This is a genomic window from Stenotrophomonas sp. 10N36 (genome assembly GCF_056395005.1).
Map to the genome: position 1 here is coordinate 114,343 of NZ_JBFTIS010000002.1, position 182,529 is coordinate 296,871.

General features: G+C 67.4%; 167 protein-coding genes, 2 rRNA genes and 1 riboswitch (1 of these 170 only partly in view). Of the genes, 74 read left to right on the forward strand and 95 right to left on the reverse strand.

Annotated elements, in window-relative coordinates; all coding sequences use genetic code 11:
* On the forward strand, window positions 1-1,131 hold the 3' portion of the coding sequence (locus tag AC1DCJ_RS04115; RefSeq protein WP_478070187.1) for a PilT/PilU family type 4a pilus ATPase. The gene continues 3 nt to the left of window position 1, outside the view; the window shows 1,131 of its 1,134 coding nt (coding positions 4-1,134); its start codon lies beyond the left edge, outside the window; its stop codon occupies window positions 1,129-1,131.
* A 154-nt stretch (window positions 1,132-1,285) separates the two neighbouring features.
* On the opposite strand, the gene maiA is transcribed toward AC1DCJ_RS04115, so the two are convergent.
* Entirely contained in the window at window positions 1,286-1,963 is a 678-nt protein-coding gene (maiA, locus tag AC1DCJ_RS04120) for a maleylacetoacetate isomerase (RefSeq protein ID WP_320491476.1), read from the reverse strand.
* The gene (locus AC1DCJ_RS04125) at window positions 1,960-2,949 is read right to left on the reverse strand and encodes a fumarylacetoacetate hydrolase family protein (protein ID WP_038690660.1); all 990 of its coding nucleotides are present in this window, start codon (window positions 2,947-2,949) and stop codon (window positions 1,960-1,962) included. The genes maiA and AC1DCJ_RS04125 overlap by 4 nt, the downstream gene beginning before the upstream one ends.
* Before the next feature lie 733 nt (window positions 2,950-3,682).
* Here AC1DCJ_RS04125 and AC1DCJ_RS04130 point away from each other — a divergent pair.
* Complete coding sequence (locus AC1DCJ_RS04130; RefSeq protein ID WP_137191131.1) at window positions 3,683-5,086, forward strand: DEAD/DEAH box helicase; 1,404 nt, start codon at window positions 3,683-3,685, stop codon at window positions 5,084-5,086.
* 633 nt (window positions 5,087-5,719) lie between these two features.
* Here the strand turns inward: AC1DCJ_RS04130 and AC1DCJ_RS04135 are convergent.
* Window positions 5,720-8,302: a M14 family zinc carboxypeptidase gene (locus AC1DCJ_RS04135; protein ID WP_478070188.1), complete on the reverse strand. Its 2,583-nt coding sequence runs from the start codon at window positions 8,300-8,302 to the stop codon at window positions 5,720-5,722.
* Window positions 8,303-8,411: 109 nt separating this feature from the next.
* A complete protein-coding gene (locus AC1DCJ_RS04140) occupies window positions 8,412-11,057 on the reverse strand; it encodes a TonB-dependent receptor (RefSeq protein WP_478070267.1) in 2,646 nt (881 codons plus the stop codon).
* Window positions 11,058-11,245: 188 nt separating this feature from the next.
* Between AC1DCJ_RS04140 and queD the strand changes: the two genes are divergently transcribed.
* Entirely contained in the window at window positions 11,246-11,599 is a 354-nt protein-coding gene (queD, locus tag AC1DCJ_RS04145) for a 6-carboxytetrahydropterin synthase QueD (protein ID WP_038690662.1), read from the forward strand.
* Between the two features lie 186 nt (window positions 11,600-11,785).
* Window positions 11,786-12,142, forward strand: coding sequence for a phasin family protein (locus tag AC1DCJ_RS04150; protein ID WP_137191133.1), 357 nt, complete (start codon window positions 11,786-11,788; stop codon window positions 12,140-12,142).
* Between the two features lie 179 nt (window positions 12,143-12,321).
* On the opposite strand, the gene AC1DCJ_RS04155 is transcribed toward AC1DCJ_RS04150, so the two are convergent.
* The gene (locus AC1DCJ_RS04155) at window positions 12,322-13,806 is read right to left on the reverse strand and encodes a sensor histidine kinase (protein WP_478070189.1); all 1,485 of its coding nucleotides are present in this window, start codon (window positions 13,804-13,806) and stop codon (window positions 12,322-12,324) included.
* Window positions 13,803-14,522: a response regulator transcription factor gene (locus AC1DCJ_RS04160; protein WP_428712534.1), complete on the reverse strand. Its 720-nt coding sequence runs from the start codon at window positions 14,520-14,522 to the stop codon at window positions 13,803-13,805. The genes AC1DCJ_RS04155 and AC1DCJ_RS04160 overlap by 4 nt, the downstream gene beginning before the upstream one ends.
* Before the next feature lie 148 nt (window positions 14,523-14,670).
* Between AC1DCJ_RS04160 and msrB (AC1DCJ_RS04165) the strand changes: the two genes are divergently transcribed.
* The 4 genes from msrB (AC1DCJ_RS04165) to AC1DCJ_RS04180 all read left to right on the forward strand — a co-directional run bounded on the left by msrB (AC1DCJ_RS04165) (window position 14,671) and on the right by AC1DCJ_RS04180 (window position 19,430).
* Complete coding sequence (msrB, locus tag AC1DCJ_RS04165) at window positions 14,671-15,177, forward strand: peptide-methionine (R)-S-oxide reductase MsrB (protein ID WP_038690671.1); 507 nt, start codon at window positions 14,671-14,673, stop codon at window positions 15,175-15,177.
* A gap of 35 nt (window positions 15,178-15,212) precedes the next feature.
* Window positions 15,213-16,991 (forward strand): cytochrome c biogenesis protein DipZ, encoded by a 1,779-nt coding sequence (locus AC1DCJ_RS04170; RefSeq protein WP_478070190.1) that lies wholly within the window; start codon window positions 15,213-15,215, stop codon window positions 16,989-16,991.
* A gap of 16 nt (window positions 16,992-17,007) precedes the next feature.
* Entirely contained in the window at window positions 17,008-17,748 is a 741-nt protein-coding gene (gene msrA, locus AC1DCJ_RS04175) for a peptide-methionine (S)-S-oxide reductase MsrA (RefSeq protein ID WP_313425505.1), read from the forward strand.
* Between the two features lie 263 nt (window positions 17,749-18,011).
* Complete coding sequence (locus tag AC1DCJ_RS04180; protein ID WP_478070191.1) at window positions 18,012-19,430, forward strand: aminotransferase-like domain-containing protein; 1,419 nt, start codon at window positions 18,012-18,014, stop codon at window positions 19,428-19,430.
* A 15-nt stretch (window positions 19,431-19,445) separates the two neighbouring features.
* On the opposite strand, the gene bioD is transcribed toward AC1DCJ_RS04180, so the two are convergent.
* Window positions 19,446-20,123: a dethiobiotin synthase gene (gene bioD, locus AC1DCJ_RS04185; protein ID WP_478070268.1), complete on the reverse strand. Its 678-nt coding sequence runs from the start codon at window positions 20,121-20,123 to the stop codon at window positions 19,446-19,448.
* A gap of 74 nt (window positions 20,124-20,197) precedes the next feature.
* Between bioD and AC1DCJ_RS04190 the strand changes: the two genes are divergently transcribed.
* Together AC1DCJ_RS04190 and AC1DCJ_RS04195 are read left to right on the forward strand one after the other, a co-directional pair.
* Complete coding sequence (locus AC1DCJ_RS04190; protein ID WP_038690679.1) at window positions 20,198-20,680, forward strand: GAF domain-containing protein; 483 nt, start codon at window positions 20,198-20,200, stop codon at window positions 20,678-20,680.
* Complete coding sequence (locus AC1DCJ_RS04195; RefSeq protein ID WP_478070192.1) at window positions 20,677-21,051, forward strand: TfoX/Sxy family protein; 375 nt, start codon at window positions 20,677-20,679, stop codon at window positions 21,049-21,051. The genes AC1DCJ_RS04190 and AC1DCJ_RS04195 overlap by 4 nt, the downstream gene beginning before the upstream one ends.
* A gap of 93 nt (window positions 21,052-21,144) precedes the next feature.
* Here the strand turns inward: AC1DCJ_RS04195 and AC1DCJ_RS04200 are convergent, their stop codons facing one another.
* Window positions 21,145-21,807 carry a histidine phosphatase family protein gene (locus AC1DCJ_RS04200; protein ID WP_241659016.1) on the reverse strand — a complete coding sequence of 221 codons (663 nt, stop codon included), beginning with the start codon at window positions 21,805-21,807 and terminating at the stop codon, window positions 21,145-21,147.
* Between the two features lie 60 nt (window positions 21,808-21,867).
* A riboswitch (cobalamin riboswitch) is annotated at window positions 21,868-22,093 on the forward strand.
* A 125-nt stretch (window positions 22,094-22,218) separates the two neighbouring features.
* Here AC1DCJ_RS04200 and btuB point away from each other — a divergent pair.
* On the forward strand, window positions 22,219-24,060 hold the full coding sequence (btuB, locus tag AC1DCJ_RS04205) for a TonB-dependent vitamin B12 receptor (protein WP_478070193.1): 1,842 nt from the start codon (window positions 22,219-22,221) through the stop codon (window positions 24,058-24,060).
* A 191-nt stretch (window positions 24,061-24,251) separates the two neighbouring features.
* On the opposite strand, the gene gph is transcribed toward btuB, so the two are convergent.
* Together gph and AC1DCJ_RS04215 are read right to left on the reverse strand one after the other, a co-directional pair.
* Window positions 24,252-24,902 carry a phosphoglycolate phosphatase gene (gene gph / locus AC1DCJ_RS04210; RefSeq protein WP_478070194.1) on the reverse strand — a complete coding sequence of 217 codons (651 nt, stop codon included), beginning with the start codon at window positions 24,900-24,902 and terminating at the stop codon, window positions 24,252-24,254.
* 191 nt (window positions 24,903-25,093) lie between these two features.
* Window positions 25,094-25,996, reverse strand: coding sequence for a LysR family transcriptional regulator (locus tag AC1DCJ_RS04215; protein WP_313246228.1), 903 nt, complete (start codon window positions 25,994-25,996; stop codon window positions 25,094-25,096).
* Window positions 25,997-26,093: 97 nt separating this feature from the next.
* Between AC1DCJ_RS04215 and AC1DCJ_RS04220 the strand changes: the two genes are divergently transcribed.
* Entirely contained in the window at window positions 26,094-26,732 is a 639-nt protein-coding gene (locus AC1DCJ_RS04220) for an NAD(P)-dependent oxidoreductase (RefSeq protein ID WP_137191142.1), read from the forward strand.
* Between the two features lie 86 nt (window positions 26,733-26,818).
* A complete protein-coding gene (locus AC1DCJ_RS04225; protein WP_478070195.1) occupies window positions 26,819-27,733 on the forward strand; it encodes an MBL fold metallo-hydrolase in 915 nt (304 codons plus the stop codon).
* A 513-nt stretch (window positions 27,734-28,246) separates the two neighbouring features.
* Here the strand turns inward: AC1DCJ_RS04225 and dinB are convergent.
* The gene (dinB, locus tag AC1DCJ_RS04230) at window positions 28,247-29,329 is read right to left on the reverse strand and encodes a DNA polymerase IV (protein WP_141058512.1); all 1,083 of its coding nucleotides are present in this window, start codon (window positions 29,327-29,329) and stop codon (window positions 28,247-28,249) included.
* 239 nt (window positions 29,330-29,568) lie between these two features.
* On the opposite strand from dinB, the gene fabA reads away from it, so the two are divergent.
* Window positions 29,569-30,084, forward strand: a complete 516-nt coding sequence (fabA, locus tag AC1DCJ_RS04235; protein WP_038690696.1) for a 3-hydroxyacyl-[acyl-carrier-protein] dehydratase FabA — start codon at window positions 29,569-29,571, stop codon at window positions 30,082-30,084.
* Window positions 30,084-31,292: a beta-ketoacyl-ACP synthase I gene (fabB, locus tag AC1DCJ_RS04240; protein ID WP_137191145.1), complete on the forward strand. Its 1,209-nt coding sequence runs from the start codon at window positions 30,084-30,086 to the stop codon at window positions 31,290-31,292. Before fabA ends, fabB begins: the two co-directional genes overlap by 1 nt.
* 1,159 nt (window positions 31,293-32,451) lie before the next feature.
* Here the strand turns inward: fabB and AC1DCJ_RS04245 are convergent.
* From AC1DCJ_RS04245 to AC1DCJ_RS04255, 3 genes are read right to left on the reverse strand one after another with little or no spacing between them, the layout of a single operon-like run.
* Window positions 32,452-33,129, reverse strand: coding sequence for an HAD family hydrolase (locus AC1DCJ_RS04245; protein ID WP_313425518.1), 678 nt, complete (start codon window positions 33,127-33,129; stop codon window positions 32,452-32,454).
* Window positions 33,126-33,830 (reverse strand): pseudouridine synthase, encoded by a 705-nt coding sequence (locus AC1DCJ_RS04250; protein ID WP_038690702.1) that lies wholly within the window; start codon window positions 33,828-33,830, stop codon window positions 33,126-33,128. Before AC1DCJ_RS04250 ends, AC1DCJ_RS04245 begins: the two co-directional genes overlap by 4 nt.
* Entirely contained in the window at window positions 33,827-34,948 is a 1,122-nt protein-coding gene (locus tag AC1DCJ_RS04255) for a class I SAM-dependent methyltransferase (RefSeq protein WP_478070196.1), read from the reverse strand. The genes AC1DCJ_RS04250 and AC1DCJ_RS04255 overlap by 4 nt, the downstream gene beginning before the upstream one ends.
* Before the next feature lie 155 nt (window positions 34,949-35,103).
* Here AC1DCJ_RS04255 and AC1DCJ_RS04260 point away from each other — a divergent pair, with 155 nt between their 5' ends.
* Window positions 35,104-35,367, forward strand: a complete 264-nt coding sequence (locus AC1DCJ_RS04260; RefSeq protein WP_038690707.1) for a hypothetical protein — start codon at window positions 35,104-35,106, stop codon at window positions 35,365-35,367.
* A 122-nt stretch (window positions 35,368-35,489) separates the two neighbouring features.
* Here the strand turns inward: AC1DCJ_RS04260 and AC1DCJ_RS04265 are convergent, their stop codons facing one another.
* The gene (locus tag AC1DCJ_RS04265; RefSeq protein ID WP_137191148.1) at window positions 35,490-35,780 is read right to left on the reverse strand and encodes a DUF3247 family protein; all 291 of its coding nucleotides are present in this window, start codon (window positions 35,778-35,780) and stop codon (window positions 35,490-35,492) included.
* A 29-nt stretch (window positions 35,781-35,809) separates the two neighbouring features.
* Window positions 35,810-37,780, reverse strand: a complete 1,971-nt coding sequence (locus AC1DCJ_RS04270; RefSeq protein ID WP_478070197.1) for a hybrid sensor histidine kinase/response regulator — start codon at window positions 37,778-37,780, stop codon at window positions 35,810-35,812.
* A gap of 261 nt (window positions 37,781-38,041) precedes the next feature.
* Between AC1DCJ_RS04270 and AC1DCJ_RS04275 the strand changes: the two genes are divergently transcribed.
* Entirely contained in the window at window positions 38,042-38,611 is a 570-nt protein-coding gene (locus AC1DCJ_RS04275; protein WP_478070198.1) for a DUF3016 domain-containing protein, read from the forward strand.
* Window positions 38,612-38,642: 31 nt separating this feature from the next.
* On the opposite strand, the gene alr is transcribed toward AC1DCJ_RS04275, so the two are convergent.
* Window positions 38,643-39,719 carry an alanine racemase gene (gene alr, locus AC1DCJ_RS04280; protein ID WP_478070199.1) on the reverse strand — a complete coding sequence of 359 codons (1,077 nt, stop codon included), beginning with the start codon at window positions 39,717-39,719 and terminating at the stop codon, window positions 38,643-38,645.
* Window positions 39,698-41,008, reverse strand: coding sequence for a D-amino acid dehydrogenase (locus AC1DCJ_RS04285; protein WP_478070200.1), 1,311 nt, complete (start codon window positions 41,006-41,008; stop codon window positions 39,698-39,700). The genes alr and AC1DCJ_RS04285 overlap by 22 nt, the downstream gene beginning before the upstream one ends.
* 149 nt (window positions 41,009-41,157) lie before the next feature.
* On the opposite strand from AC1DCJ_RS04285, the gene AC1DCJ_RS04290 reads away from it, so the two are divergent.
* Window positions 41,158-41,637, forward strand: a complete 480-nt coding sequence (locus AC1DCJ_RS04290) for a winged helix-turn-helix transcriptional regulator (RefSeq protein WP_038690714.1) — start codon at window positions 41,158-41,160, stop codon at window positions 41,635-41,637.
* Between the two features lie 67 nt (window positions 41,638-41,704).
* On the opposite strand, the gene AC1DCJ_RS04295 is transcribed toward AC1DCJ_RS04290, so the two are convergent.
* On the reverse strand, window positions 41,705-41,872 hold the full coding sequence (locus AC1DCJ_RS04295; RefSeq protein ID WP_128097454.1) for a lana protein: 168 nt from the start codon (window positions 41,870-41,872) through the stop codon (window positions 41,705-41,707).
* Window positions 41,873-42,042: 170 nt separating this feature from the next.
* Complete coding sequence (locus AC1DCJ_RS04300; RefSeq protein ID WP_478070201.1) at window positions 42,043-42,459, reverse strand: classical arabinogalactan protein 4; 417 nt, start codon at window positions 42,457-42,459, stop codon at window positions 42,043-42,045.
* 141 nt (window positions 42,460-42,600) lie between these two features.
* Between AC1DCJ_RS04300 and msrB (AC1DCJ_RS04305) the strand changes: the two genes are divergently transcribed.
* From msrB (AC1DCJ_RS04305) to AC1DCJ_RS04325, 5 genes are all read left to right on the forward strand, one after another.
* Window positions 42,601-43,068 carry a peptide-methionine (R)-S-oxide reductase MsrB gene (msrB, locus tag AC1DCJ_RS04305; RefSeq protein ID WP_038690718.1) on the forward strand — a complete coding sequence of 156 codons (468 nt, stop codon included), beginning with the start codon at window positions 42,601-42,603 and terminating at the stop codon, window positions 43,066-43,068.
* A gap of 92 nt (window positions 43,069-43,160) precedes the next feature.
* Window positions 43,161-44,015 carry a flagellar motor stator protein MotA gene (gene motA / locus AC1DCJ_RS04310; RefSeq protein WP_038690720.1) on the forward strand — a complete coding sequence of 285 codons (855 nt, stop codon included), beginning with the start codon at window positions 43,161-43,163 and terminating at the stop codon, window positions 44,013-44,015.
* 9 nt (window positions 44,016-44,024) lie between these two features.
* The gene (gene motB / locus AC1DCJ_RS04315; protein ID WP_137191156.1) at window positions 44,025-44,969 is read left to right on the forward strand and encodes a flagellar motor protein MotB; all 945 of its coding nucleotides are present in this window, start codon (window positions 44,025-44,027) and stop codon (window positions 44,967-44,969) included.
* A 610-nt stretch (window positions 44,970-45,579) separates the two neighbouring features.
* The gene (locus AC1DCJ_RS04320; protein ID WP_478070202.1) at window positions 45,580-46,101 is read left to right on the forward strand and encodes a hypothetical protein; all 522 of its coding nucleotides are present in this window, start codon (window positions 45,580-45,582) and stop codon (window positions 46,099-46,101) included.
* A 14-nt stretch (window positions 46,102-46,115) separates the two neighbouring features.
* Complete coding sequence (locus AC1DCJ_RS04325) at window positions 46,116-46,391, forward strand: DUF4031 domain-containing protein (protein ID WP_137191158.1); 276 nt, start codon at window positions 46,116-46,118, stop codon at window positions 46,389-46,391.
* A 164-nt stretch (window positions 46,392-46,555) separates the two neighbouring features.
* Here AC1DCJ_RS04325 and AC1DCJ_RS04330 read toward each other — a convergent pair whose 3' ends face one another.
* Window positions 46,556-47,098, reverse strand: a complete 543-nt coding sequence (locus AC1DCJ_RS04330; protein WP_038692549.1) for a DUF6630 family protein — start codon at window positions 47,096-47,098, stop codon at window positions 46,556-46,558.
* A gap of 138 nt (window positions 47,099-47,236) precedes the next feature.
* Between AC1DCJ_RS04330 and AC1DCJ_RS04335 the strand changes: the two genes are divergently transcribed.
* Window positions 47,237-47,485, forward strand: a complete 249-nt coding sequence (locus AC1DCJ_RS04335; protein WP_137191159.1) for a DUF3297 family protein — start codon at window positions 47,237-47,239, stop codon at window positions 47,483-47,485.
* Window positions 47,486-47,624: 139 nt separating this feature from the next.
* Here AC1DCJ_RS04335 and AC1DCJ_RS04340 read toward each other — a convergent pair whose 3' ends face one another.
* The 4 genes from AC1DCJ_RS04340 to AC1DCJ_RS04355 all read right to left on the reverse strand — a co-directional run bounded on the left by AC1DCJ_RS04340 (window position 47,625) and on the right by AC1DCJ_RS04355 (window position 51,268).
* Window positions 47,625-49,268, reverse strand: a complete 1,644-nt coding sequence (locus AC1DCJ_RS04340; protein WP_038690730.1) for a Na+/H+ antiporter — start codon at window positions 49,266-49,268, stop codon at window positions 47,625-47,627.
* 110 nt (window positions 49,269-49,378) lie between these two features.
* Window positions 49,379-50,029, reverse strand: a complete 651-nt coding sequence (locus AC1DCJ_RS04345) for an alpha/beta hydrolase (RefSeq protein ID WP_478070203.1) — start codon at window positions 50,027-50,029, stop codon at window positions 49,379-49,381.
* Window positions 50,026-50,820, reverse strand: a complete 795-nt coding sequence (locus AC1DCJ_RS04350; RefSeq protein ID WP_141058522.1) for a dioxygenase family protein — start codon at window positions 50,818-50,820, stop codon at window positions 50,026-50,028. Before AC1DCJ_RS04350 ends, AC1DCJ_RS04345 begins: the two co-directional genes overlap by 4 nt.
* Window positions 50,821-50,857: 37 nt before the next feature.
* Complete coding sequence (locus tag AC1DCJ_RS04355) at window positions 50,858-51,268, reverse strand: DoxX family protein (protein ID WP_137191163.1); 411 nt, start codon at window positions 51,266-51,268, stop codon at window positions 50,858-50,860.
* Between the two features lie 96 nt (window positions 51,269-51,364).
* Here AC1DCJ_RS04355 and AC1DCJ_RS04360 point away from each other — a divergent pair, with 96 nt between their 5' ends.
* The gene (locus AC1DCJ_RS04360) at window positions 51,365-52,246 is read left to right on the forward strand and encodes a LysR family transcriptional regulator (RefSeq protein ID WP_314402927.1); all 882 of its coding nucleotides are present in this window, start codon (window positions 51,365-51,367) and stop codon (window positions 52,244-52,246) included.
* Window positions 52,247-52,397: 151 nt separating this feature from the next.
* Here the strand turns inward: AC1DCJ_RS04360 and AC1DCJ_RS04365 are convergent, their stop codons facing one another.
* Complete coding sequence (locus AC1DCJ_RS04365; RefSeq protein ID WP_478070204.1) at window positions 52,398-55,349, reverse strand: bifunctional diguanylate cyclase/phosphodiesterase; 2,952 nt, start codon at window positions 55,347-55,349, stop codon at window positions 52,398-52,400.
* A gap of 297 nt (window positions 55,350-55,646) precedes the next feature.
* Between AC1DCJ_RS04365 and AC1DCJ_RS04370 the strand changes: the two genes are divergently transcribed.
* Window positions 55,647-57,767, forward strand: coding sequence for a M13 family metallopeptidase (locus AC1DCJ_RS04370; RefSeq protein ID WP_038690742.1), 2,121 nt, complete (start codon window positions 55,647-55,649; stop codon window positions 57,765-57,767).
* Between the two features lie 212 nt (window positions 57,768-57,979).
* On the opposite strand, the gene AC1DCJ_RS04375 is transcribed toward AC1DCJ_RS04370, so the two are convergent.
* Complete coding sequence (locus AC1DCJ_RS04375) at window positions 57,980-58,903, reverse strand: oxygenase MpaB family protein (RefSeq protein ID WP_478070205.1); 924 nt, start codon at window positions 58,901-58,903, stop codon at window positions 57,980-57,982.
* Window positions 58,904-59,212: 309 nt separating this feature from the next.
* Here AC1DCJ_RS04375 and AC1DCJ_RS04380 point away from each other — a divergent pair, with 309 nt between their 5' ends.
* Window positions 59,213-59,827 (forward strand): hypothetical protein, encoded by a 615-nt coding sequence (locus AC1DCJ_RS04380; RefSeq protein WP_038692551.1) that lies wholly within the window; start codon window positions 59,213-59,215, stop codon window positions 59,825-59,827.
* A 39-nt stretch (window positions 59,828-59,866) separates the two neighbouring features.
* Here AC1DCJ_RS04380 and AC1DCJ_RS04385 read toward each other — a convergent pair whose 3' ends face one another.
* The 9 genes from AC1DCJ_RS04385 to AC1DCJ_RS04425 all read right to left on the reverse strand — a co-directional run bounded on the left by AC1DCJ_RS04385 (window position 59,867) and on the right by AC1DCJ_RS04425 (window position 67,210).
* On the reverse strand, window positions 59,867-60,211 hold the full coding sequence (locus tag AC1DCJ_RS04385) for a hypothetical protein (protein WP_478070206.1): 345 nt from the start codon (window positions 60,209-60,211) through the stop codon (window positions 59,867-59,869).
* Window positions 60,212-60,244: 33 nt separating this feature from the next.
* A complete protein-coding gene (locus AC1DCJ_RS04390; protein WP_313246033.1) occupies window positions 60,245-61,018 on the reverse strand; it encodes a LytR/AlgR family response regulator transcription factor in 774 nt (257 codons plus the stop codon).
* Window positions 61,008-62,267, reverse strand: a complete 1,260-nt coding sequence (locus AC1DCJ_RS04395; RefSeq protein WP_038692555.1) for a sensor histidine kinase — start codon at window positions 62,265-62,267, stop codon at window positions 61,008-61,010. Before AC1DCJ_RS04395 ends, AC1DCJ_RS04390 begins: the two co-directional genes overlap by 11 nt.
* Before the next feature lie 162 nt (window positions 62,268-62,429).
* The gene (locus tag AC1DCJ_RS04400; RefSeq protein ID WP_478070207.1) at window positions 62,430-64,079 is read right to left on the reverse strand and encodes a M28 family metallopeptidase; all 1,650 of its coding nucleotides are present in this window, start codon (window positions 64,077-64,079) and stop codon (window positions 62,430-62,432) included.
* Window positions 64,080-64,351: 272 nt separating this feature from the next.
* Entirely contained in the window at window positions 64,352-65,614 is a 1,263-nt protein-coding gene (locus AC1DCJ_RS04405) for an RNA polymerase sigma factor (RefSeq protein ID WP_478070208.1), read from the reverse strand.
* 94 nt (window positions 65,615-65,708) lie between these two features.
* Entirely contained in the window at window positions 65,709-66,095 is a 387-nt protein-coding gene (locus AC1DCJ_RS04410) for a VOC family protein (protein ID WP_141058617.1), read from the reverse strand.
* 43 nt (window positions 66,096-66,138) lie between these two features.
* Window positions 66,139-66,561: a VOC family protein gene (locus tag AC1DCJ_RS04415; RefSeq protein WP_448132934.1), complete on the reverse strand. Its 423-nt coding sequence runs from the start codon at window positions 66,559-66,561 to the stop codon at window positions 66,139-66,141.
* Between the two features lie 26 nt (window positions 66,562-66,587).
* Window positions 66,588-67,007, reverse strand: a complete 420-nt coding sequence (locus AC1DCJ_RS04420) for a YciI family protein (protein ID WP_478070209.1) — start codon at window positions 67,005-67,007, stop codon at window positions 66,588-66,590.
* A gap of 38 nt (window positions 67,008-67,045) precedes the next feature.
* Entirely contained in the window at window positions 67,046-67,210 is a 165-nt protein-coding gene (locus AC1DCJ_RS04425; protein WP_478070210.1) for a hypothetical protein, read from the reverse strand.
* Here AC1DCJ_RS04425 and AC1DCJ_RS04430 point away from each other — a divergent pair.
* Window positions 67,209-67,583 (forward strand): YciI family protein, encoded by a 375-nt coding sequence (locus AC1DCJ_RS04430; RefSeq protein ID WP_141058529.1) that lies wholly within the window; start codon window positions 67,209-67,211, stop codon window positions 67,581-67,583. The two genes, AC1DCJ_RS04425 and AC1DCJ_RS04430, sit on opposite strands and share 2 nt — an antisense overlap.
* A gap of 6 nt (window positions 67,584-67,589) precedes the next feature.
* On the opposite strand, the gene AC1DCJ_RS04435 is transcribed toward AC1DCJ_RS04430, so the two are convergent.
* Complete coding sequence (locus AC1DCJ_RS04435; protein WP_478070211.1) at window positions 67,590-69,668, reverse strand: gluconolaconase; 2,079 nt, start codon at window positions 69,666-69,668, stop codon at window positions 67,590-67,592.
* 123 nt (window positions 69,669-69,791) lie between these two features.
* On the opposite strand from AC1DCJ_RS04435, the gene AC1DCJ_RS04440 reads away from it, so the two are divergent.
* Window positions 69,792-71,297 carry a hypothetical protein gene (locus tag AC1DCJ_RS04440; protein WP_478070212.1) on the forward strand — a complete coding sequence of 502 codons (1,506 nt, stop codon included), beginning with the start codon at window positions 69,792-69,794 and terminating at the stop codon, window positions 71,295-71,297.
* Window positions 71,298-71,312: 15 nt separating this feature from the next.
* On the opposite strand, the gene AC1DCJ_RS04445 is transcribed toward AC1DCJ_RS04440, so the two are convergent.
* Window positions 71,313-72,086, reverse strand: a complete 774-nt coding sequence (locus tag AC1DCJ_RS04445) for a lytic transglycosylase domain-containing protein (RefSeq protein ID WP_137191176.1) — start codon at window positions 72,084-72,086, stop codon at window positions 71,313-71,315.
* A gap of 102 nt (window positions 72,087-72,188) precedes the next feature.
* Window positions 72,189-73,562 (reverse strand): D-serine/D-alanine/glycine transporter, encoded by a 1,374-nt coding sequence (gene cycA / locus AC1DCJ_RS04450; protein WP_137191177.1) that lies wholly within the window; start codon window positions 73,560-73,562, stop codon window positions 72,189-72,191.
* Between the two features lie 267 nt (window positions 73,563-73,829).
* Here cycA and AC1DCJ_RS04455 point away from each other — a divergent pair, with 267 nt between their 5' ends.
* Entirely contained in the window at window positions 73,830-75,428 is a 1,599-nt protein-coding gene (locus AC1DCJ_RS04455; RefSeq protein WP_478070213.1) for an EAL domain-containing protein, read from the forward strand.
* A gap of 362 nt (window positions 75,429-75,790) precedes the next feature.
* Here AC1DCJ_RS04455 and AC1DCJ_RS04460 read toward each other — a convergent pair whose 3' ends face one another.
* Window positions 75,791-76,747, reverse strand: coding sequence for a polysaccharide deacetylase family protein (locus AC1DCJ_RS04460; protein ID WP_478070269.1), 957 nt, complete (start codon window positions 76,745-76,747; stop codon window positions 75,791-75,793).
* Between the two features lie 233 nt (window positions 76,748-76,980).
* The gene (locus tag AC1DCJ_RS04465; RefSeq protein WP_478070270.1) at window positions 76,981-78,186 is read right to left on the reverse strand and encodes an MFS transporter; all 1,206 of its coding nucleotides are present in this window, start codon (window positions 78,184-78,186) and stop codon (window positions 76,981-76,983) included.
* Between the two features lie 346 nt (window positions 78,187-78,532).
* Between AC1DCJ_RS04465 and AC1DCJ_RS04470 the strand changes: the two genes are divergently transcribed.
* Together AC1DCJ_RS04470 and AC1DCJ_RS04475 are read left to right on the forward strand one after the other, a co-directional pair.
* Entirely contained in the window at window positions 78,533-79,435 is a 903-nt protein-coding gene (locus AC1DCJ_RS04470; RefSeq protein ID WP_478070214.1) for a LysR family transcriptional regulator, read from the forward strand.
* A 175-nt stretch (window positions 79,436-79,610) separates the two neighbouring features.
* On the forward strand, window positions 79,611-81,221 hold the full coding sequence (locus AC1DCJ_RS04475; protein ID WP_478070215.1) for an ABC-F family ATP-binding cassette domain-containing protein: 1,611 nt from the start codon (window positions 79,611-79,613) through the stop codon (window positions 81,219-81,221).
* A gap of 9 nt (window positions 81,222-81,230) precedes the next feature.
* On the opposite strand, the gene AC1DCJ_RS04480 is transcribed toward AC1DCJ_RS04475, so the two are convergent.
* A complete protein-coding gene (locus AC1DCJ_RS04480) occupies window positions 81,231-82,562 on the reverse strand; it encodes a GTP-binding protein (protein ID WP_448135185.1) in 1,332 nt (443 codons plus the stop codon).
* A 68-nt stretch (window positions 82,563-82,630) separates the two neighbouring features.
* On the opposite strand from AC1DCJ_RS04480, the gene AC1DCJ_RS04485 reads away from it, so the two are divergent.
* Window positions 82,631-83,002 (forward strand): MerC domain-containing protein, encoded by a 372-nt coding sequence (locus tag AC1DCJ_RS04485; protein ID WP_478070216.1) that lies wholly within the window; start codon window positions 82,631-82,633, stop codon window positions 83,000-83,002.
* A gap of 71 nt (window positions 83,003-83,073) precedes the next feature.
* Here AC1DCJ_RS04485 and AC1DCJ_RS04490 read toward each other — a convergent pair whose 3' ends face one another.
* Window positions 83,074-83,406 (reverse strand): hypothetical protein, encoded by a 333-nt coding sequence (locus AC1DCJ_RS04490; RefSeq protein WP_313246052.1) that lies wholly within the window; start codon window positions 83,404-83,406, stop codon window positions 83,074-83,076.
* A 94-nt stretch (window positions 83,407-83,500) separates the two neighbouring features.
* Window positions 83,501-83,761, reverse strand: coding sequence for a hypothetical protein (locus AC1DCJ_RS04495; protein WP_478070217.1), 261 nt, complete (start codon window positions 83,759-83,761; stop codon window positions 83,501-83,503).
* 204 nt (window positions 83,762-83,965) lie between these two features.
* On the opposite strand from AC1DCJ_RS04495, the gene AC1DCJ_RS04500 reads away from it, so the two are divergent.
* A complete protein-coding gene (locus tag AC1DCJ_RS04500; RefSeq protein ID WP_159495593.1) occupies window positions 83,966-84,391 on the forward strand; it encodes a hypothetical protein in 426 nt (141 codons plus the stop codon).
* Window positions 84,392-84,414: 23 nt separating this feature from the next.
* On the opposite strand, the gene AC1DCJ_RS04505 is transcribed toward AC1DCJ_RS04500, so the two are convergent.
* Complete coding sequence (locus tag AC1DCJ_RS04505; protein WP_314403381.1) at window positions 84,415-84,900, reverse strand: REP-associated tyrosine transposase; 486 nt, start codon at window positions 84,898-84,900, stop codon at window positions 84,415-84,417.
* A gap of 168 nt (window positions 84,901-85,068) precedes the next feature.
* Here AC1DCJ_RS04505 and AC1DCJ_RS04510 point away from each other — a divergent pair, with 168 nt between their 5' ends.
* Window positions 85,069-85,521 (forward strand): hypothetical protein, encoded by a 453-nt coding sequence (locus AC1DCJ_RS04510; protein ID WP_478070218.1) that lies wholly within the window; start codon window positions 85,069-85,071, stop codon window positions 85,519-85,521.
* A 12-nt stretch (window positions 85,522-85,533) separates the two neighbouring features.
* Here AC1DCJ_RS04510 and AC1DCJ_RS04515 read toward each other — a convergent pair whose 3' ends face one another.
* A complete protein-coding gene (locus tag AC1DCJ_RS04515; protein ID WP_478070219.1) occupies window positions 85,534-86,343 on the reverse strand; it encodes a hypothetical protein in 810 nt (269 codons plus the stop codon).
* Window positions 86,344-86,500: 157 nt separating this feature from the next.
* Between AC1DCJ_RS04515 and AC1DCJ_RS04520 the strand changes: the two genes are divergently transcribed.
* Window positions 86,501-87,343: a class I SAM-dependent methyltransferase gene (locus AC1DCJ_RS04520; RefSeq protein WP_478070220.1), complete on the forward strand. Its 843-nt coding sequence runs from the start codon at window positions 86,501-86,503 to the stop codon at window positions 87,341-87,343.
* Window positions 87,344-87,386: 43 nt separating this feature from the next.
* Here the strand turns inward: AC1DCJ_RS04520 and AC1DCJ_RS04525 are convergent, their stop codons facing one another.
* Both AC1DCJ_RS04525 and AC1DCJ_RS04530 read right to left on the reverse strand, forming a co-directional pair.
* Complete coding sequence (locus tag AC1DCJ_RS04525) at window positions 87,387-87,560, reverse strand: hypothetical protein (protein ID WP_478070221.1); 174 nt, start codon at window positions 87,558-87,560, stop codon at window positions 87,387-87,389.
* Between the two features lie 20 nt (window positions 87,561-87,580).
* Entirely contained in the window at window positions 87,581-88,393 is an 813-nt protein-coding gene (locus AC1DCJ_RS04530; protein WP_313425621.1) for an alpha/beta fold hydrolase, read from the reverse strand.
* 236 nt (window positions 88,394-88,629) lie between these two features.
* Here AC1DCJ_RS04530 and AC1DCJ_RS04535 point away from each other — a divergent pair, with 236 nt between their 5' ends.
* The 4 genes from AC1DCJ_RS04535 (at window position 88,630) to AC1DCJ_RS04550 (ending at window position 93,740) form a co-directional block, all read left to right on the forward strand.
* Window positions 88,630-89,556, forward strand: coding sequence for a GAF domain-containing protein (locus AC1DCJ_RS04535; RefSeq protein WP_478070222.1), 927 nt, complete (start codon window positions 88,630-88,632; stop codon window positions 89,554-89,556).
* A gap of 535 nt (window positions 89,557-90,091) precedes the next feature.
* The gene (locus tag AC1DCJ_RS04540) at window positions 90,092-90,487 is read left to right on the forward strand and encodes a BlaI/MecI/CopY family transcriptional regulator (RefSeq protein ID WP_478070223.1); all 396 of its coding nucleotides are present in this window, start codon (window positions 90,092-90,094) and stop codon (window positions 90,485-90,487) included.
* Window positions 90,484-92,037: a M56 family metallopeptidase gene (locus AC1DCJ_RS04545; RefSeq protein WP_478070224.1), complete on the forward strand. Its 1,554-nt coding sequence runs from the start codon at window positions 90,484-90,486 to the stop codon at window positions 92,035-92,037. The genes AC1DCJ_RS04540 and AC1DCJ_RS04545 overlap by 4 nt, the downstream gene beginning before the upstream one ends.
* Window positions 92,038-92,180: 143 nt before the next feature.
* Window positions 92,181-93,740: a serine hydrolase domain-containing protein gene (locus tag AC1DCJ_RS04550; RefSeq protein ID WP_478070225.1), complete on the forward strand. Its 1,560-nt coding sequence runs from the start codon at window positions 92,181-92,183 to the stop codon at window positions 93,738-93,740.
* A 51-nt stretch (window positions 93,741-93,791) separates the two neighbouring features.
* On the opposite strand, the gene AC1DCJ_RS04555 is transcribed toward AC1DCJ_RS04550, so the two are convergent.
* Complete coding sequence (locus AC1DCJ_RS04555; protein WP_478070226.1) at window positions 93,792-94,832, reverse strand: hypothetical protein; 1,041 nt, start codon at window positions 94,830-94,832, stop codon at window positions 93,792-93,794.
* 157 nt (window positions 94,833-94,989) lie between these two features.
* On the opposite strand from AC1DCJ_RS04555, the gene AC1DCJ_RS04560 reads away from it, so the two are divergent.
* A complete protein-coding gene (locus tag AC1DCJ_RS04560; protein WP_478070227.1) occupies window positions 94,990-96,639 on the forward strand; it encodes a hypothetical protein in 1,650 nt (549 codons plus the stop codon).
* A 99-nt stretch (window positions 96,640-96,738) separates the two neighbouring features.
* The gene (locus tag AC1DCJ_RS04565) at window positions 96,739-97,551 is read left to right on the forward strand and encodes a DUF6216 family protein (protein ID WP_478070228.1); all 813 of its coding nucleotides are present in this window, start codon (window positions 96,739-96,741) and stop codon (window positions 97,549-97,551) included.
* 181 nt (window positions 97,552-97,732) lie between these two features.
* Here AC1DCJ_RS04565 and AC1DCJ_RS04570 read toward each other — a convergent pair whose 3' ends face one another.
* The 7 genes from AC1DCJ_RS04570 to AC1DCJ_RS04600 all read right to left on the reverse strand — a co-directional run bounded on the left by AC1DCJ_RS04570 (window position 97,733) and on the right by AC1DCJ_RS04600 (window position 104,061).
* Window positions 97,733-98,878: a YncE family protein gene (locus AC1DCJ_RS04570; protein WP_478070229.1), complete on the reverse strand. Its 1,146-nt coding sequence runs from the start codon at window positions 98,876-98,878 to the stop codon at window positions 97,733-97,735.
* 147 nt (window positions 98,879-99,025) lie between these two features.
* Window positions 99,026-99,355 carry a hypothetical protein gene (locus tag AC1DCJ_RS04575; RefSeq protein WP_478070230.1) on the reverse strand — a complete coding sequence of 110 codons (330 nt, stop codon included), beginning with the start codon at window positions 99,353-99,355 and terminating at the stop codon, window positions 99,026-99,028.
* 230 nt (window positions 99,356-99,585) lie between these two features.
* Window positions 99,586-100,269, reverse strand: coding sequence for a GAD-like domain-containing protein (locus AC1DCJ_RS04580; RefSeq protein ID WP_478070231.1), 684 nt, complete (start codon window positions 100,267-100,269; stop codon window positions 99,586-99,588).
* Window positions 100,266-102,119 carry a PAAR domain-containing protein gene (locus AC1DCJ_RS04585; protein WP_478070232.1) on the reverse strand — a complete coding sequence of 618 codons (1,854 nt, stop codon included), beginning with the start codon at window positions 102,117-102,119 and terminating at the stop codon, window positions 100,266-100,268. The genes AC1DCJ_RS04580 and AC1DCJ_RS04585 overlap by 4 nt, the downstream gene beginning before the upstream one ends.
* A 236-nt stretch (window positions 102,120-102,355) precedes the next feature.
* On the reverse strand, window positions 102,356-103,003 hold the full coding sequence (locus AC1DCJ_RS04590) for a DUF6988 family protein (protein ID WP_478070233.1): 648 nt from the start codon (window positions 103,001-103,003) through the stop codon (window positions 102,356-102,358).
* Window positions 103,004-103,227: 224 nt separating this feature from the next.
* Window positions 103,228-103,560, reverse strand: coding sequence for a hypothetical protein (locus AC1DCJ_RS04595; RefSeq protein WP_478070234.1), 333 nt, complete (start codon window positions 103,558-103,560; stop codon window positions 103,228-103,230).
* Window positions 103,561-103,761: 201 nt separating this feature from the next.
* Window positions 103,762-104,061: a SymE family type I addiction module toxin gene (locus tag AC1DCJ_RS04600; RefSeq protein ID WP_038690824.1), complete on the reverse strand. Its 300-nt coding sequence runs from the start codon at window positions 104,059-104,061 to the stop codon at window positions 103,762-103,764.
* A 333-nt stretch (window positions 104,062-104,394) separates the two neighbouring features.
* Here AC1DCJ_RS04600 and AC1DCJ_RS04605 point away from each other — a divergent pair, with 333 nt between their 5' ends.
* Both AC1DCJ_RS04605 and AC1DCJ_RS04610 read left to right on the forward strand, forming a co-directional pair.
* Window positions 104,395-104,610 carry a hypothetical protein gene (locus tag AC1DCJ_RS04605; protein WP_478070235.1) on the forward strand — a complete coding sequence of 72 codons (216 nt, stop codon included), beginning with the start codon at window positions 104,395-104,397 and terminating at the stop codon, window positions 104,608-104,610.
* Between the two features lie 135 nt (window positions 104,611-104,745).
* The gene (locus AC1DCJ_RS04610; protein WP_478070236.1) at window positions 104,746-105,675 is read left to right on the forward strand and encodes an HNH endonuclease; all 930 of its coding nucleotides are present in this window, start codon (window positions 104,746-104,748) and stop codon (window positions 105,673-105,675) included.
* Between the two features lie 542 nt (window positions 105,676-106,217).
* On the opposite strand, the gene AC1DCJ_RS04615 is transcribed toward AC1DCJ_RS04610, so the two are convergent.
* Window positions 106,218-108,158 carry an NACHT domain-containing protein gene (locus tag AC1DCJ_RS04615; RefSeq protein WP_478070237.1) on the reverse strand — a complete coding sequence of 647 codons (1,941 nt, stop codon included), beginning with the start codon at window positions 108,156-108,158 and terminating at the stop codon, window positions 106,218-106,220.
* Window positions 108,159-108,312: 154 nt separating this feature from the next.
* Window positions 108,313-111,000 carry a pyruvate dehydrogenase (acetyl-transferring), homodimeric type gene (gene aceE, locus AC1DCJ_RS04620; RefSeq protein ID WP_159495571.1) on the reverse strand — a complete coding sequence of 896 codons (2,688 nt, stop codon included), beginning with the start codon at window positions 110,998-111,000 and terminating at the stop codon, window positions 108,313-108,315.
* Between the two features lie 459 nt (window positions 111,001-111,459).
* On the opposite strand from aceE, the gene AC1DCJ_RS04625 reads away from it, so the two are divergent.
* From AC1DCJ_RS04625 to AC1DCJ_RS04635, 3 genes are all read left to right on the forward strand, one after another.
* Window positions 111,460-111,963 carry a PadR family transcriptional regulator gene (locus AC1DCJ_RS04625; protein ID WP_141058573.1) on the forward strand — a complete coding sequence of 168 codons (504 nt, stop codon included), beginning with the start codon at window positions 111,460-111,462 and terminating at the stop codon, window positions 111,961-111,963.
* A gap of 101 nt (window positions 111,964-112,064) precedes the next feature.
* Entirely contained in the window at window positions 112,065-112,862 is a 798-nt protein-coding gene (locus AC1DCJ_RS04630; RefSeq protein WP_428710796.1) for a siderophore-interacting protein, read from the forward strand.
* Window positions 112,863-113,089: 227 nt separating this feature from the next.
* Window positions 113,090-113,527, forward strand: coding sequence for a hypothetical protein (locus AC1DCJ_RS04635; protein ID WP_478070238.1), 438 nt, complete (start codon window positions 113,090-113,092; stop codon window positions 113,525-113,527).
* A gap of 414 nt (window positions 113,528-113,941) precedes the next feature.
* Here the strand turns inward: AC1DCJ_RS04635 and AC1DCJ_RS04640 are convergent, their stop codons facing one another.
* From AC1DCJ_RS04640 to AC1DCJ_RS04650, 3 genes are all read right to left on the reverse strand, one after another.
* Window positions 113,942-114,739 carry a hypothetical protein gene (locus tag AC1DCJ_RS04640; RefSeq protein ID WP_478070239.1) on the reverse strand — a complete coding sequence of 266 codons (798 nt, stop codon included), beginning with the start codon at window positions 114,737-114,739 and terminating at the stop codon, window positions 113,942-113,944.
* Window positions 114,740-115,002: 263 nt separating this feature from the next.
* Window positions 115,003-115,710 carry a YceI family protein gene (locus AC1DCJ_RS04645; protein ID WP_137191224.1) on the reverse strand — a complete coding sequence of 236 codons (708 nt, stop codon included), beginning with the start codon at window positions 115,708-115,710 and terminating at the stop codon, window positions 115,003-115,005.
* 87 nt (window positions 115,711-115,797) lie between these two features.
* A complete protein-coding gene (locus tag AC1DCJ_RS04650) occupies window positions 115,798-116,388 on the reverse strand; it encodes a malonic semialdehyde reductase (protein WP_478070240.1) in 591 nt (196 codons plus the stop codon).
* A gap of 130 nt (window positions 116,389-116,518) precedes the next feature.
* On the opposite strand from AC1DCJ_RS04650, the gene AC1DCJ_RS04655 reads away from it, so the two are divergent.
* From AC1DCJ_RS04655 to AC1DCJ_RS04680, 6 genes are all read left to right on the forward strand, one after another.
* The gene (locus AC1DCJ_RS04655; protein WP_478070241.1) at window positions 116,519-117,487 is read left to right on the forward strand and encodes a mitochondrial fission ELM1 family protein; all 969 of its coding nucleotides are present in this window, start codon (window positions 116,519-116,521) and stop codon (window positions 117,485-117,487) included.
* A gap of 37 nt (window positions 117,488-117,524) precedes the next feature.
* Window positions 117,525-118,388, forward strand: a complete 864-nt coding sequence (locus AC1DCJ_RS04660) for a DUF2145 domain-containing protein (protein ID WP_478070242.1) — start codon at window positions 117,525-117,527, stop codon at window positions 118,386-118,388.
* Between the two features lie 68 nt (window positions 118,389-118,456).
* Window positions 118,457-118,975, forward strand: coding sequence for a hypothetical protein (locus AC1DCJ_RS04665; protein WP_478070243.1), 519 nt, complete (start codon window positions 118,457-118,459; stop codon window positions 118,973-118,975).
* Window positions 118,976-119,011: 36 nt separating this feature from the next.
* Window positions 119,012-119,527, forward strand: coding sequence for a hypothetical protein (locus AC1DCJ_RS04670; protein ID WP_137191227.1), 516 nt, complete (start codon window positions 119,012-119,014; stop codon window positions 119,525-119,527).
* 76 nt (window positions 119,528-119,603) lie between these two features.
* Window positions 119,604-120,158, forward strand: a complete 555-nt coding sequence (locus tag AC1DCJ_RS04675; protein ID WP_038690846.1) for a queuosine precursor transporter — start codon at window positions 119,604-119,606, stop codon at window positions 120,156-120,158.
* A 59-nt stretch (window positions 120,159-120,217) separates the two neighbouring features.
* The gene (locus tag AC1DCJ_RS04680) at window positions 120,218-120,844 is read left to right on the forward strand and encodes a hypothetical protein (protein WP_478070244.1); all 627 of its coding nucleotides are present in this window, start codon (window positions 120,218-120,220) and stop codon (window positions 120,842-120,844) included.
* 307 nt (window positions 120,845-121,151) lie between these two features.
* Here AC1DCJ_RS04680 and glnE read toward each other — a convergent pair whose 3' ends face one another.
* Window positions 121,152-123,974, reverse strand: a complete 2,823-nt coding sequence (glnE, locus tag AC1DCJ_RS04685; RefSeq protein ID WP_478070245.1) for a bifunctional [glutamate--ammonia ligase]-adenylyl-L-tyrosine phosphorylase/[glutamate--ammonia-ligase] adenylyltransferase — start codon at window positions 123,972-123,974, stop codon at window positions 121,152-121,154.
* A 559-nt stretch (window positions 123,975-124,533) separates the two neighbouring features.
* Here glnE and AC1DCJ_RS04690 point away from each other — a divergent pair.
* Window positions 124,534-126,048, forward strand: coding sequence for an acetyl-CoA hydrolase/transferase family protein (locus AC1DCJ_RS04690; RefSeq protein WP_478070246.1), 1,515 nt, complete (start codon window positions 124,534-124,536; stop codon window positions 126,046-126,048).
* 168 nt (window positions 126,049-126,216) lie between these two features.
* Here the strand turns inward: AC1DCJ_RS04690 and hglS are convergent, their stop codons facing one another.
* From hglS to AC1DCJ_RS04740, 10 genes are all read right to left on the reverse strand, one after another.
* Complete coding sequence (gene hglS / locus AC1DCJ_RS04695; protein WP_478070247.1) at window positions 126,217-127,584, reverse strand: 2-oxoadipate dioxygenase/decarboxylase HglS; 1,368 nt, start codon at window positions 127,582-127,584, stop codon at window positions 126,217-126,219.
* Window positions 127,585-127,715: 131 nt separating this feature from the next.
* Entirely contained in the window at window positions 127,716-128,264 is a 549-nt protein-coding gene (locus AC1DCJ_RS04700) for a hypothetical protein (protein WP_478070248.1), read from the reverse strand.
* A gap of 31 nt (window positions 128,265-128,295) precedes the next feature.
* Window positions 128,296-129,045, reverse strand: a complete 750-nt coding sequence (locus AC1DCJ_RS04705; protein WP_128098193.1) for an HAD family hydrolase — start codon at window positions 129,043-129,045, stop codon at window positions 128,296-128,298.
* A 48-nt stretch (window positions 129,046-129,093) separates the two neighbouring features.
* Entirely contained in the window at window positions 129,094-129,507 is a 414-nt protein-coding gene (locus AC1DCJ_RS04710; RefSeq protein ID WP_478070249.1) for a hypothetical protein, read from the reverse strand.
* A 112-nt stretch (window positions 129,508-129,619) separates the two neighbouring features.
* The gene (locus tag AC1DCJ_RS04715; RefSeq protein ID WP_128098195.1) at window positions 129,620-130,036 is read right to left on the reverse strand and encodes an EF-hand domain-containing protein; all 417 of its coding nucleotides are present in this window, start codon (window positions 130,034-130,036) and stop codon (window positions 129,620-129,622) included.
* 223 nt (window positions 130,037-130,259) lie between these two features.
* Window positions 130,260-130,637 carry a hypothetical protein gene (locus AC1DCJ_RS04720; protein ID WP_137191235.1) on the reverse strand — a complete coding sequence of 126 codons (378 nt, stop codon included), beginning with the start codon at window positions 130,635-130,637 and terminating at the stop codon, window positions 130,260-130,262.
* A 58-nt stretch (window positions 130,638-130,695) separates the two neighbouring features.
* Window positions 130,696-131,370 carry a M15 family metallopeptidase gene (locus AC1DCJ_RS04725; RefSeq protein WP_478070250.1) on the reverse strand — a complete coding sequence of 225 codons (675 nt, stop codon included), beginning with the start codon at window positions 131,368-131,370 and terminating at the stop codon, window positions 130,696-130,698.
* 10 nt (window positions 131,371-131,380) lie between these two features.
* Window positions 131,381-132,937 (reverse strand): serine hydrolase, encoded by a 1,557-nt coding sequence (locus tag AC1DCJ_RS04730; protein ID WP_478070251.1) that lies wholly within the window; start codon window positions 132,935-132,937, stop codon window positions 131,381-131,383.
* A 4-nt stretch (window positions 132,938-132,941) separates the two neighbouring features.
* Complete coding sequence (locus AC1DCJ_RS04735; RefSeq protein WP_478070252.1) at window positions 132,942-135,941, reverse strand: TonB-dependent receptor; 3,000 nt, start codon at window positions 135,939-135,941, stop codon at window positions 132,942-132,944.
* Between the two features lie 43 nt (window positions 135,942-135,984).
* A complete protein-coding gene (locus AC1DCJ_RS04740) occupies window positions 135,985-137,487 on the reverse strand; it encodes a transglutaminase-like domain-containing protein (RefSeq protein WP_478070253.1) in 1,503 nt (500 codons plus the stop codon).
* A gap of 135 nt (window positions 137,488-137,622) precedes the next feature.
* On the opposite strand from AC1DCJ_RS04740, the gene AC1DCJ_RS04745 reads away from it, so the two are divergent.
* The 7 genes from AC1DCJ_RS04745 to AC1DCJ_RS04775 all read left to right on the forward strand — a co-directional run bounded on the left by AC1DCJ_RS04745 (window position 137,623) and on the right by AC1DCJ_RS04775 (window position 144,235).
* Window positions 137,623-138,069, forward strand: coding sequence for a hypothetical protein (locus tag AC1DCJ_RS04745; RefSeq protein WP_478070254.1), 447 nt, complete (start codon window positions 137,623-137,625; stop codon window positions 138,067-138,069).
* Window positions 138,070-138,113: 44 nt separating this feature from the next.
* Entirely contained in the window at window positions 138,114-139,565 is a 1,452-nt protein-coding gene (locus AC1DCJ_RS04750) for a C40 family peptidase (protein ID WP_478070271.1), read from the forward strand.
* On the forward strand, window positions 139,562-140,668 hold the full coding sequence (locus tag AC1DCJ_RS04755) for a dipeptide epimerase (RefSeq protein WP_038690871.1): 1,107 nt from the start codon (window positions 139,562-139,564) through the stop codon (window positions 140,666-140,668). The genes AC1DCJ_RS04750 and AC1DCJ_RS04755 overlap by 4 nt, the downstream gene beginning before the upstream one ends.
* Before the next feature lie 139 nt (window positions 140,669-140,807).
* Window positions 140,808-141,656: a MurR/RpiR family transcriptional regulator gene (locus AC1DCJ_RS04760; protein ID WP_038690872.1), complete on the forward strand. Its 849-nt coding sequence runs from the start codon at window positions 140,808-140,810 to the stop codon at window positions 141,654-141,656.
* A 19-nt stretch (window positions 141,657-141,675) separates the two neighbouring features.
* The gene (locus AC1DCJ_RS04765) at window positions 141,676-142,485 is read left to right on the forward strand and encodes a L,D-transpeptidase family protein (RefSeq protein ID WP_137191241.1); all 810 of its coding nucleotides are present in this window, start codon (window positions 141,676-141,678) and stop codon (window positions 142,483-142,485) included.
* A complete protein-coding gene (locus AC1DCJ_RS04770) occupies window positions 142,482-143,780 on the forward strand; it encodes an APC family permease (RefSeq protein WP_038690877.1) in 1,299 nt (432 codons plus the stop codon). Before AC1DCJ_RS04765 ends, AC1DCJ_RS04770 begins: the two co-directional genes overlap by 4 nt.
* 107 nt (window positions 143,781-143,887) lie before the next feature.
* Entirely contained in the window at window positions 143,888-144,235 is a 348-nt protein-coding gene (locus AC1DCJ_RS04775; RefSeq protein WP_038690880.1) for a hypothetical protein, read from the forward strand.
* 25 nt (window positions 144,236-144,260) lie between these two features.
* On the opposite strand, the gene yiaA is transcribed toward AC1DCJ_RS04775, so the two are convergent.
* Complete coding sequence (yiaA, locus tag AC1DCJ_RS04780; protein ID WP_038690881.1) at window positions 144,261-144,698, reverse strand: inner membrane protein YiaA; 438 nt, start codon at window positions 144,696-144,698, stop codon at window positions 144,261-144,263.
* Window positions 144,699-144,875: 177 nt separating this feature from the next.
* Between yiaA and AC1DCJ_RS04785 the strand changes: the two genes are divergently transcribed.
* The gene (locus tag AC1DCJ_RS04785; protein WP_137191242.1) at window positions 144,876-146,024 is read left to right on the forward strand and encodes a PQQ-dependent sugar dehydrogenase; all 1,149 of its coding nucleotides are present in this window, start codon (window positions 144,876-144,878) and stop codon (window positions 146,022-146,024) included.
* A gap of 178 nt (window positions 146,025-146,202) precedes the next feature.
* Here the strand turns inward: AC1DCJ_RS04785 and AC1DCJ_RS04790 are convergent, their stop codons facing one another.
* The 5 genes from AC1DCJ_RS04790 to tsaD form a co-directional block, all read right to left on the reverse strand.
* Window positions 146,203-146,811, reverse strand: a complete 609-nt coding sequence (locus tag AC1DCJ_RS04790; protein ID WP_478070255.1) for a hypothetical protein — start codon at window positions 146,809-146,811, stop codon at window positions 146,203-146,205.
* 208 nt (window positions 146,812-147,019) lie between these two features.
* Window positions 147,020-149,194, reverse strand: a complete 2,175-nt coding sequence (gene bglX, locus AC1DCJ_RS04795) for a beta-glucosidase BglX (protein ID WP_038690888.1) — start codon at window positions 149,192-149,194, stop codon at window positions 147,020-147,022.
* A gap of 137 nt (window positions 149,195-149,331) precedes the next feature.
* Complete coding sequence (locus tag AC1DCJ_RS04800) at window positions 149,332-150,609, reverse strand: mechanosensitive ion channel family protein (protein ID WP_141058596.1); 1,278 nt, start codon at window positions 150,607-150,609, stop codon at window positions 149,332-149,334.
* 66 nt (window positions 150,610-150,675) lie between these two features.
* Complete coding sequence (gene folB / locus AC1DCJ_RS04805; RefSeq protein ID WP_038690891.1) at window positions 150,676-151,029, reverse strand: dihydroneopterin aldolase; 354 nt, start codon at window positions 151,027-151,029, stop codon at window positions 150,676-150,678.
* A gap of 454 nt (window positions 151,030-151,483) precedes the next feature.
* Window positions 151,484-152,509 carry a tRNA (adenosine(37)-N6)-threonylcarbamoyltransferase complex transferase subunit TsaD gene (tsaD, locus tag AC1DCJ_RS04810; RefSeq protein WP_038690893.1) on the reverse strand — a complete coding sequence of 342 codons (1,026 nt, stop codon included), beginning with the start codon at window positions 152,507-152,509 and terminating at the stop codon, window positions 151,484-151,486.
* Between the two features lie 166 nt (window positions 152,510-152,675).
* Between tsaD and rpsU the strand changes: the two genes are divergently transcribed.
* The 6 genes from rpsU (at window position 152,676) to AC1DCJ_RS04840 (ending at window position 158,014) form a co-directional block, all read left to right on the forward strand.
* Complete coding sequence (rpsU, locus tag AC1DCJ_RS04815; RefSeq protein WP_002808376.1) at window positions 152,676-152,891, forward strand: 30S ribosomal protein S21; 216 nt, start codon at window positions 152,676-152,678, stop codon at window positions 152,889-152,891.
* Window positions 152,892-153,030: 139 nt separating this feature from the next.
* Window positions 153,031-153,477, forward strand: coding sequence for a GatB/YqeY domain-containing protein (locus tag AC1DCJ_RS04820; RefSeq protein WP_038690903.1), 447 nt, complete (start codon window positions 153,031-153,033; stop codon window positions 153,475-153,477).
* Between the two features lie 188 nt (window positions 153,478-153,665).
* Window positions 153,666-154,622, forward strand: a complete 957-nt coding sequence (locus AC1DCJ_RS04825) for a YihY/virulence factor BrkB family protein (RefSeq protein ID WP_392732288.1) — start codon at window positions 153,666-153,668, stop codon at window positions 154,620-154,622.
* Window positions 154,623-154,687: 65 nt separating this feature from the next.
* Window positions 154,688-156,418, forward strand: a complete 1,731-nt coding sequence (gene dnaG / locus AC1DCJ_RS04830) for a DNA primase (protein ID WP_141058598.1) — start codon at window positions 154,688-154,690, stop codon at window positions 156,416-156,418.
* A 92-nt stretch (window positions 156,419-156,510) separates the two neighbouring features.
* Window positions 156,511-156,963: a protein tyrosine phosphatase family protein gene (locus tag AC1DCJ_RS04835; protein WP_478070272.1), complete on the forward strand. Its 453-nt coding sequence runs from the start codon at window positions 156,511-156,513 to the stop codon at window positions 156,961-156,963.
* 52 nt (window positions 156,964-157,015) lie between these two features.
* On the forward strand, window positions 157,016-158,014 hold the full coding sequence (locus tag AC1DCJ_RS04840) for a bile acid:sodium symporter family protein (protein WP_478070256.1): 999 nt from the start codon (window positions 157,016-157,018) through the stop codon (window positions 158,012-158,014).
* Between the two features lie 278 nt (window positions 158,015-158,292).
* On the opposite strand, the gene AC1DCJ_RS04845 is transcribed toward AC1DCJ_RS04840, so the two are convergent.
* The 5 genes from AC1DCJ_RS04845 to AC1DCJ_RS04865 form a co-directional block, all read right to left on the reverse strand.
* On the reverse strand, window positions 158,293-159,108 hold the full coding sequence (locus tag AC1DCJ_RS04845) for a calcium-binding protein (RefSeq protein ID WP_478070257.1): 816 nt from the start codon (window positions 159,106-159,108) through the stop codon (window positions 158,293-158,295).
* Window positions 159,109-159,270: 162 nt separating this feature from the next.
* Window positions 159,271-160,161, reverse strand: a complete 891-nt coding sequence (cyoE, locus tag AC1DCJ_RS04850; RefSeq protein WP_313425744.1) for a heme o synthase — start codon at window positions 160,159-160,161, stop codon at window positions 159,271-159,273.
* 4 nt (window positions 160,162-160,165) lie between these two features.
* Window positions 160,166-161,374: a COX15/CtaA family protein gene (locus AC1DCJ_RS04855; RefSeq protein WP_478070258.1), complete on the reverse strand. Its 1,209-nt coding sequence runs from the start codon at window positions 161,372-161,374 to the stop codon at window positions 160,166-160,168.
* A 9-nt stretch (window positions 161,375-161,383) separates the two neighbouring features.
* Window positions 161,384-161,959, reverse strand: a complete 576-nt coding sequence (locus tag AC1DCJ_RS04860) for an SCO family protein (RefSeq protein WP_141058601.1) — start codon at window positions 161,957-161,959, stop codon at window positions 161,384-161,386.
* Window positions 161,960-161,986: 27 nt separating this feature from the next.
* Window positions 161,987-162,721, reverse strand: a complete 735-nt coding sequence (locus tag AC1DCJ_RS04865) for an SURF1 family protein (protein ID WP_478070259.1) — start codon at window positions 162,719-162,721, stop codon at window positions 161,987-161,989.
* A gap of 57 nt (window positions 162,722-162,778) precedes the next feature.
* Here AC1DCJ_RS04865 and AC1DCJ_RS04870 point away from each other — a divergent pair, with 57 nt between their 5' ends.
* Window positions 162,779-162,997, forward strand: a complete 219-nt coding sequence (locus AC1DCJ_RS04870; protein ID WP_421570294.1) for a twin transmembrane helix small protein — start codon at window positions 162,779-162,781, stop codon at window positions 162,995-162,997.
* A 53-nt stretch (window positions 162,998-163,050) separates the two neighbouring features.
* Here the strand turns inward: AC1DCJ_RS04870 and AC1DCJ_RS04875 are convergent, their stop codons facing one another.
* The 5 genes from AC1DCJ_RS04875 to coxB all read right to left on the reverse strand — a co-directional run bounded on the left by AC1DCJ_RS04875 (window position 163,051) and on the right by coxB (window position 167,300).
* Window positions 163,051-163,926 carry a cytochrome c oxidase subunit 3 gene (locus AC1DCJ_RS04875; RefSeq protein WP_038690925.1) on the reverse strand — a complete coding sequence of 292 codons (876 nt, stop codon included), beginning with the start codon at window positions 163,924-163,926 and terminating at the stop codon, window positions 163,051-163,053.
* 22 nt (window positions 163,927-163,948) lie between these two features.
* A complete protein-coding gene (locus tag AC1DCJ_RS04880) occupies window positions 163,949-164,542 on the reverse strand; it encodes a cytochrome c oxidase assembly protein (RefSeq protein WP_141058603.1) in 594 nt (197 codons plus the stop codon).
* Window positions 164,539-164,673 (reverse strand): hypothetical protein, encoded by a 135-nt coding sequence (locus AC1DCJ_RS04885; RefSeq protein ID WP_275133788.1) that lies wholly within the window; start codon window positions 164,671-164,673, stop codon window positions 164,539-164,541. Before AC1DCJ_RS04885 ends, AC1DCJ_RS04880 begins: the two co-directional genes overlap by 4 nt.
* Window positions 164,674-164,680: 7 nt before the next feature.
* Window positions 164,681-166,291, reverse strand: a complete 1,611-nt coding sequence (gene ctaD, locus AC1DCJ_RS04890) for a cytochrome c oxidase subunit I (protein ID WP_038690929.1) — start codon at window positions 166,289-166,291, stop codon at window positions 164,681-164,683.
* A gap of 64 nt (window positions 166,292-166,355) precedes the next feature.
* Complete coding sequence (gene coxB / locus AC1DCJ_RS04895; protein WP_392732280.1) at window positions 166,356-167,300, reverse strand: cytochrome c oxidase subunit II; 945 nt, start codon at window positions 167,298-167,300, stop codon at window positions 166,356-166,358.
* A 506-nt stretch (window positions 167,301-167,806) separates the two neighbouring features.
* Here coxB and putA point away from each other — a divergent pair.
* A complete protein-coding gene (putA, locus tag AC1DCJ_RS04900) occupies window positions 167,807-171,031 on the forward strand; it encodes a bifunctional proline dehydrogenase/L-glutamate gamma-semialdehyde dehydrogenase PutA (protein ID WP_478070260.1) in 3,225 nt (1,074 codons plus the stop codon).
* Window positions 171,032-171,168: 137 nt separating this feature from the next.
* Window positions 171,169-171,900, forward strand: coding sequence for a ThuA domain-containing protein (locus tag AC1DCJ_RS04905; RefSeq protein ID WP_478070261.1), 732 nt, complete (start codon window positions 171,169-171,171; stop codon window positions 171,898-171,900).
* Window positions 171,901-172,019: 119 nt separating this feature from the next.
* On the opposite strand, the gene AC1DCJ_RS04910 is transcribed toward AC1DCJ_RS04905, so the two are convergent.
* The gene (locus AC1DCJ_RS04910) at window positions 172,020-173,360 is read right to left on the reverse strand and encodes an outer membrane protein transport protein (protein ID WP_478070262.1); all 1,341 of its coding nucleotides are present in this window, start codon (window positions 173,358-173,360) and stop codon (window positions 172,020-172,022) included.
* A 226-nt stretch (window positions 173,361-173,586) separates the two neighbouring features.
* Here AC1DCJ_RS04910 and AC1DCJ_RS04915 point away from each other — a divergent pair, with 226 nt between their 5' ends.
* A complete protein-coding gene (locus AC1DCJ_RS04915; RefSeq protein ID WP_137191257.1) occupies window positions 173,587-174,279 on the forward strand; it encodes a rhomboid family intramembrane serine protease in 693 nt (230 codons plus the stop codon).
* Window positions 174,280-174,301: 22 nt separating this feature from the next.
* Here the strand turns inward: AC1DCJ_RS04915 and AC1DCJ_RS04920 are convergent, their stop codons facing one another.
* The 3 genes from AC1DCJ_RS04920 to AC1DCJ_RS04930 form a co-directional block, all read right to left on the reverse strand.
* Complete coding sequence (locus tag AC1DCJ_RS04920) at window positions 174,302-174,739, reverse strand: hypothetical protein (RefSeq protein WP_137191258.1); 438 nt, start codon at window positions 174,737-174,739, stop codon at window positions 174,302-174,304.
* Window positions 174,740-174,760: 21 nt separating this feature from the next.
* A complete protein-coding gene (locus AC1DCJ_RS04925; protein WP_478070263.1) occupies window positions 174,761-176,257 on the reverse strand; it encodes a S41 family peptidase in 1,497 nt (498 codons plus the stop codon).
* A 124-nt stretch (window positions 176,258-176,381) separates the two neighbouring features.
* Complete coding sequence (locus AC1DCJ_RS04930; protein ID WP_478070264.1) at window positions 176,382-177,707, reverse strand: murein hydrolase activator EnvC family protein; 1,326 nt, start codon at window positions 177,705-177,707, stop codon at window positions 176,382-176,384.
* A gap of 97 nt (window positions 177,708-177,804) precedes the next feature.
* On the opposite strand from AC1DCJ_RS04930, the gene AC1DCJ_RS04935 reads away from it, so the two are divergent.
* A complete protein-coding gene (locus AC1DCJ_RS04935) occupies window positions 177,805-178,467 on the forward strand; it encodes a DUF4097 family beta strand repeat-containing protein (protein ID WP_448135123.1) in 663 nt (220 codons plus the stop codon).
* 52 nt (window positions 178,468-178,519) lie between these two features.
* Window positions 178,520-180,277 carry a M28 family metallopeptidase gene (locus AC1DCJ_RS04940; protein WP_478070265.1) on the forward strand — a complete coding sequence of 586 codons (1,758 nt, stop codon included), beginning with the start codon at window positions 178,520-178,522 and terminating at the stop codon, window positions 180,275-180,277.
* Between the two features lie 921 nt (window positions 180,278-181,198).
* Here AC1DCJ_RS04940 and AC1DCJ_RS04945 read toward each other — a convergent pair.
* The 3 genes from AC1DCJ_RS04945 to rrf (AC1DCJ_RS04955) all read right to left on the reverse strand — a co-directional run bounded on the left by AC1DCJ_RS04945 (window position 181,199) and on the right by rrf (AC1DCJ_RS04955) (window position 182,325).
* Window positions 181,199-181,687 carry an REP-associated tyrosine transposase gene (locus tag AC1DCJ_RS04945; protein WP_137191263.1) on the reverse strand — a complete coding sequence of 163 codons (489 nt, stop codon included), beginning with the start codon at window positions 181,685-181,687 and terminating at the stop codon, window positions 181,199-181,201.
* Between the two features lie 277 nt (window positions 181,688-181,964).
* Window positions 181,965-182,079 (reverse strand): 5S ribosomal RNA (gene rrf / locus AC1DCJ_RS04950).
* A gap of 131 nt (window positions 182,080-182,210) precedes the next feature.
* Window positions 182,211-182,325, reverse strand: a 5S ribosomal RNA gene (gene rrf / locus AC1DCJ_RS04955).
* Window positions 182,326-182,529 lie beyond the last annotated feature (204 nt).

The window sequence follows — 182,529 nt, forward strand, 5'->3', positions numbered from 1 at the left end:
GATATCGGCTATTTCCTGAAGCTGATGACCGAAAAGAACGCGTCGGACATGTTCTTGACCACCGGCGCCCCGGTCTACATCAAGATCGAGGGCAAGCTGTACCCGTTGGGGAACACCGGCTTGCCCCCGGGCATGGTCAAGAAAATCGCCTACTCGCTGATGGACGAGGGCCAGGTGCCCGAGTTCGAGCGCGAGCTGGAGCTGAACATGGCCATCGCCCTGGCCGAGGCGGGGCGTTTCCGCGTCAACGTGTTCAAGCAGCGCGGCGAGGTCGGCATGGTGATCCGTGCGATCCGCAGCAAGATCCCCAGCATCGAAGAGCTCAACCTGCCGCAGGTGCTCAAGGACGTCATCATGACCCCGCGCGGGCTGGTGCTGGTGGTGGGCTCGACCGGTTCGGGCAAGTCCACCTCGCTGGCGTCGATGATCGACCACCGCAACAGCACCACCACCGGTCACATCCTCACCATCGAGGATCCGATCGAGTACCTGCACAAGCACAAGATGTCCATCGTCAACCAGCGCGAGGTGGGGCTGGATACGCACGCCTTCCACAACGCACTGAAGAACGCGATGCGTGAAGCGCCGGACGTGATCCTGATCGGCGAAATCCTGGATGCCGAAACGATGGAGGCGGCCATCGCCTTCGCCGAGACCGGGCACCTGTGCCTGGCCACGCTGCACTCCAACAACGCCGACCAGACCATCGAGCGCATCCTCAACTTCTTCCCGGAAAGCGCGCACCGCAACGTGCTGATGAACCTGTCGCTGAACCTACGCGCGGTGGTGTCCCAGCGCCTGGTGAAGGGCAAGGACGGGCGCCGCCTGCCGGCCACCGAGGTGTTGATCAACACCCCGATGATCCGCGACCTGCTGCGCCGCGGCCAGGTGCACGAGATCAAGGCAGCGATGGAAGCCTCGCTGGAAGAAGGCATGGAGAGCTTCGACCAGTGCCTGTTCCGGATGGCCAAGAACGACATCATCGAGCAGGAGGAAGCGCTGCGCGCGGCCGACTCGCGCGATGGCCTGGCGCTGAAGTTCCGCCTGTCCGAAGGCGGCAGCGGCGAGCACGATCCGTACGCGGATTTCTCGGCCAACAGCGCACCGGCGTCGATCACCCACGGGTTCTGATGCGCGGGTGATGCGGCGCATCGACCAACGGTCGATGCCTACCGGTTCCGATCGCGGGTGACGCCGCATCGACCCAACCGGTCCCACGGTAGGCCCCCACCGTTGGTGGGGGCCTGCACCACGGCGCATCGACCATCGATCGATGCGTGCCGGCTCACCCCGCGTCGATCTGGTTTTCCGGGCGGGCCGCATCGAAGGCCGGCAGTGCCAGGCAGGCCGCGTCGATCCGGACCAGGGTCGGGTACGCGTCCAGGTCCAGGTTGAAGCGGCGCGCGTTGTAGAGCTGCGGCACCAGGCAGCAGTCGGCCAAGGTCGGGCTGTCGCCATGGCAGAACCGGCCGGTGTCCACCGATTCGACCAGCAGCCGCTCCATCGCCTCGAACCCGACCCGCATCCAATGCCGGGTCCAGTCGTCGCGCTCAGGCTGCGGCACGCTCCAGGTATCGCTGAAGAACTGCATCACCCGCAGATTGTTGAGCGGGTGGATGTCGCAGGCCACCAGTTGCGCCAGCGCGCGCACCCGCGCACGCCCGGGTGCATCGTCGGGCAGCAGCGCCGGCAGCGGGAACACCTCGTCCAGGTACTCCAGGATCGCCATCGACTGGTGCAGCACCTGCCCGTCATGGCGCAGCGTGGGCACCAGCTCCTGCGGGTTGAGCGCCGCATAGGCCTCGCTGTGCTGCTGGCCGCCATCGCGGACCAGGTGCACCGGGGTGATCCGGTGCGCCAGCTGCTTGAGGTTCAGCCCGATCCGCACGCGGTAGGCCGCGCTGGACCGCCAGTAGCTGAACAGTTCGAGGGCGGCATCGGCGCTGGCGGCGGTGGCGTTCAGGGCTTGGCGGCCTGTTCGATGCGCTGTTCGATGGCGCCGAAGATGCTCTCACCGGCCGCGTCCAGCATCTCGATGCGGACCACGTCGCCGAAGGACATGAACGGCGTGCTCGGCTTGCCATCGCGCAGGGTTTCCACCGTGCGCAGCTCGGCAAAACAGGAGGCGCCCTTGCTGGTGTCCTCGTTGGCGATGGTGCCCGAGCCGACGATCGCACCGGCGCCCAGCGGGCGGGTCTTGGCGGCGTGCGCGACCAGCTGGGCAAAGTTGAACTGCATGTCCACGCCCGCTTCCGGGGCGCCGAACCAGGCACCATTGATGTGGGTCAGCAGCGGCAGGTGCACCTTGCTGTCCTGCCAGGCGTCGCCCAGCTCGTCGGGGGTGACGAACACCGGCGACAGCGCCGAGCGCGGCTTGGACTGCAGGAAGCCGAAGCCCTTGGCCAGCTCGCCCGGGATCAGGTTGCGCAGCGACACATCGTTGACCAGGCCCACCAGCTGGATGTGGCCGGCGGCCTGTTCGGCGGTGACGGCCATCGGCACGTCGTCGGTGATCACCACGATCTCCGCTTCCAGGTCGATGCCGTATTCCTCGCTGACCACCTTCACCGCATCACGCGGGCCGTGGAAGCCGGCGCTGGTGGCCTGGTACATCAGCGGGTCGGTGTAGAAGCTTTCCGGCACCTCGGCACCGCGGGCGCGGCGGACGCGCTCGACGTGCGGCAGGTACGCGCTGCCATCCACGAACTCGTAGGACCGCGGCAGCGGCGCGGCCAGCGCCTGCAGGTCGATGTCGAAGACGCCGTCGGCGCTGCCATCGTTGAGCGACTCGTACAAGGCGTTCAGGCGCGGCGCCAGGTGGCTCCAGTCTTCCAGCGCCTGCTGCAGGGTGGCGGCGATGCCGGTGGCGCGCGCGCCGTGGCGCAGGTCGCGCGAGACCACGATCAGGGTGCCGTCACGGCCGCCTTCCTTCAAAGAACCAAGCTTCATGGGTGGGTATCCGGGATCGCGAAAAATAGGTTTCGAGTGTAACCAAAATTGTCGCACCACCAAGCTGCAACGCGACATCCCACCCTACCGCACGTCACGCGCCCACCCAACCAACATCCTCGGCCCCCACCTCCCTCTCCCGCGAATCTCTCTATCCCTATGCCCACCCCTTTACCTATCCCTATCCCTTTACCTAATGCCTTTACGTCTGCTTCTGCCTCGGCCCCAAACGCAACGCCCACGCCATGTCAGGAGGAGGCGGGGTGGGTCCGGTTGCAGGGGCGTGAGCGCCATGGATGGCGCGACCGAGCTTACAGGGACGTACTTGCAGCGTCCCCTGCAACCGGACCCACCCCGCCCCCCCCCCGCACACCCGCGCCGTTGCCGTTGCCGTTGCCGTTGCTGTGGCCGTTGCAGCCCCCCGGGCGCAGCGCGCCCCCACTCCCAACCTGAACAGGCCAATTTGGTACGGATCTCAAACATCCGCTAGACTATGCGGGTCTGCAGCGGCCGTCCGTTTCCCTTCGGGATCGCCGGCGATATGGATCATCGATCCGTCGCCCGCCCCCACTCCGACGCCATTCGTCATGCATTCCAGTCTGCGCACCGCGCCGGCTGCACCCAATTCTCGCAGCGCGGTTTACGGGAACGCTCCGAGTCAGCCGATCACCTTGATCTGCCTCGCGTCCGGCCATTCGGCCTGGCGTTACTTTGTCTTTGGAGCTTCCACCCGATGTCTTTTGAATCCTTGGGCCTTGCCCCGTTCCTGCTGCGCGCGTTGGCCGAGCAGGGCTACGAAACCCCCACCCCGATCCAGGAGCAGGCCATCCCGCTCGCCCTGGAAGGCCGCGACCTGCTGGCCGGCGCACAGACCGGTACCGGCAAGACAGCCGCGTTCGGCCTGCCGCTGCTGCAGCACCTGGGCACCAACCCGCAGGCCGTTGATGGCCCGCGCCGTCCGCGTGCGCTGGTGCTGACCCCGACCCGCGAGCTGGCCACCCAGGTGCATGACAGCCTGCGCGGCTACAGCAAGTACCTGCGCATCCCGAGCGCCTGCATCTACGGCGGCGTCGGCATGGGCAACCAGTTCGACGTGCTGCGCCGTGGCGTGGACCTGCTGGTCGCCTGCCCGGGCCGCCTGATCGATCACATCGAGCGTCGCAGCGTCGACCTCTCCGGCATCGAAATCCTGGTGCTGGACGAAGCCGACCGCATGCTCGACATGGGCTTCCTGCCGTCGATCAAGAAGATCCTCGCCAAGCTGCCGCGTCAGAACCGCCAGACCCTGCTGTTCTCGGCGACCTTCGAAGAGAGCATCAAGCAGCTGGCGCTGGAGTTCATGCGCAACCCGGAGCAGATCCAGGTCACGCCGAAGAACACCGTTGCCGAGAACATCAGCCACCGCGTGCACCCGGTCGATGGCCCGCGCAAGCGCGAGCTGTTGCTGCACCTGCTGGCCCAGGACAGCCGTGAGCAGACCCTGGTGTTCGGCCGTACCAAGCACGGCTGCGACAAGCTGGCCATGTTCCTGGACAAGTCGGGCATCAAGACCGCGGCGATCCACGGCAACAAGAGCCAGGGCCAGCGCCTGCGTGCGCTGGGTGACTTCAAGGCCGGCCGCGTGACCGTGCTGGTGGCCACCGACATCGCCGCGCGCGGCATCGACATCAACGAGCTGCCGAAGGTCATCAACTATGACCTGCCGATGGTGGCCGAGGATTACGTGCACCGCATCGGCCGTACCGGCCGTAACGGCTCGACCGGCCAGGCGATCTCGCTGGTGGCCCAGGACGAGGCCAAGCTGCTGCGCCAGATCGTGCGCCTGCTCGACAAGGACATGGACATCCGCGACGTGCCCGGCTTCGAGCCGCAGACCCCGATTCGCTGGGGCAACAGCGCGCCGGGCAAGGCCGAACTGCCGGGTGGCGATCGTTCGCCGCGCAAGCACGCACGTCGTCCGCATGCCGAGGCCCCGCGCCACGCCCATGCCGGTCCGAAGAAGACCGGTGGCGGCCAGCGTGATGGCGCCGGCCGCGGCGCCCCGCGTGGCGGCCAGCCGCAGGGCCAGCGCCGTGGCGGTGGCAATGCCGGCGGTGGTGGCCGTGGCCAGGGCGGCGGTGGCGCTCGCGCCAGCTGATCCGTTCGCGGACCGGTGAAACAGACAAGGGCGACGCTTCATGCGTCGCCCTTTTTTTGGTTTGAATCCGGGGGAGGCGTGGCGATCGCCGGCGCGAGCGGATGCCTGCAGCGTAGAGCCGACCGTTGGTCGGCTGCTCTCCGTTCGGACATTGCGATAGCCGACCAACGGTCGGCTCTACCCGGGGAGCATTGCGATAGCCGACCAACGGTCGGCTCTACCTCGGGAGGCGTGGCGATGGCCGGCGCGAGCGGATGGCTGCAGCGTAGAGCCGACCGTTGGTCGGCTGCTCTTCGTTCGGGCATGGCGATAGCCGACCAACGGTCGGCTCTACCTCGGGAGGCGTGGCGATGGCCGGCGCGAGCGGATGCCTGCCGCGTAGAGCCGACCGTTGGTCGGCTGCTCTCCGTTCGGGTATTGCGATAGCCGACCAACGGTCGGCTCTACCTCGGGAGGCGTGGCGATGGCCGGCGCGAGCAGATGCCTGCGGCGTAGAGCCGACCGTTGGTCGGCTGCTCTTCGTTCGGGCATGGCGATAGCCGACCAACGGTCGGCTCTACCTCGGGAGGCGTCGCGATCGCCGGCGCGAGCGGATGCCTGCAGCGTAGAGCCGACCGTTGGTCGGCTCTACCGTCAGCTGCGTTGTTTGGTCGGGTTGAGCTGGTTGCCGAAGAAGATGGCGTTCAACAGCAGGCGCTCGGTGCCGTGCCAGTACTTGCGGTGGGCCGGGTCGTCGGCAAACAGCACCACGTTGCCCTGCCCCTGCGGCGATACCAGCAGCCAGGCCGCACCTGCGACGCGGTTGCGGTTGGTCTCGGACAGGTAGCCGTTGACGCGCGGGGTCTCATCCACGCGGACCACGGTGGAGAACGGGTTGCGGCTGGGCTTGAAGCGGATGCCGTTTTCCTTGTTGATCGCCAGCTGCGTGCGCGGCAGGCCGAAGCCCAGCGGATGGCTGGTATCCACCTGCGCACTGAGGATGTTGCCGCTCACCCGCTCGATGGCAGCAATGTCGCGCTGGTCGCCGAAGGCACGCCGCGCTGCGTCGGGTTCCTTCTCGTCTTCGCCCAGTACTTCATCGGCCAGCTTCTGTTCGATCGCCCAGCGCGCGGCGGTGCCGTAGGTCACCAGCGAACCGCCCGCGTTGATCCAGCGCTTGAGTGCGGCCACCGCTGCCGCGTCCACGCCGGTGTAGGTGCCACCGGCCAGCACGATCGTGGTGTAGCGATCCAGTTCCACCTTGCCGAGCTGGGCCGGATCAAGCTTGCTGGCCGGCAGCTGCACCTGCTGGTCGAGCACGAACCAGGCCGAGCCGATCTCGGTGGCACTGACGCCCTCGCCCATCACCAGCGCCACGGCCGGTTTGCGCAGCGCCTTGACGCTGTCACTGCCCAGGTCGATGCCACTGCGGCTCTGGCCACTGGCCAGCGCCTGCACGCGCACACCGGCAGCACGTGCGGCCTCGTCGACCGCCGCCAGCAGCGCCGCGCCGGCCAGCGGTTGCCCGGCCACCGGAATCACCACGCTGCCGCGTGCGAACGCCTGCTCGCCACCGGCGGTGGCGGCGGTGAACGGCTGGAACGCGGCGCGGGTCAGCAGGCCACGTGCCTGCAGCGCGTATAGCGCGCGGCTGGCGTTGTAGTCGCGCCAGTCCAGCACATAGGCGTAGCCGGCCTGCCCGCCCACTACACCGCCCTGGGCCGGCGCCACCGCGGTTACGCGCTGGCCACCGCCGATACGGCTGCGGCTGCCGGCAAACGCCACGCCGTAGGCCGGTGCGATCGCATAGGAGGTGCTGCCGTAGAACACGTCACCCTTGATCGGCGGCGTGTCGGCAAAGATCGAATGGACCAGCCGGAACTGCGGTTGCGCGGTGGGCACCACGTAGGCGCTGCCCGGCTCGAAGCGCTGCCCCTCCACGGTCACGGCGGTGCTCAAGGCCTCCACCGTGATCTGGTGCTGCAACAGCAGGTCCAACAGCTTGGCGGTCAGCCCCGGATCGTGCGCGTCGCCGAACACAAACGCCTTCACCGGCTGCTGGCCGGCCTGCTTCAGCGCCGACTGGAAGAAGTCCTTCTGCAGTTTGAGCAGGCCATCGCGTTCGGTCACCGCGCCGCGGAGGGTGCCCAGCCCGGTGGCCACCTGGTTGCGGATGGTAAAGGGGAAGGTCAGCAGGCCATTGACCGATTCCTGCACGCGACCGCGCGAACTGGCCTGTTCCACAGTGACGCCGACCGCACCATGGAAATCCGGATAGGTGGAGCCGTACACCGGCGAGAAATTGTCGAAGTTCTCGCCGGTGTAATACAGCGACCCCAGCGCATCCAGCGCCTGCGCGTGATACTTGGCCAGCGTCTTGTTGAAGGCGTACGACGCCGCCGGCAACAGCGGGCTGTGCATGCTCGCCGGCGACGGTTCGAAGTAGTAGGTGCTGTCCTTGCCCATCTCGTGGAAATCGATCTGGACGTTGGGATACCAGCGGTGGAAGTAGGCGATCTTCGGCCGCGTGTCCTGCTGGGTCAGGGCCAGCCAGTCGCGGTTGAGGTCGGTGAAGTAATGGTTGGTACGGCCCTGCGGGAACGGTTCGACATGTTCCTTGTCAGCAGGATCGGCCGAGGCCGGCGAAGACGCATAGGCGTTGTGCCAGCTGGCCGCGCGGTCGCGCCCGTCCGGGTTCTGCGCCGGGTCGAACAGCACCACCGCCTGCTGCAGCCACTGCGCGGTGTCGGCGCTGCGGCTGGCGACCAGGTAGTAGGCGGTGAGCAGCGCGGCTTCGCCGCTGGAGGTTTCATTGCCGTGCACGCTGTAGCCCAGCCACACCACCACCGGGCTGTTGCCGGCCGCGCTCAGCGGCTGGGCCGGATCGGCCAGGGTGACGTGCTGGCGGCGCAGCGTTTCCAGCTGCTGCTGGTTCTGCGCCGAGGTCACCGTGGCGATCACCAGCGGGCGGCCCTCGTAACTGCTGCCGATCTGCTCGACCTTGATCTTGTCCGAGTGTTTGGCCAGTTCGTTGAAGTAGGCCACCAGCTGGTCGTGCCGCGTGTAGCGGCTGCCGATCTCGTAGCCGAGGAACTGCTGCGGGGTGGGAATGGACGGGTCGAACTCGCCGCCCTGCGGGAAGAAATACGCGCTCTGCGCGAACGCTGGCGCGGCCAGCAACCACAACGCACCCAGCAGCCAGGTGATGGGACGTGACACGACACGATGCAAAGACACAGCAGTTCCCCATGAAGCGGGCCGGCCTCTCCGCCGGCCCCGTTTGAATGCGCACGCTCCGGTGCAGCCAGGTGCCGGGCCGGCGCGCGAAGGCGACCGGCCCGCAGGTTCAGAAGCGGTAGTCGAAGCCCACCGTGAAGTAGCGCCCGCGCAGGTCGTATTGGCTGAAGTCGTACGGCGCGCGGATGCCCGGGAAGGACGCGTCGTACGGCGGCTCTTCGTCGGCCAGGTTCTGGATCTTGGCGTACAGGGTCAGCTTCTCCACGCCGGTGTAGGCCAGGTACAGATCGAACTGGCTGTACGCATCCACGCGGTCCTGCACGGCGGTGGCCGCTGCGCTGGCCTTCTGGTCATAGCCGCTGGTGTAGTACCAGGTCAGTGCGGTGCGGAAGTCGCCGTAGCTCCAGTCGAACGTGGTGGTGGCCTTGTTCTTGGGCAGGGTGGCACCGAGGTTGCTGCCGGCGTAGTCCACCAGCGGGCCACCAACCACCGTGGGGCGGCTGTAATTGCGCACGTGGGTGAAGGCGCTGCTGAGCGCGAAGTCACCGGCGCGCGCGGTCGGGAAGCGCTGGCGCAGTTCCACGTCGAAGCCGGAGGTCTTCAGCTCGCTCAGGTTCTGGTAGCGGTTGAACACCGCCAGCAGCTTGCCGCGCTCATCGCGGCTGACCGCACCCGGCACGTTGTCGGTGACCAGGGTCTGGGTGTTGTTGGTGCCCACCAGGTTCTCCAGCTCGATGCGGTAGTAATCCACGCTCAGGCTGGTGTTGGTCCACGGCGAGAGCACGATGCCGGCGTTGAAGCTCTTGGTGCGCTCGGGCTTGAGGTCGTTGTTGCCGACGGTGAAGAAGGTCGGGTTCTGGCGCGAGCCCGGCACGTCCGGGTCGCGCGGATCGATCACGCTGCCGTAGGCGATGCTGGTGCTGTTGGAGTTCTCCGACAGCGACGGCGCACGGAAGCCCTTGGAGGCGGCGGCGCGCACCAGCAGGATGTCCCACGGCTGCCAGCGCAGGCTGAGCTTGGGCGAGAACGCATCGCCGAAATCGCTGTAGTGATCGGCGCGCGCAGCCGCCTGCAGTTCCAGACGCTCGGCCAGCGGCACGTTCACTTCGGCATAGGCCGCGGTGACCTTGCGCTCACCGTGCACCTCGGCGATCGCCGGGCGGATCTGCAGACCCGCGTCGATCTGCCACGGGTTGTTGGAGTCGAGCTTCTCGCGGCGCCATTCGGCACCGGCGGCGAACCCGATCTCACCGGCCCAGGTGTGGCCCAGCGCGCCGGAAATCTTCGCGTCCACGCCCTGCAGCACCGACTCGGCCGGGCGCAGCGTGCTGATGTTGATCGCGTTGAGCACCTCCGGCGCGGTGGCCGACGGGTTGAGCAGGTTGTAGCTGCCGCTGGCCAGCGCATCGGCCAGCGCGTAGCGGTTGGCGAAGCCGCCGGACACGGTCTCGCGCTCGCTGCTGCGTGCGCCGAACGCGCCCACTTCCCAGTCCCAGTTCTGCAGGCTGCCGCGCAGCCCGACCAGGCCACGGTAGGCCTGCGAACGGTTGGTCTTGATGGTCGGGCCGAGGTTGAAGAAGGTGTACTCGATCGGCACGGCGCGGCCGTACGGGTTGTACGGGCTGCTCGCCGGCAGGTTGGACGACACCGGCTCGGCCAGGCCGGTATCGGCGTTGAGCGCGAAGCGGCCGCTTTCCAGGGTGAAGAACGGGCTGCTGCCGAACCAGGACACGCCCTTGATGTCGCTGTAGAGCACCTCGCCGAAGGCTTCGACATTGTCGTTCACCCGGAAGGTGCCGTTGACGTAGGCCTGGTAGCGCTTGGTCGAGGGGATCAGCGTGGTGTACGGCGCCTGGTTGAAACCGCAGGTGTTGCCGGCCAGGCCGTCGATCGGCGCACTGGCGACAAGCGTGGTGCCGTCCGGGCAGTTGCCGCTGGCATCCAGCATCGGCACCGAGGTGCCGTTGACCAGATAGCGCGCGCCCTTGGCCGACCAGCCGTTCCAGCGGCCGCCGGGCTTGTCGGTGTAGATGCCGGACTTGGTCAGGTCACGCTGGTCCTGGTCCAGGCGTTCGCGGTTGTAGCCTTCCAGGCTGACCAGGATGTTGTAGCCGTCCGTGTCCAGGTCGCCGATGCCGCCGATGAACTTCAGGTTCTGCTCGTCCAGCCCGCCCTGGTCGGCGGTGCCCAGGCTGCCGCCGAGTTCGGCGCCTTGGAAGTTCTGCCGGGTGATGATGTTGACCACGCCGGCCACGGCATCCGATCCGTACACCGCCGAGGCGCCGTCCTTGAGCACTTCGATGCGTTCCACGGCCACCAGCGGCAGCGCGTTGAGGTTGACGAAGGTGTCCGACAGGCCACCGGCCGGGAAGCCGTAGTTGGCCAGGCGGCGGCCGTTGAGCAGTACCAGCGTGTTCTTCTGTGACAGGCCGCGCAGGCCGATGCCGGCCGAGCCGGAGGCCCAGCCATTGTTGGTGGTCTCGTTGTTGGCGTTGCCGGTGTTGGCCGAGATCGAGCGCAGCAGGTCGGCGACGGTGGCCTTGCCGGTCTCCTCCAGCTGCTGGCGGTCGATCACCTGGACCGGGTTGGCCGACTCGGTGTCGGTGCGCTTGATGTTGGAGCCGGTGACGCGCACAGCGGCAAGGGTCTTGCTGTCGCCGGCAGCGGCGGCATCGGTGGCGGTATCGGCAAACGCAGGCAAAGGCGTGGCCAGTGCAGCAGACAACGCTGCTACAAGAAGAGTGTGCTTGGGCATGAACTTCAGTGGGGTGGTGGACGACAAGTTCCGCAGTAGTCCATGCCTGGCCATGAACGGGCCAATAACATCTCTTCATACGGATATAAGAGAAACTAACATCTCTTCATCCGGATGGATAGATTTTGTTACAACTGCATCCATGTCCCGCCCCCACGCCGGCATGGGCCGACCGCTACAATGGCGGCATGGAAATCTTCAAAGTCTTTACCCTCGAAGCGGCCCACCGCCTGCCCAACGTGCCGCCGGGCCACAAGTGCGCGCGCCTGCACGGGCACTCGTTCCGGGTGGAACTGAAAGTGGAAGGCGAACCGGGCGAGCAGACCGGCTGGATCATGGACTTCGGCGACGTCAAGGCGGCCTTCCAGCCGATCTACGACCGCCTGGACCACCACTACCTCAACGACATCCCGGGCCTGGAGAATCCGACCAGCGAGCGCCTGGCGATCTGGATCTGGAACGAACTCAAGCCGGCCCTGCCGCAGCTGAGCGAAGTGACCGTCCACGAAACCTGCACCTCCGGCTGCCGCTACCGCGGCTGACCCGGCAGCAGCGCGGTAGAGCCGACCGTTGGTCGGCTCCCGACCCATCATCATCGCCCGCAAGCCTACGCAACCCATTGATTGGAAACCGGTTTAGCTGAAACCGGACCACAACTGGCAACAACATGTTGCAATGCAATATTTTCGGCGTATGCTGCATTGCATCAACGTTCTCGAGCCGCTCCCATGGCGTCCGCGTTCACCGATTCCTTCAGCGACTACACCCGCCAGCTGGCCGCAACGGCCACGCGTGCCAATCGGCTCGCACTGGAAAATGCCGAAAGCATGTTCGGCGTGCAGTTGAAGACGCTGGAAAAGAGCATCACCGCCACCAGCGGGTTCTTCGGTGAAATCGCGCAGTCACAGGAACCCGGCACGCTGTTGCCCAAGGGCGCGCAGCTGGCCCGCGACAACCTCGCCCGTTGGACCCGTGCCCACCAGGACGTGGTCGACCTGGGGCTCAAAGCCTCCGAGGCGTTCAGCGAGCTGGTCCGGGGTCCGTCCGCGGACGCCCCTGCCAAGGCGGGCGCTGCCAAGCGCTGAGCCACACCCGCATCGAATTTGCGTGGGTCCCTCCCCCCACGCAATCCCAGACCCGACAGAACCCTCCCTCTGTCGGGTCTTTTTTTGGGCGCGTTCCGGTGCACCATCGCCACGCGTAGCGCCGGGCTCTGCCCGGCAGGTGCACCGCCCGATCGCAAGCAGCGGGGCAGAGCCCCGCTCTACGGGTGGCCGGCCTTGCCGGCCGCCACGGGCAGCATGAACACGAACAACGCGCCTTCGCGGCTGTCCATCAGGCGAATCTGCCGGTGATGCAACTGCAGGATGCGATGCACGATCAGCAGCCCCAGCCCGCCGCTGTCCGGGCGCGCACTGCCCAGCGCCGGCGGCGTACTGAACAACGACGCGCGGCGCTCGGGCGCGATGCCCGGGCCGGTGTCGGCGATGGCCACCTGCACCTCGCCGTCCTGCGCGCGCAGCACCACCTCGATGCGGCCGCCCTCGGGCGTGTGCCGGATCGCGTTGTCCAGCAGGTTGGTCAGTACCCGCTCGATCAGCCCCAGGTCGGCCACGACCGCCGGCAGCCCCGGCGGAATGTCGGCGGTGAGCGTCTGCCGGCGCGCCTGCGCGGCCAGCTCGAACTTCTGGAACACGTCCTGGACCAGGTCGGGCAGCGAGAACGCCTGCAGGTCCAGGCTGACCCCGCCGTGCTCCAGCCGTGCCAGTTCGAACAGCGCCTGCGCCAGCGCGCCCACCTTGCGGCTCTGCGCCAGCGCGATGCCGAGGTAGCGCTGGCGTTCGTCGGCGCCCAGCGTGGCGTCCTTCAAGGCCAGCGTTTCCAGGTAGCCATGCAGCGACGACAACGGCGTGCGCAGGTCATGGGAGATGTTGGCCACCAGCTCGCGGCGCTGCAGGTCCTGCTCGCGCAGCTGCTGCCATTGTTCGCCCAGGCGCTGGCCCATGTGCCCGAAGCTGTGCTGCAGGATCGCCAGCTCGTCGCGCTCGCCGGCCCGCAGCGGGGTGGGTGGCAGCGGCGTGCCGGCGCCGGCGGCGTCCACGTCGAAGGCTTGGATGCGCCGGGTCAGCTGGCGCAGGGGGCGGGTCACCCAGCGGAACGCGACCACGCCGGCCAGCAGCCCGACCACCGCCACGATGGCGAGCGACCACAGCGTGGTGCGCAGGGTCGCGTTGGCGGCGATGTTGGCCGCCAGCGCCTCGCGTTGTTCGCCCACCAGCACCACGTAGATGTAGCCGGCCTGGCGGCCCTGCACCCACAAGGGCGCGGCATTGAACACCTTGCGGCCGGTCGCGCTGCGCGGGTCGTCGCCGAGGATGGGCAGGGGCTCGTCGTGCAGCAGCGCCTGCACCGGGGCCAGGTCCACACGGTCGCGCTTGAGGTGGCCGTCGGGCGCATCGTGGCCCAGGATGCGGCCCTCATCGTCGAGCAGGTAGACCTCGACACTGGGATTGACCGCCATCAGCTTGCCGAACAGCGCGCGCACTTCGCCGCCGCGCATGCCGCGCGCGTCCATCAGTTCGCCGCTGCGTGCGATGTGCTCGGCCAACCCGCGCGACAGCCGCTGCACCGTTTCCTGTTCGTGCATGGCGGTGCTGCGCATCTGGATCCACAAAAGCGCGCCGCAGCAGGCCAGCAGCAGCGCGCAGAACACCACCGACAGGCGCTGGGACAAGGTCAGGCGGATCATGCGGCGTCCCCGTCGCTGTCGACCAGCTTGTAGCCCCGCCCCCACACCGTCTGGATGCGCTGCGGCGTGGCCGGGTCGCGTTCGATCTTGTTGCGCAGCCGGTTGATGTGGGTGTTGACGGTGTGCTCGTAGCCGTCGTGCTGGTAGCCCCAGACCTGGTTGAGCAGGTCCATGCGCGAATACACCTGCCCGGGGTGCCGGGCAAAGAAATACAGCAGGTCGAATTCGCGCGGGGTCAGTTCCAAGGGGCGGCCTTCCACCTGCGCGGTACGTGCCACCGGGTCGATGCGCAGCCCGGCGACCTCGGTTTCACCGGCGTCGATACGGGCGTTCTGCGCCATGGCCTCCACGCGCCGCAGCAGCGCCTTCACCCGCGCCACCAGTTCCAGCATCGAGAACGGTTTGGCCAGGTAGTCGTCGGCGCCCAGTTCCAGGCCCAGGATGCGATGCACTTCGCTGGCCCGCGCACTGGTGATGATGATCGGCGTATAGCGCGCCATCGCCCGGGCACGCTTGCAGATCTCCAGCCCATCCACGCCCGGCAGCATCAGGTCCAGCACCAGCGCGCTCCACGGCTGCCCTTCAAGCAGGGCCAGGCCCTCGTCGCCGGTGGCGGCGTGGGTGACCTCATAGCCTTCGTCGCGCAGGTGCATGCGCAGCAGGTTGGCGATGTGGACATCGTCTTCGACGATCAGGACACGCTTGGCGCTGCTCATCGGTGCGGGCGGGCCGGTAGGGGGAACAGGCTGCATTGTCGGCCGTTCGGGCCCCGGATGTGTCACGGAAAATTTAACCCTGCGTGAGGATTCGTTGACCGGCCCGGGCGCAGCATGGCCGCATCGTTTCCCTCCCAGGAGATCGGCCATGCGTTACACCCGTCGCAATGTGCTCGGCATGGGCGCCATGACGGCCGCCGCCGGCCTGTTCGGCCTGACCGCGTGCAGCGGCCCGGCACCGGCCGCACCGGCGGCCCCCACGCGGCGTTTCGAGGTGATGCGCACCGACGCGCAGTGGCGCGAGCAGCTCAGCCCGGCCGCTTATGCCGTCCTGCGCCGCCAGAGTACCGAGCGGCCCTACAGCAGCCCCCTCAACAAGGAGCATCGGCGCGGCACCTTCAGCTGCGCCGGCTGCGCGCTGCCACTGTTCTCCTCGTCCACCAAGTTCGACAGCGGCACCGGCTGGCCCAGTTTCTGGGCGCCCCTGCACGGCGCCGTGGAAGAAGACCGCGACACCACGCTGGGCATGATCCGCATCGAGGCGCATTGCCGACGCTGCGGTGGCCACCTCGGCCATGTGTTCGATGACGGTCCACGCCCCACCGGCCTGCGCTACTGCATGAACGGTGTGGCGATGCGCTTCACCGCGGCCTGAGCGCCGCTCCCCCTGCATCCTGGAAGGATCTGACCATGTTCCTGCTTGTCCTGGCCTACCTCGGCGGCGTACTTACCATCCTCAGCCCGTGCATCCTGCCGGTGCTGCCGTTCGTGTTCGCCCGCTCGGACCGCCCCTTCCTGCGCAGCGGCCTGCCGCTGCTGGTGGGCATGACGCTGATGTTCGCGGTGGTCGCCAGCCTGGCCGCGGTGGGCAGCCAGTGGGTGGCCCAGGCCAACCAGATCGGGCGCTGGATCGCGCTGGTGGTGATGGCGGTGTTCGCGCTGGCGCTGTTGTGGCCGTCGCTGGCCAACCGCCTGCTGTCGCCGTTCCAGCGGCTGGGCGCGCGGCTCAGCGCCTCGGCCGATGCGGCCAGTGATGCCGGGCGCGGCGGGGTGGGCACCTCGCTGCTGATCGGCATTGCCACCGGCCTGCTCTGGGCACCGTGCGCCGGGCCGATCCTGGGGCTGATCCTCACCGGCGCGGCGCTCAACGGCGCCAGCGTCGGCACCAGCGGGTTGCTGCTGGCCTATGCGCTCGGCGCCGCCACGTCGCTGGCCCTGGCGATCTGGATCGGCGGGCGCGTGTTTGCCGCGCTCAAGCAGCGCCTGGGCGTGGGCGAGTGGATCCGCCGCGCACTCGGCGTGGCCGCGCTGCTGGCGGTGGTGGCGATCGGCATGGGCTGGGACACCGGCGTGCTGACCCGCCTGTCCACGGTGAGCACGGCCAAGCTCGAGCAGGGCCTGTTGGATGTGCTGCCGGGGCAGGAACCGGCCGCGGGCGGTTCGATGATGATGATGGCCGCCAACGCGCCAGCCGGCGCCCCCTTGCCGGTGGAAGGCACCCTGCCCTCGCTGGCCGGCGCCACCGGCTGGCTCAACAGCCCGCCGCTGAGCGCCGAGTCGTTGCGCGGCAAGGTGGTGCTGGTCGATTTCTGGACCTACTCGTGCATCAACTGCCTGCGCGCCATGCCGTACGTGCGGGAGTGGGCCGAGCGTTACCGCGACCACGGCCTGGTGGTGATCGGCGTGCACGCCCCGGAGTTCGCCTTCGAGCGCAGCCTGGGCAACGTGCAGCGCGCGGTGAAGGACCTGAAGGTCACCTACCCGGTGGCGATCGACAACAACTTTGCGATCTGGCGCGGCTTCAACAACCGCTACTGGCCCGCGCACTACTTCATCGATGCGGAAGGCCGCATCCGTGCGCACCACTTCGGCGAAGGCAACTACGCGCAGTCCGAGCAGATCATCCGCCAGCTGCTGCGCGACGCCGGCAACACCCTGCCCGACGAACCCGCCCAGGCCATGGCGATGGCCGGCGCCGCGCCGCGTGATGGCATCGAGCAGCAGGCCGACATGCGCAACCTGAAATCGCCGGAGACCTACCTCGGCCACGCCCGCGCGCAGAGCTTCGCCTCGCCTGGCGGGCAGCAGACGGACCGTGCCACCGACTACACCGTGCCGCCCACCTTGCGCTTGAACCAGTGGGCGCTGGGTGGGCGCTGGACGGTGGGCGAGGAAGATGCACACCTGGACGCAGCCGGTGGCCGCATCGCCTTCCGCTTCCATGCCCGCGACCTGCACCTGGTGCTGGCCCCGGCCGTGGATGGCACCCCCGTGCGCTACCGCGTGCGCATCGACGGCCAGCCGCCGGGCGAGGCCGCCGGGGGCGATGTGTCGGCCGATGGCAGCGGCCAGGTCGGCGAGCACCGGCTGTACCAGTTGATCCGCCAGCGCGGCGATGTTCGTGAACGCACCTTCGAGATCGAGTTCCTTGATCCGGGCGTGCATGCCTATGCCTTTACGTTCGGTTGAGCCCTGGAGGCCTTCGATGAAGATCGCAATGGACAAACTGATGGCCGGCAGCATCGCGGCGGTGATCGCGGCGATGACCATCACCGCGGTGATCAGCCTGGATCGCCCGGCGCAGGCCGCCACGGCACAGGCGCTGGTGACGCTGCCTGCGCCCAGTGCCGCGGCCGACCTCAAACAGCCCGGCGTCCAGCGCGCCCAGGTGGTGTTTGCCGGCGGCTGCTTCTGGGGCGTGCAGGGTGTGTTCCAGCACATCAACGGCGTGGACAACGCGGTGTCCGGCTACATCGGCGGCAGCGCGGGCGATGCCAGCTACACGCGCGTGGGCAGCGGCGGCACCGGCCACGCCGAGGCGGTGAAGGTCACTTACGATCCGTCGAAGGTGAGCTACGGGCAGCTGATGCAGGTGTTCTTCTCGGTGGCCCACGACCCCACCCAGCTCAACCGCCAGGGACCTGATCGCGGCACGCAGTATCGCTCGGCGGTGTTTGCCGACGATGCCGGGCAGCGCGATGCAACCCAGGCCTATATCGCCCAGCTGCAGCGCGCCAAGGCGTTCAGCGCCCCGGTGGTGACCACGGTCGAGGGCGGCAAGCGCTTCTATCCGGCCGAGGGCTACCACCAGAACTACCTCACCCTGCACCCGGAGTCGATGTACATCCGCATCAACGACCTGCCGAAGGTGGAGGCGCTCAAGCGCCAGTACCCGGCCCTGTACCGCGACAAGCCGCGGCTGGTGTCCACCCTGTCGGCGCGCTGAAAGATGCCCCCGGGTAGAGCCGACCGTTGGTCGGCTGCCGTTGGGTGCCGGGATACGTGCAGCCGACCAACGGTCGGCTCTACCCGGACGGGGTCGAAAAAAGTGCACGGCGCAACAAACCACCGCCGTGCACGAGGGAAGTCCGGGAGGCGCAGCGGCGGGCCGCACTGCGCGGGAGGGAGCATGCTAGGCTGCGCGATGCAGCGGATACAGAGCCAGCTTCCGGCAATCCGCACGGTTACAGATTGCGGCGGACTCTCTCCATGGCAGCCAACCTTTACCAATCCCTGGCCGATGAAATGGCCGATGCCATCCACAGCGGCCGGTTGCCGGTGGGCACCCGCCTGCCCTCGCTGCGTGGCCTGGCGGCGCAGCGCCAGCTCAGCCTCAACACCGTCATTGCCGCCTATCGCCAGCTCGAAGATGCCGGCCTGGTGGTACCGCGGCCCAAGGCCGGCTTCGTGGTCAGCCCGCGCCTGGCCGAACCGACCCGCTCGCTGCGCCAGGCGCCGTCGCTGGCCACCACCCAGGCCCAACAGCTGATGATGGCGCGGGGGCTGGCCGCGCAGCAGCAACCGGGCATCATCGACCTGGCTTTCGGCGGCCCGCGCGGGCGTCGCTTCTATCCCGGCGACAAGCTGGCGCGCAGTACCGCGCAGGTGCTGCGTCGCGCCGGCATGGTGGAAACCTATGCCCGCCCGAATGCGGCCACCCGGCTGCTGGAGCAGATCGTGCGGCGCGGGCCACGGCTGGGGCTGCACACCAGCACCGAGCGCCTGGTCCTCACCCATGGCGCCATGGAAGCGCTGCAGCTGGCCCTGCGCGCGGTGACGCGGCCCGGGGATGCGGTGGGGATCGAAGCACCGTCCTACTTCAACCTGTACCCATTGCTCAGCAACCTGGGCCTGAAGGCCATCGAGCTGCCCACCGACCCGCGCCGCGGGCTGGACGTGGATGCCGTGGCCGCGCAGCTGGAACGCGGCGCGCTGCGCGCGATCGTGGCCATGCCCACCGTGCACAACCCGCTCGGCTGCACCATGCCGGTGGCCGAGAAGCAGCGCCTGGCCGCGCTGGTCAACCACTACCGCGTTCCCCTCATCGAAGACGCGGTGTATGCCGAACTGCAATTCCAGGAGCCGCTGGCACCGCTGCTGAAATCCTTCGATGAAGACGGCTGGGTGATGGTGTGCAGCAGCTTCTCCAAGACACTGGCGCCGGACTACCGCATCGGCTGGCTCGATGCGGGGCGGTTCGCCGCTGATATCCAGCTGCTCAAGTTCCAGTCCACCGGGGCCGAGCCGCGCCTGCTCGGCGAGGCCGTCGGCGCGTTCCTGGAAGCGGGCAGCTACGAGCATCACCTGCGCACGCTGCGCCGCCTGTACAACGACCAGGTGCGGCGCGTGCGCGCGTTGATCGCCCAGCATTTCCCGGCCGGCACGTTGGCCACCCAGCCCACCGGCGGCTTCCTGTTGTGGGTGGAGCTGCCCGCCGGCATCGACACTGGCGCGCTGTTCGAACAGGCCTTGGCGCGCGGCGTGGTGTTCATGCCCGGCCAGGTGTACTCCCGCGGCGCGCGCTACCGGCATTGCCTGCGGTTGTCGTGCTGCCAGGAACTGGACGCGCCGTACGTGGACGCGATCGCCACGCTGGGGCAGCTGGCCTGCGCCCTGCGCGACGCCTGACTGCAGGCCCTGCGGTTACAGCTGCAGGCACCCGGTCAGCCCGGCCGGATCGGCACCGGGCGCGAAGGGCAGGCGGCCCAGGCACGGCATCGCAAGGCGGTCGCGCAGCATCGTCATGTTGTCGTCGATGCGCGCCATCTGCGGGTCGACCTCGTTGCCGATCCAGCCGATGCAGGTGGCCCCGCTGGCCGCGATCGCCGCCGCGGTAAGCCGCGCATGGTTGAGGCAGCCCAGCCGCAGGCCCACCACCATCACCACAGGCAGCTCCAGCGTGTGTACCAGGTCGGCCTGGTCCAGCGTGGCCGACAGCGGTGCCAGCCAGCCGCCCACGCCCTCCACCACCACCGTGTCGGCCTGTGCGCGCAGCCGCCCGAAGGCCGCCTCGATCGGGCCCAGCGCCAGCTGCACGCCGGCGTCGGCGGCCGCCAGCTCGGGCGCCAGCGGCAGGGGCAGCGCATACGGGTTGAGGTCGGCGTAGGCCGGCACCGGCTGGCTGGCGGCCAGCAACGCGGTGGCGTCCTCGTTGCACCACCCGTGGGCGGTGCGCTCGCAGCCGCTGGCCACCGGTTTCATGCCCACCGCCGTGCCGCCGCGCTGGCGCAGCGCGTGCAGCAGCACGCAGCTGCTGAAGGTCTTGCCGATGCCGGTATCGGTACCGGTGACATACAGGGCGGGAAGCGGGTAGGCGGTCATCACGGCCGGGATCGGGAAGGAGCGGTGCATTATCGACGGTCCCGGCGCGGCCTGCTGCTTGCTAGACTCCGGGCATGTTCGATACTTCCACGCTCACCGGCAGCAAGCCGGAACAGTACGGCCAGCTGCTGGCCCAGGCCCGCGCATTGGTACACGGCGAGCGCGACCGCATCGCCAATGCGGCCAACCTGTCGGCCCTGGTCTACCACGCCCTGCCGCACCTGAACTGGGTGGGCTTCTACTTCTTCGACGGCACCGAGCTGGTGGTCGGCCCGTTCCAGGGGCTGCCGGCCTGCGTGCGCATCCCGCTGGACAAGGGCGTGTGCGGCGCGGCGGCCAGCCAGCGCGTGACCCAGCGCATCGAAGACGTGGATGCCTTCCCCGGCCACATCGCCTGTGATTCGGCGTCGCGCTCGGAACTGGTGGTGCCGCTGGTCCACGGCGACACCCTGATCGGCGTGTTCGACCTGGACAGCCCCTCGCTGGCGCGTTTCGACGCCGACGACCAGGCCGGCCTGGAGGCGATCGCTGCGGTGTTCGTCGAGGCCCTGGGATGAGCACCAAGCTGCGCAACATCGGTCCCAAGAGCGCAGCCTGGCTGCGCCAGGTCGGGTTGCGCACGCCCGAGGAGCTGACCGCGATCGGCGCGGTCGGCGCGTTCGTGAAGGTGCGCCGCGCCGGCTTCAAGCCCAGCCTCAACCTGCTCTACTCGCTGGAAGGCGCGCTGCAGGACTGCCATTGGCAGGAACTGCCCGAAGCACGCCGCACCGAACTGGTGGCCGAGTACGAGGCCATCATCGCCGACAAGCCCCTGAAAAAGGCACCGCCGGCGTCCGGCCCGGTCTACGACCGCACCGCCGAACGTCGCGATGATGAAGCCGACACCGACGACGTGCCGCCGTTCGAACCGGACGACGAGACGTCGTAGAGCCGGGCAGAGCCCGGCTCTACGTGCATGCAACACCACATCCGCCGCCAGCCGGGCAGAGCCCGGCGCTACGCAGGTGCGCACCGCGCGCGATCAAGGCTGCTGCAGTTCCAGCAGTTCGCCCCACAGGCGGTCGTCCTCGCGCTCCACGCGCAGCTGCAGGCGGGTGCCGTGGTCGATGCGCAGTGCCCAGCACATTGCCATCGGCAGGCCACACACCTGCGACAGCACCATCCGCAAGGGGCCGCCATGGCTGACGATCAGGGTGGGCAGCGGGTCGGGGTCATCCAGCAGCCGGTGCAGGCCACGGGCAATGCGGCGCTCGAAGTGACCCCAGCTTTCGCCGTGCGGCGGCGGGTTGGCGTGCGGGTCCAGGTGGAACGCCGACAGCTCCTGCATCGGCAGCGCATGCAGCGCCTGCCCATCCCAGTCGCCGAAGTCGAGTTCGGCCCACTCCTCGTCGGCCACCACCTCCACCCCGTGCGGCAACGCGAGCGCATCGGCGGTGGCCAGCGCACGCTGGCGGGGCGAGCTCACCACGCGTTGCCAGGGCAGCCCCGCATAGCGTGCGCACAGGGCGTCGGTACTGCCGTCTTCCAGCACGGGGTCGGTGCGCCCGTCCAGGTGGCCGTCACGGCCGGTGCTGGCGTGGCGGATCAGGTCCAGGATCACGCCGCTGCCTGCGCGGTGGATGGAGCGGAACGGTGCTGCAACCTCGAAGGGGTCATGGGCATCACATCGTGGAACGAGGGGCATTCTAACCGCTCGCTCCGTACCACCCCGCCGCGCCGGCTGCCGCAGGCAGGCCTTTGCTCTACACTGCGCGCACTTCCAGGTGACCTGCGGCGCATGCCGGCAGGTTGAAACGGGAAGCCGGTGACGCAGCAGACCCTTGCCTGCCACTCCGGCGCTGCCCCCGCAACGGTAAGCGTGGAAACACCCGGCATTACGCCACTGTGCTTGCGCATGGGAAGGCGCCGGGTGCGATGGCCCTGGCCATCGGCCCGCAAGCCCGGAGACCGGCCTGGAAGACGACTGGTTGCGATGCGGCGGGCATGGCGGCGGCAAGCGGCGCCGTGCGCGCGTCCGCCCACCGTCGATCCATCCCTGCAGCGCGATCATCCCCACCCCTTGCCGCGCGGGCGTGCGCGGTGCATGGAGTCATCGATGAAGCTGCAGATCCAAGTCCTTTCCCTGGCCGTGCTGTCGGCCCTGCCCCTGCTGGCGTCGGCCCAGGACGAGGCCACCGCGCTGGACCAGGTGCTGGTCACCGCCACCCGCACCCCGATCGCCCTGCAGGACAGCATCTCCCCGGCGCAGGTGATCGACCGCGCCGAGATCGAGCGCAGCCAGGCGCCGTCGCTGCAGGACCTGCTGCGCGGCCGCGCCGGCATCAACCTCAACAACAGCGGCGGGCTGGGCAAGCAGAGCTCGCTTTTCCTGCGCGGCACCAACTCGGCCCACACCCTGGTGCTGGTGGACGGCGTGCGCATCAACACCGGCGACCTGGGCCTGGCCATGATCCAGGACCTGCCGCTGGCGCAGATCGAGCGCATCGAAATCGTACGCGGCCCGCAGTCCAGCCTGTACGGTGCCGACGCGATCGGTGGCGTGATCCAGATCTTCACCCGCCGCAACGCCGGCAGCTTCGCCCCGCACTTCCAGGTGGGTGGCGGCAGCAACGGCCTGCGCGAAGCCAGCGGCGGCTTCGGCGGCAGCGGCGCGCGTGGCTGGTTCGGCACCGACATCGCCTACCAGCACACCGACGGTATCAACTCGTGCCGCGGCGATGCCGCGACCTTCGCCGGCTGCGGTGCCGATGAGCCCGACCGCGACGGCTACCGCAACCTGTCGATGAGCCTGCGCGGCGGTTACGCGCTGACCGATGCGCTGAGCGTGGAAGGGACCGCGCTGCGCGCCGAAGGCGAGAACCACTACGACGGTTACTACAACTATTCGGAAACGCTGCAGCAGGTGCTGGGCGGCAAGGTGCGTTACACCCCCAGCGAGCGCTTCACCCTGACCGCCAACGTCGGGCGTGCCGACAACGAATCGGACAACTACAACGGCAGCACCTGGCTGGGTGCGGCGCAGACCCACCGCAACAGCGCCTCGGTGCAGGCCGACGTGGGCATCGCCGAGGGCCAGCTGCTCAGCGCCGGCGTGGACTGGAGCCAGGACAACCTGGACGGCAGCAGCGCCGGTTACCTCGTCGACAGCCGCGACAATACCGGCGTGTTCGTGCAGTACCAGGGCCGTTTCGGCGCGCACCACCTGCAGGCCAGCGTGCGCAACGACGACAACGAACAGTTCGGCAACCACACCACCGGCAGCCTGGGCTGGGGCCTGGAGCTGGGGAGCGGGTTCCGCCTCAACGCCAGCTACGGCACCGCGTTCAAGGCTCCGACCTTCAGCGATCTGTACGACCCGTGGAGCGGCGTGCCGGGCCTGGACCCGGAAAAATCGAAGAGCGCCAACGTCGGCATCGCCCAGCAGGGCGACGGCTGGCGCTGGGGCCTGGACCTGTATGAAACCCGCATCGATGACCTGATCACCTACGATTCCACCACCTTCATGATGTCGCAGGTGGAGAAGGCGCGTATCCGCGGTGCCGAGTTGACCGGTGGCATCACCCTGGCCGGGTTCGACGTGAACGCCCAGCTCAGCCACACCGATCCGCGCAACCGCACCAACGGCAGCGCGCAGTTCGACAACTGGCTGGCGCGCCGCGCTCAGAACACCGCCCGCCTGGACATCGACCGCAGCTTCGGTGGGTTCCGCGCCGGCGTGACCGCCAACGGTGCCGGCAAGCGCTACGACAACGCCGCCAACACCGTGCGCCTGGCCGGGTACGGCACGCTCGACCTGCGCCTGGAATACGCACTGAGCCGCGACTGGTCGGTGCTCGGCCGGGTCAGCAACGTGTTCGACCGCGATTACGAAACGGTGGCCTGGTACAACCAGCCCGGCCGCGAGTACCGCCTGAGCGTGCGCTACCAGCCGAAATAAGGGATCTGGACGGCGGCACCGGCGCCGCGTGGGTGCCGACCGTTGGTCGGCACACCTGATTGCCCCGGGTAGGTGCCGACCGTTGGTCGGCACACCTGATTGCCCCGGGTAGGTGCCGACCGTTGGTCGGCACAATCATTGAACCGGGTAGGTGCCGACCGTTGGTCGGCACACGTGTCAACCGCCGCCGGTTACAGCACCAGTAATTCCCGCAGATCATCCACCACGGCCACCGCCTCGACGTTGTCCAGATCCAGCCCACGCGGATAGCCATAGCGCACCAGCGCCACCGGCATGCCCGCGTCCACCGCGGCCCGGTAATCGGTAATCGAATCGCCCACCATCAAGGCGGCCCCAACGGCCACCTCGAAGTGCGCGGCGATATGCCGCAACGGCGCACCACTGGGCTTGCGTTCCGGCAACGAATCGCCGCCCAGCACCAGCGCAAACTGATCCTGCAGCCCGAAGTGCTGCAGCAACGGCGCCACCAGCGCGGACGGCTTGTTCGTGCAGATCGCGAGCGTCACCGAACGCTCGCGCAATGCCGCCAACGTTTCGCTCACACCATCGAACAGACGCGGGCTGCGCAGCAGGCAGGCCTCGTAGTGCCGCATGAAACCGGGCATGACCGTGTCCAGATCGATGTCACTGCCAGCCGCGGTGAACGCCTGTTCGACAAGCCGGCGCACGCCATCGCCGATCCAGGTCAGTACCGTGGCCTCCGGCACGCGGGGCAACTGCCAGTCCTGCAGCGTGCGGTTCAACGCCTCGGCAATATCGGCGGCGCTGTCCACCAGCGTGCCATCCAGATCGAACACCACCAACGGATACGGATACGACAAGGCAATGCTCACTTCCACAGCAGGGAAGCGCCATTGTACGGAGGTGCGTGTGTGATGCCGATGCACGCCCGGGTAGAGCCGACCGTTGGTCGGCTGCACGCGCCCGCTGCGGTTGCGGGTGCACGGCGTGCTGATGCGCRCGTGCCGGTTCAAGTGCAGCCGACCAACGGTCGGCTCTACCGGGGGTGCGTTTACAGTTGCGCCAGGAATTCCGGGCTGGCAAAGCGTTCCACCAGGAAATCCAGGAAGCTGCGCATGATCGTCGGCAGCTGCCGGCGGGAGGCATACACCGCGTGGATATCCAGCCCTTCCACCTGGTAATCGGGCAGCACTTCAATCAACTCGCCACTGCGCAGCAACGGGGCGATCTGGTACGTCGGCAGCATCGCGATACCCGCGCCGGCGCGCACCGCTTCCAGCAGCAGCGATGCTTCGTTGGCGCTGATGTTGCCGCCCACCGCCACCGCGATCGCGCGGCCATCGCGCTGCAGGTGCCACACGCTCTTGCCCACGTAATGGTGGGTCAGGCAGTTGTGCGCGGCCAGCGCGTCGGCCGTGGCCGGCGCACCGCGTTCGGCCAGGTACGACGGCGCCGCGCACAGCACCGAACGGCACGGTGCCAACCGTCGCGCGATCAGTGCCGGGTCGATCGCGCGCGAAATGCGCACTGCGATATCGACGCGCTCCTCCACCAGGTTGACTACCCGGTCCACCAGCAGCAGTTCCACCCGCGTCAGCGGATACCGCTTCACGAAGTCGGCCACCGCAGCGGCCAGGTGGATCTGCCCGAACGACACGCTCGCCGTGACCCGGATCAACCCGTGCGGCTCGGGGTTGTCGGTGGCCAGTTCGCCGTGCAGTTCATCGCCGATCGCCAGCATTTGCCGGAACCGCAGCAGCGCCGCCTCGCCCGGGCCGGTCAGGCTGATCCGGCGCGTGGTCCGGTGCAGCAACCGCGCGCCCAGCCAGCGCTCCACCTCGGCCAGGTAGCGGGTCACCATCGCCCGCGACATGTCCAACGCATCGGCTGCCGCGGTCAGGCTGCCGCGCTCGACCACCTCCACGAACACGTTCATCGCCGTCATCCGGTCCATTTGATCGATCCGTGCAACAAATTAGCCCGTTATACGCGGTTTTTCGTTCGATTCCAGGGGCATACGCTGGCCTTCCTTCCTCAACGGATCTGCCCCCATGAAAATCGCTCTTGTTGGTGCCACCGGCAACATCGGCCGTGAAATCACCCGCCAGGCCCTCGCCCGCGGCCATCAGGTCACCGCCATCGTGCGCCGTGAAACCGACCTGCCGGCCGAACTGGACGGCGCCCAGCTGGCCGTCGCCGCGCTCGACGACACCGACGCCCTGGCGGCGGTGATCGCCGGCCACGACGTGCTGGCCAGCGCCTTCGGCCCGCGCCCGGGTGATGCACCCAGCACCGTGACCACCACCAGCGCCGCGCTGGTCAAGGCCGCGCGCCAGGCGGGCGTGCCCCGCTTCATCATGGTCGGCGGCGCCGGCAGCCTGGAAGTCGCCCCCGGCGTGCAGCTGGTGGATACCGAAGGCTTCCCGGATGCCTACAAGCCGGTCGCCCTGGCCGCGCGCGACACCCTCAAGCAGCTGCAGGCCGTCGACGACCTGGACTGGACCTTCTACTCGCCCGCCGCCGAGATCGGCCCCGGCCCGCAGCGCGGTGGCTTCCGCACCCAGGCGACGAATTTCCTGGTCGGCGATGACGGCCACAGCCGGATCAGCTACCCCGACTACGCCGACGCCTTCGTCAGCGAGATTGAAACCCCGCAGTACGTGCGGCAGATCGCCACGGTTGCGTATTGACGCGCCGCCGACGGCGCCACGCATGAGCCGAGAGGAGCCGGGCAGAGCCCGGCTCTACGAGAATCGTTCTGCACAGGATCACCCCGATGCCCCACCTTCCCCGCACCACCCTTGCCCTGGCGCTGGCTATCGGCACGTCACTGGGCCTGAGCGCTCCTGACGTCGGTCACGCCGCCGCGGCCACCGCCGATGCCCACGCGCTGCAGGTACAGCCGTACCACCCCGGCGACACCGCCCTGTTCTCCGTCGCCTCGACCCTGATCACCGGCCAACACGACGCGATCCTGATCGACGCCCAGTTCGCCGCGTCCGACGCCGCCCAGCTGGTGCAGCGCATCCGTGCGTCCGGCAAGCAGCTGACCACCATCTACATCAGCCACGGCGACCCCGATTATTACTTCGGCCTGGCCACCCTGCAGGACGCCTTCCCCCACGCCCGCATCGTCGCCACCGCCCAGACCGTCGCCCACATCACCGCCACCCAGGCCGGCAAGCTTGCCTACTGGGGCCCGAAGATGGGCGCCGACAAACCCAGCCGCATCGTCATCCCCGACGTCCTCCAGGGCGACACCCTCACCCTCGAGGGCCAGCCGCTGACCCTCATCGGCCTCCACGGCCCCACCCCCGACCGCACCGTGCTCTGGATACCCAGCCTGCGCACCCTCGTCGGCGGCATCCCGGTGGTCGCCGGCGAACACGTCTGGATGGCCGACACCCAAAGCCCCCAATCGCACACCGACTGGCTGACCACCCTCACCACCCTCGCGGCCCTCAAGCCCACCCACGTCATCCCCGGCCACTACGCCCGCGGTGCCGCACTCGACGCCACCGCCCTCACCTTCACCGCCGATTACATCCGCGCCTTTGATGAAGAATCCGCACGCAGCAAGAACGCAGACGCCTTGATCGCCGCGATGAAAAAGCGTTACCCGACCCTGCAAGGCGTGGGTTCGTTGGAGATCAGTGCGAAGGTTGCAAAGGGGGAAATGCAGTGGCCGTGATGGTGTGACACGCGGCGGAGAAAAGCGATGTGACGCGTTAGAGAAAAAGCGCGGCGTTGGTTTTTTCATGCCACAACAGAACGTTGACAGCGCATCGGCAGTCGATCGGGATGCGACCCTACCGGGTAGTGCATTCCGAGCACGATATGCATGGCGTAGGTTCGTTGGACATCCGTGCGAAGTGGAGTGGCCGTGATGCCGTACGTAGCAGCAGAAGAATCGATGTAACGCGTCAAAGAAGAAGAACCGCGTTGTTTAGTTTGATGCCACAACAGAACGTTGAGAGAGTATCGGCAGTCGATCGGGACGCGACCCCACCGAGCGGAAAATCCCGAGCACGACAAGCATCACGTGCACGATGAAAGTTGAGCGAATGTTGCCGTTGCCCGCCCCAACGCGCCACCCAGCCCCTCATCAGGCACGCACCAACGCACTGGCTCTCAGCTGTTCGCTGTTCGCTGTTCGCTGTTCGCTTCTAGCCTTCAGCTTCTAGCTGTCCGCCACAAGCGAAAATCACTCGCCATCCAGATGATCAAACAGCCCAGGCTGGCTCACCGCCTCGCGCTCGCGGAACCCGCCCAACCCCACCCCCACCAACCGATACCGCGTCTCCGCCGGCAGATCCACCCGCGCCCGCAACGCCAGCGCGATATCGCGCAACTCCTCACCCGATTCCGGCGGCGACTCCGGCGTAAAACTCCGCGTAATGATCCGGAACTGCGACGTCTTCAACTTCAGCACCACCGTGTGCCCCACCCGCTCCGTCTTCCGCGTCGCCCGCCACGTCTTCCCCGCCAACTCCACGATCGCCGCCTCCAGCGCCTCCAACGGCAAATCCTCCGCGAACGTATCTTCCGACGAAATCGACTGCACCGGCTGGTCCGGCTCCACCGCCCGCTCATCGATCCCCCGCGCCCGATTGAACAACCGCGCACCAAACGTCCCGAACCGCCCCTCCAACACCTCCAGCGGCAATGACCGCAGATCGCCCACCGTCACGATCCCCAACTCTGCCAGCTTCCCCGCCATCACCTTCCCCACCCCCGGCACCCGGTTCACCGCCAGCGGCGTCAGAAACTGCTCCACCCGATGCGGCGGCACCACGAACTGACCGTCCGGCTTGCGCCAGTCCGATGCGATTTTCGCCAGGAACTTGTTCGGCGCGATCCCCGCCGACGCCGTCAACGACGTCTCCTCACGGATCTCCCCACGGATGATCGCCGCGATCTCCGTCGCCACCGTCATCCCCCCCTTGTGCACCGTCACATCCAGATACGCCTCATCCAACGACAACGGCTCCACCAGATCCGTATGCCGCAGGAAAATCTCCCGCACCTGCCGCGACACCGCCTTGTAGCGCACAAAGTCCGGCGGCACGAACACCGCATCCGGACACAACCGCTCCGCACGCAGCGCCGGCATCGCCGAGCGGATCCCGAACACCCGCGCCTCGTACGACGCCGCGCACACCACCGAACGTGCCCCCTTCCACGCCACCACCACCGGCTTGCCGCGCAGCGACGGATCGTCGCGCTGCTCCACCGACGCGTAGAACGCGTCCATGTCCACATGGATGATTTTGCGCAGAACAGACACGGCGGGAAGACTCGGACCTGGAAGCAGATGCGTAGATGAACAAGATTACAGCCACACGCCTGAGTATGGTCTTTTCATAACAACAACATGCGTTTTTCAAGCTGAAAACACTACGCCGGCGTACGGTTAAAACGTTTGATTGAATCACTTTTCCTCTGCACTCTTGCGCACTTGGTTCCAGCAACACAGCCTGCCCATGGCCGGCTTTACCCGATGGCTTCTTCAGGATTGCGCTTTCCATGACTCGTCTCCACGCGTTCTCGCGCGAACAACTGCTGGCCAGCGCCCGCGGTGAACTGTTCGGCCCGGGCAGCGGTCGCCTGCCCAACGATCCGATGCTGATGTTCGATCGCATCACCGACATCCGCGACGACGGCGGCCCCCACGGCAAGGGACTGGTACGCGCCGAACTGGATATCCGCCCGGACCTGTGGTTCTTCGGCTGCCACTTCATCGGCGACCCGGTCATGCCCGGCTGCCTTGGCCTGGATGCCATGTGGCAGCTCACCGGCTTCTACCTCACCTGGCTGGGCGCGCCCGGCCGTGGCCGCGCCCTCGGCTGCGGTGAAGTGAAGTTCACTGGCCAGGTACTGCCCGAGGCCAAGCTGGTCAGCTACGAAATCGACATTACCCGCGTCATCAACCGCAAGCTGGTGATGGCCCAGGCCGACGCCCGCATGCTGGTGGACGGCCGCGAAATCTACTCCGCCAAAGACCTCCGCGTAGGTCTGTTCACTTCCACCGAGAACTTCTGATGCGTCGCGTCGTCATTACCGGAATGGGCATCACCTCGTGCCTGGGCAACGATCTGGACACGGTCTCCAGCGCACTGCGTGAAGGCCGCGCCGGCATCCGCCACCTGCCCGACCATGCCGAAGCCGGCCTGCGCAGCCACGTCGGTGGCAACATCGAACTGGACCTGGACGCGCAGATCGACCGCAAGGTCAAGCGCTTCATGAGCGATGCCTCGGCGTACGCCTACATCGCCATGCGCGATGCGATCGCCGATGCCGGTCTGGACCAGGCGCAGGTCGCCAATCCGCGCACCGGCCTGATCGCCGGTTCCGGCGGCGGCTCCAGCCAGTGGCAGGTCGAATCGGCCGACATCCTGCGCGCCCGTGGCGTGCGCAAGGTGGGCCCGTACATGGTGCCGCGCACGATGTGCTCCACCGTGTCGGCCTGCCTGGCCACCGCCTTCCAGATCAAGGGCCTGAGCTACTCGCTGTCTGCGGCCTGCGCCACCTCGGCGCACTGCATCGGCGCGGCGGCTGACCTGATCCGCCATGGCGCACAGGACGTGATGTTCGCCGGCGGCGGTGAAGACCTGCACTGGTCGATGAGCGTGATGTTCGACGCCATGGGCGCGCTGTCCACCCGCTTCAACGACACCCCGGCCAGCGCCTCGCGCCCGTACGACAAGGACCGCGACGGCTTCGTCATCGCCGGTGGCGGCGGCATGCTGGTGCTGGAAGATTACGACCACGCCGTGGCACGTGGCGCGCGCATCTATGCCGAACTGGTGGGCTACGGCGTCACCTCCGACGGTGCCGACATGGTCGCCCCGTCCGGTGAAGGCGCGGTGCGCTGCATGAACATGGCCATGGCCAACCTGAGCGGCCCGATCGACTACCTCAACACGCACGGCACCTCCACCCCGCTGGGCGATGTGACCGAGCTGAAGGCCGTGCGCGAAGTGTTCGGCCAGGACGTGCCGCCGCTGTCGTCGACCAAGGCGCTGTCGGGCCATTCGCTGGGCGCAGCCAGCGTGCACGAAGCGATCTACTGCCTGCTGATGATGCGCGACGGCTTCATCGCCGGCTCGGCCAACATCGGCGAGCTGGACCCGCTGGTGGAAGGCTTCCCGATCGTGCGCGAAAGCCAGGATGCGCAGTTGAACACGGTGATGTCCAACAGCTTCGGCTTCGGCGGCACCAACGCAGCGCTGGTGTTCGGCCGGGTGTGATGCGCGGTTGATGCAGTGACAGGAAAGCCCGGCCAGCGTGCCGGGTTTTTTTGTGCCTGGATGGGGTGTGGTGTTGGTGGGGAACCGAGCCTGGTGGCAGCCAAGTGGTGCGGTTTTCGGGGGCCGTGATGCGGTCTTCGGCGGAGGTCATGCGTTCGTCGCGCCGGTCAGCGGTGTCGGCGGTCGTTTGGGAACCGACCCTACCGGGGTCCGCGCGACGTGCGGATGGCACGCCGGTGCCGTCGGCCGAGGTGCTGATGAGCCAGCGATGTGGTCACCCAACGCGCTGGCGGACCCTCGTTGGTAGGGTCGCTCCCCAGACGACCGCACGTGCCGTGTCCCGACCGATGGTGGGCATGACCTTGGCCGAAGAGAGAGGTTTGCGGGCGTGAGGCCGAGGCGATCTTCGGCGGCGGACATGCGTTCGTCGCGCCGATCGGCGGTACCGGCGGTCGTTTGGGAACCGACCCTACCGGGGTCCGCGCGACGTGCGGATGGCAGATGCGGCGCGCCACCAACGTCGTCGACCAACGTGATGTTGGGCCATCGTTGGTAGGGTCGCTCCCCAGACGACCGCACGTGCCGTGTCCCGGCCGATGCTGGGCATGACCCTGGCCGAAGAAGGAGGTTCGCGGGCGTGAGGCCGAGGCGGTCTTCGGCGGACGTCATGCGTTCGTCGCGCCGATCAGCGGTATCGGCGGTCGTTTGGGAACCGACCCTACCGGGGTCCGCGTTCCGTGTCCCCAAATGGCAGATGCGGCGGGCCACATGTGTCCATCCTCCACGCGACATGCCGGAAGCAGCGTGCCGCCGGTGTCGTCGACATCGTGCTGTCGCGCCACCAGTGTCTTCGACCAACGCGCTGGCGGACCATCAACGTCGTCGACCAACGCGCTGGTGGGCCATCGCTGGTAGGGTCGCTTCCCAGACGACCGCACGTGCCGTGTCCCGGCCGATGGTGGGCATGACCTTGGCCGAAGAGGGAGGTTTGCGAGCGTGAGACCGAGGCGATCTTCGGCGGCGGACATGCGTTCGCCGCGCCGATCGGCGGTATCGGCGGTCGTTTGGGAACCGACCCTACCGGGGTCTACGTTCCGTGCACCGGCCGATGGTGGGCATGACCCTGGCCGGAGACGCTGCTCGCCAGTTGGAACGCCGTTTACCGCAGATGCGGCAGCAGTAGCGTGTGCGCGTCTGCCAGCGAGTCGACGATGCGGTGGCCCAGGGCGCGCAGGTCGTCGTCGGGGTGCACCAGGTCGGGTACCTGGATCGCGGTCATGCCCGCGCCCACCGCGGCACGGATGCCGGCCGGTGAGTCTTCCAGTGCCAGGCAGCGCGCCGGGTCCTTGCCCAGCTTCTGCGCGGCCAGCAGGTAGATGTCCGGGGCCGGCTTGGGGTGGGCCACGTCGCTGCTGGTCACCACCACTTCGAAGAACGGCAGCAGCCCGGCCGCGGCCAGCTTGCGCGACGCGCGGGGCTGGCGGGTCGAGGTGGCCACCGCGCGCGCGATGCCGTGGTCGTGCAGCAGCTGCAGCAGGTCCAGGATGCCCGGACGCAGCGGCAGGCCTTCCTGCGTGCGCGCTTCGTACAGGTCATGGCAGCGCGCGAACAACGCCGCCACCTGCCCGGCATCGATGTGCTGCAGCAACAGGCGCTCGCAGTCGCGGTCGCCCAAGCCGACGAAGCGCAACCAGAAGTCATCGGCGAGCGGCAGCGCCAGCTCGTGCGCCGCCTGCGTCCAGCAGGCGACCGACACCCGCTCGCTGTCGATCATCAGGCCGTCCATGTCGAAGATGACGGCGTCCGGCAGGAACGGCAACGCGGCAATCGCGGTCATGGCACGTTGAAGAGCGTTTCAAGATCGGCGGCATCCAGGATGCGCCACTGCCCTTCGCCGAGGTCGCCCAGGGTCAGCCCGCCGATGCGGCTGCGGTGCAGCGCCGCGACGTGGTTGCCCACCGCCGCGAACATGCGCCGCGCCTGGTGGTAACGGCCTTCGTGCAGCACCAGCTGCGCCTGGCGCGGCGACTGCACGTGCAGTTCGGCCGGCAGCAGCGGCTTGTCGTCCGATTCCAGCAGCAGCGTACCGCTGGCAAAGCGCGCGGTTTCATCGCCACGCAGGTCTTCGGCCAGGGTGACCTCATAGGCCTTGTCCAGGCGCGACTTGGGCGAGACGATGCGGTGCAGCAACGCGCCGTCGTCGGTCATCAGCAGCATGCCGCTGGTGTCACGGTCCAGCCGGCCCACCGACGACAACAGCGGCGAACGTTCGCGGAAACGCGGCGGCAGCAGGTCGTAGATCAACCGGCCCTTGTCCTTGGTCGAACAGGTGTAGTCGCGCGGCTTGTGCAGCATCAGGGTCAGGCCCTGCGGCGGGTCCAGCGGTTCGCCCTCGACCCGGATCGCCTCGTGCGCGACCACGTCATCGGTGTACAGCACCTCGCCGTCGGCATCGGTGACCAAGCCGTCGCGGAACATCCCCTGCACCTGCTTGCGGCTGCCATAGCCCAGGTTGGCCAGAAGCTTGACCAGCTTCACGCGCGGCCTCCGCGGCCCCACGACGGCTCACGTTCCCGCGGCGCCCGGACCGGCGTGGCGGTCTTGCTGGCCTTGGTGGCCTGGATCAGCTTGAAGCCGTCGCGCTCGGCGGCCACGCGGACCTGGCCGAAGCTCTCGTTGAGAATCTGCTCGTACGGCAGGTGACGGTTGGCCACCAGCCACATGCGGCCACCCGGGCGCAGCGCCTGCGCGGCCACGGCAATGAAGCGCTGGCCGATGTCGGGGCGATCGGCACGCGAGGGCGTGTGAAACGGCGGGTTGGTCACGATGAAGTCGTACTGCGCCTCGATCCCGGCGGTCACGTCCTGCCAGTGGTAGGCCAGCGCGGCCGGCGCGCCGAGCGCGTCCAGATTGGTGTGGGCCAGCGCCAGCGCGCGGCCTTCGGCCTCATACAGGTCCAGCCCGGTCACGCCGGGGCAACGGGCCAGCACTTCGGCGGACAGGTAACCGAAACCGGCGCCCAGGTCGGCACCGCGCCCGGCCAGGTCGGCCGGCAGCTGCTCCACCAGCAGCGCCGAGGCCGGGTCGATGCGGTCCCAGGCGAAGATGCCCGGGCGGCTCTGGAAGCGGCCGCCCAGAATCGCACGGGGCGCGTCCAGGGTGGCCCAGCGCTTGGCCAGCGCGGCATCGTGCTGGCCATCGAGCGGCGCGGTCCAGTAGGCACGGCAGTGGTTCTTGGTGAGCTTGCCGCCCAGGCCGGTCAGCTGCTGCAGGTCGCCTTCGCCGGAGCGGGCGCCTTCGTTGTTGTGCTGGCAGGCCACCACCACCCCGCCCGGGGCGGCCAGCGCCACGGCGCGGGCAAACAGCGCCTTGGCTTCCTCACGCTGGCGCGGCGGCAGCACCAGCACCACCGCGTAGCGGGTGCTGTCGTCGGCCAGCTGCTGCTCGTCGCGGACGGTCCAGCCACTGGCTTCCAGCGCATCGGCGAACGGCCGGAAGCTCTGCTCGCAGACCAGCTGGGTCGGCTGGGCGTGCTCGCGCAGCGGCCAGCCGTCGCGGGCGCGCAGGAACAGCACCGGGCCGGCGGGCCAGGACAGCACGCCACTGGCGAACGGCAGGAACAGGGTTTCCAGGGGAGCGTCGTGCTGGGCAGCCATCGAGAGGGGGCACATCTTGAAAAGAGACCGCCATTCTACCGGTTCGCCCGGATCGCCTCCGCCCGGGCCCGATTTGCGTTTATTCAACGCCATGTTGATGCCCCGGCAACATCCAAACCGTCAGGGTGGAGGCTCATTTGCGATGGAGATGGCTCATGCGTGCATTGTTTGTCGGTGGCGTGGTCGACAACAGCGAGATGGACATCGAGGGCGCCCAGCCCCCGGTGCACTACCCCCAGGACACCGGCGGCGGTCACTCACGCTACCGCCTGCACCAGGTCGGCAAGCAGGCCGACGGCACGGTGGCGTACGCGGTGTATGGCGCGCCGGACATGGCCGACGACGAGGTCTCGCGGGTGGCCGACGAACGCGCGTATGCACGGCGTTTCGAGGCCGAGCCCGAGGTGTTCGTGCACTGATGCGGGGATGAGCGCAGGCGCTGCCGCTTCGTGCCGGCCCTGCGCTTTGTGTCGCCGTGCGGGCGTTACCGCGCGCAGGGCGACCGCTTAAGCCCCATGATGCCGGTCTGCCCGGCGCGGGGTTACTCGACCGGGGGCAGCTGGCGGATGCTGGCGATCCGGTCGAGCCACACCAGGTGCTGCTGCACCGGGGTATCCAGGTCGTCGAGCCGCAGCTGGCCATTGCTGCCCTCGTTCTCCTCGGCATCGCGATACTGCTGCAGGGTGGGCTGCACCGCGACGGTGCCCAGCAGGCGGGTGCCGTCGTCCAGGGTGATCTCGACGTGGGTCTGGCCGCGCAGCTGCGGCAGCAGGGCTTCCAGCGCCGCGATCCGGGCCGGATCGGTATGGATGGTCGGGGCGTAACGGGACATGGGGACTCCTGTGGGGTACGTGTGCGGGGTTACCGGCGCTGCTCGGCCAGTACGCTGCGCACGGCCGAGACCAGCTGGGCCACCGAATACGGCTTGGCCACATGCTCCTGGAACCCGGAGGCGAGCGCCCGCTTGCGGTCGTCGGCGCGGGCCAGCGCGGTGACCGCCACCGCCGGCAGCACCTGCGCTTCCACGCCGATGTCCTCGCGCAGCGTCCGTACCAGGCCGTAACCGTCCATGCCCGGCATGCCGATGTCGGTCAGCAGCACGTCGATGCCTTCATGCCCGCCCCGGTCCAGCAGGGCCAGTGCCTCGCCCGCCGATGCGGCCGCGGTGACTTCGGCGCCCTGCTCCTCCAACAGCCTGCGCAGGTATTCGAGCACTTCGGGCTGGTCTTCCACTGCCAGCAGGTGCAGGCCCTTGAGCGGGAACGGCTCGATCACCTGTTCCCCTATGGGGCCACTGAACACCTCGCGCAGCGGGCGGCCGTCGGCCTGCGGCTGGTAGCGCGGCAGGCGCACGGTGAACGTGGCGCCGTGGCCGGCACCCTCGCTGGTGGCCGCCACGGTGCCGCCGTGCAGCTCCACCAGCTGCTGCGCAATCGCCAGGCCCAGCCCGAGACCGCCATGGCGGCGGGTGGTGGTGCCATCGGCCTGGCGGAAGCGGCTGAACAGGTGCCGCAGGAATTCGGGGGCGATGCCGTCGCCGGTGTCGGCCACGCTGATCGACCAGTGGCCGCCATCGCTCGCCAGGGTGACGGCCACGGTGCCTTCGGCCGGGGTGAACTTGATCGCGTTGGACAACAGGTTCCACAGCACCTGCTGCAGCCGCGTGGCGTCGCCCAGCACCAGCGTGGGCTCGTCAGGCAGCGCCAGGGTCATGTGCAGTGCCTTGCCTTCGGCCACCAGTTCCTGCGCCCGCATGGCTTCGGTCAGCTGCGCGCGCAGGTCCAGCACTTCCACTTCCAGCTGCACCTTGCCCAGCAGCATGCTGCTCAGGTCGAGCATGTCCGAGATCAGGCGCTTCTGCGCCATCGCACTGTTGGCGATCACGCCCAGGCCCTTGTACAGCGGGCTGGTGGCATCCACACGCTGCAGCAGCAGTTCGCTCCAGCCCAAGATGGTGGTCAGCGGGGTGCGCAGTTCGTGCGACAGCGTGGCCAGGAACTCGTCCTTGAGCCGCGCCATGTTTTCAGCGGCACTGCGCGCGGCGCGCTCGGACTGCAGCAGCTCCTCGCGCGCCATTTCAATTTCGCGGCGCTCGGTCACGTCCGGGCTGCTGCCGGCCAGGCCGATGAAATGGCCCATGCGCGAGAAGCGCGGGCGGGCATTCATTTCCAGCCAGCGCCATTGGCCATCGGCACGCAGGCCACGCACCAGCGCATGCATCGACCGCTGCGCCTTCAGTGCTTCCTGCAGCTCGTAATCGAATACCGACGCATCGTCGGGATGAACCAGGCCGCGCCAGACGTTCTCGGGCACGCGCTGTTCGTCGCCGCCGAAAAACTCGCTGAAAGCGCTGTTGACGAAGCGCGCATGGCCCGCTTCGTCCAGCACCCACACCGGCATGGGCAGGCCATCGGCGAGCGCACTGAAGCGCGCCTCGCTTTCCGCCAGTTCCACTTCGATCTGCTTGCGGCTGCTGACGTCGAAGAACACCACGGCCACCTGGTGGTCGCCCGGCTCGCCCACCCGCACCGCTTCCACCGAATACCAGCGGCCCAGCGCACGCGCTTCCAGTTCGAACTGCTGGGATTGGCCGGTCAGGGCCACTTGGCCGTAGATGCGGAACCAGTCCGGCTCGTGGTCGGGCTGCAGCGCGGTCATGCGCTGCCCGCGCGCGTTGACCAGCCCGGTGTTGCGCTCGAAGGCGTCGTTGACCTCAAGGAAGCGGTAATCCACCGCCTTGTTGTCGTCGAACAGCACTTCGATCACGCAGAAGCCGGCGTTCATCTGCTCCAGCACGCTCCGGTACATCCCGGCGTGGGACGCAACTGTCATGAAAGAGGGGCGTTCAAGAGTGGAAGTAGGCAGGCTGGGCAAGGGCGTCAAGGGGGCAACTGGCGAAACAGAGGGACACAGCATCTTCCAGAGGGCGTATTCGTAGCGTCAAGCGCCATGGGTGGGATTGACGTGAGCGACGACGTAGGTGAATTGGCGGCAACCGCTACGGCGGCTGACGCAATTGCCGATTGTCCCACCGGGTGATCAGGATCACACTGAAACCCTGATCCCGTCTGTGATCGTGATCGAGGAGTCGTCATGAACCGCAAACCGTTGGTGGCCGGTCTGTTGACCTGCCTGTTGGTGATCGGCAGCGCGACCGCCGCTGGGCCCCGTACCGTGACCGACCCCCAAGCGCCCCGCGCCTTGAGCGGCGATGGCCCGGTCAAGGTGTCGTGGACCGACCCGGCCCAGTTCACCGAGATCCGGCAAAGCACCAACCGCTTCGAAGCCCAGCGCGGCAACTGGGTCCAGCTGCTGGCCACCTACGTCCAGACCAGCGCCGGCAAGCAGCTGCAGCCGGGGCAGACGCTGGATGTGACCCTGACCGACATCAAGCGCGCCGGTGACTACGAGCCGTGGCACGGGCCGCGCGGCAACGATATCCGCATCCTGCGCGACATCTACCCGCCGCGGATCGCGCTGACCTTCACCCTGACCGATGCCCAGGGCCAGGTGCTGGCGCAGGGCGAGCGCAAGCTGTCCGACAGCGGCTACCTGCACAATATCGGCCTGCAACGCGATACCGACCCGCTGCGCTATGAGAAGCGGCTGGTGGATGACTGGGTCCGCCGCGACCTGCGCAGCGACGCCACCGCCAGCCGCTGACGGTGGCGCCACGCCGGGCGTGGCACCCCTCTCAGCCGCCCAGGTGTTGGTGCGGTACCCGCTTGACCGCGCACGGCAGCTGATAGGCGCTGACCCCGCACAGCGGCGCCAGCACATCCAGCCGCGGTGACTCACCCCACAGGGTCACCGTGCTGCCTATCCCGGCGTCGGGCAGGTCGGTCAGGTCCACGGTGAGCATGTCCATCGAGACCCGGCCGATCAGCGTGCCGGGCTGCCCGTCGATCTGCACCGGGGTGCCATTCGGGGCGAACTGCGGGTAGCCGTCGGCATACCCCAGGGCGACCACGCCCACCCGGGTGGGCCGCTGCGCGACGAACCGCGCGCCATAGCCCACCGGTTCGCCGATGCCGATCTCACGCACGGCGAAGACTTTTGACTGCATGGTCATCACCGGGCGCAGCCGCTCGGTGAGCACCGAATGGGTGGGCAGCGGGTTGGCGCCGTACAGCATCAGCCCCGGGCGCACCCAATCGCTGCGGACGTCCGGCCAGCCCAGCAGGGCCGGTGAATTGCACAGGCTGGTCTCACCGGCCAGGCCGTCGATGGTGGCGGCGAACAGGTCGGCCTGCTCGCGGGTGCGCAGGCTGTCCAGCTCGTCGGCGCGGGCCATGTGGCTCATCAGCACCATCGGCGCCACCTGCGGCAGCGCGCTCAGGCGGGCGTGCGCGGCGCGGAAGTCGGCCGGCGACAGCCCCAGGCGGTGCATGCCGCTGTCCAGCTTCAACCAGATCTTCAGCAGGGCGGTGGTCTGGAAGGCCAACACTGCCTCCACCTGCCACGGCGCGCCCACGGCGAACCACAGGTCGTGCTGCACGATCAGCGGCAGCTCGTCGGCGTCGAAGAAACCTTCCAGCAGCACGATCGGCGTGGTGATGCCGGCCTGGCGCAGTTCCAGCGCCTCTTCGATGCAGGCCACGCCAAACGCGTCGGCCTGACCCTGCAGCGCACGCGCGCAGGCAACGGCACCGTGGCCGTAAGCATCGGCCTTGATGGCCGCCAGGGTCTTGCGACCGCCGCCCAGTTCACGGGCAAGCTGGAAATTGGCGCGCAACGCGTCCAGGTCAATCAACGCGCGGGCTGGGCGCATGCTTTGGGCTCACTATGAACAACGGATGCGGCCGTGTGGCCGTAGCGGAAGATATCCAGGCCTTCGGTACTGATCTGCGGCTGCCGCGCTCTCATCAGGTCGGCCAGGTAACGGCCCGAACCGCAGGCCATGGTCCACCCCAGCGTGCCGTGGCCGGTGTTGAGGAACAGGTTGCGGTACGGGGTGGCGCCGATCACCGGGGTGCCATCGGGCGTGGCCGGGCGCAGGCCGGTCCAGAACTCGGCGCGCGACAGGTCGCCGCCGTCCGGGTACAGGTCGCCCACCACTTTTTCCAGGGTGGCGCGGCGGCGCGGCGACAGCGACAGGTCGAACCCGCCCACTTCGGCCATGCCGCCCACGCGGATGCGGTCATCGAACCGGGTCACCGCCACCTTGTAGCTCTCGTCCAGGATGGTCGAGGTGGGGGCCATGGCCGGATTGGTGATCGGCAGGGTCAGCGAGTAGCCCTTGAGCGGGTAGACCGGCAGGCGCAGGCCGAGCGGATCCACCAGCGACGGCGAATAGCTGCCCAGCGCGACCACGTAGCGGTCCGCCGTTTCCAGCGTGCCGTCGATGCGCACGCCGGTGATGCGGTCGCCGTCGGTCTGCAGGCCGGCGATGTCCTGGTCGAAGCGGAACTCGACGCCGGCGTCCAGGCACATCTGCGCCAGGCGCCGGGTGAACAGCTGGCAGTCGCCGGTCTGGTCGCGCGGCAACCACAGCGCGCCGACCAGTTTGTCGGCCACCCCGGCCAGGGCCGGCTCGTGGGCGATGATGCCGTCGCGGTCGAGCACCTTGTAGGGCACCCCGTACTGGGCCAGTACTTCGATGTCCTGCGCGGAGGCGTCCAGCTGCTGCTGGGTGCGGAACAGCTGGGTGGTGCCCAGGTCGCGGCCTTCGAATTCGATACCGGTCTGCTGGCGCAGCTCGTTCAGGCAGTCGCGGCTGTACTCGGACATGCGCACCATGCGCGCCTTGTTGATGGCATAGCGCTCATGGGTGCAGTTGCGCAGCATCTGCGCCAGCCACAGGTACTGGCGCCAGTCCAGGCCGGGGCGGATGGCCAGCGGCGCATGTTCGGAGAACAGCCACTTGACCGCCTTGAGCGGCACGCCCGGCGCGGCCCACGGCGAGGTGTAGCCGAACGACAGCTGGCCGGCGTTGGCGAAACTGGTTTCCAGCGCCGGACCGGGCTGGCGGTCCACGACCGTGACTTCAAACCCGGCCTGCCGCAGGTACCAGGCACTGGTGGTGCCGATGACGCCGCTGCCAAGGACTAGAACGCGCATGTAGCTTCTCCGACCCGATCATTCCCTGCACTGGAGCGTGCCGGGACCATAATTGCGGAAGTATATTCCGGCCAAACCAAGCTTTTGCCCTGTTTTTAGGAGCAACGACAGGATATTGTCGCGCCAACCCCCATGCCTGGATGACGCCGATGGCCGTGCGCCCCCGCGAACTGGACAAGATCGACCGCAAGATCCTGCGCATCCTGCAGGACGAAGGCCGCATTTCCTTTACCGAACTGGGCGAACGGGTGGGCCTGTCGACCACGCCCTGCACCGAACGGGTGCGGCGACTGGAACGCGATGGGGCCATCACCGGCTACTACGCCAAGCTCGACCCGCACTACCTCAAGGCCAGCCTGCTGGTGTTCGTGGAGATCAGCCTGGCCTACAAATCTGGCGACATCTTCGAGGAGTTCCGCCGCGCGGCCCTGAAGCTGCCCAACGTGCTGGAGTGCCACCTGGTGTCGGGCGATTTCGACTACCTGCTCAAGGCGCGCATCAGCGAGATGGCGTCGTACCGCAAGCTGCTCGGCAGCACCCTGCTGACCCTGCCGCACGTGCGCGAATCCAAGAGCTACATCGTGATGGAAGAGGTGAAGGAAACGCTGACCCTGCCGATCCCGGATTGAACAGGGCCATTGAATGCAGAAGGCGGCGCGCTTGCGCGCACCGCCTGTGGTCATGCAATCCCGCGCGTCAGCGCTGTTGTTTGGAATCGGGGTGACGCTGGTCCGGCTGCTTGCCCTTCTGGTTCTGCTGGTCCCACTGTTGCTGGTTCTGCTGTCCGGCCTTCTGGTGCTGTTGCTGACTGCCCTGCTGTTCCTGCGGCATCTTGCCGCCTTTCTGGTTCTGCTGGTTGGTCATGATTGCACTCTTCTGGAAAACCCTTCGGAATACGCCGCGTTCCGGCGCACGCAAAGGGTCGCGCGAAAACGGTTAAACACAGGCGAAAAAGCGGTGAGATGGCGCGTTGATGCAGCTGACTGTGCGGCGTGGTTTGTGCACCGTTCATGCGCTGCGCCAGTGCACGCCGCTTACGGTCGGATCTGCTGCCCATCGCCACTGGGAATGGCGTCGTAGTACTTGCCGGTGCGGGTATCGAGCACCCGGTTCGGTCCCACCTGCTTGGCCCCGGGAATGATCCGCCCGTGGCGGTCATACACCTTGGGCTGCAGGGTGGGGCTCTGGATCGGCTGCGTCGGGCCGGTACCCCGGGCCTCGATGGGATGGCTGCGCAGTTGCTGCTGGACCTGGCTGTTGGATTTCACCGGCGCCATCTGCCCGGACAGGCTGTCCACCGGCGCGGGGCGCACCGGAGTAGGCAGCGGCGTTGGCGGCGCCACCACCACCGGGCGGGTCGCGGTGGGACTGGGCGGCGGACCGATCTGGGCCATGCCGATGGCCGGCAGCATCAGGCCCAGCGCAGTGGCAAAGCGGACGAGGCGGGACATGGCAGGCTCCGGCGGGGTGGGTTACTGCACCTTGCACCCACGCACGTATCAGCACCATGAACGGGCCTGGATCGCCGGGGCGTCGGCTTGAAGCCCGCCATCCCGGCCCAATCTTGAACCCACCCCCGCGAGGAACCGCCGATGACCGCCTTCGATCTCTCTCCCCCCAGCGACGCCCAGCGCGACGCCCTGGTGGCCGGCCTCAGCGCCGACGAACGCCGCGTGCTGCTCCAGCACGGCACCGAAGCGCCGTTCTGCGGCGTGTTCCTGGACAACAAGCAGGACGGCGTCTACGGCTGCCGCCTGTGCGGGCTGCCACTGTTCCGGTCCAGCACCAAGTTTGACTCCGGCACCGGCTGGCCCAGCTTCTTCGCCCCGTTCGACCCGGCCCACGTGCGCGAGATCCGCGACATCAGCCACGGCATGGTCCGCACGGAAATCGTCTGCGCGCGGTGTGACAGCCATCTCGGCCATGTGTTCCCCGATGGTCCGCCGCCGACCCACGAGCGGCACTGCCTGAACTCGGTCTCGCTGTCGTTCACCCCGAACGGACAGGCGTATCCGGATCTGCTGCAGCGCGGCGGAGCCGAGGCCCAGCCGGCCGGCTGAATCTGCAAAAGTGTGACATTGAGCGAACGGTCCCCTTCAGAAAACCGGGAACGGGGCCGACATGGAGGTATCCCCTACTCCGCGCCGGCCCCATGCTCATCATCGTTGGATTCCTCATCGTCATCATCAGCGTGCTCGGCGGCTACATCGGCGCGCACGGCAAGCTGGCTGCCTTATGGCAGCCCTATGAGCTGGTCATCATCGGCGGCGCGGCACTGGGCGCGTTCCTGGTCGGCACCCCGTTCAAGACCGTCAAGCAGACCCTGAAGGCCACCGTGGGCGTGTTCAAGGGCCCGGCCTACAAGCAGCAGGACTACATCGACGTCCTGAGCCTGCTCTACGAACTGCTCAACAAGGCCCGCCGCGAGGGCTTCATGGCGCTGGAAGACCATGTGGAGCGCCCGGCCGAAAGCAGCATCTTCGCCAACTACCCCAAGGTGCAGGCCGACCACCACCTGGTCGACTTCATCACCGACTGCCTGCGCCTGATGATCGGCAGCAACATCGAGCCGCACGAGCTGGAGCCGCTGCTGGAGCTGGAGCTGGAAAAGCACCATGCCGAAGCGATGCAGCCCTCGGCGGTGCTCAACAAGGTGTCCGACGGCCTGCCCGGTTTCGGCATCGTGGCCGCGGTGCTGGGCATCGTGATCACCATGGGCTCGATCGGCGGGGAAATCACCGAAGTGGGCGCGCACGTGGCCGGCGCGCTGGTCGGCACCTTCCTGGGCATCCTGCTGGCCTACGGCTTCGTCAGCCCGCTGGCCGCGGCGGTGGAAGCGCGCGCCGAGCAGGACAGCCGCATCTATGAGTCGGTGAAGACCGCGCTGCTGGCCTGCCTGCGGGGCTACAACCCGAAGATCGCGCTGGAGTTCGCCCGCAAGACCCTGCCCTCGAACGTGCGCCCGGGCTTCAGCGCCTTCGAGCAGCACCTGAAGACGGTCAAGTAAGGCACCGCCATGGCCGAGAACAAACCCACCGTCATCGTCCGCCGGGTCAAGAAGGCCGGCCACGCTGCCCACCATGGCGGCGCCTGGAAAGTGGCCTACGCCGACTTCGTCACCGCGATGATGGCGTTCTTTCTGGTGCTGTGGCTGATGGCAGCCACCACCAAGCCCGAGCGCGCGGCCATTTCCGAGTACTTCCGCAACCCCAGCCCGCTGGTCGGGCAGAGCTCCACCCCGGCGCCCGGCATGGCCGGCCCGGGCGGGGCCAGCACCTCGATGATCAAGCTGGGCGGCGCCACCGATATCTCGCGCGGCAACAGCAACGACCCGTTCCAGGCCCAGCAGACCGCCAAGCCGATCCCGCAGACCGAACGCGAGCGCGAGCAGCAGCAGCTGGAAGCGCTGAAACGGGAGCTGGAAGAGGCGATCAGCAAGAGCCAGGCGCTGGAGCCGTTCAAGGACCAGCTGCTGCTGGACCTGACCCCGGAAGGCCTGCGCATCCAGATCGTGGACAAGCAGAACCGCCCGATGTTCGACATGGGCAGCGCGGCGCTCAAGCCGTACACCCGCGAGATCCTGCGCGAGCTGTCGCAGTTCATCAACCACGTGCCGAACCGGATCAGCATCACCGGCCATACCGACACCACCGCCTACAACGCGGTGCACGGCTACAGCAACTGGGAGCTCAGCGCCGACCGCGCCAACGCCGCCCGGCGTGCGTTGCTGGACGGTGGCATGACCGAAGAGAAGGTGACCCGGGTGGTCGGCCTGTCCTCCTCGGTGCTGTTCGACAAGGCCCAGCCGGACAACCCGATCAACCGCCGCATCAGCATCGTCGTGATGACCAAGGCGGCCGAAGCGGCGGCCCTGGCCGGTGCCGGACAGGAAGTCGCGTTGTCGCCCACCGCCGGCGACGCCGACATCCACGCCGCCCAGGCCCCGGCGGCGACGCCCTGACCGGGGGAGCCGGTCGGGCGGGTCGATCAGACGCCCGCCCGACCGGATGTTGCGGGCGCCCCGCCCTGGTGACGCCCGCACGCCCGGACGATGGACGCGCCCTGCCTTGGTGACGCCCGCACGCCCGGACGATGACCGCGCCACGGCCTGCGCCACGCCCTGGTAGGGTCGCGCCCCAGCCGACTGCACGCGGATTGGCAACGTTCGATGTGGGCATGACCTCCAACGGAACGGCCGTTTCCGGACGCCATGTCGTTGAAGGTCATGCGTTCCCGGACGTGGACGGGCGACCGGCAGTCGGTTGGGACCCGACCCTACCGCGGCTGGGCCGAACGGACGGCAGACCGATAAGACCCCCGGACGACCGGAAAATGCTCGCGAAACGCCCCGTTGACGCCGGCCCTACCGAACGATGCGCGCGCCAGGGCCTGGTGACGCCCGCGTAATCGGACGACGACCGCGTCACGCCACGCCCTGGTAGGGTCGCGCCCCAGCCGACTGCACGCGGGTTGGCACCGTTCGGTATCGGCATGACCCTCAACGGAATGGCCGACGTCTGCGGCCAACCCCCATTACAATGGGGTCTTTCCACGTACAGATAGATCCCACCATGTCCAAGCAGTCCAAGGCCAAGCGCGACAAGCGCAAGAAGCTGCAGCCCAAGCGCCCGATCAACCGCCTCAACGCCCAGCAGCAGGTGCAGAACCACGCCGTGCTGACCAACGAAGAGGGCCAGGTCGTGGCCGCGATCGGCCTGCAGGGCACCGAATGGCTGCTGGCCATCGGCGGCCAGACCATGGGCAACGCCGACAATCCGATCCCGATGCTGGCCATGCTCAAGCACCTGTCCAACGTGCAGGAAAAGGAAGGCCGCAAGGTCAACCTGGAATACTCGAGCCAGCTGCAGCAGCTGATCGACGACCTCGCCGCCGACGAAGGCAAGACCGCCGACGAGTACCTGACCCAGCTGGTGTCCGAGTTTGAAGGCGTGGAGGGCGAAGAAGGCGAAGACGCCGAAGACGCCGAAACCGCTGCCGACGCCAGCGAAGAGGCCCCGGTGGCAGACGAGGCCGGCACCGATGCCGCCGCCGACGCCACCCCGGCCGCCAGCGACGACAAGCCGCAGGCCTGAGCCACGGCCACCCGGTGACGGTCTATATCGACGATGCGGTCCACCCCTGGCGCGGCGAGCGCTGGGCGCATCTGATGGCCGACACCCTGCCCGAGCTGCACGCCATGGCGGCGCAGCTCGGGATTCCCCGGCGGGCGTTCCAGAACCGCCCCAGCGGCGCGCATTACGACGTCCCCGCCCCGCTGCGCCTTCAGGCGATAGAACGCGGCGCACAGGCCATCTCGCGGCACACCGACCGCGCGCTGGTCAAAGCCGTCATCGCCAACGCGCGCACTCAATACCTGCCGTAGGCAGGTATTGAGTGCGCGCGTTGCGCCCCACGCCTTGCTACGCAAGCCGCGGGCCCCTGTGACGTGCCCCCATACCCCCGCCGCGTCGCGGCCGCCCCCTGACTCAGGGGGCTCTCCTCTCCAGACAGGCGCCGCTGGCCCGCACGGTCAACCCGCAGCACGCATCAGAACGGGTCCGACCCCGGCCGCACTTCCACGCCCAACAGCGAGCACAACGCCAGCATGGCGTCATCGTCGCGGTTGAGCGCCATCCAGCCGGCCAGGCCGCCATTGCCCGTATCCACGCTCCACAGCGCGTAGTTGTGCTCGCGCAGGCGGTCGTGCGCGGTGGCCATCAGCGCCGGTGCATCGGTGGCGGCCGCGAAATCCTCATCGTCCAGGTCGCCACCCCAGTCCAGCTGCAGGTTCCAGCGCGCCGCCAGCTCATTGATCGCCGACACCAGCGCATCGGGATCCTCACGGTCCACCTCGAACCCCGACTGCCAGGCAATGGCGGCCATCAGCGGCGGCAGCCAGTCGGCTTCCTCGTCGATCTCCTCGCCGCTTTCCAGCAGCGCCTCGCGCCAGCGGTTGAACTGCTGCAGCGCCAGCTCGTCATCGCCCGGGTTGATCAGCACGAACAGGTTCCAGATCCGCGCCTCGAAGTCGTCTTCGTCGAAATCGCGCTCGTCTTCTTCGAAGTCGAAATAATCGCTGTTGTCAGGCATGACCGGTATTTCCTTGAGGCAGGCGGGCATTCTGCCGTGCAGCGGCGTTGGCAGGAAGCGAAATTCGGCGTGGGCTGCGCCGCGGTTTATCCTGTGCGCCTGGAAGATGGCCGTGGTGGCCATCACAACTGAATGCCCATGAGCGATACCCCTCCCGATCACCTGGCGATCAACCCGACCAGCCCCTTCCACGATGCCGCCGCCCTGGAGCGCGGGGTGGGCATCCGTTTCAACGAAGTCGAGCGCGACAACGTTGAAGAGTATTCGGTCAGCGAAGGCTGGATCCGCGTGCAGGCCGGCAAGGCCCGCGACCGCCGTGGCAACCCGATGACCATCAAGATCAAGGGCACCGTGGTGGCGTATTACCTGGACCAGAAGCCGGCGTAATCGGTCAACCGACCAACGGTCGGTTGCCACCGTGCATTTCAACCGACCAACGGTCGGTTGCTACCGTGCATTCCGACCGATCAACGGTCGGTGGGCGTATCGGCACGGGGTAGGGCCCGACCGTTGGTCGGGCCACGGTTCAATCGCGTTGCCGGGTTTCCAGCAGGTCCAGGTTGCGGATCAGCTTGCGCGAGACCTCGTCGGAAATGGTGCCGCGCCGGGTCAACCGGAACAGTTCCTCGCGCTCGGCGGTCAGCCCGGCGCCACGCAGCTGGCGGTAGCCCTGCTCCATGCGCTGCACCTTTTCCGGGTCCGCATCCGGGCCGTCGTCCTTCTCAAGATTGCGCTGGTACAGCAGGCTCACCCGTGAGGCGGCGTCGTTGTAGAGCTGCACGTTCTCGGTGGTCTGGTTCTGCACCAGCTGCTGGCGCATGCGTTCCACCCCGGCCAGCGCCGCTTTGGAGGCCAGCCGCCGGGCCAGGTCCTCGGCCTTCCGCTCGCCCGAATCGGCCGGCAACTCCAGCCCCTTGAGCAACCGCGGCAACGCCACGCTGGCGCCCACCAGCGACACCAGGATCACCGCCGCCGCCAGGAAGATCACCAGATCGCGCGCCGGGAAGGCGCTGCCATCGGGCAGGAACAGCGGCAGGGTGAGCACGCCGGCCAGGGTGATCGCACCGCGCACACCGGCCACCGAGGTGGCCACCACGATCCGCCACGACGTGCCCGGTCGCGCTTCACCGCGGTGGCGCGCCCGCAGCACGCTCCAGCGCAGCGACAGCCACACCCAGGCCAGGCGCAGCAGCACCAGCGCCAGGTTGATCACCACCACGTACACCAGCAGCCACCACGCGCTGTGATGGCCGCTCTCGCTGACTGTCTTGATCGCACGCTCGACGATGCCCGGCAGCTGCTCGCCCAGCAGCACGAACATGATGCCGTTGAAGCTGAACTGCAGCATTCCCCACACGGCCGCGCGCTGCACGCGCATGCTGCCCGACACCCGGCCGGTGAGCTCGACGTAGCTCATGGTGATGCCCGCCGCCACCGCGGCCAGAATGCCCGACGCGTTGGCCTCTTCCGCCAGCAGGTAAGCAGCGAACGGAATCAGCAGGTTGACCAGCAGCGCTGCACCGGGCTCCTCGCCGAAGCGCCGCCACAGCCAGCGCTGGAAGGTCGACACGCCCAGGGTGACGGCCGCGCCGATCGCCACGCCGGCCAGCGCCACCCACAGGAAGGTGAGCGATGCGGTGGCCAGCGAGAAGCTGCCGGTCATCACCGCCGCGACAGCAAAGCGGAAGCAGACCAGGCCGGACGCATCGTTCAACAGCGACTCGCCTTCCAGGATGTGCATCAGCCGCTTGGGAATGGGCGCGCGCGCGGCGATCGACCCCACCGCCACCGGGTCGGTGGGCGAGATGATCGCCGCCAGCGCGAAGGCCACCGCCAGCGGCATCACCGGAATCATCCAGTGGATCAGGAAGCCGGCACCGATCACGGTGAACACCACCAGACCGAACGCCAGCTCCAGAATCACGCCCTTGTCGCGGAACAGGCCCTGCTTGGGAATGCGCCAGCCGTCCAGGAACAGCAGCGGCGGCAGGAACAGCAGGAAGAACATCTCCGGTTCCAGCGCGTGGCCACGGTTGAACACCCCGGCAATGACCGCGCCCAGGCCGATCTGCACCAACGGCAGCGGCAACGACAGCGGCAACACCCGGACCAGGTAGCCGCTGGCGACCACGGCCACCAGCATCGCCAGGACGACTTCAATGGTATGCATGCATTTTCCAGTGGACGGCGCGAGGGGGAGGCTGCGGGCAGCCGGGCGCCGGAAACTGCAAAAAAACTACCACACCCATCCGCCTGCGCGAACGCCGGGCCTGCCGCGGCTCAGTGGCCGGACAGCAGCTCGCGCGTGGTCCACGCGTTGAAATCGGCCTGCATCGCAGCCGTCAGCGTGTGGTCGGCCGGGTAGCCGTGCAATGCGTGGTCCACGCCCAGCGCCTGCAGCCGCGCCGCTGCGGCGGTGGCCAGCGCGAACGGCAGCTTGCTATCGTGCTCACCGTGCAGAATCAACCCGCGCACGCCACGCGTGGCGATATCGGCGGGAATGTGCGGTGCGATCTCGGGCAGGATCCGCCCGGACAGGATCGCGAACCGGCCTGCCACCTGCGGCGCGGTGAGCGCCACGCTGGCACTCATGATGCCGCCCTGGCTGAAGCCGGCCACCAGCGTGTGCGCGGCATCCACGCCATGCCGTGCCTGCAGCGCGCGCACGTAATCGATGAGCAGCAGACGGCTGGCCTCGGCCTGCGCCGGGTCGATCACCGGCCCCTGCGCGCCGAACTGCACGGTGAACCAGCCGAACGCATCCGGCCCGAACGCCAGCGGCGCGCGCGGCAGCACCACCTGCAGGCGCTTATCCAGCCCGTCCGCCAGTGCCTGCAGCGAACGCTCGTTGCTGCCCACGCCATGCAGCAGCACCACCAGCCCGTGCACCGGGCCGGTGGCGGGGCGCACCACGGCATGCAGCGTGCTCATGCCGCGGCCCCGTCGAAGCGGTAGATGTCCATCGCCAGGAACCCCGCATCTATACCCGCATCGATGCGCTGCGCACCCAGCGTGTCACTCCCGGCAGCGCCCATGGCCACATGCAGCGGCTGCAGGTGCTCGTCGGTGGGGTGCGCCTGCGCGGCGTGCGGTGCGCGGGCACGGTAGTCGAGCAGCGCGGCGGTGTCGTCCTCCTGCAGGCGCTGTTCGACCCAGCCGATGAAGGGCCGCACGTACGGCGCTTCCTTGCCGTCCTGGTAATTGCCCCAGTCGTGCAGGTTGTGGGTGATGCTGCCCGAGCCAATCACCAGCACGCCCTGCTCGCGCAGCGGTGCCAGTGCGCGCCCCAGCGCGAACTGGTGGGCTGGCCCCAACAGCGGCTGGATCGCCAGCGGCACCACCGGAATGTCGGCCTGCGGGTACAGGAAGCGCAGCGGCACCCAGGCGCCGTGGTCGAGGCCGCGGTTGCGGTCCAGCGCGGTCGGCAGCCCGGCCGCCGCCAGCCGCGCGGCGATCTCGTCGGCCAGGGCCGGGTCGCCCGGGGCCGGGTACTGCAGGTCGAACAGCGCCTGCGGGAAGCCGCCAAAATCGTGGATGGTGGGCGGTTGCGCGTGCGCGCCCACTGCCGGCTGGTGGGTCAGCCAGTGCGCCGAGGCCATCACGATGGCGCGCGGGCGCGGCAACTGCGCGGCCAGCGCCGCGAGGCGTTCGCCGACCAGACCGGGGTGGAGCGCGGTCATCGGCGAACCATGGGAGATGTACAGCGAAGGCAGACGGGACATCACAGGCTCCAAAGAAGGATCAACGACGGTGCGGTGCTCAGCGCGAGGCGAGCGTCCACTTGCCGTCGCCGATGCAGAACAGCACCAGCAGCGCCAGCGCCCAGAACGCCGGGTATTCCCAGCCGCCCCCGGCATTGGCGAAGCTGAAACCGTTGGCCCCGTGCACGCTCACGATGGTGCCCAGCAGCAGCGGCACGCCCAGCAGCCCCACCCACCGCGCGTACACGCCCAGCAGCAGCGCCGCGGCAAGGGTCAGCTCCAGCACGAGGGCGACGTAACCGAGGGCGCCGGGCAAACCCAGCGACTGGAAGTACGCCGCGGTACCGGCCGGGGTGAATACCAGGAGCTTGGTCAGGCCATGGACCAGGAACAGCACGCCCAGGCCCCAACGCAGCAGAGTGGCGCCGACAGGGGCGAGCGCGGAAACACGGAGAGCGGTGGTAGGCATGGGACACCTCGCGGACTAGGATGGCGACAGGTTATTGCGCTCGGCCGCGGCGATAAATACGATCAGACGGCGCTGTTTATTACAGGATCTGAAACAATGGATACCCTCGACGCGATGCGTGTGTTCGTGGCGGTGGTGGAACGCAACGGCTTCAGCGCGGCCGCCCAGGCCTTGGATATGTCCACCGCCGGGGTTACCCGGCAGATCGCCGCGCTGGAAAAGCGCCTGTCCACGCGCCTGCTCAACCGCACCACGCGCCGGGTAAGCCCCACCAGCACCGGCGCGGCCTACTACGCGCAATGCGTGCAGCTGCTGGCCCAGTTCGACGCACTGGAAGCGGGCATCGGCGCCCAGGCGCTGGAACCGTCGGGGCTGCTGCGGGTCAATGCCCCGGTCAGCTACGGCATCGCCCGGCTGGGACCGCTGCTGGCCGGCTACCGCGCGCGCTACCCGCAGGTGCAGCTGGACCTGTCGCTGTCCGACCGCTTGGTGGACATGGTGGAAGAAGGCTACGACGTGGCCATCCGCATCACCCGCCAACCCAACCCGGCGCTGATCGCACGCAAGCTGGCCGACACCCACATCACCCTGTGTGCCGCCCCTGCCTACCTGGACGCCCATGGCCGCCCGCAACAGCCCGACGACCTGTCCAGCCACGAATGCCTGGGCTACAGCTACTGGGGCGGCGGCGACAGCTGGCAACTGCGCGGCCCGCGCGGCGAGGTGTCGGTGCCGGTGCACGGCGGACTGCGCGCCAACAATGGCGACGTGCTGCGCGAGGCCGCGTTGGCCGGCATGGGCATCATCCTGCAGCCGGACTTCCTGGTTGCCGACGCGCTGGCCGACGGCCGCCTGGAACGCCTGCTGCCGGAGTGGGAGATCGCGCCGATCAGCATTTTCGCCGTCTACACCAGCCGCAACCATCTGGCCCCGAAGGTGCGCAGCTTCATCGATTATCTGGTGGAGGCGTTGGGGTGACGGCGGGCGTTTGCGTGTAGAGCAGCCGGGCAGAGCCCGGCTCTACGGGGTGCGGCCGCCGAAAATGCGCATCGTTTGCTGGCAGCCGGGCAGAGCCCGGCGCTACGGGCTTGGTAATGCGTAGCGCCGGGCTCTGCCCGGCTGCCTTGCATCAGGTGGCCTCGGCGGTTTCCAACCGCGCGATCACCTCGACCAGCGGCGAGGGGCGGCCCAGCAGGTAGCCCTGCACCTGGTCGCAGCCGTGCGCGGCCAGCCACTGATGCTGGCCCGGCGTTTCCACGCCCTCGGCGATCACCGTCAGCCCCATGCTGTGCCCCAGCGACAGCAGCGCGCGGCAGATCGATGCATTGCGCGGATTGGTTTCCACGTCGGAAACGAAACTGCGGTCGATCTTCAGGATGTCCAGCGGCAGGTGCTGCAGGTAGGACATGTTGGAATACCCGGTGCCGAAGTCGTCCAGCGAAATACACACGCCCTGCTCGTGCAGCCGCTGCATCGTCTGCTTGGCCTGGGCCGGCTTGCGCATCAGGCTGCTCTCGGTCAGCTCCACCTGCAACGCCCCGCGCTCCAGCCCGAACTCCTGCGTTGCCCGTGCGAATTCGGCCACCAGGTCGCTGTTGAAGAACTGCACCGCCGACACGTTCACCGCGATCGGCAACGGCCAGCCTGCATCGGCCAACCGCCGCTGCGCCTGCGCCGCCGCCCGGATCACCCAGCGCCCCAACGCCAGGATCAACCCGGTGTCTTCGCACAACTGGATGAACTCGCCCGGCGGAATGAAACTGCCATCGGCCTGCGGCCAGCGCAGCAACGCCTCCAACGCCGCCGGCGTACCGTCGCTGGCGTGGCAGATCGGCTGGTAGTACAGCTCGAACTCGGTGTCGATCGCGCTGTGGATGCGCCCGGCCAGGCGCAGCCGCTCGGCCAGCCGCGAACTCACCGTGGTGTCGAACCAGGCAATCACACTGCCCTCGTCACGCGCGGCGTGCGCGGCCTGTGCGGCCATGCCGATCAGCTGTTCGGCCGGCACGTTGTCACCGTCGAACTTCACCGCCACGCCGATCCGCGGCTCGAACTGGTGCAGCCAGTCCTGCCCGCGCACCGGCTCCGATACCGTCTGCACCAGCGTATCCAGCGCCGTCTGGCGCTCGTGGTCATCGCGGATGGCGAAGATGAAATCTTCCGCCGGCTGGAAGGCCAGCAGGCCATAGCGCGTGCCCAGCCCGCCCAGGCGCTTGGCCATCGCCTGCAGCACCACATCGCCCACTTCGCGGCCCAGCGTATCGGCCACCAGCTGCAGCCCGCGGAACTGCACGTAGGCGATGGTGTAGCCGCCGCCTTCCTCGTCCAGCTGCGCGGCCAGCGCGCGCGTGTTGAGCAGGCCGGTGGCCGGGTTGTGGGTGGCGTGGTACGCCAGGTCACGCTCGTAGGCCAGCCGCTCGCTGATGTCTTCGGCCAGCACCAGGCAGGCCTGGCGCCCGTCGAAATCCAGCCGCGACAGATGCGCGCGCACCTCGAACAGGGTGCCGTCCTTGCGCCGGTGCACGCGTACCTGCGCGTCCTGGGCATCGCCGATGGTGGCGCGCGAAATCGCGCCGCGGATTTCGTCCCAGCCTTCGCGCGGGCGGATATCCAGGATGCTCATCGACAGGAACTCGTCGCGGCTGTAGCCGTACTGCTTCACCGCCGCCTCGTTGACCTCCATGAAGCGCAGCGTGTCCGGGTCGAACACCCAGAACGGGGCGGGATTGCGGTCGAACAGTAGCCGGAACTGACGCTCGGCCTGCTGCACGCGGGCCAGCGCCTGCACGCGTTCGCTCACATCGGTGAGCGCGCCGATCATGTGCCGCTGCCGGTCCGCCACCGCCACCCGCTGGCCGCGCGCCGACACCCAGCGCACCGTGCCACCGGGCAGCACCACCCGGAACATTTCATCCAGCACGCCGTTACCGGCGAACGCGCTGTCGAAGGCCAGCTGCATGCGCTCGGCATCCTCGCGGTGCACCCGCGCGAAGAACGCGGCCACCGGCAGGCTTTCGGTCTCGATGCCGAAGATCTCCCGCGCCAGCGGCGACCAGCGCAGCTGCGAGGCGTCCTCGTCCACGTACCAGGTACACACCTTGCCCACCTGGTGGGCCATCAACAGCTCGGCGTGGCCGGTGCGCAGCTCCTCGGTGAGTGCATCCTGGCTGCGGGTGGCACGGCGCACGCTCACAAACACCAGCGCGAACACACCCCAGTACACCAGGTACAGCACCACCGACGCCTGCACGTAGGGCCACCACGGGGCCAGCACATCCGCGCGGCCCAACCCGGCGTATACCGCGATGGGGTACTGGCCCAGGGTGGTGAGCGTGGAAATCCGCTCGATGTTGTCGATGGCGCTGGATTCAACCCCCAGCGGGACCACAGCGTCGCGGCGCAGCATCTCGCGCCTGCCCAGCCCGAAGCGTTGCCCGGTGAGGCCCACGGTGTCCGGGCTGCGCGCCAGCACGTAGCCCTGCGCATCGGTGATCGAGATGACGCCCTGGTCACCGGTGTCCATGCCGCCGATGATCGATTGCAGCTCACTAGTGTGCAGCCGGCTCAGCAGCCAGCGGTCGTCACCCATGCGCAAGGCCAGCGGCAGCACCCAGCGCTGCGCATTGCGTTGCTGCGGCGGCCCCAGGTAGAGGCGGCTGTCGCTGCCACGATTGGTATCCACGGCCCAGAGCGGCAGGTACAGGTCGCCGCTGCCACTGGTGAGTGCGCGGCCGTACTGGTCCACCACCACGATGCTGTCCAGCTCGGCATGCCGCTGCAGCACCCCGCCGATGGCGTCGTCCAGCAGGTCCGGCGCCTGCGTCGGGACGCGCTCGAACAGCAATGCGCCGTCCTCGGCGATGCCCAGCATGGCCCGTTCCAGGTTGCGCAGCTCCAGCCGCAGCAGGCGCTGCGCACCGGTGGCCAGCGCCGCGCTCTGGCGCTGTGCGGCTTCCTGGCGGCGCTGGTAATCGTTGGCCAGCGTTAACGCCAGCCCAACGGCCAGCAGCACGCCCAGGCTCACGCCCAGCCACACGATGGTACGTAAAGGCCGTGCCAAAGCGCGGTTCAACGCGGGCATTGCCGACCTCTCCCGCTGCAATGGGCTGACTTCATGCGTAAACGCTTCCTGGTTTCCCCAAACCTGAGCGGCCGAAGCCCGGGATTCTTGACCTCTGCGTCGCCCCGCCGTGCCTGCACGTGGCCGCCCCCGAATCCTGTGTGCCAGCATGCACCAGCGCGTGCGGCACGGGAAGAGCCACGGCAGCGGGCGGCGTGGACAACGGCCACGCTTGGCACAGCCAGGTACGGTTGCAGCGGCAACCCACCCCGTCCCGGGGGGATTAGACTTAGGGTTTCCCCGTTGCCTGAGAAGTCCATGTCCACGCTGCGCCGCCCTACCCTGATGCTTGCCATCGCCGCCAGCCTGTCGCTGGGCCTGAGCGCCTGCGACCGTGAGCCGGCCGCCCCCGTCGCCACCGCGCCGGACAGCCCCGCCGCCGCACCGGCCGCGCCCAAGCCGCAGCTGGGCAGCTTCGGCTTCGACGCCACCGGCATGGACCGCAGCGTCGCCGCCGGTGACGACTTCTTCGGCTTTGCCAACGGCAGCTGGGTGAAGAACACCGAGATCCCGGCCGACCGCTCCAGCTACGGCAGCTTCAATGTCATTGCCGAGAAGACCCTGGCCGACACCCGCGCCATCCTCGAAGGCGCCGCCGCCGATACCAAGGCCAGTGGCGAAGCCAAGCTGATCGGTGACTACTACGCCGCATTCATGGACGAGGCCGGTATCGAGTCCCGCGGTGTAGCTGCGGTGAAGCCGGAACTGGACGCGATCGGCGGCATCGCCGACAAGGCCGCGCTGGCCACCACCCTGGGTGGCACCCTGCGCGCCGACGTCGACCTGCTGAATGCGACCAACTTCTACACCGACCGCCTGTTCGGTGTGTGGGTGTCGGTGGACCTGCTGCAGCCGGACCGCAACGCGCCGTACCTGGTGCAGGGTGGCCTGGGCCTGCCCGACCGCGACTTCTACCTGCAGGGCGGCCGCATGGCCGAGCTGCGCAAGCAGTACCAGGCCTACATCGCCCAGGTGCTGCAGCTGGCCGGCGTTGCCGACCCGGCGGCCAAGGCACAGCGCATCCTGGCGCTGGAGACCAAGATCGCCCAGGCCCACGCCACCCAGGAAGAAACCAATGACGTGGCCAAGGGCGCCAATGCCTGGAAGCAGGCCGACCTGAACGCCAAGGCGCCGGGCATGGACTGGGCCGCGTTCCTGGCCGGTGCCAAGCTGGGCGAGCAGCAGGACTTCATCGTGTGGCAGCCCAAGGCCGTGGCCGGCATCTCGCGCCTGGTGGCCACCGAGCCGCTGGATGTGTGGAAGGACTACTTGGCCTTCCACGCGCTGGACCGTGCCGCGCCGTACCTGCCCAAGACTTTCGCCGATGCGCGCTTCGCCTTCCACGGCACCACCTTGAACGGCACCCCGCAGCAGAGCGAACGCTGGAAGCGCGCGGTGGATGACAGCAACCACGCCGTCGGCGAGGCCATCGGCAAGCTGTATGTGGAACGCCACTTCGACCCGGCCACCAAGGCCCGCGCCGATGAGATGGCCAAGAACATCATCGCCGCCTTCGCCAAGCGCATCGACGCGCTGGCGTGGATGTCGCCGCAGACCAAGGCACACGCCAAGGCCAAGGTGGCGGGGCTGACCGTGGGCATGGGCTACCCGGATACCTGGCGCGACTACAGCGGGCTGGAGATCAAGCGCGACGACGCACTGGGCAATGCCGAGCGCGCCGAGCAGTTCGAGTACCAGCGCAACATCGCCAAGCTGGGCAAGCCGGTCGACCACGGCGAGTGGGCGATGCTGCCGCAGACCATCAATGCGATGAACGTACCGCTGGAAAACCGCCTGGTGTTCCCGGCCGCGATCCTGCAGCCGCCGTTCTTCGATGGTGCTGCCGACGACGCGGTGAACTACGGCGCGATCGGTGCGGTGATCGGCCATGAGATCAGCCACGGCTTCGACAATGCCGGTGCGCTGTTCGATGAAACCGGCAAGCTGCACAACTGGTGGACGGCCGATGACCTGAAGAAGTTCAACGCCGCCGGCGACGCGCTGGCCGCGCAGTTCAGCAGCTACCAGCCGTTCCCGGGCGTGTCGGTCAACGGCCGCCTGACCCTGGGCGAGAACATCGCCGACGTGGCCGGCCTGGCCACCGCCTACGACGCCTACCAGCTGTCGCTGCAGGGCAAGCCGGGCCAGACCCTGGAAGGCTTCAGCCCCGACCAGCGGTTCTTCCTGGGCTTTGCCCAGGCCTGGCGCAGCAAGGCGCGCGAGCAGGCCCTGCGCAACTCGCTGCTGACCAACGTGCACGCACCGGGCCAGTTCCGCGCGCTCACCGTGCGCAACCTGGACGCGTGGTACCCGGCGTTCGAGGTCAAGGAAGGCCAGAAGCTGTACCTGGCGCCGGACAAGCGGGTCAAGGTGTGGTGATCGGTTTCACCGCGCGACGGTGACACCTGAAAACGGGCGCTTCGGCGCCCGTTTTCGCGTCTGGGGGCGCGGTGAACAGCCGGCGCGCATCGGCGTGGTGTTGAACGCCCGGTAGAGCCGACCGTTGGTCGGCTGCCCTCCGCGACACCCCACGCACACCCGCACGCCAATCCGGGCCGTGCGGCGATGGCGCAGCCGACCAACGGTCGGCTCTACGGGGGAGGCCACTCGGTCAGCACGCTGGCTGGCAGGCCCATCCGTGCGCAGGCGCGCGGGGCCAGGCCGTCCTGCAATGCGCGCCGGAACAGCGGCGTCATCGCGCGCAGCACGCGGGCCGAGGTGCGTGCCTGCGCGCGTTGCATTGCCGTGCGTTCCAGCATCGCCTCGGCCCAGTCCGGCAACAACGCCGCACCCGCGCCCAGGAACAGCTCACGCGACAATCCGGCCATCGGCACCGGCAGGCGGATGCCCGACAACACCCCCAGCACTTCGCGCGAGCGCGCATCGAACCGAAGCTGCGGCAGCTGCCGGGCGAAGTACGCGTCCACCTCCGCTTCGGACGCGGGCACCTGGGTGGCGCCCAGTGCCTCGGCCACGCGCTTGTATTCGCGGTAATACTGGTCGGCCACCGCGCCGGGCACCTCGCGGCAGTAGCGCCGGCACCCCTGCAGGAAACCGTAGGCCTCGGTCACGTGGACCCAGGTGAGCAGGGCCGGATCATCGGCTGAATACGCGCGTCCGTCGGCACTGTGCCCGCGCACCTGCGCGTGAATGCGCGTGACCTTGGCCACCAGCGCATCCACCTCCGCACTGGGGGCATAGGTGGTGCCGGCCACGAAGGCGGTGGTGCGACGCAGCCGCCCGACCAGGTCGTCGCGGAAGTTGGAGTGGTCGTACACCCCGGCCAGGGCCAGCGGGTGCAGGGTCTGCAGCATCAAGGCGCACAGGCCGCCGGCGAGCATCCCGGGGAATTCCGAATGCACGCGCCAGGTTGCGCTGTGCGGCCCGAACCAGCCCGGGTCTCCCTGCGGGTGGTCGTACTCGATGCCGCTTTGGCCGCGGGGGAAGGCGCCCAGCACCCAGCGCCGGATGGGCGCGGTGACAGGCTGGGAAAGACGGTGCAGCAACGGCGGCATCTCGGGGGTCCAATCGGGCGAAGGCGACGGCAGTCTGCGCGGTCGGGGTCGATTCTGGCCGATCCCGGAGTCCCCGGGGAGCTCCTGCGCTTAACCGGCGTTCGATGTGCAGGTGCAGCATGATTTTACCTGCGACATCTTGTCGCACGCTGCGATGGCGATGATGCACCGCATCAGGCCACCCGCATTCAGAAATATCAGCCCGGTGGCTTCGCATTTCCCCCATTGCACGACCCGCTGGAAGTGCTAGAACTGAATCCGCCTCACGTTCGTCCAATGCGCTGCCGCACGTTCCAGAAGGAGCACGTCATGATCGCTTTGTTCAAGGGTTTGGGTTTGCTGTTGCAGGACAACGAGCTGTACAACAGCCCGTTCGAAAAACAGGTCGCGCATTGGCGTAACAAGAGCGAGCAGCAGATCCGCGAGGAAGTGGCGGTGCTGGCCAAGGCCAAGGGCCAGTGGCTGATGGCCTCGATCGTCGGCTGGCAGGCCGCTTCGCTGCTGATCCTGGGCCTGATCTCCAACTACCTGTGGAAGGACGATTTCCATATCACCTTCACCCGCGTGGTGATCGTGTTCGGCTCGTGGATTTCCATCCTGTTCGTGATCTGGTTCATGGCCAACATGTTCGACCATACCGCCGGCTTCGAGCGCTGGATGAAGGCCTTCAACAGCCGCGCCCGCATCACCTCCGACGCCGACAGCGTCGAATGCGTGGCCGAAGCGCTGGACATGGCCCAGCACTATCCCGACGTGCTGGACTACAAGCAGGCCGTTACCGCGCGCCGCGAGCTTCGCCACGAAGACATCCGCATCATGCGCGAGATCGGGCGGATGCAGCAGCACACCGAGCTGGTGGGCCAGCTCAACCATGTGGGCGAGCAGGACAACCGCAGCAACCTGCACCTGCAACCCGCATTCTGACCAACCCGGAAAGTGGGGGGAGCCACAATGCCACCGTGATCACTCACGGTGGCATTGTTCTTTGGGCTGCTCGCTGACGCACTGGTTGAAGCCGGCGGGCAGCCCGGCCATCTGTTCGGTCTTGCCTACCGCCACCGCCAGCCGGTGCAGCGGCGGTTTGGTGCACGCCGCGTCCTTGCTGCAGGTGGGATCAAGCAGCAGGTAGTGGCAGGTTCCACTGCTGCTGGCGATGCACTCGAAGTGCGCCACGCCGTCCGCCAGGGTGCTCTTGCTGTACAGCGCATCCACGCCGTTGGCACGGATGCGGGTCACCGAGGTGTTGCTGGACTGCTGGCACCCGGCCAGCAGCACTACGGCGATGCACAGGGGCAGGAACGTACGCATGATCACTCCAGGAAAAATGAGGGCCTGCTCCGGCTACATGCCCCGGAACAAGCTCATGAACGGTTGACTGACATTGAGTACTTCGGCCCGGTGTTTCAGACGCAGCTGGCCGCGCCCGGTATCGTCGCGGCTCACCGCCGCCACCGCTTTCATGTTCACGATGGTGGAACGATGCACCTGGCGGAAACGCTGCGGGTCCAGCACGTCCAGCAGCTCGCGCAGCGGCGTGCGCAGCAGGCTTTCACCCTGCTCGGTGACCACGGTGGTGTACTTGCTGTCAGCACGGAAATACAGCACGTCTTCGAGCATGATCAGCTGGGTGTCGCGCCCGTTGCTGGCGGTGATCCAGGCCAGCGGCGGCGCACTGCTGGGCGCGGTGCCGCCCTGCCCCAGCCGCTGCAGCAGCTGCTCCAGCATCGCGTTGTCCGGCCGGCCCTGCTGCATGCGCGCCAGGATGCGCTCACGCGTGGCCAGCAGGCGCTCATCGCTGACCGGCTTGAGCAGGTAGTCCATCGCACCCTGTTCGAAGGCGTCGATGGCGTACTGGTCGTAGGCGGTCACGAACACCACCTGGGTGCGCGGGCTGATCTCGGGCAGCGCGCGCGCCACGTCGATGCCGGTGATGCCGGGCATGCGGATGTCCAGGAAGGCCAGGTCCGGCTTCAACTCGGCCAGCCGTTCCAGCGCGCACGCACCGTCTTCGCATTCGGCCACCAGCCGCAGCTCCGGCCACAGCCGCTGCAGCTGCGCCACCAGCGACTGCCGCAGCAGGTCTTCGTCTTCGGCGATCAGGGCATCAAGCTGCATGGACGGCCTCGCGCGCATCGCGCGGCAGGGTAATGGTGGCGGCGACGCCGCTGGGGAAGTTGGACACGATGGCGACGCCGGCGCGGTCGCCGCAGGTCAGGCGCAGGCGTTCGCGCAGGTTCTTCAGGCCGATGCCGGTGCCGCTGGTGCCCTGGCCGAACCCCAGCCCGTCGTCGGCAACGGTGAGGGTGACATGGTCATCGAAGGCCCGCGCGATGATCCATACCGTGCCGCCACCCGGCTTGGGTTCCAGGCCATGCTTGATGGCGTTTTCCACCAGCGTCTGCAGCGCCATCGACGGCAGCGGCAGGCCGGTCAGTGCCGGCGGCACGTCCACCTGCAGCGCCAGCCGCGCGCCCATGCGGATCTTGAGGATTTCCAGGTAGGCCTGGGTGCGTTCCAGCTCCACGCCCAGCGTGGACATCGACTCCTCCACGCTGGGCAGCGAGCTGCGCAGGTACTGGATGAGATGCCCCAGCATCTGGTCGGCGCGCGGCGGGTCGGTGCGGGTCAGCACCTGCGCGTTGGCCAGCGTGTTGTACAGGAAGTGCGGTTCCACCTGGGCATGCAGAAGGTTGAGCTTGGCCACCGACAGTTCCTTCTCGGTGGCGGTCTGCTCGGCTGCGGCCTGCTCATCGCGGCGCTGCTCGGACACCCGCCGGGTGATGGCGCGGGTAACCGCTTCGGCATTCTCGAAGTTGCTGCCTTCATCCACGGCCAGCAGGTCGGCCCAGACCCCGGCATCGGGTTCGAACAGCAGGGTCACGCTGCTGGTGCCCTGCCCCGGGGTGACCGTGGCCAGCACGCTGTTGCGGCGGATCGCCAGCCGTGCCGGCAGGTTCCAGCGCGAGGGCGGGCGACCGTTGTAGGGATCCACGCGGCGCACGTAGGCGCGCACCTGCAGGCTGCCGGCGGCGCTTTCGATGTCTTCCACGCGGGGCAGCTCGGCGATGGCCTTTTCCAGCAGCGCGAAGGCCGGGCCGGCATCCATCGGCAGTTCGATCTGGCGGCGCTGGCGGCTGGACAGGGTGGTGCCGTCCAGGCGCCCGGCGATCAACCAGACCCGGCGGATGTGGGTGATGCAGCTGCCGATGGCGGTGACCGCCAGGAACATGGCCAGCAGCCCGAAGACCCAACCGGGGCCATCGTCCATGCCGCTGAAGATGCCACTCCAGACGAAGCCGGCCACGATGATGGCGACGGCCCAGGCCAACAGGATGCGAAGGATCAGTGCGAGGCTGGCGAACACGGCGGCGTCTTCACGATGGGATGGGCCGAGCATAGCCCTGCCGCCAGCCAGGACAAGCGGCATGCGACGAAGGCGGGGAATGGGGGGATGAAGCCGGGCTCCGCCCGGATAACGTAACGCCCGGGGTGTCCCCACCGGCGGCGTGCCGGTGGGGACGGTGGGTCACTTGCGCTCGGCGGCGCTGGCTTCACGCGGGGCGCGGAACTGGGAATCGGCGCTCCAGTTCGGCCAGGCGCGGGAATTGGCCAGCTGGTTGCCCAGCGTGTACAGCACCTCCAGGTCGCGCGAGGCACCGGCGAAGGTCCAGTCCGGCTGCCACTGATCGCCCTGCTGGTGGTAGCGCTTGGCGGTGTAGTCGTCCGACGCGGCCTTGCCGGCCGCCACGCCGCCGTTCACCCAGTCCTGGCCGGCCGAGTAGGACACCGCCGGCACGCCGCGCTTGGCGAACGGGAAGTGATCCGAGCGGAAGAACAGGCCGGCTTCCGGCTTCGGGTCCGGGGTGTAGCGGATGTCCCAGCCCTTGGCCACGTCCTTGAGCTGGTCCAGCAGTTCCAGCTTGGCCGACCCGTAGATGCCGAAATCACGCGACGGCCCGAACGGCGCCATGCCGTCCATGTTGATCACCGCCACGGTCTTGCTCAGCGGATACAGCGGGTGGCTGGCGTAGTACTCCGAGCCCAGCAGGCCCTTTTCCTCGGCGGTGACGGCCAGGAACAGCACCGAACGCTCCGGGCGCTTGCCCTTGGCAAACCCGCGCGCCAGTTCGATCAGCGAGGCGGTGCCGCTGGCGTTGTCGAGCGCGCCGTTGAAGATGGTGTCGCCGTTGGCGTCGGGCTTGCCCACGCCGATGTGGTCCCAGTGCGCGCTGTACACCACGGTCTCGTCCGGATGCGTGCGGCCTTCCAGGCGCGCGGCCACGTTGTGCGAGGTGATCACCTCGGTCTTGACCGCGTACGTGGCCGAGAAGGTTTCGCCCTTCAGTTCCACCGGCTTGAAATCGCGGGTCTGCGCCTGGCGCTTGAGCGCCTCGAAATCCAGCCCGGCGCGCTTGAACAGGTCCACCGCCAGATCGCGCTGGATCCAGCCTTCGAGCAGCGGGTGTGCCTCGGCCGGGTTGTCACGGACCACGTCGAACATGGTGTTGGTGTTGGAGCCGGCCACGGTGGCCCAGCCGTACGACGCCGGTGCGGTCTCGTGCACGATCAGCACGCCGAGGGCGCCCTGGCGCGCGCCTTCTTCGTACTTGTAGGTCCAGCGACCGTAATAGGTCATGCCCTTGCCGTCGAAGTCGCCCTGGCCGCTTTCAAAGTCCGGGTCGTTGATCAGCACCACGGCGATCTTGCCCTTCAGGTCCACGCCCTTGAAGTCGTCCCAGTTGCGCTCGCCGGCCTTGACGCCGTAGCCGAGGAAGACCAGCGGTGCGTTCTTGATGTCCACGTTGCTGGCACCGTTCATCGCGGCGCGCACGGCGATTTCCTTGCCCTGGCTCAGGGCCTGCGGCGTGCCTTTGCTGCTCAGCGACAGGCTCGGCGCACCGACGATATCGCCCTTGAGCAGCGGCACGGCCTGGGTCCACAGACGCTTGCCGTCCTTGAGGTCGCCGCCCGGCTGCAGCCCGGCCGCTGCGAACTGCTTGCTCAGGAAGGCCACGGTCTTCTCTTCGCCGGCGGTGGCCGGGGAACGGCCTTCGTAGGCGTCGGAGGCCAGTTCCTTGACGTCCGCGGAGATCCGCGCCCCGTCGAATTTGGGCGTTGCCGCCATCAGGGCGCCGGACACCGACAGGGCCAGCACGCTCAGTACTACTCGTTTCATCGCTCTCTCCACAGCCAGGACCACGAATCCCCAAGTGTAGGCGAAGTAGAGCGGGGCTCTGCCCCGCTCCCTTGGCCGCACCGCGCAACCCAACGGCAGCCGGGCAGAGCCCGGCGCTACAACGGCAACGCGACAACCGCCCCGTAGAGCGGGGCTCTGCCCCGCTGCCTTGGCGGCGCCGCGTAACGCAACGGCAGCCGGGCAGAGCCCGGCTCTACGACGGTGGGGCCGCGCAACCCGGCAGCCGTCCGACGGTGTGGCCGCAGCCGGCGTTACGCCACCGGAACAGCCTGCGCCCGTGCCAGCAGCACCGCCTGCTCGCGGACGTTGGCGGTGAGGCTGGCGGCGCGCAGGAAGGCGGCGCGCGCTTCATCGCCGCGCCCGAGCTGCAGCAGCAGGTCGCCCTGCACCGCCGCCAGCGGGGCATAGCCGTGCAGGCGCGGGTCCTGTGCGAGCTGCTCCACCAGCGGCCATGCCGCCGCCGCGCCCTGCGCGCGCGATACGGCGACCGCCCGGTTCAATTCGATCACCGGCGACGGCTGCTGCACAGCCAGCCGTTGGTACAGCGCCGCCATCGCCGCCCAGTCGGTGTCCTGGACGCGGCGCGCGCGGGCATGGCAATCGGCAATCGCCGCCTGCAGCACATAGGGATCATCGCTGCCGCCCAGCGCCATGGCCTGGGCCAGCGCGGCCTGCCCACGCGCGATCTGCAGCCAGTCCCAGCGCGCGCGGTCCTGGTCGGGCAGCAGGATCGGCGTGCCGTGCGCATCCACCCGCGCCGCCGCACGCGAGGCCTGCAGTTCCATCAGCGCCAGCAGCCCGTGCACCTGTGGCCACGCCGGCAACCGGCTGGCCAACACCCGCCCCAGCCGCAGGGCTTCTTCACACAGCGCCGGACGCATCCAGTCGTCGCCCACGCTGGCGGTGTAGCCCTCGTTGAACACCAGGTAGACCACCTCCAGCACCGACTCCAGCCGTTCCGGCAACGCCGCCTGGCGCGGCACTTCGAACGCCACCTGCTTGCTGGCCAGGGTGCGCTTGGCACGCACGATGCGCTGGGCGATGGTCGGTTCGGGCTGCAGGAACGCCCGCGCGATCTCGTCGGTGGTCAGCCCGCCCAGCAGCCGCAACGTCAACGCTACCCGCGCATCGGCCGACAGGACCGGGTGGCAGGCCACGAACATCAGGCGCAACAGGTCATCGCCGATGTCGTCCTGCAGCGCATCGCTGTCGTCGGGCAGCGGCAACGGCTGCGGCTCCAGCTCGCTGCCCCAGAGCGCATGCTGGCCGGCCACGCGCTGGTGCTGACGCAACACGTCGATGGCGCGATTGCGTGCGGTGGTCATCAGCCACGCTCCCGGGTTGTCCGGAACCCCCTGCGTCGGCCAACGCTCCAGCGCGGCCAGCCAGGTGTCCTGGGCCAGTTCTTCGGCACGCCCCACGTCGCCGCGCAGCATCCGCGCCAGGCGTGCGATCAGGGCCGGCGACTCCATGCGCCAGAGGGTATCCAAGCGGTGCGACAGGGCGGTTTCCATGCGGGCGATCAAAGCATTGGCGGCAGGCGGGTACAAGCCCGCCGCCAGGCCGGGGCAGCACCGCCAGCCGGCGCCAGCGGGGCAGAGCCCCGCTCTACGGTTGACCGTCCATGTGCGCGATCTCCCACAGGTGGCCATCCAGGTCCTGGAAGCCGCGCTGGTACATGAAGCCGTAGTCGCGCGCGGGCATCGGCTCGCTGGCACCGGCTTTCAGGGCCGTGTCCACCAATGCGTCGACCGCCGTGCGGCTGGTCGCCGACAGGCAGGTGATCACCTCGGTCTGCTGGCGCGCGTCGCTGATCGGCCGAGTGGTGAAGCCGGCGAAGAAAGACTCCACCAGCAGCATCACGAAGATACTGTCGCTGATGATCATGCAGGCCGCGTTGTCGTCGGTGAAGGTCGGGTTGAAGGTGTAGCCCAGCGCGCCGAAGAACGTCTTGGACGCCTCCAGGTCGCGCACGGGCAGGTTGACGAAAATCATCTGCGGGGAATCGGTCACGGTGCCATCCTTAGAAGTGTGCGAATCAGGGTTGTTTCATGCAGTTGACCATCCACGGCTTGCCGTAGCGGTCGATCAGAAAGCCCCAGCGATGTGCCCAGAACGTTTCGCCGATCGGCATCTTGACCTCACCGCCGTCGGCCAGCGCCTTGAACACGCGCTCGGCCTCTTCCACCGTGTCCACGTCGATGTTGATGGTGGTGCTGTTCTCCCCGCCACTGGACGGACCATCGGCGGCCATCAGGATGGCGCTGCCCACCTCCAGCTGGCTGTGCGCCACGTGGTCCAGGGATTCGGGCGGCATCTCGCCGCAGCCATCGGTATTCTCCATGGGCGGCATGTCGCGGTACCGCATTTCCGAGGTGACCTTGCCGCCCAGCACCTGCGCGTAGAAGGCCATTGCCTCGTGGGTTTTGCCGTTGAAGCCAAGGAACGGAATCAGTTTCATGGGTGTGCTCCAGGGAAGTGGCGGGGTCAGTCGGCGGCGCCGATCTGTTCGCGCAGACGCTGTTCCTGCGCCTGTAATTCAGGGGTGAAGGCCTCGCCGAAATCCTCGGCGCTGAGAATCGGGCGCAGCTCGACCACGCTGCCGGGGCCGAACGGGGCGCGCGTGAGCCACTCGGTGGCCTCGTCCAGCGAGCGCACCTGCCAGAGCCAGAACCCGCAGACCAGCTCGCGGGTCTCGGCGAAGGGGCCGTCGATCACCCGCGGCGGCTGCGCGCCGAAGGACACGCGACGTGCGCGCGAGGTGGGGTGCAGGCCCTCGCCTGCCAGCATGATCCCGGCCTGCACCAGCTGTTCGTTGTAGGCGCCCATGGCGCGGATTTCCTGTTCGGTCGGCATCTCACCGGCCTCCGTCTCCGGGGTCGCCTTGACCAGTACCATGACTTTCATCGGTGTTTCCCTCAGGGCAGGCCCGGTTGGTGGGCCCTTCAAGGGATACAACGCAGCCGGGCACCGAAAATCGACACGCCGGCAAAAATAATTTTCGCCGCCGCCCGGTGCCGCCTGAACAGGCACTTCGTGCCGCGCTGCAACAGCACGGTCGCGCCAGCTGCGGCATCATGGCCGCCCCTGCCCCGGAGCGTGCCGGCCATGCAATTCCTGCTGCTGATCTACATCGACGAAGGCCTGTTGCAGGCCCTGCCCGGCGAGGAGTACGACCGTCTCATGCACGACTGCCTGCAGCATGCCGATGCACTGCAGGCCGACGGCACCCTGGTGCTGGCGCAGAAACTGGAACCGGTGCACAGCGCCCGCACCCTGCGCACCCGCCAGGGCAAGGAGCGCATCATCGACGGGCCGTTCGCCGAAACCCACGAACTGCTGGCCGGCTTCAACCTGATCAACGCACGCGACCACGACGATGCCCTGCGCATCGCCCGGCAGTTTCCGTGGTCGCGCTTTGGCAGCATCGAAGTGCGGCCGCTGGCCGACATGGACGCCGAGCGCGAACGCGTCGGCGCCTGAGCAGCGCTACAGCAGCGTGATCTTCAGGTCGCGCGCGCCCACGCCTTCATTGCCGCTGTAGTCGCGCACGCTCGCCCGGATCACGTAGTCGCCGGCGGGCAGCGCGTCGGGCCGCCAGCGCCCGGTTTCCACCAGTCCGTCGCGCACCGTGTTGGTCACCAGGTAGCGGAAGCGCGTGACCGCACTGCCGTGCACGGTGATGCCGCTGTCCGGTGCGTAGGCCACCACGGTGGCACTGTCCTGGGGCGGCATGCGGTTGAACACGATGTTGAAGCGCGGCTGCTCGTAACCGGCCAGCGGCTGCCCCTGCGCATCCAGGATCTGGTACCCCACCTGGTAGGCGCCCAGCCGACGCCGCGGCAGGTTGCGATCGACCTGGTCCCAGGCTTCCACCACGATCTGCACGCCCGGACCCTGCCGTGGCACCACCACCGGCGCCGTGCCCACGGCCTTGATCGGCAGATCGTGGTCATCCAGTACTTCCACCGAGGTGATGCGCGGTGCGAACGCATCGGCGTAGCCGACAAAGCCCAGCGCCACCGCGTTGCGCTCGAACCCGCTGGCCCCCACGCTCAGATGCACGTGTGCCATGCGGTTGATGCTGCCCAGCGGTTCGCCCACATGGAACCGCGTGCCACGACGCACGCGCACCCGCTCCAGCTTTCCATCCGGGCCCAGCACCTGCTGCCAGCGGGGGTCGAACGCCTGGCCGCGCGGATCGCGCCCCACCTGCATGTGGATGTACTTGAGCCGACCCAGCGCCAGGCCTTCGGCCTGCCCGCCCACCGACCAGCTGGCAAACGCGCTGTCGACCTTGCCGTCAGCGATCGCCAGCACGCGCTGGCCGACATCGCCGCGGATATCGAAGCCGCCGTGCAGGTGGTGGCGGCTCTCGCCGCTGAAGTTGCCCCGCACCTCACCCAGCGTGCCCACCACTTCATGCCATCCGTCCTGGGGGGCCAGCGGCCAGCGCCCGCCCGTCACCGGCAACGGCGCATCGGCGGCCGGACCGGTCAACGCCGGGGCCGGCACCGCACCGATGTCCAGCGCACGCAGCCGGTGCACGCGGTACGCCGCCGCATCGGCCAGATACACACTGCCCTGCGCATCCAGCGCCAACCCGCTGGGCCGCGCAAAGCGCGGCTGCGGTGAAACGCCCGCCAATGCCACCTGGTGGCCCTGGGTGGACACCTGCACCACCTTGCCGTTGATATCGCCCACGTACAGCACATCATCATGGGTGACGGCCACCGACAACGGCCCGCTCATCACGCTGCCGTCGGCCACCTGGGTGCGCAGCATGCCGTCCGGCGACAGTCGCCGGATGGCGTTGTTGTACAGGTCGGCGATCAGCAGGTTGCCGTGGCTGTCCAGCGCCAGTGCCACCGGCGTATCCAGCCGGGTTTCGGCACCGAAGCCGTCCACGTTGCCCGGGTGCTCGCCGCCTGCTGCCGTGCGCACCGTGCCGTCCGGCTCGATCACCCGGATGCGGTCGTTGTAGGTATCGGCCACGTACACGCGGCCGGTGGCATCCACGGCTACGCCCATCGGCGCATCGAACCGCGCCTGCGCCGCCGCACCGTCGGCGAAGCCCGCCACCCCGTCACCGGCGAGGGTGCTCACCACGCCATCGGGGCCGATCCGGCGGATGCGGTGGTTGCCGGTATCAGCCACGTACACGTTGCCAGCGGCATCCAGCGCGATGCCGGACGGGGTATGGAACTGTGCCTGCACGCCGGGGCCATCGCGCCACCCCTCACCGGTGCCGGCCAACGTATCCACGCGCCCATCGGGATACACGCGGCGGATGCGGTTGTTGTCGCCGGCATCGGCGATGTAGGCAACACCGTGCGCATCCACCGCCAGCGCATACGGGTCGGCAAAGCGCGCCTGTGCGCCCGCGCCATCGCGCAGGCCGCCCACGCCATCGCCGGCCAGCGTGTCGATCTGCGCCTGCCACGCCAGCGGCGTAGGCACCGGGTCCTGTTCAACCGGCGCCGAGGCCGGCGTGTTGAAGAACGTCCACGCCAGTGCCGTGGCGGTGAGCGCCCCCACCACCACAATCATTACCTGCCAACGTTTCATTGCCTTCCCTGCGCTTGTCCGGCGTAGACCTTAAACGCTGTCTGCGTGTCTGCAAACCCCATGCGCTTGTGTGGCTGCGCGGTTCCGGGTTCAATCGCTGCAGACCCCACGCAAGGATGCGCCATGCACCGCCCGCACCATCGCCTCGCCCTGTCCCTGCTGCTGGCGATGTCCGGCATGCCAACACTCGCCGCGACGTCGGTGGCCGCACCGTCTGAAGATGCCTTGGCGCAACGCCTCACCGACACCATCGCGCTGTCCGAGCAGGGCGACAGCGTGGGGGCGCTGATCGGTTTCGAGCGCGTCTTCAACGATCCCGATCTGGCCAGCCTGGATGCGGAACAGCGCCTGGAAGGCCTGGTCAGTGCCGGGCGCACCGCCTTCAATGCGCGCCAGCCGCAGGAGGCACAGCGCTATCTGGATGCCGCATTGAAGCAGGCACCCGACGACGCGCGAGCGCTGTACGTGCTGGGTCGCCTGAAGCTGCTGCAGGACCAACCGGTACTGGGCGCTGGCCTGATCACCCGCTCGCTGCGCGCATCGGACCGGTTCCTGGCCGACATCGATGCCCCGCTGGTGTACCGGCTGGGCGATGCGTTGCAGGACCAACCCGATGACTACCGCGCGCTGCTGGAGGCACTGTTCGACCGACAGTGGAAGGTCGATGGCCTGGAGCCGACGGCCTTGTGGCTGACACTGGCCACGCTGCAGGCCGATGCCGGGCAACAGCAACGCCTGGCCGCCACCGTGATGCGTATCGATGCACCCATCGAAGTGGTCGCGCTGCGCAGTGACAAGCGTTTCGATGCGGTGGTCGACCGCCGCGATCCGCGCTTCGACCCGCTGCAATCGGCGCGGCGCCATGCCGATGCCCTGCGGGTGTCGGCCTTGCTGCAGCCAGATGCCAGCGACCTCGCCGCGCTCACCGATACCCTGCTGTTGCTGGGCGAGCACGCGCAGGTGCTGACCGCTACGGACCCGCTCCATGCGCGCCTGACCGAGGCCGGCGCCCTGCGCAGCTTCCCCGGTGGTGCCTATGCGGCGTGGGTGCTGCTGCACCGCGCCGTGGCCCAGCACCGGCTGGGCCAGGATGACCAGACGGAGGCAACGCTGGAGCTGGCCAGTACGCTCACCAACGAGGGCGACACGGTGAATCCGCTGCACCGTCTTTACCTGGCCAGCTGGTACCTGGCCAGCGCCAAACCGGCGCGTGCCCTGCAGACATTGGAGGGGTTGGATGAGGCACAGATGTTCGGCGAGTACCTGCGCCAGTGGATCCGTTACAGCGCGTACCGGACGCTGGGCGATAGCGCGCGGTCGGCGCAGGCACGCCAGTGGTTGCAGTCAAATCAGGACGAAGGTCGCAGCGTGTACGTGGACGTGCTGCTGGCAGAGCAGCGCACCGACGAGGCGGCCCGCTGGGTCATCGCCGAACTGCAGTCGCCCCGGCGCCGCCAGGACATGCTGCAGCTGATGCAGAACTTCCGCATGCTGCCCCCGATGCCGGCGGACGTGGACAACGATGCACGCTGGGAAGCGCTGTTGAAGCGACCCGATGTGCGCGCCGCACTGGAACCGGTCGGCCGCCGCGAGACCCTGCCCATCTACGGCCGCGGTGCCTGGCGGTGAGGCCGCACGCTGCGCTCAACGCGCCGGCGTTTCCACCTTGAACCCCATCGCCTCGCGGTAGCGCTGGTACAACGCGCTGACTTTTTCCACGTACGCCAGGGTCTCGGCGTACGGCGGCACGCCCTTGTACCGGGTCACCGCGCCGATGCCCGCGTTGTAGGCGGCCGCCGCCAGGGTGCGGTCGCCCTTGTAGCGCTTCAGCAGCGCCTTCATGTAGCGCGCGCCCCCGTTGATGGACTGCTCGGCCGACAGCGGGTCGGCCACACCCCATTCGGTGGCGGTATCGGGCATCAGCTGCATCACGCCCTGCGCGCCCTTGGGCGATATCGCACCGGCATCGAAGCCGCTTTCGGCATGGGCGATCGCACGCAGCCAGGCATCGTCCACCCCGGTGGCCTTGGCCGCCGCCTTGAACTGTTTGGCATGGCGGTTGAGCTGCGGCGTGCCCACCTTGCCCAGCCCCTCATGCGCCGGCTCGCCGGGCGGAGTGGCCACGGTGAACTTCAGGAACACGCGTGATCCGGGCAGGTTGCGCGTGGAATACACCAGCGCGCCATCCTGCTCGCGTTCGTACAGGGTGCCACTGAAGACGCCCATGTTGCCCCACAGGTTGGGGGTCTGCACGGCGCCGTCATCGATCTGCTGCGGCGTGCACTTCGACCCCGGCTCGGGGGCGGTGGCCAGGCTCACGGTGTTGTCCCGCACGCAGCGGTACACCGTGCGCGCCGACGCCGACCACGGCAGCAGCATCGACAACAGGGCCAACGCGGCAGGCAGGGTCGGGTTCATGGGCTCGGATCGGGGCACGGGAGGGTGCGGCGCGATCATCCGGCCACGCCCGCGAACCGAAGGTGAATACCGGGCCCGCCGTGGCGGCGGGCCCGGCCGCGCTCAGCGTTCGATCAGCCGCTTGGCCGCATAGCCCAGGCCCAGCAGCAGGAACCACAGCGGGCTGATCGCCAACGCGTACAGGGTGTCCGGCTGCAGGGTGAGCAGCACCAGCACGAACCCGAAGAACGCCAGGCACACCCCGCACATGAAGACGCCGCCGGGCATCTTGAACTTGGATGCCGCATGCAACTGCGGGCGACGGCGGCGGTACACGATGTACGAACACAGGATCAGCGACCACACGAACATGAACAGTACGGCCGCCAGCGTGGTGACCAGCGTAAAGGCGGTGACCAGGTTGGGAATCAGGTAGATCAGCATGGTGCCCAGCAGCAGGCAGATGCACGAGAACACCAGCCCGCGCGCCGGCACCGCCGCCCGCGACAACCGCGCGAAGAAGCCCGGTGCGTGCCGCTCTTCGGCCAGCCCGTACATCATGCGGCTGGTGGAGAAGATGCCGCTGTTGGCCGACGAGGTGGCCGAGGTGAGCACCACGAAGTTGATCAGGCTGGCCGCGGCCGGAATGCCGGCCAGCACGAACAGCTCCACGAACGGGCTCTTGCCCGGCACCACCTCGCGCCACGGGGTGACAGCCATGATCGCGATCAGCGCCAGCACGTAGAACACGATGATGCGCACCGGAATGGAATTGATCGCCTTGGGCAGGTTGCGTTCGGGATCGGCGGTTTCAGCGGCGGTGGTGCCGACCAGTTCGATGCCGACGAAGGCGAACACCGCGATCTGGAAGCCGGCGAAGAACCCGGCCATGCCCATCGGGAACATGCCGCCGTCGTTGTACAGGTTGGCAAACGAGGCCTGGTGGCCCGACGGCGAGGTGAAGCCCCACGCCACCAGCCCGAAGCCGGTGATGATCAACGCGCAGATGGCGATGATCTTGATGAGCGCAAACCAGAACTCCATTTCACCGAACAGTTTCACCGTGACCAGGTTCAGGCTGAGCAGCAGGATCACGCACAGCAGCGCCGGTATCCAGGGCGCCAGTTCGGGAAACCAGAACTGCGCATAGGCGGCAATGGCGATCACATCGGCGATGGCGGTGATGATCCAGCAGAACCAGTAGGTCCATCCGCAGAAGAACCCGGCCCAGGGCCCGAGCAGGTCGGTGGAAAAATCGATGAACGACTTGTATTCCAGGTTGGACAGCAGCAGCTCGCCCATGGCGCGCATCACGAAGAACAGCATCGCGCCGATGATCAGGTAGACCAGCACGATGGACGGGCCGGCCAGGCTGATGGTCTTGCCCGAGCCCATGAACAGGCCGGTGCCGATGGCGCCGCCAATGGCGATCAGCTGCAGGTGGCGGTTGGAGAGGCTGCGCCGGAGGTGTTCCGGCGGCACGGCGGGATCGGTCATGGACGGGGCCAGCAGGGCGAAGGCTCTGAACATAGAAGACCGCTGGCCGCCGCGCCACTGTTGCGTGCATCGGCGGCCGGCCGATGTCGGTTTTGCCCCTCTCTCACGCCCCCACCCTCACCCGCGCCTTGCCCTGACAAGGCGCCGCGGGCGGTTCCGGTTCCAATCCCGGTCGCCAGATGGTCAGATAGCGCACGGGGCCAGCCTGCGGATCGACACAGTGGCCGCCGCTCGCCCTTCACCTGCCCAACCGGTACCGAGGTCTGCTTGAACCGCGCCAGGATCATCGCTGCCGCCGTCCTGTTCGCCCTGCTCGGCGCCTTCGTGCCGATCGCCGGCCTGGTGTACTTCACCTGGAGCCGGGCCACCGAAGCCGAGGCCGCCCGCCTGCAGCTGACCGCCGAACGCACCCTGCTGCGCGCCAACCGCGCCTACGAGGCCGGCATGCTCGCCCTGCGACGGCTCAACCAGAGCCCGCTGGAACCCTGTTCGGCCGACCACCTGCACCTGATGCGGGCGCTCACCCTGAGCACCCACTCCGCCGAGCAGGTGGGCTACTTCGAGGACGGCCGCCTGCGGTGCACCTCCTGGGGCCTGATGGACGCGCAGGTGCCCGAGCCGACGCCGGACCACGTCACCGCCGACGGCGCCGGCATCACCCTGGGCGTACGTCCGATCGCCGGCGATGGCTCGCCGCTGATCGCCCTGCACTTTGGCCGCTACGACATCCTGATGGACCCGGCCCGCTTCGTGGACGTCATCGCCGATCCCAACGTGCGCCTGGCCGTGGCCAGCCCCGATGGCCGCCTGATGGCCCAGCAGGACCTGCTCGACCAGCCCCTGCTGCAACGCCTGCTGCGCAACCCGCACAGCGGCATGGACAGCCACACCCTGTATGCCACCGCGCAGGACCAGGAATGGCTGGCCATCGCCACCGCGCCGCGTACCGACCTGCTGGCCAGCTTCCGCCAGCAGTTCCGGCAGTTCATCCCGTTGGGCGTGCTCGGCGCGCTGGCGGCGGTCGCTGCGGTGGTGTGGCTGTCGCGGCGGCGGTTGTCGCTGCGCGGCGAACTGGCCACCGCCGTGCGCCGGCGCGAATTCCACATGCATTACCAGCCCATCATCGAGCTGGACACCGGCATCTGCGTGGGCGCCGAATCGCTGGTGCGCTGGACCCGGCCCGATGGCAGCCACGTGCGCCCGGACCTGTTCATTCCCCTGGCCGAGGAACACGGCCTGATCGACGCACTGACCGACCAGGTGATCGAGCGCGTCATCGATGACATGCGCGAGCTGCTGGTCCAGGACCGCAGCGCGCATATCGCCATCAACCTGTCGGCCGGCGATGTCAGCAGTGGGCGCGCACTCAAGGTACTGGCGGCCAAGCTGGCCGGCACCGGCATCCACCCGCAGCAGATCTGGCTGGAGGCCACCGAGCGGGGCTTCATCGACATCCAGCGCGCGCGCAACACGCTGGCCATCGCGCGGCGCACCGGGCACTGCGTGGCCATCGACGATTTCGGCGTGGGCTATTCCAGCCTGCAGTACCTGCAGCAGTTGCCACTGGATGCCCTGAAGATCGACAAGTCGTTCATCGATGCCATCGGCACCGACAGCGCCACCAGCCCGGTCACCTCGCACATCATCGACATGGCCAAGACCCTGGGCCTGTTCACCGTGGCCGAAGGCATAGAAACCCCCGCCCAGCTGGCCTACCTTCAGGCCCGCCAGGTGGAATTCGGGCAAGGCTGGCTGTTCTCACGAGCCCTGCCCCCGGAGGAGTTCATCGCCTTCCACCACCAGCGCCTGCAGCAGTACGGCAAGGCCCGCGAGAACTTCCAGAACCCGAACAGCGCGGTGGAGTAGAGCGGGGCTTTGCCGCGCCGCGTGACCGGTGTGCGCCGTGGGGTAAAACGCGTCGCCACGCGCCCAAGACCCAACGCGCTACACGTAGCGTAGAGCCGGGCTCTGCCGCGCCGCGTGACCAGTGAGGCGCCGTGGGGGTAAAACGCGTCGCCACGCGCCCAGGACCCACCGCAACGCGACGTAGAGCCGGGCTCTGCCGCGCCGCGTGACCAGTGAGGCGCCGTGGGGGTAAACGCGTCGCCACGCGCCCAAGACCCAACGCGCTACACGTAGCGTAGAGCCGGGCTCTGCCCGGCTGCTCTCATGCTGGAACACGGGAACTGCCGGACAGAGCCCGGCACCACGTTTTCCGGGGACCGGCCCTACTCGTCCGCAATACCCGCCAGCTCCAGCACCCAGCGCGGCACCTTGGGCTCGCCGGCGTAGAAGCTGCGCGGCTTGCCCTCGGCCATCGCCCAGCGGTGGATCCAGCTGATGCCGCCAGCGCCGTTGTAGCCGTCGGCGTGCGCATAGGCCGGGTCCTGCAGCGCCTGCTCCAGGGTGATGAACGTATAGCCCCGGCGACGGGTAGCGGCGATCAGTTCGTCGATGCTGGCCGCGTTGAGCGCATTGGCATGCATCAACCACACCTGCGCCGGCAACCGGCCCAGCAGCTGCCGCGACTGGTCTTCGTAGTAGTCCAGCTTGTTGAGCATGTAGGGCACATAGCCACGTCGCAGCTGGCGCAGCCGCGCCTCGCGCACTACCGGGTCGGCCTCGGTGTCACGCACATGGTCGTAGGCGAACGCCCAGATCCACTCACTGTTGTCCACCGTGACCGGCGCGATGCGATACCCGTGCTGGTCCAGAAAGGCCGCCAGCGCCGCACGTTGCTGCGGTGTCTCCCCGGCACGCAGGTACGGATGGCGGAACCAGCGCGGGGTCTGCCCGCGTTCGGCCAGCAACGGGCGCAAGGTCTGTTCGCCACGCAGGATGTCCTGCTCGTAGGCGTCCAGCCCGATCGCATGCAGGTCCACATGGCCACGGGTGTGGTTGCCCAGTTCGAACCCGGCATCCCGCCAGTCGCGCAGCATCTGCACCCGCGCCGGCTGCACCTGGCCATCGCGCTCCAGCTTGATCTCGTTGACGAACCCCACCACCGGCACCTGCGCCGCCTTCAACGCGGCAATCAGCTGCGCATGGCGTTGCGCCAGTTCCGGATCATCGCGCTCATCCAGCCGCTGCCAGGGCAGGTCGTCGATGGTCAGCGCAATGCGCTGGTCCGGCGCGGCCTGCACGGCAGCGGCAAGTCCCAACAGTCCCAGTCCCATCCAACGCAATACGATGTGGCGCACGCAACCCTCCTGATCCGTGCTGCCACCTTAAACCAAGTGTCATGCGAGGCCGGAAGACGTAGAGCCTGGCTCTGCCGCGCCGCATGACCCGTGGGCGCCATGGCGTACCACGCGTCGCCACGCGCTCAGTACTCACCGCGCGGGGACGTAGAGCCGGGCTCTGCCCGGCTGCTCTTCTGCGGGAATGCCGGGCAGAGCCCGGCACTACACGTCCTCCACTACCGATCCGCGCTGGGCCCCCACGCGCCCGGCCGGCGCATCACCACCACCAACGTGGCCGCCAACAGTGCCAGCACCACCCCCGGCAACCACCGCTCGCCCCACGTTTCCAGCATCACCCCACCCACCACCCCGGCGATGGCGATGGCCAGGTTCCAGCCGGTGACCACGAACGACTGCGCGATGTCGCCGGCTACTCCCGCGCGGCGCGCCACGGCGGTCTGGAACAACGTGGGCACACCGCCGAACGCCATGCCCCACACCACCGTGCCCAGCACCAGCACCCAGGCCGAGGCGGGCCACAGCGCGAAGGCCAGCGCGGCCAGCACGAACCCGGCCGTACTGGCCAGCACCAGCACGCGCAGCCAGCGGTCCACCCACAACCCGGTGATCCAGATGCCCGCCAGTGCGGCCACACCGAACACCAGCAGCAGCCGGTCCAGCCAGGCCACCGCGCCGGACAACGCCGCGAACGGTTCGATGTAGGTGTACAGCACGTTGTGCGCCAGCACGAACAGGAACATGGTCAACAGCGCCGCGCGCATGCCCGGCAGCCGCCACACCGCGCCCAGCGTCTGCCGCGCGCCCGCGCCCGGTGCCGCCAACGCCGGCAGGGCCAGCCGTGCCCACACCAGCAGGCCCACGCTGAGCAGCGACATCAGCGCGAACGCCCAGCGCCAGCCGATGGTCTGCCCGAGCAAGGTGCCGGCGGGAATGCCCAGCGACAACGCCAACGGCGTACCCACCATCGCCACCGCGATGGCGCGCCCCTGCAACCGCGGCGCCACCATGCGGCTGGCATAGCCGGCCACCAGCGACCACAGCAAACCCGCGCTGATACCAGCGACGAAGCGCGCCACCAGCATCACCGCGTAGTGGTGGGTCAGGGCTGTAATCGTATTGACCACCACGAAACCGGCGATCGCGGCCAGCAGCAGCGGTCGCCGCGGCAGGCGCTGGGTCAGGGCGGTCATCGGCAACGCGGTCACCAGCGACCCGAACGCATAGATGGTCACCAGCTGGCCCACCAGCGCGCGGCTCACGCCCAGATCGGCGCTCATCGGCGACAGCAGCCCGGCCGGCAAGGCTTCGGTGAGGATGGTGATGAAGCCGGCGCAGGCCAGCGCCAGCAACCCGGACAACGGCAACCGTTCGGCTGCCATGGGCTCAGCGGCAAGCGCACACGCGCCGGCCTCGCCACTCATGCCAGCGCCGCTCATGCCGGTGCCCCACTGCGGCAGGCGCGGGCGGCAGACAGCACGGCATCAACGGCGGCCAGCCGCAGCGGGGTAAGGAGGGGCGCATCAAGCACGGAGGACATGGCGGCATTCCAGCAACAGGGGGAGCGCCATGCTCGGCCTTCGACGGCGCGCCAAACACCCAGTCAGCGGTCCACACATTCCGGACACTGCATTCCGCAATCGGCGCAGACTCCGTACCAGCAAGGGATGCAGCCGATGCCAGCGCGGCACGCACCACTGCATCCCATCGGCCGTGCGCCGCCGCTGCGTCAGGCCGCTAGAGTGGCGCCTTTCCCCCTTGGGTGCGGCCATGTCGGCACTGGACAACATCGGCAACCTGCAGACCTTCGTGCACGTGGCCGACACCCGCAGCTTCGTCGACACCGGGCGCCTGCTCGGCGTGTCAGCCTCGGCCACCGGCAAGACCATCACGCGCCTGGAGCAGGCGCTGGGCGTGCGCCTGTTCCATCGCAGCACGCGCAGCGTGACCCTCACCGCCGAGGGCGAGCGCTTCCTGCTGCGGTGCCGGCGCATCCTCGACGAGCTGGACGCCGCCCGCACCGAACTGGCCCAGCAGGCCGCCGCCCCGTGTGGCGTGCTGCGGCTGAGCCTGCCGCTGGTGGGTGACCTGTCGCTGCCGATCCTGTCGGCGTTCATGGCCACCTACCCCGGCATCCGCCTGGAGCTGGATTTCGACGACCGCCTGGTGGATGTGGTCGAGGAAGGCTTCGACGCGGTGCTGCGCGTGGGCGAGCCGTCCGACTCGCGGCTCAGCGCGCGCCGGCTGGGCGTGTTCCCGCGCTATCTGGTGGCCTCGCCGGACTACCTCGCACGACGCGGCACGCCCCAGACCCCGCACGACCTGCTGCAGCACGACTGCCTGCACTACCGCTTCCCCAGCAGCGGCAAGCTGGAACCGTGGCCGCTGCCACGCACGCCCGGGGAACCGGCGTTGGAGCTGCCGGTGTCGATGGTGGCCAACACCATCGAGGCGCGCCTGGCCTTCGCGCTGGCCGGGCGCGGTATCGGCTACATCCCCGAGCACTCGGTGCGTGCTGCGCTGGCCGATGGCCGCCTGATGCGCGTGCTGCCCGAGCAGATCCACGCCTGCGGCACCTTCCACCTGCTGTGGCCGTCGGGCCGCCACGTGCTGCCCAAGCTGCGGGTGTTCATCGATTTCGTCAGCGCGCGGCTCACCGGGGTGAGCTGTTGAACAGCGTGCATTCACTCCATTGGCCCGGCGCAAATCTATACTGGCCGTGCGACAGCCAGTCGCCTGTGTAATGAGGTATGCCCGCATGCGCCAGTGATGCCCCGCCGTCTGTTTGACGGCCTGTGTCCTTCCCGCCCCGTGCGTGAAGGGAACCCACGGCATCCCTGGAGGTCGCATGACCGCATTTTCTCTCACGCTCGACCGCGTGACCTGCACCCTGCCCGATGGGCGGGTCCTGTTTTCCGATATCAGCACCCACATCGACACCACCCCGACCGGCCTGGTCGGGCGCAATGGCGTGGGCAAGAGCGTGCTGGCCCGCGTGTTGGCCGGCCAGCACGCGCCCAGCGCCGGCCAGGTACAGCGCACCGGCCGCGTGCACCTGCTGGCCCAGCACAGCGGCGCCCCGCCGGGCAGCATCGCCGCCTTGGCCGGCGTGGCCCCGCTGCTGGATGCGTTGGCACGCATCGAGGCCGGCAGTGTCGACCCCGCCGATTTCACCGCGGTGGGCGAGCGCTGGAACATCCGCGAGCAGCTGCAGGCGCAATGGCAGCAGTTGGGATTGCCGCCGTTGGATCCGGCGCGGCCGGCCGCGTCGCTCAGCGGTGGCCAGGCCATGCAGGTGGCCCTTGGCGGTGCGCTGCTGTCGCAGGCCGACGGCCTGATCCTCGATGAGCCCAGCAACCACCTCGACGCCGGCCACCGCACGCGGTTGCTGGATGCGCTGGCGCAATGGCGCGGCGGCCTGCTGGTGATCAGCCACGACCGTCGCGTGCTGCGCGCGATGCAGCGCATCGTCGAACTGTCGCCGGGTGGGCTGCGCAGCTATGGCGGCAACTACGACCTGTACGCGGCACAGAAGCACGACGAGCACAGCGCCGCCACCGAACTGCTGGCGCTGCGCAAGCGCGAACGGCGCCACCAGCAGGATGCCGCGCGCGAACAACGCGAACGGCTTGAGCACCGCCAGTCACGCGCGCAGCGCACCGCGCGTACGGCCAACCAGGCGCCGATCCTGCTCGGCGGCATGAAGAACCGCAGCGAGCACAGTGCCGGGCGCTGGCAGGCCCAGCAGCTGGAGCGCAGCGCGGTGGTGGACGCCCGCGTGCGCGACGCCGCTGCGCAGCTGGACGATGCCACCGGAATTGCCCTGCTGGCCCCCCGCCAGGCAGAGCCCGGGCCGCAGCGCGTGGCCGAGCTCACCGACGTCCAGCTGCCGTGGGTGTCGCCACCGTGGCAGCACATCACCCTGCAGGTGCAGCGCGGCCAACGCATCGGCGTGCGCGGCCCGAACGGCAGTGGCAAATCCACATTGCTGCGGCTGCTGGCCGGCCAGTGTGAGGCCGTCGCCGGTACCTGCACGGTAGCCGCGCGCACCGCGCTGCTCGACCAATCCCTGTCGTCGCTGCCCGCGCAGGCAACGGCGCTGGAGCTGCTGCGCGATGCCCACCCCGACGGCGGCGACGCCGATGCGCGCACCCGGCTCGCGCTGCTCGGGCTGGACGCCGAACGCAGCCTGCGCCCGCTGTCCACGCTGAGTGGCGGCGAGCGTCTGAAAGCCGCGCTGGCCGCCGTGCTGTACGCGCACGCGCCGCCGCAGTTGTTGCTGCTCGACGAACCCGGCAACCATCTCGACCTGCCCTCGCTGGCCGCGCTGGAGCAGATGCTCAGCCAGTTCCCCGGCACGCTGATGCTCGTCTCGCACGACCCGGCGCTGCTGGATGCCGTGGGGCTGACCCACTACCTGGACGCAGCCGCCGAAGGCTGGTCGTTGACGGCGGTGTAAGCCGCACCGTCAGTGCCGCGACCACGCCGGGAATGCGTCGGGCAGCAGCTGCCACAGCATCGGCCCGGCGCGCATCTCGGTATCGGTGAGCAGGCAGGCGTCGAACTCGGCACGCACCGCGCGCTCGTCCATCTCCACCCCGATCACCGCCAGCTCCTGGCGGCGATCGCCCCACCACGGGTGCCACATCCGGCGCATGGCCTGGTACTCGCCGGCATCGCCCACTTCGTCCATGCCCGGCATGGGCGCGGTCCAGCAGGCGGCCTGTTGGCGCACCCAGCCCACGTCGGTGTACGGCACCTGCGGCGGTGGCAGCAGCGGCGGGGTGTCTTCCAGCCCGGCCTCCACCCGCTGGCGCGCCGCGTACCAGAAACCGGCAGCCTCGGTGCGGGTAGCCGCGCCCACGCTGGACAGCTCGCCCACCCAGTCCATGCGGTTGGCCAGCCAGAAGAACCCCTTGCTGCGGATCACCGGCCCCAGCCCCTGCTGCAGCAGCTGCGCGAAGCGCTGCGGGTGAAACGGCCGGCGCGCCCGGTACACGAAGCTGCTGATGCCGTACTCCTCGGTCTCCGGCGTATGCACGCCACGCAGCGCCTGCATCCAGCCCGGTGCCAACTGCGCCTTGATGTAGTCGAAGCGATGCGTATCCAGCACCTCGTGCAGCGGTACGTTGCCGTGCTCTGACAACACCAGCCGCGCCTCGCGGTTCATCGCGCGCAGCACGGCCAGGGTCGACTGCAGCGTGTCGTCGGTGATCAGGTCGCACTTGCTCACCACGATCACGTCGGCAAACTCGATCTGCTCGGCCAGCAGGTTCACCACCCCACGCACGTCATCGGCACCGGCCTGCTGGCCACGGTCGGCAAGCCGGTCGGTCGAGCCGAAGTCGTGCAGGAACTGCTGCCCGTCCACCACCGTCACCATCGTGTCCAACCGTGCGATGTCGTTGAGGCAGAAGCCGTCCTCATCGCGTACCGAGAACGTGGCCGCCACCGGCATCGGTTCGGCGATACCGGTCGATTCGATCAGCAGGTAGTCGTAGCGGCCCTCGGCGGCCAACCGCTTGACCTCCTGCAGCAGATCGTCGCGCAGGGTGCAGCAGATGCAGCCATTGCTGAACTCCACCAGCGTCTCTTCGGTACGGCGCAGCGCCGCGCCGCCATCACGCACCAGCTGCGCGTCGATGTTGATCTCGCTCATGTCGTTGACGATCACCGCCACCCGCCGTCCCTCGCGGTTGCGCAGCAACTGGTTGAGCAGCGTGGTCTTGCCGGCACCAAGGAAACCGGACAACACGGTTACCGGCAGGCGGGCATCGGTGGGGGCAGCAGTGGCGTTCATGGAGGGACAGGGTCCGCAGCGGAATGAAATGTTACTATATAACATTCACTGATCCGGGCCCCACCCCCATGAAACGCTCCTCAACCCTGCTCGATGCCGGCGCCATCGCCCTGTCCAGCCTGTGCCTGCTGCACTGCCTGGCCCTGCCGATCCTGGCCGCCACCCTGCCCTTGTTCGGGGTATGGGCGCAGGCCGAGTGGGTGCACGTGCTGTTCGTGGCCATCGCCGCCCCCCTGACCGGCTTCGCCCTGTGGCGCGCACACCGCCAGCAGCGCCTGCCTGCCGCGGCCGTCACCAGCGCCGCGCTGGGCCTGCTGCTGTTGCTGGCTGGCGCCGCCGAGTGGCCCAGCCACGACAGCGAAACCCCGATGACCGTCGTCGGCAGCCTGCTGTTGGCGGCCACGCATGTGTGGAACGCATGGCGGCGGCATCGGCATTGAGCGGGCGTCAGCCGTAGCGGCGGACGTGGTGCGGCACCGCGTCAGCGCGCGGCCGCCCGCCATCACCGCATTCAGCGGTGCAGCAGCATCGACACGAGGAACAGCGCCAACGGTGCCGTGCTGACCACCGCACCGACAATCCCCAGCCACGGCCAGCGTTCCTGGCGCACCCGCGAGGCCATGCTGGCCACCAGCCCCACGGCCGCCGCCGCGAGCACGCCGATGGCAACGCCGGTGGTCCCGGCCCCGGCAATGACGCCGTGATTGGCCACGCCGGCCAGCCAGCCGGCCGCACCGCCCACGGGCAGGCCAAGGAAACTGCACAGCCCCAACAGGGGCGCGCGGGTGGCACGCGGTGGTGCGGGAACGGATGCTGGTGCGGGCGAAAGGGTGTCCTGGGGCACAGGCGCTACTCGTCTGGAATGCCTCCACCGTACACCCTGAGCCACATCACCGTGGAAGTGCATCGGGTGGCTGCAGCGTCTGGGCGCAGAACCCTCAGTGATGCACGATGAAGGCCACGATGAAAAGCAGCAGCGGCGCCTTGCTGACCAGGGCACCGGTGACGCCCAACCACGGCCAGCGCTCCTGGCGCTCGCGCCAGGCGATGCTGGCCACCATCCCCACGCCGGCCGCCGCCAGCACGCCGATCGCAGCCATGATGCTGGTACCCACGCCTGCCGTCCCCTGGCCGCCCATGTCTGCCAGCCAATAGGCCGCAGCGCCCAGCGGCAGCCCGAGGAAGCTGCACACGCCCATTACCGGGGGCCGGGCTGCGGGTTGCCGTGGTTGGAACGATGTCGCCGGTGGCGGACGGGGGTGCGGGGGCACGGGCGCTGCTCGTCTGGACTGCCACCAACGTACACCCGGGCGCATGGCAGTGGCGTACACGCTGGGCTCTCTACACAGCGTCGTTGGACGAGGTTGCCTAGACTGCGCCTATCGCCGTAGGAGGTCACCGCCATGCGCCCTGCCGTTTCACTGCTTTTGCTTGCCCCGGTACTGTTGCTTGGCGCCTGCGGCAACCACGACAACGGCGCGGGCGTGTTCTCTGCCGATCCCCTGCTGGGCTGCTACGCCACCCACGCACGCAAACCCGCCGAGTTCCGCATCGAGCAGCAGCAGGGCCAATACTTCGTGAGCTTCAACCGCGACGAGCAATGGCAACGCGATCCCACCGCGCTGCAGGTGTCCTCGCGCGCGGACATCGCCCGCTACTTCAAGGACGATGCCGACCAGATCGACAAGGCGCTGGTCCGGCCCAACGGCGGGTTCGGCATCTTCCACTTCAACCCGGGCGCCACGCTCAAGGGCAAGGACAAGAACAGCGACTACATGGCCTTGGTGCTGATCGGGGCCGGGCCGGTGTTCAAGGTGCGTTGCGGCTGATCCTGGCGCCAACGGGCATCACCTCAGCATGGCACCTCCTCCTGCCGCCCCGTGCGATGGATGGAGCTGTACGGCCACTCCATCGCATCGCGCACGTGACCGTGCTTTACCGGGTTCTGATGCACATAGGCCACGTGCCGATGAAAGTCGTCCTCGTCCAGGATGCGATGCTCACGGAAGCTGCTGTGCCACAGCGGCCGCGCGGAACGATCGCGACGTAGCACCGCGCGCGGCGGCTTGCCCGGCAGGTGACGGTCGAAGATGGCCTGGATCTGTGTCCAGCGCCGATGCCCGTCATCGTCCCCCGCCGGCAGCGTCCACACGCCATGCAGATGGTCGGGCAGCACCACGATGGCGTCGATGCGGAACGGCCGTGCCTGCTGCGCCACCCGGAACGCCAGCCGTAATGCCTGTGCGTGCTCCACCAGCAACCCGGCGTGGGCACGGTGCAGGTGTGCGCTGAAGAAGTACGCGTTGCCAGGCTGCCAAGGGAGGTGATCGCAGGTCATGCACGCAGTGTCCGTGTCCGCCTGCACGGCAACGATCAGGACACGCAGCGCCGCTGGCTGGGAAAGCCGCGCATGCTGCTGTCATCAAATGAGTCGGGGCGGGTCAGACATCCCCTCATCGGGGTGGCGACGCTACACTGCGCGGTCACCTGCACCCGTGGCTGCCTGATGCGATTGTCCGCCCTGTTGTTGCCTGCGCTTGTGCTGCTTGCCGGCTGCGGCAACGGCGATTCGATCGGCCAGGGGCGGTTGATCGGCTGCTATGCCGCACCGGGCGCCCACAGCCGGGAAAGCGTCAAACTGACGCGCGTGGACGGTCGTTACGTCATCGCCTACCGGCGCGCCTCGCCGTGGCGTCAGGTGGATACACCGCTGATCACCCCCGACGACGAACAGCGCGCGGCCCTGTTCAGTGCGGGCGAGCTTGACCAGATCGAAGAAGCGCTGTTGACCCCGGACGGCCAGAGTGGCGTGTTCCGTTTCAAGGCCGGTGCACGCGTCCACGGCGAGGCGCTGAACGAGACGCATGGTGTGATCGAAGGCGGCAAGGTGCGTGCGATGCGCAAGCAACGCTGCCAGTGGTTGTTCAGCCGCGGAACGTTGTTGCGCTACGGCACCTGACGCGCACCGCCGTCAGCGATGCTGCGTCTCGCAGGTGACCCGCGCGGTGGCGGCGATCCGCTCCACCAGCATCCCGTCCTCGCGCCGGCCCAGCCGTTCAAACGCCTTGGAGGATTCGGGCAGCAGCCGGCGCAGCGCCTGACTGACCGGCACCGACCAGGTGGTCACAGCGGCATCGCCTGCGCCGGGGTCACCCAGCACCCACGGCAGCATCAGCAACGTGCGCTCGTTGGAGGCCAGCACCTGCGGTGGTCGGTGCTCGTAGCGGATGACCACTCGCATGGCGGGGTCATCATCGGTCCAGATGCCGTTGGCGTAGTAACGGCCCAGCTGTGCCTTCAGGGAGGCGCGCTGCAGCAGCGCATGCAGCTTGGCCTCGAACGCGCGCGGGGTGCAACCGCGTGTCGGCGTCGAATAGTCCGGCAGCGCCTGCTCCAGTATCCGCGCTGGCCGCACCCGTCGCGCCACCGCGTCCACGCCGCGCTCGCGCGGCCACGGTGGAGCAGAAACCGCCCACAGCAGCTCGGCAACGCGTTGCGCCGGGATCGCATCTGTCAGCACCGCATCCGGGTCTTCCTGGCTGTCCAGCTGCGAGCTGCGCTGGAAGGTGCGTCGGCCAGCGCCCGGTTCCAACCGATGCACTTCGTCCACCCGGCCCCAGCCGCTGTACTGGTAGCGGATCTCGATGGACTGCAGGTCCTGCAAGGCGCCTGCCGGCGGGCCGTGCGGCGCGCTGCAGCCGGTAACCAACGCCACGCCCAGCATCATCAGCGCGCGCGCCCAGCGCGACAAACGGCGGATGTATTCCAACGGTGTGCCCACGTCAATTCCCTGTAAGGCCCTGCAGCGCGGTATGCCGCCGCTACTATAGAGCCTCCTGCCCGGCCGCAGCCTGCCCCCGGGCGCGGTCTCAGGTACGATGCCTTCCCCTGGCTGACCTGACGCCACGCTGCCCCGCAGCCCCGGCGCCCCCACTCCCGTGCCCCATTACACCGGCCCCCTGCTGACCCGCCCGCTTGCCGAAGCCCTCACCCGCGCCCGCGACAGCGGCGCGACCGAATGGACCGGCTCGCTCGACCTCGGCCTGTCCACCGGCACCGCCACGCTGGCTGCCGACCACTGGCTGTGGAAGGACGAACGCTACGACTACCCGGGCAAGACCAAGGACCGCACCCTCTACTACTGGGACGGCGAAGAATTCCTGGCGGTGTCGCGCTTCGGCTCGGCGCTGATCAAGCTGGTGCCCACCGAATGGGATGCCCCCACCTTCGAGATCGACGGCATCAAGATGCTGCCCAGCGCGCAGGTGTCGCCGTTTGAAGACGCGCGGCGCAAGGTGGCGCTGATCGCCCCGGCCGGCAAGACCGTGCTGGATACCTGCGGCGGGCTCGGCTACTTCGCGGCGTGCTGCCTGGAGGGTGGCGTCACTCGCATCCAGTCGTTCGAGAAGAACCCTGACGTCCTGTGGCTGCGCACGCTCAACCCGTGGTCGCCCGACCCCGAGGCGGCCAGCAGCGGCGGGCGCCTGTCGCTGACCCATGCCGATGTGTCACAGGCCATTGAAGGGATCGCATCCAGCTCGGTAGACGCCATCCTGCACGACCCGCCGCGCTTCGGCATTGCCGGCGAGTTGTATTCGCAGGTGTTCTACGACCAGTTGGCGCGGGTGATACGCAAGGGCGGGCGCATGTTCCACTACACCGGCGCGCCGAACAAACTCACCAGCGGCCGCGATGTGCCGCGTGAAGTGGCCAAGCGCCTGGAGAAGGCCGGTTTCAAGGCCGACCTGGCCATGGACGGCGTGCTCGCGGTTCGCCGCTGACGTCGCCGCCCGTTTCCGGGCGACGGCGCGTGAGCGGGGCGCGTTAGTCCCCGCGCGGCAGCTTTGCCGCCCACATGTTGTCCACCAGGTTTGGATACGCCCGGCCGTTTTCTTCGGCCCGTTGCCGTGCGGCTTCTTTCTGTGCCGGTGACAACGGGCGCGAGGCCCCGCTCTTGGGGTTGGGCTTCTTCCACGGCGGGGTGCGGGTCTGGCGCATGGGCAGATGCTACCGCACCGTCACTTGGCCAGGAACGCGACCAACGCCGCGTTGAACTGCTCGGCGTGGCTGGCGTTGCAGCCGTGCGGGGCGTCTTTCAGCACGACCGCCTCGCTGCCGGCAATGGCCGCATGGGTACGCTTGCCCGAACCCTCGTACGGCACCGTGCCATCGCTGTCGCCGTGCAGCACCAGGGTGGGCACGGTGACCTTCTTCAGGTCCTCGCGGAAGTCGGTGGTGCCAAAGGCCTTCATGCAGCCCAGCGCGGCGGTCTGGTCGGACTGCTTGCACAATGCGATGGCCTCCTGGCGCTCTTTCTCGCTGACCTTGAGCTCACCGTTGGCGCTGAAGAAGTCCTTGGTGAAGCCATCGAAGAACGTATCGCGATCACGCTCCAGGCCCTGCTTCATTTCATCGGCCTTGGCCTGGGTCAACGGGCCGTCGGGATTGTCATCGGTCTTGAGCATGTACGGCGGCACGGCCGAGGCGAACACCACGCTGTGCAGGCGCTGCTCGCCATGGCGGGCGATGTAGCGGGCCACTTCGCCGCCGCCCATCGAGAAGCCCACCAGCGTGACATCGCGCAGGTCGAGGTCGTTGATCACCCCGGCCAGATCGTCGGCCAGCGTGTCGTACTCGTAGCCGTCGGCCGGCGTGTCCGAACGCCCGAAGCCACGGCGGTCATAGGCCACCACGCGGTAGCCGGCGTCCTTCAGCACCGGCACCTGTGCCTTCCAGGATTCGGCCGACAGCGGCCACCCGTGGATCAACACCACCGGGCGGCCGGTACCGCCAGTATCTTCAACGTGCAGGCGAACGCGGGAAGCAGTCATGGAAACTCCGTGTGTGGGCGGAAAGAGAGTGGCCGATGCTAGGCAGGCGGCACCGCGCGGCCTGTGAAAAAATCCGCCGCAACGTCTACGCCGCCTGCACAGCCGCGTGAGTCGACGCGGCGTGCAGGGGATGAATCGCGCATCAACCGCAGCGCGCGTCCTCCACCCCGGGTTAACCATTCCACGCAGCGGCGTGCCCTACGCTTGCAACATCGACGACGCCATCAGGACAGTGCATGACCCCACCCTCGCCTGCGCCCGCCACCGAAGCCGACCGCCAACGCGCCCTGGACGCCCTGCATATCGTGGGCAGCCTGCCCGAGCCGGCCTACGACGACATCGTCAAGGTGGCAGCCGCCGTGTGCGGCACGCCGATGGCGCTGGTCACCCTGATCGACCGTGACCGCCAATGGTTCAAGGCGCGCACCGGTCTGGACGGCACGCAGACCGAGCGCAACGTCGCCGTGTGCGACCACGCCATCCGCCAGCCCGACCAGTTGATGGAAATCGGCGACCTGGCGCAGGACGCGCGCTTTGCCGACAACCCCGTGCTGAACGACATCGGCGCACGCTTCTACGCCGGCATGCCACTGGTCACCGAGCAGGGCGCCGCGGTAGGCAGCGTGTGCGTGGTGGACATCACCCCGCGCGAGCTCAACGCGGTGCAGCGCGATGCGTTGCAGGCGCTGGCCCGGCTGACCATGACCCTGATGGAAAGCCGCAGCCGCGAACGCGACCAGCAGGTGGCGACCCTCCTCGACCAGGCCGTGGCCGACGAGGCGGCGTCGCCCGACGCAGGCGGCGCCTACACCGTGGTCATCCTGGAACTGCAGGACCTGGCAGAGCTGGCGCAACGGCTGGGGGAGCGCACCCTGGACCGCCACCTGCAGCAATTGGACCACGCTCTGGAGCAGTGCCTGCAGCCCGAGCGCGGCGACAGCCTCAACCGGGTCACCGGCAGCGGCGAGTTCATTGCGGTGCTGGGCAGCGCCCATGCCCCGGACACCGTGGCGGCGTTTGAGGCGGTCGCGCACGACACCCTGCAACGACTCGGTACGCCGTTGCTGCTGGGCGCGGCGTCCACCGATCGCGGCGAATCCACGAGCGCAGTGTTCCTGCGCGCGGACCAGGCGCTGAGCGCCGCCAAGCAGCGGGGCCACTGACCTTCCTGCGTGTGGGCCGGGGTAGCCGCAGTGCCTGTCTCAATCCATGAGACAGGCACGCCGCATGCTGCATCACGTACCACCCCACAGAGACCGGGACAGATGGACCTTCGCCCGCTTTATCCCTGCGCCACCGCCCCAGCCGTGCTGGCCCTGCCGCGCGTTGCCTGCGGCGGTTTGGCGCGCACGTTGCTGCTGCACGGCGTGGGCGCACACCCCGCCTCGCGTGCCGCGTTGCGCAGGGCACTGCGCAGTACCTCGCAGGCCGGAGCATGCCAATGTTGCCCCGCGGCGCCGCGTTCGCACGGGTGTGCCGCTTCTCCGGCCGCCCGCAGCGCGGCGTGCACAGGCACGGCGGCCTGCGTAGCCAGCGCCTGAGCGCACCGGTTTCGCACCCGCCCAGCAGCCCCACATCCAAGCGCCCCGGGTCCTCGCGCCTGGCACGCGGCCGGCCCCATTACTAATTACATAGTTGACATGCCGAGCGCGGCGGGCGCACGATCCGGTCATCAACTAACAAACCAGTAGACAGCCCATGGCCCGCCCCAGCTCGCCCACCCTGACCGACTCCGAGCGCCGCATCCTCGAAGTGCTGTGGAAGACCAAGGAAGCCTCCGTGCGCGAGGTGGCCGACGCGCTGTCGAAAAAGAAGCCGGTGGCCTACACCACCGTGCTGACCATGTTCAAAGTGCTGGAAAAGAAGGGCCTGGTGACCTACCGCAGCGAAGGCCGCGCGTTCATCTACAGCGCCGCCATCAGCCGCAGCGAGGCCCGTCGCCAGGCCCTGGAAAACCTGCTCAAGTCGTTCTTCAACGGCTCGCCCAGCGTGCTGGCCCAGCACCTCATCGACGAACACAACATGGAGGCCGACGAATTGGCCGCCCTGCAGAAGCGCGTCGACGACGCGGGCAACCCGGGGAAATCGGCATGAGCGCGCACACCACCCACACCCTGCTGACCGTGGCCGTGCAGCACCTGTGGCATGCCGCGCTGTTGCTGGCCCTGGTGCTGCTGGTAGTGCAGCGCGCGCGGCTCAGCGCCGAAGCACGTTCGTGGCTGCTGTGCGGGGCCTTCGCACTGGCCGCGGTGTCGCCGCTGCTGGTGCTGCTGCCCCGCGAAGCGGTCACCGTAGCTGAGGCCGCGGTGGCCCTACCGACTGCAGCACAGTCGACCCCACTACCAACCTCGGCTGTGCCGGCCGCGCCAGCGTCACCCACTGCAACACTGTCCGCTTTCGTACCCACCGCGCTGCAGGCGTTGGCGATGATCTGGCTGCTCGGCACGCTGTGGGGGCTGCTGCGCCTGGCGCAGGGCATCTGGCAGGCACGGCGGCTGCACAGCGCCGCACGCCCTTCGCCCGCACTGGATGCCCTGTTGGGCCCGGCACTGCCGCGCGGCAGCTGCGTTGCCCTGTCCGATGCGGTGGCCGGCCCGATGGTGGTGGGCCTGTTCGCGCCGCGCATCCTGGTCCCACCGCATCTGGCCAGCACGTTGTCGCCACCAGCGCTGCGCGACCTGTTGCTGCATGAAGCCGCCCACGTGCAGCGCCGTGATCTTTGGGTAACCGCACTGCAGCGCACTCTGCTTGCGGTGTACTGGTGGAGCCCGTGCCTGCGCATGCTGGGCAACCGGCTGGAACTGGCCCGCGAAATGGCCTGCGATGCCCGCGCCGCACACCGCTCCAGCAGTGGCCGCGACTACGCCGATTCACTGCTGCGCGGTATCGCCGGCATGGTGCAGCAACGCCCGCAACGCGCCGCACTGGCTGTGAGCATGTCGGGCAGCCGCAGTGGGCTGACGCAGCGCGTGGACGGGCTGCTGCAGTTGCAGCGGGGGCAGGTGAGCTGGCGTACCCGGCTGCGCTGGAGCGCCCTGTGCCTGGCCGCGCTGGCCACGCACGTGGGCGTCACCGTGGCGGCCACCCCGCGCCTGGGCACGCCAACCGTGGTGGCGCCCAACAGCGACACCGCCACACGCACCGCATCGGCACAGGCCGAGCGCCTGCTCGACGCCGCTGCAGAAGGCGACCTCGCCCAGGTGCGGCAGCTGGTGCAGGCCGGCGTCGCGGTGGATACCCAACTTGCCGGTGACGGCACCGCGCTCATCGCCGCCGCGCGCCACGGGCACCTGGCCACGGTAGACGCCCTGCTCACCCTGGGTGCCACGCCGGACCTGGCCTCGCGTGGCGACGGCAACCCGCTGATCGCCGCCGCACGCCGCGGCCACCTGCCCGTGGTAGAGCGGCTGGTAGGCGCCGGCGCCGACGTCAACCGCATCGTCGCCTACGACGAGACCCCGCTGATCAACGCCGCCCGCTCCGGCGACGTGGACACCGTGGCCTACCTGGTCAACCACGGTGCCGACGTCAACCTGGGCGTGGTGGCCGACGCCGGGCAGTGGCGCTCGCCGTTGAACCAGGCGCGCAACAGCCGCGTGCGCGACTACCTGATCCAACGCGGCGCCGTCACCGGCCGCCGCTGATCCCACGCGCGCACCGCGCGTAACCCATCCCTGCAACAACACCCCCACGTGGTGGCCACCCGGCCATCACCGGCCGACTGCGGCCTGCGTTTGGCAATGCCGCACCGGTTCTCCTGCCCGCACACCCCACCCCGAGGTTCCGCATGGTTTCGATCCGTCGCGCTTCCCCTGCCGCCGCCGTGCTGCCGCCCCCCCACATCCTGCTGCGTGGCGCACTGGCCACCACGCTCTCGCTGCTGCTGGCCCTGCCCGCCTTCGCCGGCGACCGCCACGACACCGCCATCGACAGCGCCCTGACCGCCGGCCTTCGCCCCGGCGTGGTGCCCGCCGGCGATCCGCTGCCGCGCTGGTCGCTGCAGGCGCGCATGGCCCACTACCACGTGCCCGGTGTAGCCATTGCGGTGCTGCGGGACGGCAAGCTGGTGCACAGTGCCGGCTACGGCCTGCGCCAGGCCGGCAGCCGCGATGCCGTGAACGCGGACACGTTGTTCTCGGTGGGCTCGGTCAGCAAGGTCATCACCGCGGCCACCACGCTGCGGCTGGTGGCCAATGGCAGCCTCGCGCTGGACCAGGACATCACCACCTACCTGCGCAGCTGGAAGGTACCGGCGACGCCCACCACCCCGACCCCGCAGGTGAGCCTGCGCATGCTGATGTCGCACACCGCCGGGCTCGGCGTGCACGGCTTTGCCGACTACCTGCCGGGCGAACCGCTGCCCACGCTGCTGCAAACGCTGGACGGCATCGCCCCGGCGAAGAACAAGCCGGTGCGCCTGATCCACGCCCCCGGCGAGCGCGGCGACTATTCCGGCGGCGGGGTGATGGTGGAACAGCAGGTGCTTGAAGATGCCAGCGGCCAGCCCCTGGATGCACTAGCCCGCGCGCAGGTGTTCGCCCCCCTGCAAATGCAGCGCAGCCGCTTCACCACCCCGCCGGATACCCTCGACAACATCGCCAAGGCCCACGACGGCGACGGCGCGCCCACCGCCCTGCCGCGCGGCTGGCAGACGTTCCCTGAAGCCGGTGCGTCAGGCCTGTGGACCAGTGCCAATGACCTGGCCGCCTTCGTGGCGGCGCTGACCAACAGCTATCGCGCGCCAGGCGGCTTCCTGCCGCAGCCGATCGCCATCGACATGATGACCGAGGTATCGCCGAGCTGGCATGGCCTGGGCCCGCGCCTGGACGGCAGCGGCGCCACCCGCATCTTCCACCACGGCGGTTCCAACGACAGCTACCGCGCCTGGATCGAAGGCTATCTGGACAGCGGCGACGGCCTGGTCATCCTCACCAATGGCGAGAACGGCGCCGAGCTCACCACCGAGATCCGCAATGCCCTGTCCGACGCACTGGGCCGTGGCGTCAACCCGCCCGTACGCCCCGTCGCGCTGGATCTGCACGCACCGGCCTATGCCGACTACGCCGGCGTGTTCGCGCAGGACCTTTCGGTACCCATGGCGCATCGTCGCGCCCTGGCCGACATCTTCGACATTCCGGCATTGCAGGTGAAAGTGGCCGACGGGCAGGTGCGCGTGGGCGTTGCCGGTCGGCCGCAGGACGGGCACGTACTGCCGCTTGCCCCCAACCGCTTCGTGTCACCGGATATCGACGGACTGCAGATCGAGTTCCACCGCGATGCGTGGGGCAAGGTCAACGCGTTGAGCGTGGTGCATGGCGAGGCGCACGCGTACTACGTGCGCAAGTGACAGCGGCACGCGCTGCAACGCCAGACATTGCAGCGCGCAGGCCGTGACCGCTCAGGCCAGCGCCGCCGAATGCCGCAGCCGCACGCGGTGGTCGCCCAGCACCGCGTACCGCACCGTGAGCGGTGCGCCGGGCACAAGCGCGGTCTGCAGCGCACTGGCCTTGCCGGCCGTGTCCAGCAGGTGCCAATGCCCGCCCAGACGCGCGAACAGCGCATGCTCAACGCCTTGGCGACCATCGTTGCGGCGCGCCCACATCAGCTCCTGCACGGGCCCGCTGACGGTATGGCGGCGCAGCTGCCCACGCTGCAGCCACAGCCGCGCCACCGGGGACCACACACCCAGCAGCCACAGCAGCGCAACGCCCACGCCGGCCCACAGCCACACGCGGACACCCGCGCCGACGGCAGGCACTGCGGCCAGCACTGCGATGCCCAGCAACGCTGCACCACACAGCCAAGCCGCTGCACGCAGCGCCGCTACCGGGCGGGTGCAGAGGTCGCGCCAATCCTGTGCGTCCATCGGTGCGGGCGCATCGGCCACCACCGCCATGCCGGGGTAGTCCACCTGCAGCAGGTGACCGGGATGCGCCGCGCTCCATACCAGGCGCAGCGGCGTGCCCGGTGCGGGCCCCAACACGTGCTGCGGCACGAAGCCGGACAGCGCGTCGGTGCCGGGCGATTCCTCCAGCACCAGGTGGCGGTAGTCGCCCAGCACGTAGCTGCGTGGCGCCCGCGCGAAGCGTGCCTGCTGCGGCAGGATCTCGGCGGACTGCAGCGCACCCTCCATCACCGCCACCTCGGAAGATGCCAGTGCCTCGCGCAACCACACCGGGCGACGCTGCCGCACCAGCGCCGCAGCAACGATGCCAGCCAACCCCACCACCGCTGCCAGAATCATCGGCACCCAGGTGGGCGCAGCATGCGCGCGGTGCAGGCCCAGCCAACCGAAGTAGGCGGTGATCGCAACGGCCAGACAGACGGCAATCAACAGCCACAGATTGCCGGCGGCGCGTTGGCGGGCGAGGTCGGCCTGCAAGCGGGAGCGGAGTTCGGCGGGCATCGCGGTGAGGGTGCGCGGGGAAGGTGGGGACATCCGTAGTCTCGGTAGCGGTGCGTCTACTGCGGACGCGACCGTTGATTATGGCTCACGGGGTCCAGCGCGGCCGCCCGCGACGCGGATTCTCCCTAAAGAAGCTGACGTGCAGGCCGCTAAGTCCGATGACGCAGACCCTTTTTGACCAGGAGCAGTAATGAGCACGGAATACGCAACGCCGAACGGCGCAGTCACGGTCAACCCGATGCGGTTGCCCAACACGTTGCATCTCATCCTGGGCGGCGTCTGCTTCGTGCTGGCCGGTGCCCTGTTGCTGGGCATCACCAATGCCGACGCCGTGCGCAGCATGGGCGTGGGCGCGTTTGGTCGGCTCAGCATCGGCGTGCTGATCCTGCTGATGGGCGGCCTGCACGTGGGCATGGCCATGCGCTATTTCCGTTTCACCCTGCGCGAGGGCGAAGCCGGCGAGATCGCCTTCCCCGCCACGGCTGGAAACCGCAACAACCACCTGCTGAACACCATCAATGACGGCATCGTCAACCGCGAGCGGCCCAGCGATGCGCTGTTGAGCATGCTCTACGGGCTGGTGCCGCAGCTGAGCCAGGCGCCCACCATCCTGCGCCGGCACGCGGAAATCCAGTTGCAGCGCGCCGTGTATCTGGTCGGCCTGCTGGCCAGCTTCGGTCTGGCCTGGATCTTTGCCCAGCCAGCTGCATTTACGTGGATGGCTGCGTTCTACTTCGCGCTGGCGGTAGTGGTACTGAAGCCGTTCGCCACCCTGGCCGCCATCCGCAAGGGCGCAATGGAGCCGGACACCTCCAAGCCGCTGCCCAAGCCGCGCTGGGGTGCCATGGTGAGCCTGCTGCTGGTCTCCATCGCCGGCCCACTGGCCATCACCTTGTCGCCGCTGCAGGTACCGGCGCCCCCGTTTGCCACTGCGACCGTGGTGCTGCCCACCATCGCCGTGCTCGGCAGCGCGTTGATTGCCAGCGCGCTGTTCATCGTGGCGTTGATCGCGCAGACCAAGCATTACACCTCCTCCGGGGCGCGCCATGTCGTTCGTGAAGATGTGGCCATGCATGATCTCACCCGTGGCCTGCTGGACCGCTGGATAGACCGGCTGCCCTGGCCACGCAAGGAGTACGCCAATGTGCATACCGTGCATGGCAACGAATACGAGGGCGTGCTCCTGTATGAAGCCGAGCCGGTGGCACGCGCCGATCAGAGCGCGGCCACGCTGCGCGGTGCGTTCGAAGCCGCGTGGGGATCCCCCACCCAGCGCCCGTTGCTGGGCCTTGGCCTGTTCGGTCTGCTACTCGGTGTGAGCGGGGTGGTGTTTGCCTTCCTGTACGCACGGAGCAGCGGCGCGGCGATGATCGGCCTGATTGCACTGGGCTTCGTGTCGTCGGCGCAGTTCGCACTGGCCTCCGCGCACAAGCTGTGGAACCGGGTGGATTTCACTTCCACCGTGTATCGCATGCACTACAAGGGCACCTTCCACCGCGCCGAGCGCGTTGCTGGCAGCGTCGTGGGTGCCAACGGAACCCTGGCCGAACAGGCCATCCGCTTCGGTCCGCTGCGTGTGGCGGTGTGCGTGGCACAGCTGGAATCCGTGGCATTTTCGCGCGATGGTGCACGCCACATCACCGCCATCGACCTGCTGCCCGATGCCTGCCACCAGCAGTTTGCGCTGATGGAGGATTACATCGCCGATGCCCGCCAACGTGCCGGCGCGTTCTACAACGAAGAACACCAGGTGCGTGAAGTGCTGACCAAGGGCATGCGGCCGCCGGCATTGCCTGAAGGTGCTCCGGGGCAAGACGGCCAGGTGGTGAATGTGGTGTAACAGATCTGGTAGACGTGCGAATTGAAGAAGCGCGGCGATACTCCGTTGACGACATGTTCTCATGCGGAGTTACCAACCCCATGGAATGGAGCTTCCTGAATGCAATGGATTACATCGCTTTCGAATAGCGTAGCGATTACGACCGCACTAGGTGCGGCAGTCGCGATCCTTGTCGTTTACTGGCGGGCGGGAACGATTCAACCACTGTACGTCCGGCTACTCAGGCTGTTCATTGGCAAAAGCGAAGTTGAAGATCCTATCGTTCGCCAGAGTCTTGCCGATCACGCGGCACTGGTCAGCTTCCAGGTGACGTACGGCGTTCGTCCCGAGACCCTACGAGACGCCAGAAGGTTGATAGCTTTCGCCGAAAGAAGGAACATCCCACTTCACCTGATAGGGAGCGCAGGCGAGGCTTTTTGCATCGACTCGTTGACCATCGTGCAGAAGAAGGTTCCGAGAAGGATCGCCGTGGCCGTCCCTGCTGCGCTTACCCTGATGGCTTGGGTATTGATGTGTCTGTCCGTCATTGTTGCCGCCAGTGGTAGCGCACTCGTAACGATCAAGAAGACCGATACGCTCATCTTCCTCTCGGTGGCCGAAGCCCGCATCGCTTTCACAACGGCGCCATCGGAGCGCAAGAGGATCTCGGCCAGCTCCTGCGAGCGGGATGCAGAGGCGTTGTCGATTCCGACTGTGTTTCATCGCGATGATCTCGCAATACTGTGCAGTATATGGAGGGACCCGTCGCTGAAGGACTTTCTCGCCAAGCAGCTGCGGGAACAGCGAACGATCGCATTGGTCGCTGCATCGATCTTCTCGGCGCTGATTCTGCTTTTTCTTGGATGGATCAAGCGATTGGGCGCAGCGATACGACTGAATGCTCGGTTGAGTTCAACGACAGAGCGCACCTGAACGGGCTACGGAGACTCGGAAGCGCAGTTCGAAGCACCGACCGAACCGTTGGGTTGCCTTGCAGAGTCGCCATAAATCGGAGACCTTGCTTGGCGCGGACCTCCAGCAGGATAGGCCGGCCTACGCTGGCAGAAAGCTGCGATGCCCACCCGCGCCTGCGGATGGGCACCGCATCAACGCATCAGTCCAGCTGGATCCGCGCCACCGACTCCGGGCTGCCCTTGGCCTCGTTGTCGCCGTTCTTGACGGTCACGTACAGCACGTTCTTCTTCGCATCCAGCGCCAGGCTGTTCGGGTGCGTGGGCACCGAATAGGTCTTGAGCGGCTTGTACGTATCGCTGTTGTACGACGTCACCGTGCCCGCTTCGCGGTTGGTGACGTACAGCCGCTTGCGCTTGGCATCCAGCAGGATGCCCAGCGGGCCGGCGTCGGTGGGGATGCTGGCCAGTTCCTTGCCGGTGGTGCGATCCAGCACCAGCACGCGCTGGCCCGGGTGGGTGGAGGCGAAGCCCGAGCTGCTGGCCTGGTACTTGCGGATCATCTCCGAGCCCTGGTCGGTGACGTACAGGCGCTTGCCCGACGGCTCCAGCGCGATGTTCATCGGCTGCTCGGCGCTCACCTTGAAGCGCTGCTCCACCTTGCCGCTGTCGGTGCCCACGGTGACCACTTCGGCCAGCAGGTTGGAGGTGTACACGCGCTTGGCCTTGGCATCCAGCGCCAGGCCCGGTGCCTTGGCGTTGCCCAGGCCCGGAATGGTGTTGACCACCTTCAGCGACTGCGTGTCCACCACGAACAGCACGCTGCCGTCGCCGGAGTGGCCGGTGACATACAGGCGGTTGGCCGCGCCATCCACCACCAGCTCGCGCAGGTCATGGGTGTAGGCGGCCTTGCCGTCCTTGCCCACCTTCTTTTCCATCAGCTGCACGATGCCCACCACCTTGTGGGTGTTGGTATCCACCACGGTGACCGAGGTGTCCACCGTGTTGCCGATGTACAGGCGGTGGTTGGCGTCGTCCAGCACCAGGCCGAAGGCTTTGCGCTCCAGCGGGATCTGCGCTTCAACGTCGAGGGTGTTGGGGTCCAGCAGCAACAGCTGCGCCGGGCCGGCGGCATCGCCGAAGCCACCGGACGAGGCCACGTACACCACGTCTACCGTGGGGCTGTAGGCCAGCTCATACAGGCCTTGGGCAACGGGCTTGCGCAGCACGGCGGCTGCGGTTTCGGCAGCCGGGGTGGCCTTGCCCACGGCGAACGCCGACGGGGTGCCAAGGGACAGGGTGACGGCGAGGGCCAGCGCGGCCGAACGGAGAAGGGAACGAGGGTACATGCGAGCGTCCTTGAATGGGCACGGGAGGGTGTCCTGGCTCGCTGGGCCGTACGTGTGACGGCCGGTCCCGCATGTGTGCGTGGGCTGGCTGGCTGGAATGCCGGGGAATGGTAGCAGGGTGTGGGGGTGGGTGCTTGGCGGCGGCAATCAGTCGAAGGGGAATGGGCCAAAGGCAATGGGTTCGGCTTTGCGCAATCGCAACATGCGTGCTGCCAGCTCCGGGCCTATGGCCGCGGCGGCTTCGGCGGGCGTGCCCAGTTGGTATTCGCCGTCGGGAGCCATGTCCAGATGCCTCGCCAGCAACTCGTAGTAGAGTCGTTCGGTAATGGCCTCGATCGAGCAACCCGACGCGACGAAGGCGACCAAGCCTTCCTCCTCGGGTGTGCCGCGCTCCCGTTCCCAGCGGCTACGGCGCAGGGTGTAGGCCACTTCGCCGTACCAGTACTTTCCTTCGAAATTTTCGTCCTCGTCTTGCATGGCTTCGAGCTCAGGAAGGCGTTGGTGGATGGGGCGTTGTCTTCGTCGGGCTCGTCAGGCTGGAACAGCACCTGCACCATCTGTATCGGGCCCACGGTGACCTCGGCTATGCGCGCGGCCCTCGTCGTCCAGGTGGTCAGTGCGGATGCTGTCGTGGGGCAGCGAGCGCAAGGTGGCGATGGTGATTGTTCCGGCGCCAGGGCCAAGAAAAGTCGCACTGGTCCCGAAAGCTACTTCCAAACACCTCGATCTTTTGCTTCCTTCACGATATCCATCATGATCTCCCGCTCTCCAAGATGCGCAAGCAACGTAAGGTGCTCAGCGGCTTTGACCTTTTGTATGTGGTCCAGGCGGCAGGGCCCGCCCAATGCCAATGCCGGAACGAAGCCATACATCTCATCGTCGTGAAGCGGCCCAAGCAGTTTCATCGCCCGTTCGAAGAGTGGCTGGTCATCCTCGTCTGTCTCATCAAGATCAACCTTGTCCATCCGCTCGATCCACATGGACACAAGAAAATCAGCCTTGCCTTCTTTCATCCATTTGGACTTATCGCTGGGGAAGAGCATCCCCCACATTGGCAGGATACTCAGACTTGGACCGGTTCTCGTGCCCCACACATCAAGCCGCCCAAAGGCGCTGCGGCCGATGACAAAGTAATCGTCGATACCTTCAAAAGGCGTGCCCTGGATCCAGGTGGAAAGGGCGATTTCATACTCTGCAGGATCGACAAGCCAGAACCTTCCGTCTCCAAACCCAGCAAAACCGAAGAGCTGCCAGTACGCCAAGAGCCGGGCAGGCAGCTTGCTGCGGTACCGGGCAAGGTGCTCGGGAGTTACCGCGCCTCCTGGTACTGCAGGTCCAAATGCCTTCTTGTCGTAGAAGTACGCAAAGCTCTCATCTAGCACGGGTTTCATTTGCAGCGCTCCAAGCCACTATTGATTTTGGTGGTACTGCGCTCGCCCTCAGGAATTTGGGCCGCAGCCACATCAAGTATCTCTATTCGTGTTGGCACGCCAGATTTGTCCCTGTTCCACTGCCTTCCAATCGTCTGGTTGACCTCACCATCTCCGAAATCTGCAATGACATCCTTGCCACCTGCGATCAGATCAGGGTTATGTAGCGCATTCATGGTTTCCATCGTTGACGCGACATGCTCCTTAGCAGCTTTCTCCGCGTCTTCTATGGAGTAGCCATCAGCTCTCAGCACATCGTACGTTTCAGCATAGGTTTCTGCACGGAACCGCTTCTTGGCAGCTTCGGCTACCTTCTTGCTGCGGTTCTTCGGGTCGAATGCCTCGCGAGCCTTGATGTACTCCTCCACGCTCATATCATTGAGCCCGGCCTCCTGCCCTTTCAACTGTCTATCCATTTCAGGGAACTTGGAGGGAGGCAGTTGGTGCGTATTGAAACACGGCAACTTCTTCCGCGGCATCCGCTTCGGCAGCCGCTTGGTCTCGATCTTCCTGCCACCATCCGGCGTGCGGTTGCCATCGGCCTGACGCCGCTTGCGCGTCTTCAGCACCTTGGCCAGGCCCTTGAACGCGTCCTCCACCTCTTCCATCAGGTGCAGCAGCTTCTTGCCCACGCGGGCGGCCGTGTTGCCCGCCTTGGCCGCAGCATAGCCAAAGCCGCCGGCGCCGCCCAACTCCACGGTGACGGCCGCCAGCAATATGGACACCACCACGTCCACCATGATCTGTGAGCTGAAGCGGGCCTCGATGCGCTCCTGTTCGTCGGGCGGTACTGCCTCCCACCAGGCCACGCCGAAGGACGGCAGCATCTCGGTGATGCCGGGGTCCTCGATCAGCAGGTTGAACAGCTCCTTGGCCTCGCTGGCGGCGTCCATGACCTTGCCGCCGGTGGCGCGCAGGGCGGCGATCTTGCGGTCCAGGCCGTCGCGGTCGCCGGTGAGCAGCAGGCGGGTCCACTCCTTCAGTTCGCGGTCGGCCTTGTACATGAGCACGGCCATGTCCACCGCTGTTTCCACGGTGCCGGCCACGTAGTCCCACGTGCCCTGCCCCATGCCCAACGCCTGGTTGCCGCGCTGCAGGCCCCAGCGCATGGCGTTGCCGGCCTTGTCCCACTGCTGCCACTCCGGGGCCATGTCGGTGCGGGTTTGGGCGACGATGGCGTCCAAGGCCGCCTTCAGCCGCGCGCGTGCGGCCAGGATGGGGTCGTTGTCTTCGTCGGGCTCGTCAGGCTGGAACAGCACCTGCACCATCTGTACCGGGCCAACGGTGACCTCGGGTATACGCGCGCGGCCCTCGTCGTCCAGGTGGCCGGTGCGGATGCTGTCGTCGGGCAGCATCACCTTGTAGGCCACGCCGCGTACAGGGGTGCGGTCGAGGTCGCCGTAGTGGTAGTGCAGCAGGATGTCCTGCTTGACCGGCGCGCTTGCGGGCGCCTTGGCGGTGGTGCCCTGGGCGACGAAACCGGCGGCGGCCCCCGCGGGGCTTGCAGCGGCTGCCCCCCCACCCTTGGCCGCGCCACCACCGCCCGACTCCACCGACACCGTGCTCTGCTTCACCGCCAGCACCTTGCACCCGCACGCCAGCGCGTCGCCATGCCTGGCCAGCGCCTGGCCGTCCACGATGAACGTGGGATCGCCGGTGACGATGGGGAACGCACCTTTGTGCTTCGGGCAGAAGGCCTTGTCGCCTACACGAGCGACAGCCATGCCGTTGATGTCGGTGAAAGGCGAGCCCGTGAGGACTGTGCCACCACTGCTGGTGCTATCGCCTACGACAATTGCAATGCGCCCCACGCCGGGTCCTTGGCTTTTGATGTGGGGAGCAGGCTAGCAATGCGTTGCCGGGGGACTGGTGACGGCTGTCACGTACCGTCCGTGTTGGTGCTCACGCTTTTCGTACTATCGGAGAATTCCTACCTTCGAAGAGGGAGTCTCGGAAGGCGGAAAGTCGGCTGTCGATCTTGCGGAAATCAGGCCGTCGGCAGGTGGCCAAACCTGCGCCCGCCACATAACGGTCAAACGCTGCACAACTAACCTTGGGCTTGGGACGAAGAACTCTCCCCGGTCTTGATGGGGAGGCAATCACCGTAGGCATCATTCAGAGGAAGCAGCAGCCGTTGCAGCTTTGGCACGCCAGTGAGCGCCGCAAGCTGCATCACCGCCAGTATGGACAGGCCATTGCTTTGCTTGAGAATGGATATGGCAAGCTCAGCAGGAAACCCTTCTCGTGTCCTGTGCATGGCATGGACCCCACCGTGAACGTAGGAGTTCATGGCCTTCCATCCGCTGGCTTTCAACTCCTCAAGCAACTCCAGCGGGTGCGCTACAACGGGCACCTGACGCAGCTGGCGCATCATGTCGGTCGCCATGGGAAGGCGCGCCTCCGACGTCATCCCCTCCATCGCCGTGGTCATGATGAATTCCACCTGCTCGTCAGTCGCGCAGTGGAGCAACCAAAGTGAGCGCGTTAGCGCTTCGAACTGGCAACGCAGCATCGCGGGAGCTGACGTGCCAAAGCGACCTTCCAGGAGCGAGCGCAACGCAACGCCATGGTCAATCGCCAACTGGCAGGCGTCTGCACTGGCCACGGTGCGCTGCGAGTCGTTGTAGAGAGGATGGTTGATCAGCTCAAGAGCGTTCTGCAGCAGCAGGGATGATCGACGGAACAGCTGGTCCATAGCTTGTCTTCCTTATTCGGTACTGGGCGCAGGCAGCAGTTTTCGATTAGGGCTCGCAGGGTGGCTAGAGCCTTAACGGCTCCATCTCCGGCGGAGCATGCAGGGGCCAGGCGTGCTCCGTCCAGCCTTACCCCGCTCTGGTCCCACTGAATGGGCAGAGCTGGGCTTCCATCATCAGCGCTCACCTTTGATGAAAGCCTAGCTCTTCCCCACAGCGCCGCCCCTCACCCCACCCCAAACGGCGAACACCGCCACCCAAGCTGCCGGGCGACCATCGCCTCCAGATCCCGGTCGCCGCTTTCAAAGCACGGCGCCGCCTCCGGCTCACACGCCACCGCCCTAGCCCCCTCCAGGGCCACCGCGCCTGCCGCCCGCTCAACCGGGTCGAAGGCCCCGGCCTCTGCGTCGGCATCCACACACGATTGCCGCACCACATACTCCCGCATCAACCGCTGGAGCACCTGTGCGGCGGGGCGGTGTTCGCGCGCCGCCGCGTACTGAAAGCTGGCGCGCAGGCCAGCGGCCATTTCCAACTGCATGAAGACACTCTTGCTCATGCGTTCCTCCCACTGCTGGGTTATGAAACAGGTTGTACATCCACACTGCACCAAGCGTGCAGTGACGTGCTGGCGTTTGCGCCTGCCACAGCGCAGCGCTGCCGAAACGGGGCAGGCACTGCGGCTGTGCGGCCAGGCCGCCCGCAAGGGCTGGCGGGCACTGACCGTGCAGCGGCCCACCCGGCAGGTGGGCGCGGGCGCTCAGCCGGTGCGGCGCTGCAACTTGCGGGGGATCTTCTTGACCACCGGCACGGGCCGCTCCACCACCGTAAGGGTGATGCTGCCGTGCGTGGCCTCCACCTTCAGGCGGGCGCCTACGTCGAAGCCGAGCTTGTCCAGCCAGCGGCCGCGCAGCTTGAGGTAGGGAACAATCTCGGTGGGACCGCACTCTTCGCGGTCCGGGTACGTCAGCGCGCCTACGCGGTAGCTGCGTGCGGGGCGGGCGTAAGGTTTGCGCTTGGGGCGCGCGTCATCGGGTTCGTCTTCCCACGGCGTCAACATGTTGGACCTCCTGCAGGGCTTGCCTTTGCCGGGATGGCAAGGGCGTCGGGAGGTTAGAAACCGTCTAGTAGCAACCGGCGGGCGTATTTCCACGAGGGTGTTGTATTAGCCACCCTCCCGACAAATAGACGTCCAACATTCTGCTACTAGAAGAGTTTCTACGCTCCGATGAACACCATGCGCGCTGGTGCGGAGGATGGGAAATCGCTTGTTCCTGTTGATCTGGCGGGGGTTGGTTTGCGGCGTCTACGGTGCGACGCAACTGGCCCGGTTCAGTCGCAGGCCTTGGGACTGGGCGGCGGCATCCTCTCCGGCCTATCGGGAGGACCACAGATGACCAGGATTGACGGGGATTGGCTTGAGGCATTCGACGAGGCCATGTTGGGCTTCTTCGCTATCGACCATGCGGATGCGGGCATGGATCAGTGCCTGTTGGAGTGCTACTCGGACTTGCCGGCCAAGGAGGCTGCGTTGGCGTTTGGGGAGGACTATGAGCTCTGTCGAGTGGATACGTTCTGGCCGCCGTCGAGGCTGGTTTTGAACAGTTGATAGACAGGCTACCTATTAGGGGCTCCTGGCATCGGCCGGGAGCGGGATCATTCACGGGCCAAAGGTGCCCTATCACTTGGGCATGTTTGATTGGGGTAGCATATTTCGCATTCCCTATCGATATGCGAGTCCTGAGTGAATCTGCCTTTCCAAGTTGGAGCTCTATACAACCGCCAGGCGCAGATCCACGCCCTACTTGGTGGTCAGCAGCAGGGCGGCATCTCTACGCCAAAAGACAACCCAGTCATCATTGCATTCACCGGGGAGGCGGGGGTCTCACACGGCTACCGCGACTTCTGGGATGACGATGAGATCTTTCACTACTTCGGTGAAGGTCAAAGCGGCGACATGCGCTACATCGGTGGAAACCGGGCTATTGAACAGCACATTAGCGATGGAAAGAAGCTGATGCTTTTCCAGATGATGGGCAAGGGGCGCCCCTATCGTTATCTGGGGGAGTTCGTACGACTCTCTTCCTACATCCAGCCCAATACCCCCGATACGAGAGGTGATCTCCGGGATGCGATCGTTTTCCGGCTGAAGTCTGTGGAGACCAGCGAGGGATTTGGCATGTTTGAGGACGAAAGAGTCCTCGCTCATGCGGAAGCGACCGCCGTAGCGCCGGAAACAGCTACGAATAGGCTGGTAGAAGTTAGAACCAAGCAGAGACTATTCCGCGAGCGCTTAGTCGGCTTTGAGAAGGGCTGTCGTCTTACCGGAATTGAAGACCTTCGCTTCCTACGCGCTAGCCACATCAAGCCATGGGCAAGTAGCCAGGACAATGAACGTGTGGACGGACAGAATGGGCTATTGCTAACCCCCCATGCGGATCTACTTTTTGACCAGGGCTGGATAAGCTTTGAAAGCAACGGAAAGCTGCTCGTTGCCTGCAACCTGCCGGCTGAGGTACAGGCGGGGTTAGGGCTGGCCCTGAAGCGAGGACACAGGTATGGTGCATTTTCACAGCGGCAGCAGGATTACCTGGCCTTCCATAGAGACGTCATCTTCGGGGCCAGGGCCCAGATCAATAGAGCTATTCCAGAGAGCTTTACGAACGCCGGTTGATTGCTCATTGACCTTGCATGAAGCGAGCAATGAGCCCGAATAGTGAAGGGGGAGGGTTCGTCTCCCATAGGTGCATAGGCGCTGAGCAGGATGCAAGCGACTCATCCTTCCAAGCTACTACCATGCTGGCTCTTGATGACTAAAATCGGCATTTCAATCGGCGTAAGAGTCAGGTTTTTGGTTCGACTCCGCATAAATTTTTCATCCACTAGAATCCAATTCGAGTAGCCATCAACACTGTACTACTAAACAGCGGCGGCTATCGAAATCAATAGAAATTTTTCCTTGCGGGGTGCAATACGTAGGCAGATTTGGCGTGATCGAAAAGTCGCCAGAAACATTAGGATCACTTTGGCCCGGGTGCGCTGCGCTGTCACCGCAGCGAGCCTGCGCAGAGCAGCGTGAGCCCAAGCTGATGCAACCTTCAACCATTGGCCAATGTTGCTCACTCGACTTAGATAGGGCAAGTGTTAATGCCTATCCTTGATCAAAATCGCAATTCATCGCCAGCCATTACTTTAGACTGGCAATGAGGGCGACGCTTAGAAGATTTCACTTCTCGCTTTCATTGAGTTCTGGACACGCTTCGATATATCCGCCCTGTCAATACGAAGCCTTTCAACGTCGAATATCTTGAAGTCATTTCCTCTCATCGATGAAATAACGGCGGAAATCTCCTCTTCAATTGCCGCCCATGAGTTACCAGATCGCTTAGAGAACGCACCCTTGAGGCCAGCGAGAACGTCCCGCCGCTCGTCCTTCGTTGATTCATATTTCACTCTAAGCTCGTGAATCGACTTGGATCCCACCGCACCAAGCATGATAGGAACTGAAAGCGCAACGGCGGCGGCGTTCTCCATTACGCAAAAGCCGCTATCCTCGTCGCTCTGGACTATTAGTCGCGGCATAAAATCGTCAATTTTATAGCGATCTCTTATTACCGCATCTAAATCATCAGCCATCCAAAAATCAAACGGCATACCAAGTTCATTAATGAACTCATAGCACATCATCAACTCAAGAGCGTCCTCTCTTAGATCACCTTTAATCCAATTTGGAAGACGACTGGAAAGATACCCGTGCCTTTCCAGAAGGAGATCTATTGCGGGCAGTGTCACAGACTCAGCGAAGAGGATGGGATCAGCCTCATGCGCAAGCACCAGAAGATTATGGTTGGATAATCCATTTTTCCCAAAAGCACTGCTGCGGAGCGCATCACTTTTTGAACGAGAATAGTCCCTTAATAAGAACTCACACAAAAAATAGTCTAGAAGCGATTTGTGAGCCCATCGAATTTTTGAACCGTCCCTCTGAAAGATCGGAACTGCATTTAGCAAATCCGCAAGGAGGTCTTCTGCCCTGAAGGATAAATCTGGACAAAGCGAGGTGGATATTGATCGAGCCATATCAATGAACTCGTCCGTACTGACTTCGATTTGACCTTTCTGGCGAAACAACTTTGCTAGCGCCCGCACTGCCCTATGAAAATCATCATGATGAAGACCCGTCCTTTTCTCGCGAACATACCCCGTTTCTTTACTCAGATCATGAGCTTCATATAGTGCATCGAACACCTGCCTATAAAAGACACCACGTTTAACAGGAACGACGGATTTGAACTCAAATGCTCTGAAGAGCAATGAAGTTAACAGCGGATTCTTGAGAAAACTACTTACCGATTCATCATGTCGAGCGCGCAATTCCTCCAGCAATGCTCTTGCTCGATCTTCGATTCCATAAGCTTCTCCGTAATTCTTAATGAGCTTCGAAGCCTGGGCCTTTGTCAGCTCTTGAATTTTGTAGAGCGAGAAGTCGGCATACTCGCCAAATGGGAGCTCCGGTCGACTAGTCATCAAGAACTTTGCATTTGCCGCGCGATCTATGAAAGATCGGACCCCCCTGGCCACGGCAACTTTACTCTTATCGGATATTTCATCGAAGCCGTCCAGAATGAAAAGAAGCGACTGCCCTCTCAAGAATTCCTTGAGATAGTCAAAGTTTGAATCACTTATTCCAAACTGAATCATAATTGACTCTTCCACACCGATCTGCTCTGTCAAACGCCTTAGATCGATCAACAATGGAAGGTACTTTCGCTCTTCAAGAGATCTGAGAAAAATCACTTTAGATATTGTCGACTTCCCCATTCCCGCGACGTCGATGAGGAGCGCCTTTCTATTCTTCTCAAACAGTCCAACCGGAAACGAGTCGACTGCAATACTCCCCTTCCCCCTTGCTCCCACAATAGTAAGCGGCACGTAGATAGACTCTATTGAAACTGAGTCACGTGGAAAAGCTACGGTTGTTACCTTGCTGTATCTATCCACTAGAACTTGGGTTTGCTTGATCAAGGCGTGTGACACCTCTCTCCACGCACGCTGCTCTGTAGAGGCTCCTTTGCGGCGGTCGATCCATTCTTTAAGAAGAGGAGAAAGCCACGCAGTCGCAGCCTTTCCGACCAACACCATTGTTTCCGCAGCCATGTTCCCTCGCAATAGTTAATTTACTTCCTGAAATTCACATCTGCGGAGTTTTCTTCGGAGGTTCCGAAAATGTGTCTACTTATAGTTTCATGACTTCGGCACAAAAAAAAGGGCGACCTAATGGCCGCCCTTCTTCGTCAACGAATTGACGCAATCAAACCCCGACAGGATTAGCCTTCTCAGGATCAATCTTGTACTGCTTGATCGCCCTTGCCACATCCTTGGCCGTCATCTTCCCTTCCTTCGCCAGCGCCGCAATCGCGGCATGCGCGATGTAGTACCGGTCAACCTCGAAGAATCGACGCAGGTTGGCACGCGTGTCCGAACGGCCGAAGCCATCGGTACCCAGCACCGTGTACGACATCGGCACGAACGAGCGGATCTGGTCCGCGTACGCACGCACGTAGTCGGTGGCGGCAATGGCCGGGCCCTGGCGGCCTTCCAGCAGCTCGGTCACGAACGCCTTGCGCTGCTCGCCTTCCGGGTGGAAGCGGTTGTAGCGCTCCACGTCGAAGCCGTCGCGGCGCAGTTCGTTGAAGCTCGGGCAGCTCCAGATGTCGGCGGTCACGCCGAAGTCCTTGTCCAGCAGCTCGGCCGCGGCAATGGCTTCGCGCAGGATGGTGCCCGAACCCAGCAGCTGCACGCGCAGCTCGCCCTTCTTCGGCTTGCCGGCGTCGGTGAGCAGGTACATGCCCTTGACGATGCCGTCGGCCGCGCCTTCCGGCATTTCCGGGTGGGTGTAGTTTTCGTTCATCAGGGTGATGTAGTAGTACTCATCAATCTGATCTTCCATCATGGCCTTGGTGCCGTGCTGCAGGATCACCGTCACTTCGAAGCCGAAGGTCGGGTCATAGCTGCGCACGTTCGGGATGCCACCGGCCACGATATGGCTGAAGCCATCTTCGTGCTGCAGGCCTTCACCGTTCAGCGTGGTGCGGCCGGCGGTGCCGCCCAGCAGGAAGCCACGGGTACGCATGTCGGCGGCCTGCCAGGCAAGGTCGCCCACGCGCTGGAAGCCGAACATGCTGTAGTAGATGTAGAACGGCAGCATCGGCACGTTGCTGACCGAGTAGCTGGTACCGGCCGCCATCCACGAAGCGATGGCGCCCGGCTCGCTGATGCCCTGCTGCAGCACCTGGCCGCTCTGGTCTTCGCGGTAGAACATGAGCTGGTCGGCATCGACCGGCTTGTACTTCTGGCCGAACGGCGCGTAGATGCCGATCTGGCGGAACAGGCCTTCCATGCCGAAGGTACGGGCTTCGTCGGCCACGATCGGCACGATGTGCGGGCCCAGTTCCTTGTCGCGCAGGGTGATGTTCAGGCTCTGCACGAAGGCCATGGTGGTGGAGTAGCTGCGCTCGCCGCTGCTCTTGAGCAGGCGCTCGTAGCTTTCCAGCTTGGGCGCCACGAAGCTCTTTTCGGCCTTGCGACGGCGCTGCGGCAGGTAACCACCCAGGGCGGCGCGACGTTCCTGCAGGTACTTCACTTCCGGCGAATCCGGGCCCGGGTGGTAGAACGGCACCTGGCCATCGGCCAGCTGGGCGTCGGTCACCGGGATGTTGAAGCGGTCGCGGAAGTGGCGAACGGCGTCGTCGTCCAGCTTCTTGGTCTGGTGGGTCGGGTTGAGTGCTTCACCCGCGCTGCCCATGCCGTAGCCCTTGACCGTCTTGGCCAGGATCACGGTGGGCATGCCCTTGGTGTTCACCGCTTCGTGGTACGCGGCATACACCTTGTGCGGGTCGTGGCCGCCACGGTTGAGGCGCCAGATGTCATCGTCGCTCAGGCCGGCCACCATCGCCGCGGTCTCCGGGTACTTGCCGAAGAAATGCTCGCGGGTATACGCGCCACCGAAGGCCTTGCAGTTCTGGTATTCGCCGTCGACGGTTTCCATCATCAGCTTGCGCAGGACGCCGTTGGTGTCCTTGGCCAGCAGGGCATCCCAGTAACCGCCCCACAGCAGCTTGATGACATTCCAGCCGCCGCCACGGAACACGCCTTCCAGTTCCTGGATGATCTTGCCGTTGCCACGCACCGGGCCGTCGAGGCGCTGCAGGTTGCAGTTGACCACGAAGATCAGGTTGTCCAGGCCTTCGCGGCCGGCCAGCGCGATCGCGCCGAGGGTTTCCGGCTCATCGCTCTCGCCGTCGCCGATGAAGCACCACACCTTGCGGTCGGACTTCTCGATCAGGCCACGGTTTTCCAGGTAACGCAGGAACTGCGCCTGGTAGATCGCGGCGAGCGGGCCCAGGCCCATCGACACGGTCGGGGTCTGCCAGTAATCGGGCATCAGCCACGGGTGCGGGTAGCTGGAGAGGCCACCGCCGTCCACTTCCATGCGGAACTTGTCCAGCTGGGCTTCGTCGATGCGGCCTTCCAGGAAGGAACGCGCATAGATGCCCGGGGCGCTGTGGCCCTGGATGAAGAGCAGGTCGCCGGGGTGGTTGTCGCTGGGGGCGCGCCAGAAGTGGTTGAAGCCCACGTCATACAGCGTGGCACCGGAGGCGAAGGAGGCGATGTGGCCGCCCAGGTCGCCGGGCTTGCGGTTGGCGCGCACCACGGTGGCCATCGCGTTCCAGCGGATGATGGAACGAATGCGCCATTCCAGTTCGGCGTTGCCCGGGCTCTTGGCCTCCAGGGTCGGCGCGATGGTGTTCACGTATTCGGTGGTGGGAGAGAACGGCAGGTACGCGCCCGAACGACGGGTGAGTTCAACCATGCCTTCCAACAGTTGATGCGCGCGCTCGGGGCCCTCGACATCAATTACGGCCTTCAGCGACTCGATCCATTCCTGGGTTTCCACAGGATTCGGGTCGTTGTTCAGCACCTCGTTCAACCAGTTCATTTGCGCTCCCATGACCGCACGCACGCGCGCGACTGTTTTAGATTTCTAGCCGCAAAGTGTAGCGCACCCTAGGGTTTGCTTACTTCGCTACGGGTGCGTATGGACGATGGGGCGGTGTCCTTGGGGACAGCTTGGGCCACGGTTTTGGCCCGCCGCCATGGTTCCACGCGCGCGTTAAGCATGGGCGGGCGCGATGACGCCGGCAGGTCAGAAGGACAGCGCTGGACAACCCGATGCAGCTGGCGCGGGCGCTGCGGGCGGTTGGCGCTGCCAGGTGCGGCGCTGGTGCGCGCTTCGGGCAGGACTGTCCGGTGTCGGCGAGGGGGCGAATTGTTCCACCACAGGCACGCACCGTCGCAACCGGGATGCACCTGAACGCATGCCTGCCGTGCGCGCGCCGTTGCTGGCGGCGGGCGAGATTTCGATATATCGTTCCGCCATCTCATTCGATATATCGAAATGACCGCTCCGCGTGACCTCGACCGCCCTGCCCGCCCGCTGACCGCACGCCCGCTCAGCCGCGGCGACCTGCGCCTGCTGATGCTGGCGCTGCTGGGCGAGCAGCCGCGCCATGGCTACGAGTTGATCCAGCTGATCAGCGACATGTTCGTGCGGGTGTACACGCCCAGCGCGGGCTCGATCTACCCGGTGCTGGCGCAGTTCGAGGCGGCCGGCTGGGTGGGCGCCATCGAGGACGGCGGGCGCAAGCGCTACCAGCTGAGCGCGCTGGGGGCGGCCGAGCTGGCCGCGCAGCGCGAAGAGGTGGACGCGGCGCTGCGCCGGGTGCGCGACAGCGCGCGCACGATCACCAAGGCCAACCTGCCGCCCAGCGTGCGCGATGCCCTGCGCGAGCTCAAAACCGCGTTGGGCCTGTGCCACGGCCGCTGGAACGAGACCAACGCCAGCAGCGTGGCGCAGGCCCTGCGTGACGCCGCCGCCCATATCCGCGGGCAAGGACGCTGAGCATGCCGTTCCCCCTTCCACGTATTCGACCCAGCCAGCCCCGGCCAGCCAGGTCTTCCCCCTACGCCGCGCTGCGGCGCATTTGATTACAGGTGTTCCCCATGGCTGTGCATGAAAACAAACTGCTGCGTCATACCGTGAAGTTCCGCCCGCTGCAGGTGCTGCGCACCGAAGAGATCAGCCCGTGCATGCGCCGGGTGATCGTGGGCGGGCCGGCGCTGGAGGGCTTCGATTCGCCCTCGCCCGACGACCACGTGAAGCTGTTCTTCCCCAATGCCGAGGGGCAATTCGTGGTGCCCACGATGACCCCGGAAGGCCCGCGCTACCCGGAAGGCCAGCAGCCCTCGCCCGCCCGCGACTACACCCCGCGCTGGTGGGACCTGGAGGCCGGTGAGCTGGCGCTGGATTTCGTCATGCATGGGCACGGCGTGGCGTCGAGCTGGGCCGCCAATGCGCAGCCGGGCGACGCGATCGCGGTGGGCGGCCCGCGCGGGTCGCACATGACCGCGCCGGACTACGACACCTACGTGCTGATTGGCGATGAAACCGCGCTGCCGGCGATTGGCCGCTGGCTGGAGACGCTGCCGGAAGGCGCGCAGGCCGATGTGTATATCGAGATTCCCGAGTCGGGCGACCGCCAGGAACTGCCGGACGATGACCGCATCCGGGTGTCGTGGCTGGAGCGCAACGGCTTCGATGCGGCCAGCAGCACGCTGCTGGAAGATGTGCTGACCGATTTCGAGGAGCCCGAGGGCGATACGTTCTACTGGATCGCCACCGAGTCGCGCCGGGCGCGGATGATGCGCAAGTACATCGAAGGCCACCTGGGCGTGCCCAAGGACTGGATCCGCTCGACCGGCTACTGGAAGGCCCACGCCGACGAGCACGACGGGGATTGAGCCACGCCGTGGCCCGGTGCCTTTTGCGGTGCCGGGTGCGGCGGCGGGTACCGGCTATCGGTAGCGCTGGCGGAGCCCACTCGGCTACCGCAGGTAGAGACGCAGGACCACCGCTCGCCGTGTGGCCAGTGGGACGACGGGAACCCCGCCGACGCGGCCGGGGCATCCAGGCCGCGACGGGCACCGGCTGCGAATGCGACAATCGCGTTTTGGGCCGGTGCTTTTCCATGCAAGCAGTTTCTTCTTCGGCGCTGGCCGACCTGATCGCCCGCGCCGAGCGCGCCGACCCCGCCCTGGATGCCGCGCTGACCGCGCTGGCGCCGTCGGTGGGCGGCAACGTGGCCCCGCTGCGGGCGGCACTGGTGCCGTTGGCACACGCGCAGGCGGCGCTGGTGCAGGCCAACGCGGATATCGGCCTGGTGGCCGACGAGCTGCGCCGCTATCAGAAGTTTGCCGCGCCTGGTAAGCCGAGCCTGCAGATCGTGCAGCTGCGCAAGCAGCAGGCCACGGTGAAGCAGGCCGCGCTGATTGCCCGCCAGAATTTCGCCCAGGCCACGCACGCCTTCCTCCGCGACAGCGGCCTGACCGCGCCGGCGCGCCGGCTGCCCACCGACTTTGCCACGGCCTGGCTGGGCAAGGTGGCCGCGGCGGTAGCGGCGGCGTAAGCGCACGCCGCGCGCGGGCATGGGGCATCGCCACCGCGTAGAGCCGGGCTCTGCCCGGCTTGCGTCAGACGTTCATGGCCCCCACCCGCATAGAGCCGGGCTCTGCCCGGCTTGTGTCCGGCATCCATGACACCGGAACGAAAGGCAGCCGGGCAGAGCCCGGCGCTACGTCGCTTGAAGCATGTGTTCGTGACGTCCGCCACCGCGTAGAGCCGGGCTCTGCCCGGCTTGTGTCCGGCATCCATGACGCCGGAACGAAAGGCAGCCGGGCAGAGCCCGGCGCTACGTCGCTTGGGTCAAGCATTCGTAACGTCCGCCACCCGCGTAGAGCCGGGCTCTGCCCGGCTTGCGTCCGACAACCATGACGCCAGAACGAAAGGCAGCCGGGCAGAGCCCGGCGCTACGTCGCTTGGATCAAGCGTTCGGGACGTCCGCGGCCACGCGGCGCCAGCCGTAGCGCTTGGCCAGGCCGGCCTCGATCAGCACCAGCGCCATGATGATCAGCAGCGGCAGCAGCAGGCCGAAATAGATGCCGGGCATCATGCTGGTGAGCTGCGCCTTGAGCAGGCGGATGACGCCCTTGGTGTGCAGCAGTTCGTTCATGCGCATGCCCAGCGCTTCGCGGAAGACCTTCTTGTCCACGCCGCTGTAGCCGGCCACTTCCTTGGACACGCTGTCTTCCACCCATTGCGACATCAGCGCGCTGCGCACGTGTTCGATGCCGCTGCGGGTCCAGCGCGTGAGTGTGCCTTCGCCCTGCAGGTAACTCGCCCCGGGCAACGGGTGCTCGGCCAGATAGGTGTCCACCACCTGGCGGGTGGCCTCGTGCACGGTGGCGTCGCTGCGCATCAACGTGGCGAGGGCGGGATCGTCGAGCGACTGTTCGAAATCCACCATCCAGCTGGCCACCAGGGTCTGCAGGTGCGGCTGGAAATGGTCGATCTGCTTGTACAGTGCGCGCTGTGCGCCGGCGGCAAAGCCCAGCTGCAGGCCGGTGAAGGCGAACAGCAGCGGCAGCAGCACCACGTAGGTGGCCAGGGTGTAATGGTGCCAGCGATTGCGGCGGGCGAACCAGCGGCGGCGGTGCATGGCCAGCCAGGTGGCGATACCCAGGCCCAGGCCGACCAGCGTGCCGATGAGGCTGCCGCCGATCAGATCGAGCAGGCTCAGGCCGGTCCAGAATTCCATCATCCAGAATTGTGCGTCTTGCACGGGTGTGCTCCTGTTGTGCGTGAAGCGGGGGAGTGTAGGCGATGCGGATCAGCCCCGCCGGGGGCATTGCGACACGACCGGGGTAGAGCCGACCGTTGGTCGGCTGTCGCGGCAATCGGCCCATCAATATCATGCAACGGCAGCCGACCAACGGTCGGCTCTACCCGGGTTGGGCCGCGCAAACAACTGCGGGACCACGCCCCCCACCCAAACAAAAAGCCCGCCTTTCGGCGGGCTTTCTGCAGTTCTACATCAGCAACCGATCAAGCAGCCGGCTTTTCGCCGGTGGCTTCGGTGGTGATGCGGATGTTCACTTCATCGCTGACGTTCGGGGCATACGCGCCCACGCCGAAATCGCTGCGCTTGATGGTGGTGGTGGCGTCGAAGCCGGCGGCCGGCACCTTGGCCATCGGGTGCTCGCCACCGCCGTTGATCGTCACATCCAGGGTCACCGGCTTGGTGATGTCCTTGATGGTCAGGTCGCCGGTGACGGTGAGCTTGTTGGTGCCGTTGGCTTCCACCTTGGTGCTCTTGAACGAAGCAGCCGGGAACTTGGCGGCGTCGAAGAAGTCGGCGCTCTTCAGGTGCTCGTCGAACTTGGCGGTGAAGCTGTTGAGGCCGGTCAGCGGCAGCTTCACTTCGACGGTGGACTTGGTCACGTCGGCCGCGTCATACACCAGGGTGCCTTCGGCCGCGCCGAAGTGGGCGGTCGGGTGCGAGAAGCCGAAGTGGCTCCACTGGACCAGCACGTCGGTGTGGGTCGGGTCGAGCTTGTAGGTGCCCGAGGCGATCTGGATGGCTTCAGCAGCCGGGGCGGCCGGGGCAGCAGCCGTGTCGGCAGCCGGGGTGGTGGCGGCAGCGGCCGGCGCAGCGTCGGCGGCCGGGGCAGCGGCTTCGTCGGCCGGCTTGGAGCAGGCGGCGATGGCCAGGGTGAGGGCCAGCGGCAACAGCAGTTTGCGGGTCATGGTCATGTCAGGTCTCTCTCGAATGCGAAGGGAAAAACAAAGGTGAGACAAACAGCCCGTCCGCTCAGACGGGCCGGGGTCTGGCGGAAACGCTTATGCGATGCGCGCTGCTTCGTCGAAGCTCAGGCGGGGCAGCCGCGGGAACAGGCCCGAAGAATCACCGTACCCCAAGTTGACCAGGAAATTCGACTTGATGGCGGTGCCCTTGAAGAAGGCTTCGTCGACCTTGGCATTGTCGAAGCCGGACATCGGGCCGGCATCCAGACCCAGCGCGCGCGCGGCCAGGATCAGGTAGGCGCCCTGCAGGCTGCCATTGCGGAACGCGCCTTCGGTGCGGCCTTCACGCGGGCCGTCGAACCACGCCTTGGCGTCGGTGTGCGGGAACAGGTAGGGCAGCTTTTCGTGGAAGTCTTCGTCGAAGGCGACGATCACCGTGACCGGCGCGGCCAGGGTCTTGTCGTGGTTGCCCTCAGACAGCGCCGGGGCGAGCTTGGCCTTGGCTTCCGGGCTCTTCACGAACACAAAGCGCGCCGGGCTGCCGTTGGCCGCGGTGGGGCCCCACTTCAGCAGTTCGTACAGGGCCTGCAGCTGGCTGTCGTCGACGGGCGTGTCGAGGAAGGCATTCTGGGTGCGGGCGGTACGGAACAGCTGGTCAAGCGCAGCATCGTTGAGCACGTGGGACATGGAGCCTCCAGAAAAGGGGGAAAACCTTGGCGTCGCCTGCCGGTCGGTCGGGGTGACCGTGGGAGGGGCGAAGGCTGGCAGTGTAGAGTGTCGTGACAGTTGCAACACCCAGCCTGACTGAAACGAATTAATGCCATACGTGAAACGATGGAGTCCGCCCTGGACGATCACTGACGGCCGTGCCGGCAATGTGCGGCAGGCGGTGGCGCTGGCGTCGGCACTGAAACTGGGGGCGCATCAACCGCTGGTGCTGAGCCCGCGCGCGCCATGGCGCTGGCTGGCGCCACGCTGGCTGCCGGGCGCCGCGCACGGCTTCGGCCCGGCCTTCCAGCAGCTGGCCGCCGCGCACCCGCAGCTGGCCATTGGCTGTGGCCGCCAGGCGGCCGGGGCGCTGCGCGAACTGCGCCGGGGCGGCACCCGGGTGGTGCAGATCCTGGACCCGCGGATCAGCGCGCGGCACTGGGACCTGCTGGTGGTGCCCGAACACGACCGCCTGCGCGGCAGCAACGTATTGACCCTGCTGGGCAGCCTGAACCCGGTCAACGATGACTGGCTGGCCTGCGGGCGCGCGGCGTTCGCTGCCTTCGGCGCATTGCCCGGCCCACGCACCGCATTGCTGGTGGGTGGCCCTACCCCGCACGCGCCGTGGCACGAGCCGCACATGGTGCAGGTGTTCCAGCAGTTGGCCGCGCAGCTGCGTGCCGAAGGCGGCAGCCTGCTGGCCACCACATCGCGGCGCACGCCGCCGGCGCTGGTGGGCGCGCTGCGCAGTGCCTTCGCCGATGTTCCGCATGTGATCTGGGGCGACGGCGGCGACGGCGTCAATCCGTATGCGGGGCTGCTGGGCTGGGCCAACCGGGTGGTGGTGTCGCCGGATTCGGTGAACCTGCTGTCCGAGGCGTGCGCCACGCGCATGCCGGTGGCGGTGGCGCTGGCCGACCAGGCGCAGGCGCGGCTGGCGCTGTTCCAACAGGCGCTGCGCGAACGCGGGCGGTTGCAACCGCGCTGGCTGGACTGGCACACCGACGGTCGCATCACGCCGCTGCGCGAAACCACGCGCATTGCCGCTGAAGTACAGGCGCGCCTGCTGCCGGTATGATGCGCCGGCGGCACCGTGCCGTGGGAGAACACGCCTCATGGAAGACCGCCGTCCTGCGATGATCACGCGCCTGCGCCAGGCGGTGCTGTGCGGGCTGCTGCTGGGCACCGCCGCCATCGCCCAGGCCGAACCGCAGTGCGTGGAACGCTACCCCGCGCCGGCCGCGCTGGCGTCGATGTTCGATGTGGCGCTGGCCACCACCGACGCGTTGGATGCGCTGGAGGGCGTGGACGTGGTGCTGGTGGCACGCGGCGGCCAGGACTTGAGCAAGTATGGGTTGCGCCACAGCCACGTGGCGTTCCTGCTGCGCGAAGACGACGACCAGTGGCGCGCGGTGCACCTGCTCAACCCGTGCAAGACAGCGCAGTCGCACCTGTTCCGCGAAGGCGTGGCCACCTTCATTGGCGAAACGTCCGCGCATACCGACCTGCGCATCGGCGTACCCACGCCGGCGCTGCGTGCGACGTTGAAGACGATGCTGACCCAACCTGCCATCCAGGCGCGCGCGCTGCACGAGGCGCGCTACAGCGTGGTGGCCTACCCGTTCAGTACCGAGTACCAGAATTCCAACCAATGGATTCTGGAAGTGCTGGCGGCTGCATTGGCGCAGAACGAAGACGGCACACTCATCGTCAACCGCACCCAGGTGCAGGACTGGCTGAAGCAGCACCGCTACCGGCCCAGCACGCTGCACATCGGCGTGGCCAAGCGCTTGGGCGCACGCTTCTTCGTGCCCAATGCGGCGGTCACCGATCACCCGGCCAGCGAGCGCATCTCGGGCAACTATTCGGTGGTGACGGTGGAGTCGGTGTTCGACTTCGTGCAGCAGCAGAAGGCGCTGCAGATGGAACTGCCGATCGCGCACGTAGCGGTGGACGGCATCACCGCGCCCAAGCCGTGAGTCAGCTGCGGGCAGCACGATTGCAGGCATACTGCCGGCCTTACCGGGATGCCCCCAGGGAAACGCTGATGACACTGATTGCCCGCCTTGCTGTTTCGCCACTGCTGGCCGTTGCGCTGTGCGCCACCAGCATGCCCGCCTCGGCGCAGATGTTGACGGGGAACAAGCACCCGGTAGCCAGCAGCGTCATCGTGACCTCGATCGTGAGCGTGGTCGTGATCACCGCGCCGATCTGGATGGTCTCGGCCGGGGTGAGCAAGGCCAGCGACGGCTCGGCCCGGCGCAGCCGCGCTGCCAAGGCGCGCAAGGCCCAGCTGTTGCCGCCGCTGACCGTGGAAAAAGTGGAGCACACCGCCGATGGCGGCATCCAGCTGGCCCTGCAGAACCCGCAGGCGCCCGACGACCTGGCCGTGCTGCAGTGGCCGGCCCAGGCCGACAGCCCGGTAACCGCCGTGGCCGTGGGCGACGTGCTGGCCTTCACCCCCACTGAGGGCGGCGCCGGCTGGAACGTGGCCAACGCGCAGGGCACCACGCTGGCGTTCCTGCCCACCGACCCCGACGCGGCGCAGCCGAGTGCGCGCTGGTAAGCGCAGTGCGCGGGGTGTTCACCTGAGGAATGCGGCATGAAACGAACGTTTGCACTCTCTTTGCTGGCGGTGGCACTGCTGGCCACCGGCCTGCCCGCGTCGGCGCAGGACCTGAGCCGCGCCTCGCCGGTGACCAGCAGCGTGCTGGCCACCTCGGTGGTGAGCCTGGCGGTGATCACCGCGCCGGTGTGGTTGAGCGCGCTGGGGGTCAGTGAGCTGCACGACGCCTCGATGCCGCACAACCGGGCGGCCCGGGCCGCCGCGAAGAAGGCCGGCCCGCTGCCGCCGCTCACCGTGGAACGCGTGGCCCAGCAGCCCGATGGCGGCTACCGGGTGGACCTGCGCAACCCGGAGGCGCCGCAGGACCTGGCGGTGGTGGAATGGCCGGCCCGTGCCGACAACCCCGCCGCCGGCGTGAAGGTGGGCGACGTGCTGGACTTCAAACCGACGCCTGCCGGTGCCGGCTGGACCGTTGCCAACGCCAACGGCGCGGCGCTGGCGTTCCTGCCGACGACCACCGCGGCGGCCACCAGCATGAGCGAACGCTTCTAGATGAACCGGCCCGGGGTGGCCCCGCGCCGCCCAAGCCCGGATAATCCGCCGCTTCCCTGACTTCCCCCGGTGCGCCATGTCTGTGCGTCCTTCGATCACCTTTGCCCCGTTGACCCCGCGCGCGCTGTTGCTGGCGGTGCTGGCCATGGGCGCGGTGGTGCTGGGCAGCAATGTGCTGGTGCAGTACCCGATCAACGACTGGCTGACCTGGGGCGCCTTCAGCTACCCGGTGGCGTTCCTGGTGAGCAACCTGATCAACCGGCGCTTCGGGCCGCAGGCCGCGCGCAAGGTGGCGTGGGCCGGGTTCGCGCTGGCGGTGGTGCTGTCGATCTGGATTGCCACGCCGCGCATCGCCGTGGCCTCGTGCCTGGCCTTCATTGCCGCGCAGTTGCTGGACATCACCGTGTTCGACCGGCTGCGCCGCGGGCACTGGTGGCGCGCGCCGATGGTGGCCACCACCTGCAGCGCCACGCTGGACACGACGATCTTCTGGAGCATCGCGTTTGCCGGCTCCAGCTTGCCGTGGGTGAGCTGGGCCGCGGGCGACCTGGCGGTGAAGCTGACCATCGGTGTGTTTCTGCTGGCGCCGTTCCGCGCGTTGCTGTGGAAGATGGCGCCGCGCGCGGCGTAAACGCGCGGCTTCGATGCGCCGGCTGGACAGTGTGCACGTGGGTGCAGCAGGCTGTGGCGATGGAATCCGATGCCACCTACAAGAGTGCCGTGGAGCGCCAGGTGCGCGCACGCATGGCCGAGCGTGCTGCCACCCACACCGGCGTGCGTACGCGCGGTCTGGACTGGGTGGTGCGTGAGGGGAAGACCGAACTGGCCAGCGCCGGGCTGTACCCGCTGCGTGCGGCAGGGGGCTGGGCGGCAACGTTGACGGTGCACTGCCCCACGGCATTGGCGTTCTGCAGGACGTGGGCCGATGGCACCGCTTCGGCGTTGCCCAACCCGGACATGCTGATGGCGGTGATGTCCACGGCCGGCGGCATGCCCGGCTTTGCCGGCCACAGTGGCGTGATCGTGCGGGCCGGCACCCACGATGCCGATGCGCTGGCGCAGCAGCTGGTCGACCGCCTGGCCGATGCCGCGCTGACGCGCGCGCTGGCCTGGCGCACGGTGCCGGTGGCGCTGATCGACGACGTGGTGGCGCACAGCGCGTTCTACGCGTGGCCGCTGCAGACGGTGCTGTACATCGCCCAGCGCAATGGCCTGGCGGCCGACGCCCCCCGGCTGCGCGACGCGCTGCAACGCCGCGCGATCCTGCGCCGTGGCGAACGCGACCGGGCCCTGGTGCAGCGCGTGTTGCCGGGGTAGAGCCACCCCATGGGTGGCTGCGCGGCGCCGGGCGAAGAGCAGCCGGGCAGAGCCCGGCTCTACGCGGTGGCGGGTGTCCCGAACAACATCCAGATGCAACGCGATGGCGGTCGCCGTGCCACGTTTGGCACGTGCGACGTAGCGCCGGGCTCTGCCCGGCTGCTTTCCGGTCCGACGTCATGACGACCTGACGCAAGCCGGGCAGAGCCCGGCTCTACGTGGTGGCTTGCGTCCTGACGGCCTGATGCAAGCCGGGCAGAGCCCGGCTCTACGTGGGGGCCTGATGCCGGCCGGGCAGCGCCCGGCGCTACGCGGGGTGCGGGGTCTGGAACGGGAGGCCGGCGGCGGCGCAGGCGGCGCTGATGACCGCGCGGGCTTCTTCGAGTGCGGGTGTGGGCGCGGCCAGGCGCGGGCGGCGGTCGAGGGTGCAGGCCAGGCCGACGTCCAGCAACGCGGCGTGCGCGTCATGCAGGCCCTGGCGGGTGCCGCCGGGTAGCCAGGCGATGCTGGCCAGGGCGTCGATCAGGCGGGGGGTGTCGCGCGGTTCCAGTACCTGCGGGTGCGCGCCGGCGCTGTCGAGGACGCCGGTCTGCAGCAGGAATTCGAGGTCGACAATGCCACCCGCGCCCTGTTTCAGGTCCAGCCGCGCGGCGTCGCTGCGGTCCAGTTCGGTGCGCATGCGTGCGCGCATTTTTATGACGTCGGCATAGAGCACGTCGGCATCGCGGGGGCGGGCGAGCGTCTGCGCGCGCACGCGTTCGAAATCGGCCAGCAGGGTGGCGTCGCCGGCGATGCCGCGTGCGCGTACCAAGGCCTGGTGTTCCCAGGTCCACGCGCGTTCGCGCTGGTACTCGGTGTAGCTGGCCAGCGAGGACACCAGCGCGCCCTTGCCGCCGTCCGGGCGCAGGCGCACGTCGATGTCGTAGAGCCGGCCAGCGGCGGTGACCGCGCCCAGTAGGGCCATCACCTTCTGTGCCAAGCGTGCATACCAGCGGCCCGGGTCGAGCGGGCGCTTGCCGTCGCTGCTGTCCTGGTCAGCCGGGTGGTCGTGCAGGAACACCAGGTCCAGGTCCGAACCAAAGCCCAGTTCCAGCCCCCCCAGGCTGCCGTAGCCGATGATCGCAAACCGCCCGCCGGGAATGCCGCCGTGGGCGGCGTGCATGTCGGCGGCGGCCATGGCATGCACGGTCACCACCACCGCCTGGGCCAGCTCGGCCAGCTGGCGGGTGCTGTCCACGGCGCGCTGGCGACCGTCGAGGGTGGCCAGCGCCATGCGGAAACTGAGGGCAAGGCGGGTTTCGTTGAGCAGGCGCAGCGCGGCTTCAGGGTCGTCGACGGCCAGCGCGGCATCGCACTCGGCCTGCATCGCGTCGGCGTCGGGCATCGGCCCGGACACGCGCACGTCCAACAGCTCATCCAGCAGCAGCGGGTAGGCGGCCAGCCGTTCGGCCAGCAACGCGCTGCGCGCCAATACGTCCACCAGCCGCGCCAGCGCGCTGGGCTGTTCGTCGAGCAGCGCCAGGTAGCTGGTGCGGCGCAGGATGGCCTGCAGCAGGCCGAGCACGCGCTTGAGTGCGGCGTCGGGCTGGGGCGACCGGGTGGCGGCGTGCAGCAGCGCCGGCAGCACGCGGTCCAGCCGCGCGCGGGCGCTGTCGGACAGCGACTTCACGCCCAGCGACTGGGCGAAATCGCGCAGCGACTGGTCGGCACTGTGCGGGTCGTGGAAGCCGGCGTCGGCGAGGATCTCGGCGCTGCCGTTGTCGGGCAGGCCGCGCCAGTAGTTGGACAGCGCATCGGGCGCGGCCTGGCCCTTGCGCGGGGCCAGCAGCGCGCCGAATTCGGTGCTGACCCGGGTGCGTTGCGCGTCGAGCGCGGCGATCAGCGCGTCCCAGTCGGGGTAGCCCAGGCCGGTGGCGATGCGCAGGCGGTCGGTGGGGTCGGTAGGCAGCGCGTGGGTCTGGGCATCGCGCAGCATCTGCAGGCGGTTTTCCAGCCGGCGCAGGAAGGCGTATGCGTGCAGCAGGTCTTCACCGTCCTGCGCGGCCATCTGCCCACAGGCCACCAGCGCGGGCAGCGCATGCAGCAGGCGGCGTTCGCGCAGGCTGGCTTCGCGGCCGCCGCGGATCAGCTGCAGGGCCTGGCACAGGAATTCGATTTCGCGGATGCCGCCGGGACCGCGTTTGATGTCGTCGAACATTTCCCGGCGCGAGACTTCGGCGGTGATCGCCGCCTTCATCTCGCGCAGGCCATCGAGCGCGGTGAAATCGAGGTAGCGGCGGTACACGAACGGGCGCAGGGTCTGCAGCCACGCTTCACCGGCGGCGATGTCGCCGGCCACCGCGCGCGCCTTGAGCCAGGCGTAGCGTTCCCAGTCGCGGCCTTCGCGCTGGAAGTACTGGTCCATGCCGGCAAACGACAGCGCTACCCGGCCGGCACTGCCGAACGGGCGCAGGCGCAGGTCGACGCGGTGGCTGAAGCCGTCCACGGTGGTTTCGTCCAGCAGCCGCGCCAGGCGCTGGCCGAGCCGGGCGAAGTATTCCTCGGCGGCCAGCGGGCGCGCGCCGTCGGATTCACCGCCTTGCGGGTAGGCGTAGACCAGGTCGACGTCGGAGCTGAAATTGAGTTCGCCGCCGCCCAGCTTGCCCAGCCCGAACACCACCAGCTGCTGGGCGCTGCCGTCGGCGGCGCGGACCACGCCGTGGCGGGTGGCAAATTCCTGCTCGAGCGCGGCCAGGCCGATGCCCAGGCAGTCTTCGGCCAGGGCGGTGGCGCCGGCCAGGGTGGCGGGCACGTCGTCGAGCCCGGCCAGATCGCGCCAGATCAGCCGGGTGGAGGCAGCGGTGCGGTAGCGGCGCAGGCGCTGCGGCCAGTCGCTGGGGTGCTGGGGGTCCAGCTCGGGGCGCGCCAGCGGGGGGCAGCCGGGCTGGACGAGGTGGGCCAGCAGCGCCGGTTGGCGGCACAGGGTGTCGATGGCGAAATCGCTGGTGATGGCCAGCAGGCGTACCTGGTCGAGGACCTCGGGCGGCGGCGGCCAGCTGCCGCTGTCGGCCAGCGACAGGGCCAGGCGCGCCAGGGCGCGGTCGACGAGGGGAACGAGGGCGGCGGGGACAGCGTCGGCGGGAATCGGCATGCAGGGATTATGCAGGGCGCTGGGGGCGCCTACGTATTGCCGGGTGCGCGAAACGGGAGGGTGGCGGTACCTGCGTCCATCTTTCTTCGGCCGAGGTCATGCGTTCGCCGCGGTGATGGGCTGGGTCGGCGGTCGATTGGGATCCGACCCTACCGGGTGGGTGTGTCGGCCCCTGACGTGTCTGCGGCCGTGGAGCGTCCGTAGAGCCGGGCTCTGCCCGGCTTGGGTCGGGCGTTCATGACGTTACGTTAGAGCGCAGAGCAGCCGGGCAGAGCCCGGCTCTACGGGGCGCCATTGCCGAATTTCAGGCAATAAAAAGCCCGCTTGCAGCGAACTGCCAGCGGGCTCTGCTCCCTCCCCCACGTCGGGATGCAGGTCGATCTTCTAGGGTCCTCGGAAAAGTTGCACGCTGCACTGCAAAACAATACTTGCGGGTACAGAAGTCCTTGCAAAACTGAACAGGGGGTGGCGATAGCCTGAAGCGCCATCCCACCTTGGTCGCACACCCCGTTCGGCGTGGATCGCCGATAATGCAGATCCCCCCAGAAACGTTGTCGTCATGTCTGTCGATCGCATTGCCAACGCGCGTCTGCGTGACCGCGTTGTATCCGCTGAAGCTGCCGCCGCCCTGATCCAGCCGGGTGAAACCGTCGCCATGAGCGGCTTTACCGGTTCAGGTTATCCCAAGGCGGTGCCGGTGGCGCTGGCCCAGCGCATCGAGGCGGTGCATGCCCAGGGGCTGCCCTTCCAGATCAGTCTGATGACCGGCGCGTCCACCGCCCCGGAGCTGGACGGTGCACTGGCCAAGGCCGACGGCATCGCCATGCGCATGCCGTTCCAGAGCGACCCGGATGCGCGCAACCGCATCAACGCGGGCAAGCTGGATTACATCGACATCCACCTCAGCCACGTGGCCCAGCATGTGTGGTTCGGGTTCTATGGCGACATCGACACGGCCGTGGTGGAAGTGTCGGCGATCCGCGAGGACGGCTCGCTGGTGCCGTCCACGTCGGTGGGCAACAACAAGACCTGGCTGGACCTGGCCAAGAAGGTGATCATCGAGGTCAACGAGTGGCAGCCCGCCGGCGTGGACGGCATGCACGACATCTACTACGGCACGGCGCTGCCGCCGCACCGCAAGCCGATTCCGCTGGTGCACGCCAACGACCGCATCGGCGAGACCTCGCTGCGCTGCGACCCGGACAAGATCGTGGCGGTGGTGCGCACCAACGGCCCGGACCGCAACAGCCCGTTCAGCCCGATCGACACCACCAGCGAGCAGATCGCCGCGCACCTGATCGACTTCCTGAAGCAAGAAGTGGCCAAGGGCCGGCTGCCGGCCAACCTGCTGCCGCTGCAGAGCGGCGTGGGCAACATTCCCAACGCGGTGCTGGCCGGGCTGGCCAAGAGCGGCTTCCGCGACCTGGCCGCGTTCACCGAGGTCATCCAGGACGGCATGCTGGACCTGCTGCGCGACGGGGTGCTGAGCTATGCCTCGTGCACCGGGTTCGCGCTGAGCCCGCAGGCCAATGAGACCTTCAAGGCGAACATCGATTTCTACCGCGAGCGCATCATCATGCGCACGCAGGAAATCTCGAACCATCCCGAACTGGTGCGCCGCCTGGGCTGCATCGGCATGAACGGGATGATCGAAGCGGACCTGTACGGCAACGTCAATTCCACCCATGTGATGGGCACGCGGATCATGAACGGCATTGGCGGCTCGGGCGACTTCGCGCGCAACGGGTTCCTGTCGGCGTTCCTGAGCCCGTCCACGGCCAAGAACGGCAGCATCTCGGCGATCGTGCCGATGGTGAGCCACGTGGACCACACCGAGCACGACGTGTCGGTGATCGTGACCGAACAGGGCCTGGCCGACCTGCGCGGRCTGACCCCGCGCAAGCGCGCACGGGTGGTGATCGACACCTGCGCGCACCCGGATTTCCGCGACCAGCTCAACGATTACTTCGAGCGCGCCAGCCGCGACAGTTACGGCAAGCACACCCCGCATCTGTTGCCCGAAGCGTTGTCGTGGCACCAGCGGTGGTTGGATACGGGCACGATGAAGGCGTGATCCACCGGCGGTAGGCCACGACCGTTGGTCGTGGCGGTTGGAATGCGCGCGGCCGGATGCAATGTACCGACCAACGGTCGGTACCCACCGAAGATGACCGATCGATACCCACCCGGGAAATTCCCCGGTAGGCCACGACCGTTGGTCGTGGCGCACGGAACCCGGCTATTACGCGTTGCGCAACGTCGCCAGCGATTCGGCCTGCAGGCGGTCGTAGATCGCAAATTCGTCTTCCACCTGCATGCCCAGCGCCTGCTCGAATGCCTCACGGTTGGCGTGGGCGGCATACGCGCGCTGCTCTTCACCGCCCAGGTTCGACTGGAAGATGCCCGCGGCACTGACCGGCAGGAAATCCTCGTAGACGATCGGGTCGGCGCTGGCCAGACCGGCGGCGATCAGGGCCTCGGCCGGCAGGTCGCCGATGGCGGCCGGATCGGCGCGGCCGGCGTCGGTGAGGGCGTAGCGGTAGTAGCCCAGGCCCTCGCGGCGCAGGGTGGCGTGGTCGTCCGGGAACGCGGTGAACGCGGCGGCCAGGCGGGTCGGGTAATCCTGCCCGGTGCTGCCGGCGCCGCCACTGTCACGTGCCTGGGCCAGCAGCTGGTCATACAGCGCGCGGCCCTTGGGCGTCAGTGCCAGGCCACGCTGTTCGATCTCGCCGAACCGCGCGGTATGGGTGCCGGCATCGGCCGCCTCGCCAGACGGGAAATGCACCGTTTCCTGCAGCGCCTTGAAGCTGGTCTGGCGCAGCAGGATCGGGCAGCGGCGCGGCGGCGGGCCTTCAACCACGGCCTTGGCGTCGATGCCGCGCGCGAGCATGGCGGCCTGGGCGGCGTCGATGTCCAGCGTGCGTGGGGTGAGGTGGTTGATGTGCGGGCCACGGAAGCTGACCACGTCGGCAATCAGGCGGTGCGCGTCGTGCAGCGCGTGGTAGGTGGCCAGCGACACCGTGGCATCACCGTGCCAGCGGAACGTCTCCAACGATTCGATGACGAAGCGGCGGGCGTCTTCCTGGCCGAGGCCACCGTCGCGCTCGGCCTGGTCGATCAGGGCCAGCGCGGTGTCGGTGAAGATGCGGCGCCGGGCCAGGATGCGCGCCGATTCGTCACGCAGCGCGGCGTCTTCGATCAACTCCAGCCGCAGCAGCGAGGTGAACACCCGGAACGGGTTGTGCGCCAGCGCCTTGGCGGTGCGCGGGCGGAACGCAGTAGAGTGCACCGGCACGCCGGCCACCGACAGGTCGTAATAACCCACCGGGTGCATGCCCATCACCGCGAACAGGCGGCCCAGCGTGGCCAGCTCCTCGGCGGTGCCCACGCGGATGGCGCCGTGGCGCTCCTGGTCCAGGCGGGTGCGTTCGTCGGTGCGGTCCAGCTGCTCGGCCAGTGCCGGGTTGGCGGTGAGCACGGCATCGTTGATCTCGGCCACCAGGTCCACCAGCGTGCCGTACAGCGGCACCTCGGTGCGGTACATGGTGGACATGGCCTGGGCGAACAGGCTGCGGATATCGTCGGGTGAAACGAAACGGTCGGCGCTCATTACGTACTCGGCAACGGATCACGGGGAGGTGCAGCAATCGCGCATTGTCGCCGAGCGCGGGGGTTACCGCGATCTGCACAGCAGCAAAGGGTCACCGGGTAGAGCCACCCCGTGGGTGGCTGCGCAGAAACTCAGCGCCCTGAGGGCGTGGGGTTGCTCGCCGCACGCTGGCGCTGGGCACGGTCGCCGAGCTGGCGCTGCAGGGTGGCGTCAAGCTTGATCGGGCGGTCCCAATGGTCGTGGCTGGCCACGATGGCGTGGCGCAGCGCGCGCCAGTGCAGGTTGGTCGGCGTGACCGGCAGCGCGGCCACCACGTCCTCCCAGCGCTTGGGCTGCCCCTCTTCCGGCACCGCACGGCTCCAGGCCTGCACGCTGTCGCGGCACCCGCGCTCGATGGCATGTGCCCAGAAACAGGCGAAGTAGATGTCACCGGCCTGCCAGCCGTGGGTGTACATCAGCGCGGTGATGTAGCCGCGCGATACGCCGGCATAACGCGCCACCTCGTCCAGGAAACTGTCCGGGTAGCGTTCGGCGTAGTGGTTGATGTCCTGCAGCTGGGCGTCCACCCAGGCATCGCCGGTGTCGACCACATAGGCTTCGGACTTCTCCGCGGTCTGCTGCGCCGATGCCGCCCACGGCAGCATCAGCACCAGCAGCACCAGCACCGTGCGCAGGGTCATGGGACGACACCGCCGCAGCGCTGCATGCCGGTCAGGCCTGCGCTGCCTTGGCTTCGATGGCGCGCAGGGCCTGCGGCCAGTCGAAGGCGGTCGGGGCGTCGACCATGCGCGGCTCGTCGTCGGCCACGCCGTGCTGGGTTTCATGCGCCCAGGTCACCGCGTACGGGGTGTGGATGCCCCAGCCGCCCAGGGTGATCACCGGCTCGATGTCCGAGCGCAGCGAGTTGCCGACCATGCAGAAGCGCTCGATCGGCAGATCGAATTCTTCCAGCACGCGCGCGTAGGTTTCCGGGTCTTTCTCGGACACGATCTCGATGCGCGGGAACAGGTCGCGCAGGTTGGCCAGCTTGATCTTGGCCTCCTGGTGGAACAGGTCGCCCTTGGTGATCAGCACCACCGGGTAGTCCCGCGCGATCTCGGTCACCGACTCACGCACGCCGTCGATCAGCTCGACCGGGTGGCGCAGGGTGTCGTGGCCGATGTCCAGGATCTGCTGCAGGTCGCGCGCGGTGATCATCTGCTGGGTGATCTCGATGGCCGCCTCGACCATCGACAGGGTCATGCCCTTCACCCCGTAGCCAAACACACCGAGATTGCGCTGCTGCACTTCCAGCAGGTGGCGTGCGGTCTGGGTGTCGTGCACGTCGATGTAGCGCGACAGGATGTCGAGGTAATCCTGCTCGGCCTTGCGGTAATAGTCTTCGCTCTTCCACAGCGTGTCGTCACCGTCAAAACCGACCAGGCCGATGGCGCCGGTGGGCGCGGGCGAGGAGGTCATCATCGGGCAAGGATAGCAACAGCGCCGCGCCAGCCCAATGACATCATCGGCTCACTGGCCGAACGGCCGCGGGCCCTCCCAGCCCAGCACGCCAAGCTGCGGCAGCTCGATGCGGGTGAGCAGCCACTGGCCCGGGCCCTGCCAGCTGAATTGGCGGTAGCTGCTGGCCAATTGCCCGGTCTCCTGCCACCACGCCATGAGCGCGGCCGGGCCTTCGGGGTCATGCGGCTGGTACTGGAACGGCAGGCCGCGGGTGTTGAGCTCCCCCAGCACCTGTTGCAGGGCCGCGTTGGCCGAGCGCGGGCCGTGGTCGTCAAAGGCGATCGATTCGGCGCAGCCGCCCGGCGAGGCACCGGTCACCACCACCACTTCGCCGGGCGCCAGGTGCGACACCCGTTGCGGCGGCGGTTCGCCCGGAACGGGCAGGTAGACGTCGAAGGGAGGCCGGCGGCCGGGATGATCCATGCTGTCCATCATAAAAGAAGGGCGGCCGAAGCCGCCCAACCCCTCATTGCTGTTCACCGGTGTCCAGCGGTGTTCAGCCCTTGCGCTCAGTGCACTGCATGCTGCACGCGGATCAGTTGCCCGGCTGTGCGCCGCTGCCACTGGCGGCCTTGCCCTGCTGGGCCGCCACGTACGCCTTGTATTCGTCCGGCGAAAGCTCGCCGTCCTTGTTGCTGTCGGCCTGGTCGAACACCTGGGCCAGACCCGCATTGACCTGTGCTTCGGGCTTGCTGATGGTGCCGTTGCCGTCGGTATCCACACTGGCCCACGTCTGGCCACCACCACTGGCCTGCTGCGACGCCTGCGCGGCGGCGCCGGCGGCCGAATCTGCCGCCTGGCCGGCCTGCGCCGCTGCCTGCTGGGCCTGCGCGGCCTGGTTCTGTGCCTGCGCGGCGCTCTGCTGCGCGGATTGGGCCATCGCCGGAATGGCCAGCACACTGCCTGCGGCGACGATCAGGGCGATCAGGGGCTTGCGGTTGCGAATAGTCATTGGGTGGTCTCCTGCTATTGGGGTGTTGCACGGTTCGGTGTGTTTCCGCACGGCCCCACACTGCCACCCCGTTTGTGAATCAACTTTGCGTCGCAACCGGCCTGCGCACGCGGTCTTAACCACGTGCCCACGCGCGTCGTTTACCGCACAGGTTATGTGCAGGTGAGCAGGTAGTAAGCAGAGCATTCAACCGGCGCGGATTTAACCGGATGCAAACGGAAAGTCAGCCTTCGCTGGCGCTTTTTTCGCCTGAGCGCGAACTGAATATCATCCAGCCCAGTGCAACGCCGCCGAGGGCGCCGGCCACTTCCAGCACCACCCGTGAGCCCAGTTCGTTGGGATCGTGGATGCCGGCCAGGAACAACCGCGCGTACAGCGGCGACTCCAAGCGCATCATGCCCATGTAGAACAGCTTCCACGCATCGATGCCGGCCGATACCACCACCGCGATCACGCAGGCCCAGCCGATGGCGTGCCCGGCGGTCCAGCCCAGCGCGCGGCACAGGCGGTGCCACAGCGCGTATACCAGCAGGCCGACCAGCAGCGCGATCAGCCCCGCTTCCAGGGTTCCGAGCAATCCAAAGTGCAGCGGCAGGTTCATCGTGGTCCGGGCGGCAGGTCAGGCCACAGTGTAGCGGCGTGGCCCGCGCCCCCGGCGTTCAGCGCACCGGCACGTCGTAGGCGGTGTGCGGGTCCGGCTCGGGGCTGAGGGTGTAGTGCCACCACTCCAGCGGGTAGTTGGCAAAGCCGTGCCGGGCCATCGCCTGCACCAGCCGCTGCCGGTTGCCGCGCTGGAGGGCGCTGATGTCTGCCGCGTCGGTATGCGCACGCGGGCCGAAGAAGTCGAAGTCGGTGCCCATGTCCAGCGCACTGCAGGGGCCGGTGCGGCAATCGAGCAGGGTCAGGTCGACGGTGGCGGCGCGGCTGTGGCCGGAGGTCTCGGCGATGTAGCCGCCCAGCAGCGCCGGCTTGTCCAGGTCGGGGTACTGCAGTGCCTTGCGCGACTGTTCGGCCGGGTCGTGGGCCCAGGCCACGAATGCAGTGACCGACTGCGCCGGGCGGTAGCAGTCGAACACGCGCAACCGGTAACCCTCGGCCCGCAGATCGGCTTCCACCGCGGCCAGTGCGGTAGCCGCTGGCGCCAGCAGCAGACACTTGGGCGCGTCGTAGCCGGGCACGGGGTGGGCGGTGAAGTTGTTGCTGCCGGCGTAGCGGATGTCCAGTGCGATGTCGGGCACCAGGCGGGCAAGGTCGACCAGCCCGGCCTGCTCGACGGTGCGCGCGGGGGATACCTGTACCGGCTGCGCCTGCGCACCGCCGATGACGGCCAGCATCAGCAAGGCGCTACGGACAATCGCCGATGCGGGTGAACTGCAGGTCCTGGTAGTCATAGCTGAAGTCGATATCCGGGTCGATGGCGCGCAGTGCGAGCGTGGGCGGCGTGCCCGGCTGCAGTTGCAGCCAGGGCTCGGCATCGGCCCCGAGCGTATCCCACTGCACCAGCCAGCGCGCGCCCAGCTGCATCACCGTGCCCTGCAGCTGGGGCGACTTCTCCACCTGGAAACGCAGCCGGCCATTGTGCGGGCACACACGCGCCGGCCCCAGCCACGGGTCGCGGTAGCGGCCCTGCCAGGCGGCCGTGGCCTGCAGACTGGCCGGTGTGCGCGCACGCGTGTCCGGGCGCACGTGGCCGCTGTCCCGGCGTTGTTGCTGCTCGTCGTGCAGCAGGCGCGCGTAATCCAGCACGCCCTTGCTGTCATCGGGCGCGGTGTAGTGCCGCAGCGCGGCCTGCATCAGCGCGGTGCGGGCATCTTCGGCATCGCCGTTGATCAACACCACCACGCCCACGCGCCGGTCCGGCAGCAGCGCCAGCGAGGAATACATGCCCGACAGCGTGCCGGTGTGGGCCACCTTCCACTGGCCGTCCAGGTCCGACAGGCGCCAGCCGTAGCCATACGCAGCGAAGTGCGCGTTGTCCCACTGGCGCTGGCGCGCACTGATCGGCATCGGCATGTGCGCGGTCCACAGCGCGCGGCGCTGCCCATCGCTGAGCCAGCCCGGCACCTGCGCCGGGTCCAGCAGCACCTGCATCCAGCGGGTCATGTCCCTGAGGCTGCAGCGGATGCCGCCGGCGGCCATGGACGCCAGGTCCGAGCTGGTGTCGGCATCGGGCTGGGTCACCACGTTGCGGCCATCGCGGCGTGCGTGCGGCTGGGCCACGTTGCCCACCGCCGCCACCGACCACGCCCCCACCTGGCAGCGCTGCATGCCCAGCGGCACGAATACCTCCTCGCGCAGCAACTGGTCGTACGGCTTGCCGCCCGCGCGCGCGGCAACCTCCCCGGCCACCACGTACATCAGGTTGTCGTAGGCGTAGCCACTGCGGAAGCTGGTGACCGGTTTCAGATGTGCCAGCCCGGCGATGATGTCCTGCCGGGTGAAGGCATTGGGTTCGGGCCACAGCATCAGGTCACCGGCGCCCAGCCCCAGGCCGCTGTTATGGATGAGCAGGTCGCGCACCTGCATGTGCTCGGTGACCCACGGATCGTGCATGCGGAACTGCGGCAGGTATCGAATTACCGGGTCGTCCCAGCGCAACGCACCGCGGTCGACCAGCCGTGCCAGCAGCGCGGCGGTCATCGCCTTGCTGTTGGAGGCGATCTTGAACAGCGTGTTCTCATCGATGGCCTCACCCGTGCCGATGCGGCGCTCGCCGGCGGTGTGCTGGTAGACCACCTGCCCGTCTTCCACCACGGCCATGGCCAGGCCCGGCAGCGCGTAGTGCTGCCGGGCCTGGTCGAACATCGGCTGGAAGGGCGGTGCGGGCGCTGCAGTGGCGCTGGCTGAAACAGCCAGCGCCACCAACAGCGCACGCCACCGGTGCAGCGTCATCGCGGTCATCCCATCAGTAGTTCCAGGTCACCGTGAGCTGCGCATAGCGCGGCGACTGGAACCCGGTGCCGTAGCCGTACATCGGGTTCAGCGTACCGATGCTGTCCTGTGGTTCGTAGTCCTGGTCCACCGACACGATGCGCTGCTGGTTGAGCACGTTGTACACGGCCAGCTTCAGGTTGATGTCCTGCGGCACCGGCACCTTGTAGGCAATGCTCATGTCCAGGTCGTAGGTCCACGGCGTGCGCCCATCGCCACCGCGCGGGGAATGCACGAACACCCGTTCGGACGGCACGGTGGCCTGGCAGTTGGACACGCACACGTAATAGCTGTGGAAGTCGGTGTCGTCGAACGGGTTGCCGGCGCCGAAGCGGGTGATCGGGCTGCCCGACTGGATGCCCAGGGTGGCGGCCACGGTGAGGTTCTCGGTCAGCGCGTAGCTGCCGCGGAACTTGAACTGATGGCGGCGGTCGTTGGCCAGGTAGCCGTAGCCGCGGTAGTTCACCCACGGGTTGTCGAAGTTCTCGGTACGCCCGGAATCGGCGAAGTCGGTGTCGGAGTTGACCGGGCCTTCGGCATTGCCGCGCCCATAAGCCAGCGTATAGGACGCATTGAAGCCCCAGGTGCCGTCCCAGGCGCGGTCCACCTGCAGTTCCAGCGCCTTGTAGTCGCGCTTGGGCTTGACCCAGCCGCGCTGGCCCACGTAGTTGCCGTCATCGTCGTACAGCGCCCAGCCTTCGCGCGAGGTGTCGATGTCGATCCAGGCATCGTTGCTGCCGTCGCAGTTGCTGTCGCCCCACACGGTGTTGGTGCGGCCGGGGTTGCCCATGATCCACACACCGTCGATGGCGCCGCACTGGCCGGTGGCGGTGATGTTCATGTCGTCGATGGCGTTGTGCAGGCGGCGGTAGGTGACGCTGGCGGCCAGCGACCACGATTCGCTCAGCATGTGCTGGAAGCCTAGGATCGCTTCATCCTGGTACACCGGGTCCATCTCGCGGTTCACCTCCGCGCGCAGGTCGGGCACGCTGCCGTCACCCTGCGAGTTGTCCACCGGGCCGATCTGCCCACCCAACCCGGGTACGTTGTTGGCCGCGCCGGAATAGCCGAGGAATTCATACCAGGTGCGCTCGTCCAGGAAGCCGCCGGCCTGCTTGATGTTGATCACGTTGGCCACGGGCAGGAAGTAGCGCCCCAGGTTGCCGAACAGCTTGGTGGTGCCGTCGCCGCGCATGTCCCAGGAGAAGCCCAGGCGCGGGGCGATCATGTTGTCGATCTTGATGTAGCTGTTGCCGTCGCCGCCCTTGTTGTCGAACCCCTCCACGCGCGCGCCGATGTTCAGCAGGACGTTCGGGGTGACCTGCCAGTTGTCTTCCAGGTAGTAGGCCGAGTTGATGGTCTCGAACGAACCGGCCACTTCATAGCGGCGGGTGCGCGCCACCAGCCCGCTGGCCGGCACGACGCCGCCGTTGAGCGAGCTGCCCGGAGTGCGGTAGTACACGTCGTAGCGCAACCCGCCCGGGCCGGGGTAGGCGCGTTCGTAGTCGGAGGTGTTCTCTTCGCGGTCCAGGCCGAAGCGCAGCAGGTGGTCGCCGATGGACCATTCAAAATCCGCACGCGCGGCCTTGCGGGTATCCAGCGCCGATTCCAGCTGCGAGCTGCTGGTGCAGCTGCGGTCGCCCTGCAGCGCGGTGGGTACACCCTGGCTGGCGGTGCGGTTGTCGAACACGCGGTTGCAGTTCTGGTCCATCAGGCTGCTTTGCGAGCGGTTGCGCTTGTTCTCGCCGTACATCAGCTTCATGGTCAGGTCGTTGTTGACCTGCCAGCTGTAGGTGCCCGACCAGTTCTTGCCGCCCACGGTGTTGTAGATCTGGTTGGTGCTGTCACCCACGGCGCGGCCACTGGCGTAATCGTAGCGGTACACGTCGGTGATGGTGTCGCTTTTGTCGGAGAAGCCGAACAGCGACAGCATCTGGTTGTCGGTGATCTGCCAGTCCAGCTTGCCGCCCCAGAACGGGTCGTCGGCCTTGCCGGCGTTGAACACGGTGCCGGCGTCGTTGGTGGAATGGGGCGTGTAGTCGCGCGCTTCGTACATGCCGAAGAAGAACAGCTTGTCCTGCACCAGCGCGCCGGAAGCGAACACGTTGAGTGCGCTGCGGCTGTAGTCGTCGCGGCTGGCGGTGATATAGCGGCTGCCATCGGCGGTGTAGCGGTCGCGTGCCTGCGACTGCCAGGCGCGCGGTTCGAATACCAGCTGCGCACCGGCTTGGAAGTCGTTGCTGCCCGAGCGGGTCACCGCGTTGATCACGCCGCCGGTGCTGCGCCCGAACTCCACCGAGTAGCCGCCGGTCTTGACCTGGAATTCCTGGTAGAAGCCGAACGGCACCGACGAGAAGCCCACCCGGTTGTAGAAGTCGGTGACGTTCAGGCCGTTGATGTAGACGGTGTTCTCGGCCACCGACGAGCCGCCGAAGGAAATGCCCTGCCCGCCCAGCGACCCCTTGCCCTTGACCGCGCCGGGCGCTAGCAGCGCGACGGCGGTGATGTCACGGTCCACCGGCAGCCGCGACAGTTCTTCGCGGGTGATGTTGGTGGCTGACTCGGTGGACTTCACATCCACCATCGACACCACCTGCGGCGCGCGCACTTCCACCGCCCCCAGCGTGCTCACACCACTCACCGGTACGTTGACCGTGGTGGCGCTGCCCAGACCCACGTTGATCTGGCCCACGCGGGTGGGCGCGCCACCGGCAACGGCTACCTCCAGCTCGTACGTGCCCACCGGCAGCAGCGGAATGCGGTAACTGCCATTGGCCTCGGCGCGTACCGAGCGCACAAAGCCGGTGGACGGGTTGCGCACCGTCACCGTGGCGTTGTCCAGGCGTTGGCCCGGGTCGGTGAGCAGCTTGCCCACCACCGCGCCGTCCTGCGCCATCGCCACCGGCGCCAACGTGCCCAGGCACGCCCCCAACGCGACGCACAGCGCCGCCCGCTTCAACCTGTTCGTGTTCATTCCCTGCTCTCTCCTGCAGATATGGAATCGTGGATGGTGCCGTTTACCGCTTCACCGCCAGTGGCACGATGTGCGACTGGAAGTCGTAGTTCCATTGATCGAAGTACAGGTTGCCGCCGTCCCACTCGACCTCGCCGCGCTGCGAATCCACGGTGTCCGAGCGCGGGAAGCGCTTGGCCGGGACCAGCGGCTGGCTGACGGCGTCGTTGAAGGCGATGCGGTAGGCATCAAGCCCGCCGAAGTAGAAGTCGCGCAGCGCCGGCTGCGGGCTGTCCAGGCGGCCGGTGGTGACATCCATCGGCACCCAGCCATACGGGGCCAGGTACAGCGCGCCCCAGTCGTGCAGGTTGGTGTAGCCCACCGCGTCGTCGGCGTAGACCATGCCCGACTGCCAGCGCGCGGGAATGCCGTTCATGCGCAGCAGGGTGATCAGCAGCAGGGTCTGCTGGCCGCAGTCGGCGTGGCCGGCGTGCAGCGCGTAGTCGCTGATGTTGGTCAGGGTGGAATACTCGCGCGCGCCGGCCCACGGAATGCGGTCGACCGCATCGAACAGCCGGCGGGCCACCTCGTAGGGACGGGTTTCGCCTTGCAGCACCTGGTCGGAGAACAGCCGCAGGGCCGGGGTGAAGCGCACGTGCGGTGGCTGTTCGGCCAGGTACGGGGCCAGCGCCGCGTCGGTGGGCGTGGGCCGCACCACGGTCGGGTCGATGCGGGTGTGCCGGGCCTGCACGGTGAGCGCGTAGCGGATTTCGAACCGGGTGGGCTGCCCGGCCACGGCGGTGCCTTCCAGGTAGGCCGTGCGTTGCAGCGCGCTGGCCGGGGCAATGCGCGCCAGGCCGGGCGTGCTGCCGCGCCACTGGATCTGTTCCTGCTGGCCGGCGATGGCGCGCGGGTACGGAATCCACGCGCGCAGCGTGGTGCCGGCGGGCACCGCATCGGCCTTCACCGTCAGCGACTGGGTGACTTCCACCCGCTGCGGCAGCACCGACGATTGCCCCGATGCCGTGGCCGCCTCCACCACGTTGGCGTGGTACGGGGTGAGGTGTTCGAACGGACCGTCGCTGGGTAGCGGTGCGTCGGCACGGCGGCGCGCACGTGCTTCATCGCTCAGCCGGAACAGATTGGACGGCGCGCGCTTGAAGTAGAACCGGGTACCGTCGATGTCCAGGTGCTCCAACAGCCCCTGCCGGTCCCAGCGCTCGAACTCGTCGTCGCGCAGGTCCGGAATCGAACGCCGCACGGCGTCTTTGGCCGCGGCGGTGTCCAGGCTGAAATCCAGCCGGATCCGCCGCATGCGCTCGCGCTGGAAGGCCAATGTGTGTTCGTCGTAGGCCGCTGGCGGCGTGCTGCCGTGCGTGGCGATGCGCTGCTCGGCGCGGGCGAAGTACCCGGCATCGATGAGATCGGCGACACGCGCGCGCTCTGCCGCGTCGTCTGCCGTGCCGGTGTCGGCGCGCCCGGCCTGGGCCGACGGCACCGACAGCAGCGCCGCCACCAGCAGGCTGGCGGCAACAGGCACAAGCGGTTTGCGAACGGCACGATCCACAGCGACACTTCCCCAGCGCGGGTGGTAAGGGCTGTGTAACACGGGCCGTGACGCCGGTCAATAATTTATTCTTGCATTCCACAGCGAAAGGAATAAGTATTCCATGACACCCGCCGCCGCTGGAGGACGTGCCCCATGAATCATCCAGAGCTGCGCTGCGACCATTGCCAGGCCGGTTTCGTGCCGACCGGGGCGCAGGCCGTGCTGTTCGATACCTGCCGCGCCAAGGGCATGCGCTTGGTGATGCTGGACTGCCCGCACTGCTACCACGGCACCGCCGTGGACCCCACCCAGCCCAGCGCCGCGCGCCCGGCCGACCCCACGCCCTCCCTGCCCTGTCCGGAACGCGCCTGCACCGGCGATGCCTGCTGGGTCGATACGCTGCACCCGCCGGTATGGGGCTGCGGCAGCTGCGGTACCACCTGGGCCGACCTGGCGGCGCTGGAAGCCACCATTGCGACCGCCATCGCGCAGTTCCCCTGGCGCGCGCACGCCTACGTTCGCATGGGCACCCACTACCGCGCGGCGCCTTCGCTGCCGGCGCGCTATGAAGCCGATGTGGCCACGGAGTGGGCGGCATGACCCGCGCTGCACCCGCCAACCTGCCCACCGAGGACAGTGCCGCCATGACCCGTTTCCGCCCTGCCCTCTGGCGCGCCACCGCGAAACGCGTGCTGGCGCTGTTGCTGGCCGTGGCCAGCGCGCCGGCATGGGCTGCCGACGGCAGCGCGCCCGGCGCCCCCGACCCGGGCGCGCCGCTGCCGTATGTGGTGGACCTGCATGAGGCCTACCTCACCCCGCAGTACTGGGCCGCCCGCCTGCCCAATGCCGATGCGGTGATCCTGGACCGCGCCCAGATCGAGGCGCAGAACGCGCGCATGCGTGCCGAAGATGCCTCCATCCACGACCTGCGCGCGCTGCCCCCACAGCTGCCGCGCGCACAGGTACTGGCCGCGGTGCAGGCACTGTCGAAGTGGCCGGAGAAAACCCTGTACGGCGTGGATGGCAAGCAGCTCGGTGCTGCGCAGCGCAGCGCCAGCCTGGACAACCTGGCGCTGGCGGCCATTCCCGCACAACGCGCGCTGCAGTACGGCCTGGTCACCCATCGCGCCGCACTGCGCGCCTTCCCCACTTCGCTGCGGGTGTTCACCACCCAGGGCGACACCGACATCGACCGCTTCCAGGAATCGGCGCTGTTCCCCGGCGACGCGGTGGCGGTGATGCATGAAAGCGCCGATGGCCAATGGCTGTTCGTCACCAGCGAGCGCTATGCGGCGTGGATCGAGAAACGCTTCGTCGGCATCGGCGATGCGGCCACGGTACTCGGCTACGGCCAGCGCGGGCCCTACCGGGTGATCACCGGCGCGACCGCCTTCACCGCCTACACGCCGGAAGAACCGCGCGTGTCGCGCCTGCAGCTGGACATGGGCGTGCGCCTGCCGGTGCTGGCCGACTGGCCGCCGGGCACGCCGGTGAACGGCCAGCAGGCGCACGCCGGTTACGTGCTGCAGCTGCCGGTGCGCAATGACGATGGTCGCCTGGCGCTGGTACCGGCGCTGCTGCCGCGCTCGCAGGACAGTGCGGCCGACTACCTGCCGCTGACCCCGCGCACCCTGCTCACCCAGGCCTTCAAGTTCCTCGGCGAGCGCTACGGCTGGGGCCACGACTACGACACCCGCGACTGCAGCGGCTTCGTGTCGGAGATCTACCGCAGCATGGGCGTGCTGATGCCGCGCAACACCAGCGCGCAGGCGGTGAGCCCGGCACTGGACCGCATCGCCTTCACCGGCAAGGACGGCAGCGCCCGGCGCACCACCGCGGTGAACCAGCTGCAGGTGGGCGACCTGGTCTATATCCCCGGCCACGTCATGGTCGCCATCGGCCATGTGGACGGCCGCACCTGGGTGATCCACGACACCGCCGGCGGCAGCTGGTTCGGCGCAGACGGCACCCGCGTGCAGGCACACCTCAACGGTGTGTCGGTGACCCCGCTGGAGCCGATGATGGCCAGCGACACCGTGCGCTACATCGACCGCATCACCAACATCCAGCGCCTTCGAGCCCAGACTCCTGAATGAAGATCACCGATATCGAACTTGGCATGCTGCGCGTGCCGTTGAAGACCCCGTTCAAGACCGCGCTGCGCACCGTGGACACGGTGGAAGACGTGGTGGTGCTGGTGCGCACCGACAGCGGCCATACCGGCTACGGCGAAGCGCCGGCCACCGCGGTGATCACCGGTGATACCCACGGCTCGATCGTCGAGGCCATCAACAGCTTCATCAAGCCGCGCCTGATCGGCCAGGACGTGGCCAACCTCAACCATGTGTGCGCGCTGATCCAGGGCGCGATGGAGCGCAATACCAGCGCCAAGGCGGCGGTGGAGATCGCGGTGTACGACCTGTGGGCGCAGCTGCACAAGGCGCCGCTGTACCAGATGCTGGGCGGTGGCGACCCGGTGATCACCACCGACATCACCATCAGCGTGGACTACATCGACAAGATGGTGGCCGATTCGCTCTCGGCGATCGAACGCGGTTTCGAGTCGCTGAAGATCAAGGTGGGCAAGGACATCGGGCTGGACATCGAACGGGTCAAGGCGATCCACGCCGCCGTGCAGGGGCGTGCGTTGCTGCGCCTGGACGCCAACCAGGGCTGGACCGCCAAGCAGGCGGTGCACGCGATGCGAACGCTGGAAGAAGCCGGGGTCGTGCTGGAGCTGCTGGAACAGCCGGTGAAGGCCGCCGACATCAGCGGGATGAAGTACGTCACCGACCGGGTCAACACACCGGTGATGGCCGATGAGAGCGTGTTCAACCCCGGCCAGGTGGTGGACCTGATCCAGCAGCGCGCCGCGGACATCATCAACATCAAGCTGATGAAGACCGGCGGGCTGTCCAACGCGATCCGCATCGCCGACATCGCCGCCATCTACGGGGTACCGTGCATGATCGGCTGCATGATCGAGTCGAGCATCAGCGTGGCGGCGGCCGTGCACCTGGCGGTGGCCAAGAGCGATGTGATCACCAAGGTGGACCTGGACGGACCGTCGCTGGGGCAGTTCAACCCGGTCAGCGGCGGGGTGAATTTCAACGAATCGGAGATCACCATCAGCGACGCGCCGGGGCTGGGCATCACCGAGGTGCGGGGGCTGGAGATGATTACGCCGCCGCGGTGGTGAGGCTGCCTGCACCACCTGCGGGTAGAGCCACCCCATGGGTGGCTGCTGTTCGCGCGATTCCGGTGTGCGTAGCCGACCAACGGTCGGCTCTACCCGGTGCTTTGCGTATTCTCTCCTTTCCGGACCTGATGCCCCACCCATGCCCCCTCTGGTGAAAATCCGCTCCGAGCGTGACCACATGTCGGCGATAGAACGCCGCATCGCCGACTTCATTCTCGACAACGCCCACCTGCTGCGCGACTACTCGTCCCAGCAGCTGGCCAGCGCGCTGGGGATCAGCCAGTCCAGCGTGGTCAAGTTCAGCCAGAAGCTGGGCTTCAAGGGCTACCCGGACCTGAAGTACTCCATCGGCGAAGCGGTGGCCCGCGCCGGCAACGGCACCCAGGCCCAGGCGCCTGCCGCCGCCGACAGCAACGCCTACACCAGCCTCGCCGAGCGCCTGCGCCTGAGCAAGGCCGCCGCCGAGGAAGAGACCCGGGTGGCCAACCCGCAGGCCGACGTCGAGGCCATCGTGCAGCTGATCGACGCCGCGCCCAAGGTGTTCGTCTACGGCCTGGGCGACGATGGCCTGTATGCGCGCGAGTTCGCGATGCGGCTGTCGCTGCTGGGCATGCTCACCGTGCACCACGCCGACCCGATCCTGATGATGGCCAACCTGTCGGCGGCGCGCGCCAACGACGTGATGCTGGTGTTTTCCGAGTTCGGCAAGCTGCCGCAGCTGTTCCAGCTGTCGCGCCAGTTCCAGGACGTGGGCGGCAAGGTGGTGTCGATCACCCGGCACAGCGCCAACCCGCTGCGCGCGCACGCCGATGCGTCCCTGGTGCTGTGCGCGCACGACCCGGCACCACACCTGGCCCAGCTGCTGTACCGTGCCTCATTGCAGTCCCTGCTGGATTTCGTCTTCGTGCTGCTGTGCCACGCCAACCCGGACCGCCACCGCCAGCTCGGGGTGAACCTGGAACGGATCGAACACCTGATCGACACCTGATCTTCTGGAGTCCGCCACGATGCTGCCGTTGTTCCGATCCGTCTTCGCCGTCGTGCTGGTCGCCAGCGCCCTGCCCGCCGCCGCGCTCACCCCGGCGGTGGGACCCTTGCAGGACCACCACCAGATGATCGTGGTCGTCACCGACGGCTGGGATGCCACCCATGGCCGGCTGCAGGCCTATACGCGCACCCCGCAGGGGTGGGCGCCACAGGGCGGCGCATTCGAGGTGGCGGTGGGCCGCAACGGCAGCGCCTGGGGCGTGGGCGTGGTGCCAGCGCAAGGCGTGGCCCCGCACCAGCCCGGTGATCCGGTGAAGCCCGGCGACCCGGTAAAGAAGGAAGGCGATGGCCGCAGCCCGGCCGGCTTCTTCAACATCGGCCCGGCCTTCGGCTACGCCCCGACGGTCACCACCGCCCTGCCGTACCAGCCGATGCTGGCCAGCAGTTACTGCATGGACGTGCCCGATTCGCCGTACTACAACCGCATCGTGGATGCAGAGGTGGTGGGTAACGATGCAGTGGAAGGCTCCACCGAGCCGATGCGCCTGGACCTGCACAACAAGGGGGATGTGCGCTATCGCGAGGGCTTTGTGATCGAGCACAACCCGAAGGGCGAAGCCCGCCGCGGCAGCTGCATCTTCGCCCACCTGTGGCGCACGCCCGGTGAGGCCACCGCAGGCTGCACCGCCATGCAGCCCGAACATATGCAGCACCTGCTCGCCTGGCTGGATCCGGCCAAGCGGCCGCTGTTCGTGCTGCTGCCGCGCGCGCAGTACCAGCAGATGCAGCACGACTGGAACCTGCCGGCGGCACTGGAAAACACGCCATGAGCGCCCCGGCCGATCCCCAACTGGAACGCGCGGTCAGCCGCTGGCAGATCGTCGGGCTGTCAATCAACGATGTGATCGGCAGCGGCATCTACCTGCTGCCCGCCGCCACCGTCGCCCTGCTCGGGCCCTTCAGCCTGTGGGGCGTGGTCGCCGCCGGCATCGTGGTGGCGCTGCTGGTGCTGTGCTACGCGCAGGCGGCCAGCTACTTCGACGAGCCCGGTGGCAGCTACCTGTATGCCCGCGAGGCATTCGGACGGTTTGCCGGGTTCGAGATCGGCTGGATGATCTGGCTCACCCGGATCAGCTCGGCCGCCGCGCTCAGCAACGCGCTGGCCGACGCGGTGGCGCGGTTCTGGCCATGGGCCGGGCATGATCTAGGCCGCGTGCTGATCATCGTGGTATCGCTGGGCTTCCTCACCGCCGTCAACGTGGCCGGGGTGCGCTCGGCTGCGCGCACCGGGGTGATCCTGGTGATCGGCAAGCTGCTGCCGTTACTGCTGTTCGTGGCGATCGGCGCGTTCTACGTCGACATGGATCTGGCCTTCTCCGGGGTCCGCCCGGACCCGCACGACCTGCAGCGCATGGGCGAGGCGGCGTTGCTGCTGCTGTACGCCTATGCCGGCTTCGAGAACATCCCGGCTGCCGCGGGCGAGTACAAGAACCCACGCCGCGATATTCCGTTCGCACTGATCACCATGATCGTCAGCGTCACCGTCATCTACGGCGCGGTGCAGCTGGTGGCGCAGGGCACGCTGGCCAACCTGGCCGCCTCGCCCACGCCGCTGGCCGACGCGGCCTCCCGCTTTGGCGGCGAGGCGCTGGCGCTGATCCTCACCGTGGGCGCCACCATTTCCATCCTGGGCACCAACAGCAACACCATGATGATGGGCCCGCGCTTCCTGTTCGCCCTGGCCCGCGATGGCTACGGGCCGAAGGTGCTGGCCAACGTGCACCCGCGCTTCCGCACGCCGGCGGCGGCCATCGTGACCCAGGGCGTGATCGCGCTGGCGCTGGCGCTGTCGGGTTCGTTCGTGCAGTTGGCGCTGCTGTCGATGACCACGCGCCTGTTCGCCTATATCGGCACGGCCGCGGCGGTGCTGGTGCTGGCGCGTCGTTTCCGCGACCGCCCCGGCGCGTTGAAGTTGCCCGGCGGCCCGGTGATTCCGGTGTTGGCGCTGGTGCTTTGCGTAGCGCTGTTCGTAAGCGCCAGCTGGCAGAACATCGCGGCAGCCGGCATCGCGTTCGTGGTGGGCGCGGTGATCTACCAACTGCCGCGCAAGGACCGACCGGCCTGAACCGCAGCCACGCGGTGGATGACGCTTGATGTGTCATTCACCTCGTCGGCCCACGGCGTTAACCGGCGTCTGGGTAAGTTGGACCCTCACCCAACCGGAGCCACCACATGCCTACTGACTACCAGATTCCCGGCCGGGTGCCGGAAGACGGCGTGCCGCGCCAGGCGGTATCGGACTATTGGCGCGAACGCTTCCCGAGCGAGCCGTACTACGACAACAGCCAGTTCTACGACGATTACGAGCCGGCCTACCAGCTGGGCCACTACTCCCGCGCCGACGAGATGATCCGCGCCTACGAGCAGGTGGAAGCCGAACTGGAAACGCGTTGGGCGCAGGAGCGTGGCAAGAGCAAGCTCACCTGGGAACAGGCGCGCAACGCGGTGCGCCGTGGCTGGGATGAATCCACCGCCCTGCACCAGTCGCACCTGGACAAGGGTGTGCCGCGCGGCACCTGAGGCAGCGCGCGGCACCCGCCAGCGCTTAGTCGCCGCTGGGCAGCGGTGGGATCTCGCGCACATTGCCACCCGCGGCCATCAGGTCGCGGGTGTTCTTCTGCACCGCCACCGCGCCGAACAGGCTCAGGGCGAAGGCCATGCCGTAGAAGCCCTTTTCGCTGAGCAGCAGCGTGGCGTTCCACAGGCCCACCAGCAGCAACAGCAGCGAGGCCAGCAGGGCGAACCAGCACAGCGCGTAATACAGGCCGCTGACCGGAATGTCCTCCACGCGGTCGCGCACGCTCTTTTGCAGCGACACTGCCGCAAACAGGCCGAACAACAGCAGGGTGAGGTAATAGCCCTTCTCGTTGAGCGCCATCTCGGCGTTGAACAGACCAACCAGATAGGCCGCCGCGCCCAGCAGCAGCGCTGCCCACGAGGCGGCAATGAAGGCCGGGGACGGCTTGTGCACCTGTTGTTTCATGTGATCCAACTCCATTTGATGGCGGCAAGCCGCACGCGCCGCCCCACGGGCAGCCCGCGCCAACGGTAGCCGATCACGGCCCGCGCGCCTACGGGGGATGACGTATGGTGCACGCCGCGTTGATGGACATGCTGTACAACCATGGCTGGCCATCGCATCCCCACCCGGAGATACCCCATGACCCGCAAGCTGCTGCTCTCGCTCGCCGTCACCCTTACCCTGCCCCTGTTCGCCACCGCCTGCGTGGCGGCTGACAAGGCGGCCGCCCCGGTCCTGAAGAAGGCCCAGTGGCCCTTCGCCGCCACCGACGCCGGCACCTTCAACGAACCGTGGGCGATGAGCTTCCTGCCCGATGGCAGCCTGCTGGTCAGTGAAAAGGCCGGCACCCTGCAGCATGTGGACCTGAAAACCGGCAAACGCGCCGCCATCAGCGGCGTGCCCAAGGTGGCCTATGCCGGCCAGGGCGGCTTCGGCGACGTGCTGCCGCACCCGGGCTTTGCCAAGAACCAGCTGGTGTATGTGAGCTATGCCGAGGCCGGCGAAGGCGACACCCGCGGCGCCGCCGTGGGCCGCGCCCGCCTGGTGCTGGCCGCCGATGGCAGCGGCACGCTGCAGGACTTCAAGGTGATCTGGCGCCAGACCCCGAAGGTGGAAGGCGGCGGTCATTACGGCCACCGGCTGGCGTTCGGCCCGGACGGCAAGTTGTGGATCACCTCCAGCGAACGCCAGAAGTTCGATCCGGCCCAGGACATGGGCGGCAACCTCGGCAAGATCGTGCGCCTGAATGACGACGGCAGCGTGCCGGCCGACAACCCGTTCGCCTCCCAGGGCGGCGTGGCCGCGCAGGTCTGGTCGCTGGGCCACCGCAATGCGCTGGGCATCGCCTTCGATGCGCGCGGCAAGCTGTGGGTGCATGAAATGGGCCCGGCCGGTGGCGACGAGCTCAACCTGATCGAGCGGGGCGCCAACTACGGCTACCCGATCGTGTCCAACGGCAACCATTACGACGGCCGCGACATTCCCGACCACAGCACCCGCCCGGAATTCGCCGCGCCCAAGGTGACCTGGACGCCGGTGATTTCGCCGGCCGGTTTCATCATCTACAACGGCACGCAGTTCCCGCAGTGGAAGGGCAGCGGCTTCATCGGCGGGCTGTCGTCCAAGTCACTGGTGCGGGTGGCCTTCGATGGCGACAACGCGCGCGAAGCCGAGCGTTTCGACATGGGCGAGCGCATCCGCGAAGTGGAACAGGGTCCGGATGGCGCGATCTGGCTGCTGGAAGACGGGAAGAACGGGCGGTTGTTGAAGCTCACCCCGAAGGGGTGAGCTGAGGGCGTACCTGCGGGATCGACGCGTACCGACCAACGGTGGGTACCTACAGGAGTTTGGGCGATGCACCGTCGAGGCGTACCGACCAACGGTCGGCCCCTACCCGGGCAGGGGCAGTGCCCCGTCTAAGGCGTACCGACCAACGGTCGGTACGCACCGGTCAATTACGCACCGGTCAATCCTGCACGGTGACGATGCCGACCTTGGCCTTGGTGCAGTCGTTGGCCGGGCAGATCCCGTTGATCCAGATCTGGCCGTTGCCCAGCATCACGCCCTGCCAGTTGACGAACACATCATCGAATTTCTGTTCGGTGATGGTCCTGGCGATGTCGGCGGTGATGATGCGGTCGTACTCGCGCTCGAATGTCGCGGCATCGGCGACCTTGCGCTTCTTGCCGCCCACGTTGACGTTCACCGGATACAGCGGCAGGGCCGCCACGGCCTTGGCATCATGCGCGGCCACGCCCTTCTGCAATGCAGTGAAGACGGCCTCATAACGGGGTGCATCGCCGAGCAGGCGTTCGATGCGCTGGCGGACGTCGCCGTCGCTGCTGTCGGCGCTGGCATCCGGTGCGGCGGTGGCGGGCGCGGTCTGCGCGGCCGCTTCGGCCGGCGTTGCCACCGCATCGGGCGACATGCCGGCCGCCGGCGCGTCCTCGCTGGGCGTGGTGGTCGTGGTGGGCGGCGAAGTGGGTGCAGCGGCGGCCGCATCGGCCGCCGGCGGTGCCGGCTGCGAACAGGCGGCCAGCAACAGGGTGGGAAGCAGGATTCGGATCGCGCGCATGCTGGCTCCATCGATGTGCAAGGCAGCCAGCCTAACCGCCCAAACGTCAGCCGCCGATGACGGCCACATCCGCACCACAGGGGACGGTAGCCGACCCACAGGTAGAGCCGACCGTTGGTCGGCTGCCGTCAAGCGGAGACCGATGCGTTTGGGGCAGCCGACCAACGGTCGGCTCTACCCTCGGGGCGGCGGCGATGCCCCCGCAGGATCAACCCGCCAGCAACTCGAAGATCACCGGCTCACCACTCGCCGACGACGCACACACCCACAGCTCAAACTGACCCGGCTCGGCACGGAACACGCCGTCGCGGCCGGTGAAGCCCAGCGCGTGGCGGTCCAGGGTGAACTGCACCTCGGTGCTCTGGCCCGGCTGCAACGCCACCTTGCGGAACGCCTTCAACTCACGCACCGGCCGCACGCGGCTGGCCACGCGGTCGTGGATGTACAGCTGCACCACTTCCTCGCCCGCCACCGCACCGGTGTTGGTGAGCGTGGTGGTGATGGTCAGGGTGTCGTCCCAGCCCAGCGTCTCCGCGCTCAGCTGCGGCACGCCATAACCGAAGGTCGTGTAGCCCACGCCATGCCCGAACGGATACAGCGCCTCGTTCGGGATCTCGCGCCAGCGCGCCTTGAACTCGGACATGGTCGGCAGTTCCGGGCGACCGGTGCGCGGGTGGTTGTAGAAGAACGGCTGCTGGCCCGATACCTGCGGGAAGCTCACCGGCAGGCGGCCGGACGGGTTGTAGTCGCCGAACAGCACATCGGCCACGGCATGACCGGTCTGGGTGCCCAGGTACCAGGTGATCGCCACGGCCTGCGCATTGCGCACCGCGCCCTGCAGTGCCAGCGCGCGACCATTGCGCAGCAGCACCACCAGCGGCTTGCCGGTCATGGCCACCGCTTCGGCCAGCGCCTGCTGCGCCGGCGGCAGCGTGATTTCCACGCGCGACTGCGCTTCACCGCTGTAACGCTGCGGTTCGCCCAGCGCCAGCACCACCACATCGGCGCGCAGTGCCGCAGCCACGGCCTGCTCGATGCCGTCCTGCACGGCCGCTTCCAGATCGCAACCCGGCACGATTTCAAGCAGGGCTTCATCGCTGATCGCCGCGCGCACGCCGGTTTCCAGGCTCACATAGCGGGTCTTGTCGCCGAACAGGGTCCAGCACCCTTCAATGTTCTCGCGGTCCTGCACGAACGGGCCGATCAGCGCGATCTTCTGCCCGGTCTTCTTCAGCGGCAGCACCGCGTCGGTGTTCTTGAGCAGCACGATCGAACGGCGCGCGGCGTCGCGCGACAGTTCATCGTGCTCGGCGATATGCGCGGTGGAGGCTTCGCGGTCCAGATCCAGCGAACGGTAGGGATCGTCGAACAGGCCGATCGCATCCTTCAGGCGCAGAATGCGGCGCACCGACTCGTCCAGCGTGGCCATCGGCACCTCGCCACTCTCGATCAGGCCCGGCAGGTGTTCGGCATAGAAGCCGCTCTGCATGCTCAGGTCCAGGCCGGCGGTGAAGGCCTTGGCGGTGGCGTCACGGTCATCGGCGGCATAGCCGTGCGCCACCAGCTCCATGTCGGCGGTGTAATCGGAGATCACCACGCCCGGGAACTTCCACTCGCCGCGCAGGATGTCGGTGAGCAGTTCGGCGTTGGCGCTGGCCGGCACGCCGTTGATGTCGTTGAACGAAGACATCACGGTGAGCGCGCCGGCCTCGAAGGCGGCCTGGAACGGCGGCAGGTGCACGTCGCGCAGGGTCTGCGGCGAGATGTCGACCATGTTGTATTCCATGCCGGCCATCACCGCGCCGTAGGCGGCGAAATGCTTCGGCGTGGCCAGCAGCGCATCGGCGGCGCGCAGGTCCGGGCCCTGGAAGCCGCGCACGCGGGCGGCGGCGAACGCACAGCCCAGCACCACGTCTTCACCGGCACCTTCGGCACCGCGGCCCCAGCGCTGGTCGCGGGCGATGTCCACCGCCGGTGCGTAGGTCCAGTGCAGGCCGGCCGCCGTGGCTTCCACCGCAGTGGCGCGCGCGGTGCGCTCGGCCAGGTCCGGCTCGAAGCTGGCGGCTTCGCCCAGCGGGATCGGGAACACGGTGCGCATGCCGTGGATGACATCGGCGGCCAGGATCACCGGAATGCCCAGGCGGCTTTCTTCCAGCGCCACCTGCTGGATGCGGCGGCCGGCTTCCACGCCCACGCCATTGAACAGCGACCCCACCTTGCCCTCGCGCACCTGCTGCAGCACCTGGTCGGCGTTGAGCACGTTGGCTTCCGGGTTCACGTCCGGGGCGAACGGCCGAACCATGTCGGCGAACACACCGAGCTGGCCGACTTTTTCTTCGACGGTCATCTTGGCAATGAGGGTTTCGATACGATCGGCGGCCACCGGCTGTCCTTATGAAAACGTTTACAAGGCCAGGATTCTAGCGTTCCCGGGCCCGTTGTGAATGATTTTGGCGTTCATTTTTCTTCCCCGGGGGAAGAACCCCGCCACCGTGAGCGCGGTGGCGGGGGCACAGGAGCTTACTCTGCAGCGGCCACGCGCTGCTGGCCGGCCATCAACATCGCGTCACTGGACGCCTGGAACACGCGCAGCCCGAAGGCCGGCAGCGTGGCCAGCAGGTGGTCGAACACGTCCGACTGGATGCCCTCGTACTCGCCCCACGCGGTGGTGCGGGTGAAGCAGTAGATCTCCAGCGGCAGGCCTTCGGTGGTCGGCTGCAGCTGCCGTACCAGCAGCGTCATGTCCGTATGGATGCCGGGATGCTGGCGCAGGTAGCGCTCCACATACGCGCGGAACGTGCCCAGGTTGGTCACCCGCCGCGCATTCACCGCCGCCACGCCCTTGGCCTGCAGCTGGGCGTTCCACTGCTGCAGTTCGCTCTGCTTCTCGCGCAGGTACTCACCGAGCACCGCGAACTGTTCCAGCTCGGCCAGCATCGGCGCATCGACGAAGCCCACGCTGTGCTGGTCCAGGTACAGCGCGCGCTTGATCCGGCGTCCGCCGGCCTCCTGCATGCCGCGCCAGTTCTTGAACGACTCGGTGACCAGCTTCTTGGTCGGGATGGTGGTGATAGTCTTGTCGAAGTTCTGCACGGTGATGGTGTGCAGGGCGATGTCGATGACGTCGCCGTCGGCGTTCTGGCTGGGCATCTCGATCCAGTCGCCCAGCCGCACCCGGCCGTCGCCGCTGATCTGCACGCTGGCCACCAGCGACAGGATGGTGTCCTGGAAGATCAGCATCAGCACGGCGGTGGCCGCGCCCAGACCGGTGACCAGGTAGCGCAGGTCAACGCCGGCCAGGGTGGCCACGATCGACAGCCCGGCAATGACGAAGATGACAATCTTGCCAACCTGCAGGTAGCCCTTGATCGGCTTGTTGCGCGCGTCGGGGCGGCGCTCGTAGATGTCGTTGGCCGCGTCCAGCGCGTGCGAGATCGCCAGCGCCACGGTCAGGATCGCCCAGGCCTGGCAGGCGCCGATGACGAAGGCCACCAGCGGCGCGGGCAGGTCGGGCACCACGGTGATGCCGGCGGCAATGACTTGGCTGGGCACCACGTTGGACAACCGCGACACCACCCGCATCACGTTGCTGCCGCGCCCGCCCTGGGCGGTCCCGCCGGGCAGCCGGTTGATCAACCCGCGCAGGCCGCGCAGCAGGATCTTTTTGGTGACGAAGTTGGCCAGCCACGCAGCCAGCGCCAGCAGGCACAGCACCGCGGCGGTGTAGGCCCACGGCCAGGGTTCGAGGGTTCGCTGCAGGTCGTCCAGCCAACGGGTTGCTACTACCGCATCCAGCATCTTGTTGAGGTCTCCAGATTTGGGGGTTGCCGGGCAGAGCCCGGCACTACGGTGGGCAGCGCCCGGTCAGGAGGCGCTGCGTTCGATGATCACGCCTACCGCGCGCGCGCCGCGCACGGCGCCGGGCTTGCTCAGCTTGAGGCGCAGCCACTCCACCTTGAACTCACGCAGCACGATCTCGGCGATGCGCTCGGCCAGGGTTTCGACCAGGCCGAAATCGGACTCGCGCACGAACTGCTCGATGCGCTTGCTCACGGCCTTGTAGTTGAGGGTATCGGCAATGTCGTCGCTGGCCGCCGGGCGACGGTTGTCGAAGCCCATTTCCAGATCGAACCGCAGGGTCTGGCGGATCCGCCGTTCCCAGTCGTAGATGCCGATCAGGGCATCGATCTCGAGCCCTTCGATGAATACCTTGTCCATAGCCATGCCACGTGGAAGATGCCGAACATGGTAACGGCGCGGGCCGGAACGTGCCGGGAACCGGGGGCAAATGCGGTCGGAGACGCCCAAAGACAAAGGGCCCCGCGGGGCCCTTTGCTTACCACCTTGTCCCCGGGGGGAGATAGGGATCACCCATCCGCATGTCCCGGTGGCACGTCATGATGACGCTACGTGATGGCAACGACAGCGGCAAGCCCGGGGTGGCAGAACTGCAATGCAATGCGCAGTGGATTCGCACCGTACGCTCTCTTGCAGGCGCACCGGAGTAAACACGAAGGGCCCCATTCGGAGCCCTTCGTGCAACACCATTGTCCCCGGGAGAATCGGGTTTCCCCGAAAGCGGATCCCGGTGGCGCACGTAGCAACCTTACCAAGCCAGTGCAGGCGGTTCGATCAGCGCGATCCGAATCTGGAACGAAGCGCCCAACTCCGCCTACACCGCCGGCAGCGTCGCCATGTCCCAACGCGGGGTGACCTGCACCTGCGGCGGGTTGTGCTGGCCGGCTTCCAGCCGCAGCGCGCCGGCGAAGGCGATCATCGCGCCATTGTCGGTGCACAGCGACGGGCGCGGGAAGCAGGCACGGCCGCCGCGGCGGGCCGCCATCTGCTGCAGCTTGGCGCGCAGCCGCTTGTTGGCCCCTACCCCGCCAGCCACCACGATCACATCGGTGCCGGCTTCATCCAGCGCGCGCTCGCACTTGATGGCCAGGGTGTCCACCACGGCATCTTCAAAGCCCCGGGCGATGTCGGCGCGGGTCTGCTCGCTCTGGTCGCTGTCGCGCCAGGCCAGCAGCACCTGGGTCTTCAGGCCGGAGAAGCTGAAATCCAGCCCGGGCCGGTCGGTCATGGGGCGGGTGAACTTGTATTTGCCCGGGGTACCGCGCTCGGCCAGCGCCGCCAGCTGCGGGCCGCCCGGGTACGGCAGGCCCATCAGCTTGGCGGTCTTGTCGAAGGCCTCGCCGGCCGCATCGTCCAGGGTCTCGCCCAGCAGGCGGTACTGGCCGATCCGGTCCACCGCCACCAGCTGGGTATGCCCGCCAGACACCAGCAGCGCCACGAACGGGGCCTGCGGCGGGTCGTCTTCCATCAGTGGGGCCAGCAGATGCCCTTCCATATGGTGTACGCCAACCGCCGGCACCTCCAGCGCCCAGGCCAGCGAGCGGGCCACGCCCGCCCCCACCAGCAGCGCACCGACCAGCCCGGGGCCGGCCGTATAGGCCACCCCGTCGATGTCGGCCACGCCCATCCCGGCCTCGGCCAGGGTCTGGCGGATCAGCGGCAGCAGCTTGCGCACGTGGTCGCGGCTGGCCAGTTCAGGCACCACCCCGCCGTACTCGGCGTGCAGGGCGATCTGGCTATAGACCGCATGGGCGCGCAGGGCGTCCGGGCCGGCCAGGGCGGTGTCGTACACCGCCACGCCGGTCTCATCACAGGAAGATTCAATACCAAGGACTCGCATACCGGGTATTATGGACCGCTGAGGCCCCGGCAGCGTTACCGCCAGCCCACCTGACACCACCTGTGGCCAAGAAGTTTGCCGGGGTGGGTTGCAACTTCTTTTGTCGCCGCTATAATGTGCGGCTCTCACCGGGCGTGACCCGGTTCTACTGTGTCCCGGAGATTCCATGCCCAGCGTTAAAGTCCGCGAGAACGAGCCCTTCGAGTTTGCGCTCCGTCGCTTCAAGCGCACCTGCGAAAAGGCCGGCGTGCTGGCCGAAACCCGCAAGCGCGAGTTCTATGAAAAGCCGACCCAGGAGCGCAAGCGTAAAGCTGCTGCTGCTGTGAAGCGTCAGCTGCGCCGGTCGTCGCGCGACGTCACCAAGCGTCAGCGCCTGTACTGAGTCGGACGCAACTTCGATGCGACAGGCCGCTGGTCTGTCGTGGCGGAGCCGAAGCCGGAACGCGCGAGCGTTGCCGGCTTTTTGCGTTCCAGTCGTTTGGCGCCCCTTTCCGCCCTTTTGACCGAATACGAGGTGTTCCATGAGCCTGAAACAGCAGCTCACCGATGACATGAAGGCCGCCATGAAGGCCGGCGAGAAGCACCGTCTGGGCGTGATCCGCCTGATGCTGGCCGACATCAAGCGCAAGGAAGTGGACGAGCGCATCGAGCTGGACGACGCCACCGCGTTGGCCGTGCTGGAAAAGATGGTCAAGCAGCGCAAGGATTCGGTCAGCCAGTTCGAAGCGGCCAACCGTGAAGACCTCGCCGTGATCGAGCGCGAAGAGATCCTGGTCATCGACCAGTACCTGCCGGCCAAGCTGGGCGAGGCCGAGATCGTGGCCGCCATCCAGGCCGCCATCGCCGAAACCGGCGCGGCCAGCCCGGCCGACATCGGCAAGCTGATGGGCGCACTGAAGCCCAAGCTCGCCGGCCAGGCCGACATGGGCCTGGTGTCCAAGCTGGTCAAGCAGCAGCTGGCAGGCTGATCGGGCCAGGTAGCGACCCACCGTCGCTACCTGCCTCGCCGGATGCCCGTCATCCGGATCCCGGTAGGCACCGAAGCCCGGTAGGCACCGACCGTTGGTCGGTGCACGCACCTATGCACGCATGCACGCGCACCGCCGCGCGCACCGCTTCACCCCGCCTTCGACCCGGGCCTGCAAAAATCGGGCGCATGTCTTCACTGCCGCCTGCCCCCACCCCCGACGCCGATCCCTCGCCCGCCCACGCCGGCGTGCCGCCGCGCCTGCGCAAGTATGTCGACCGGCTGCAACGCAGCTTCCCGATGGCCGTGGGCAAGCGCTTTGTCGAGATCGACGTGCTCACCCAGGCCGCTTCGGTCTCCTTCTACGCCCTGCTGTCGATGGCGCCGCTGCTGGTGCTGCTGTTGTGGCTCACCGCCTCGCTGTATCCGCCGGCGCAACAGGCGCTGATCACCCAGATCAACGATGTGGCCGGCAGCAGTGCCGCCACCGTGGCCGACACCGTGCTCAAGAACGCCGACAACCAGCCCGACGTGGGTTCGCTGGCCGGGGTATGGAGCACGCTGCTGCTGTTCATCGGTGCCACGGCGGTATTCGCCCAGCTGCAGAACGCGCTGAACCTGATCTTCAACACCAGTGGCGAGCGCCTGGATGGCATCGTGGCGTGGCTGCGCAAGCGCGTGTTCTCCTTCGGCGTGGTGCTGGCGCTGGGCTTCCTGCTGATCCTGTCGATGACCGCCACCACCATGCTGCAGGTGGCCTTCGCGCAGTTGCCGTCGGTGCTGCCGGCCATCGGCTACCTGACCAGCCTGGCGCTGTACACGGTGGGCTTCGCCTTCCTGTATCACTACCTGCCCGACCGCCGCGTGGCGTGGCGACAAGCCTTCATCGGCGGAGCGATCACCTCGGCGCTGTTCGCGTTGGGCCGCTATGGCATCGGCCTGTACATCGCCACCGTCGCGCCAGGCAGTGCCTACGGCTCGATGGGCGCGCTGGTGATCTCGCTGGTGTGGATCTACTACGCCACGGTGGTGTTCTTCGTGGGCGCGCTGATGACCGCGGTCATCGATGAACGCCTGCGCGCGCATTTCCACCTGGCCCAGGCCGGCATCGCCGTGCCCAAACCGGGCGAAGCGACCGGCAGCTAGTAGACTAGCGGTGTCCCCCGCTGCCCTGCGTGGCCGTCACCGGTCGCGCCACCTGCCTGCTGCCCATGGCCCGTATCCCCGACGCATTCATCGACGACCTGCTGGCCCGCTCCGACATTGTCGAGGTGGTGGGCAGCCGCGTGCCGCTGAAGCGCCAGGGCAAGGAATACGCCGCACGCTGCCCGTTCCACGACGAGCGTTCGGCCTCGTTCACGGTCTCGCCCACCAAGCAGTTCTACCACTGCTTCGGCTGTGGCGCGCATGGCACCGCGATCAGCTTCCTGATGAATTACGACCGCCTCGAGTTCCTCGACGCGGTTGATGAGTTGGCCAAGCGCGTGGGCATGGAAGTGCCGCGCGATACCCAGCCGCGCACCGCCCAGCAGCAGGACGACAGCCGCGAGCTGTACTCGGCCCTGGATGCGGCCACGCGCTTCTTCCAGAAATCGCTGGAGGAAAGCGACAAGGCCCGCGCCTACCTGGACCAGCGCGGCGTGGACGAGGAAAACCGCACGCGGTTCGCGATCGGCTATGCGCCCGATGGCTACAGCGCGTTGAAGGACGCACTGGGCAAGGACGAGCGGCGCATGAAGCTGCTGGACCGCGCCGGGCTGTTTTCCAAGAATGATCGCGGCCATGTCTACGACAAGTTCCGCGACCGGGTGATGTTCCCGATCTTCGACCGCCGCGGCCGCGTGATCGCCTACGGCGGCCGGGTCATGGAGAAGGACGACGGCCCCAAGTACCTCAACTCGCCCGAGACCGCGCTGTTCCACAAGGGCCGCGAACTGTACGGCCTGTGGCAGGTGCGCCAGGCCAACCAGAAGATCGAGCGGCTGATCGTGGTCGAAGGCTACATGGACGTGGTCTCGCTGTTCCAGTACGGGGTCACCCAGGCGGTGGCCACGCTGGGCACGGCCACCACGCCGGACCATGCCGAGCTGCTGTTCCGCAATGCGCCGGACGTCTTCTTCTGCTTCGACGGTGACGCCGCCGGCCGCCGCGCAGGCTGGCGCGCGCTGGAATCGGTGCTGCCGCGCATGAAGGACGGCCGCCAGGCGTTCTTCCTGTTCCTGCCCGATGGCGAAGATCCCGACACCATCGTGCGCAAGGAGGGCAGCGCCGCATTCGACGAACGCCTCAAGCAGGCCACGCCGCTGTCGCAGTTCTTCTTCGACGAGCTCACCCGCGAGGTCAACATGGCCACGCTGGACGGCAAGGCGCGGCTGGCCGAGCGGGCCAAGCCGATGCTGGCGCAGATTCCCGACGGCGCCTTCGGCGACCTGATGAAGCAGCAGCTGACCACGCTCACCGGGCTGGGTGCCCGGCCCACGGCATCGGCGCAGCCCTCGCGCCCACCACCGCGTGCGGTGGCGCCCACCCAGCGCCGCAGCCTGGTGCGCGCGGCCATTGCGATCCTGCTGCAGCAGCCCTCGCTGGCCATGACCCTGGAAGGCCACCACTTCAACGGCCTGCGCCTGCCCGGCATTGAACTGCTGCTGGAGCTGCTGGGGTTGGTCGAACAGCGCCCGGACATCACCACCGGCGCACTGCTGGAGCATTTCGAGGGGCGCGAGGAACAGGCCTCCTTGCAGAAACTGGCCGCCCACACCCAGCCGGGCGACGAGGCGATGTGGACCGAAGAACTGCACGATGCGGTGGCCCAGCTTGAAAAGCAGCTGATGCGGCAACGCATGGATGAGCTTCAGGCAAAGCAGAGCCAGCAGGGTCTGGACGATACTGACAAGTACGAACTGCGCGAACTGCTCAAGGCGCGCAGCACCCTCCGCTTCTGACCAACGGAGCAGCCGTGGCCTCTCCCCGAGTGAACCCCGCCGCATCCTTCGCCCGCCACGTCCGCCTTGGCGCCCTCGCCGCCCTGCTGGCCATGGCACTGCCTGCGGTGGCCGACACGCTGCCCTTCGCGCAGCCGCGCCCCCAGCTGTACAGCGCCGGCCAGCCCAGTGCCGCCCAGTTGCAACAAGCCGCCGACGCGGGCGTCACCACCGTGATCGACCTGCGCCAGCCCGATGAAGACCGCGGCTTCGATGAAACCGCCGCCGCCGAACGCTTGGGCCTGCGCTACGTCCGCATTCCGGTGGCCGGCGCTGCCGGCCTGACCGACGCCAATGCGCACGCGCTGCGCACGGCACTGGCGCAGAGCAGCGGCCCGGTGCTGGTGCATTGCGCCTCCGGCAACCGCGCCGGTGCGCTGCTGGCCCTGGTGCGGGCACGCGATGGCGCCCCGGTCGATCAGGCCCTGCAGCTGGGTCGCGATGCCGGCATGACCTCGCTGGAAGCGCCTACCCGCGCCCTGCTCGAACAGGCTGCTGCGCGTTGAGTCAGCGCGCGTTTCACCCCTCACTTTTCCCCCTCACAGGAGCATGCCGCGCATGAAGCCCTGGTGGTCGCGCCTGCGGCCGGACAACTTCACCCTCGCCCTGCTCTGCACCGTGCTGCTGGCCTCGCTACTGCCGATGCACGGCGCGGCGGCGATGGTGCTCGACGATGTCACCGACGTGGCCATTGCCCTGCTGTTCTTCCTGCACGGCGCGCGGCTGCCGCGTGAGTCGATCGTGGCCGGGGTGCTGCACTGGCGCCTGCACCTGACCATCCTGGCCTGCACCTTCGTGCTGTTCCCGCTGTTGGGGCTGCTGTTCAAACCGCTCGATGGCTGGCTGCTCACGCCCGAGCTGTACATCGGCGTGCTGTTCCTGTGTGCGCTGCCGTCCACGGTGCAGTCGTCCATCGCCTTCACCTCGATGGCGCGCGGCAACGTGCCGGCGGCGGTGTGCAGCGCCTCGCTGTCGAGCATCCTCGGCGTCTTCCTCACCCCCTTGCTGCTGGCCCTGCTCGCCGGCACCGAGGGCGGCATGCACAACCCGGTGCAGGCCATCGCCAGCATCATGTTGCAGTTGCTGGTGCCGTTCGTGGCCGGCCACCTGCTGCGCCCGTGGATTGCCGGTTGGGTGGAACGCCAGCGCGCGCTGCTGCGCTACACCGACCAGGCCACCATCCTGCTGGTGGTGTATTCGGCATTCGGCGAAGCGGTCAGCGAAGGGCTGTGGAGCAAGACGCCGCTGGTGTCGCTGTTCACCGTGGCCATTGTTGCCGCCGTCCTGCTCGGCATCGCGATGCCGTTGATCCGCTTCATCGCACGCCGGCTCGGCTTCAACCGCGAAGACGAGATCACCATCCTGTTCTGCGGCTCCAAGAAGAGCCTGGCCACCGGCGTCCCGATCGCCAAGGTACTGTTCGCCGGCGGCAGCCTGGGCGCGATCGTGCTGCCGATCATGATCTACCACCAGATCCAGCTGATCGTCTGCGCGATGATCGCGCAGCGGTATGCGCGCGATCCCATTGACCCGGTGCCAACCGTCCGCCCGAATTGAATCACGCAAGGTTCGCGTACATGGCTTCGGTAGGGTCGTTTCCCAAACGACTGCCGATACCGTGGATCGGCGCGATGTCAGCGTGACCTGAGCCGGAGAGGCGCGTTTGCCACGGTATCCAAGGCACGCTCCGATGTGCGTCATGCTCACTATCGGCCGGCACGCACGGTCGGCAGTCGTTTGGGAAACGACCCTACCGGACCCACCGTGCATCGCCGCGGCGCACGCAACATCCGTGGCGCAATACTGGGGTCGTGTCCGCCGCGAGCGGCGTAACCTCAGCGATCGGTCAGGGTGGCAACGCTCAACGCGGGCATCCATATCCACAGGTCGTACTGCCGATCCGCGTCTGTATCTTCTTTCGCCGCGCGCGGCGGACGCTCGATCAGCGGCACCGCGCGGCACGGCTGAAAACACGCCCAGAAATGGCCGCGCAGCGCTTCCAGACGCACGCTGTACAGCGGCAGGTCCAGCAGGTACGCGGCCATCGTCTTCTGCATCTCTGGGGGCGCATCGGCCGACCGGGTGCGCATGGCATGCACGTTGCCGGTCAGCACCAGCATCCGTGCATCGGCAGGCAACGCATTGAACTGCTGGCGCAGGTGCGCGGCCATGGCCGCATCGCGCTGGTCACTGCTGGTGGAGGCGCCGGTTTCGTTGTCATAGCCGGCCACGCCGACATCGCGGCCCTGGGCCCGCAACACACGGACGGCCTCGATCAGCGCGAGCATGTCGCGGCTGCGCCGGCCGTCATGCTGATCGTCCTTGACCACCCAGAACGGCGACGTGCGCAGCGTCTCGCGCGCGTCGGCACCACCATCCGAGCGCAGGTAGCGCGCCAGGGCGACGTTCTCGCTCATCGGCAGTTCCAGCCCCAGCCGCACGGCGGCCGTGTTGCGGCTGTAGCGCTCCATCAGGTCGGCCACCAGCAGCGGCGTTTCGGCAGTGCCGTGATATTCGCCGAGCACGACCAGGCGGTGGTCGCCGGCGTGCCGCATGATCTGCGTAGCCGTCTCATCGGGTGCAGGCGCGGCAATCGCCGCGCTGCACAGCAGGGTCATGGCCAGTACTGCGCGTCGCATCCATCGTTTCATGCCGTCACGTCCTGTTCGGTCATGAAAGCAATGGCGACATTTGCGGGAAATTCAATGTGTCGCAGCGCACGGGTTGGCGCGTCACGACCAACGGTCGTGACCTACCGCGGGTGGGCGCCATCAGCGCCCAGGTAGGTACCGACCGTTGGTCGGTACGGCACCCTACAACCAGGGCAGCATCCAGTGGTCCACCATCAGGAAGGCGAACAGCGCCATCAGGTAGACGATGGAGTAACCGAACATCTTCATCGAGAAGATTTCATCCGGCGGGTTCAGCATGCGCCACGCATACCAGAGGAAGACCGCGTTGAGCACGATCGCACCGCCGAGGTAGAACATGCCGCTCATGCCGAAGACCACCGGCAGGATGCTCACCACGGCCAGCGCGATCGAATACACCATGATCGACTTGCGGGTATACGCCACGCCGTGGGTCACCGGCAGCATCGGGATCTCGGCCTTGGCGTAATCCTCGCGGCGGAAGATCGCCAGCGCCCAGAAATGCGGCGGGGTCCAGATGAAGATGATCAGCACCAGCAGCGATGCGTAGGCCCAGTCCCACGGGCCCTGCATGCCGGTGATCGCGGCCCAGCCCAGCATCGGCGGGGTGGCGCCGGCCAGGCCGCCGATGACGATGTTCTGCGAGGTCGCGCGCTTGAGGTACACGGTGTAGATCACCGCGTAACCAATCAGCGAGGCGAAGGTCAGCACGGCGGTGATGACGTTGACCCAGACCACCAGGATGGTCATCGACAGGGCAATCAGCAGCCCCGCAAACACCAGCACCTGCCACGGCTTGACCTTGCCCACCACGAGTGGGCGCCACGAAGTGCGCGCCATCTGCGCGTCGATGCGCGCATCCAGCAACTGGTTGATGGCCGCGGCAGCCGAAGCGGCCAGCCAGATGCCGAGGAAACCGAGCGTGCCGTCGAGCGCCTGCTGCGCGGTGGGCAGCCCCGGGATGGCCAGGAACATGCCGACCAGCGCGGTGAAGACGATGAGGGCGACGACCTTGGGCTTGGTCAGGTCCCAGTACTGACGATAACTGGCCATGCCGTCAGCCTGCCTGCACGGCAGAAGCGGTGCTACCGGCTTTGCCGTCCGCGTCCGGCGCACGCAGGCGCGCCAGCAGCGTGACCAGCACGAACAACAACGCCACCGCGCCGCCACTGTGGGCCACGGCCACTTCCAGCGGCACCGCCAGCTTCACGTTGAGAATGCCGAGCGTGATCTGCGCCACCACCAGCAGGCCCAGCGCGCTCGCCCAGCCGCGCATGCTCGGCAGCTTGAACAGGCGCACCGACAGCCACAGCAGGTACACGGCCACCACGATCGCCATCATGCGGTGCGCCATCTGGATGGCAATCCGCGAGGCGCCATCGAGCACGCCGCCTTCGTAGTCCACGCCGATACCGCGCCACAGGGTGAAGCCTTCCTTGAAATCGTGCTGTGGCCACCACTGGCTGACACAGCGGGGGAAGTTGTCCAGCGATGCACTGCCGCCGCCACAGGCGAGCGCGGCGTAGTTGGCGCTGACCCAGCCGCCCAGCGCGATCTGCAGCACCAGCACGGCCACGCCGGCGCGGATCAGCCACTTCAGCTTCGGTGCTTCCACCAGAGTGATCGGCATGTGCGTGGCACGCCATGCCATCCACACCAGCAGGCCGAACATCAGCATGCCCCCCAGCAGATGGCCCATCACCACGATCGGCTTGAGCAGCCAGGTCACCGTCCACATGCCCAGCAACGCCTGGAAGATCACCACCGCCAGGGTCAGCAACGCGGCGCGGGCCAGGTCGATGTTGTTCCAGCGCAGCGCGGCCACCAGCAGGATGACCTCGCCGATGATCGCCAGGATGCTGGCCGGCACGTGCATGCCCATCATGTACAGCGGTATGCCGGTGGCCACCAGCACGCAGGCGGTGACCACGGCAGTGCTGCCCCAGCGACGGCGGCGCGTGGCCAGCAGCGCCAGGGTGAGGATCTCGATGCCGAGCGCGCCGGCCAGGAAGCGGTGCACCTGCTCGCGCCACGCCTTGTGGGTTTCCAGCGGGCGGATCTTGGCCGCTTCGTGACCCACCACGTCGGCGGCGTGCTGCGGCCAGGTGACGCGGCCATAGCAGGTGGGCCAGTCCGGGCAGCTCAGGCCGGCATCAGACAGGCGCACGAACGAACCGAACATGATCGTGCTGGCGGTCATGATCAGCGCAAACCACGCCAGACGGTGGAAATTGCGGTGCAGCACCGGGCGTGCGGAGAGGCTCATCTAAACAACTCACTTCAGTTTCAGCAGCGTGGCCAGGTCTTTGCGCAGACCGGCCATATCGAATCCCGGCGCATAGCGCATGATCACGAAACCGTTGGGATCGATCACATACACCGGCGTGCCGGCAGGGTCATCCACGGCGGGCAATGCGGCACGCAGGTCTGGCTGGTCGCGCAGCACGCGCAATGCGGGCACGCCCAGGACCTCGGCCGGCGGCGTGCCCAGCCACAGGATCTCGACATTATCGGCGTTATGCCCGAACAGCTGCCACACCTTGCCCAATCCCTGCGACAAAGTGACGCACGCGCTTGTACAGCCGGCAGACGGGGCCACCAGGATGCGCCAGGTGCGCGCTTCCGGATTCCATGCATACGGCTGGCCATTGGCCAGCGTGGGCGGCAGCGCGCGCAGATCGGCGGGGGGCTGCAGCAACTGGCCGCTGTTGCGGTGCGCGGTGGGCTGCCATCCCGAGAAGCGCAGCACGCCGGCCAGCGCCATCGCACCGAAGAACAGGCCGAACAGGGCGATCAGCGTCCAGCGGCCGCGTGAGCGCGGGGACAGCCGTTCCGGGGAAGTGGCATTCATGGGTGGCATTTTCTCACGTTGGGGCGGTCAGCGCCGGGAGTCGGGGGAAACGCGGCGGCGCGAACGCAGCTCCAGTACCAGCGCGACCACCAGCACGGTCAACGCCAGCCCGAACCACTGCACCGCATAGCCCAGGTGACGGCTGGGCGGCAGCGTGTTGGGCAACAGGTCCAGGTCGCGGGCGTAGCCGCCGGGCAGCGAAGGGTCCAGCCGCAGCACGCGGGTGGGCAGGCTGCCGGCGGGCAGCCCCAGCGCGCGCGCCACCTCGTCCGGGGGCATGCGGTTGGCCAGCCAGATCCCTGGCTGCACGGTGGTGGCCAAGGCCGGGCCCAGGGCGATGCCGCTGGCCGGTGGCGGCGCCAGCAGCCCGGCGATGCGGGCGTGGCCGTGTGGAGGCTGCAGGGGCGGCAGCACGCGGTCGGGCGGCATCGGCTGCCAGCCCAGGTCGACCAGCGCGCGCGCGCCACCCTCGCTCAGGAAAGGCTGATACAGCTTGAAACCGGCGCGGCCCTCGCGGGTCTGGTTGTCCAGCAGCACGGTGCCGGGCAGGTACTGCCCGTGGTCTTCCACCCAGCGCAACGTGGGCGGCGCCGACAGCGCGGCGGCCAGGCTCAGCGCCTGCGCATGCGCCGGCACCTGCTGGTCGAGCAGCGCCTGCTTTTCATGCATGCGCTGCAGCTGCCAGTGGCCCAGCAGGCAGAAACCGGTGATCACCAGTACCGCGGCCACCCAGCCGATCGGGCGTGTGTGCTTTCGCATCATGACAACGGCGGCCAAACGCGGTGATATAGGCGTACCCGCCCTGCCATCGAGCCGCGCATGAATGATTCGTTGAAGACCCTGCTGGTAATCGCGTTTCTGATCGTCATCGTCTGGAATCTGGGCGCCGGGCTGTATTACCTGCTGGTCGATCGCGGCCAGACCAAGCGCACCGTCAATGCGCTCACCCGCCGCATCGCGGTGTCGGTGGCGCTGATCGTGCTGGTGGCCATCGGCATCTACAGCGGCTGGATCAAACCCCACGGCATCGGCGGTTGACCGCGTTCCACTGACGCCGCACCTGGACAGGTGCGGCAGGTGTCGCCCCGACGCTACAGCACGTAGACGAACAGGAACAGCATCAGCCACACCACGTCGACGAAGTGCCAGTACCAGGCCGCCGCTTCGAAGCCGAAGTGGTTGTCGCGGGTGAAGTGCCCCTTGGCCGAGCGCAGCCACATCACCCCCAGCATGATGGTGCCCAGCAGCACGTGCGCACCGTGGAAGCCGGTGAGCATGAAGAACGTGGAGCCGTAGATGCCCGAGCCCAGGGTGAGGTTGAGTTCCTTGTAGGCGTGGATGTATTCCTCGGCCTGCAGGGTCAGGAAGAACACGCCCAGCACCACGGTCAGGCCCAGCCAGACCAGCAGCTGGCGGCGGTTGCCGGCCTTGAGCGCGTGGTGGGCGATGGTGAGGGTGACGCCGGAGGTGAGCAGGATCAGCGTGTTGATCAGCGGCAGGCCCCAGGCCGGAATGGTCTGGAAGTGGCCGCCGATGCTGCCGGGGCCATTGGTGGGCCACGCGGCGGAATAGCCATCCCACAGCAGTTCGTTGGTCATCACCCCGTCGCCCTCGCCGCCCAGCCACGGCAGGCCCAGGTTGCGGGTGTAGAACAGCGCGCCGAAGAACGCACCGAAGAACATCACTTCGGAGAAGATGAACCACACCATGCCCATCCGGAACGAACCGTCCACCTGGCGGTTGTAGTTGCCGGCCTGCGACTCGCGCACCACGTCGCTGAACCACCAGAACAGGGTGAGCACCAGCATCGCGATGCCGGCGTAGAAGGTCCACTTGCCCCAGCCGGAATCATTGAGCCAGCTGGCCACGCCCACCATGGTCACCATCATCGCGATGGAACCGATGAACGGCCATTTGCTGTGCGTGGGCACGAAGTACACGTTGGCATCGGGGCTTTGCTGGGCCATGGTCTTGGGGTCCGGTGCGTATCTAGGGAGCAGCGTGTGCGTTGGCTGTTGCCGCCACGGCGGCAGGCAACTGCGCCGACAACGCGTCGTTCTTGTAGAAGGTGTAGGACAGGGTGATGGTCTTGATGTTGGCCGGCAGGTCCGGGTCGACGATGAAGCGCACCGGCATGTCGCGCTTTTCGCCGGCCTGCAGGGTCTGCGCGGTGAAGCAGAAACATTCGGTCTTGCTGAAGTAGCCCGACGCCTTGGCCGGTGCCACCGACGGCACCGCGCTGCCCACCAGCGCGCGGTCGCTGTCGTTGCGGGCGTAGTACAGCGCCTCGTTGAGCTCGCCCGGCACCACATCCATGGTCAGCTGTTCGGGATGGAACGCCCACGGCAGCTTGGAATTGACCCCGCCGTCGAACTCCACCCGCACGGTGCGCTTGCCCGGTGCGGTGACGCCCGCCGCCGCGGCCCCGGGACCGCGCTCCAGGCGCACGCCGAACACCTTTTCGCAGGCGATGCGGTACAGCGGCACCAGCGAGAAGGTCAGCACGAACACGGCCAGCGCCACCCCGATCAGGCGGGGCAGACCCGCTGTGCGTGCGGGAACGGCCGGGCCGGTGTCGCTCATCGCCCGATCACCCCGGTCAGGATGAAACCGACGTACACCGCCACCGCCACCAGCCCGATCTTCCAGGCGGTGCGGTGCGCGCGGCGGCGCTGCAGGGCCTGCATGTCCACGTTGTTGGGAGCGTTCGTCATGGCCACCTCAGTGGGTGATGTCGTCATGGGCCAGGTCGCCCGGGCGGATCACCGGCGGCGTGGTGAAGGTGTGCGCCGGTGCCGGCGACGGCAGCGTCCACTCCAGCCCGCGCGCGCCCTCCCAGACCCGGTCGGTGGCCTTTTCGCCGTGGCGCAGCGAGTGCAGCAGGATCGCGGCCATCATGAAGGGCGTGGCGAACATGCCGAACGCACCGATCGAGCTGATCAGGTTCCAGTCGGCGAACGCCACGCTGTAATCGGGAATACGGCGCGGCATGCCGGCCAGGCCCAGGAAGTGCTGCGGGAAGAACAGCAGGTTCACGAACACGATCGACCACCAGAAGTGGAACTTGGCCCACTTCTCGCTGTACATCCGCCCGGTCCACTTCGGCCACCAGTAGTAGACCGCGGCGATCAGCGCGAACACCGCGCCGGTGACCAGCACGTAGTGGAAATGCGCCACCACGAAGTAGGTGTCGTGGTACTGGAAGTCGGCCACCACAATCGCCAGCATCAGCCCGGAGAAGCCGCCGATGGTGAACAGGATCACGAAGGCCACCGCCCACAGCATCGGGGCTTCGAAGGTGAGCGAACCGCGCCACATGGTGCTCACCCAGTTGAACACCTTCACCCCGGTCGGGATGGAGATCAGCATGGTGGCGAACATGAAGTAGATTTCGCCGCCCAGCGGCATGCCCACGGTGAACATGTGGTGGGCCCAGACGATGAACGACAGGAAGGCAATCGCCGCCACCGCGTAGACCATGGCCTGGTAGCCGAACAGCGGCTTGCGGCTGAAGGTGGGGATGATTTCACTGACCACGCCGAACGCCGGCAGGATCATGATGTACACCTCCGGGTGCCCGAAGAACCAGAAGATGTGCTGGAACATCACCGGGTCGCCGCCGCCGGCCGCGTTGAAGAAGCTGGTGCCGAAGAACTTGTCGGTGAGCAGCATGGTCACCGCACCGGCCAGCACCGGCATCACCGCGATCAGCAGGAAGGCGGTGATCAGCCAGGCCCAGCAGAAGATCGGCATTTTCAGCAGGTCGATGCCGGGCGCGCGCATGTTGAGCACGGTGGCGATGATGTTGATCGCGCCCATGATCGAACTGATGCCGGCCACGTGGATGGCGAACACGCTGAAGGCCACGTTGTAGCCGCCCTGCAGCGACAGCGGCGGGTACAGCGTCCAGCCACCGGCAGGCGCACCACCGGGCAGGAACAGGGTGACCAGCAGCAGGCTGAAGGCCACCGGCAGCAGCCAGAACGACCAGTTGTTCATGCGCGGCAGCGCCATGTCCGGCGCGCCGATCTGCAGCGGGATCATCCAGTTGGCCAGGCCGACGAAGGCCGGCATCACGCCGCCGAAGATCATCACCAGGGCGTGCACGGTGGTCATCTGGTTGAAGAACTCGGGCTTGACGAACTGCAGGCCCGGTTGCATCAGCTCGGCGCGGATGACCACGCTCATGGCCGCGCCGATGATGAACATGATGAAGCTGAAAAGCAGGTAGAGCGTGCCGATGTCCTTGTGGTTGGTCGAGAACAACCAACGCTCCACGAAGCTCTGCTGATGCCCGTGGTGCCCATCGTGGTCAACTGCGGAATGCGCCATCGCAACTACACCTCACTGGATCCGGTGGTACCCACGCCTGCCGGGTGGCAGGCGCAGCTCGATTTCAGGCGTTGCTGCCCGCTGCTGCCGGTGCCGACGGCGGAGGCGTGGCCTCCGGGGCGGCGGCAGGCGCGGCATCGGCGGGTGCCGGTGCTGCAGGCGTCGCTGCCGGCGCAGGTGCCGGTGCGGGCTTGCGTGAGGCCAGCCATTTCTGGAAGTCCTCCTTGGACACTGCTTCCACCACGATGGGCATGAAGCCATGGTCCTTGCCGCACAGCTCGGCGCACTGGCCGCGGTAGACGCCGGGCGTCTCGATGTTGGTCCAGGCCTCGTTGATGAAGCCGGGAATGGCATCCTGCTTCCAGCCCAGCGCCGGCACCCACCACGCGTGGATGACGTCGTCGGAGGTGATCACGAAGCGCACCTTGGTATCCACCGGCAACACCAGCCGGTTGTCCACTTCCAGCAGGTAATGCGGGTGCGATGCCAGCGTGGGCACCGTGCCGCTCTGCCGCACGCGGTCGGACTCGCGGTCCAGGCGGCTGGTGAAGGTGACGTCCTCACCGAGGTATTCGTACTTCCACATCCACTGGTAGCCGGTGACCTTCACGGTCATTTCCGAATCGCGGGTGTCGTAGAACTTGATCAGGTTGGCCGTGGCCGGCCAGGCCATCACCACCAGGATGATCACTGGGATCACCGTCCAGATGACCTCGGCCTTGGTGTTGTGGCTGAAGGTGGCCGCGACCGCGCCCTTGGATTTGCGGAACTTGAACATGGCGTAGAACATCGCGCCGAACACGATCACGCCGATCACGGTGCACACCCACAGCGAGAACAGGTTGGATTCCCACGCCAACCGCGCGCTCTGGGTCACCCCCTTGCCCATGTTCAACTGCCACGGTTTGGGGTCGGCCGCCTGGGCCCACGCCAATGCGGGCGCCAGCAGTGCTGCCCCGCTCATTGTTGCTGTTGCGAACGTCCTGCCCCACTTTCTGCGTTGCTTCATTGCCTAGACCCTTAGCGTCGTCGGTTGCAGCCATTGCGGGCCGCGAGCAAGCCTTCTGGTTTTCCGGGCCGGTGGATTGGCCCCGAGCGGTCCTTCTCGCCACCGGCGCGGCACCGTGCCCATTCAGGGCGGTGACGCAGTTCGGCAGCTACCCGGCGGCGGGGATGACCTCGCGCTCCGGGACCTTCAACACAGCAAACAGCAGGACGAACAGCGGGGGCATGGAGCGCCTGTGGGGGACGCAATTCCTGCTGCGGGAAACGTCTCGATGGTAGCCCTGCACTCGCGACAGTAGCAAGGGTCCATTCACGTTTTCAGGAATGGTGCAACACAGCATGAGGTCCGGCGGCACTTTTGACGAAATCAGCACACTATTCAGGGCCCGCCTCGTTCCCGCCGAATCCCTTTGTATGAAAGGCTATGACTGTGATCAGGCGGCACCGTCAAAGTGCTTCCAAGCACCAAAAAACGATTAAAATGGTCAAGTTCTCCACGAGCCAACCGGCATGACCGCACCTTCCGCACCGATTCCTGCCCCGGCCCCGTCCGGCGCTCTCCGTCCGCCGCTGCTGTCGCCTGAGCTGCGCACGCCTCCCCCTGCGTTCCGCCAGGCCATCACCGATGCCTGGATGAAGGACGAGGCCAGCCACGTGCGCGAGCTGCTGGCGCAGGCGCGCCTGCCGGCCGACGAACAGGCGCAGGTGCAGGCCACCGCCGCCGACCTGGTCAAGCGCGTGCGCGTGCGTGCCCAGGACCAGGGCGCGATCGAAGCCTTCATGCGCCAGTACGACCTGGGCAGCGAGGAAGGCGTGCTGCTGATGTGCGTGGCCGAGGCGCTGCTGCGCATTCCCGACCAGGACACCGCCGACAAGCTGATCCGCGACAAGCTGGGCGATGCCGACTGGAAGAAGCACATGGGCGGCAGCGACTCGGTGCTGGTCAACGCCTCCACCTGGGGCCTGATGCTCACCGGCCGCCTGGTGCAGATCAACGACGCCACCCGCGCCGACGTGCCGGGTGCGTTCGCGCGCCTGATCGGCCGCGTGGGTGAGCCGGTGATCCGCCTGGCCGTGCGCCAGGCGATGAAGATCATGGGCCACCAGTTCGTCATGGGCCGCACCATCGACGAGGCGCTGTCGCGCTCGCACAAGGGCGACAACGCCAGCTACCGCTATTCGTTCGACATGCTCGGCGAAGGCGCGCTGACCATGAAGGACGCCAAGCGTTACCTGGAAGACTACCGCCGTGCGATCCACTCCATCGGTGGCGACCACAAGGCCCGTGGCGGCCGCCCGGACGGCGACGTCAACGCGGCCCCGGGCATCTCGATCAAGCTGTCGGCGCTGTACCCGCGCTACGAGCATGCCAAGCGCGCGCGCGTGATGGCCGACCTGGTCCCGGGCGTGCTGGAACTGGCGCAGCTGGCCAAGTCCTACGGCATCGGCTGCACCGTGGACGCCGAGGAAACCGACCGCCTGGAACTGTCGCTGGACATCATCGAAGCGGTCGTCAGCGATGCCTCGCTGAGCGGCTGGGAAGGCTTCGGCGTGGTCGTGCAGGCCTACCAGAAGCGCACCCCGTACACGATCGACTACCTGGCCGACCTGGCCCGTCGCATCGGTCGCCGCCTGCAGGTGCGCCTGGTCAAGGGCGCGTACTGGGATGCGGAAATCAAGCGCGCGCAGATCGACGGTCTGCCGGCCTACCCGGTGTTCACCCGCAAGCAGAATACCGACGTGTCCTACCTGGCGTGCACCAAGCGGTTGTTCTCGCATGCCGACGCGCTGTACCCGATGTTCGCCACCCACAACGCGCACACCATTGCCGCGGTGAAGGCGATCGCAAAGGGGGGCCAGTACGAGCACCAGAAGCTGCACGGCATGGGCGATGACCTGTACGCCGAAGTGGTGCCGGCCAATCGGTTGAACGTGCCGTGCCGCGTGTACGCACCGGTCGGTTCGCACGAAGACCTGCTGCCGTACCTGGTGCGCCGCCTGCTGGAAAACGGCGCCAACTCCAGCTTCGTCAACCGCATCACCGACGACGCGGTGGCCATCGACGACCTGATCCGCGATCCGGTCGAGGCGGTGTCCTCGTTCGCGTCCATTCCCCACCCGAAAATCCCGCTGCCGGTCGACCTGCTGCGCAGCCAGAACCATGACAGGACCAATTCCATGGGCGTCAATCTTGCCAACGACAATGACCTGCGCGCGCTGGCCGAGCAGCTCAACGCCGCCGTGAAGCCGTGGAAGGCCGCGCCGCTGGTGCCCGGTGCCAGCCCGACCGGCGCGCTGTTGAACGTGACCAACCCGGCCGACACGCGCCAGGTGGTGGGCCAGTGGCAGCCGGCCGACAGCGCCACCGTCGAGAAGGCGCTGGCCAATGCCGTGGCCGCGCAGCCGGCCTGGAACCGCACGCCGGCCGCCAGCCGCGCGGCGATCCTGGAACACGCCGCCGACCAGCTGGAAGCGCGCATGCCCGAGTTCATGGCGCTGTGCGTCAAGGAAGCCGGCAAGAGCCTGCCCGACGGCATCGCCGAAGTGCGCGAAGCGGTCGACTTCCTGCGCTACTACGCAAAGCAGGCGCGCGAGCAGTTCGGCCACGCCGAAAAGCTGCCCAGCCCCACCGGTGAGTCCAACGAACTGCAGCTGCATGGCCGCGGCGTGTTCGTCTGCATCAGCCCGTGGAACTTCCCGCTGGCGATCTTCCTGGGCCAGGTGGCCGCCGCGCTTGCCGCCGGCAACAGCGTGATCGCCAAGCCGGCCGAACAGACCAACCTGATCGGCTACTACGCAGTGAAGCTGCTGCTCGACGCCGGCGTGCCCGAAGGCGTGGTGCAGTTCCTGCCGGGCGACGGCGCCACCGTCGGTGCCGCGCTCACCGCCGACCCGCGCGTGGCCGGCGTGGCCTTCACCGGCTCCACCGACACCGCCCGCGCGATCAACCGCGCGATGGCCGCACGCGATGCCGCCATTGGCGTGCTGATCGCCGAAACCGGCGGCCAGAACGCCTTCATCGCCGACTCCTCGGCGCTGCCGGAACAGCTGGTCAAGGACGCCATCGGTTCGGCCTTCACCTCGGCCGGCCAGCGCTGCTCGGCCGCGCGCGTGCTGTTCGTGCAGGACGACATCGCCGACAAGGTGATGACCATGCTGTCCGGTGCGATGGCTGAACTGAAGGTCGGCGACCCGGGCCTGCTGTCCACCGACGTGGGCCCGGTGATCGATGCCGACGCGCTGCAGATCCTGCAGGACCACGCCGTGCGCATGGAGAAGGAAGCGCGCCTGATCGCCGCGGCCGAACTCGACGAAGCTGCCGCGCATGGCACTTTCTTCGCGCCGCGTGCGTACGAACTGAAGAACCTGGACCAGCTGCACAAGGAGATCTTCGGGCCGGTACTGCACGTGATCCGCTGGAAGGGCGACCAGCTGGATGCGGTGATCGACCAGATCAACGCCACCGGCTACGGCCTCACCCTGGGCGTGCATTCGCGCATCGATGAAACCGTGGACCGCATTTCCTCGCGCATCAACGTGGGCAACGTGTACGTCAACCGCAACCAGATCGGCGCGGTGGTCGGCGTGCAGCCGTTCGGCGGCCAGGGCCTGTCCGGCACGGGCCCCAAGGCCGGCGGCCCGCACTACCTGCTGCGCTTTGCCACCGAAAAGACCGTCACCGTGAACACTACGGCCGCCGGTGGCAACGCCTCGCTGCTGACCCTGGGCGACTGATCCGCGGCAGCATGTGTTGGACGAAAAACCCCGCGAAAGCGGGGTTTTTTTTTCGCGCCCCCGCAGGGGGTAGAGCCACCCCATGAGTGGCTGCACGCCATCCCGCCGGCCCCTTGTCGCTGTGCCATCATCCGCACATGCGCACCCTCCTTCGGACAACCCTGCTGCTTCCCGTGCTCCTGCTCGGCATCGCGCAGGCCATTGCTGGGCCACCCGAGCGGATGCTGGTGTTCACCCACACCGCCGGGTTCCGGCACGAGTCCATCCCCACGGCCGTGGCCACGCTGCAGACGCTGGCCACCGACGAGCGCATGGTCGCCGACCACAGCGAAGACCCCGGTGCGTTCACCGCCGCCAATCTGGCCCGCTACCGCGTGGTGGTGTTCGCCAGCACCACCGGCGATGTGCTCGACGCCGACCAGCAGGCCGCGCTGGAAGATTTCATCGGCCGTGGCGGCGGCTTCGTCGGCGTGCATGCGGCCGCCGATACCGAATACGGCTGGCCCTGGTATGGACAGCTGGTGGGCGCGTGGTTCAAGGCGCATCCGCCCGGCCTGCAGGACACGCAGGTGCAGCCCGAGCGCGACGGCCGCGCGCACGGCACGCCATGGCCGATCCGCGACGAGCTCTACAACTACCGCGACAACCCACGCGGCCGCGTGCAGGTGGTGGCTACGGTGGACGAGCGGCGCTACGAAGGCGGCAGCATGGGCGCGGACCATCCGATCACCTGGTGCCATCGGTTCGGGGGCGGCCGCAGCTGGTACACCGGCCTTGGCCACGACGAGGCGGTGTATGGCAATCCGCAGTTCCTGGCGCAGCTGCGGCAGGGAGTGCGGTATGCGGCGGGGCGCGCGCCTACCTGCTGAGGCGGGCATCAGGGGCGTGTCAGGGGCAGCCGACCAACGGTCGGCTCTACCGGCGGAAAACAAAAAGCCCCGCTTTCGCGGGGCCTTCTGCAGTGAAACAACGGGTGCGGCTACGTCGATCAGAACTTGTAGTTGACCGAAGCGGCCAGCACGTCGCCGCGGACCTTGTACTTGCCAACCAGCGAGTTGCCCTGGTTGTTGGTGGTCGGGCCGATGCGCACGTCCGGATCGCTGGTGAACAGGTGGGTATAACCGAAGTTGTATTCCAGGTTCGCCGACGGGGTCCAGCCCACGCCCAGCGACAGCCACTTGCGGCTGGTATCCGGCACGCGCACGTCGCGGTGGGCGTTGGTGGTCGGGGTCTGGTCCAGCGCGATACCGCCGCGCAGGGTGACGGTATCGCTCAGCTTGTAGTCGGTACCCAGGGACACGAAGGTGGTGTCGCGGTAGCCGAACTCCAGCACCGAATCGGCCTGCGCCGAGGCGTAGTCGATGGTGACCTTGTCGAACGCGGTCGACCAGGCAGTGCGGGTGACGTCACCCATCACGGTCCAGCGGTCGTTGACGTTGTGGGTCACGCTGAAGGTGGCCGAGGCCGGCAGGGTCAAGGTGGCCTTGCCGCTGGTGTCGATGAACTGGCCCGGCTGGGTCGCGGCCAGGATGGTGGCGACCTGCGCAGACTTGTCAAAGGTGGCATCACCGCCGGTGATCTTGTGCTCGACCTTGGAGCGGTAGCTGATACCGATGTGGGTGTTTTCATCGGGGCTGAACAAGCCACCGACGGTCCAGCCCACGGCGTTGTTGTCACCTTCCACGGTCAGCTTGCCATCGGAGCTGCCCGGGGCGTAACCCGGCACGCGGCCGGCCAGGGCGGCACCGAAGTCGATGTTGTTGCTCAGCTCGATGGTCAGGTGCTCAACGAACACCGACGCGCCGAAGGACACGTACGGGTTGACGTCATACGAGGCCGCAAAGCCCAGGTCGATCGCCTTCAGGTCGGTCTTCATGCCGCTGTAGCGACCCACCCAGCCGTTGTCGTATTCGGTCTTGAAACCGAACGGTGCGGTCAGCGACACGCCGAAGTGGGCCTGTTCGCCGATCGGCATGTGGAAGTACGCCGCCGGAACCGGGGCGATCATGCCGGCGTCGCCGCCGTCACCGCCGGTCTGCGGCTGGCCTGCGCCGTTGCGGCCCGTGCCCTTGAACTTGGCCGAGAAGCTGATGGCGCTCAGGTCGCCCTGGACCTGCATGCCCTCGAGCTGGCGCATGCCGGCCGGGTTGACGGCGATGATGGAGGCGTCGCCCTCGGCGCTGCCGGAACCGGCAAACGCGCGGCCGAGGCCCTTGGCGCTGTTTTCCTTCAGCTGGAAGGCGGCAGCGTGGACGTGGCCGACGGCCAGGACACCGGCGATGCCGACGGCCAGGGCGGTGACGCGGGCAAGCGTGGAAGCGGTATGCATGTTTGGTTCTCTCCGGAATTGCGGTGATGTTTTGGCAACGCGCGCCTGCGTCATCCCTGCCCTGGGGCGGGAACAACGCGCCGGATTCCCCTCCCGACATACGACGCCGTATTGGAGTATACCCAGACCGGTTAATGAAACAATAACGGTCGTCGCCCTTGTGGCTATTCAGGCTGAACCCGTCAATCCCCCGTCCGGAGCGTCACCGCGCTAGGCTAGCGCACCCATGTTCGTGTCGATCCCTTCCCGCAAGAAGTCTGCCTTCCGCTGGGCTACCCCGCTGCTGTTCGCGGCGCTGTGGGTGGCGTTCCTGTGGTCGATCTCGCGGCCGGGGGACGCCCGGCGCAGTCTGTGGCTGGACTGGGGCGCGCTGTCGACCGGGCTGACCCACCCGCTGGACTGGTGGGCCACCCTGCAGGACGGCAGCGTGCTGCGCCTGTTCACTGCCCTGTTCCTGCATGCCGACTGGTCGCACCTGCTGGGCAACCTGGTGTTCCTGCTGATCTTCGGGCTGCCGGCCGAGCGCGTGCTGGGGCCGTGGCGGCTGATGCTGCTGTTCCTGGTCGGTGGGGCGATCTCGAACCTGACCGCGATCTACACCATGGGCAGCCCGGACCAGATCATCATCGGCGCCAGCGGCGCGGTGTCGGCGCTGATCGGGGCCTACCTGGCCCTGTTCCCCGGCGCGCGGCTGGGCGTGGTGATTCCGCTGGGCCTGTTCCTGGAATTCGTGCGCGCCCCGGCCTACCTGCTGATCGGGGTCTGGGCGGCGCTGCAGGTCGTGTTTGCCTATATCGGGCCGAGCTTCGGCATGGTGGCTTGGTGGGCGCACATCGCCGGCTTCGCGTTTGGACTGGGCTATGGCGTGTACGTGCGCGCGGCGATCGCGCGGCGGCTGCGCAAGCGGCACGGGTTCTGATATCGGGGGCGTCCTGATCGCGTCATTCCGCGCGGTGGACATCACCTGGGGCATCCAGCGAAGCAATCAGCAATTCGTTGTGATGCGTATCGAACACCAGCGTGCGCCCATCGGGCGCGGCAACGAAGTATTCGAAGAACGGCAGTGCTTCCAGCAGCGCTATGAGCTCGTCGCGCCTCAGCACCCACATCGGCCAGGGCCGCGGTGCCTCGTCGGTTGCGACCAGCACTACCTCATCCAGTTGCAGGTTGCCCAGCACTTCATCGAGCAGCGCCAATCCCGCGCTTCCATCGTCATACGGCACCCTGCGGGGCGTACGGGGCAGCCCGGCCCACCAGTAGACGCGGTCGCCATTGATGCCATGGAGCGCAGCCACATTGCTCAATTGCGATGCCCCCGCTTCTTCGGACAGCGCGGGGTTGCCGGTCAACGCCGCGATCTGATCAAACAGCTCCGTCATGGCGTGTACTAAGCGGCTTGGTCAGGGCTTGATCGGCACTGTCGACGCAGGTGCCTCCGGCTTGGCCGGCGCGGGCGTAGCCGGTGCAGCCGTCGGCTGTACGGCCGGCTTTGCTTCGGCCGGCTTCGTATCGGACGGCTTGGCGTCGGCCGGCTTGGCCGCTGCCGCTGCAGGCTTCGCCGCCGGCTTCTTCGCCGCTTCCGCCTTCTGCTTTGCCACTACCGAACCGGGCTGCTTCAACTCGGCCAGCGCATCATTGATCGGGCCATCACCGGACAGCACGTCACCGGCCTTGTAGCCCTCGGTGCCTTCTTCGTCACCGCGCAGGTGGCCCGGCAGGGTGGCTTCGCTGTAGTCGGCCAGGCTGGCCGGCAGGTCGTCCTCGCCCTCGCGCTTCTCCGGCTGCAGCACCACGTCGGGCACGATGCCGGTGGCCTGGATCGACTTGCCACTGGGGGTGAAGTAACGCGCCGTGGTGAGCTTGACCGAATCGCCGTTGTCCAGCGGCAACACGGTCTGCACCGAGCCCTTGCCGAAGGTGCGGCTGCCGACCACGCGGGCGCGGCCGTTGTCGCGCAGCGCACCGGCCAGCACTTCGGAGGCGCTGGCAGAGCCTGYGTCGGCCAGCACCACCACCGGGGCGCCCTTGAGCAGGTCGCCCGGGGTGGCGTCGAAGCGGGCATCACTGATCGAGATGCGGCCGCGCGTGCTCACGATGTTGCCCTTCTCAAGCAGGTCATCGGCCACCTGCACTGCTGCGGTGAGCAAGCCGCCCGGGTTGCTGCGCAGGTCCAGCACCAGGCCCTTGAGCTTGCCGCCCGCCTGCTGCTGCAACTGGCCCACGTGCTTCTGGAAATCGGCGCCGGTGTCGGCCTGGAAGGTGCTCAGGCGGATGTAGCCGTAGCCCGGTTCCAGCATGCGGCTGCGCACGCTGGTCACGCGGATGGTCTGGCGGGTCACGGTGACGTCGAACGGCTTGGGCTTGCCCTCGCGCACCAGGGTCAGCACCACCTTGCTGCCCGCCTTGCCGCGCAGCGGTTCGGTGGCTTCGATGGCGCTGATCGGCTTGCCGTCGATGGCGATGATCAGGTCGCCGGCGAGGATGCCGGCCTTGGCGGCCGGGGTATCGTCGATCGGCGAGATCACCTTCAGGCTGCTGTTGTCGGGCTGCTGCTGCAGCTCCACGCCGATGCCGTCGTAGGCGCCGGTGGCCTGCTCATCGAAGGCCTCGGCGTCTTCCTTGTCGAAATAGGTGCTGTGCGGGTCCAGGTCCAGCAGCAGGCCACGGATGGCCGACTGCATCAGTTTCTTGTCATCCACCGGGTCCACATAGGCGGCGCGTACCGCGTTGTAGACCGCCACATAACGCCGGATCTCTTCCAGCGGCACCCGCGATGTCACCGCTTCTTCGTTGCTGGCGGCGTCGCTGGTACTGCTGGCGGCCTCGCGGGTCTGCTGCGCCCATGACACGGCGGGCAACAGGGCCAGCAGCAAGGTGGCGGTACGGGCTACGCGCATGAAGCACTCCAGGTCGGCGGGGGACGGGAAACACGCACCAGGTGCGTCGCCCGATTATGCGCGAAGCGACGATAAATTCCCGTTGAACCTGGTGTCCGCAACGCGCCCGCCGTTGGGCTGGCTGTCAGCGACGCTGCAGCCAGCTGCCCGGATCCACCGGCTGGCCGTTGCGGCGCAGCTCGAAGTACAGCGCGGTCACGCCCTGCCCACCGGAGTTGCCGACCTTGGCCACCGCATCGCCCTTTTTGACCGTGGCGCCGGCATCGCGCAGCAGGGTGTCGTTGTGTGCGTACAGGCTCATGTAGCCATTGCCGTGGTCGACGATCAGGATCATGCCGTAGCCGGTCATCCAGTCGGAGAACACCACGGTGCCATCGGCCACGGCGGTGACCGTGCTGCCGGCCGCGGCGCCGATCAGCACGCCGCTGCTGGTGCGGCCATCGGGCAGCTTGCCGCCATAGCGCGCCAGCAGGTTGCCCGACAACGGCCAGCCCAGCCCGCCCACCTTGGGCGGCGGCGCCGAGGCCACCGCCGGCGGGGTCTTGCCCGGTCGCGGCGGTGGGCGGGTGCCGTTGGCGGCAGCGGCCTTCTCCGCTTTCTCGGCGGCGGCCTTTTCGGCCGCTGCGCGGCGGGCCGCCGCACGGCGCTCGGCCTCGGCACGAGCGGCGGCGGCACGCAGGTTGGCCAGCAGCGTTTCCAGCGCCTTGGCATCCTGGCCCAGCGCCTTTTCGCGCTCGCTGCGGTCCTTGTAGCGCTCGTCCAGGCTGGCCACGGTCGCCGCGCGGGTGCGGCGGTCGTCAGCCAAGGTGGCTACCTGCTGTTTCTGCTGCTGGCGGGTGCCTTCCAGCGCCTGCCGTCGTTCGACAATCTGCGCTTCCACCGCCTGCAGTTCGGCCAGGTCGTGGGTGAGCAGCTGGATGCGGCGGGCACGCTCGCGCTGCAGGTAGCGGTGGTAGGCCAGGCTGCGGTTGGCGTCGGCCACGCGGTCCTGGGACAGCAGCAGCTTCAACGGCGCGTTGTTGCCGATGCGGTAGGCCGAACGCAGCAGCGAGGCCAGTTCTTCGCGCTGCTTGGTCATGCCGGCCTGCAGGTCGCTGCGCTTGCGCTGCAGTTCTTCCATGGCGCGGGTTTCGCGCTGCAGGGCGGTTTCGGTCTGGGCCAGCACGCGGCCGGTACGGGCCACTTTCTCGTCGGCGTCGCGCAACTGGCGCGAGGCCTGGCCGCGCTGGCCTTCCAGCGTGCGGCGTTCCTGCGCCACGCCCTTCAATTCCGAGCGCAGCTTCTGCAGCTTGCGCTCGGCTTCCTTCGGACTCTGCGCCGCTACTGGCCCCATCGCCAGGACCGCCAGCGCCAGCACCAGCCCCTGTGCCCACGCGCGCACGTCGACGGCCCCGCGGCGACCGGGCGTCGGTTTGTTATTCCGGCGTGAGGACAAAGCGTTGTGGCGCAAGGGCTTTCCAGTGACTTCAGGCAGATGCGGATTGTAGCGATGCATGGTGACATCCCAACAGGCGGCCTGCCAGCCGCACACCGGACATGAGGTCACCATGAAACATATTCCACTCGCGCTGCTGTTGGCCCTGGTGCTGCCGTGCGCACCCGCCCTCGCCAGCGAAGACATCAGCAAGGTCAACGGCAGCATCCGCGCGTCGGCCGGTCAGACCTACGGCGACCTGGAGACGGTCAACGGCGGCGTGACGGTCGAAGAAGGCGTGGTCACCCGAGAGATCGAGACCGTCAACGGCAGCATCCGGGTCGACGATCGCGCGCGTACCACCGGCGTGTCCACCGTCAACGGCAACGTGCGGATCGGGCGCGATGTGGTCGCCGCCGGCAACGTGGAAACGGTGAACGGCAGCATCTTCGTCGACCGTGGCAGCGTGGTGGAAGGCAACATGGAAACCGTCAATGGCGGCATCGGGCTGGTGGAGACGCGCCTGAACGGCAACATCGAAACGGTCAACGGCGACATCACCGTTGGCGTCGGCTCGGAGGTCCAGGGCGGCATCCGGGTCAAGAAGCCCAACTTCAGCCTGTCGTTGACCGGCAGCCGCAAGCCGCGCGTGATCATCGGCCCCAATGCCAGTGTCAGCGGCAGCCTGCAGTTCGATCGTGAGGTCACCCTGTATGTCCACCGCAGCGCGCATATCGGCCCGGTCAGCGGCGCCCAGCCGCAGACGTTCGATACCGACGCCGCGCCCCAGGATTGATACCCTCTTCCGGTGCCTGATGGCACCGGCCCCTTGTACCCAGGAATCGATGATGCCCCGTAAACTTCTGTTGTGCCTTGCTGCCACCGCCGCGTTGACCGCGTGCAAGGGCGAAGCCACCGCACCTGTCGACACGGCCGCCGCGCCGGCGCCGGTGGCCGCTACTGGCCACGCGTTCTCGCCCGACATCAACGCCGCCGATTTCGGCGAGCTGGTCAAAACCCTCTCCTCCGACGCGTTCGAGGGGCGTGCCCCCGGCAGCAAGGGCGAAGAACTGACGGTCAACTACATCCGCGACCAGATGCAGCGCATTGGCCTGCAGCCGGGCAACGGCGACAGCTGGTTCCAGGACGTGGCGATGACCGAAACCAGCGCCGACGAATCGACGGTGCTGAAGCTGGACCAGGCGGGCAAGCAGCGCGACCTGAAGTTCGGCACCGACATGGTGATCGGCACCCGGAGCGGCCAGCCCGAAGTGAAGGTCGAGAACAGTGAGCTGGTGTTCGTCGGCTACGGCGTGGATGCGCCGGAGCAGAAGTGGAACGACTACGCCGGGCAGGACTGGAAGGGCAAGACGGTGGTGATGTTCGTCAACGACCCGGGTTTCCACGTCAACGATGCCAAGCTGTTCGATGGCAAGCGCATGACCTATTACGGCCGCTGGACCTACAAGTTCGAAGAAGCCGCCCGCAAGGGCGCCGCCGCGGCGCTGATCGTGCACGACACCGCCGGTGCGTCCTACGGCTGGGACGTGGTGAAGAACTCCTGGGCCGGCCCGCAGTACGACCTGCCGGCCAAGGATGACCCGGAAGCCCGCATCCCCGCACAGGGCTGGTTGAGTGCAGAAGCGGCCCGCCAGCTGTTCGCCGATGCCGGCCTGGACCTGGACAAGGCCTACAAGGACGCCAGCAAGCGCGGTTTCAAGCCGGTGTCGCTGAAGGCCAAGGTGTCCTTCGACCTGAAGAGCACCATCGCCGAGAAGAAGTCGCGCAACGTGGTCGGCGTGCTGCCGGGCAGCAAGCGGGCCGACGAAGCGGTGCTGTACATGGCCCATTGGGACCACCTGGGCAAGCACGAGGGTGAGCAGGGCGACAACATCTACAACGGTGCGGTAGACAACGCCACCGGTGTAGCCGGCATCCTGGAAGTGGCCGATGCGATGGCGCACCAGCAGCCGCCGCCGGAGCGCTCGGTGGTGTTCCTGGCGGTGACGCTGGAAGAGTCGGGCCTGCTGGGGTCCAAGTACTACGTGAGCCACCCGACCTTCCCGCTGGACAAGATTGCCGGGGTGATCAACATCGACGCGATGTCGGTGGCCGGCCGCGCCAAGGACCTCACCGTGACCGGCTTCGGCAGCTCGGAGCTGGAAGACATCCTCAAGCCGCTGGCCGCCAACCAGGGCCGTACCCTGCATGGCGAGACCGCGGTGCAGAGCGGCTTCTACTTCCGTTCGGACCACTTCAACTTCGCCAAGGCCGGCGTGCCGGCCCTGTATGCCGACGGCGGCGAAGACCTGCGCGACGGTGGCGTCGAGGCCGGCCGCAAGGCCGCCGAAGCCTACGGCCGCGACCGCTACCACGGGCCGAAGGATGAGTTCGACGCGGCCACCTGGAAGCTGGACGGCACGGTGGAAGACCTGCAGCTGCTGTACGGCGTAGGCAAGGAACTGGCCGGGGGCGACCGTTGGCCGAACTGGTACGAGGGCAACCCGTTCAAGGCAGCCCGCGACGCGATGATGGCGCCGAAGGCTGCGGCGGCAGGTGCACCGGCACCGGCACCGGCACCGGCACCGGCACCGGCCAGCAAGTAAGCCTCAGTCAGTGCTTGAACCAGAAACGGCGCCCTGCGGGGCGCCGTTTTTTTGTGGGTGGATGTCGCTAATGGAGCATCGGAAATGTAGCCTGGTAGGGTCGCATCCCAATCGACCGCCCTTGCGGCCGCCGCGCCCGGTAATGGCATGACAATGATCGGCGAAACGCGTGCGGTGTCAGGTGCGCGACATCAGACGTCCATGCGCCAATGCGATTGCGAACGTGGTCGGCGGTCGTTTGGGAACCGACCCTACCGGTGTATCGGCGGCGCGCGCATGTTCCGGTGATGAGGCATCCCGGCATGGCGATGCGCAGAAATGTGGGTGGTAGGGTCGCATCCCAATCGACCGCCGTTGCGGCCGCCGCGCCCCGTGATGGCATGACCGTGATCGGCAAAACGCGTGCGGTGGCAGGCGCCCGGTATCAAAGGTCCATGCGCCAATGCAATCGCAGACGCGGTCGGCGGTCGTTTGGGAATCGACCCTACCGGTGTATCGGCGGCGCGCGCATGTTCCGGTGATGAGGCCTCCCGGTATCGCGATGCGCAGAAATGTTGGTAGGGTCGCATCCCAATCGACCGCCGTTGCTGCCTCCGCGCCCGGTAGTGGCATGACCGTGATCGGCGACGCCAAACACGCGACATCAGACGTCCATGCGCCGATGCGATCGCCAACGTGGTCGGCGGTCGTTTGGGAACCGACCCTACCGGTGTATCGACGGCGCGTGCATGTTCCGGTGATGAGGCATCCGGTATGGCGATGCGCAGAAATGTTGGTAGGGTCGCATCCCAATCGACCGCCGTTGCTGCCTCCGCGCCCGGTAGTAGCATGACCGTGATCGGCGACGCCAAACACGCGACATCAGACGTCCATGCGCCAATGCGATCGCCAACGTGGTCGGCGGTCGTTTGGGAACCGACCCTACCTCGGTTGGCTATCCTCGGCGGGTGACGTTTCTGGCGTCATCGGCCAGCGTGACCAGAGGTACGGGTACTCGCCTACGCTGGCGGCCAAGCCTGCGCGGACGGGGTTCTCGATCAGGTATCTCGCCTGCCTTTCCAGGGATTCGTCCGACCGCACGCAGTGATCGTAGAAACCTCGCTGCCAGACGCTGCCTTGCGCACCTGTGTGTAGGTTGAAGGCACGCGACGCGCGGGATTTGAATGCCTGCATGCAGCGGCTGATGTTGCCGTCGCGCAGCTGCATCAGCCAGTGCACGTGATCTGGCATCACCACCCAGGCGAGTGTTCGTGAGCGTGCCTCGCGATCGGAGCAGCGTAAGGCCTCAACGACACATTCAACGCGGGCGGCATCAACGAACAGCTTGCGTCGATCTGCAACGGTGGATGTGAGCATGTAATAGGCGCCTCGGACAGAGCGGCGACCGATGAGAAGGCGTGGGCTGGACATGCCGTCAGGTTCGCGCCGACGGGGTCGCTCTGGTATCCGGTATTGGATGTGGGCCCTGTCGGAGGGAGGGTATTTGGCGTGTCAGGGAGGGGAGTCCCGCCATACGCTGCCGGGAGCCAGGAGCCCTTGAGCGTGGGTCCATGCGTCAATGCGATTGCAGGCGAGGTCGGCGGTCGTTTGGGAACCGACCCTACCGGCGTCGTCCTTGCCTTTCGCCTTTTTCTCTGGACGCAAAGAAAAAACCCCGCTGCGTGAGCAGCGGGGTTTTGGGTGTAAACCCTGGCGATGACCTACTCTCGCATGGCTTGAGCCACACTACCATCGGCGCAGCTGCGTTTCACTTCCGAGTTCGGGATGGGATCGGGTGGTTCCACAGCGCTAATTTCACCAGGGAGACGGTTGGAGCAGCGCGTTGCGCCAGCTCGGCAGGGGTCTCTTCCGAGAAACAGACACCTTCGAAAACCGGGTGCCTGCAAAAAAAGAAAACCCCGTTGCGTGAGCAACGGGGTTTTCGGGGCATAAACCCTGGCGATGACCTACTCTCGCATGGCTTGAGCCACACTACCATCGGCGCAGCTGCGTTTCACTTCCGAGTTCGGGATGGGATCGGGTGGTTCCACAGCGCTAATTTCACCAGGGAGGCTTTTGGAGTGTCGCCGCAGGTCGTGTCTTTGCAGGGAGCGGGCATGGATATGCCGGCTTTACAAAGAGACGCGCCTGAGCGCCTGCCTCTCGTTTGGTCTTGTGACGTAGCGTGCACTTGGGATCTATCGACATGTCATGTCGGCCAAGGCAACTTGAGGTTATATGGTCAAGCCACACGGATCATTAGTATCAGTTAG

Bases quoted from the DNA above. Each gene is read 5' to 3' on its own strand.
- AC1DCJ_RS04125 (WP_038690660.1), bottom strand. From the start codon at position 2,949: ATGAAGCTTGGTTCTTTGAAGGAAGGCGGCCGTGACGGCACCCTGATC.
- AC1DCJ_RS04130 (WP_137191131.1), top strand. From the start codon at position 3,683: ATGTCTTTTGAATCCTTGGGCCTTGCCCCGTTCCTGCTGCGCGCGTTG.
- AC1DCJ_RS04140 (WP_478070267.1), bottom strand. From the start codon at position 11,057: ATGCCCAAGCACACTCTTCTTGTAGCAGCGTTGTCTGCTGCACTGGCC.
- queD (WP_038690662.1), top strand. From the start codon at position 11,246: ATGGAAATCTTCAAAGTCTTTACCCTCGAAGCGGCCCACCGCCTGCCC.
- AC1DCJ_RS04150 (WP_137191133.1), top strand. From the start codon at position 11,786: ATGGCGTCCGCGTTCACCGATTCCTTCAGCGACTACACCCGCCAGCTG.
- AC1DCJ_RS04155 (WP_478070189.1), bottom strand. From the start codon at position 13,806: ATGATCCGCCTGACCTTGTCCCAGCGCCTGTCGGTGGTGTTCTGCGCG.
- AC1DCJ_RS04160 (WP_428712534.1), bottom strand. From the start codon at position 14,522: ATGAGCAGCGCCAAGCGTGTCCTGATCGTCGAAGACGATGTCCACATC.
- msrB (WP_038690671.1), top strand. From the start codon at position 14,671: ATGCGTTACACCCGTCGCAATGTGCTCGGCATGGGCGCCATGACGGCC.
- AC1DCJ_RS04170 (WP_478070190.1), top strand. From the start codon at position 15,213: ATGTTCCTGCTTGTCCTGGCCTACCTCGGCGGCGTACTTACCATCCTC.
- msrA (WP_313425505.1), top strand. From the start codon at position 17,008: ATGAAGATCGCAATGGACAAACTGATGGCCGGCAGCATCGCGGCGGTG.
- AC1DCJ_RS04180 (WP_478070191.1), top strand. From the start codon at position 18,012: ATGGCAGCCAACCTTTACCAATCCCTGGCCGATGAAATGGCCGATGCC.
- bioD (WP_478070268.1), bottom strand. From the start codon at position 20,123: ATGACCGCCTACCCGCTTCCCGCCCTGTATGTCACCGGTACCGATACC.
- AC1DCJ_RS04190 (WP_038690679.1), top strand. From the start codon at position 20,198: ATGTTCGATACTTCCACGCTCACCGGCAGCAAGCCGGAACAGTACGGC.
- AC1DCJ_RS04195 (WP_478070192.1), top strand. From the start codon at position 20,677: ATGAGCACCAAGCTGCGCAACATCGGTCCCAAGAGCGCAGCCTGGCTG.
- AC1DCJ_RS04200 (WP_241659016.1), bottom strand. From the start codon at position 21,807: ATGCCCCTCGTTCCACGATGTGATGCCCATGACCCCTTCGAGGTTGCA.
- btuB (WP_478070193.1), top strand. From the start codon at position 22,219: ATGAAGCTGCAGATCCAAGTCCTTTCCCTGGCCGTGCTGTCGGCCCTG.
- AC1DCJ_RS04215 (WP_313246228.1), bottom strand. From the start codon at position 25,996: ATGGACCGGATGACGGCGATGAACGTGTTCGTGGAGGTGGTCGAGCGC.
- AC1DCJ_RS04220 (WP_137191142.1), top strand. From the start codon at position 26,094: ATGAAAATCGCTCTTGTTGGTGCCACCGGCAACATCGGCCGTGAAATC.
- AC1DCJ_RS04225 (WP_478070195.1), top strand. From the start codon at position 26,819: ATGCCCCACCTTCCCCGCACCACCCTTGCCCTGGCGCTGGCTATCGGC.
- fabA (WP_038690696.1), top strand. From the start codon at position 29,569: ATGACTCGTCTCCACGCGTTCTCGCGCGAACAACTGCTGGCCAGCGCC.
- fabB (WP_137191145.1), top strand. From the start codon at position 30,084: ATGCGTCGCGTCGTCATTACCGGAATGGGCATCACCTCGTGCCTGGGC.
- AC1DCJ_RS04245 (WP_313425518.1), bottom strand. From the start codon at position 33,129: ATGACCGCGATTGCCGCGTTGCCGTTCCTGCCGGACGCCGTCATCTTC.
- AC1DCJ_RS04255 (WP_478070196.1), bottom strand. From the start codon at position 34,948: ATGGCTGCCCAGCACGACGCTCCCCTGGAAACCCTGTTCCTGCCGTTC.
- AC1DCJ_RS04260 (WP_038690707.1), top strand. From the start codon at position 35,104: ATGCGTGCATTGTTTGTCGGTGGCGTGGTCGACAACAGCGAGATGGAC.
- AC1DCJ_RS04265 (WP_137191148.1), bottom strand. From the start codon at position 35,780: ATGTCCCGTTACGCCCCGACCATCCATACCGATCCGGCCCGGATCGCG.
- AC1DCJ_RS04270 (WP_478070197.1), bottom strand. From the start codon at position 37,780: ATGACAGTTGCGTCCCACGCCGGGATGTACCGGAGCGTGCTGGAGCAG.
- AC1DCJ_RS04275 (WP_478070198.1), top strand. From the start codon at position 38,042: ATGAACCGCAAACCGTTGGTGGCCGGTCTGTTGACCTGCCTGTTGGTG.
- alr (WP_478070199.1), bottom strand. From the start codon at position 39,719: ATGCGCCCAGCCCGCGCGTTGATTGACCTGGACGCGTTGCGCGCCAAT.
- AC1DCJ_RS04285 (WP_478070200.1), bottom strand. From the start codon at position 41,008: ATGCGCGTTCTAGTCCTTGGCAGCGGCGTCATCGGCACCACCAGTGCC.
- AC1DCJ_RS04290 (WP_038690714.1), top strand. From the start codon at position 41,158: ATGGCCGTGCGCCCCCGCGAACTGGACAAGATCGACCGCAAGATCCTG.
- AC1DCJ_RS04295 (WP_128097454.1), bottom strand. From the start codon at position 41,872: ATGACCAACCAGCAGAACCAGAAAGGCGGCAAGATGCCGCAGGAACAG.
- AC1DCJ_RS04300 (WP_478070201.1), bottom strand. From the start codon at position 42,459: ATGTCCCGCCTCGTCCGCTTTGCCACTGCGCTGGGCCTGATGCTGCCG.
- msrB (WP_038690718.1), top strand. From the start codon at position 42,601: ATGACCGCCTTCGATCTCTCTCCCCCCAGCGACGCCCAGCGCGACGCC.
- motA (WP_038690720.1), top strand. From the start codon at position 43,161: ATGCTCATCATCGTTGGATTCCTCATCGTCATCATCAGCGTGCTCGGC.
- motB (WP_137191156.1), top strand. From the start codon at position 44,025: ATGGCCGAGAACAAACCCACCGTCATCGTCCGCCGGGTCAAGAAGGCC.
- AC1DCJ_RS04320 (WP_478070202.1), top strand. From the start codon at position 45,580: ATGTCCAAGCAGTCCAAGGCCAAGCGCGACAAGCGCAAGAAGCTGCAG.
- AC1DCJ_RS04330 (WP_038692549.1), bottom strand. From the start codon at position 47,098: ATGCCTGACAACAGCGATTATTTCGACTTCGAAGAAGACGAGCGCGAT.
- AC1DCJ_RS04335 (WP_137191159.1), top strand. From the start codon at position 47,237: ATGAGCGATACCCCTCCCGATCACCTGGCGATCAACCCGACCAGCCCC.
- AC1DCJ_RS04340 (WP_038690730.1), bottom strand. From the start codon at position 49,268: ATGCATACCATTGAAGTCGTCCTGGCGATGCTGGTGGCCGTGGTCGCC.
- AC1DCJ_RS04345 (WP_478070203.1), bottom strand. From the start codon at position 50,029: ATGAGCACGCTGCATGCCGTGGTGCGCCCCGCCACCGGCCCGGTGCAC.
- AC1DCJ_RS04350 (WP_141058522.1), bottom strand. From the start codon at position 50,820: ATGTCCCGTCTGCCTTCGCTGTACATCTCCCATGGTTCGCCGATGACC.
- AC1DCJ_RS04355 (WP_137191163.1), bottom strand. From the start codon at position 51,268: ATGCCTACCACCGCTCTCCGTGTTTCCGCGCTCGCCCCTGTCGGCGCC.
- AC1DCJ_RS04360 (WP_314402927.1), top strand. From the start codon at position 51,365: ATGGATACCCTCGACGCGATGCGTGTGTTCGTGGCGGTGGTGGAACGC.
- AC1DCJ_RS04365 (WP_478070204.1), bottom strand. From the start codon at position 55,349: ATGCCCGCGTTGAACCGCGCTTTGGCACGGCCTTTACGTACCATCGTG.
- AC1DCJ_RS04370 (WP_038690742.1), top strand. From the start codon at position 55,647: ATGTCCACGCTGCGCCGCCCTACCCTGATGCTTGCCATCGCCGCCAGC.
- AC1DCJ_RS04375 (WP_478070205.1), bottom strand. From the start codon at position 58,903: ATGCCGCCGTTGCTGCACCGTCTTTCCCAGCCTGTCACCGCGCCCATC.
- AC1DCJ_RS04380 (WP_038692551.1), top strand. From the start codon at position 59,213: ATGATCGCTTTGTTCAAGGGTTTGGGTTTGCTGTTGCAGGACAACGAG.
- AC1DCJ_RS04385 (WP_478070206.1), bottom strand. From the start codon at position 60,211: ATGCGTACGTTCCTGCCCCTGTGCATCGCCGTAGTGCTGCTGGCCGGG.
- AC1DCJ_RS04390 (WP_313246033.1), bottom strand. From the start codon at position 61,018: ATGCAGCTTGATGCCCTGATCGCCGAAGACGAAGACCTGCTGCGGCAG.
- AC1DCJ_RS04400 (WP_478070207.1), bottom strand. From the start codon at position 64,079: ATGAAACGAGTAGTACTGAGCGTGCTGGCCCTGTCGGTGTCCGGCGCC.
- AC1DCJ_RS04405 (WP_478070208.1), bottom strand. From the start codon at position 65,614: ATGGAAACCGCCCTGTCGCACCGCTTGGATACCCTCTGGCGCATGGAG.
- AC1DCJ_RS04410 (WP_141058617.1), bottom strand. From the start codon at position 66,095: ATGATTTTCGTCAACCTGCCCGTGCGCGACCTGGAGGCGTCCAAGACG.
- AC1DCJ_RS04415 (WP_448132934.1), bottom strand. From the start codon at position 66,561: ATGAAACTGATTCCGTTCCTTGGCTTCAACGGCAAAACCCACGAGGCA.
- AC1DCJ_RS04420 (WP_478070209.1), bottom strand. From the start codon at position 67,007: ATGAAAGTCATGGTACTGGTCAAGGCGACCCCGGAGACGGAGGCCGGT.
- AC1DCJ_RS04430 (WP_141058529.1), top strand. From the start codon at position 67,209: ATGCAATTCCTGCTGCTGATCTACATCGACGAAGGCCTGTTGCAGGCC.
- AC1DCJ_RS04425 (WP_478070210.1), bottom strand. From the start codon at position 67,210: ATGGCCGGCACGCTCCGGGGCAGGGGCGGCCATGATGCCGCAGCTGGC.
- AC1DCJ_RS04435 (WP_478070211.1), bottom strand. From the start codon at position 69,668: ATGAAACGTTGGCAGGTAATGATTGTGGTGGTGGGGGCGCTCACCGCC.
- AC1DCJ_RS04440 (WP_478070212.1), top strand. From the start codon at position 69,792: ATGCACCGCCCGCACCATCGCCTCGCCCTGTCCCTGCTGCTGGCGATG.
- AC1DCJ_RS04445 (WP_137191176.1), bottom strand. From the start codon at position 72,086: ATGAACCCGACCCTGCCTGCCGCGTTGGCCCTGTTGTCGATGCTGCTG.
- cycA (WP_137191177.1), bottom strand. From the start codon at position 73,562: ATGACCGATCCCGCCGTGCCGCCGGAACACCTCCGGCGCAGCCTCTCC.
- AC1DCJ_RS04465 (WP_478070270.1), bottom strand. From the start codon at position 78,186: ATGAGTGGCGAGGCCGGCGCGTGTGCGCTTGCCGCTGAGCCCATGGCA.
- AC1DCJ_RS04470 (WP_478070214.1), top strand. From the start codon at position 78,533: ATGTCGGCACTGGACAACATCGGCAACCTGCAGACCTTCGTGCACGTG.
- AC1DCJ_RS04475 (WP_478070215.1), top strand. From the start codon at position 79,611: ATGACCGCATTTTCTCTCACGCTCGACCGCGTGACCTGCACCCTGCCC.
- AC1DCJ_RS04480 (WP_448135185.1), bottom strand. From the start codon at position 82,562: ATGAACGCCACTGCTGCCCCCACCGATGCCCGCCTGCCGGTAACCGTG.
- AC1DCJ_RS04485 (WP_478070216.1), top strand. From the start codon at position 82,631: ATGAAACGCTCCTCAACCCTGCTCGATGCCGGCGCCATCGCCCTGTCC.
- AC1DCJ_RS04495 (WP_478070217.1), bottom strand. From the start codon at position 83,761: ATGGGCGTGTGCAGCTTCCTCGGGCTGCCGCTGGGCGCTGCGGCCTAT.
- AC1DCJ_RS04500 (WP_159495593.1), top strand. From the start codon at position 83,966: ATGCGCCCTGCCGTTTCACTGCTTTTGCTTGCCCCGGTACTGTTGCTT.
- AC1DCJ_RS04505 (WP_314403381.1), bottom strand. From the start codon at position 84,900: ATGACCTGCGATCACCTCCCTTGGCAGCCTGGCAACGCGTACTTCTTC.
- AC1DCJ_RS04510 (WP_478070218.1), top strand. From the start codon at position 85,069: ATGCGATTGTCCGCCCTGTTGTTGCCTGCGCTTGTGCTGCTTGCCGGC.
- AC1DCJ_RS04525 (WP_478070221.1), bottom strand. From the start codon at position 87,560: ATGCGCCAGACCCGCACCCCGCCGTGGAAGAAGCCCAACCCCAAGAGC.
- AC1DCJ_RS04530 (WP_313425621.1), bottom strand. From the start codon at position 88,393: ATGACTGCTTCCCGCGTTCGCCTGCACGTTGAAGATACTGGCGGTACC.
- AC1DCJ_RS04535 (WP_478070222.1), top strand. From the start codon at position 88,630: ATGACCCCACCCTCGCCTGCGCCCGCCACCGAAGCCGACCGCCAACGC.
- AC1DCJ_RS04540 (WP_478070223.1), top strand. From the start codon at position 90,092: ATGGCCCGCCCCAGCTCGCCCACCCTGACCGACTCCGAGCGCCGCATC.
- AC1DCJ_RS04545 (WP_478070224.1), top strand. From the start codon at position 90,484: ATGAGCGCGCACACCACCCACACCCTGCTGACCGTGGCCGTGCAGCAC.
- AC1DCJ_RS04550 (WP_478070225.1), top strand. From the start codon at position 92,181: ATGGTTTCGATCCGTCGCGCTTCCCCTGCCGCCGCCGTGCTGCCGCCC.
- AC1DCJ_RS04555 (WP_478070226.1), bottom strand. From the start codon at position 94,832: ATGTCCCCACCTTCCCCGCGCACCCTCACCGCGATGCCCGCCGAACTC.
- AC1DCJ_RS04560 (WP_478070227.1), top strand. From the start codon at position 94,990: ATGAGCACGGAATACGCAACGCCGAACGGCGCAGTCACGGTCAACCCG.
- AC1DCJ_RS04565 (WP_478070228.1), top strand. From the start codon at position 96,739: ATGCAATGGATTACATCGCTTTCGAATAGCGTAGCGATTACGACCGCA.
- AC1DCJ_RS04570 (WP_478070229.1), bottom strand. From the start codon at position 98,878: ATGTACCCTCGTTCCCTTCTCCGTTCGGCCGCGCTGGCCCTCGCCGTC.
- AC1DCJ_RS04575 (WP_478070230.1), bottom strand. From the start codon at position 99,355: ATGCAAGACGAGGACGAAAATTTCGAAGGAAAGTACTGGTACGGCGAA.
- AC1DCJ_RS04580 (WP_478070231.1), bottom strand. From the start codon at position 100,269: ATGAAACCCGTGCTAGATGAGAGCTTTGCGTACTTCTACGACAAGAAG.
- AC1DCJ_RS04590 (WP_478070233.1), bottom strand. From the start codon at position 103,003: ATGGACCAGCTGTTCCGTCGATCATCCCTGCTGCTGCAGAACGCTCTT.
- AC1DCJ_RS04595 (WP_478070234.1), bottom strand. From the start codon at position 103,560: ATGAGCAAGAGTGTCTTCATGCAGTTGGAAATGGCCGCTGGCCTGCGC.
- AC1DCJ_RS04600 (WP_038690824.1), bottom strand. From the start codon at position 104,061: ATGTTGACGCCGTGGGAAGACGAACCCGATGACGCGCGCCCCAAGCGC.
- AC1DCJ_RS04605 (WP_478070235.1), top strand. From the start codon at position 104,395: ATGACCAGGATTGACGGGGATTGGCTTGAGGCATTCGACGAGGCCATG.
- AC1DCJ_RS04615 (WP_478070237.1), bottom strand. From the start codon at position 108,158: ATGGCTGCGGAAACAATGGTGTTGGTCGGAAAGGCTGCGACTGCGTGG.
- aceE (WP_159495571.1), bottom strand. From the start codon at position 111,000: ATGAACTGGTTGAACGAGGTGCTGAACAACGACCCGAATCCTGTGGAA.
- AC1DCJ_RS04625 (WP_141058573.1), top strand. From the start codon at position 111,460: ATGACCGCTCCGCGTGACCTCGACCGCCCTGCCCGCCCGCTGACCGCA.
- AC1DCJ_RS04630 (WP_428710796.1), top strand. From the start codon at position 112,065: ATGGCTGTGCATGAAAACAAACTGCTGCGTCATACCGTGAAGTTCCGC.
- AC1DCJ_RS04635 (WP_478070238.1), top strand. From the start codon at position 113,090: ATGCAAGCAGTTTCTTCTTCGGCGCTGGCCGACCTGATCGCCCGCGCC.
- AC1DCJ_RS04645 (WP_137191224.1), bottom strand. From the start codon at position 115,710: ATGACCATGACCCGCAAACTGCTGTTGCCGCTGGCCCTCACCCTGGCC.
- AC1DCJ_RS04650 (WP_478070240.1), bottom strand. From the start codon at position 116,388: ATGTCCCACGTGCTCAACGATGCTGCGCTTGACCAGCTGTTCCGTACC.
- AC1DCJ_RS04655 (WP_478070241.1), top strand. From the start codon at position 116,519: ATGCCATACGTGAAACGATGGAGTCCGCCCTGGACGATCACTGACGGC.
- AC1DCJ_RS04660 (WP_478070242.1), top strand. From the start codon at position 117,525: ATGGAAGACCGCCGTCCTGCGATGATCACGCGCCTGCGCCAGGCGGTG.
- AC1DCJ_RS04665 (WP_478070243.1), top strand. From the start codon at position 118,457: ATGACACTGATTGCCCGCCTTGCTGTTTCGCCACTGCTGGCCGTTGCG.
- AC1DCJ_RS04670 (WP_137191227.1), top strand. From the start codon at position 119,012: ATGAAACGAACGTTTGCACTCTCTTTGCTGGCGGTGGCACTGCTGGCC.
- AC1DCJ_RS04675 (WP_038690846.1), top strand. From the start codon at position 119,604: ATGTCTGTGCGTCCTTCGATCACCTTTGCCCCGTTGACCCCGCGCGCG.
- AC1DCJ_RS04680 (WP_478070244.1), top strand. From the start codon at position 120,218: ATGGAATCCGATGCCACCTACAAGAGTGCCGTGGAGCGCCAGGTGCGC.
- glnE (WP_478070245.1), bottom strand. From the start codon at position 123,974: ATGCCGATTCCCGCCGACGCTGTCCCCGCCGCCCTCGTTCCCCTCGTC.
- hglS (WP_478070247.1), bottom strand. From the start codon at position 127,584: ATGAGCGCCGACCGTTTCGTTTCACCCGACGATATCCGCAGCCTGTTC.
- AC1DCJ_RS04700 (WP_478070248.1), bottom strand. From the start codon at position 128,264: ATGACCCTGCGCACGGTGCTGGTGCTGCTGGTGCTGATGCTGCCGTGG.
- AC1DCJ_RS04705 (WP_128098193.1), bottom strand. From the start codon at position 129,045: ATGATGACCTCCTCGCCCGCGCCCACCGGCGCCATCGGCCTGGTCGGT.
- AC1DCJ_RS04710 (WP_478070249.1), bottom strand. From the start codon at position 129,507: ATGGATCATCCCGGCCGCCGGCCTCCCTTCGACGTCTACCTGCCCGTT.
- AC1DCJ_RS04715 (WP_128098195.1), bottom strand. From the start codon at position 130,036: ATGACTATTCGCAACCGCAAGCCCCTGATCGCCCTGATCGTCGCCGCA.
- AC1DCJ_RS04720 (WP_137191235.1), bottom strand. From the start codon at position 130,637: ATGAACCTGCCGCTGCACTTTGGATTGCTCGGAACCCTGGAAGCGGGG.
- AC1DCJ_RS04725 (WP_478070250.1), bottom strand. From the start codon at position 131,370: ATGCTGGCCGTCATCGGCGGTGCGCAGGCGCAGCCGGTACAGGTATCC.
- AC1DCJ_RS04730 (WP_478070251.1), bottom strand. From the start codon at position 132,937: ATGACCGCGATGACGCTGCACCGGTGGCGTGCGCTGTTGGTGGCGCTG.
- AC1DCJ_RS04735 (WP_478070252.1), bottom strand. From the start codon at position 135,941: ATGAACACGAACAGGTTGAAGCGGGCGGCGCTGTGCGTCGCGTTGGGG.
- AC1DCJ_RS04745 (WP_478070254.1), top strand. From the start codon at position 137,623: ATGAATCATCCAGAGCTGCGCTGCGACCATTGCCAGGCCGGTTTCGTG.
- AC1DCJ_RS04750 (WP_478070271.1), top strand. From the start codon at position 138,114: ATGACCCGTTTCCGCCCTGCCCTCTGGCGCGCCACCGCGAAACGCGTG.
- AC1DCJ_RS04755 (WP_038690871.1), top strand. From the start codon at position 139,562: ATGAAGATCACCGATATCGAACTTGGCATGCTGCGCGTGCCGTTGAAG.
- AC1DCJ_RS04760 (WP_038690872.1), top strand. From the start codon at position 140,808: ATGCCCCCTCTGGTGAAAATCCGCTCCGAGCGTGACCACATGTCGGCG.
- AC1DCJ_RS04765 (WP_137191241.1), top strand. From the start codon at position 141,676: ATGCTGCCGTTGTTCCGATCCGTCTTCGCCGTCGTGCTGGTCGCCAGC.
- AC1DCJ_RS04770 (WP_038690877.1), top strand. From the start codon at position 142,482: ATGAGCGCCCCGGCCGATCCCCAACTGGAACGCGCGGTCAGCCGCTGG.
- AC1DCJ_RS04775 (WP_038690880.1), top strand. From the start codon at position 143,888: ATGCCTACTGACTACCAGATTCCCGGCCGGGTGCCGGAAGACGGCGTG.
- yiaA (WP_038690881.1), bottom strand. From the start codon at position 144,698: ATGAAACAACAGGTGCACAAGCCGTCCCCGGCCTTCATTGCCGCCTCG.
- AC1DCJ_RS04785 (WP_137191242.1), top strand. From the start codon at position 144,876: ATGACCCGCAAGCTGCTGCTCTCGCTCGCCGTCACCCTTACCCTGCCC.
- AC1DCJ_RS04790 (WP_478070255.1), bottom strand. From the start codon at position 146,811: ATGCGCGCGATCCGAATCCTGCTTCCCACCCTGTTGCTGGCCGCCTGT.
- AC1DCJ_RS04800 (WP_141058596.1), bottom strand. From the start codon at position 150,609: ATGCTGGATGCGGTAGTAGCAACCCGTTGGCTGGACGACCTGCAGCGA.
- folB (WP_038690891.1), bottom strand. From the start codon at position 151,029: ATGGACAAGGTATTCATCGAAGGGCTCGAGATCGATGCCCTGATCGGC.
- tsaD (WP_038690893.1), bottom strand. From the start codon at position 152,509: ATGCGAGTCCTTGGTATTGAATCTTCCTGTGATGAGACCGGCGTGGCG.
- rpsU (WP_002808376.1), top strand. From the start codon at position 152,676: ATGCCCAGCGTTAAAGTCCGCGAGAACGAGCCCTTCGAGTTTGCGCTC.
- AC1DCJ_RS04820 (WP_038690903.1), top strand. From the start codon at position 153,031: ATGAGCCTGAAACAGCAGCTCACCGATGACATGAAGGCCGCCATGAAG.
- AC1DCJ_RS04825 (WP_392732288.1), top strand. From the start codon at position 153,666: ATGTCTTCACTGCCGCCTGCCCCCACCCCCGACGCCGATCCCTCGCCC.
- dnaG (WP_141058598.1), top strand. From the start codon at position 154,688: ATGGCCCGTATCCCCGACGCATTCATCGACGACCTGCTGGCCCGCTCC.
- AC1DCJ_RS04835 (WP_478070272.1), top strand. From the start codon at position 156,511: ATGGCACTGCCTGCGGTGGCCGACACGCTGCCCTTCGCGCAGCCGCGC.
- AC1DCJ_RS04840 (WP_478070256.1), top strand. From the start codon at position 157,016: ATGAAGCCCTGGTGGTCGCGCCTGCGGCCGGACAACTTCACCCTCGCC.
- AC1DCJ_RS04845 (WP_478070257.1), bottom strand. From the start codon at position 159,108: ATGAAACGATGGATGCGACGCGCAGTACTGGCCATGACCCTGCTGTGC.
- cyoE (WP_313425744.1), bottom strand. From the start codon at position 160,161: ATGGCCAGTTATCGTCAGTACTGGGACCTGACCAAGCCCAAGGTCGTC.
- AC1DCJ_RS04855 (WP_478070258.1), bottom strand. From the start codon at position 161,374: ATGAGCCTCTCCGCACGCCCGGTGCTGCACCGCAATTTCCACCGTCTG.
- AC1DCJ_RS04860 (WP_141058601.1), bottom strand. From the start codon at position 161,959: ATGAATGCCACTTCCCCGGAACGGCTGTCCCCGCGCTCACGCGGCCGC.
- AC1DCJ_RS04865 (WP_478070259.1), bottom strand. From the start codon at position 162,721: ATGATGCGAAAGCACACACGCCCGATCGGCTGGGTGGCCGCGGTACTG.
- AC1DCJ_RS04870 (WP_421570294.1), top strand. From the start codon at position 162,779: ATGAATGATTCGTTGAAGACCCTGCTGGTAATCGCGTTTCTGATCGTC.
- AC1DCJ_RS04875 (WP_038690925.1), bottom strand. From the start codon at position 163,926: ATGGCCCAGCAAAGCCCCGATGCCAACGTGTACTTCGTGCCCACGCAC.
- AC1DCJ_RS04880 (WP_141058603.1), bottom strand. From the start codon at position 164,542: ATGAGCGACACCGGCCCGGCCGTTCCCGCACGCACAGCGGGTCTGCCC.
- AC1DCJ_RS04885 (WP_275133788.1), bottom strand. From the start codon at position 164,673: ATGACGAACGCTCCCAACAACGTGGACATGCAGGCCCTGCAGCGCCGC.
- ctaD (WP_038690929.1), bottom strand. From the start codon at position 166,291: ATGGCGCATTCCGCAGTTGACCACGATGGGCACCACGGGCATCAGCAG.
- coxB (WP_392732280.1), bottom strand. From the start codon at position 167,300: ATGAAGCAACGCAGAAAGTGGGGCAGGACGTTCGCAACAGCAACAATG.
- putA (WP_478070260.1), top strand. From the start codon at position 167,807: ATGACCGCACCTTCCGCACCGATTCCTGCCCCGGCCCCGTCCGGCGCT.
- AC1DCJ_RS04905 (WP_478070261.1), top strand. From the start codon at position 171,169: ATGCGCACCCTCCTTCGGACAACCCTGCTGCTTCCCGTGCTCCTGCTC.
- AC1DCJ_RS04910 (WP_478070262.1), bottom strand. From the start codon at position 173,360: ATGCATACCGCTTCCACGCTTGCCCGCGTCACCGCCCTGGCCGTCGGC.
- AC1DCJ_RS04915 (WP_137191257.1), top strand. From the start codon at position 173,587: ATGTTCGTGTCGATCCCTTCCCGCAAGAAGTCTGCCTTCCGCTGGGCT.
- AC1DCJ_RS04920 (WP_137191258.1), bottom strand. From the start codon at position 174,739: ATGACGGAGCTGTTTGATCAGATCGCGGCGTTGACCGGCAACCCCGCG.
- AC1DCJ_RS04935 (WP_448135123.1), top strand. From the start codon at position 177,805: ATGAAACATATTCCACTCGCGCTGCTGTTGGCCCTGGTGCTGCCGTGC.
- AC1DCJ_RS04940 (WP_478070265.1), top strand. From the start codon at position 178,520: ATGCCCCGTAAACTTCTGTTGTGCCTTGCTGCCACCGCCGCGTTGACC.
- AC1DCJ_RS04945 (WP_137191263.1), bottom strand. From the start codon at position 181,687: ATGTCCAGCCCACGCCTTCTCATCGGTCGCCGCTCTGTCCGAGGCGCC.